This is a genomic window from Rhizobium beringeri (assembly GCF_004306515.1).
Classification (GTDB): Bacteria; Pseudomonadota; Alphaproteobacteria; order Rhizobiales; family Rhizobiaceae; genus Rhizobium; species Rhizobium beringeri.
On the sequence record NZ_SILG01000005.1, the window covers coordinates 57,672 to 283,601 of the forward strand.

176 protein-coding genes and 45 pseudogenes (1 of these 221 cut by a window edge) are annotated in these 225,930 nt (G+C 58.1%); 116 read left to right on the forward strand and 105 right to left on the reverse strand.

The features are described from left to right. The 4 genes from nifK to trxA form a co-directional block, all read left to right on the forward strand. On the forward strand, positions 1-477 hold the 3' portion of the coding sequence (gene nifK / locus ELH03_RS33040; protein WP_032491850.1) for a nitrogenase molybdenum-iron protein subunit beta. Its footprint begins 1,056 nt before the window's first position; only the last 477 of its 1,533 coding nucleotides appear in the window; its start codon lies off the left edge, out of view; it ends in the stop codon at positions 475-477. Positions 478-531: 54 nt separating this feature from the next. Continuing rightward, positions 532-1,908: a nitrogenase iron-molybdenum cofactor biosynthesis protein NifE gene (gene nifE / locus ELH03_RS33045; RefSeq protein WP_032491851.1), complete on the forward strand. Its 1,377-nt coding sequence runs from the start codon at positions 532-534 to the stop codon at positions 1,906-1,908. A 72-nt stretch (positions 1,909-1,980) separates the two neighbouring features. Further along, positions 1,981-3,318 carry a nitrogenase iron-molybdenum cofactor biosynthesis protein NifN gene (gene nifN / locus ELH03_RS33050; protein ID WP_032491852.1) on the forward strand — a complete coding sequence of 446 codons (1,338 nt, stop codon included), beginning with the start codon at positions 1,981-1,983 and terminating at the stop codon, positions 3,316-3,318. A 242-nt stretch (positions 3,319-3,560) separates the two neighbouring features. Next, entirely contained in the window at positions 3,561-3,893 is a 333-nt protein-coding gene (gene trxA, locus ELH03_RS33055; protein ID WP_032491853.1) for a thioredoxin, read from the forward strand. Positions 3,894-4,417: 524 nt separating this feature from the next. Here trxA and ELH03_RS33065 read toward each other — a convergent pair. Both ELH03_RS33065 and ELH03_RS33075 read right to left on the reverse strand, forming a co-directional pair. Then, positions 4,418-5,074, reverse strand: coding sequence for a hypothetical protein (locus ELH03_RS33065; RefSeq protein ID WP_065277122.1), 657 nt, complete (start codon positions 5,072-5,074; stop codon positions 4,418-4,420). Positions 5,075-6,183: 1,109 nt separating this feature from the next. Then, entirely contained in the window at positions 6,184-6,660 is a 477-nt protein-coding gene (locus tag ELH03_RS33075; RefSeq protein ID WP_032491855.1) for an Lrp/AsnC family transcriptional regulator, read from the reverse strand. Positions 6,661-6,802: 142 nt separating this feature from the next. Here ELH03_RS33075 and ELH03_RS33080 point away from each other — a divergent pair, with 142 nt between their 5' ends. Next, positions 6,803-7,822, forward strand: coding sequence for a 1-aminocyclopropane-1-carboxylate deaminase (locus tag ELH03_RS33080; RefSeq protein ID WP_065276878.1), 1,020 nt, complete (start codon positions 6,803-6,805; stop codon positions 7,820-7,822). Positions 7,823-8,071: 249 nt separating this feature from the next. Here ELH03_RS33080 and ELH03_RS38830 read toward each other — a convergent pair. Both ELH03_RS38830 and ELH03_RS33085 read right to left on the reverse strand, forming a co-directional pair. Continuing rightward, a pseudogene (locus tag ELH03_RS38830) lies at positions 8,072-8,293 on the reverse strand (IS66 family transposase); the annotation flags it as partial. Positions 8,294-8,417: 124 nt separating this feature from the next. Further along, positions 8,418-8,825: a hypothetical protein gene (locus tag ELH03_RS33085; RefSeq protein WP_065276877.1), complete on the reverse strand. Its 408-nt coding sequence runs from the start codon at positions 8,823-8,825 to the stop codon at positions 8,418-8,420. A 257-nt stretch (positions 8,826-9,082) separates the two neighbouring features. Here ELH03_RS33085 and ELH03_RS33090 point away from each other — a divergent pair. From ELH03_RS33090 to repC (ELH03_RS33100), 3 genes and pseudogenes are all read left to right on the forward strand, one after another. Next, positions 9,083-9,223: pseudogene (locus ELH03_RS33090) on the forward strand (acyl-homoserine-lactone synthase); the annotation flags it as partial. A 783-nt stretch (positions 9,224-10,006) separates the two neighbouring features. Continuing rightward, positions 10,007-10,198: a ribbon-helix-helix domain-containing protein gene (locus tag ELH03_RS33095; RefSeq protein WP_065276875.1), complete on the forward strand. Its 192-nt coding sequence runs from the start codon at positions 10,007-10,009 to the stop codon at positions 10,196-10,198. A gap of 175 nt (positions 10,199-10,373) precedes the next feature. Then, complete coding sequence (gene repC, locus ELH03_RS33100) at positions 10,374-11,495, forward strand: plasmid replication protein RepC (RefSeq protein WP_065276874.1); 1,122 nt, start codon at positions 10,374-10,376, stop codon at positions 11,493-11,495. Positions 11,496-12,021: 526 nt separating this feature from the next. Here the strand turns inward: repC (ELH03_RS33100) and ELH03_RS33110 are convergent. The 4 genes from ELH03_RS33110 to ELH03_RS33125 all read right to left on the reverse strand — a co-directional run bounded on the left by ELH03_RS33110 (position 12,022) and on the right by ELH03_RS33125 (position 17,265). Continuing rightward, the gene (locus tag ELH03_RS33110) at positions 12,022-13,965 is read right to left on the reverse strand and encodes a RiPP maturation radical SAM C-methyltransferase (protein WP_130806879.1); all 1,944 of its coding nucleotides are present in this window, start codon (positions 13,963-13,965) and stop codon (positions 12,022-12,024) included. Further along, complete coding sequence (locus tag ELH03_RS33115; protein ID WP_438269956.1) at positions 13,913-15,346, reverse strand: radical SAM family RiPP maturation amino acid epimerase; 1,434 nt, start codon at positions 15,344-15,346, stop codon at positions 13,913-13,915. Before ELH03_RS33115 ends, ELH03_RS33110 begins: the two co-directional genes overlap by 53 nt. Positions 15,347-15,473: 127 nt before the next feature. Next, positions 15,474-15,650, reverse strand: coding sequence for a hypothetical protein (locus ELH03_RS38230; RefSeq protein ID WP_245511909.1), 177 nt, complete (start codon positions 15,648-15,650; stop codon positions 15,474-15,476). A 310-nt stretch (positions 15,651-15,960) separates the two neighbouring features. After that, positions 15,961-17,265 carry a Glu/Leu/Phe/Val family dehydrogenase gene (locus ELH03_RS33125; RefSeq protein WP_130806985.1) on the reverse strand — a complete coding sequence of 435 codons (1,305 nt, stop codon included), beginning with the start codon at positions 17,263-17,265 and terminating at the stop codon, positions 15,961-15,963. Positions 17,266-18,080: 815 nt separating this feature from the next. Here ELH03_RS33125 and ELH03_RS33130 point away from each other — a divergent pair. From ELH03_RS33130 to ELH03_RS33140, 3 genes are all read left to right on the forward strand, one after another. Further along, positions 18,081-20,672 (forward strand): aminotransferase class I/II-fold pyridoxal phosphate-dependent enzyme, encoded by a 2,592-nt coding sequence (locus ELH03_RS33130; RefSeq protein ID WP_368389698.1) that lies wholly within the window; start codon positions 18,081-18,083, stop codon positions 20,670-20,672. Positions 20,673-20,847: 175 nt separating this feature from the next. After that, a complete protein-coding gene (locus tag ELH03_RS33135; RefSeq protein WP_065276879.1) occupies positions 20,848-22,287 on the forward strand; it encodes a biotin carboxylase in 1,440 nt (479 codons plus the stop codon). Further along, positions 22,284-23,324 (forward strand): C45 family autoproteolytic acyltransferase/hydrolase, encoded by a 1,041-nt coding sequence (locus ELH03_RS33140; RefSeq protein ID WP_065276869.1) that lies wholly within the window; start codon positions 22,284-22,286, stop codon positions 23,322-23,324. Before ELH03_RS33135 ends, ELH03_RS33140 begins: the two co-directional genes overlap by 4 nt. A 268-nt stretch (positions 23,325-23,592) precedes the next feature. Here ELH03_RS33140 and ELH03_RS38235 read toward each other — a convergent pair. Further along, positions 23,593-23,746 (reverse strand): annotated as a pseudogene (locus tag ELH03_RS38235) (IS6 family transposase); the annotation flags it as partial. Between the two features lie 203 nt (positions 23,747-23,949). Between ELH03_RS38235 and ELH03_RS33150 the strand changes: the two are divergent. The 8 genes and pseudogenes from ELH03_RS33150 to ELH03_RS33185 all read left to right on the forward strand — a co-directional run. Next, positions 23,950-25,497, forward strand: a complete 1,548-nt coding sequence (locus ELH03_RS33150; protein WP_065276868.1) for an ABC transporter substrate-binding protein — start codon at positions 23,950-23,952, stop codon at positions 25,495-25,497. Positions 25,498-25,535: 38 nt separating this feature from the next. Next, entirely contained in the window at positions 25,536-26,474 is a 939-nt protein-coding gene (locus ELH03_RS33155; protein ID WP_130654390.1) for an ABC transporter permease, read from the forward strand. Positions 26,475-26,484: 10 nt separating this feature from the next. Continuing rightward, entirely contained in the window at positions 26,485-27,336 is an 852-nt protein-coding gene (locus ELH03_RS33160) for an ABC transporter permease (RefSeq protein WP_065276866.1), read from the forward strand. Further along, positions 27,333-28,997: an ABC transporter ATP-binding protein gene (locus ELH03_RS33165; protein WP_065276865.1), complete on the forward strand. Its 1,665-nt coding sequence runs from the start codon at positions 27,333-27,335 to the stop codon at positions 28,995-28,997. Before ELH03_RS33160 ends, ELH03_RS33165 begins: the two co-directional genes overlap by 4 nt. Next, the gene (locus ELH03_RS33170; protein ID WP_065276864.1) at positions 28,987-30,438 is read left to right on the forward strand and encodes an amidase; all 1,452 of its coding nucleotides are present in this window, start codon (positions 28,987-28,989) and stop codon (positions 30,436-30,438) included. Before ELH03_RS33165 ends, ELH03_RS33170 begins: the two co-directional genes overlap by 11 nt. A gap of 15 nt (positions 30,439-30,453) precedes the next feature. Continuing rightward, positions 30,454-31,380, forward strand: a complete 927-nt coding sequence (locus ELH03_RS33175) for a MurR/RpiR family transcriptional regulator (RefSeq protein WP_245493635.1) — start codon at positions 30,454-30,456, stop codon at positions 31,378-31,380. A gap of 29 nt (positions 31,381-31,409) precedes the next feature. Next, positions 31,410-32,597 carry a serine hydrolase domain-containing protein gene (locus ELH03_RS33180; protein ID WP_130654388.1) on the forward strand — a complete coding sequence of 396 codons (1,188 nt, stop codon included), beginning with the start codon at positions 31,410-31,412 and terminating at the stop codon, positions 32,595-32,597. A 41-nt stretch (positions 32,598-32,638) separates the two neighbouring features. Continuing rightward, a pseudogene (locus ELH03_RS33185) lies at positions 32,639-33,159 on the forward strand (transposase); the annotation flags it as partial. A gap of 249 nt (positions 33,160-33,408) precedes the next feature. Here the strand turns inward: ELH03_RS33185 and ELH03_RS33190 are convergent. The 3 genes and pseudogenes from ELH03_RS33190 to ELH03_RS38240 all read right to left on the reverse strand — a co-directional run. Beyond that, entirely contained in the window at positions 33,409-35,265 is a 1,857-nt protein-coding gene (locus ELH03_RS33190) for an ABC transporter ATP-binding protein (RefSeq protein ID WP_130806882.1), read from the reverse strand. A 175-nt stretch (positions 35,266-35,440) separates the two neighbouring features. Beyond that, on the reverse strand, positions 35,441-36,700 hold the full coding sequence (locus ELH03_RS33195; RefSeq protein WP_130806884.1) for a Glu/Leu/Phe/Val family dehydrogenase: 1,260 nt from the start codon (positions 36,698-36,700) through the stop codon (positions 35,441-35,443). A gap of 308 nt (positions 36,701-37,008) precedes the next feature. Further along, a pseudogene (locus ELH03_RS38240) lies at positions 37,009-37,158 on the reverse strand (hypothetical protein); the annotation flags it as partial. A gap of 692 nt (positions 37,159-37,850) precedes the next feature. Between ELH03_RS38240 and ppa (ELH03_RS33205) the strand changes: the two are divergent. Both ppa (ELH03_RS33205) and ELH03_RS33210 read left to right on the forward strand, forming a co-directional pair. After that, positions 37,851-38,384 carry an inorganic diphosphatase gene (gene ppa, locus ELH03_RS33205; RefSeq protein WP_130729953.1) on the forward strand — a complete coding sequence of 178 codons (534 nt, stop codon included), beginning with the start codon at positions 37,851-37,853 and terminating at the stop codon, positions 38,382-38,384. A gap of 205 nt (positions 38,385-38,589) precedes the next feature. Then, the gene (locus ELH03_RS33210; protein ID WP_017968913.1) at positions 38,590-39,600 is read left to right on the forward strand and encodes an IS30 family transposase; all 1,011 of its coding nucleotides are present in this window, start codon (positions 38,590-38,592) and stop codon (positions 39,598-39,600) included. On the opposite strand, the gene ELH03_RS33215 is transcribed toward ELH03_RS33210, so the two are convergent. The 3 genes from ELH03_RS33215 to ELH03_RS33225 all read right to left on the reverse strand — a co-directional run bounded on the left by ELH03_RS33215 (position 39,597) and on the right by ELH03_RS33225 (position 41,943). Continuing rightward, positions 39,597-40,292 (reverse strand): acyl-homoserine-lactone synthase, encoded by a 696-nt coding sequence (locus ELH03_RS33215; protein WP_245511910.1) that lies wholly within the window; start codon positions 40,290-40,292, stop codon positions 39,597-39,599. The genes ELH03_RS33210 and ELH03_RS33215 overlap by 4 nt on opposite strands. Positions 40,293-40,552: 260 nt before the next feature. After that, entirely contained in the window at positions 40,553-41,296 is a 744-nt protein-coding gene (locus ELH03_RS33220; RefSeq protein ID WP_017968911.1) for a helix-turn-helix transcriptional regulator, read from the reverse strand. Between the two features lie 152 nt (positions 41,297-41,448). After that, entirely contained in the window at positions 41,449-41,943 is a 495-nt protein-coding gene (locus ELH03_RS33225) for an acyl-homoserine-lactone synthase (protein WP_245511911.1), read from the reverse strand. Positions 41,944-42,341: 398 nt separating this feature from the next. On the opposite strand from ELH03_RS33225, the gene ELH03_RS38900 reads away from it, so the two are divergent. Continuing rightward, positions 42,342-42,698, forward strand: a complete 357-nt coding sequence (locus tag ELH03_RS38900) for a hypothetical protein (RefSeq protein ID WP_497006782.1) — start codon at positions 42,342-42,344, stop codon at positions 42,696-42,698. Between the two features lie 353 nt (positions 42,699-43,051). On the opposite strand, the gene ELH03_RS33230 is transcribed toward ELH03_RS38900, so the two are convergent. The 4 genes from ELH03_RS33230 to ELH03_RS33245 all read right to left on the reverse strand — a co-directional run bounded on the left by ELH03_RS33230 (position 43,052) and on the right by ELH03_RS33245 (position 46,880). Further along, positions 43,052-43,756, reverse strand: a complete 705-nt coding sequence (locus ELH03_RS33230; protein ID WP_017968908.1) for a nucleoside/nucleotide kinase family protein — start codon at positions 43,754-43,756, stop codon at positions 43,052-43,054. Between the two features lie 92 nt (positions 43,757-43,848). Continuing rightward, positions 43,849-45,210 (reverse strand): NAD(P)-binding protein, encoded by a 1,362-nt coding sequence (locus tag ELH03_RS33235; RefSeq protein ID WP_130806886.1) that lies wholly within the window; start codon positions 45,208-45,210, stop codon positions 43,849-43,851. A gap of 116 nt (positions 45,211-45,326) precedes the next feature. After that, on the reverse strand, positions 45,327-46,442 hold the full coding sequence (locus ELH03_RS33240) for a nucleotidyltransferase family protein (protein WP_130806888.1): 1,116 nt from the start codon (positions 46,440-46,442) through the stop codon (positions 45,327-45,329). A gap of 21 nt (positions 46,443-46,463) precedes the next feature. Beyond that, entirely contained in the window at positions 46,464-46,880 is a 417-nt protein-coding gene (locus tag ELH03_RS33245; protein WP_017968905.1) for a hypothetical protein, read from the reverse strand. A gap of 1,455 nt (positions 46,881-48,335) precedes the next feature. Between ELH03_RS33245 and ELH03_RS33255 the strand changes: the two genes are divergently transcribed. The 12 genes from ELH03_RS33255 to ELH03_RS33310 all read left to right on the forward strand — a co-directional run bounded on the left by ELH03_RS33255 (position 48,336) and on the right by ELH03_RS33310 (position 60,701). Further along, on the forward strand, positions 48,336-48,908 hold the full coding sequence (locus ELH03_RS33255; protein ID WP_080635755.1) for a hypothetical protein: 573 nt from the start codon (positions 48,336-48,338) through the stop codon (positions 48,906-48,908). A gap of 1,331 nt (positions 48,909-50,239) precedes the next feature. Then, the gene (locus ELH03_RS33260; protein ID WP_017969142.1) at positions 50,240-50,944 is read left to right on the forward strand and encodes a GntR family transcriptional regulator; all 705 of its coding nucleotides are present in this window, start codon (positions 50,240-50,242) and stop codon (positions 50,942-50,944) included. Positions 50,945-51,719: 775 nt separating this feature from the next. Then, positions 51,720-53,342, forward strand: a complete 1,623-nt coding sequence (ccoN, locus tag ELH03_RS33265; RefSeq protein WP_020486316.1) for a cytochrome-c oxidase, cbb3-type subunit I — start codon at positions 51,720-51,722, stop codon at positions 53,340-53,342. An 8-nt stretch (positions 53,343-53,350) separates the two neighbouring features. After that, on the forward strand, positions 53,351-54,085 hold the full coding sequence (gene ccoO, locus ELH03_RS33270; protein WP_003549661.1) for a cytochrome-c oxidase, cbb3-type subunit II: 735 nt from the start codon (positions 53,351-53,353) through the stop codon (positions 54,083-54,085). Positions 54,086-54,093: 8 nt separating this feature from the next. Next, positions 54,094-54,246: a CcoQ/FixQ family Cbb3-type cytochrome c oxidase assembly chaperone gene (locus ELH03_RS33275; RefSeq protein WP_017969139.1), complete on the forward strand. Its 153-nt coding sequence runs from the start codon at positions 54,094-54,096 to the stop codon at positions 54,244-54,246. A 1-nt stretch (position 54,247) separates the two neighbouring features. Continuing rightward, a complete protein-coding gene (gene ccoP, locus ELH03_RS33280; protein WP_065277073.1) occupies positions 54,248-55,111 on the forward strand; it encodes a cytochrome-c oxidase, cbb3-type subunit III in 864 nt (287 codons plus the stop codon). A gap of 11 nt (positions 55,112-55,122) precedes the next feature. Then, the gene (locus tag ELH03_RS33285; protein WP_017969137.1) at positions 55,123-55,308 is read left to right on the forward strand and encodes a hypothetical protein; all 186 of its coding nucleotides are present in this window, start codon (positions 55,123-55,125) and stop codon (positions 55,306-55,308) included. A gap of 199 nt (positions 55,309-55,507) precedes the next feature. Then, positions 55,508-57,076, forward strand: a complete 1,569-nt coding sequence (ccoG, locus tag ELH03_RS33290) for a cytochrome c oxidase accessory protein CcoG (protein WP_130806890.1) — start codon at positions 55,508-55,510, stop codon at positions 57,074-57,076. Then, positions 57,073-57,558, forward strand: a complete 486-nt coding sequence (locus tag ELH03_RS33295; protein WP_130806892.1) for a FixH family protein — start codon at positions 57,073-57,075, stop codon at positions 57,556-57,558. Before ccoG ends, ELH03_RS33295 begins: the two co-directional genes overlap by 4 nt. After that, entirely contained in the window at positions 57,555-59,840 is a 2,286-nt protein-coding gene (locus tag ELH03_RS33300) for a cation-translocating P-type ATPase (protein WP_130806894.1), read from the forward strand. Before ELH03_RS33295 ends, ELH03_RS33300 begins: the two co-directional genes overlap by 4 nt. Further along, positions 59,837-59,995, forward strand: a complete 159-nt coding sequence (gene ccoS / locus ELH03_RS33305; protein WP_003549679.1) for a cbb3-type cytochrome oxidase assembly protein CcoS — start codon at positions 59,837-59,839, stop codon at positions 59,993-59,995. Before ELH03_RS33300 ends, ccoS begins: the two co-directional genes overlap by 4 nt. A gap of 34 nt (positions 59,996-60,029) precedes the next feature. Continuing rightward, complete coding sequence (locus ELH03_RS33310; protein WP_130806896.1) at positions 60,030-60,701, forward strand: Crp/Fnr family transcriptional regulator; 672 nt, start codon at positions 60,030-60,032, stop codon at positions 60,699-60,701. 333 nt (positions 60,702-61,034) lie between these two features. On the opposite strand, the gene ELH03_RS33315 is transcribed toward ELH03_RS33310, so the two are convergent. The 5 genes from ELH03_RS33315 to ELH03_RS33335 form a co-directional block, all read right to left on the reverse strand. Further along, positions 61,035-62,114, reverse strand: coding sequence for a hypothetical protein (locus tag ELH03_RS33315; RefSeq protein ID WP_130806898.1), 1,080 nt, complete (start codon positions 62,112-62,114; stop codon positions 61,035-61,037). Positions 62,115-62,147: 33 nt separating this feature from the next. After that, positions 62,148-63,155: a glycerophosphodiester phosphodiesterase family protein gene (locus tag ELH03_RS33320; protein WP_063473330.1), complete on the reverse strand. Its 1,008-nt coding sequence runs from the start codon at positions 63,153-63,155 to the stop codon at positions 62,148-62,150. A 483-nt stretch (positions 63,156-63,638) separates the two neighbouring features. Then, a complete protein-coding gene (locus tag ELH03_RS33325; protein WP_245511912.1) occupies positions 63,639-64,142 on the reverse strand; it encodes a GNAT family N-acetyltransferase in 504 nt (167 codons plus the stop codon). 147 nt (positions 64,143-64,289) lie between these two features. Continuing rightward, positions 64,290-64,961: an HAD family hydrolase gene (locus tag ELH03_RS33330; protein ID WP_130806991.1), complete on the reverse strand. Its 672-nt coding sequence runs from the start codon at positions 64,959-64,961 to the stop codon at positions 64,290-64,292. A gap of 135 nt (positions 64,962-65,096) precedes the next feature. After that, positions 65,097-66,383 (reverse strand): DegT/DnrJ/EryC1/StrS family aminotransferase, encoded by a 1,287-nt coding sequence (locus tag ELH03_RS33335; protein WP_065276669.1) that lies wholly within the window; start codon positions 66,381-66,383, stop codon positions 65,097-65,099. Between the two features lie 445 nt (positions 66,384-66,828). Between ELH03_RS33335 and ELH03_RS33340 the strand changes: the two genes are divergently transcribed. Further along, on the forward strand, positions 66,829-68,103 hold the full coding sequence (locus ELH03_RS33340) for an ROK family protein (RefSeq protein WP_065276668.1): 1,275 nt from the start codon (positions 66,829-66,831) through the stop codon (positions 68,101-68,103). 59 nt (positions 68,104-68,162) lie between these two features. On the opposite strand, the gene ELH03_RS33345 is transcribed toward ELH03_RS33340, so the two are convergent. From ELH03_RS33345 to ELH03_RS33370, 6 genes are all read right to left on the reverse strand, one after another. Beyond that, on the reverse strand, positions 68,163-70,070 hold the full coding sequence (locus tag ELH03_RS33345; protein WP_130714343.1) for a methyl-accepting chemotaxis protein: 1,908 nt from the start codon (positions 70,068-70,070) through the stop codon (positions 68,163-68,165). A gap of 179 nt (positions 70,071-70,249) precedes the next feature. Beyond that, complete coding sequence (locus ELH03_RS33350; protein WP_128408573.1) at positions 70,250-71,416, reverse strand: ABC transporter ATP-binding protein; 1,167 nt, start codon at positions 71,414-71,416, stop codon at positions 70,250-70,252. 79 nt (positions 71,417-71,495) lie between these two features. Further along, positions 71,496-72,521, reverse strand: coding sequence for a Gfo/Idh/MocA family protein (locus ELH03_RS33355; protein ID WP_128408574.1), 1,026 nt, complete (start codon positions 72,519-72,521; stop codon positions 71,496-71,498). Positions 72,522-72,548: 27 nt separating this feature from the next. Beyond that, on the reverse strand, positions 72,549-73,382 hold the full coding sequence (locus tag ELH03_RS33360) for a carbohydrate ABC transporter permease (protein ID WP_130806900.1): 834 nt from the start codon (positions 73,380-73,382) through the stop codon (positions 72,549-72,551). 1 nt (position 73,383) lies between these two features. Beyond that, positions 73,384-74,313, reverse strand: coding sequence for a carbohydrate ABC transporter permease (locus tag ELH03_RS33365; RefSeq protein WP_128408575.1), 930 nt, complete (start codon positions 74,311-74,313; stop codon positions 73,384-73,386). A gap of 70 nt (positions 74,314-74,383) precedes the next feature. Beyond that, positions 74,384-75,838: an ABC transporter substrate-binding protein gene (locus ELH03_RS33370; protein ID WP_130806902.1), complete on the reverse strand. Its 1,455-nt coding sequence runs from the start codon at positions 75,836-75,838 to the stop codon at positions 74,384-74,386. A gap of 281 nt (positions 75,839-76,119) precedes the next feature. On the opposite strand from ELH03_RS33370, the gene ELH03_RS33375 reads away from it, so the two are divergent. After that, positions 76,120-77,379, forward strand: a complete 1,260-nt coding sequence (locus tag ELH03_RS33375) for an ROK family transcriptional regulator (protein ID WP_065276662.1) — start codon at positions 76,120-76,122, stop codon at positions 77,377-77,379. A 94-nt stretch (positions 77,380-77,473) separates the two neighbouring features. Here ELH03_RS33375 and ELH03_RS33380 read toward each other — a convergent pair whose 3' ends face one another. Next, entirely contained in the window at positions 77,474-78,631 is a 1,158-nt protein-coding gene (locus ELH03_RS33380) for an ROK family transcriptional regulator (RefSeq protein ID WP_065276661.1), read from the reverse strand. Positions 78,632-78,778: 147 nt separating this feature from the next. Here ELH03_RS33380 and ELH03_RS33385 point away from each other — a divergent pair, with 147 nt between their 5' ends. The 4 genes from ELH03_RS33385 to ELH03_RS33400 are packed head-to-tail and all read left to right on the forward strand — an operon-like array spanning position 78,779 to position 83,485. After that, entirely contained in the window at positions 78,779-79,783 is a 1,005-nt protein-coding gene (locus ELH03_RS33385; protein ID WP_065276660.1) for an extracellular solute-binding protein, read from the forward strand. 50 nt (positions 79,784-79,833) lie between these two features. Then, positions 79,834-80,838, forward strand: coding sequence for an ABC transporter ATP-binding protein (locus tag ELH03_RS33390; protein ID WP_065276673.1), 1,005 nt, complete (start codon positions 79,834-79,836; stop codon positions 80,836-80,838). Beyond that, complete coding sequence (locus tag ELH03_RS33395; RefSeq protein WP_128408578.1) at positions 80,835-82,544, forward strand: ABC transporter permease; 1,710 nt, start codon at positions 80,835-80,837, stop codon at positions 82,542-82,544. Before ELH03_RS33390 ends, ELH03_RS33395 begins: the two co-directional genes overlap by 4 nt. Positions 82,545-82,561: 17 nt before the next feature. After that, positions 82,562-83,485 (forward strand): sugar phosphate isomerase/epimerase family protein, encoded by a 924-nt coding sequence (locus ELH03_RS33400; RefSeq protein ID WP_063473366.1) that lies wholly within the window; start codon positions 82,562-82,564, stop codon positions 83,483-83,485. Between the two features lie 318 nt (positions 83,486-83,803). On the opposite strand, the gene ELH03_RS33405 is transcribed toward ELH03_RS33400, so the two are convergent. Next, complete coding sequence (locus ELH03_RS33405; protein ID WP_130806904.1) at positions 83,804-85,015, reverse strand: NADP-dependent isocitrate dehydrogenase; 1,212 nt, start codon at positions 85,013-85,015, stop codon at positions 83,804-83,806. 65 nt (positions 85,016-85,080) lie between these two features. Between ELH03_RS33405 and ELH03_RS33410 the strand changes: the two are divergent. Then, a pseudogene (locus ELH03_RS33410) lies at positions 85,081-85,212 on the forward strand (L,D-transpeptidase); the annotation flags it as partial. A gap of 90 nt (positions 85,213-85,302) precedes the next feature. Here ELH03_RS33410 and ELH03_RS33415 read toward each other — a convergent pair. Continuing rightward, a complete protein-coding gene (locus tag ELH03_RS33415; protein WP_128408580.1) occupies positions 85,303-86,025 on the reverse strand; it encodes a Crp/Fnr family transcriptional regulator in 723 nt (240 codons plus the stop codon). Positions 86,026-86,496: 471 nt separating this feature from the next. On the opposite strand from ELH03_RS33415, the gene ELH03_RS33420 reads away from it, so the two are divergent. The 3 genes from ELH03_RS33420 (at position 86,497) to ELH03_RS38575 (ending at position 88,846) form a co-directional block, all read left to right on the forward strand. Beyond that, the gene (locus ELH03_RS33420; RefSeq protein WP_128408581.1) at positions 86,497-87,378 is read left to right on the forward strand and encodes a glucosamine kinase nucleotide-binding domain-containing protein; all 882 of its coding nucleotides are present in this window, start codon (positions 86,497-86,499) and stop codon (positions 87,376-87,378) included. Continuing rightward, on the forward strand, positions 87,375-88,139 hold the full coding sequence (locus tag ELH03_RS33425; protein WP_128408582.1) for a GntR family transcriptional regulator: 765 nt from the start codon (positions 87,375-87,377) through the stop codon (positions 88,137-88,139). The genes ELH03_RS33420 and ELH03_RS33425 overlap by 4 nt, the downstream gene beginning before the upstream one ends. Positions 88,140-88,711: 572 nt before the next feature. Then, positions 88,712-88,846, forward strand: a complete 135-nt coding sequence (locus tag ELH03_RS38575; RefSeq protein ID WP_267970729.1) for a hypothetical protein — start codon at positions 88,712-88,714, stop codon at positions 88,844-88,846. A gap of 548 nt (positions 88,847-89,394) precedes the next feature. Here ELH03_RS38575 and ELH03_RS38835 read toward each other — a convergent pair. Further along, positions 89,395-89,751 carry a hypothetical protein gene (locus ELH03_RS38835; protein ID WP_425375601.1) on the reverse strand — a complete coding sequence of 119 codons (357 nt, stop codon included), beginning with the start codon at positions 89,749-89,751 and terminating at the stop codon, positions 89,395-89,397. Here ELH03_RS38835 and ELH03_RS38840 point away from each other — a divergent pair. From ELH03_RS38840 to ELH03_RS37640, 5 genes and pseudogenes are all read left to right on the forward strand, one after another. Next, positions 89,722-90,057: pseudogene (locus ELH03_RS38840) on the forward strand (DUF3991 domain-containing protein); the annotation flags it as partial. The gene ELH03_RS38835 and the pseudogene ELH03_RS38840 sit on opposite strands and share 30 nt — an antisense overlap. A gap of 274 nt (positions 90,058-90,331) precedes the next feature. Next, positions 90,332-90,499 carry a hypothetical protein gene (locus ELH03_RS38845; RefSeq protein ID WP_438269954.1) on the forward strand — a complete coding sequence of 56 codons (168 nt, stop codon included), beginning with the start codon at positions 90,332-90,334 and terminating at the stop codon, positions 90,497-90,499. 58 nt (positions 90,500-90,557) lie between these two features. Next, positions 90,558-91,097, forward strand: a pseudogene (locus ELH03_RS33445) (DUF1419 domain-containing protein). Between the two features lie 10 nt (positions 91,098-91,107). Then, positions 91,108-91,507, forward strand: a pseudogene (locus ELH03_RS33450) (DUF3085 domain-containing protein). A 120-nt stretch (positions 91,508-91,627) separates the two neighbouring features. Continuing rightward, complete coding sequence (locus ELH03_RS37640) at positions 91,628-91,819, forward strand: hypothetical protein (RefSeq protein WP_164903089.1); 192 nt, start codon at positions 91,628-91,630, stop codon at positions 91,817-91,819. Here the strand turns inward: ELH03_RS37640 and ELH03_RS33455 are convergent. Together ELH03_RS33455 and ELH03_RS33460 are read right to left on the reverse strand one after the other, a co-directional pair. Next, positions 91,765-92,469 (reverse strand): annotated as a pseudogene (locus ELH03_RS33455) (IS6 family transposase). The gene ELH03_RS37640 and the pseudogene ELH03_RS33455 sit on opposite strands and share 55 nt — an antisense overlap. A gap of 127 nt (positions 92,470-92,596) precedes the next feature. After that, the gene (locus tag ELH03_RS33460) at positions 92,597-93,457 is read right to left on the reverse strand and encodes a S49 family peptidase (protein WP_130806906.1); all 861 of its coding nucleotides are present in this window, start codon (positions 93,455-93,457) and stop codon (positions 92,597-92,599) included. A gap of 822 nt (positions 93,458-94,279) precedes the next feature. Here ELH03_RS33460 and ELH03_RS33465 point away from each other — a divergent pair. After that, complete coding sequence (locus ELH03_RS33465) at positions 94,280-95,260, forward strand: LysR family transcriptional regulator (protein WP_033181974.1); 981 nt, start codon at positions 94,280-94,282, stop codon at positions 95,258-95,260. A gap of 55 nt (positions 95,261-95,315) precedes the next feature. On the opposite strand, the pseudogene ELH03_RS38245 reads toward ELH03_RS33465, so the two are convergent. Further along, positions 95,316-95,615: pseudogene (locus ELH03_RS38245) on the reverse strand (DDE-type integrase/transposase/recombinase); the annotation flags it as partial. 866 nt (positions 95,616-96,481) lie between these two features. Between ELH03_RS38245 and ELH03_RS33480 the strand changes: the two are divergent. Beyond that, positions 96,482-96,612: pseudogene (locus ELH03_RS33480) on the forward strand (SOS response-associated peptidase); the annotation flags it as partial. 324 nt (positions 96,613-96,936) lie between these two features. Here the strand turns inward: ELH03_RS33480 and ELH03_RS38255 are convergent. Together ELH03_RS38255 and istA are read right to left on the reverse strand one after the other, a co-directional pair. Beyond that, entirely contained in the window at positions 96,937-97,242 is a 306-nt protein-coding gene (locus ELH03_RS38255; protein WP_197729038.1) for an SIR2 family protein, read from the reverse strand. Beyond that, positions 97,222-98,001: pseudogene (istA, locus tag ELH03_RS33490) on the reverse strand (IS21 family transposase); the annotation flags it as partial. The gene ELH03_RS38255 and the pseudogene istA, both read right to left, overlap by 21 nt. 286 nt (positions 98,002-98,287) lie before the next feature. Here istA and ELH03_RS33495 point away from each other — a divergent pair. The 4 genes from ELH03_RS33495 to ELH03_RS33510 all read left to right on the forward strand — a co-directional run bounded on the left by ELH03_RS33495 (position 98,288) and on the right by ELH03_RS33510 (position 102,780). Continuing rightward, the gene (locus tag ELH03_RS33495) at positions 98,288-99,148 is read left to right on the forward strand and encodes a phosphocholine cytidylyltransferase family protein (protein ID WP_245489769.1); all 861 of its coding nucleotides are present in this window, start codon (positions 98,288-98,290) and stop codon (positions 99,146-99,148) included. A 10-nt stretch (positions 99,149-99,158) separates the two neighbouring features. Continuing rightward, a complete protein-coding gene (locus ELH03_RS33500; RefSeq protein WP_130654313.1) occupies positions 99,159-100,046 on the forward strand; it encodes a GHMP family kinase ATP-binding protein in 888 nt (295 codons plus the stop codon). Positions 100,047-100,226: 180 nt separating this feature from the next. Then, positions 100,227-100,865 carry a CDP-alcohol phosphatidyltransferase family protein gene (locus ELH03_RS33505; RefSeq protein WP_027688361.1) on the forward strand — a complete coding sequence of 213 codons (639 nt, stop codon included), beginning with the start codon at positions 100,227-100,229 and terminating at the stop codon, positions 100,863-100,865. Positions 100,866-101,085: 220 nt separating this feature from the next. Beyond that, positions 101,086-102,780, forward strand: a complete 1,695-nt coding sequence (locus tag ELH03_RS33510; RefSeq protein ID WP_130806992.1) for an asparagine synthetase B family protein — start codon at positions 101,086-101,088, stop codon at positions 102,778-102,780. 21 nt (positions 102,781-102,801) lie between these two features. On the opposite strand, the pseudogene ELH03_RS33515 reads toward ELH03_RS33510, so the two are convergent. The 4 genes and pseudogenes from ELH03_RS33515 to ELH03_RS33530 all read right to left on the reverse strand — a co-directional run. Continuing rightward, positions 102,802-103,659: pseudogene (locus ELH03_RS33515) on the reverse strand (transposase); the annotation flags it as partial. Positions 103,660-103,693: 34 nt separating this feature from the next. Continuing rightward, on the reverse strand, positions 103,694-104,476 hold the full coding sequence (locus ELH03_RS33520; protein WP_065276647.1) for an ABC transporter permease: 783 nt from the start codon (positions 104,474-104,476) through the stop codon (positions 103,694-103,696). Then, positions 104,473-105,396 (reverse strand): ABC transporter permease, encoded by a 924-nt coding sequence (locus ELH03_RS33525; RefSeq protein ID WP_130654312.1) that lies wholly within the window; start codon positions 105,394-105,396, stop codon positions 104,473-104,475. Before ELH03_RS33525 ends, ELH03_RS33520 begins: the two co-directional genes overlap by 4 nt. Position 105,397: 1 nt before the next feature. After that, positions 105,398-106,480, reverse strand: coding sequence for an ABC transporter substrate-binding protein (locus ELH03_RS33530; protein ID WP_065276646.1), 1,083 nt, complete (start codon positions 106,478-106,480; stop codon positions 105,398-105,400). A gap of 315 nt (positions 106,481-106,795) precedes the next feature. Between ELH03_RS33530 and ELH03_RS33535 the strand changes: the two genes are divergently transcribed. Then, complete coding sequence (locus ELH03_RS33535; RefSeq protein WP_065276645.1) at positions 106,796-107,602, forward strand: DeoR/GlpR family DNA-binding transcription regulator; 807 nt, start codon at positions 106,796-106,798, stop codon at positions 107,600-107,602. Beyond that, a complete protein-coding gene (locus ELH03_RS33540) occupies positions 107,592-109,070 on the forward strand; it encodes an alkaline phosphatase family protein (RefSeq protein WP_130654310.1) in 1,479 nt (492 codons plus the stop codon). Before ELH03_RS33535 ends, ELH03_RS33540 begins: the two co-directional genes overlap by 11 nt. Positions 109,071-109,142: 72 nt before the next feature. Here the strand turns inward: ELH03_RS33540 and ELH03_RS38260 are convergent. Beyond that, positions 109,143-109,247: pseudogene (locus ELH03_RS38260) on the reverse strand (IS6 family transposase); the annotation flags it as partial. A gap of 83 nt (positions 109,248-109,330) precedes the next feature. Here ELH03_RS38260 and ELH03_RS33550 point away from each other — a divergent pair. From ELH03_RS33550 to ELH03_RS33590, 7 genes and pseudogenes are all read left to right on the forward strand, one after another. Continuing rightward, a pseudogene (locus ELH03_RS33550) lies at positions 109,331-110,081 on the forward strand (IS6 family transposase). Between the two features lie 57 nt (positions 110,082-110,138). After that, a pseudogene (locus ELH03_RS33555) lies at positions 110,139-110,563 on the forward strand (hypothetical protein); the annotation flags it as partial. Between the two features lie 518 nt (positions 110,564-111,081). Beyond that, complete coding sequence (locus ELH03_RS33565) at positions 111,082-112,905, forward strand: ParB N-terminal domain-containing protein (protein WP_130806910.1); 1,824 nt, start codon at positions 111,082-111,084, stop codon at positions 112,903-112,905. 90 nt (positions 112,906-112,995) lie between these two features. After that, positions 112,996-113,470 (forward strand): annotated as a pseudogene (locus tag ELH03_RS33570) (UCP036055 family protein). Further along, positions 113,445-114,341: pseudogene (locus ELH03_RS38265) on the forward strand (DUF7007 domain-containing protein). The pseudogenes ELH03_RS33570 and ELH03_RS38265 overlap by 26 nt, the downstream one beginning before the upstream one ends. 701 nt (positions 114,342-115,042) lie before the next feature. Continuing rightward, a complete protein-coding gene (locus ELH03_RS33585) occupies positions 115,043-115,627 on the forward strand; it encodes a hypothetical protein (protein ID WP_130806914.1) in 585 nt (194 codons plus the stop codon). Between the two features lie 302 nt (positions 115,628-115,929). Further along, a complete protein-coding gene (locus tag ELH03_RS33590; protein WP_130806916.1) occupies positions 115,930-116,856 on the forward strand; it encodes an ArdC family protein in 927 nt (308 codons plus the stop codon). A 6-nt stretch (positions 116,857-116,862) separates the two neighbouring features. Here the strand turns inward: ELH03_RS33590 and ELH03_RS37650 are convergent, their stop codons facing one another. Further along, the gene (locus tag ELH03_RS37650; protein WP_165447342.1) at positions 116,863-117,039 is read right to left on the reverse strand and encodes a hypothetical protein; all 177 of its coding nucleotides are present in this window, start codon (positions 117,037-117,039) and stop codon (positions 116,863-116,865) included. Between the two features lie 450 nt (positions 117,040-117,489). Here ELH03_RS37650 and ELH03_RS33595 point away from each other — a divergent pair, with 450 nt between their 5' ends. Then, positions 117,490-117,801, forward strand: coding sequence for a DUF736 domain-containing protein (locus ELH03_RS33595; RefSeq protein WP_127431460.1), 312 nt, complete (start codon positions 117,490-117,492; stop codon positions 117,799-117,801). Positions 117,802-118,101: 300 nt separating this feature from the next. Next, positions 118,102-118,263, forward strand: coding sequence for a hypothetical protein (locus ELH03_RS37655; protein WP_018516739.1), 162 nt, complete (start codon positions 118,102-118,104; stop codon positions 118,261-118,263). A gap of 221 nt (positions 118,264-118,484) precedes the next feature. On the opposite strand, the gene ELH03_RS38270 is transcribed toward ELH03_RS37655, so the two are convergent. Both ELH03_RS38270 and ELH03_RS38705 read right to left on the reverse strand, forming a co-directional pair. Beyond that, positions 118,485-118,628, reverse strand: coding sequence for a hypothetical protein (locus ELH03_RS38270; protein ID WP_245488070.1), 144 nt, complete (start codon positions 118,626-118,628; stop codon positions 118,485-118,487). Between the two features lie 168 nt (positions 118,629-118,796). Next, a complete protein-coding gene (locus ELH03_RS38705) occupies positions 118,797-119,105 on the reverse strand; it encodes a WGR domain-containing protein (RefSeq protein WP_128408835.1) in 309 nt (102 codons plus the stop codon). A 443-nt stretch (positions 119,106-119,548) separates the two neighbouring features. Here ELH03_RS38705 and ELH03_RS33610 point away from each other — a divergent pair, with 443 nt between their 5' ends. Further along, complete coding sequence (locus ELH03_RS33610; RefSeq protein WP_130806918.1) at positions 119,549-119,863, forward strand: hypothetical protein; 315 nt, start codon at positions 119,549-119,551, stop codon at positions 119,861-119,863. Positions 119,864-120,104: 241 nt separating this feature from the next. On the opposite strand, the gene ELH03_RS33615 is transcribed toward ELH03_RS33610, so the two are convergent. From ELH03_RS33615 to traC, 4 genes are all read right to left on the reverse strand, one after another. Then, a complete protein-coding gene (locus tag ELH03_RS33615; RefSeq protein ID WP_130806920.1) occupies positions 120,105-120,554 on the reverse strand; it encodes a thermonuclease family protein in 450 nt (149 codons plus the stop codon). A 437-nt stretch (positions 120,555-120,991) separates the two neighbouring features. Next, positions 120,992-122,926 carry a Ti-type conjugative transfer system protein TraG gene (gene traG / locus ELH03_RS33620; RefSeq protein ID WP_130806922.1) on the reverse strand — a complete coding sequence of 645 codons (1,935 nt, stop codon included), beginning with the start codon at positions 122,924-122,926 and terminating at the stop codon, positions 120,992-120,994. Then, entirely contained in the window at positions 122,913-123,128 is a 216-nt protein-coding gene (traD, locus tag ELH03_RS33625) for a type IV conjugative transfer system coupling protein TraD (protein WP_130654297.1), read from the reverse strand. The genes traG and traD overlap by 14 nt, the downstream gene beginning before the upstream one ends. Before the next feature lie 4 nt (positions 123,129-123,132). After that, positions 123,133-123,429 carry a conjugal transfer protein TraC gene (gene traC, locus ELH03_RS33630; protein ID WP_130654296.1) on the reverse strand — a complete coding sequence of 99 codons (297 nt, stop codon included), beginning with the start codon at positions 123,427-123,429 and terminating at the stop codon, positions 123,133-123,135. Positions 123,430-123,683: 254 nt separating this feature from the next. Here traC and traA point away from each other — a divergent pair, with 254 nt between their 5' ends. The 4 genes from traA to ELH03_RS33650 are packed head-to-tail and all read left to right on the forward strand — an operon-like array spanning position 123,684 to position 129,357. Beyond that, positions 123,684-127,010, forward strand: coding sequence for a Ti-type conjugative transfer relaxase TraA (traA, locus tag ELH03_RS33635; protein ID WP_130806924.1), 3,327 nt, complete (start codon positions 123,684-123,686; stop codon positions 127,008-127,010). Further along, positions 127,007-127,570 (forward strand): conjugative transfer signal peptidase TraF, encoded by a 564-nt coding sequence (traF, locus tag ELH03_RS33640; RefSeq protein WP_130714114.1) that lies wholly within the window; start codon positions 127,007-127,009, stop codon positions 127,568-127,570. Before traA ends, traF begins: the two co-directional genes overlap by 4 nt. Beyond that, the gene (locus ELH03_RS33645; protein ID WP_130729903.1) at positions 127,560-128,723 is read left to right on the forward strand and encodes a conjugal transfer protein TraB; all 1,164 of its coding nucleotides are present in this window, start codon (positions 127,560-127,562) and stop codon (positions 128,721-128,723) included. Before traF ends, ELH03_RS33645 begins: the two co-directional genes overlap by 11 nt. A 16-nt stretch (positions 128,724-128,739) precedes the next feature. Further along, complete coding sequence (locus ELH03_RS33650) at positions 128,740-129,357, forward strand: TraH family protein (protein WP_130654292.1); 618 nt, start codon at positions 128,740-128,742, stop codon at positions 129,355-129,357. Between the two features lie 102 nt (positions 129,358-129,459). On the opposite strand, the pseudogene ELH03_RS33655 reads toward ELH03_RS33650, so the two are convergent. The 4 genes and pseudogenes from ELH03_RS33655 to ELH03_RS33670 form a co-directional block, all read right to left on the reverse strand. Beyond that, positions 129,460-130,326, reverse strand: a pseudogene (locus ELH03_RS33655) (nucleotidyl transferase AbiEii/AbiGii toxin family protein). Beyond that, positions 130,319-130,936, reverse strand: a complete 618-nt coding sequence (locus ELH03_RS33660; RefSeq protein WP_130654291.1) for a type IV toxin-antitoxin system AbiEi family antitoxin domain-containing protein — start codon at positions 130,934-130,936, stop codon at positions 130,319-130,321. The pseudogene ELH03_RS33655 and the gene ELH03_RS33660 overlap by 8 nt, the downstream one beginning before the upstream one ends. Before the next feature lie 93 nt (positions 130,937-131,029). Beyond that, positions 131,030-131,458, reverse strand: a pseudogene (locus ELH03_RS38280) (DUF433 domain-containing protein); the annotation flags it as partial. A 102-nt stretch (positions 131,459-131,560) separates the two neighbouring features. Continuing rightward, a complete protein-coding gene (locus tag ELH03_RS33670; RefSeq protein WP_130654290.1) occupies positions 131,561-131,803 on the reverse strand; it encodes a helix-turn-helix domain-containing protein in 243 nt (80 codons plus the stop codon). A 222-nt stretch (positions 131,804-132,025) separates the two neighbouring features. Here ELH03_RS33670 and ELH03_RS33675 point away from each other — a divergent pair, with 222 nt between their 5' ends. After that, a complete protein-coding gene (locus tag ELH03_RS33675) occupies positions 132,026-132,349 on the forward strand; it encodes a transcriptional repressor TraM (protein WP_130654289.1) in 324 nt (107 codons plus the stop codon). Positions 132,350-132,352: 3 nt separating this feature from the next. On the opposite strand, the gene ELH03_RS33680 is transcribed toward ELH03_RS33675, so the two are convergent. From ELH03_RS33680 to traI, 13 genes are all read right to left on the reverse strand, one after another. After that, complete coding sequence (locus ELH03_RS33680; protein WP_130654288.1) at positions 132,353-133,057, reverse strand: autoinducer binding domain-containing protein; 705 nt, start codon at positions 133,055-133,057, stop codon at positions 132,353-132,355. Between the two features lie 311 nt (positions 133,058-133,368). After that, positions 133,369-134,667, reverse strand: a complete 1,299-nt coding sequence (gene trbI / locus ELH03_RS33685) for an IncP-type conjugal transfer protein TrbI (protein WP_130654287.1) — start codon at positions 134,665-134,667, stop codon at positions 133,369-133,371. 11 nt (positions 134,668-134,678) lie between these two features. After that, complete coding sequence (gene trbH / locus ELH03_RS33690) at positions 134,679-135,119, reverse strand: conjugal transfer protein TrbH (protein WP_130654286.1); 441 nt, start codon at positions 135,117-135,119, stop codon at positions 134,679-134,681. A 3-nt stretch (positions 135,120-135,122) separates the two neighbouring features. Further along, positions 135,123-135,935 carry a P-type conjugative transfer protein TrbG gene (trbG, locus tag ELH03_RS33695; protein WP_130654285.1) on the reverse strand — a complete coding sequence of 271 codons (813 nt, stop codon included), beginning with the start codon at positions 135,933-135,935 and terminating at the stop codon, positions 135,123-135,125. A gap of 17 nt (positions 135,936-135,952) precedes the next feature. After that, positions 135,953-136,615 (reverse strand): conjugal transfer protein TrbF, encoded by a 663-nt coding sequence (locus ELH03_RS33700; RefSeq protein WP_130654284.1) that lies wholly within the window; start codon positions 136,613-136,615, stop codon positions 135,953-135,955. A gap of 20 nt (positions 136,616-136,635) precedes the next feature. Then, positions 136,636-137,823: a P-type conjugative transfer protein TrbL gene (gene trbL / locus ELH03_RS33705; protein WP_130654283.1), complete on the reverse strand. Its 1,188-nt coding sequence runs from the start codon at positions 137,821-137,823 to the stop codon at positions 136,636-136,638. A gap of 4 nt (positions 137,824-137,827) precedes the next feature. Then, complete coding sequence (gene trbK, locus ELH03_RS33710) at positions 137,828-138,004, reverse strand: entry exclusion protein TrbK (protein WP_130654282.1); 177 nt, start codon at positions 138,002-138,004, stop codon at positions 137,828-137,830. After that, positions 137,998-138,795 (reverse strand): P-type conjugative transfer protein TrbJ, encoded by a 798-nt coding sequence (trbJ, locus tag ELH03_RS33715; protein ID WP_130654281.1) that lies wholly within the window; start codon positions 138,793-138,795, stop codon positions 137,998-138,000. The genes trbK and trbJ overlap by 7 nt, the downstream gene beginning before the upstream one ends. Beyond that, positions 138,773-141,223: a conjugal transfer protein TrbE gene (locus ELH03_RS33720; RefSeq protein ID WP_130806925.1), complete on the reverse strand. Its 2,451-nt coding sequence runs from the start codon at positions 141,221-141,223 to the stop codon at positions 138,773-138,775. Before ELH03_RS33720 ends, trbJ begins: the two co-directional genes overlap by 23 nt. 10 nt (positions 141,224-141,233) lie before the next feature. Continuing rightward, positions 141,234-141,533 (reverse strand): conjugal transfer protein TrbD, encoded by a 300-nt coding sequence (locus ELH03_RS33725; protein ID WP_130654279.1) that lies wholly within the window; start codon positions 141,531-141,533, stop codon positions 141,234-141,236. Then, a complete protein-coding gene (locus tag ELH03_RS33730) occupies positions 141,526-141,909 on the reverse strand; it encodes a TrbC/VirB2 family protein (RefSeq protein WP_065276633.1) in 384 nt (127 codons plus the stop codon). Before ELH03_RS33730 ends, ELH03_RS33725 begins: the two co-directional genes overlap by 8 nt. Further along, positions 141,899-142,876: a P-type conjugative transfer ATPase TrbB gene (gene trbB, locus ELH03_RS33735; protein WP_130654278.1), complete on the reverse strand. Its 978-nt coding sequence runs from the start codon at positions 142,874-142,876 to the stop codon at positions 141,899-141,901. Before trbB ends, ELH03_RS33730 begins: the two co-directional genes overlap by 11 nt. Next, entirely contained in the window at positions 142,873-143,511 is a 639-nt protein-coding gene (traI, locus tag ELH03_RS33740) for an acyl-homoserine-lactone synthase (protein ID WP_130654277.1), read from the reverse strand. Before traI ends, trbB begins: the two co-directional genes overlap by 4 nt. 376 nt (positions 143,512-143,887) lie before the next feature. Here traI and repA point away from each other — a divergent pair, with 376 nt between their 5' ends. The 5 genes and pseudogenes from repA to ELH03_RS38850 all read left to right on the forward strand — a co-directional run. After that, a complete protein-coding gene (gene repA / locus ELH03_RS33745) occupies positions 143,888-145,111 on the forward strand; it encodes a plasmid partitioning protein RepA (RefSeq protein WP_065276670.1) in 1,224 nt (407 codons plus the stop codon). Then, the gene (repB, locus tag ELH03_RS33750) at positions 145,108-146,145 is read left to right on the forward strand and encodes a plasmid partitioning protein RepB (RefSeq protein ID WP_130657451.1); all 1,038 of its coding nucleotides are present in this window, start codon (positions 145,108-145,110) and stop codon (positions 146,143-146,145) included. The genes repA and repB overlap by 4 nt, the downstream gene beginning before the upstream one ends. Positions 146,146-146,334: 189 nt before the next feature. Then, on the forward strand, positions 146,335-147,549 hold the full coding sequence (gene repC, locus ELH03_RS33755; protein ID WP_130806927.1) for a plasmid replication protein RepC: 1,215 nt from the start codon (positions 146,335-146,337) through the stop codon (positions 147,547-147,549). Between the two features lie 230 nt (positions 147,550-147,779). Continuing rightward, positions 147,780-148,554 (forward strand): annotated as a pseudogene (locus ELH03_RS33760) (NYN domain-containing protein). 213 nt (positions 148,555-148,767) lie between these two features. Then, positions 148,768-148,978, forward strand: a pseudogene (locus ELH03_RS38850) (divalent metal cation transporter); the annotation flags it as partial. A gap of 219 nt (positions 148,979-149,197) precedes the next feature. On the opposite strand, the gene ELH03_RS33770 reads toward ELH03_RS38850, so the two are convergent. From ELH03_RS33770 to ELH03_RS33780, 3 genes and pseudogenes are all read right to left on the reverse strand, one after another. Further along, positions 149,198-150,322 carry a DUF418 domain-containing protein gene (locus ELH03_RS33770; protein ID WP_130729899.1) on the reverse strand — a complete coding sequence of 375 codons (1,125 nt, stop codon included), beginning with the start codon at positions 150,320-150,322 and terminating at the stop codon, positions 149,198-149,200. A gap of 568 nt (positions 150,323-150,890) precedes the next feature. Then, positions 150,891-151,305 (reverse strand): annotated as a pseudogene (locus tag ELH03_RS38855) (transposase); the annotation flags it as partial. Between the two features lie 66 nt (positions 151,306-151,371). Further along, on the reverse strand, positions 151,372-152,523 hold the full coding sequence (locus ELH03_RS33780; RefSeq protein ID WP_130806930.1) for a tyrosine-type recombinase/integrase: 1,152 nt from the start codon (positions 152,521-152,523) through the stop codon (positions 151,372-151,374). A 190-nt stretch (positions 152,524-152,713) separates the two neighbouring features. Between ELH03_RS33780 and ELH03_RS33785 the strand changes: the two genes are divergently transcribed. The 3 genes from ELH03_RS33785 (at position 152,714) to ELH03_RS33795 (ending at position 155,588) form a co-directional block, all read left to right on the forward strand. Beyond that, a complete protein-coding gene (locus ELH03_RS33785) occupies positions 152,714-153,853 on the forward strand; it encodes an RHE_PE00001 family protein (RefSeq protein ID WP_130806932.1) in 1,140 nt (379 codons plus the stop codon). A gap of 34 nt (positions 153,854-153,887) precedes the next feature. Next, positions 153,888-154,121, forward strand: coding sequence for a DUF4238 domain-containing protein (locus ELH03_RS33790; protein WP_245511913.1), 234 nt, complete (start codon positions 153,888-153,890; stop codon positions 154,119-154,121). Between the two features lie 477 nt (positions 154,122-154,598). Then, complete coding sequence (locus ELH03_RS33795; protein ID WP_245511914.1) at positions 154,599-155,588, forward strand: hypothetical protein; 990 nt, start codon at positions 154,599-154,601, stop codon at positions 155,586-155,588. A gap of 29 nt (positions 155,589-155,617) precedes the next feature. Here the strand turns inward: ELH03_RS33795 and ELH03_RS33800 are convergent, their stop codons facing one another. Both ELH03_RS33800 and ELH03_RS33805 read right to left on the reverse strand, forming a co-directional pair. Next, complete coding sequence (locus tag ELH03_RS33800; protein ID WP_130806933.1) at positions 155,618-156,901, reverse strand: ATP-dependent helicase; 1,284 nt, start codon at positions 156,899-156,901, stop codon at positions 155,618-155,620. Next, a complete protein-coding gene (locus tag ELH03_RS33805; RefSeq protein WP_130806935.1) occupies positions 156,882-158,711 on the reverse strand; it encodes an ATP-dependent nuclease in 1,830 nt (609 codons plus the stop codon). The genes ELH03_RS33800 and ELH03_RS33805 overlap by 20 nt, the downstream gene beginning before the upstream one ends. Before the next feature lie 621 nt (positions 158,712-159,332). Here ELH03_RS33805 and ELH03_RS33810 point away from each other — a divergent pair. Genes ELH03_RS33810 through ELH03_RS33820 form a run of 4 tightly spaced genes read left to right on the forward strand, consistent with a single transcriptional unit; the run spans position 159,333 to position 162,926 of the window. Next, positions 159,333-159,608 (forward strand): hypothetical protein, encoded by a 276-nt coding sequence (locus ELH03_RS33810; RefSeq protein ID WP_245511915.1) that lies wholly within the window; start codon positions 159,333-159,335, stop codon positions 159,606-159,608. 56 nt (positions 159,609-159,664) lie between these two features. Beyond that, positions 159,665-160,450, forward strand: coding sequence for an ATP-binding protein (locus ELH03_RS38290; protein WP_245511916.1), 786 nt, complete (start codon positions 159,665-159,667; stop codon positions 160,448-160,450). Continuing rightward, positions 160,359-161,624 (forward strand): ATP-binding protein, encoded by a 1,266-nt coding sequence (locus ELH03_RS38295; protein WP_245511917.1) that lies wholly within the window; start codon positions 160,359-160,361, stop codon positions 161,622-161,624. The genes ELH03_RS38290 and ELH03_RS38295 overlap by 92 nt, the downstream gene beginning before the upstream one ends. Beyond that, positions 161,625-162,926 carry a hypothetical protein gene (locus ELH03_RS33820; protein WP_130806937.1) on the forward strand — a complete coding sequence of 434 codons (1,302 nt, stop codon included), beginning with the start codon at positions 161,625-161,627 and terminating at the stop codon, positions 162,924-162,926. Between the two features lie 3 nt (positions 162,927-162,929). On the opposite strand, the gene ELH03_RS33825 is transcribed toward ELH03_RS33820, so the two are convergent. The 3 genes from ELH03_RS33825 to ELH03_RS33835 are packed head-to-tail and all read right to left on the reverse strand — an operon-like array spanning position 162,930 to position 165,005. After that, positions 162,930-163,811, reverse strand: coding sequence for a nucleotidyl transferase AbiEii/AbiGii toxin family protein (locus tag ELH03_RS33825; RefSeq protein WP_130806939.1), 882 nt, complete (start codon positions 163,809-163,811; stop codon positions 162,930-162,932). Next, complete coding sequence (locus tag ELH03_RS33830; RefSeq protein WP_130806941.1) at positions 163,804-164,415, reverse strand: type IV toxin-antitoxin system AbiEi family antitoxin domain-containing protein; 612 nt, start codon at positions 164,413-164,415, stop codon at positions 163,804-163,806. The genes ELH03_RS33825 and ELH03_RS33830 overlap by 8 nt, the downstream gene beginning before the upstream one ends. A 59-nt stretch (positions 164,416-164,474) precedes the next feature. Next, entirely contained in the window at positions 164,475-165,005 is a 531-nt protein-coding gene (locus ELH03_RS33835) for a very short patch repair endonuclease (RefSeq protein ID WP_130806943.1), read from the reverse strand. A gap of 76 nt (positions 165,006-165,081) precedes the next feature. On the opposite strand from ELH03_RS33835, the gene ELH03_RS33840 reads away from it, so the two are divergent. From ELH03_RS33840 to ELH03_RS33870, 7 genes are all read left to right on the forward strand, one after another. Beyond that, positions 165,082-166,692 (forward strand): DNA cytosine methyltransferase, encoded by a 1,611-nt coding sequence (locus ELH03_RS33840; RefSeq protein WP_130806945.1) that lies wholly within the window; start codon positions 165,082-165,084, stop codon positions 166,690-166,692. 114 nt (positions 166,693-166,806) lie between these two features. After that, on the forward strand, positions 166,807-168,285 hold the full coding sequence (locus tag ELH03_RS33845) for an ATP-binding protein (protein WP_130806947.1): 1,479 nt from the start codon (positions 166,807-166,809) through the stop codon (positions 168,283-168,285). Further along, a complete protein-coding gene (locus ELH03_RS33850; protein WP_130806949.1) occupies positions 168,278-171,004 on the forward strand; it encodes a Z1 domain-containing protein in 2,727 nt (908 codons plus the stop codon). The genes ELH03_RS33845 and ELH03_RS33850 overlap by 8 nt, the downstream gene beginning before the upstream one ends. Then, positions 170,994-171,983: a PD-(D/E)XK motif protein gene (locus ELH03_RS33855; protein WP_130806950.1), complete on the forward strand. Its 990-nt coding sequence runs from the start codon at positions 170,994-170,996 to the stop codon at positions 171,981-171,983. Before ELH03_RS33850 ends, ELH03_RS33855 begins: the two co-directional genes overlap by 11 nt. 2 nt (positions 171,984-171,985) lie before the next feature. Further along, the gene (locus tag ELH03_RS33860) at positions 171,986-174,061 is read left to right on the forward strand and encodes an AIPR family protein (RefSeq protein ID WP_165447344.1); all 2,076 of its coding nucleotides are present in this window, start codon (positions 171,986-171,988) and stop codon (positions 174,059-174,061) included. A gap of 242 nt (positions 174,062-174,303) precedes the next feature. Further along, on the forward strand, positions 174,304-175,818 hold the full coding sequence (locus ELH03_RS33865; RefSeq protein WP_245511921.1) for a hypothetical protein: 1,515 nt from the start codon (positions 174,304-174,306) through the stop codon (positions 175,816-175,818). A 215-nt stretch (positions 175,819-176,033) separates the two neighbouring features. Continuing rightward, positions 176,034-177,011, forward strand: coding sequence for a hypothetical protein (locus ELH03_RS33870; RefSeq protein WP_130806956.1), 978 nt, complete (start codon positions 176,034-176,036; stop codon positions 177,009-177,011). A 119-nt stretch (positions 177,012-177,130) separates the two neighbouring features. Here the strand turns inward: ELH03_RS33870 and ELH03_RS33875 are convergent, their stop codons facing one another. The 8 genes from ELH03_RS33875 to ELH03_RS33910 all read right to left on the reverse strand — a co-directional run bounded on the left by ELH03_RS33875 (position 177,131) and on the right by ELH03_RS33910 (position 185,856). Continuing rightward, on the reverse strand, positions 177,131-178,342 hold the full coding sequence (locus ELH03_RS33875) for a hypothetical protein (protein ID WP_245511919.1): 1,212 nt from the start codon (positions 178,340-178,342) through the stop codon (positions 177,131-177,133). 260 nt (positions 178,343-178,602) lie between these two features. After that, positions 178,603-179,403 carry an NYN domain-containing protein gene (locus ELH03_RS33880; protein ID WP_130806960.1) on the reverse strand — a complete coding sequence of 267 codons (801 nt, stop codon included), beginning with the start codon at positions 179,401-179,403 and terminating at the stop codon, positions 178,603-178,605. A gap of 346 nt (positions 179,404-179,749) precedes the next feature. Beyond that, positions 179,750-180,145: a hypothetical protein gene (locus ELH03_RS33885; protein WP_438269955.1), complete on the reverse strand. Its 396-nt coding sequence runs from the start codon at positions 180,143-180,145 to the stop codon at positions 179,750-179,752. 171 nt (positions 180,146-180,316) lie between these two features. Further along, positions 180,317-180,616 carry a hypothetical protein gene (locus ELH03_RS33890; RefSeq protein ID WP_130806962.1) on the reverse strand — a complete coding sequence of 100 codons (300 nt, stop codon included), beginning with the start codon at positions 180,614-180,616 and terminating at the stop codon, positions 180,317-180,319. 484 nt (positions 180,617-181,100) lie between these two features. Then, positions 181,101-182,327, reverse strand: coding sequence for a DUF4145 domain-containing protein (locus tag ELH03_RS33895; protein WP_130806964.1), 1,227 nt, complete (start codon positions 182,325-182,327; stop codon positions 181,101-181,103). 273 nt (positions 182,328-182,600) lie between these two features. Continuing rightward, entirely contained in the window at positions 182,601-184,229 is a 1,629-nt protein-coding gene (locus tag ELH03_RS33900; RefSeq protein WP_130806965.1) for a ComEC/Rec2 family competence protein, read from the reverse strand. Positions 184,230-184,396: 167 nt separating this feature from the next. Next, on the reverse strand, positions 184,397-184,966 hold the full coding sequence (locus ELH03_RS33905) for a hypothetical protein (RefSeq protein ID WP_130806967.1): 570 nt from the start codon (positions 184,964-184,966) through the stop codon (positions 184,397-184,399). Positions 184,967-185,232: 266 nt separating this feature from the next. Then, positions 185,233-185,856: a plasmid pRiA4b ORF-3 family protein gene (locus ELH03_RS33910; protein ID WP_130806997.1), complete on the reverse strand. Its 624-nt coding sequence runs from the start codon at positions 185,854-185,856 to the stop codon at positions 185,233-185,235. A 314-nt stretch (positions 185,857-186,170) separates the two neighbouring features. On the opposite strand from ELH03_RS33910, the gene ELH03_RS33915 reads away from it, so the two are divergent. Continuing rightward, on the forward strand, positions 186,171-186,500 hold the full coding sequence (locus ELH03_RS33915; RefSeq protein WP_130806969.1) for a hypothetical protein: 330 nt from the start codon (positions 186,171-186,173) through the stop codon (positions 186,498-186,500). A gap of 281 nt (positions 186,501-186,781) precedes the next feature. Here the strand turns inward: ELH03_RS33915 and ELH03_RS33920 are convergent, their stop codons facing one another. The 6 genes from ELH03_RS33920 to ELH03_RS33950 form a co-directional block, all read right to left on the reverse strand. Continuing rightward, positions 186,782-187,555, reverse strand: coding sequence for an SOS response-associated peptidase family protein (locus ELH03_RS33920; RefSeq protein WP_130806971.1), 774 nt, complete (start codon positions 187,553-187,555; stop codon positions 186,782-186,784). Positions 187,556-187,618: 63 nt separating this feature from the next. Then, complete coding sequence (gene ligD, locus ELH03_RS33925) at positions 187,619-188,683, reverse strand: non-homologous end-joining DNA ligase (RefSeq protein WP_130806973.1); 1,065 nt, start codon at positions 188,681-188,683, stop codon at positions 187,619-187,621. Positions 188,684-188,839: 156 nt separating this feature from the next. Continuing rightward, a complete protein-coding gene (locus ELH03_RS37660) occupies positions 188,840-189,652 on the reverse strand; it encodes a hypothetical protein (protein WP_017969055.1) in 813 nt (270 codons plus the stop codon). Next, positions 189,649-189,846, reverse strand: a complete 198-nt coding sequence (locus tag ELH03_RS33940; protein ID WP_017969054.1) for a hypothetical protein — start codon at positions 189,844-189,846, stop codon at positions 189,649-189,651. Before ELH03_RS33940 ends, ELH03_RS37660 begins: the two co-directional genes overlap by 4 nt. Positions 189,847-190,202: 356 nt before the next feature. Further along, positions 190,203-190,373 (reverse strand): EAL domain-containing protein, encoded by a 171-nt coding sequence (locus tag ELH03_RS33945; RefSeq protein WP_081295638.1) that lies wholly within the window; start codon positions 190,371-190,373, stop codon positions 190,203-190,205. A gap of 68 nt (positions 190,374-190,441) precedes the next feature. After that, positions 190,442-193,177 carry a M16 family metallopeptidase gene (locus ELH03_RS33950; RefSeq protein WP_130806975.1) on the reverse strand — a complete coding sequence of 912 codons (2,736 nt, stop codon included), beginning with the start codon at positions 193,175-193,177 and terminating at the stop codon, positions 190,442-190,444. 227 nt (positions 193,178-193,404) lie between these two features. Between ELH03_RS33950 and ELH03_RS33955 the strand changes: the two genes are divergently transcribed. The 4 genes and pseudogenes from ELH03_RS33955 to ELH03_RS33970 form a co-directional block, all read left to right on the forward strand. After that, positions 193,405-194,448 carry a LacI family DNA-binding transcriptional regulator gene (locus ELH03_RS33955; protein WP_065277087.1) on the forward strand — a complete coding sequence of 348 codons (1,044 nt, stop codon included), beginning with the start codon at positions 193,405-193,407 and terminating at the stop codon, positions 194,446-194,448. 102 nt (positions 194,449-194,550) lie between these two features. Further along, positions 194,551-195,780, forward strand: coding sequence for a replication initiator protein A (locus ELH03_RS33960; RefSeq protein ID WP_017969049.1), 1,230 nt, complete (start codon positions 194,551-194,553; stop codon positions 195,778-195,780). Between the two features lie 1,406 nt (positions 195,781-197,186). Beyond that, positions 197,187-197,387 carry a hypothetical protein gene (locus tag ELH03_RS33965; protein WP_026154661.1) on the forward strand — a complete coding sequence of 67 codons (201 nt, stop codon included), beginning with the start codon at positions 197,187-197,189 and terminating at the stop codon, positions 197,385-197,387. 78 nt (positions 197,388-197,465) lie between these two features. Beyond that, positions 197,466-197,637, forward strand: a pseudogene (locus tag ELH03_RS33970) (transposase); the annotation flags it as partial. 53 nt (positions 197,638-197,690) lie between these two features. Here the strand turns inward: ELH03_RS33970 and ELH03_RS38300 are convergent. Next, a pseudogene (locus ELH03_RS38300) lies at positions 197,691-197,893 on the reverse strand (IS6 family transposase); the annotation flags it as partial. Between the two features lie 52 nt (positions 197,894-197,945). On the opposite strand from ELH03_RS38300, the pseudogene ELH03_RS33980 reads away from it, so the two are divergent. The 4 genes and pseudogenes from ELH03_RS33980 to ELH03_RS38305 form a co-directional block, all read left to right on the forward strand. Beyond that, a pseudogene (locus ELH03_RS33980) lies at positions 197,946-198,604 on the forward strand (IS6 family transposase). A 199-nt stretch (positions 198,605-198,803) separates the two neighbouring features. Further along, positions 198,804-199,121: a BON domain-containing protein gene (locus ELH03_RS33985; protein WP_017969047.1), complete on the forward strand. Its 318-nt coding sequence runs from the start codon at positions 198,804-198,806 to the stop codon at positions 199,119-199,121. Positions 199,122-199,164: 43 nt separating this feature from the next. Then, positions 199,165-199,364: pseudogene (locus ELH03_RS33990) on the forward strand (IS6 family transposase); the annotation flags it as partial. Between the two features lie 58 nt (positions 199,365-199,422). Beyond that, a pseudogene (locus ELH03_RS38305) lies at positions 199,423-199,569 on the forward strand (DUF2794 domain-containing protein); the annotation flags it as partial. Between the two features lie 17 nt (positions 199,570-199,586). Here the strand turns inward: ELH03_RS38305 and ELH03_RS34000 are convergent. Together ELH03_RS34000 and ELH03_RS38860 are read right to left on the reverse strand one after the other, a co-directional pair. Further along, positions 199,587-201,161: a glycerophosphodiester phosphodiesterase family protein gene (locus tag ELH03_RS34000; protein ID WP_080635762.1), complete on the reverse strand. Its 1,575-nt coding sequence runs from the start codon at positions 201,159-201,161 to the stop codon at positions 199,587-199,589. A 15-nt stretch (positions 201,162-201,176) separates the two neighbouring features. Further along, positions 201,177-201,512 (reverse strand): hypothetical protein, encoded by a 336-nt coding sequence (locus tag ELH03_RS38860; RefSeq protein WP_017969044.1) that lies wholly within the window; start codon positions 201,510-201,512, stop codon positions 201,177-201,179. Positions 201,513-203,429: 1,917 nt separating this feature from the next. On the opposite strand from ELH03_RS38860, the gene ELH03_RS38580 reads away from it, so the two are divergent. After that, entirely contained in the window at positions 203,430-206,171 is a 2,742-nt protein-coding gene (locus tag ELH03_RS38580; RefSeq protein WP_130759205.1) for a benzoate-CoA ligase family protein, read from the forward strand. A gap of 112 nt (positions 206,172-206,283) precedes the next feature. Here the strand turns inward: ELH03_RS38580 and ELH03_RS34015 are convergent. The 4 genes and pseudogenes from ELH03_RS34015 to ELH03_RS34030 form a co-directional block, all read right to left on the reverse strand. Further along, a pseudogene (locus ELH03_RS34015) lies at positions 206,284-206,696 on the reverse strand (transposase); the annotation flags it as partial. Between the two features lie 16 nt (positions 206,697-206,712). Further along, a complete protein-coding gene (locus ELH03_RS34020) occupies positions 206,713-207,831 on the reverse strand; it encodes a ferritin-like domain-containing protein (RefSeq protein ID WP_017969041.1) in 1,119 nt (372 codons plus the stop codon). 99 nt (positions 207,832-207,930) lie between these two features. After that, the gene (locus tag ELH03_RS34025) at positions 207,931-208,284 is read right to left on the reverse strand and encodes a GMC oxidoreductase (protein ID WP_017969040.1); all 354 of its coding nucleotides are present in this window, start codon (positions 208,282-208,284) and stop codon (positions 207,931-207,933) included. Positions 208,285-208,469: 185 nt separating this feature from the next. Further along, entirely contained in the window at positions 208,470-208,838 is a 369-nt protein-coding gene (locus ELH03_RS34030) for a hypothetical protein (protein ID WP_130657432.1), read from the reverse strand. Positions 208,839-209,046: 208 nt separating this feature from the next. On the opposite strand from ELH03_RS34030, the pseudogene ELH03_RS34035 reads away from it, so the two are divergent. Continuing rightward, positions 209,047-209,373 (forward strand): annotated as a pseudogene (locus ELH03_RS34035) (DDE-type integrase/transposase/recombinase); the annotation flags it as partial. 232 nt (positions 209,374-209,605) lie between these two features. Here ELH03_RS34035 and ELH03_RS34040 read toward each other — a convergent pair. Together ELH03_RS34040 and ELH03_RS38330 are read right to left on the reverse strand one after the other, a co-directional pair. Continuing rightward, positions 209,606-209,746 (reverse strand): annotated as a pseudogene (locus ELH03_RS34040) (transposase domain-containing protein); the annotation flags it as partial. Positions 209,747-209,837: 91 nt separating this feature from the next. Then, positions 209,838-209,966 (reverse strand): annotated as a pseudogene (locus tag ELH03_RS38330) (IS6 family transposase); the annotation flags it as partial. A 242-nt stretch (positions 209,967-210,208) separates the two neighbouring features. Here ELH03_RS38330 and ELH03_RS34050 point away from each other — a divergent pair. Together ELH03_RS34050 and ELH03_RS34055 are read left to right on the forward strand one after the other, a co-directional pair. Continuing rightward, positions 210,209-211,036 (forward strand): type IV toxin-antitoxin system AbiEi family antitoxin domain-containing protein, encoded by an 828-nt coding sequence (locus ELH03_RS34050; protein ID WP_017969035.1) that lies wholly within the window; start codon positions 210,209-210,211, stop codon positions 211,034-211,036. Next, positions 211,033-211,893 (forward strand): nucleotidyl transferase AbiEii/AbiGii toxin family protein, encoded by an 861-nt coding sequence (locus tag ELH03_RS34055; RefSeq protein WP_065277634.1) that lies wholly within the window; start codon positions 211,033-211,035, stop codon positions 211,891-211,893. The genes ELH03_RS34050 and ELH03_RS34055 overlap by 4 nt, the downstream gene beginning before the upstream one ends. Positions 211,894-212,156: 263 nt before the next feature. Here the strand turns inward: ELH03_RS34055 and ELH03_RS34065 are convergent. From ELH03_RS34065 to ELH03_RS34080, 4 genes and pseudogenes are all read right to left on the reverse strand, one after another. Then, a pseudogene (locus ELH03_RS34065) lies at positions 212,157-213,217 on the reverse strand (IS630 family transposase). An 86-nt stretch (positions 213,218-213,303) separates the two neighbouring features. Further along, a pseudogene (locus ELH03_RS34070) lies at positions 213,304-213,585 on the reverse strand (IS6 family transposase); the annotation flags it as partial. Between the two features lie 44 nt (positions 213,586-213,629). Next, positions 213,630-213,743 (reverse strand): annotated as a pseudogene (locus ELH03_RS38710) (IS6 family transposase); the annotation flags it as partial. A gap of 89 nt (positions 213,744-213,832) precedes the next feature. Beyond that, complete coding sequence (locus ELH03_RS34080) at positions 213,833-214,186, reverse strand: Ulp1 family isopeptidase (RefSeq protein WP_130806977.1); 354 nt, start codon at positions 214,184-214,186, stop codon at positions 213,833-213,835. A gap of 15 nt (positions 214,187-214,201) precedes the next feature. On the opposite strand from ELH03_RS34080, the pseudogene ELH03_RS34085 reads away from it, so the two are divergent. Further along, a pseudogene (locus ELH03_RS34085) lies at positions 214,202-214,950 on the forward strand (IS6 family transposase). 45 nt (positions 214,951-214,995) lie between these two features. Here ELH03_RS34085 and ELH03_RS34090 read toward each other — a convergent pair. Next, a pseudogene (locus ELH03_RS34090) lies at positions 214,996-215,217 on the reverse strand (peptidase C39); the annotation flags it as partial. Between the two features lie 457 nt (positions 215,218-215,674). On the opposite strand from ELH03_RS34090, the pseudogene ELH03_RS34095 reads away from it, so the two are divergent. The 5 genes and pseudogenes from ELH03_RS34095 to ELH03_RS34115 all read left to right on the forward strand — a co-directional run. Then, a pseudogene (locus ELH03_RS34095) lies at positions 215,675-215,824 on the forward strand (ArsA-related P-loop ATPase); the annotation flags it as partial. 41 nt (positions 215,825-215,865) lie between these two features. Beyond that, a complete protein-coding gene (gene ppa, locus ELH03_RS34100; protein WP_130806979.1) occupies positions 215,866-216,399 on the forward strand; it encodes an inorganic diphosphatase in 534 nt (177 codons plus the stop codon). A 409-nt stretch (positions 216,400-216,808) separates the two neighbouring features. Then, positions 216,809-217,030: pseudogene (locus ELH03_RS38335) on the forward strand (IS6 family transposase); the annotation flags it as partial. 95 nt (positions 217,031-217,125) lie between these two features. Next, a pseudogene (locus ELH03_RS34110) lies at positions 217,126-218,168 on the forward strand (IS110 family RNA-guided transposase). Positions 218,169-218,451: 283 nt separating this feature from the next. Further along, a pseudogene (locus ELH03_RS34115) lies at positions 218,452-219,025 on the forward strand (IS6 family transposase); the annotation flags it as partial. A gap of 105 nt (positions 219,026-219,130) precedes the next feature. On the opposite strand, the gene ELH03_RS34125 reads toward ELH03_RS34115, so the two are convergent. Then, positions 219,131-219,472, reverse strand: a complete 342-nt coding sequence (locus tag ELH03_RS34125; protein WP_018496486.1) for a hypothetical protein — start codon at positions 219,470-219,472, stop codon at positions 219,131-219,133. A gap of 63 nt (positions 219,473-219,535) precedes the next feature. On the opposite strand from ELH03_RS34125, the pseudogene ELH03_RS34130 reads away from it, so the two are divergent. The 6 genes and pseudogenes from ELH03_RS34130 to ELH03_RS34155 all read left to right on the forward strand — a co-directional run bounded on the left by ELH03_RS34130 (position 219,536) and on the right by ELH03_RS34155 (position 225,664). After that, positions 219,536-220,284 (forward strand): annotated as a pseudogene (locus ELH03_RS34130) (IS6 family transposase). Positions 220,285-220,324: 40 nt separating this feature from the next. After that, positions 220,325-220,468: pseudogene (locus ELH03_RS38340) on the forward strand (cytochrome P450); the annotation flags it as partial. Positions 220,469-220,646: 178 nt separating this feature from the next. Further along, a pseudogene (locus tag ELH03_RS34140) lies at positions 220,647-221,774 on the forward strand (cytochrome P450). Then, positions 221,752-222,318, forward strand: a complete 567-nt coding sequence (locus ELH03_RS34145) for a nuclear transport factor 2 family protein (protein WP_065277606.1) — start codon at positions 221,752-221,754, stop codon at positions 222,316-222,318. The pseudogene ELH03_RS34140 and the gene ELH03_RS34145 overlap by 23 nt, the downstream one beginning before the upstream one ends. A 315-nt stretch (positions 222,319-222,633) precedes the next feature. Then, positions 222,634-224,316 carry an SDR family oxidoreductase gene (locus ELH03_RS34150; RefSeq protein ID WP_065277605.1) on the forward strand — a complete coding sequence of 561 codons (1,683 nt, stop codon included), beginning with the start codon at positions 222,634-222,636 and terminating at the stop codon, positions 224,314-224,316. Positions 224,317-224,596: 280 nt separating this feature from the next. Continuing rightward, positions 224,597-225,664 carry an IS110 family RNA-guided transposase gene (locus ELH03_RS34155; protein WP_128405665.1) on the forward strand — a complete coding sequence of 356 codons (1,068 nt, stop codon included), beginning with the start codon at positions 224,597-224,599 and terminating at the stop codon, positions 225,662-225,664. The last annotated feature ends 266 nt before the right edge of the window (positions 225,665-225,930 follow it).

Here is a 225,930-nt window from a genome sequence, read left to right on the forward strand (position 1 = left end):
GCCGATAGTCAATCCTGGTTGCATGGCAAGAAATACGGAATCTACGGCGATCCTGACTTCGTCTACTCAATGGCGCGCTTTGTCATGGAAACCGGTGGCCAGCCCACACATTGCCTTGCCACCAACGGCACCGCAGCCTGGGAAGCGGAGATGAAGGAATTGCTCGCGTCCTCTCCCTTCGGCGGAGGTGCGCAGGTGTGGGCTGGCAAAGACCTCTGGGCAATGCGCTCGCTTCTTTTGACGGAACCAGTGGATCTGCTGATCGGCAATTCCTATGGCAAGTATCTCGAGCGTGACACTGACACGCCACTGGTTCGGCTTACCTTTCCGATTTTCGACCGCCATCATCATCATCGCTTTCCTCTCATGGGCTACCAAGGCGGATTGCGTCTTCTAACGGTTATTCTCGACAAGATCTTCGACAGGCTTGATGAGGACACCATGTGTCAGGGCGTTTCGTACGACCTCACACGCTAAAATCCTTGGCCGGCGTCGGCCGGCCATCCCGCCACTGCATTGGAAGGTTGCGCGATGTCATCGATCGAGATGCAAATGCGAGATGCCTCCGGCGAGGTATTCCGCAGTAAGGAAACCAAGGGGGCATGTCACGAGGCGTCGCAGGGATCAGCAGCCGGCGGTGGCTGTGCCTTCGACGGAGCTAAGGTCGTGCTGCAGCCAATCACTGATGTCGCGCATCTCGTCCACGCGCCGCTCGCGTGCGAAGGCAATTCCTGGGACAACCGAGGCGCCGCATCGTCAGGTCCAGTTCTTTGGCGCACAAGTTTCACCACTGATCTTACCGAACTCGAGATAGTGACGGGAGATAGTGAGCGAAAGCTTCTCAAGGCAATCGGCGAGATCAAAGAGGGGTATGCGCCGGCGGCAATCTTCGTCTACGGAACATGTGTCACCGAGCTGATCGGTGACGACATCGCTGCGGTCTGCAGACACGCAGCGCAGAAGTTCGCAATACCAGTGGTGCCGGTGAAGTCGCCGGGCTTCGGCGGTTCGAAGAACCTCGGTACTCGGCTTGCCGGCGAGGCTCTGCTCGAGCACGTCATAGGCACGGTGGAGGCCGACGACCCGGGTCCATGCGACATCAATATACTCGGCGAATTCAACCTCTCGGGGGAATTCTGGTTCGTGAAACCGCTGTTGGACCGACTTGGTATCCGTGTCCGCGCCTGTATTCCCGGCGACGCGCGCTACGCGCAGGTGGCTTCCGCCCACCGCTCGCGTGCAGCTATGATGGTGTGCTCCACTGCTCTCATCAATCTTGCTCGCAAGATGGAAGAACGCTGGAACATTCCATTTTTCGAAGGCTCCTTCTACGGCATTTCCAGCACCTCTGAATCCCTGCGGCGGATCGCCCAACTGCTCGTAAAGAAGGGCGCTGGTTCCGCGTTGCTCCACCACGTCGAGGCTCTCTTAGCAGAAGAGGAGGAGAGGGCCTGGAAGAAGCTGGAAGCGTATCGGCGTCGGCTTGAGGGGAAGCGCGTTCATCTTAACACCGGCGGGGTGAAATCCTGGTCCATCGTGCACGCACTCATCGAAATCGGCATGGAAATTGTCGGTACATCCATCAGGAAATCGACGACCAGGGACAAGGAGAGAATCAAGCAGATGCTGAAGGACGAGAACCACCTTCACCAATCGATGGCAGCGAGCGAGCTCTATGCGATGTTACGCGAACACAAGCCTGATATCATGCTGTCAGGCGGACGCACTCAGTTCGTCGCGCTTGAGGCGAAAATTCCTTGGCTAGACGTGAATCAGGAACGCCAGCATGCTTACGCCGGGTACGAAGGCATGGTGGAACTAGCACGCCAGATCGATTTGGCAATCCACAACCCGGTCTGGGCGCAGTTGCGCAAACCGGCGCCTTGGAAGCAGTTCGTTACGCCGTGAGATCGGCGGAATCAAGCATTAATATGAGGTCTGCCGACGAGGCGACAGGTGGTTTCCACTGAGGTAAAAATTATGGCTGTTATCCTGACCCCAACAAAAACGGCAGCGATCAACCCTCTAAAGTTGTCTCAACCATTGGGCGCTGCCTTGGCCTTCCTGGGCGTCGATGGTGCGCTGCCAATACTCCATGGCAGCCAGGGATGTAGCAGTTTTGCACTGGTGCTGCTCGTGAGGCATTTCAAGCATATGGTCCCGCTGCAGACTACCGCAATGGACCAGATCGCGACGGTGGTGGGCGGCGCGGATTTTCTCGAGAAAGCTCTCGTCAAGCTAAAAGCTCGCACGTGGCCGCGGCTGATCGGGATCTGCACCACCGCCGTGGCAGAAACTCGCGACGAAGATATCGCAGGTGATATCATCAACGCCAAAGGAGCGCGCCCGAGAAAACTCATTGATACTGAAGTGGTCCTCGCACGCACTCCCGACTTCGCAGGGGCGATGGAGGAGGGATGGTCGAAGGCTGTTACGGCTATGATCGAGGCAATCACGCTGCCCGGGACGCAGGACCGCGACCCGGCGAAGGTTGTGATCCTGCCCGGCTCAAACATGACAGTTGCCGATGTAGAGCATCTGCGGGAAACGGTTGAGAGCTTCGGCTTAACGCCCCTCATTTTGCCTGACGTGTCCGGCGGGCCTGACGAAGCTGTCCGCGATCGATGGATTCCGATCGCACGCGGTGGCGCGAAGGTGGAGCATATCCGCGACCTCGGGGCGGCAACACAATGCATCGCCGTCGGGGAACAGATGCGCCGACCGGCTGAAGCTTTGCAGGGTCTAACTGGATTGCCATACGTGATGTTCGGATCTCTCACGGGCCTGATTAACGCCGACCGTTTCGCCTGGCTCCTTGCAGCGATTTCGCACGACAACACGCCGGCGGCTGTCCGTCGTGGCCGCATGCAGTTGCAGGAGGCGATGCTCAGCGGGCATTTTCATTTCGCAGGAAAGAAGGTCGCCATCGCGTGCGAGCCCGACCAGCTCTTGCAGTTCGCCCAACTCTTTATCGGCATGGGGGCGGTCATTACAGCCGCGGTCACTACGACCGGGGACTCGAAGGTGCTGCAAATAGTACCAACCGATACGGTCAAGGTGGGTGATCTTGGTGACTTGGAACAGCTCGCCGCGGACGCTGATCTACTCGTCACGCACTCCCACGGTCGACAGGCCGCCGAACGCCTCGCAGTTCCGCTGATGCGAGTTGGTTTTCCTGTCTTCGACCGCATAGGCAGCCAGCATAAACTGAGCATCCTTTATCGAGGAACCCGCGACATAATCTTCGAAGTCGCCAACATAGTCCAAGCCACCTACGATGAGCCGCCCGCTCGCGCACCTCCCGAACTCGTATCATAAGGTGTGCATCGCGCTACCTTTCATCGGTCATGAACTCATCCTCATCTGGAGTGTCGCCGGGCCGTGATATCTTACTCGCAGCCACTTGAAACTGAAGAACTAGGAGGTCGAGCGCTGAGAAACATTACCACACCCAAACAGGTTCTTGAGGTGTTTCGCGGTCTAAAGCGTGCATCACATCGAATTCGGCAATGTATCAACTCATGTGCCCGCCGGCGCTAAACTCTAGTAAAGGAAAGATCATGGCATCCGTGAAAGTCGATATCAATAACTTCCAGTCGGAAGTTCTGGAATCCGCAGAACCCGTCGTCGTCGATTTCTGGGCCGAATGGTGCGGCCCGTGCAAGATGATCGCTCCGATCATCGAAGAAATCGCCGTCGAGATGGAAGGCAAGGTCAAGGTCGCCAAGCTGAATATCGACGAGAACCCGGAACTTGCTGCACAGTTCGGTGTGCGCTCCATTCCGACCCTTGCAATCTTCAAGGGCGGCGAAGTTGCCGATATCTCGGTCGGCGAAAAGCCGAAATCCTTTTTCGTCGACTGGATACAACGAATGGTAGCTGATTGCGGATGACGCAAAGCACAAGCGGAGCGATGGGCGGCCGCCAACCGGCGGCCGTCCAAGGTTTGCCGCAGGCTCCGACTTCTGAGCAAGTCGACCCAACATGAGCAAGACAACGAACAAGTTTTCACCTGAAGTACGTGAGCATGCGTATCCGCTGCTGCCGGTCGGGAGGTAGCGCCTGAGCCAGTCAAGAGGGCCGTGGGTGCGTCGTGCCTTCAATGCCCGCACCATGGCGTCACGCGATCGGCGCAGCGTCCGCATGAGATATTTAATCGACGGATCGAAAAGGCGTAAGACCGTCGTCTAATAGCGAGATTTGCAAGCGCCTTTTGGGTGCAGGAGGTTGTTTGCCGGGAGCATGGTCGTCTACGCGGTCGACATAGGTCGCCGCATTATGGTGCTTCGCGGGTCAGTCCTTCAGATCGCCAACGATCCGAGCATCGACGCGGAGCTGCAGTGCTTGTCACTGATCAGGTTGACTCGCGTTCATCCGTTCTCTTTCGAACAATGATTGGATGGCCGTCGCACAAGCTCTATTGAGAAAGCAGGCGCGGAACTGGAAAGTCTAGTACTTTGTCCGTGTATCTTTCGACCACGGCGCTAAACGGCGTGCCATCTTGTAGTTTAAGCACGGCACGATGTTCGAGCAGGAACGGCGGCAGGCTAGGGGAACTGATTTCATGCGCTACTAAGCCGTCCATGTCCCAGCCCTCGGATAGAGGGGACCAGAGCAACTTGGCAGACAGGTTTGTGCGAGTGAAATTGAGAGCCTGAACGGCTCTGCCAAATGCGATATCGCTGGTATCCAACGCCTGATTCATCTCTGCAGTTAGCTTTGCAGGTAAATACCAATTATCGGCCTCGGACAGAACGCGGTCGCCGCAGACCAAGCGGACGCGGCGATATGCGATCAGCTCACCGGGTCCGACGGTCAGAAGTTCACGGATGTGCTCGTCGGCCGGCTTGTCTTGCCCGCGGACACGCTGTGCTACGATCTTGGAACCTTCCGGCGCGAGCTTGTGCGCCGCGCACCAGCGGTCAAGGGTCAACGTAGCACTGGCGTTGCTCAGGAGATCGGAATTCAAGGTCTGGAGGACCGCAAGCGCTTCTACTCGAGATCCCGGCGTGTTCAGCCACTGAGACCGTATGGACGATTCTTGCGAAAAAGCAATCTGCGTGCCCAGCACCATGCCGGCCGCTGCAAGTGCGGCGATGCGAATGCATTTCAAAGAGGATAATAACACTGAAAATGAACTCCTTTTCTGCGGTAATTTGATGGGAGAAACCTGCGGGTCAAATTTCTGATTTTGGCAGGCGAGCATATATGCTTCCTGCAGCACTATTTTGAACTGCGCCTTGCGTGTACCGGATAAGGGTGGGGTTCTCGATTGACTTCTTACCATCTCTCGATGTCCCCGCCTTAGTTGCACCTGTGAAGCCTTTGCGCCGTTGTGCTTCGCTTGCGTCGCATCGATATCGTCCATGACAGCCTCCACCCCGCCCGCCGAGCCATTGTTGGAGTTTGCAAACGTTGGCGACTGCGTCGTCGATTTCGCCATGGAATTTGGAAACAAGACTGAATATTAAATCGGGAACGTGGCGGCCAGTCCGAGCTCTCCCAGTTCTATACATCGTAATTCTCACCTACGAGTTTTAGCGCCTTTGTCGTCCTCCTCGCCCTTTGCGAAATGTTCGAGTCGCTGGATTGGATAAAATAGGTCGCAACCGTAAGCCCAATCCAAGAGCAATTGTTGAAAAATGGTCTTCTTCTTCGACACAGAGTCCTTCTGCCGGTGGTCGACGGACGCTACCCCCAGGCGCGAGCCGGCAAGGTACTTGTCTGATTTCTTTTTCCGCTCCATGTCATCGTGGTCCTTGTGTAAACCTACCGGCGATGATGTCTCCTGCAAGGGTCAGCATTCATAGGAAAAGGATTGTCCCGTTGCGATATCGTTAGCCGAGTGGCAGGACATTTGATGAAATCGATAAATTAAGCAACGTACTTCTTCGGATATATTTTTTACTATAACGCCAATTATCCAATATAATACTTTATACTCGTGAGAAAACAGTAAGCTATAAGAATACAATTCTGAATATATTATTATATATATCGCACTTCGTTGCTTTGGCTCCAACCGTCATCGCCACTTTGTCCGCCACCGCTCTACGGCTGGAGCAATCAGCTGCACGATATGGAGCGCCCACCCAGTCTCCGAGTCGTGGAGGAAATGCTCCCGGCCCAGGGCATCCTGGTCAGCCATGAAATGGCGCGGCAGACGGATAGCTGCCGACGACGCTAGAAGGGCAACCTCGCGTTCTCCTTGACTTCTTTCATCACGAAGAAAGTGCGCGTCTGGCGCACGCCAGGCAGGGCGATCAGCTTCTGGCCATGCAGCTTGTTGAAATCGGCCATGTCACGGACGCGGATTTTCAGGAGGTAATCGAAATCTCCGGCCACCAGACTGCAGTCCAGCACTTCCTTCAGCTGCATGACAGCGCCCTCGAAGGCGCCAAAGCTCTCAGGTGTGGAGCGATCCAATACGACGCCAACCATCACCATCGCGCCGAGGCCGACGGCGCTCGGCGCGACCTCCGCCCGAACGCCGGTGATGTAGCCCTCCTCGAAAAGGCGCTGAGTTCGCCTGTGGCAAGTCGCAGCGCTGACATTCACGCGCTCGGCAAGATCGGCATTGCTGAGCCGGCCCTCCGATTGAAGGGCGCGCAAAATCTTGAGGTCTATTCCGTCGAAATTCTCTGTGGAAGAAACTTTCATTTTGGATCTCACAGTTGAAGAAGTGGGGTATAATACCGAAAAATAATCTAAAGTGAGAAAGATTTTGCAGCAAAATTAGAGAGCACCTTTCAAAAGATATCGACTAGCCTTCGGCCACAAATCGGCACGGAGGCCCTGATCGATGTCATTGTTGGAAAAATTCGAACGCTACCCGCTCACCTTCGGCGCGACTCCGATCGAGCACTTGCCACGGCTGACTGCGGCGCTGGGCGGCAAGGTCGAGATATATGCCAAGCGCGACGACTGCAATTCGGGCCTCGCGATGGGCGGCAATAAGCTCAGGAAGCTCGAATATATCGTGCCCGACGCGATCGCCTCCGGCGCGGATACGCTGGTGTCGATCGGCGGAGTCCAGTCGAACCATACTCGCATGGTGGCTGCGACTGCCGCGAAGATCGGCATGAAATGTGTCGTCATCCAGGAGAAATGGGTACCTCACTACGATGCGGTCTATGACCGTGTCGGCAATATATTGATGACGAGACTGATGGGCGCCGACAGCCGGCTGGTCGACGCTGGGTTCGACATCGGCATCCGCAAGAGCTGGGAGGACGCGATTCAGTCGGTGGAGGACGCGGGCGGCAAGCCCTATGCGATCCCGGCTGGCGCTTCGGTACATAAGTTCGGAGCCCTCGGCTATGTCGGCTTCGCCGAGGAAGTCGCGGCACAGGAGAAGGACCTAGGCTTCACCTTCGACTACATCATCGTCTGCGTTGTCACCGGTTCGACCCAGGGCGGAATGATCGTCGGCTTCGCCGCAATGGACAGGGCTGACAGGGTCATTGGTATTGATGCCTCGGGCACACTCCAGCAGACCCGGGATCAGGTGCGAAAGATCGTCGACGCGACCTCAGAACTCGTGAACCTTGGCCGGTCCGTACGTGAAGACGAGATCGTCATCAACCCTGACTATGCCTATCCCGCCTATGGAGTGCCCTCGGAGGAGACAAATGAGGCGATCCGACTCGCGGCGCGCACCGAGGCGATGATCACCGACCCTGTTTATGAGGGAAAATCGATGCAGGGGATGATCGATCTTGCGCGAAAGGGCTTCTTCCCCGAGGGCTCAAAGGTGCTCTACGCCCATCTTGGCGGCGCCCCGGCGATCAACGGCTACAGCTATTACTACAGGGACGGCTGATTGGTGCCGTCAGGTTAACCGGCCGCGAACAGGTGGATAATTGCAGTCGAGACTATATAGATCCGCACTTCCTGAACGCAATTTCGCGTCGACGATGAAAGATCCATGCGGATGCCCGGCTTGGTCGGATCTCTCGGCCAGGCACACGATCATCGACCCTTTGCCTCTATCTTGCACGAGGGATTTCTACTTCATTGGCATTTTCGAGCAATTTTATCAGGCTTGTGCGCGCCTGCCCAAGTAGGGAACACTGATGTCGGCAAGCACGAACAATCTGCGACGTGAGTGCGCCCATCGGGGCATCATCGGACCTGCCTGACCAAACATTAGATTAAGGTCACCAAGGCATCGCCTGCAGAATGCCGGCAAATGTCTTCAGATGGCACTCGAAGAGCTCCTGCCGTCGATCGCGCGAGGCACAGGAGAGGCGGCGGGTGAGGGGGACGTGCCGCCGAACACGAGATCGTCCCGACGCAGGCCTCCGTATCGGTTTTCGTGATGCGGCGCGAGCATCTCAATCCGTCGTTATCCACTCCCCGACTCAACCTTCGCGTAAGCGCGGGGAGTGAACCGTTTGGCCGAGGCGTTTCGCCTCTTACTGGCAGGCAGTCAGACCGCCCGGATTTTGAATGGGGGCGAAACCGACGCCGTCGATTGTGTTGTCGTTGCGGGCAATGAAGCAGTAATTGTCATTGGCATGGGGAGCTGCAACTACGCAGGAGTTGGCCCCCGCCGGAATGACATAGGTGTCCAATCCGTTGATCGTAAAGACCGACGCTGTTCCATTCGGATGGGGTACCGGCTGCTTGGTGAACAGGATGGCATTCTGTGGTGGCGGGACTGCGATAGGCTGATGGTTCCGGCAATCGGACGAAAAGACGAGTCGTGCTGCCGCGGGTATAGCGGTTGCGATAATGGAGGAGATGGCAATGAGAAGTCTTGCAGCGATCTTTTTGCCGCGACGACCTGTTTGGCCGGTGAACTTCGTTGTGATGCGTGACATGGCTATTCTCCTGATTGCACGGATTGAGGGCTTACTCAAGCGTCTGTGATGTTCTGGATTTGTAGGGTCTATGGTCCTCCTGTCGCCGAAAAGGTCCCGTTGGCATTGTACGTTTCGTAGCCGGTGGTGAAATCGCAGCAGGCTGAGTTGCGCGAAAATGAAAGGCAAAGCGAAGCACCGGTCAACCTGGTGAAATATCCAGATTGCTCCCGGTCGGCTTCCTGTTGTGAAACGTCAGCACATCAGGAGGGATGGATATGTTGCGGATACTCACCAAAGACATGCTCGAGACCGATCGACGTGCTTTCGACGAAATGTTTCGGGCACGCGCCGCCGTCTTTCGCGATCGGCTCGGATGGCGGGTCGATGTCCGGAACCAGTGGGAGAGGGACCGATACCAAGCGCTTCCGGAAGAAGGTGGAAGTCCAAGGAGCAAACGCAATATTTATTTCGGCGATGCGCCGAACCGTCTCAAGCTCGGCTGATAGGCTGGAGGCCGCGCTTTGGTCGGTAGGAACTGACCGGTTCTGGTCAGAGATCGCCGGGGGATTATTCTACACCTCCGAGACCATTCTTGCCGCGGAAGGTCATGGTGACGAAATGCATCTCTTCCGCATTGTCTGGTGCGATCTTCGTCTTCGGCATGTTCGAAACTGCTCGACATTTCTCCATGAGGCAAGGTAGGCGACCTCCCCGTGGGCCGATAGATAGCTGCCGAGAAAGCGACCACGTTGACGTTTCGACTGAGCCGCGAAATGCCCTTAAAGCATTCCTGATTTGGTCGCTGCGCGACTTGATTCATTCCCAATATGATCCAGCAGATGAGTTTCTCAAACCGCTCCCAAGAAGCGGTGAAATCGGCTCGGGCTGGTAGCGTTCGATCGTCCAATCGGGCTGGCTCTTCTTGATGTGACTCTGGATGGATTGAGCGCGCACGCTGTCGCACCGGCACAGAGATCTTATGACGTCATGCAAGCTGCCGTCGGATCTGGTGGCTTCGCAAAACCGGCAATCGCGAAACCCAAGTTTTTACATAGATGTCGCCCATCGCAATCGCATTGGCGTGGGCATTGTACGATTGATTTTCAAGTTGCGGTTCCGAAATTTAGGTCTTTCACAAACAAGCAGAATCGGGCACGTCACTAGCGATGTGATGATTTGATTGATTCGGAAGTTTGAGCATGGGCACAGCCGAGATGACAGCGTCGGAAAGATATAGGTTCAAGCGTGAAGCGCAGGGCGAGAAACAGGTGCTTCTATGGATTGAAGCCGGTCTGACGACACTTTTGGACGAACTGGTCAAGTCGGGTGACTTCCGCAATCGGTCTGAGGCCGTTGCGGCTGCCCTCAAAAAACTGGTTCAGGAACGATAGCAAGGGCTTAAAACGCTGAAGGCTCCAGGACTGCAATCCCAGAGCCTTCGAGATTAGATAGTGACCATTGGGACACCAGAGCTAACATGCACTTCTGGCTATCCCAAATCACGCTGATTTGTCAACGCCTACTTTGAGGCGAACGGCGAAGCGTTGCCCTGTGAAAGGGATAACTATGAGAAGCGCACAGTCGTCCGGCTGGCGCGCTCTAAAGCCGATACTATCATCGGCCGCAGAGCCAGCTACAGCTGACAAGCAAGACCTTTATCAGGCAGCGCGCATGGCTGCCCGCGTGTTGAAACTGTCGTCGAACTGCAGGTCCGTCCTCGACCAGCTTGTCGGCGTCTTCGGCGGAGAGCTGATTGAAAACCGGATGCTCATCTGGCCCTCGAATGCATTCCTAGTCGAGCGCACAGGGATGTCGGAGCGGTCTGTCCGCTATGCTCTTGAACGGCTGCTCGACGCAGGAGTGATCGGCGCGAAGGATAGTCCGAATGGCAAACGGTTCGCTCAGCGATCGCGGGGCAAAATCGTGAAGGCATATGGCTTCGATCTCTCCCCTCTTCTCGCAAGGCTGCCTGAGCTTCACGATCAGCTCCAGGTGATCGAAGACAAAGAGCGCGAGCGGTCAGCGGCCTTCGACGAACTCACCATCCATCGCAGATCGGCGCAGGAGGCGCTCAAGACACTTGCAGAGACTTTCCCGAGCATCGACGTCAGCGAGCTAAGAGCGCGTGCCCTTGAGCTTACCAGAGTAACACCGCGCAGGTCCGGAGCGGGATCGGCGGACGACGCCCGAGATGCCTGGCGCACGATCAGGGAAGAGGCGGAAGGAAAATTTCATGCCGCCTCTGCCGGCAAATCATGCCGCCACAAAGACAACAACAAATATGCCCCTGACGAGTCTTGTAACAACGGCAATGATAATCCGAAGGATCCGGAACGGGCGAGTGTGAGCTTAAACGCCGGCGATTTGGGGACAGCTTGCCCCGATGCGATGGAGTTTATAGGCGACGTGCGCAGCGACCGAGACCTGATTATGGGCGTGTCGCGCATGCGGGGCGCTTTTGGGGTGTCCGCGTCCGGCTGGGAGGAAGCAACCCGTGAAATCGGGGCGCTCTGTGCGTCTGCCACGCTCGTTTACGTGGTGCAGATGCAAACGCGGCCAGCGCCAGGATCTGATCCGATCAAGAACGCGGGCGGCTATTTCCGTGCGATGGTCCGATTGATCAAAGCCGGTCAGGTCGATCTCACGAGGGAAATCTTCAAGATGAAAATCGCACATCGGCAAAGGTAGGCTGATCGCGCCTGTTGATTTCTCACCAATAGCAAATGGCGCCGCGTAGGCATGCTATATCACCATCTTCAACGGAGATTCGAATGGACAAAATGAGCAGCAAGGCAAGCGGTTTGTGGTCATCGCCAGCTTTCCTCCAACGCAAGCGGGGCGAAGGAAGCAGCCCCCAGAAAAGCATCCTGCTTCCCGCCAGATGCGACGATTTCTGTAGCGAATAGACATCGTCGAGGCTGCGCATCTGTGACGCCGGCTGCCCATGCCGGAATAAGCAAGTTTTCCTCAACCGTCAGTTCCGGGAAAGAGGCGCGGGTCTTCCGGCGCGAAGCCGACAAGGATTACCCATTCGCGACAGACCGACATTCGCGCGATGAATTCGTGACGGCAGAGGTGGTCTCTCTCGGTCAATTTTCTTGTACCTTCTCCTTTGAGTGATGCGCAGACAAAGAGTTTGAATGGGAACAGGAAGTGCCGCTCCACAAGGTCGCCGAAATGAGAACTGACCAATCGGACCCTTCTACTTCACAGGCTAGCCGCGTCGGTCTAAATATCCTCCTGGAAACGCAGTCAGCGCCGGCATAGGCGTAGAGGGGCTCCATATCGGAAGCCCTATCAAGCGGGCGTCCAGCCGGACAATCAGCTTGCGGGCTATAAGGTCTGCAGTCGCCTCCTCGACCTCAATCACGTTCGCCCCCTTAAGCTGTCGACTCAGGCGGACCTCTGGCATGCCTTGATCAGCAGCCAGCAGGATTTCACGCGCCAAGCCTTTGACTCGCTGTTCACGCTCCACCGCTATATTGCGTGTGTCCTCCACTATAATCTCGTCACCGCTGTCGCGCATCGATAATATGGGTGGCGTCAGGCCGCACCATGCCTCGCTCCAGGCATCCATACCTTGAATAACCGCCTGAACTCCGGGTCGGCGGTTTGTGTCAAGTGGACCGAACTCACGGCCGCCATCGTTGTCGTCACCGTCTTCGAAGTGGTAAACCTGATCCGCAAGATCGCGCTCAGAGAGCGGATACACGTATCGATAGGAGGCCGCCGGACTGAGCGTCAGCCCATATTGGTCGGCCGCGCGATGATAGAGACTGAAGCGCTGGTAGCGTAATCTAACAACGTGTCCCGGGTGCAGATGATGCAGCAATGGCAACAAGCGGCACATTTGAGCGTACCAAGCGTCGCTCTCTCGGGGGAAGCCCCATAGGACGCTCCAGATGGGCCGCACGCCAAACTGGCGACACCATTTCAATAGTTGAACATTTTGTGCTGCCGTCGTTCCCTTGCCCATAAGCTTCAAAACGCGGCTATCAAGGCTCTCGATACCTGGTTGGATCCAGCGGACGCCGCCTGCGGCCAACTTCTCGACTTCATGGCGCTTCAAATTGGCTTTTACTTCAAAGAAGATGTCGAGCTTCTCGGATAAAGCGATGAGGCGAGGCAACGCTTTCTCGACGTAGTCATTCGCCAAAATGTTATCGACCGCTTCGATGCGCGACGTTCCGTAGCGAGCGGACATCTCGATCATCTCTTCTGGCGCTTGTGCAGCCGGTTTCTGACGATAAGTCATCGATGCGCCGTTCAGGCCGCAGAACGTGCAGGGGCTGCTGCGCTGCCACCAGCAGCCGCGAGAGAACTCCATCGGCAGCCCGGGATAAACGCGGTCGGCGCAGAGCGATTGCTCAAGTTCGGCAAAATAATCCGAGAAATCGGGCAGCGGCAGGGAATGTATATCCTCGACAACTGCGCGGGGCACCATGTCTCCCGTGAACGTGGCGGGATAGCCGGTCTGGCGATGAGCTGGGCCGAAAACGCCGAACGGCAGGTCGGCTGGTGGGGTGTCGCGACCGTGAGTGAGGATGTCGCGACAAAGCCCTCCGATCAGTTTGTCGGCCTCCCCCGACACGACGTAGTCGACCCACGGGAATTGCGCATGAGTAGTACGTCCCATCACGGATTCACAATTGGCACCCCCCATGAGAGTGACTAAACCTGGCGAGAGCTCGCTCAGGCGGCGTAGCAGTGCAAGCGCGGGAACGTGCTGGGTGAATGTTGAGGTGCAACCGACCATAGCCGGCCGCTCCCTCAGTATCTTGCCGCATGTCCAATCGATGAAGCCGCCGATGAGCGAACGCAGCTCTAGGAACTTCGCACGAAGCCCGGGCTCACTTTTATGCAGGCACGGATTGCGCTGGAAATACCGGTCGAGGAAGCGGGCGTGGTCCGTTTCGAAGTCTGGAAATGCTACACCTGCGAACAGCCAGTCAACAAGCGCTTCCTCCGGAGGGGAAGTCTCAAGTACACTGTAGTCGGCCAGGCCAGCGTATTCCAGAAACCAGATATTGGCATACGCTGTCCTCGAGCGCAGGCCGGCCTGCGTCAGCACCGACTTCAGCAGACCAAGCGCTAGCGACGGTCGTTCAACTGCTGACATCGGCATGTTCACCAGCACGATCGCGACATCGGTGCTCATATCGCGCCCTCGCCACCACGCCAGGCTCTTCGAGCAACCCCTTCGTATGCAGTTGGTCGAGCTCATCGGCAACACCAATGGCGCTCGCTCCATCCGTTACGACGCGAGCAACTATCTCCGACGCTGTACATTGGCCACCTGCGATCAGATCGCCAACGGAGATCGACGCGGCGTTGTCGGGCACCTGATACTCCCAGTGGCGCGAGCGGAGGAGGAAGTGATGGCGCTTGGCCTCGTACTGCAAGTCCCCGCGGAAGCGGAACGGCCGGTTGGAAGGTGGGCTATCGTGCATGTGCTCATCGATCATACTTTGGACTTCGTCTTGGAACTCGTCTGGCGTTTCGAAAAAACGTTCATCCAGGATGCGGTAACCAAGAGGCCAGCGTCTGCTCGCCGGTACCGGCGTCACCAATTGCACACGCCGCCGCGGCATATTTACGAGAAAGCCAGAAACGCAAGCGATCGTCGTGTGATCGCTCTTAGATAAGGGTGTTGCATCGCCGTTTTTGGCTACGCTGAGTTTCTCGTTTCGCGCGCGGCCGGCGAAAGCTTTTGAACTTGGCATGTCCTTGCCTTGCAGGACGAGCTCAACGCCCATGAGATCCTCGGGCGAAAATGTCGAGTGGATTTGATTGAGTTGCTCCGTGCTCAACACGGAAAAGCGATTGGTCACGCAGCGGTAGCGTTCGAACAGCTCGAGCACGCGCTTGGTGAGTGCCAGATTCTTGAGAGGCATAGCCGTCGTTGTTTGGGGCAATGTGCCGGTGATTTGATAGTAGTCGAAGAGAAAGCGGTCGTAGTCAGGATTATCCATAGGGTCTGTGGAGCAATAGCAGAAACCAGTGCTCGCTGCCGAACCAAACATTTCCCTCGCGGCGCCGACCACCCCGCGCCAGAGGTCTGCATGCTCTTTGCTATATTCAAAATAGTCCTTGAACCGGCCCGCCGAGAGGCCGCAAAACCAGCAGCCCCCGGTGCAGCCTTCGCTCAGCTCGAAGGCGATGACGGGGTGCGTAATGGACTTCGAGCAATCGCCCAACACGTCTTCGCAGCGGCGCATTTGGCGCTCACGCCACGCATGGAACCGAGGCGCAGCCACCGACATATTGCCCTCGTCCCGCAGAAGGTCGCGATTGTGCACCATCTCGCCTATATACTCACGCCAAGCTACAGCCAGTGGCCACGACGCACGCTCAGGCTTGCGATCGAATTTCAGGTAGTTTGGATGCCAGAGCGGCAGCATCTCCATCGGGTCGACTTCAATCCCGTAGCCTGCAGCTGCGGTACGAGGGTTGTCGAGATTCTCCGAAAGCGCGCTCCTGAATCCCGCGTCGCCGAGGAAGCATTCTAAGAACCGCTTGATATGGGCTAACGTGCGCATCTCTCCAGGTGTCCGCCGATCAAAGATCTGTCGATAGTGTTCTTTGGCAGAATGCGCCACGAGGTTACCTCCCATTCCCACTTTCTCATCGGTCACGGGGTGAATGAACACCCCCGTGACGGTTTGACTAGACGAGGACTGCAGCAACGACGACAATCGCCTCGGCGGCTTCAAAGACAGTCGTTGCCGCTTGCGCCGCCTCAACAGCGGTGGTGGCAGCCACGATGGTCTGGACTGCTTTGATCGAGGTCACAAGGTCCGAACCGTGCTTGCCCGCGGTCTGATCGGCCTTCTTGTCGGTCAAGCCACGCGGGCTTCTGGCCTTTATGTAACTCTTGGCCTCATCGATCGTGAAATCGTAGCCGTGGCTCTTTCCGCTCGCCACCAGCTACGCGAGACCGGTAACATTTTTTTTCACGTATTCCAGCAGGTTAGCGTCGTTCCCCAGATCGTCAATGAAACGCTCAAACTCAGATTTAGACATTGTCCTTCTCCACTTTCCGACAGGCAATGCGCCCGCATTTGCCTAAATTCTCAAATCCGGTAAGCAATTTTCTTCCAGTTGAGTTTGCAGTTGCTTCCATCGTATTTCCTCCAGCGGTTTGAGCCGTTTCTCAAGTGGCGGAGCCACACAGGCTGCCGTCTTTACCCGAGCGGCGGTGGTCTCCCTCCTCTTCTACGTCGAGCGCCTCCATAGCTGCGGCAATGCGCGAGAGCGCAAGAACGTAGGCAGCGGTGCGCAGGGTGATGTTCTTGTCTCGCGCATATGCCCAAACGGCGTCGGCTTCCCTTTCCATTGCCGTCTTCAGCCGTTCATGCACCTGTTCGAGGGTCCATCGTTCGCCCTGGCGGTTCTGCACCCATTCGAAGTAGGAAACAGTGACGCCGCCAGCATTCGCCAGGATATCCGGAAGGATTACGACGTCCATGGCCGAGAGGATCTCGTCGGCCTCCGGGGTGATCGGGCCGTTGGCGAGTTCGACAATGAGCCGGGCCTTGATGCTTCCCGCGTTGCCCTCGTGAACCGTATTCTCAATCCCGGCCAAGACAAGGATTTCGCATTCGACCGCCAGGAGCGCGTCGCGAGGAATCTCGGAGACACCAGCTGAACCTGCAATGCTAGTGACACTTCCGTGGCGCTTGGCGGCAAGCAGTTCGCCAATGTCGAGACCATCTTGGACATGGACCGCACCCTTGGAGTCCCCGGCCCCCACGATCTTGTATCCGTCGGCGGCGAGCAGTTGCGCCATGTGCTTGCCGGCATTGCCTACTCCTACGATCACCACTCGATGCCCACGCTTCAAGCCCAGCGTGTCGGCTTTATGCTTCATGATGTTATAGCCGCCGCGTGCCGTCGCATCGTCGCGCCCGAGCGAGCCGCCAAGCACGACGGGTTTGCCGGTAATCATTGATGGCGTCCTCTTGCCGACAATGGTGCTGTATTCGTCCATCATCCAAGCCATGGTCCATTCATTGGTCGCGACATCAGGGGCTGGAATGTCCCGATCCGGGCCAATGACCCTGGCGAAAGCCCGGATGTAGGCGCGTGCGAGACGTTCCAGTTCCGTGTTGGAGAGGCTGCGAGGCTCCACCTTCACGCCCCCTTTGGCGCCGCCAAAAGGCAGGTCCATCACGGCACACTTCGAGGTCATCATTAGTGCAAGCGCCATCACCTCATCGGCGTTCACTTGCGGGTGATAGCGGATGCCGCCCTTCGTTGGACCGAGGCTATCGTCATAGCGGCAGCGGAAGGCCAAAAAGGACTTGGTCGAGCCGTCGTCCATGCGGATCGACAGACGCGCCTGCGTCATCTCGAGAGCTTGTTTCAGCTTTTCGAGAACACTTGGATCAAGATCCAGGTGCTCGGCTGCTTCCAAGACGCGCTTCAGGGTATTTTCAAACAAGGACCGGCCCACAATACTTCCTTTCACAGGTTGGGGAACCTACATGTCAGCGGGCAGGCGTCCCCTGGCTCCAACCGAATGCAGTTCTTGTGTCTAAGCCGGTCCTAGCACTCGTCGTGCCAAGCCGATTGCGCGGTGATTAGCTGGGGGATTTCGGACGAATCCACTTCGCCAGGGGGTCCACAGTGCGACAGCTTTGTCAGCTTTGCGACAGGGGGTGTCTGCATGCGCTTGGCAAGGCGCAACACTGCTTTCGAGATCTGTTTAACCGCCGCTAACGACTGAGGATATGCCTCGCAGCCCTGTTGGTTTCGGCAAGCGTGATGAACATCTCGTCGCCCGTTAAAGCACCGTAATTGATCGCGTGAATCTCAGCGTGGAGCAGCGTCTTCGGCAACCATGGCCATCCAATCTGAAGCACAGCGCCGATTTCCACTGCCAGGATTTGAATCGAGCGCAGCTCATTCGACCGAGAAGCGCGTGTGCATTGGGGCTCGCCCTCTGCGGCTTCTTCAGGAGCCTCACGACATATGCGCGATTGTCGTCACCTTTGTCGGCTTCTTGACACGCCTTAAGATTCTTCGGTCCGGTATTTAATCCCGCTAAGTGTTTGCGGCAGCATCAGATTCCGGTTCTGCCCCCATCAATCGGCTTAACTGGCACGACGCTTGAAAATTGTTCTCGGGCTGCGACGGAACCCGCCGCGTCCGATGTCGCGGCATCCACCCCGCGGAGAGCGAACGGAGAAGACGATGGCAACGAGTACCCCCGAAACATCGATAAATAATTGTCTCAGCGTTTCGGAACTCCGCTCTGACAATTGGAAATCATTGGAAGACAATCTGGGGCGGCTTTCGACTATTTCCGCCGACCATGCTGATTTCATTACAACTTCTCAGCAGGTGACGCGCGTTATCGAGATTCTGTCTCCAATAGAGGCCTACCAGGCTTATCCCGGTGCACGCGCCTTCGCCAAGCTGGGGGGGATGATACAGAGACAGGAAATGGTCAGGGCGCATCTCCTGGCTCGGGGGGTTCGAAAGAAGATCGCCAGCCTGGCCCACCGTCAGCGCTACTCCGAGGTGCTGTTTGTCGGCAAGATGTCGTCCTCCGAGCAGAAGGCCCTACGCCGCAGTCTGAAGCGCAAAACCGGGATCGGCGATTTCGCCTTCGACGCTGTCTTCGTCCAGACCTTCAAGGATGCTCTGAACGCACTGCGTGTCAACCTTATCCTCCAAGCCGTGGTTATCCATGACGGCTTTGCCTTCCGCTCGCAGGATTGTCATCTGGACACGCTGCACTCGGTTCTCGACGAGCTGGAGGTCCTTTTCGAGGCCACTTCGGAGTCCGAGCGCGGCCCGCTGCTCGGCCGCGAGATTGCGAAGCTTAGGCCAGAGGTCGACCTCTATCTCGTCGCCGACTCGAATGTCGAAGACATCGCCGCGCGCATGGGCGAGACTTTTGAGCGTGTCTTCTACCGTGAGGCAGACTGCGACGAACTCTATCCCTCCATCATGCGCGACGTCGCACGGCGCTACGATGCTGACTGGTTCAATGGCGTAAAGGGTCACGCTAAACGGCCGATAAGCAACTTCCACGCCTTGACGGCTTCCCGCGGCAAATCGATCATGAATTCGAACTGGATCCGTGATCGTGCGCAGTTCTATGGCCCGACCCTGTTCCAAGCGGAGACCTCCGCTACCTCGGGCGGCCTGGATTCCCTGCTCGAGCCACGTGGCCCGCTGAAGATTGCGCAGGAAAAGGCGGCGCGCGCTTTTGGTGCCAAGCGCACCTTCTTTTGCACCAATGGCACTTCGGGGGCTAACAACATCGTGGTGCAGGCCCTTGTCAGGCGAGGCGATGTGGTAATAGTCGACCGAAACAGCCACACATCAGTGCATCGTGGGCTGATGCGGGCGGGTGCGCGGGTGGACTATCTGGATGCCTACCCGCTGAACGATTATTCCATCTATGGCGCAGTGCCCCTGGAGGAACTGAAGCGGAAACTTCTCGACCACAAGCATGCCGGCACGCTCGATCGCGTTTGTCTGCTGATCCTCACCAACTCCACCTTCGATGGTATCGTCTGTGACCCCAAGCGCGTGATGAAGGAATGCCTGGCGATCGCGCCGCATCTTGCCTTCTTGTGGGATGAGGCCTGGTTCCCCTTTGCTTACTTTAATCCGACGTATCGGCAGCGCACGGCTATGGGAGCCGCCGCCGAGCTTGAAGCGATGTTTCAGGACCCGGACTATGCCGCCAGCTATAAGGCCTTCAACGTCGAATTCGGCGCCGAAGCCTGGGCGGACGACGAAAGGATCCTGAACACGCCGCTCCTGGCAGATCCGTCGAAGGCGCGGGTCCGGGTCTATGCGACCCAGTCCACGCACAAGGGGCTGATGGCACTGCGCCAGGGCTCGATGATCCACATCAGGGATCAGGATTTTAACGAGAAAGCCTTCGGCGATGCCTATAAAACGCATACCACAACCTCACCAAACTACCAGATCCTGGCAACGCTCGACCTTGCCCGCGCACAGGTGGAGATGGAAGGTTACAAGTGCGTCCAGCACCAGCTGGAACGCGCCATGAGCCTGCGCCAGCAAGTGTCACGCGATCCGCTGCTTTCGAAGTATTTCCGGGTCCTCGGCGTCGGCGATCTCGTACCATCGGAATATCGCGAGTCGAATGCGGAATCCTATTTCGACGAGAAGTCCGGCTGGAGAAATTTCGAGAAGTCCTGGCGGACGGATGAATTCGTCCTCGACCCGACGCATATCACTCTGGACATCAGCGCGACCGGCTTGAGTGGCGACACGCTCAAGAAGCACCTGATGGATAAGTGCGATGTCCAAATCAACAAGACCACGCGCAATACCATATTGGCCATCACCACTATCGGCACCACGCGCTCCGACGTTGCCATTTTCATTCAGGAGCTGCGGAAGATCGCGCTCGACTGCGAAGAAAGAGCGCGCAATTTCTCCAAAATAGAGCGGAGCATTCACGATGATAAAGTTCGCTCGCTGACTCGGCAACAGCCCCTGCCACGCTTTTCATCTTTCCATCAGGTGTTCCGCCCGAATATGGAGACCGGAGACGGCGACATGGGCTTGGCGAACGACCTGGCCATGGAAGATGACAACTGCGAATATCTCCAGCCCGCCGACGTCGAACGCGCGATCTCCGGGGGCCGCGTCGTGGTCTCTGCGAGTCTCGTCCTCCCCTATCCGCCGGGCTCGCCCATTCTCAGCCCGGGTCAGGTGATCGACATTCCGAGCCTCAAATACCTGCGCGCGCTCGATGTTCGCGAAATACACGGCTTCGATCAGGAACGGGGTTTGCGGGTTTACAGGGAGGAAACGCTCAGCAAACTATCGAGCGCAAGAAAGTCCACTCCCGATCATGGAGGCGAGTCGTGAGCGTGCTTCTTCAAAAACATGGGGTCTCTCATCCGTCACGCGCCAATCCACATCTGCGCGTCCTGATTTTCGCTAGCAGATCGATCACACTCATCTGGAGCAGACTATGTCGACGAAGGACGAAGAAAAGAACCACGATCAAGCGCAAGAAACATTTGAACAACAAGGACTAATTATGAAAGGCATTCGCACCATCGCTGACCTTCGCGACTTCATGCGCCACAACAAGCGTCCGATCTATTTCGTCTCAGTGTCGCCTTTCAATCTGATGGGCATGGACGAATGGGTGGCGAATTTCAAGTACATCTGCTACGTCGACCCCTTCGACGGGCGGCATCCAAACGTCTTCGCTCCCTCCAAAATCCCCGATTTCAAACCGAAGAGCATCGAGGACATCACCAACCACCTGCTCCAGCACCCGGAGGTGATCGACTATATCACCAGGCGCGGCGGCCGCCCGGCCGCCGTCTTCCTGATGTTCGACGAGAAGACCGAAGAAATCTGCAAGGAACTCGGCATCGAGATCTGGCATCCTCCGGCCAAGTTGCGCCACCACTGCGACAACAAAATAGAGACCGTGCGCATCGGCAACAAGGCAGGCGTGCGCTCCGTCCCCAACACCCTTGGCCCCGCTCGCACCTATGAGGAACTTCTTACTTCGGCGAGAAAGGCCGGCATCGGCGCCGATCTCGTGGTTCAAACCGCGTTCGGCGACAGCGGCCAAACGACCTACTACATCGGCAGCGAGGATGACTACAACCTTCACGCCGCGAAAATTGCCGCGGAGAACGAGGTCAAGATCATGAAGCGCATCAAATGCCGTAGCGCCACCATGGAGGCCTGCACCACGACTTCTGGTACGCTCGTCGGCCCGCTTATGACCGAAATCGTCGGTAACCCGGAGCTGACGCACCACAAGGGTGGTTGGGCTGGCAATGAAATCTTCGCCGACGCCTTTCCCCAAAAGGTTCGCGCCGAGGCGCGCAACATGGTTCAGCGACTCGGCAACCAGTTGCGCAAAGAAGGCTATCGCGGCTATTTCGACGTCGATTTCCTCATCGATGAGAACAACGAGGTCTATCTCGGCGAGCTCAATCCGCGCATATCCGGCGCAAGCTCGCTGACCAATCACGCCCCCTTCGCATATGCCGATGCTCCGCTCTTCCTGTTTCACCTGATGGAATTTTCCGATATCGCCTACGACATCGACGTTGAGGACCTGAACGATCGTTGGGCCTGTAACGAATCCATTGAACCCTGGTTGCAGGTGATGATCAAGCAGACCGAGAAGCTCAACGAAATCGTCACCCATGCGCCGGCGACGGGCATTTACCGAATGGCGGCGGACAACAGCGTGTCCTACGACCGCTTCGCCTGTCAATGGGAGGAGATAGAGAGCGAGGAGGAGGCATTCTTCCTTTGCCTCGCAGGCCCGGGCGACAGCCTCTACTTGGGCGCCTACTTCGGAGTACTCTTAATGCGCGGGCGGGCGATGAACGACGAAGCCGAGCTGAACGAGCGCACTAGAAACTGGGTTGGGGGCATCAAGCGCATCTATGCCAGCAAGCCGCTCACCGAAATCCAGGGCGACGAAGCGACGGAGCCGGTCCGTTGAAGATTCAGGAGGACGCCATGTATCTGCAGTTCGAAGCCATAAACGAAGATGTGCCCGGTTCCAAATGGCGCCGGGTGTTCGATCGCCATTGGCCTGCCTACAGCCGATGGTTCGTGAGCGACGGTGACCGTTCACGCCCGACCTATTCCAACAGCCTCAAGGCATTGCGGACATATATGCCGAGACTGCTGCCGACCTACGAGGCTATCGTGGAGACCGCCGGAGGCGGAGATCTGGAAGCCCGCTTCCTGTCCATGTGGTGCCCGCCCTTCTATGTGGGCGGATGTTCGCAGGCGATCGTGACGGGTGCGGAGCCCTCGCTCATTCGCAACTACGACTACAGCCCGCGGCTTTTCCAAGGGACCTGGCTGGCGTCACGCTTCAACGGCAAGCGCGTCGTCGCGGTGGTCGATTGCCTTTGGGGCGTGCTCGACGGCATCAACGAGGACGGGCTGGCGGTCTCGCTCGCCTTCGGCGGGCGCACAGCCGCGGGGGAGGGATTCGGCATCCCGGTGGTGCTGCGCTACGTGCTGGAGTTTGCCAACACCACGGCCGCAGCCGTCGCCATGCTCCGAAGTATTCCCGTGCACATGTCCTATTCCATCGCGCTGATCGACCGTAAGGGAAACCACGCGACCGTCTACGTAAACCCCGATCGTCCGGCGGAAGTGGTGGAGCGGCGCGTCAGCACCAACCACCAGCACGGCGTAGAATGGGCGTGCCACGCCGAGATCACCAATTCGGTCGAGCGCGCGGCGGCGGTGGAGAAATTGCTGCCGCTCTCGGCGAGTATCAAGGAGGTTCTTTCCGGCTTCCAGCGCCCCCCCATCTACCAGACAAACTACGGACATCGCTGCGGCACGCTGTACACCGCCGTCTATCGGCCGTTCGACGCCTCGGTGGAGCTGGTCTGGCCGGGGTCAGTTTGGCGGCAATCCTGCGCCGATTTCCAGGACGAGGTGCGCACCCTCCGCTTCAACGACGGGAAGTTCGGCGGCCTAGCCCCGACCTTCAGCCAAGTCACAGTGAGCAGTTGACGATCTTGTAAATCGATCATTTTGACATCGTAACGGCCAGGCCACGGGGCCGGTGACGACGCAGAGTTTCTCGTTGCAACCGGCTGATCAACGCGGTGTCAGCAATCCAGACTAGGTTCCAGCTCCGCGCGCATTGGCCAATGTTGCGCTCCCGCGCCGCGCCGCACCGCGCCTCGGCGAGCGACCACGTTGCAGGCGTCATCGACAACTTGAGGCGAATCGAGGACGACAGCAATGGGGTCGGCCGGACTGCATCTGTTCTCAATCGAAAGGCGAGGAACCAGCGGTTGATCATGCTTTGGTCCACTTCGAAGCCGCGCTCCTGGAACTTCTCTTCAAGGTCTCGGTGGCTGAGCTAATAGCGCAAGTACTAGCTCAGCGCCTGCACGACCATCGGCCTCAAAATGCCGCCCTCGAATCACTTTCGACTGGCTCGGCTTCTCGAAGAATGCGTCGCCGTCCTCTTCGTGCGTTTCGTCGCCGTCGCTGGCTAAGGTGCTGGGGCTTGCGATCCACAAACGAGATTATGTTATATTTACAACTTGAAGGTTGACAAAAGTTAATAATCCCACATAACCTCTCCTCATGCCGAAAGGCACAAAAGGAATATCGGGAGGAGAACAAGATGAATTCCTTGAGCGGATTCTGCCCACGGGGTGCGGGCGCGGTGTTGCACGGCGCTGCCCTCGTCGCTATGGGTTTATGTTGGACCGTGCCGGCCTTCGCCGACGATGTGATTCGCATCGCTTCGCCCTACCAGACTACGACGCTAGATCCGATGCGCTCCTCGGCGGCCGGCAACATCGAAACCTACGGCCAACTTTATTCGCGCCTTCTGCGCCGCAACTCCGAAACGGGTGCGCTGGAGCCGGGGCTCGCCGAGAAATGGGAAATTTCACCGGACGGCAAAACCTACACGTTCCATCTGCGCGATGCCCAGTTCTCGGACGGTTCTCCGATCACGGCTGCCGACGTGGCCTTCAGCCTCGACCGTATCCGGAGCGACAGGAAATCGACTTATCCTGCGCCGCTGGGGGCCGTGGAATCGGTGACAGTGGCGGATGCGAAAACCGCGGTAGTCACACTCAAGTCGGCCTTCGCGCCGTTCCTTGGCAACGCGGAAATCTGGAACATGGGCATCATCTCGAAGACCGATGTCGAGAAGCGCGGCGAAGAGGCAGCTTTCGCCACGGTCCCGGTTACTTCCGGCCCGTATGAAGTCAAACAGTGGAAGCCGAACGAGAAGCTCGTTCTCCAACCCAATACGCACTACTGGCGCAAGGGTTATCCGAAGTCGAACGCCACGGTGGAACTGATCGAGATCACATCTCCCGAAACCCGCATCGCCATGCTGAAGGCAGGCGAGATCGACGTGGTGCGCGCGGTACCGTGGGCGCAGATCGATGAGCTGAAGGCGGCCGAGTCGGTGGATATGCGGCTTGAGCCTTCGACGACGATTTACATGACCCTGCTAAACCATAAGCGTGAGCCCTTCTCCAACCCGAAAGCGCGGCAGGCGGCAGGCTTGGCAATCGATAACAAGGCCATGGCCGCGGCCATCACGCGTGGCTATGCCGAACCGGCGAACACCACGCTGCCGGGCAGCCTCGATTTCCATGACAAGGATTATCCGGGCATCCCGCACGATCCCGCCAAGGCAAAGGAATTATTGGCCGAATCCGGCATGGTGGGGCGCGAGGTAAAGATCCTGGCGGCCGCCGATGGGCCGTCCCAGCAGACGGCGCTGCTAATCCAGGCCCAATGGCAAGCGATCGGGTTAAAGCCGGTGATTGTTAATGTCGATAGCGGCGCTTGGTGGGATGCGACCGGCAAAGGCGATTACGACGCCGCAGCCAACTGGTGGTACAACGAGACCCCCGATCCAGACCTTGCCGTGCGCTGGGCCGTGTGCGGATCCTGCGGCTCGAACTCCTACAACACCTTCTATGCGAACCCGAAGGTGGACGCGCTCGTCGAGCAGGGCACTAAGGAGGCTGATCGGGCCAAGCGCGCGGAAATCTACAAGGAGATTCAGAAGATCACCACAGAGGAGGTGGCACAGATCCCCCTCTACTATGCGCCAAACCCGGTTGCCTACTCCAAGCGTCTCCAGGGTCTCAAGCTGACGCCCTCGCTACAGTGGACGTTGGAAGAAACCTCCATCGGCCAGTGAGTCGCCTTCGCCCCTGACGCTTGAACAGGAGAACCGGATTGCCCCTTCTGCAACTCATTACGCGGCGCCTGCTGCAATTGATCGGTGTGCTTGCTGGTATCAGCCTCGTGACGTTCCTCTTGGTGCACATGGCGCCGGGCGATCCCGCGCGGCTTCTTGCCGGGGAGAGGGCGAGTGCTGAAACCATCGCGGCGATTCGCTCGCAATATGGCCTAGACTTGCCGCTCTGGCGGCAGTTTCTGACCTATCTCGCCAATCTCACTTCGGGCGATATCGGGCTGTCGCTCCGCTTTCAGCGACCGGTGAGCCAGCTTATCGAACAGTTCATGTGGCCGACGCTGTTCCTCACCGGCTATGTACTGTGCTTCGCCATCCCACCGACAGTCGTGCTCGCCATTGTCGGCGCCCGGCGTCCCGGCGGCATGGCCGACCAGATCATTCGTCTGGTTGGGATTGCCGGTCTCACAATCCCGGTGTTCTGGCTGGGCATCATGATGTCGCGCGTCTTCGGCGTCAGCCTCGGCTGGTTTCCCGTCTCGGGCTACGGCACCGGTTTCACCGGCCATCTTCATCACCTGTTCCTGCCGGCCTTGTCGACCGCGATCTGGCTGGTGCCGGTTCTGACTCAGAGCCTTCGCGCCGCCCTCATCGAAAAGACAACGGCCGACTTCGTCACAGCCGCGCGGGCGCAGGGCGCCACAGAGCGGCAGATATTCTGGGAGACCATGTTGCCGAACGCTGTGCTGCCGACGCTCAACCTGCTCGGCGTCATGGTAGGCTTCATGATCGGCGGCGCCGTGATCGTCGAAACCGTCTATGCGGTGCCTGGCCTCGGCACGCTGATGGTCAACGCGCTGCTCGGTCGCGACTACTATGTCGTGCAGGGCCTGACGCTTATTTTCGCGGTCTCGACCGTCTTGATCACGCTGATGGTGGACCTGCTCACCGCGTTCATCGACCCGCGCGTTCGGCTTTGAGGAGATTGCCATGGATTACAGTCCGATTGTGGTGCAAACCGCACCGTCGGTTCCCAACATTACCCCTACCATGCTGGTTGCACTGGTGATTCTCGGCGGATGGCTGTTGACGGCGCTGGCCGCCCCGGCGATCGCGCCCTATGATCCTGATGCCATCGACATCATGAATATGCTTTCGCCGCCGAGTGCCGCTCATTTGTTCGGCACGGACCAAGTCGGTCGCGACGTCTTCTCGCGGGTACTTTTCGCAAGTCGGGTCGATCTGCTGCTGTGCGTGGCCGGGGTGCTTCCGCCCCTCTTGATTGGCACGACGATCGGGCTGCTGAGCGGCTATTTCGGAGGTGTGGTCGATAACGTGTTCATGCGCATCTATGACCTGACCGTCGCGTTCCCCTTCTTTGTTCTCGTGCTGGCCATTGTCGGCGTGCTCGGGCCGGGGCTCCTCAACTTCATCCTGGCGCTGACCCTCGTCGGCTGGGTCAGCTATGCGCGGTTGGTGCGGGCGCAGGTACTGACGATCCGCGAAAGCGAGTACATTCAGGCGGCAAAATGCCTCGGCTATGCTCCAATCGCCATCCTCAGCCATCATGTGCTGCCGAACGCCATCGGACCGGTCATCGCCTACGCAGCCAGCGACGCGGTGCTCGTCATGCTCGCCGGTGCAAGCTTCGGCTTTCTCGGCATGGGCGCGCAGCCCCCGCTCGCTGAATGGGGCGTGATGATCGCCGACGGTCAGGCCTTCGTGCAGCAAGCCTGGTGGATCTGCCTGTTTCCGGGATTGGCGGCCATTTCGCTCGGCCTGGGATTTGCTCTGCTCGGTGATGGACTGGGGCACATACAGCGGACGGGAGTTACGGCATGAGCGGGCCGGAAACGGACAAGCCGCCGCTGCTTGACGTTAAGGATCTGTGCGTCAGCTTCGCTGGCTTCGCAGCGGTGAAGAACGTATCGTTCACGCTCCAGCCGGGAGAAATCCTCGGCATCGTCGGCGAAAGCGGTTCGGGCAAATCCGTGACCTGCCGCGCCGTGATGCGGCTGTTGTCGGCTACGGCACGCGCCGACGGCACGGTTAAGCTCGACGGACGCAACCTGCTGACGCTCGGCGACGACGATCTGTGTGCCATTCGCGGCCGCGACATCGGCATGATCTTCCAGAACCCGGCATCGCATCTCGATCCACTGCGCCGCATCGGTCAGCAGGTCGCGGCGCCGATGATCCGTCACCTCGGGATCGGTAAGCGCGAAGGCTTACAACGCGCGATCAAGCTGCTGGAGGACGTCGGCATCCGCGAGCCGGAAAAGCGCGCTCGCTCCTATCCGCACGAGTTTTCTGGCGGAATGAAACAGCGGGCGATGATTGCCGCTGCAATCGGTTGCCAGCCGAAGCTGTTGATCGCCGACGAGCCGACGACCGCTCTCGACGTCACGGTGCAGGCACGCATCCTGGAACTGCTCAAGGAGCTCAATCGAAAGAGCGGGCTGGCGATGATCCTGATTTCGCATGATCTCGGCGTCGTCGCGGATATCTGCTCGCGCGTCGTGGTCATGCGCCATGGCGAGGTGGTAGAGCAGGGGCCGATCGACGAGGTCATCAACCGGCCACGCCACCCCTATACAAGGCTACTGATCGATTCCCAGCCTGGCCGCAAGAATTATAGCATGGCGGTCGATCCAGATCAGGCAACTCCGCTGCTCCACGTCGAAAACCTCTCGGTGACGTTTCCCTTCGGGAAGAGTTTGCTCGACAATTTCGGAAGCAGCAATTCCTTCCGCGCTCTTGACGGCATAGATCTTAAGATCAATACCGGCGAAACAGTTGGCATCGTCGGCGAAAGCGGCTCCGGCAAGAGCACGCTTGCCCGGTCGATCATTCGCCTGAACACCACGAGCGGCGGTGCAATCCGCCTGGACGGTCAGGATGTTGGGTTGCTCAGCGGCGAGGCACTGACGGCGTTCCGTCGCCGTGTGCAGATGGTGTTCCAGAACCCGTACGATTCACTCAATCCGCGGCTGACCATTGCCGAGGCCGTCGCCGAGCCGATTTGGCGGCATGGTATCGCGGACCGAAAGGCGGCGCGGAAAGAGGCCGACCTCTTGTTGGATATGGTTGAATTGCCGAGCAGCCTGCGCGATCGACGGCCACAGCAGCTTTCCGGCGGCCAATGCCAGCGCGTCGGCCTTGCCCGAGCGTTGGCGCTGAAGCCGCAGCTTCTCATCGCGGACGAAATCACCTCGGCCCTCGATGTCACGACGCAGGCGCAGATCCTGGAATTGCTCGTGCGGCTCCAGCGTGAGCGCTCGCTGACGCTGCTCTACATCTCGCACGATCTCGCCGTAGTGAGCAGTCTGTGCCAGCGTGTCTATGTCTTCAAAGCCGGGCGCGTCGTTGAGCAGGGAGTGGCGCGGCATGTCCTGTTCACGCCGCAGGACCCTTATACTCAGGCACTAGTCGGCTCGCTCGCTCGGCTGCCGGCGGCCCGGACAATTCCACCTTCACAACCGGTAGTGACCCATGCGCCTTGATGAATATGCAGCCCATGATGGAACCGGCCTCGCCCACCTGCTGGCGAAAGGCGAGGTCACGCCAAAGGAGCTCGGCCGGTGCGTCGAACAGGCCGTCGCGGCCGTGAACCCTGCACTGAACGCCGTCATCGAACTCTATCCGGACGCGCTCGAGATCCTGCCGGAGGTGGCGTCCGCCACCCCCTTCGGCGGAATTGCCACCCTCACCAAGGACTTCCCAATCGAAGCGGGCCGCCCGGCCGACTTCGGCAGCCGACTCGCACAAGGTTTCCGCGCCGGCCATGACGCCGTCTACTGGACGCGGTTGCGCGCCGGCGGCCTAAACAATGTCGGCCGCACGACGAGTTCCGAATTCGGCGTGCCGGCGGTGACGGAATCCGCCCTCTACGGCGCAACGCGCAATCCTTGGAATCCGGAGCGCGGTGTTGCGGGTTCCAGCGGCGGCGCGGCCGCGGCTGTTGCCGCCGGCATCGTGCCTTTTGCGCAGGGCAGCGACGGCGGTGGATCGATTCGGAATCCGGCCGCGTTCTGCGGCTTGATCGGTCTGAAACCTTCACGCGGGCGGGTTACGGGCGCGCCGAATGGGAATGCCCCGCTTCTCGGCTTGGCAACGGTCTTTATGCTGACACGCTCAGTCCGCGATACAGCAGCCCTGCTCGACCTGTGCCATGGCCCGGATGCCGGCGACGGCTATGAGATCGTGCCGCCAGTGCGCACCTATCTCGATACCATCAAGCGACGGCCGAAGGGGCTGCGCATCGCCCTTTGCACGCGCTCGTGGTCCGGTGTGCAGATCGACCCGCAGGTTGTCACCGCGGCCAGATCCGCAGCGGAGCGGCTTTCATCCCTTGGCCACCATGTCGAGGAGGCGTCGCCGGACTTCGACTATCCGGACTTCCTCCAGGCGCAGAAGGTCATCTGGGCCGCCGACGCCGCCGCGCATATGCCGGCGATGGCGCGGCATATGAACCGCTCGCTCAAGGAAATGCTTGGCACAAGCGTATATGCTCTTTATCGATGGGGGCTTGGCATTAGCGGTGCACAGCTTATCGACGCGCTTGCCGCCTATGATCGGGTGACGCGGCAGGTCGGGCGCTTCCTTGCAGAATATGATCTCTTGCTGACACCGACCACCGCAATGCTCCCGGAGTTAATCGGCACGTTTGATCCCGATCGAGCGGGCATCGATGCGGAAGATGTATTCAATGATCTTGCGCCGAAGGAGACCTATACTGCATTGTTCAATGCGACGGGACAGCCCGCAATTTCCCTGCCACTTGGACGCAGCCGGGATGGTCTACCGATCGGGATTCAGCTTGTCGCCCGTTTCGGACGGGAGGATCTGCTGCTTGCGGCGGCGCGGCAAATCGAGGAAGAGGTGGACAGAACTCCCGGCGTCTGGGGGCAGGGGCGTCCAGCCATTCACGCCGGCGATTTCTAGGAGTCTGTCACTGTGGTGAAAGCACGAAGCGGCAAAAATGCTAAGGGATCGAGCGACGTTGAGCAGAAGATAGACATCGAAGCGATCTTGCGCGACCGCATGTCCGATTTCTCGCCCTCGGAGCAAAGCCTGGCCGCCTATATCTTGGATAATATCCAGATATTGCCCTTCGAGACCGGCAGCAGCATAGCTGAGGCGGTGGGCGTCAGCGAAATGACCGTCACGCGGTTCGTTCGTGGCCTCGGTTTCGAGAACCTGCGAGACCTCAAGAAGCGGTTGCGCGTCGCGGTCGCGGAGAAGGACAGCGAAGTCGACGACTATATGGCCCGCTTTCCGATGCGCGAAGGCCGACAGCAGATGCTGCAGGAAAGCCTGCGGCTGGAACTCGACGCTATCGTGAAGGCCTACGCCTTGACTACCACCGACGCGTGGGACGAGGCCGCAAACCTGCTCGCGAAGGCGCGCACCATCTATGTCGTCGGCTTCCAGGCCTCGAAGGGGCTGGCCATGGATTTCGCCAGCCGCCTGCTCTGGGCGCGCTCTAACGTGATTTTCATCGACAACGCTTCGGGCACGTTTGGCGAGATCATCAATGCAGATCCCAAGCAGAGCGCAGTCGTTCTCGTTGACACGGCCTCGTACGCGACGCGCGGCATCAAGCTGCTGGAGAAGCTGAAGTCGATGGACATGCCGTTGGTCATCGTCACCGACAAGTTCAGTCACTGGGCTTTTGCCTATACGCGCTTCGTCTTTGAGGCGCATACCCATGTGAAAACCTTCTGGGATTCTACGGCAAGCCTCAGTGTGGTACTCAATCTGCTCATCGACGCCGTTGCCATCAAACTAGGGCCGAAGGCTAAGGCGAACTTCGCCATGATGAGCGACATGGGCACCCTCTTCGGGGAGTTCGTCGGAGGCAGCTATCTCCGCCGTAACGATTGATCCATCCCAAACCGCAAACGAGAGCATGCATGACCAGTATTTCGCCATTCCGTGATCCGACTGCACCCGGCAATCCTCTCTTTCCGAGGCAAGACTGGGACCGCGCGCCCTGGAATCGCTGGACGTTCCAACATGTCCGGGATCTGCTGCCGACCACAAAGGTCTGGCGCGGAGCGGGGCCAGCAAGCCTGTTGTTGGCCGATCTTCGGGATATCGATGTCATTCCCTTCGTGGCGGAGGGGGAGGCCCATACCATTGGCAGCTTCCTCGAGACGAGCTATGCCGATGGTTTCCTGGTGCTCCATGGCGGCAAGATCGTTGCCGAGCACTACCTGAACGGCATGACGTCGCATACCCAGCACCTGTCGCAATCTGTTGCCAAGTCTGTCGTCGGCACCGTGGCGGGCATCCTAATCGGCCGAGGAGTGGTCGACCCGGCCGCGTCCCTGACGCATTATCTGCCGGAGCTGGAGGCGACCGCCTACCGCGGCGCTACTGTCCAGCACGTGCTCGACATGACCAGCGGCGTGGTCTTCGACGAGACTTACACTGCGCCCGACTCCCACATGGCGCAGCTGGATGTCGCCAGCGGCTGGAAGAATGGTCAGAACCCGAACTGGCACAAGAATATCTGGGACCTGGTCCTGTCTTTGAAGGATCTAGAGTGCCCGCACGGTACCTCCTTCCGCTATCGCTCGATCGAGACGGATGTACTATCCTTCGTTCTCGAGCGCGCCGCCGCTACCCCGCTTGCAGAACTCGTCAGCCGTGAATTGTGGGCGCCGATGGGGGCGGAGGAAGACGCCTATTTCACCGTGGACGCTGCGGGCTATGCTCTGGGTGACGGCGGGTTCAATGCGACTCTTCGCGACTATGCTCGTTTCGCCCTGCTGCATCTTCGCGGCGGCGAGATCAACGGGCGGCGTATCGTCCCCAGCGAGTGGATTGCCGGGACACGGTTCGGGGCAGATCCGAAACTCTTCGGCGGCATCTATCAAGAGGTTCTGCCGGCCGGCGCATATCACAACCAGTTCTGGATCGAGGATACTGCACGCGGCGTCTACATGGCCCGCGGGGTTTTCGGGCAACTGATTTACATCGACCCGGTGGCGGATTTCGCGGCGGTTGTCCTGTCGAGCTGGCCGGAATTTGTCAGCACGACGCGGACGCGGACAGCGCTGGCGGCGGTGACGGCTGTAAGAGAAGCGCTGTTGTAGTAGCAATCGGGCTATTCCCCTGTTCAGGTTGACGTGATCGCGAGAAGCTACACCGACATCGCTCAACCATTTTCCTGAGCTGCGCCGCAACACGTTCGAGGATCAGCAGATACCGGATCTCAACGGCTACTACTGCGTGACGGCGAATGCGATGGCACGTGAGCGACGTGCCAAGCTGCGTAAGCTTGCGCGGTTCTCGCTTCTGCGTCAGTCGGTGATCGGGCGCATCCTGCATGGCTGGTCGCCGCAGCAGATTGCCGGTCGGATGCGACCGGAGCGGCATCCGATCTCTATCATCATGAGACGATCTATAACTTCGCCTATTTCTCGGACGGTCACGCCATCAAACTGTGGGGACACCTGCCGGAGCATCGTCCAGACGCCGGCCCGGTACGCCAGGCGCCGTCATGTCCGGGTTTTTAGCCGGGAGGTCAACATTCTGAACCCCGATGTGGTCGCCGCACGCAAGCAGTTCGGGTATCGGGAATGCGTTCTGATGCAGTTCCGCAAGAAGTTCGGAAAGGCCAACGTGACGTCGCTGGTCGAACGGGTCATCCGATTCCGATGATGGACGACTTAACAGGCTGCTGAAATTGACGCTGCGTTGCCGGCGCCCTTCCTGCCGCGCGACGCGATCGTCGCCGAGGCCATTGCCACTTGGATCGGCCAGAAGGAGCACTCATCGAACATCACGGCGTGATCGATCAAGCCGACAGCTTATGAAATGAGGTAACCGCTGCCGGTCGTCAGCACCGTCCGGCAAGAATTCAAGAGGCCCTCCCCGCTTCCGTGGGGAGGGCCTCATTTCTTCCTATTCCGCCGCCACTTCCGCTTCCTCGGGGTGATTGGAGAGGGAGCCGCCGGACTGGCGGTTCCAGAGGTCGGCATAGATGCCGCCTCCCGCGATCAGTTCGCTGTGCGAACCGGCCTCTATGATCCGCCCCTTGTCGAGCACGATCAGCCGGTCCATCTCCGTAAGCGTCGAAAGTCGGTGGGCGATCGCGATCACCGTCTTGCCCTCCATCAAGGTGAAGAGGTTTTTCTGGATCGCCGCCTCGACTTCCGAATCGAGTGCCGAGGTTGCCTCGTCGAGCACCAGGATCGGCGCGTCCTTCAGGAAGACGCGGGCGATCGCGATGCGCTGCCGCTGGCCGCCGGAGAGTTTGACGCCGCGTTCGCCGACTTGCGCGTCGAGCCCCGCGCGGCCCTGCATATCGACGAGGCCTTCGATGAACTCCCAGGCATTGGCGCGTTTGGCTGCCTCGATGACCTCGTCGTCCGTTGCTTCGGGACGACCATAGGCGATGTTGTCGCGGATCGAGCGATGCAGCAGCGAGGTGTCCTGCGTCACCACGCCGATCAGCGAGCGCAGGCTTTCCTGCGAGACGCCGGCGATGTCCTGCCCGTCGATGGTGATGCGGCCGGCCTCCAGGTCGTAAAAGCGCAGCAGCAGGTTCATCAGCGTCGTCTTGCCGGCGCCGGAGCGGCCGACCAGGCCGACCTTCTCCCCCGCCTTGATGTCGAGCGACAGGTTGTCGATGACGCCCTTGCTCTTGCCGTAGTGGAAGCGGATGCGGTCGTAGTGAATCGCACCCTTCTTCGCCGTCAGGGTGGGTGCGCCCGGCTTGTCGACGATGTCATGCTGTTTGCTCATCATCTCCATGCCATCATAGACCGTGCCGATATTCTCGAACAGCGCCGAGACTTCCCACATGATCCATTGCGACATGAAGTTGAAGCGCATGGCAAGACCGATGGCGATGGCGATGGCGCCGACCGAGATCGCTCCGTTCAGCCAGAACCAGATCGACTGGCCCGAGATGACGAAGAGCGCAACACAGTTGTTCAGGTAGACGCAGATGTGGAAGAGTGCCACCTTGCGCAACTGCTTGTGCACGATCTGCAGGAACTCGTCCATACTTTCCTTGGCATAGACCTCCTCGCGGCCCGCATGCGAAAACAGCTTGACTGTCGCGATATTCGTATAGCTGTCGACCACACGTCCCGTCATCATTGAGCGCGCATCCGCCTGCGCCGCCGCGATCTTGCGAAGCCGCGGCACGAAATAGGCGACGATGCTGATATACACCCCGAGCCAGACGAGGATCGGGATCATCAGCCGCCAGTCGGCTGCCGCAATCACGATGATCATCGTCAGGAAGTATGTCACGACATAGACGAAGACATCGAGGATCCTGATCACCGTTTCGCGTACCGCAATCGAGGTCTGCATCACTTTGGTCCCGACGGACCCGGCCGCCTCGTTGGCGAAGAACGACATGCTGTGGCGCAGCAGGAAGCGGTGCATCTGCCAGCGTGCGCTCATCTGATAATTGCCGAGCATCACCTGATGCATGATGAAAGTCTCGAGCCCGGCCGTCAGCGGCAGGCCGACCAGCACCAGCGCCGCCATCCAGAAAAGCTTGTGGCCTTCTCTCTCCAGGAATGTGGCACGGTCGGCATGGGTCAGCCAGCCGACGATGTCGCCGAGGAACTGGAAGAGGGCCACTTCGCCGATAGCGATCAGCGCCGTCAGCACGGCCATCAAGCCGAGCCAAGGCGCAGCCGGTTTGCTGTAGTGCCAGCAAAAAGCAAAGAGACCTTTAGGAGGGGCGACGGGCTCCTCGCTCGGAAAGGGATTGAGGCGCTGTTCGAACCAGCCAAACATTGATTGCTCCAAGCGGTTGCTCTCAGTTGATTTTCCCATCGTCGTCACGACGTTTCCTCCAGGTTTTGGGCCGTTTCTCGAGTGACGGCAGCAACCAGGCTGCCGTCTTTACCCGAGAACAACTTTCAATCGTGGTTTCAGATGGCGCTGGAGGCGCAGCGGGGGCGGTCTCACCTCAAGCCTGAAAAAACTTGTCCGTTCCGAGGGCCTCCATAGCTGCGGCAATCCGAGAGAGCGCAAGAACGTAGGCGGCGGTGCGCAGGGTGATGTTCTTGTCTCGCGCATATGCCAAAACGGCGTCGGCTTCGCTTTCCATCTTCGTCTTCAGCCACGCATGAACCTGTTCGAGGGTCCATCGTTCGCCCTGGCGGTTCTGCACCCATTCGAGGTACGAGACCGTGACGCCACCCGCATTCACGAGGATATCGGGAATGATTTCGACGTTCATGGCCTCGAGGATCTCGTCGGCCTCCGGGGTGACCGGGCCGTTGGCGAGTTCGACAATGACCCTGGCCTTTATGCTTGCCGCGTTGCCCTCGTGAACCATGTTCTCTACCGCTGCTAAGATGAGGATGTCGCATTCGACCGACACGAGCTCGTCGCCAGAAATCTCGGACACACCAGCTGAACCTGCCATGCTAGTGACACTTCCATGGCGCTTGGCGGCCAGCAGTTTGCTGATGTCGAGGCCCGCCGGGGCATGGACCGCACCCTTGGAGTCCGAGACCGCGTTGATCTTGCATCCGTCGGCGGCAAGCAGCTTGGCGATGTGCTTGCCGGCATTGCCAAATCCCTGGATCGCCACTCGTGTTCCATGCTCCAATTTGAGAGTGTCGGCTTTATATCGCATGATGTTATAGGCTCCGCGTGCTGTCGCATCGTCGCGCCCGCGCGAGCCGCCAAGGGCGACGGGTTTGCCGGTAATCACCGCTGGCGTCCTCTTGCCGACAATGGTGCTGTATTCGTCCATCATCCACGCCATGATCTTTTCATTGGTGCCGACATCAGGAGCTGGAATGTCCCGATCTGGACCAATGACCGCAGCGAAAGCCCGGATGTAGGCGCGGCCGAGGCGTTCCTGCTCCGTGTTGGAGAGGCCGCGAGGATCCACCTTCACGCCGCCCTTTCCGCCGCCGAATGGCAGGCCCATCAGCGCGTTCTTCAAGGTCATTAGCAGGCCAAGCGTTTCCACCTCATCGGCGTTCACCATCTGATCCCAGCGGATGCCGCCCTTCGTAGGACCGAGGCTATCGTCATAGCGACAGCGCCACCCGATAAAACACTTGGTCGACCCGTCGTCCATGAGGATCGACAGACGCGCTTGCGTCGTCTCGAGCGGTTGCTTCAGCCTTTCGACAAAACCTGGATCAAGATCCAGGTGCTCGGCTGCTTCAATGACGCGTTCCAGCGCAATTTCCAGCAGGGGGTTCTTCATAGTTAGTTCCTCACTTTCAAAGGTTGGGAGACTTGCACGTCAGCGGCCAGGCGTCCCCCTGCACCAACCCGATGCAGGTTTGTGCCTGAGTCCCCCTAGGACTCGTCGTGCCAAGCCGATCGCGCGGTGATAACTTGCGGTTTCGGCGAGTTTGCTTTTCGCCAGGTTCCGCAGTGCGACAGCTTTTAGGGCCCCAGTTTTGGTCTGCCCTTCAACCGGGAGTGACGTTGCCCGAGGAGTCGCCCCCATTTGGCGTAGTCTGCCTTTCCGAACTTCCAGTTCTTGACACGTTCGATTCGACGCTTGCACAGGATCAATCGCGCGAAATCGACCAGTGGCTGGCAACCGATGAGGATTTTCCGCCCAAGTTCGACAAGGGCGGCGAGCGTATTCTGGGATGTAGTGGATTTGCCAATACCTCCCTTTCCGTAAAACGCGATCTGACGCAGAGCAGCCATTGTTACTTCCTTTTCGTGTTCGAACTGACCGAGGTGATGCCGCGACATTGGCCGCGGCTGGTTCCGTCGCAGCCCGAGAACAATTTTCAAGCGTCGTGCCAATTGAGCTGATTGATGGGGCAGGTCGAAATTACGTGCTGCCGCAGACACTTAGAGGGATAAAATACCGGACCGAAGAATCCTAAAGCGTGTCACGAAGCCGACAAAATTGACGACAATGTCGCACATATGTCGTGCTCTCGGAGAGCCACGGTAACTCTGCGCAAGCACGTCTCCGTCGAATGAGCCGCACTTGATGCAAATGCTGGCAATGGAAAGCGGCGCGGTGCTTTAGCGAAATCGTTTGCGTTAAAAATCTCGCAAGCAGTGTTGCACCCCTGCCAAGCGCATGCAGCCACCCGTGTCGCAAACCTGACAAAGCTGTCGCACTGTCGACTACTAGCCAACCCGAATCCCCCCGAAATCCGCCAGCTAATCACCGCGCAATCGGCTTGGCACGACGAGTGCTAGGACCGACCGAGACACCTTGACGACTCGACGCTCTCTAACCACGCGGTGGCCGATCACCTGATAGCCAACCGGCTGAACTGGAAGGCTGGCTGACGACAGGACGGATGACGTGGATGATGCTTGGACCGTCGTCGTGAGAGTACCTGCGTGCCTGCGCGTCAACATTCACCAAAGGAGCCCCCATGCGTATCGACTCGATTTCGATTGGCAAGAACCCGCCGGACGACGTGAATGTCATTGTCGAGGTGCCGGTCGGCGGCCAGCCGATTGAGTATAAAATGAACAAGGAATCCGGCGCACTCGTCGTCGAACGCTTCCTCTCCACGCCGATGGCCTATCCGGGCAATTATGGCTTTGTGCCGCACACGATGTCTGAAGATGGCGATTCGATCGACGTCCTGATAGTAGACACTCGACCACTCGTTGAGCGCTGCGTTATAAATGTGCGTCCGATAGGTGTTCTGGTCATGGAACAGAATGGTCGCAAGGACGAGAAGATAATCGCCGTGCCGATGGCGAATTTGACGCGCCTCTACGACAAGGTTAGGGACTACACCGACCTGCCGGAAATCTCCCTGAAGCAGATCGAGTACTTCTTCTCGTACTACAAAGATCTGAAGCCCGGCGAGTGGGTGAAGATAGCCGGCTGGAAGGACGTCAATGTCGCCAAAAAGATGATCCTTGAGGCGGCCGGCCGCTACAATTCGAAAACCTGATTGCCAATCGGGAGACCCGCGAGGGGTCGTCGACGGCCGAAGCGGAGCAGGCTAAGTCACAGGATTATGGACAACCTATAACCAAGCACTGGCCCATAGTTCCATAAGTATGCTTACGCCACTTCTTTATGTAAGAGGGGTGGGTTCAAGGATGAAGTGCGACTTGCAATAGATAACAACGGTTTATCCCTGCAAGGAACGAGATATGAAGCGCACCTACTCCCAGATCGATATGGAGGAACGCCGCAAGATTGCCCGCTGGCGCACGGCTGGGATCAGCGTTGACGTGATCGCCGAGAAGCTGCACCGGCATCGCTCAACGATCTTTCGTGAGCTGCGCCGCAATACGTTCGAGGATCGCGAGATGCCGGACCTCAACGGTTACTACTGCGTGATGGCCAATGACATGGCGCGAGAACGGCGTGCCAAGCTGCGCAAACTTGCCCGGTTCTCGCAGCTGCGCCAATCGGTGATCGAGCGCATCATGCATGGCTGGTCGCCACAACAGATCGCTGGCCGATTGCAGCTTGAGCGCCATCCGATCTCCGTCAGCCATGAGACGATCTATAAGTTCGCCTATTCCTCGGACGGTCACGCCATCAAACTGTGGCGACACCTGCCGGAGCATCGTGCCAGACGCCGGCCGCGGCACGCCAGACGCCGCCATGGCAGGCGGTTCACCCCGGATGTCAACATTCTCTACCGGCCAGACGCCGTCGCCGAGCGCAAACAGTTCGGGCATTGGGAATGCGATCTCATCCAGTTTCGCAAGAAGTTCGGAAAGGCCAACGTGACGTCGCTGGTCGAACGGGTCAGCCGATTTGCCGTCCTGCTGCGCAACAATGACCGGCAATCGAGGCCGGTGATGGACGGCCTGATCCAGGTGCTACAATCCCTGCCCCACCTCGCCCGTCGCTCGATCACCTTCGATCGTGGCACGGAGTTCACCGACTGGCCTTACCTGCAGGCCAGCATCGGAGCGCAGACATGGTTTTGCGATCCGCAATCCCCGTGGCAGAAGGGCACCGTCGAGAACACCAATAGACGGGCCAGGAAATGGCTTTCGAGAGAGGTCGATCCACTGTCTCTCAGCGACCGCGATCTCACCGAGATCTGCAACCGCCTGAACGCAACGCCACGCAAATGCCTCGGCTACAAAACACCGGCAGAAGTCTTCCGCCAGAAACTCCTCGCGCAAATCAGGCGTACCGGTTAGCCTCTATCAGCCTGCAAGTCGCGCTTCGCCATGAATTCACAGTAATGCAAATGGTGCAAAGTAGCTTCGGGCTTCAACGGATTTCGAACCTCCGGCTCGAGCAAGAGGGTGCTTCCTTGGATAGAATAGAGTTGATGATGCTTCCTCAAGCCAGACATGGAAGGCTTTGCCTGGATTGGTACGATTAATACGCCATTGAGCAGCGAAGGCGGACCAAGCTCGGTTACGTTCCAACCGGTTGAGACTAAGAGTTGCACGAGCTTCGGGTGCGTTTCGACGATCACCGAGGTTATGCCGGCAACAAGGCAAAATTCCATCACGCCGGTCATCAAGACATGTGACGCCGATACCCCATTTATTAGAATTTGACCTTCCGCGACAATACATCGGGTCCACTCGAATATCTCGGGCGAACGCGGCCATGCTTGCCCTTTCATGATCTGCGGATAAACATCCGATAAGAGATGAGGTTCAGTCGTCGGGAGCAATCGCGTATATCCCACGACAGTATCTTCGAAGAACAATGCAAGGTGCAGCGCACGGTCGTGATCGAACTGGTCGATTTCTAATCCGTCATTTCTACGAAGCGCCTCCCAGCCAAGCCTTTCCACGAATTGCTCGTGCCGAAAGCGCCAAATTTTCTCCATTGCTTGCCCGCGTGATTCGTGGCGACCGACGTAAAGTCTTATCATTCTGCCCCCCATCATAGTGCAAGAATGCATTAGACTCCCGGTCGTTTAAATGAGTGAAATTACCTAGTTTTCACGCGTTCGCCGGCCAACGCCGTCGTCGATCGTCCTGCAGTGATAAGGAGTGCCTAAAGGTGACATGGCGAACGGACCGCGGTCCATAGTGTTGAGATTGGCTAAGGTTTGGGGTTCACGCGCGCCTTATCGGACAATCGTGATCAGACGTCATCGAAATTGCGGCCCTCACCCAGGAGGGCGTTACTTTACCGAAGGATTCCGTAACGAAAACTCTCCGCTATCATCTGCGCCGAATTGACGACATCGAGTTTGCGTTGAACATTGAGTATCTCATTTTGGATGGTTCTATGCGAGCGGCCTAGAATTGCCGCGATCTCCACCGCTGTCTTGCCCGCAGCGCACCACTGAATGATCTCGCGTTCACGCGCAGTTATTCTTAAAAGGCGCCTGTCTTGGGAGCTCACGTTTTTCGTTAACAGGCTGCGCACTGTGTTATGGGCGTAAATTGATATGATATGTAGCGCTCCTCTGGCAGCTCGCGACAGATCCACCTTCTCTGCCCCGAAAGTGATAATTGCTTGAAAGCCGTCGGCGGTATGCAGTGGCACACTGTAACCATCCTTCATTTTGAACTCTCGGGCCTCCATCATAATCCGGCGCGCATGACGGCCGAGCTCTTGACCCTGCAGTGCTTCCGACCACACAAAGGCACCGTCTTGCATTTTACTCAAATGGATCACGGGATCGGCATGGACGTAATTGCCCGTTGAATAACGTTCAAACCACTCGTAGGGCCATGCGTTCAACAAGAAATACGGATCGATGCGCTCCGTAGGCAAGGGTATGCCGGACATTGCAAAGCAACTAAAACCAAAGTGGCACGCTGTTCTGTTCAATGACTTCAGTATATCCTCACTGCTCTTCGCTAGTGCAGCGTCTGATATAAAGTCGAACATTACATTTGCCGTTGCCAACGCCTCGCTGTCCACTCTTCCCTCCAGGACATGCTACTCAAGGCAGCATTTTTCATGGTCGCTTCCGGTAGGAGCTAACTCTCCGAGTAGCCACTGTAGACGAAAAACCCAGCGAAGAGGAGCCTTGTCTGTATCTTTGGCAAAGTTGCCCAGACAACGAAACCAGGTCAACAGCTCCGCCTTTGCTTATGACAATGTACTTGCAAATGGCCCGGACCTGATGTCAGAGCTGGCTTGACCTGGTGCAAAGTAGCATCGGGCTTCAGCGGATTTCGAGCCTCCGGCTCGAGCAAGAGGGTGTTTCCTTGGATAGAATAGAGTTGATGATGCTTCCTCAAGCCAGACATGGAAGGCTTTGCCTGGATTGGTACGATCTCGGGCGAACGCGGCCATGCTTGCCCTTTCATGATCTGCGGATAAACATCCGATAAGAGATGAGGTTCAGTCGTCGGGAGCAATCGCGTATATCCCACGACAGTATCTTCGAAGAACAATGCAAGGTGCAGCGCACGGTCGTGATCGAACTGGTCGATTTCTAATCCGTCATTTCTACGAAGCGCCTCCCAGCCAAGCCTTTCCACGAATTGCTCGTGCCGAAAGCGCCAAATTTTCTCCATTGCTTGCCCGCGTGATTCGTGGCGACCGACGTAAAGTCTTATCATTCTGCCCCCCATCATAGTGCAAGAATGCATTAGACTCCCGGTCGTTTAAATGAGTGAAATTACCTAGTTTTCACGCGTTCGCCGGCCAACGCCGTCGTCGATCGTCCTGCGAAGTGATAAGGAGTGCCTAAAGGTGTCGAGCAGAAGAACGGATCGGTCGTCCGGCGGGGATTGCCGGCTATCATCGCCACGAAGGCGTTGAAGCTGCGGCGACGCTCGCGGACCTATACCGTTCAATGCGTTTGTTCGTAAACTTCTTTCAACCGTCGTTCAAACTCCTGGAAAAGCGGCGTGATGGCACATTGGTCAAGAAAAGATACGCTTCTCCCGCGACACCGCATCAGCGGCTGATGACGGATCCAAGAACGTCGACCGAGGTTCGCAATCGCCTATTGCACATGAGCGAGCAACTCGACTCCGTAAAGCTTCTCCGCGGCATTCGTGCGGGACAACAGCGCCTCGTTGACATCGCTCACCAGGGCGCACCATCAACCGACGCTCCTGATATCGAGAGCTTTCTACAAAGCTTGCGTGTCGCTTGGACAGACGGGAAGGTTCGTCCGACGGCGAAAGCGAAGCCGAAACTCAAGGGTGAGCGGCGGCGACCCGACCCGCTCGTTAGCGTTACGGAAGATCTCCGTGCATGGTTCCAGGAGGAACCATGGAGAACCGGCCGGGAACTATTGGAGAGGCTTCAGTCCATTTATCCAGGTGAATATCTGGATGGCCTAATAAGGACGTGCAGCGGCGAGTGAAAGACTGGCGTCGGGATGGTGCGCATACGATGATCTTCGGAATCGACCCCAGCAGAACAACGGAGCTGCCCTAACGCGAAAGGAGCATTTTGGTGAGGCAATAGGCAGTTCATTCAGGAGCATTCTCCAATGAGGCAATACGAATCTCACCTTGTTTGCCGCTACGCACCGTGGGGCTTAAGCTGCGTGAACGGCTGGGCTTAAAGGGCGCCGCCCCGGCGGGCGTCTGTATGTTTTCTTACGAAGTTTTCGTTTCTTGTGCCTTCGGAGACCAATTATTTATGCTGTGACACTGCAGAAGGGCCGCCAATGGCAGCTGCCGATGTAAAGTGGGTTGGCGATTTGCAGTAATTTTATTCACACGGTGTAGCCTTCCTAGCCAGGTGGTATTCCTCGACGTCGTGTTGCGCGGCAATGTGCTGCAAAATGCAATCAACGACATCGGTATCGCGTGTATCCTCATTCTGAGGAACGACAAGCCAACCACGTTCGCAAGCCATCTCCTGCAAGACGTTCTGAATCTTTGTCTGATAGGCGCAGTAAGCGTCGCGCGGATCGCCGCGATAACCGTCCCAACGCCCCATCTCGGTCTCTTTGAAGACCGTGCGCCGGTGCCAAGATACATGCGGCTCTATCTCCAACAGGACGACGAGATCAGGCTCGGCAGCCCGATCGAAATAATCGAGAAGCTGGGCTCTGTCGATCTTCGCTCGGCAATGCGCTTTGGCGACCACTCTGAACTGCGAACCGTCCATAACGGTGATGAGATTGCCAAACCTGGGCTCTCTGCGAAGCATTTGGCCCACGGCAGAAAACCAGGATGCGAGCAAAAACAAATAAAAATGGGTTCCGAGCAGGTCAATCTTCGGTTCGCCCTGTTCAGGCCAAATGATTTCCTTTAGCAGGCGAAGCCGACTATCAGTGAAAGCGTCTCCGAACTCTATGTCGCTCTTATTCAAATAACGGGCCAGATACCCCCCATCACGCAGGTTATGAGCCAACTTTCGGGCAATATGAGTCTTGCCCGCTCCATCAATTCCTTCGATTGCTATAAGCATGCTCCACTACCTCCCGCAAATGGTCTGCGCTTATCGCAGTATTGCCGCCCGTTGATCGGCTCGGATTTTCGGATGTGTACTTCCGCGCCAGTTTATTGTGCGGCAATTGTCTGCACACCATGTAACTCCTCGGCCGCAGTTTCGCGAAGACATGCCGCGATGGAGGCCCCGACATAATGTCCGCTGACAAGGGCGGGGACGAGGCCGCGAAACCGGCCGACGACATCGCCGCAATACCAGATCCGCCCACTATGATTCTGCAAGGCGGCATCAACGGTCGGGAAGGCACCAACACCCTCGACTGATGGGAAAATGCAGACAGTCTCTGGCGTCGCCATGTCCGGAAACTGCGTGATGAGCATACGCGCGCTTTCGGCGAGGATCCTATAGAGTTCGGGATGTAATAGAGCGGCCACGTCGCCCCTGCTGAACTTCTGCCGCGGGAACCAGGGACGATCAGCCTTTCCGAATTCAAGCGCTTGGGATATGGAAGGGCGATCTAGGAATTCGGTGAGTGGCTGCCATGTCGCCGTCGTATCGCTCCCCAACCGCTGTTGCAAATCGGCCCAAATCTGTCGACCTCTGTCGAGATTATTCCCGCCGAAGCGCGCCAGTAAACCGAAATTGGAGTAGCCGGTCGGGGGTCCGTCCGACCGACCGGAAAGAGCAGCAGTGCCACCATAGGGGATCATCCAAACCTCCCCGTCGCGACAAGTGCAAAAGGTTCGCACTTCCGTACACGCCGCATCGAGAATGTATTTCACGTCTGGGCGTTTAACGGCGTTAAGGAACCCAACTCCGTTAGGATGTTCGATACGGATACCAAACTCGTATCGCAGGTCGGTCATGGCGATCGGCGCCGTCATCATGGACCGTAGTGCCTGCGGACCGAAGCGCCCAGTTGCGATCGCAAGATGGGTGAAAAACTCCTCTCTCAGATCGCCGTCCGCTCCACGACTTTGCACGAGGTAGCCTTGTGGCGAGGGAATGATCATTTCCACGCGCGTGTTGGCCAAGATGAGGTTGCTGAACTCATGCATCATGGCGGCTATCAGCGCGTTTCGCTGCGCCAACGAGCCGTAGGTCGACGGATAGTCCTTGCATATCATGGGCTGGCCCGTGCCGAGAAAGCTGGTTTCGGTGTCCGGATCAAAAGGGGGCGCCGGAATGCCCACCTCCGCCAGCTGGCGTTCGATTGCGCCATAGGCATCCTCAAGACGGCAACGGCCCTCTAGCGTGTAAAGATGTGTGCCGGATGGAAAAAAGCTGAACTTGCCGTCGGAGAAAAGGCCGGCACCACCAATTCCGCTTCCTAGATGGTCTGCCACGTCATGCTTACGTTCTGCAAGCGTACGGCCAGCCTCGAACAAGAGGAATTTAATACGCTGTTTGGCAAGAGCCTGGCCAACTGCCAGGCCGGCCGGCCCTCCACCGATTATTGCTACGCGTTCCACCGTTTGCTCCTCATATAAGGATCGGCTTGCCAGGCGGCGACCACCTTTGATCGCTAGCTGCAATAGCTTAGCCATGTTGTAATTGCCGTGCCGCAAGGCCGGCCGCGGGTCCCGCCTCAAGCGAGCTGAAGATCACTGATGACTGTACGCGATAACAGCTTAGGGACAATGTCTCCGAAGTCCGCTTCATCCGGCCGTCCTTGCTGATCTGGCATCAGAAGCGCCAACACCTTCAAAGGAACCGGCGCATCAAAGAGGCGACGAACCTGTTCAAGGACGTAGAAGATTGCAGCTGAAAAGCCGTACTTGCCGGCAACCGCAAGCAACTCGGGCCAGTCGATGTCCTCGGCATGAAGGCGCAACAGCGCGTCGATGTCGCCCAGCATCTGCAATTTCAGGGTGCCATGTTGGTAGGCTTCAAAATAGATGCGGGCAGCGCTGAACCACAGAACGCTAGTCAGCGACTGACAATGCACTTCTCGACCGAGCAACCTGCGGGGACCGGCGCCGCGCCAGACGTCTACCTCCTCCATGCCAGCTCCAAGACTGAAGTGGATGTCGACGAACACCGGCATCCGCACCGAGCCATCGTCTTGGACGAAGGATTTGATCTGCCGCGTTCGCCATTCTGGCGCGATTAGGGTCGTATCGAACTTCGGCCGAATCTCCTCGACCATAGTGACTGAATGTAGCGCGTACTTATGCTCGAGCGTCTGGTGTGTGATCTTGCGGAACATGTGTGTGAAGACACCATCCGCCGGATTGAATACTCCGTGCTGATAACCCAATCGGTAAAGCTCTTTCTGCACTCGCCAGACATCTGCTTGGCGCACCATAATGTCCAAATCCTGCATCGGGCGCAGTGCCGGGTCGGAATATAGCAGAGCTGCCAATAGAGGACCCTTGAACAAATAGTGTTCCAGATCGCACGCACGAAAATGTCCTAGAAGTTCACCAAGGCGACGGAATTGTACCTCGCTCCGCGCCTTCGACAACTGCGACCACATATGTATGTAGTGGACGACCCATTCTGGTGTCCGGGGAAGCAAGGCTAGTCTATTGAGGTGGAAACCGCACAACGGCAATGTCTGATAGCTCTCGGCACGCCAAAGGACGAATGACCAATCCAGATCCGAATCGACAATCCGCTGCAGGCGCACGTCATCGGAGGGCGTCAGGTCCGGTCTACAAGTCAGTAGGAGAAAAGTCTCCTCTCGGGACAGCTGAACCATTGTTGCTCTCCTTCTATCCTCTTAATTTTTGGAGACGACCGTTTTTGTTTTAGCGACATCGGCGGCTTCATTCACGGCAACCGGCGTCTCGTGCCCGCGCCCGTTCGATCCAGCTGGCGATAGCAGAGCCTGATAACGTTCGAGTTGGCGATCGAATTCTCCTAAATCCTTGTCAAAGCCCTGTGCAAAGATGTCGGAGAGCGTGGACTCGCTCTTCTGTCCCCCCTCGACAGCGGCCTGAGAGCTCATCCGGACGGCATGGGATGCAAGCAGGCTATAGGGAAACATCATGGGCAAGCAGGCAGTGCCAGAAGCTTCGGGTTCGATGTTTGCCCCAATATCTTGCATAATCAGAACAGCCAGCTTCCCCGCCAACGTGATGACGAACTTGCCGTCGTTCTCTTCTACCGAATATCCAAAAAGCAACGAGTCGCTCATCTCAGTTATTCCTCCCTAGACCGAAATGCAGCCAAAAGACCGTTGCCTCGGGCTGCGCAGAAACAATTGCCGCGGAATGCACTCGCGAGAATACATTCCGCGCCGGAGGGACACACCTAGACGGCGCGATGGATCGCGTAAGACCTGCGCCGGACACTCTGCCCGCGCTTCCAAAGGGACACCTCGTGCCGGGAAAGGGCCAAAGCACTGCGGCCGGCATTCAGCAGGCTCCAATACTTCTTCTTGTTGCCTGCCGCCCTGTGCTGTTTCGCCAATGCGAAGCAGTTCTTGGCTAGACGTAGGTGTTTTCCAGCTGGCGAAGTCCAAAAACCGCGGCTAGGTTTTGTCGAAGATGTTGCTGCACGCGATGCTTGAAGAAAGGGATTTCTTGCATAAGCCATTTCCATTCTCCTCTTTTGAAGTCATGCGTCCCGCTATACGCAATCTGTAGTTGCCGATAGCCGATCATTCTTTTGGGTGTAGTGGTCGTATAAAGGTATTTTTCGTATGTTGTGATAACCACTGTGAGCTAAAAAACGATTCACTTAAATAGGTACTATTACTTAGCTTTGCCGACGTGCTGAGCAACAACTCACGGCCGCTGATGTCATTTGACGGTTTTCCCGAGCCACTCTCGGAGACGCAGTGCACGCGCGCCTGGGCGAAACTGTTCAGCAGCGCCTGCACGCTGAGCTTGCCGCCGTGCATGTTCGGAAAGAGGGCCGCTGCGCCTCGTTTCCTGGGCTTCTTGAGCCAGCAACGAAGGGCTTGCTGTGCGTCCTTTGTGAGTGGCGTACCTCGCTCTTTGCGGCCTCTTCCGATGTATTGCACCTATCCACCGCGGCCGAACATTACCGCGTCTCGGTCGAGATCGATGACCTCGGAGAGCCCCGCCACCCCGTTCGCGCGGCCAGCAGTAGAAGAGTGTGATCGCCGCGTTCCAGCCATGTGCTTCGATCCGTACAGTCCAGAATCGCTTCAATCTCGGGCCTGGTGAGAAACTGAAGCCTCCGCTTGTCACATCGCTCGGTAAGCTCCCGGTGGGGCCGCCTTGCGAGGTTGATGCGAATATCGGAAGTCTGTAATGGGCGTACTGCGCGCTATTCCCAATACGACTACAATCTCGCGGGAGCTGGTCCCGCTTCCGGCAAGTCGCAGCATTTATCGTAATGTCTCATGCTCAGTCTTCTCTTTGCCGGCTCAAAATGTCCTCGATCATCACGAGGTATCGATGCCAAACGTTGCTGACCCAGGAGGTAATCTTCAGTGCCGAAAACTGGCCGGTCTTTGATTGGAACGGTGGCCGGGTTCACGTCTGAAATCCGCAACAAGGCCGCTCAATTAAGTAATTTTACTCATTTACTAGCGCCACGAACCCAGGTTCAAGTGAGACGCATTATTAAACCTACGATGGAACGATCCTTTCGATCGTCACATCGCTACCGGGAGCGTAAAATGGCAGACGATTATCTCAAATACGGCGATAGATTGCGCATCATCAACGCATACGGAGGAGTCGGGCTTGGCGGCTACCTCGGTGTTGGCGGGGAATCAAAGGTACCCAGTGCCGTGGATAATGTCGGAACATATGCAAGCCTATCAGGACAAGAACTTGCTACGCAATGGACAATAATGGCGGCGCCGGGCTCCTCTAAAACCCCTGGACAAAACGTTTGCAGCGGTGATCAGATTCGCCTTCAAAATTACCAAGATGAAAGTTATTTGGCATTATTCAGCAGCAATCCGCCGGGTGATAGCGGTTATCCCGTGGCAACCACCACCACTTTGAATGATGATACGATTGCGGCCGCTTGGTACGTCCTCATTAGTAGCCAAAATAAACGCAATGATCCAAATCTGAGCGACACAAACGACATATATTTGGTAGCTACCTTTGGTACGCTGGCAGGCGCTTTGGATACCAACGGCGTAGGTGCAGGCGGCTTCAAATACAGCGTCACGGGTGCGCGTCTGCTCAATCGTGACGGCGGAAGCGGCTCTTGGCAGGTAGTGAAAATCAGAAACTGAGCTTCAAATTCATCCATCCAGCGTTGTACCGTTACTGGCCTCGTGTCAAGTTAAGGCGCGAGGTCCCTCAAGCGGCCTACAGATGGGCAAGCTCTCTCCATACGGTAGCTCGCCTTAGCTTGGGTCGAGCATAGGATGCCATGCGGCGGTCGAGAGTGTGATTTCCTGCCACGTATTTATGGCGGCGTTTCGCAGTTTGCGATGTTCAGCAGTGCTCGTTCGGTTGCGGCCAAGATTAAGTGATGAGGAACTGCTGGCGTGCGGGACTGATTTGAACCGACTCATATGGTGTTCCCCGCGGTCGGGCTGTTGGCGCGCGACCTCGCAGCGATTGTGAAATTTCGGCTCTGTCCAACTGCACGTCGGAATTCTACCTTCGATCTCCGTGCTAAAGAGAGCCGTCTAGAAGGCAAACAGCGAATTCGCCGCCGCTGCATGGCTTGCGACACCGATCGATCAAGCATCACCAGCGTCAGCTTGTCGGTCTTGCGCATTAACTCCACCTACAGGTTGATAAATACATGAGATCCAAGGCGTTAAGCCAAAGTCTTCGTTACCCACGCGCTTGAAAGTGCCTGATCCCCTACCCTGACAACGGCGATGATACACTTCCATTGCGTTTCCTATGTTATTTGATTTTCTCGAAGAAATTCACTCCCGTGGCCATCGGCTCCGAGGTGAGGAACTAATCGAGCCACCTAAAATGTTGGAATTGTCTAGCAAGACGGGGAACTTATCCGGCTGCTTGAGCGATTGGTAAGCGAACATGGCCAGTTAAAGATTTTGCGACTCGCCAACTGAGAATCGTGTGACCGAACATGCGCAGTTGTTTGATTAATACGTACAGCATTATACGTTTACTTAGTCATCCGCAGAAAGCTAAAATACAAAAACTTACGCTCGAGCGATAACCCCAAAATATCAAAAAATATATTATCCTTATATATTGATCTGTGGCGAGCCGCCGTCTAGATCTGCTCAACACGCGGCACGGGGGCCTACCCCGGTCAGCGAAGGGAGGCTTAGATGAACCGACGTGACAACATGCACACATACAAAGCCAGAATTGACAGGCCAGAGATGAAGGTCAGCCTTGTAGCTGGAGAACGTGACCGCGCCCTCTTGCGCATGGCATTGAACTCAACTGCGAGAGAAAGTGATAAAAGCCAACCGCGGCTGTAATACAGGCCGGCGAATCTCGCTCGGGCCAAAACTCGTGCCGGTATAGGGAGGCCAAAATATTTTCAGCCTTGAATTCGGAACGACGCCCGATATCAACGAATAAGATCCTGTAGAGTCCTTAAAGGACATCGACAGAGGAAAACTATCAAATGCGGTGTTGCAAGAACGCGCCTCCACGTCGCGGGGTCGATTTAAATTTTGACATTGAACCAGAACCTGCAAAGGCCGATATTGCCTACGATGCTATTCGGCGATTGCTGCACAGTTACGGCCGTGTGCCGGACCAACATCTCAGGGAACAGGATCTGGCGTCTAAGCTCGATATTGGTCGAACCCCAGTACGCGAAGCACTTCAGCGGCTGGCGGCGGAAGGGAAGATCCAATACATCCCTCAGAGAGGTTTTTTCACGAGACCGATGTCAGAAAATACACTGTTGGATTTTTATGTTGTTGGACGCGAGACCCTCATTTCGGCCTTAAATCGAATGCGGCCGCAGGCGCCAGAGAGCTGGAGCGTGTCGGACAAATTGTCCCCTGACGAACTCGCCTTAAGGACAGAAGCGATATTCGCAAAAATCGCCGAGGAAGCGGCCAATTGTGAGGCTTGCAAAATCGTCCACCGATTTTGTTTTTGTACTCACCCTTTACGAATGGAAATAACCGCGTCGGATCTTCGGCCCGCGTTTGTCAAAAGCCTCGGAAGACTAAGTGCCGCAATGTCTGAATTAGGCGTGGCAACGGACCGGGCGCAGTCCGCGTTGATGAACCACCTTGATCTAGAACAGGGTGCCGTCTCAAGGGTCGTACACGAGGTGAACGAACGTGGATTAACAGGGTTTTCTCGGCCGGCGTGAATCTTGTGATATCGCATAACTGAAGCCCTAAGGCTCGAATTCACTCGACGCCGCTCTGCGTTCGAAAGACCTCGCAATGAACGAACCGGCGGAGAGAAAAGCTCACCTCTGCAATGCTCGCAGAATAAGAGCGTTAGATCCTGCGACAGTTCGAGATCATCTTGGCGGGGCCTTCACTGCTTGTGTGGTCCCAATCTTTTTCCCGCTCAATGCACGGCTCCGCACAGCCGTCGACGAGGACCCTATTCGCCTCACAAATAAGCTGCAGCCACAGAGCCGATGCGGGTTTTCCGCGGCCGCGTGTCTTCACCAGATCGGCCATCATCTCTCGCCGGCTGAAGGCGAACATGATCACAGCACCGCCCTGACGTTGAAGGGCACGCCCCACCTGCTCTCCGCCTAAACAAAGTCAGAGATGGGCCGCGCATCGCTCCATTGGCGACGGCTCGACGTCGTACTTCACGCATGTCCTCTCGCCGGCCTACACCCCCTGACATGCAGAGATTGCGCAAGCGAGAAAAGCATCTGGGTCGCTCGGCTGCGGCGTGCAGTTCCTCCGAAAAGTGCTGATCTGCATCTTCGTGTTTGTCGTTTCAGCGTAGCTATCAGACTGGCGTCCAAGCCCTTTCACGAATGAAGCAACCCCGCACATAGTGGGAAAACGCTGGCCTAGTTTGACTTGGATCAAGACGCCAGCACCGTCTTCATGACAGTCCTGGCGCAAGTACCAAAAAGCCGGCCGGAAAGCGGCCGTCTGTGCACTGAGGACGATATCATGAATTACACAACGGAAACGATGGTGATTACGGTCGCGGCGTTTCTGGCGCTGCTAGGAGCTGCATTCGCACATGACCACCTCTTTGCAGTCCACATGGGTATTCTCTGCTTCTGCCTGCTCGCGGGTGCTGCCCTGCTGGTCAGGAACGTTGATTTTTCGCCGGCAGGCCAACGGCGGAAAGTCGATATATCAGGCTATTTCGACGAGGTGATCCGGTATGGCCTGATCGCCACGGTATTCTGGGGCGTGGTCGGCTTCCTCATTGGCGTGGTCATCGCGCTGCAACTGGCCTATCCCGACCTCAACATCGCCCCTTATCTCAATTTCGGAAGGCTGCGGCCCGTTCACACATCGGCGGTCATCTTCGCCTTTGGCGGCAACGCGCTGATCATGACGTCGTTCTACGTGGTGCAACGCACCTGTCGCGCACGTCTTTTCGGCGGCAGCCTGGCCTGGTTCGTATTCTGGGGCTACCAGCTTTTCATCGTGATGGCTGCGACCGGATATGTTCTCGGAATCACCCAGGCCCGTGAATATGCCGAACCTGAGTGGTATGTCGACCTCTGGCTGACCATCGTCTGGGTCGCCTATCTCGCCGTGTATCTTGGAACGATCCTGAAGCGCAAAGAGCCGCACATCTACGTGGCAAACTGGTTCTATCTCGGCTTCATCGTCACCATCGCCATGCTGCACGTGGTCAACAACCTTGCGGTTCCGGCCTCGTTCCTTGGCTCCAAGAGCTATTCTGTCTTCTCGGGCGTCCAGGACGCGCTGACCCAATGGTGGTACGGCCACAACGCCGTCGGCTTTTTCCTCACCGCCGGCTTCCTGGGCATGATGTACTACTTCGTGCCGAAGCAGGCCAACCGACCGGTTTATTCATACCGGCTCTCGATCATCCACTTCTGGGCGCTGATCTTCATGTACATCTGGGCCGGCCCGCATCATCTGCACTACACGGCATTGCCCGATTGGGCCCAGACGCTCGGCATGGTTTTCTCGATCATGCTCTGGATGCCCTCCTGGGGCGGAATGATCAACGGTCTCATGACCCTTTCAGGCGCCTGGGACAAGATCCGCACCGATCCGATCATCCGTATGATGATCGTCGCGATCGCCTTTTACGGGATGTCGACCTTCGAAGGCCCGATGATGTCGGTGAAAACCGTCAATTCGCTCAGCCACTATACCGAATGGACGATCGGTCACGTGCATTCCGGCGCTCTCGGCTGGGTGGGAATGATCACCTTCGGGGCGATCTACTACCTGACGCCGAAGCTATGGGGACGCGAGCGTCTCTACAGCCTGCGGATGGTCAACTGGCACTTCTGGCTCGCAACCCTCGGGATCGTCGTCTACGCCGCCGTGCTTTGGGTTGCCGGCATCCAGCAGGGGCTCATGTGGCGCGAGTACAATTCCCAGGGCTTCCTCGTCTATTCCTTCGCGGAGACGGTCGCGGCGATGTTCCCCTACTACGTGCTGCGCGCGGTCGGCGGAACGCTTTACCTGGCGGGTGGTCTCGTCATGGCCTGGAACGTGTTCATGACGATCCGCGGCCACCTGCGCGACGAAGCTGCAATCCCAACCACTTTCGTGCCCCAACCACAACCTGCCGAATGAGGTGAGACATGGCATCGATACTAGATAAACATCAGATCCTCGAGAAGAACGCGACGCTTCTTCTCGTCGGCTCGCTGCTCGTCGTGAGCATCGGCGGCATCGTCGAAATCGCACCGCTGTTCTACCTGCAGAACACGATTGAAAAGGTGGAAGGCATGCGGCCGTATACGCCGCTCGAATTGGCCGGCCGGAACATCTACATCCGCGAAGGCTGCTACCTCTGCCACAGCCAGATGATCAGGCCGTTCCGCGACGAGGTCGAACGCTACGGCCATTATTCGCTCGCGGCCGAGTCGATGTACGATCATCCTTTCCAATGGGGATCCAAGCGAACCGGGCCGGATCTGGCCCGTGTCGGGGCACGTTACTCCAACGAATGGCATGTCCAGCATCTCGCGGATCCACGGGCGGTCGTGCCGGAGTCGATCATGCCGAGTTACGCCTTCCTCAAAGAGCAGAGGGTGACGGTCAAGGACGTGGGAATGGACCTGAAGGCCAATGAGGACGTGGGCGTGCCATACAACGACGACATGCTGGCGAATGCGGAGGCCGACATGAAGGCCCAAGCCGATCCGAACGCAGATACGACGGCCCTGCTTGCCCGCTATCCGAAGGCGAAGACCGGCGATTTCGACGGCGATCCTGCTGCGCTGACCGAAATGGATGCCCTGGTGTCCTACCTGCAGATGCTCGGAACGTTGGTCGATTTCTCGACCTACGACGACGCGACCGGCTACCGATGAGGTGATCCATGGAAACCTACACTGCAATGAGACACTTCGCCGACAGCTGGGGCCTTCTGGCAATGGCGGCATTCTTCGTCGGCGTCGTTGTGTTCACCCTTCGCCCAGGCAGCAAGCAAACGGCGAAAGAGGCCGCCGATATTCCCTTGAAGGATGATTGAGATGTCGGAAAAACATATCGATGAATTTAGCGGCGTCGAAACGACCGGACATGAATGGGACGGCATCCGCGAACTCAACAATCCGATGCCCCGCTGGTGGGTGTGGACCTTCTACGCCACTATCGTCTGGGCCTTGGGCTATGCGATCGCGTATCCCGCGATCCCGATGGTTACCGACGCCACGAAGGGCATGCTGGGTTTCTCCAGCCGCGCCGAGTTGCAGCAGAACCTGGATCAGGCCAAAGCATCGCAGACGACACTGCATGATCTGATCGCCGCCAAGACGGTGCACGAGATCGATTCCGATTCTGCCCTTCGCGAATTCGCGGTCGCCGGCGGCGCGTCTGCATTCAAGGTGAACTGCGCGCCGTGCCATGGCTCGGGAGCAAGCGGCGGGCCGGGATTTCCGAACCTCAACGACGACGATTGGCTGTGGGGCGGAGACCTGGATGCCATCCAGGCGACGATCGCGCATGGGATTCGCTTCGATGGGGATACGGACACTCATACTTCCGAGATGCCGCCCTTTGCCGATGTTCTGGATCCCGTCCAGACAAGGCAGGTCGCGGCTTACGTCTGGGGACTGACCAATACACCGTCGGACCCCGGTCTCGCAGAGGCCGGAAAGCAGGTCTTCCTCGATAACTGTGCCGCATGTCACGGCGACGACGCCAAAGGAAAGGCCGACATGGGCGCGCCGGATCTCGCCGATGCGATCTGGCTGAAGGCACGCGGCGAGGATGCAATCATCCGTCAGGTGGCCGCTCCCAAGCATGGCGTCATGCCTGCCTGGGCAGGGCGTCTCGGCGACACGGCGGTCAAGGAACTTACCATTTTCGTGCATTCGCTTGGCGGCGGGACGTGAGGAGAAAAGCCATGGCAGCTCACGGCCACAACCCGATCCTCGATCTCTATGGCACGCCGCGCGCTACCATACGATCACGTGTGTCGGCGCGCGCCAAGGCCACACCGCCACCGTCCGATCAGGACGACCCGGCAAAGATCGGCAATTCGATCGTAAGTTTGACCTGGGTCAAGGACCACAAGCAGACTCGCCGTTAGTCCCTAGCCTCGTCGAGGATGTCCCAATCGTGCCTTTCCTCGGCAGCTCCTGCGGGCCGCGCCCTCTGTCCAGGGCGTGGCCTGTTCCTTTTCGGGAAGATCACTTTCCCACGAGATTGCATTTGGGCATTTCTTGATCTGCATCAAGGAACGGATGCGCGGCAGATGGGACAAGGGCGGGTGAAATCGGATAGGTCCCATGAACCTCTACACTGCACCAGATCCCGATAACATCGAGCGGCTCAATGTCGAGCCGGTCAATGCCCGTCGCAACCGGCAGCCTCTCTACACACCTCGGAAGAAGGTTTTTCCCAAGCGTGCAGAGGGACGATTCCGTCGGTTCAAGTGGATCGTCATGCTGATTACGCTTGGCATCTACTATCTCGCGCCATGGATTCGCTGGGATCGCGGTCCCTACGCGCCTGACCAGGCAATCCTCATCGACCTTTCTTCACGGCGCTTCTTCTTTTTCTTCATCGAAATCTGGCCTCAGGAATTTTATTATGTAGCGGGTCTGCTCGTCATGGCGGGGTTCGGCCTGTTTCTCGTCACTTCCGCGGTTGGCCGCGCATGGTGCGGCTACGCTTGTCCGCAGACCGTCTGGGTTGATCTTTTTCTCGTCGTCGAACGTGCGATCGAAGGCGATCGAAACGCGCGAATGAAGCTTGACGCTGGCCCCTTAAGCTTCGCCAAGCTGAGGAAGCGTGTCGTCAAACATTCGATCTGGCTCCTGATCGGCGTCGTCACTGGCGGAGCGTGGATCTTTTATTTTGCCGACGCGCCGAGCCTGCTTGTTTCGCTGTTCACCGGCCGCGCGCCTGCAGCCGCCTTCACCACGGTCGCCATCCTTACCGCAACGACTTATGTGCTCGGCGGTCTCATGCGCGAGCAGGTGTGCACCTACATGTGTCCGTGGCCACGCATCCAGGGTGCGATGCTCGACGAAAATTCTCTTGTCGTCACCTACAATGACTGGCGGGGCGAGCAGCGGTCGCGTCACGCCAAGAAGGCTTTAGTCAATGGCCTATCGGTCGGGGATTGCGTGGATTGCAATGCCTGCGTGGCGGTGTGTCCGATGGGAATCGACATTCGCGACGGACAGCAGATGGAGTGTATCACATGCGCGCTCTGCATCGACGCCTGCGACGGTGTCATGGACAAGCTCGGAAAGCCTCACGGCCTGATTGCCTACGCCACGCTGAGCGAATACTCGAGCAACATGTCGCTTGCCACGGACGAAGGACGAACGGCCGTCCAGCCATCCAGGGTTCGAAACAAGGATGGGACCTTCGTTCCGGCGATCCGGCACTTCGACTGGCGTATCATCTTTCGTCCGAGAACCGTCTTTTACGCAGTCGCCTGGGCGTCAGTCGGCATGGCGATGCTCGTCCATCTCGCCTTTCGGGAGCGCCTTGAACTCAACGTCGTTCACGACCGAAACCCCCAATATGTTCTGGAAAGCGACGGCTCTCTGCGGAATGGCTACACGCTTCGTGTACTGAACATGGTGCCGACGCCGAGGGATGTGAACATAAGCCTGGTCGGGCTGGAGGGGGCGACGATGCGCATCCCCGAGTTCGGCAAGGAAGACGCTCGCAGCTTTACAGTCCATGCCGAACCCGACGCCGCCACGACGCTCAAGGTCTTCGTTACACGCAAGCCTACCGGAGCCGCGATCAATGAATTTCTGTTCGTTATCGAAGATACCGATCATGCCGATCGGGCAACCTACCGCGCGGCGTTCAATGCACCGGGAGACATCAAATGAAGACCTCCGCTCAAGGTTTTACAGGCCTGCACATGCTGCTTGCGACCTCGGCATTCTTTGGCGTGGTGATCGCGGTGAACGTCACCATGGCCTTCTATGCCTCCTCCAGCTGGAGCGGTCTGGTCGTGGAAAACACCTATGTCGCCAGTCAGGAGTTCAACCGCAAAGCGGCGGCGATGAAGGCAATGGCCGCTTCCGGCATCGAGGGCAACCTCTCCATAAAGGGGCACGAGATCCGCTACGACATTCACGACAAGAGCGGATCGCCTGCGATCGTCGACGACGTCGTTCTGAATTTCAAACGGCCCGTCGGAGACCACGAGGACTTCCTCCTTACGCTCAAGAAGGCAGCCGCGGGGCGGTTCGAAGCGGAACATGATCTAGCCGAAGGTGACTGGATCGTCGAGGCCATCTCGCGAAACGGTGGCGTGGTCGTCATGCATGAGGCAAAACGCATCGATACCGCGGAGTTAGACCAATGACCTGCTGTACCATGGACGCGGAAAGCGTGCTTGCCCTCAGCACGACATCATTCAGTGCCGAAGAGGTCCGCCTTGCCAGCCAGCCGCTCGGCGAAGGATTGCGCCAGTTGGACCTGAGTGTTTCCGACGTCCACTGCGGCGGCTGCATTTCGACCATCGAAAGGACGTTGTTGACGCTTCCCTTCGTCAAGACAGCGCGAGTCAATCTCACAGCGCGAAGGGTGAGCTGCGTCTACAAGGAGGAGATCGAGACGGGCGCAACCGATCCGTCCAGGATCCTCGCAGCGATCAACTCGGCCGGATATCGCGTGCATCTCTTCACCCCCTCAGCTCCCGAGAACGACAAGACCAGAAATCAGCTTCTCCTCGCGATCGGCGTTTCCGGTTTTGCGGCTGCCAACATCATGTTGCTCTCAGTATCGGTCTGGTCGGGCGCAGATGCCGCGACGCGCGATATGTTTCATTGGATCTCGGCGATGATAGCAGCGCCCGCGCTGGTTTATGCGGGGCGCTTCTTCTTCAAATCGGCCTGGAATGCGCTGCGGCACGGGCGCACCAACATGGACGTTCCGATCTCACTCGCCGTGTCGCTCTCCTATGCCGTTTCCTTGTGGGAGACCGTCCATCACGGCGAGCATGCGTGGTTCGACGCTTCGGTCTCGCTGCTCTTCTTCCTGCTGATCGGCAGAACCCTCGATCATATCATGCGGGAAAAGGCTCGGGCAGCGATCAACGGACTGGCACGGCTCGCCCCGCGCGGAGCATTGCTGATCAATCCGGACGGGTCGCGACGCTACATTGCGGTAGAAGAGATCGCGGCGGGGGATGAAATCTCGATAGCCGCAGGCGAACGGGTTCCCGTCGATGGCATTGTCGTCAGCGGAGAAAGCGACCTGGACCTCTCCATCGTCACTGGCGAGAGCAGCCCCGTCGCCGTCGCCAGCAACAGCGAAGTGAGTTCCGGGGCGATGAATCTGACCGGCTCGCTCGTGTTGCGGGCGACGAGAATTGCCAAGAATTCACTTCTCTCGGAGATCATCGGCCTCATGGAAGCCGCCGAGGGCGGAAGAGCTCGCTATCGCAGGATCGCCGATCGCGCTGCGACACTCTATTCGCCGGTCGTGCATCTGCTGGCGCTGGTCTCCTTCCTTGCCTGGGGCTTCCTGGGCGGAGACTGGAAACAGGCCATGCTGGTCGCCGTAGCGGTCCTGATTATCACCTGCCCATGCGCATTGGGTCTTGCCGTGCCCGTGGTCCAGGTCGTCGCCGCGGGGGAGCTTTTCCGGAAGGGCATCATGGTGAAGGACGGCTCAGCACTCGAAAGACTGGCCGAGACCGACACCGTGGCCTTTGACAAGACGGGCACCTTGACGATGGGCAGTTCGCGCCTTGTCAGAGTGGACCCCATGGACGAGAGCGCCACCGCAATCGCCCGTGGATTGGCAGCGCATTCACGGCATCCTCTTTCTCGGTCTCTGGTGCGGGACACCGAAACTGCCCCCATCTCCTTCGACAGGGTCACGGAAATCCCCGGCGGGGGACTGGAAGCCAGGAACGGAGCGGATATCTATCGCTTGGGCAACGCGGCGTTTGCCTGCGGAACCAGCTTCGTGCCCCGCACCGCCGACAGTCCGTTCTCGGAAGTGGTCCTGTCGAAGAATGGCGTCGATCTTGCCCGCTTCTTCTTCGATGACACGCTTCGTCCGGGTGCGTGCGAGGCCATCGACCGGCTCGATGCAGCCGGCCTTGAAACGCTGATCGTGTCAGGCGACAGGCAGACCGTCGTCGACAATACGGCGCATGCCCTGGGTATCGACAGGGCTTTGGGCTCTCTGACGCCGAAACAGAAGGTCGAGGAATGCCAGAGGCTGAATGGCGAAGGTCGTCGCGTGCTCATGGTTGGCGACGGGATCAACGACGCCCCGGCGCTTGCTGCCGCGCATGTCTCGATGGCGCCCGCCACGGCCTCCGATATCGGCAGACAGGCGGCCGACCTCGTCTTCTTCAACGATCGCCTTGACGCTGTTCCGGAAGCGATCGCCGTTGCGCGACGATCCGCCAGCCTCATCCGGCAGAACTTCGCTCTCGCCATTGGTTACAACGTTCTGGCGGTGCCGATCGCCATCGCCGGATTGGCGACGCCGCTGATAGCGGCGGTGGCAATGTCGACATCTTCGATCATCGTCGTGACGAACGCACTGCGGCTGAACGCCCTCAGCAAGCGTCCGGATATGCACATTCGAGGAGGGATCGGCAGGAGTGCGGAGGTCAAAGCCGCATGAACATGTTGATCTATCTCATACCGATCGCGCTGCTGATGGGAGGAATAGGACTCCTGGCATTCCTTTGGTCGCTGAAAAGCGGCCAGTATGACGACCTTCAAGGCGCCGCCTGGCGAATCCTCGCCGAGGACGAAACCGATCAACGAGAACCCTGACCGCACACTGGGTCCAAACACGAAAGGAAGATGGATGCTTGCGAAAAATTCTGTACTTCTGCAGTCTGACCTGTTTGCTGGTTTGGATCAGGCGACTGTGGAGCAATTCACCGCAACGGCTGAGTTTCGAGCCTTCGCCGCTGACGAGAAGATCATAGCCGAGGGCCAGCAGGCGTCGTTCGTCTACTGCGTCATGAACGGTTTTGTCCGACTTTCAAAATCGGAATCCGCCGGGCGCGAGGCGGATATCTGCGTGTGCGAGCCGGGCGACACCTTTGGAGAGTATCTACTCGCGGGGGGCGGCTCCTACGCTTATAGCGCACAGTCCGCCGACGGGGCCGAGGTCGCGCTGTTTGCGCTCGCGGACTTGCAGGCGTTCACCGACCAACATCCGGTCGTACACCGGAACGTCATGCGCATTATGGTCAGGCACCTGCTCGGCGCGATGGATTGTATTGCGGGAGACCGGTTGCTCACAGCCGCACAACGGGTGGCAAACTATTTTATGAGCCGTTGCCCCGCCTCGGCGACCACCTCGCGGGTCACGTTCAGGCTTCCTTACCGGAAGCGAATCCTGGCCGGCAAACTGGGCCTGGCGCCGGAAGCCCTTTCCCGCGCATTTGCGGCGCTCGCGGCGTCGGGCGTCGAAGTCAGAGGCAAGGTCGTTCTGGTCGATAGCGTCGACCTGCTTCGCAAGGCGTGCTAACCTTCACTAACCGGTACAACAGATCCGAGATGAGGCTCAAGCAGAAGCGCTTCATGATAATTGGAAGGCTGCTTGATTTCGATCAATCCCGCCTCCGACACATCTCAGTGATCAACAATAGATCCAGCGGCCGATCACATTACCGCCCTCACAAAATGATGCGGGCATTGGGTCTGTGAGGGCTGCCGACTTTGATCGTCACGCAATCCGTTCATTCGGCTCCCTGGAGACGGCTCTGTTTGTTTGTCACGATCGATTTCTCGCGCAGCTTTCACCGCTAACCGGTCGTCCTGAAACTGGTTTCGTAAAGCTGTCGTCGGAACAGAATGAGAGTCACTGACGTTCGATTTTGTTGCTGATCCCATTTCGAGCCACCGAATTAACATTGGACGGAGGATTGCCAGGACGAGCCGTACCACAGGGGGTTCTGATTTCCCCGGAAAGGTACTGACCGCTATTGCATGGCAGCATGCTGACATCGAGAAAATCGCTCGACTTCAGGGAGTTCTGATACGCTATAACTTCTTTCATGGACAACGGGGTCGAAAAGATCGTCACTCCCTCAAAGCCCGGCAGTGCCTCCACTGGCTCGATCATGGGCGAGCTCTGCCCGGGCACCGCGGCCGCGCCAATAACCCATGGCCCAACCGAGCCGAAAGTGACGGATTTCGGGCGGCCGGTTGGCGTACCAGAGCTGTAGGCAGAATGCGGGAACCCGCTGTCGAGCACTGCCTCATCCCATTGGTAAGCTGTAAACATCAAAAGATAGGTATATGGCGCGAAACGGTCGATGCGAAGTTTGCCGTCTGGAGTGAAGGTGTAGTAAATCCACTCTGTGCCGGAGAATGCGCCTGTTGGCCCCACGACGTTCATATCCCACGGCTTTTGCCACCACGCAGTATCCGCCCTTCCACTTTGAAGCAGGCTTTTTGCAAAAGACCACTTTTGACCATTTGCGTTAGGCGTGGCACCTAACGCAAATGACAGGTAGGCGCCGTTCGAAGGGGAACTAAGTAGCGACAGCGCGCTACCGCCATTAGGAACGGTATTGTCTCGGGTCTTTTCTACCAAAAGGACTGTGAATCCCCTGTCGGGTCTGATCGATGCGGGTTGACTAGTCTCGACTGATCCGTGCGGTGGAAAGTTGAAAGAAGTCTTATTGGTATAGAAGTCAAATGCCTGCCTCGTATTTTCAGGCACTGGATAATCCACTCCTGCCGCCGAGTCGTGTATGTACACCTTTGGATATTGCCCGAAAATCGGCACGACCTTCGGTGTGAGGGTCTGAGATACTTTGTCGGATGCGCTTCTAAGACAATTGGCTTCATCGATGCATGATGCCGATTGGCCCGCGCCAGCAGCAAGACAACCCACCGCAGAAAACAGCAGGAAGATTCTTTTCCCATAATTCATTAGACAATCCTTTGCGGACGCGTTGGTCTTGCCTTAGCGGCTGAGTTTGGTTGTGTTGCGGCGCCCAATCTGGCGCAGCATGTCGCCGATTACGTCGGGCAAATCGGTGGTGATAAGATTCGTACGATTGACGATCGCCATCTCCGGATCACCTCGGTAATCGGGCACGATACCTCGTTGCGCGGTCGACTTAGGATCGGTGTTATGCTCGAAGCAGCATTTGCCAGCGCTGTTGGCAACGCCCTCGGGATAGTAGTTACTTTCATGATAGGTGGCGAAGCCCTGCTTCTGGTCGATATAGTCAAAATACGCCTGAAGACCGTCGCCTTTGTAGAATTGGTTCATCTCAAATTGAATGGAAAACGGCGCCACATTCCATTGATCGTAGATTGAGTCCTCATGGGGATCATAGCTGGAATCCTTCACGTTCTGGTCATCCGGGTTCTCGACAATAATCAGCCCACCAATGAGGCCGGGGTCGTAGGTCGTCCGATTCAAGATCGTGCCGACATCCACCGCATCCTTCGCTTTGAGTTTGAATACGACGGCTTTGCTGAGTTTCGCATTTGCCTTGGTCGCGAGAATGTCAAGGCAATGTTGCATGAGCTCGATGGGATCGGTCGGGTCCTGATCATCGACCGCCGCCTTGACGTCTACGATCATCACGTAGCCACGACCATCGTCGGAAACATATTGAGCGAGTAGATCGAGCGCGGCAGAGAACGTCAGGAACTTAGCCTTTCGTCCGTGCGGATCCGTAAATACGCGACCATGCCGGTCCCTTAGATCCGCCTGCCTTAATTGAGAAAAGTCTTGGTTGTATAATAGACCGCTTCCAGTTGACTCGCGCTCAATCCTGTAGTCGTGAGATAGAACCACTTCTTTGTCCGCGGTGAAGCGGGCGTCGACTTCCACGCTCTCGATTTGCGAATTCCAGGCGTCTTGCAAGGCGTAGGCTGAATTCTCTGGATAGATCTCCCAGGATCCGCGATGCGCAGATAAGATGACCAGGTCATCGTCGGGTTCCGGCAGCTTAAACATGCTTCTCGTAATCGCACTTACGAGATATGGCGAAGGCTTTACCGGCAGCAGCGCCGTTCCTTCGGCACTGGATGAAACACCGAAGGCGAAAAAAGAAGTTAATATGAGCGATGCTCGCAGACACGACCGGCCGCAGAGGTGGCCAAAACGCCAGGAGCTAGAATGAAGAGTCGCTGACGCTGCTACGTTGTTGCTGGATTGCATAAAGATTCAGAACCTTTCGATGATAATGTTCCTTAGCTCGCTACATCGTACCTCTTGCACCTGCGGCTTTTTGCAACAGCACAAGCGTCTCAGCAGTGGTTAGGCTGGTGGGAACGGAAGCAGGGATGAATGCCATCGCAGCGACAAGAGACAGTTAGCCAGCGCCTCAGTCGCCGCTGGCGTTACGGCTGCAACAGCAACATCAAGATGGTCCATAAAATCGGATCACACCAAAGGGGTCGCGATATCGCGTTCTCAACGCTGTGGCGTAGGGGTTTTTCAGGCAAGTGGAGTCTCCGGCAGAACCTTCGTCATCAAATCTGCTAGGCCAAACGATGTTTGGACGTAGTCAATTGCCTGCCAGCCACTGTTTTCGTAAAGAACGCGCGCGTCCTCTGTTACCAAGTAGAGGCTTTTGCAACCGAGACGCAATGCCTCCTGCTCCAGCCGGTTAATCAACAACGCGGCTATTCCTTTATTGCGGTGGAATGGATGGACATACAGCGACTTAAGCCATGGGGATAGATTGGATTTTCCGTCGAAGTCACGATCAGCTAACGTGATCATTCCTGCGGGCACGGCGTTTTCAATGGCAATAAGTGTCAGTGGCATTGAACTGCTCGTTGCGGCTTCAAACTCACATCGCGTTTGTTCATATGAGCCATACGATTGACAACCCCATTGTCCGAAGGCCCAGCTTGCGCAAACGGAAAGGAAATTCGGAAATCCTTCTAGGTAATCGATCGTTACCGGAGTTTCAGCTGCCATTGGTTTCGCGATCATAGTGTCTCCATGTCTTTGCGGTCCGAGCCAACAAGGCGCGGTTAGGTCAATGAGGAAGCCCGTGCACTACCCTGATGCTATCGCACCCACCATGAATCTGGACAGTGATACCGGGACTCAAGCGGGTCGCCAGAGCGCAATTGATGATCACAAATCGGCCAAGATTTGTGGCAGTGCCGCCATGTCATTAAACAGCTTTATCGCACCTGCTTCTGCCAGTTTGTCTCCATGTCCAGGTAGGCAATGGGAGCCACCTACGAAGCCAATCACCGTCATCCCGGCAGCCACCGCCGCCTGAGTTCCAGCAACACTATCTTCAATAACAAGACAACTGCCAGCTGGCGTCTTCATATTCTGTGCTGCAAACAAAAAGAGATCCGGAGCCGGCTTACCACGCGCAACTTGCGAAGCGCTGAAGACATGGGGCCAAAAAAAATTGTGTAGGTCTGTGACTACAAGTGCCAAACAGAGCTTTGCAGTGTCACTGTTCGACGCCACGCACTTCTTCAAATTGATGGCTTGCAACGTTTGCCGAACGCCACTGGTCGCGCGCAGATCACGCGCGTAACGATTTGCGATTTCGGCCATCACGCTTTCATGGTGATCCTCTGGTAGGCGGAGGCCTCGCTCGGATTCTATGACTGAATAACTCTGCTGGTCAGTCATTCCCACGAAGCGATCATTATACTCTTCAGCGGATATGATATAGCCACACTTCGCCAACGCTTCGATGTGCACTGCGGTTGCGATAAGCTCGCTATCGACGAGGACCCCGTCGCAGTCGAAGATCAATAATTCCGGTTTTTTTAAGAACGACATACAAAGAGCCTCGTCGTAGAAATGGCTTTGAGTTTTGTCCCAGTGCAGCTTTAGATTGCCCATTGATAAAGGCGTGCTTAAAATCTGTGGGGATAGACTATTGCGGCACTGGGGAATTGTCGCGAGGCGTGGTGCTCAGTTGGAAATTGCTCCAGCGGCGATCTCCGGCCCCTGCTTATGAATTGCACTCCAAACCTTGTGAAAAGCATCTGCGTAAAGATGCATCAACTCGCCACCGTTGGGCGGCGCGATCTCGGAGACGTAGAACATCGTATCCAATATTTTCACGGTGTTTGGAAAATCGGCGGCGTTCCAGTTGTTGCGAATTTCCGGGAGATATTCAAAAACGGGCTTCGTGAGCCAAACACAGATAGGCACACCTTCGGCCTGCAGCGATTTGACGACGAAATCCCTCGCAGCCGGACCTGGCGCAAAGCCAAGCGCCTCAGGTTCAATGCGCAAAGGAAAATTGAGCACTGAATGGTCGCAGTCTGACGGGTCGAAAAGCGGAAGTATACCCGCAAGGTCGCTGATCATCTCCCATAACAGATTGCTATTGTCTCTTCGGATTTCGAGTTGCGCATCCATCTCTGTGACCCGCAGTTTCGCAATAGATGAAGAGAATACGTTGGGCCGGTAATTGTACCCTTGGGAACGAGGTGAAAATATTCGCGCTCCGCTCCGAGACGAGCTTGACAGCGATACGCGATCAACATGTGCAATTAGGTCGGCGTCCTCCGTTATGACAAATCCCAGCTCGCCAGCCCCAAGGTGTTTAGCGCCGTTTCCGGAAAGAGCGAGTGCGTCTGTATCAAGATGAGAGCCGCCGACGATTGCTTTCGCGGCTGCGATCGATTGGCAGATGTCGTCGATCACTGCAATTCCCTGAGCACGCGCAGCATGCCTTCCATCGGGGACGAGAACATTGTTCCCGAAAAGGTGGGTGATCAGAACCGCAGCGACGTTGGGGTTGAACCTCTCAGCGGCCGCCCGCTGATCAATCCCGGCCACGCTCATGTCGACATCGACGAAGACGGGTTCAAGGCCATTGATTGCAATTGGTCCTACCGCTCCCGGCCAATTCAGTGCCGCGGTAACAACTTGCTCTCCGCGCTCCTTGACGTAGTCGAGTTCAATGTGAATGGCCGCCGTTCCGCTGCCAACAGCGCGCACTTGCCACTTCCCAATCCACCTTGCAAGATTTTGCTCCAAATCGCTGACAATTGGATGATTGACGCGGTGATATTTTCCGCTATCCACAACTCCGCGAAGCGCATCCAAGTGCTTCTTCTCTGCCGCGGGCCAAGGTATGACGCGTCCCAGAGGGATCACAGGCTTCCCACCGAAAATGGCGAGCTTCTCGACTGCGCAAGCACCTTGCGCGTTGCGCGTTTTGCGCTCTGGTGCACCAAATCCGTTCATTGCATTGTCCAATCATCGTTCATTGAAATGCTGATCAGCCCTCACAATCGCTATCACCGTTTTCGCAAATGCAAAAGTTAAAAGTGAGTATAAAATCAAGTATATATGAATATATATTTGGAGATCTAAATATAGACTAGAACAGACCGGATCTCGTATTATATGGTTGCGTAGAGTAATTGGCGCAACCATTAGAGCCGCTCCGCTTCGGCTTGTCACTTCGATATTTCAATTGTTTTTTAACGATTGCTCGGACATCTGAGGTCATTGAAGAAAGCCTTGTGAGGGGATCCTTCAGGGTTTCCCACGTCACAAGACGCGTTTAAAGGAACCCCAGATGGCTCTAAGGCCATAATCCGAGACCGTCCGAATGGGGAGCTCCGGGTAGCCGGTCGATAGTGCTCACGTTGCGGCTCAGTTGGATTCATAAACAGGATCAGATGAAATGGACTCGTTGATAAGAAGACTTCAAGCTTTCCGACTTGGAGAAAATGAGAGCAGCCCTGACGATAGCCATAAAAGCGAAAGCGGTAAGGGCACTATGTTGGCTCAAAAACTAATCTCGACGGGAACTTTAGGGGCCGCAAATCGAGGACGATTGCTACAAGCATTGTACGACATAGGAGCATCTAGCAGGGCGGATCTGGCCCGCGTTACCGGTGTGACTCGAGGAACTATCGGTGGGATTGTGCAGCCTTTACTCGATCAGGGGGTGCTCGCCGAAGGAGAGGTGATCCCTCCCAATGAAACAGGCGGCAAGCCGGCTACCAAGTTGTGGTTTTCCAAGGACGCAAGGCCAATTTGCGCGGTGCTCCTGCTGCACGACCGCGTGAGTGCGTGTTTGGTCTCTTTGGAGGGCGAGGTCTATGCTCAACATGCCGTCGACTTTCCGAAGAACGTAGCAAATTCGGCCGACGCATTCCGTATTATAAGCACCTGTGTCGAAAAAGCCGTCGCATTTGGAAAGCCGATCTTGGGCATTGGTGTAGCCGTTGCAGGAATGATCAATACGGAGACTGGCACGATCGTGACCGTCAGTCTTGCGCCTTTCCTCGATGGATTTCCGCTCGAAACCGAATTGAACAAGCGGTTCGGAGTCACAGTCTGCGTCGATCAAGATACGAGGGCGTTACTCGTTGGGGATCGCTGGTTTGGACAGGGCCGCGGTCGGAGAAACTTCGCCTCGGTCTACATCGGAGAGACTTTGGGCGGAGCGCTTTACCTTGATGGACATCTCTATCGCGGACCCGCAGGTGCGGGTGGTGAAATCGGTCATACGACCGTAGACATCAAAGGTCGGATGTGCCAGTGCGGCAGACGCGGATGCTGGGAAACGATCGCCAGCTCGAAGTGGTTAAGGACCGAAGCTAAGGTCAGGCGGTTGCCACGACCTCTCTCCCTGGATGTGAGCCGATTGTTGACGCTGGCCGACAAGGACGTGCCGGGCGCAAGAGAACTCATTCGCGACTACACGTTCAATATTGCGGTTGGCCTGGCGAACCTCCAGCAGTTTATGGCGCCGAATTTCATTGTTATTCACGGGGACATCGTACGGGGGGGAGGCCCCATTCTTCGTCTGATTCAGGAAAGCTTCCACGATCTGGTATTCCATCGCCCAGGTGATGATATCGCCCTTGTCTTCGGAGATGGCGAATGCCTGGCTGCTCTACGCGGTGCCGCCAGTCTGCTTCTATCTGAATTGCTGAATTTCGTCATCTAACGGCCTCCGCATGCGATCCTCGGCTATGTATTGAGCGGCGCCAAAACGGAGCTGTCGAGCTATCTCGATGTTCCGACTGGGTGCGCACCCTTTCCCAGTATAAGTCGCGGTGGCGAAGACATTGACGCTGTCCCGGCGTTGGTCTGATCGGTTCGCTGCTCAGAGATCCCACTGCCGATGTCAAACTGAAACCGGGCGACGATCGACCGCAGCCGCTTTGCCTCTGCGGCAAGTGCAGTACTTGCAGCCGTGGACTCCTCCGCCAAGGCAGCATTTTGCTGCGTAACTTGATCCAGTTGATTGATGGTCCGATTGATCTCGGAAAGAGTTGCCGACTGCTCATTGGAAGCAACCGTGACTGCATCAAGCTGGGTGTTGATCAACACGATTTGTTCCTCGATTATCTTGAGCGTCTCACCGGTATCGCAAACCAGCGTGACGCCACTGCTGACCTCGTCAACGGAATTGAGGATCAGGTCCTTTATCTCCTTTGCTGCGTGCGCTGAGCGTTGAGCAAGCTCGCGCACCTCCTGCGCAACGACTGCAAAGCCCTTTCCGGCCTCGCCGGACCGTGCCGCTTCAACGCCTGCATTGAGGGCCAGGAGATTGGTCTGAAACGCGATTTCGTCGATCACGCCGACAATAGCCGATATCTGCGAGGAAGAATGTTCGATGCGCTGCATTGCTGCGACAGCGCTGGAAACGACTTTCCCGGAATGACGGGCGGATTTGTTCGCCTCGACCGCAACGTGTCGGGCTTCCGCCGTGCGCGTGCTAGAGCTGGCGATATTCTGGGTGATCTGATCCAGGGAGGCGGCAGTTTCCTCCAGAGAAGCGGCCTGATGCTCAGTCCGCCGGGACAGGTCCTGCGCGCTCAAAGCGATCTCCTGCGCGCCCTCATTTATCGATCCGGTAGTGTGCGACACGGCTCTCAGGCTTTCAGCGAGTTGAACAACAGCGGCATTGAAGTTTGCGCGCAATGGTTCGAAATCCTCAGCGAAACTGACGTCGAGCCTGAACACGAGGTTGCCGCCCGCAAGCTGCTTCAGACCCTCAGCCAGCCCGGCCGTGGCCTCGGCCATATCACGTGCCCGCTGGCGCTCGGTGTCGGCTATGCGGGTACGTTCGATCTCGCTTGCCCCACGACTGGCCTCTACATCCTTTTCGAGATCGCGTGTCCGCAACTCGTTGTCCTTAAAGATTTGCACTGCGCGGGCCATGGATCCGATCTCGTCACGGCGGATCGTTCCCTCAACAGACAACGTCAGATCGCCCTCGGCAATGACTTTCATCGTCGAAACCATCTGCTTGATAGGTTTGACCAACCAGGAGCGAATTGTGATGAAACCAAAGCATGAGACGGCGAGCAGTGCGGCAATAGCTGCTCCTAAACTCACTACTGAGGTGTCACCGACAATGCGTAAAACATCAGCACGCTTTTGCTCCGCGTCTGAAGCGAGTTCTTCCGTCACGGACGTAAACCTCGGTGAAATGGCAGCGAAGGCGGGTTGACATAAAGTCAGATAGAGTTGCTGTACCATGGCAAGCTCGGCTTCACTGGTCGCGCCGCGGGCCACAGCGATCGCTGCACCACACGTGTCGGTCAGGACAGAGAATCCATCCGCCTTCAACTTCGGCAGTTCGCCCTGCTCGGGAACTGCCTGGACAGCCAGATCCATGAACCTGACGAAGTTCTCTCGCGCGTCATTCAGACCTGCTTCTGCCCGCGCCCTCGCTTCTTTCGACCGCGTCATCACCATGTCGCTGATGCTGGCACGCGCCGTTTCGAGACTTCTGTTTGACTGTGTCAATCGAAGCGCTGCAGATGCATCCCGGTCGAGAAGCCCTTGGTAACTATCGTTTACCGCAAGCATCTGGCGGCTCTGATAGAATGTCAGTCCCAGCGCCGTGACACCAAAAATGGCCATGATGACAAAGAACTTCCCGACAATGGAAACATGTTTCACAAGCCACTCCTCTAAGCTCTGTCACGGTGCATGAATGTTCAGGTTCTGCATTTCAAAATTCGGAATCCGAAGAAAAAAATGGCTGCCGCCGACCTCGTATTCGACGACAGCCAAGTTGCCTGGGAGGGCAGGAGAAAAGACTTGAATTCCTAGTGAGGCGATAATTTGCGGATGTTCTGTCAGTCTCGGATCGCAGTTCCGGTTACCGGATCGAACCAGTGCAATTTTTCCAGATCGACAGTGAGCGGCAAATGTTGGTTGGGACGCGGTGTGAGCGCCGGTGGGATCCGCGCGACAAGTCGGTTCTTACCTTTATTTGTAAAGTCTTCGGTATCTTCGGCATCGTTTACGTTGACCGGCGGTGACGCGATGTCGAAAAAGACGAAGGTGTCGGCTCCCAGCGCTTCGGCAACCGGGACCTGCTCGTTGAAGAGGGCTTCAGACGCGGGGCAAACCAGAAACATCTCCGGGCGAATTCCAACGATGACCTGCCGGCCTATATATTCCGAAAGTGCCGGCTTGGCGGCGACGGAGAAGGATATCTGCGTTCCAGTTACCGCAGCTTTGAGTGCCCCGGCTTCCGCAGTCAGCTCGACGCGCACAAAATTCATCGCGGGCGATCCGATGAAGCCCGCGACAAAGAGGTTGGCGGGCTTGTCGTAGAGCATTTGCGGGGTGTCGACCTGCTGAAGATTGCTCTCCTCTCCATTGAATACTGGCTTCAGCACAGCGACACGATCGCCCATGGTCATGGCTTCGACCTGGTCGTGGGTTACGTAGAGCGTCGTTACACCGAGCCGCTGGTTGAGCAGCTTCAGTTCGCCGCGCATCTGTACGCGGAGCTTGGCATCAAGGTTTGAAAGCGGCTCGTCCATCAGGAAGGCCATGGGATGGCGAACGATCGCCCGACCCATTGCCACACGTTGCCGCTGGCCACCCGACAACGCCCCTGGTTTGCGTTCGAGATAGCGAGTAAGGTCGAGCATTTCCGCCGCGTCACGCACCAGCTTATCGATCTTGTCCTTGGGCATTTTGCGCTGCTGCAGACCGAAGGCCATATTGTCGTAGACAGTCATATGGGGGTAAAGCGCGTAGTTCTGAAAAACCATCGCGATATCCCGGTCCTGGGGCTCAGTCTCGGTGACATTAGCGTCATCCATGAGCAATCGGCCGCTGTTGAGCGTTTCAAGACCCGCTGCTATCCGTAATAATGTCGACTTGCCACAACCGGACGGGCCGACCAACACGACGAATTCTCCGTTGGCGACCGAAAAACTTACATTCGCAACGGCAACGGTTCCGTCCGGAAAGGTCTTGCCGATCCCGTCGAAGGTCATGGACGCCATTTTTATTTACTCCCCGTATTTTCAAGCGAGGCAAGCCGCACTGTTCGTGCGGACATGCCCCGCGCTTTTGGTTCCGGCTCTAGCCGATGTTCACAGCCTTGCCGGTCGCGACGGATTCCTCGATGGCTGCGAGGGTCTTGGTGTTCGCCAGGCCGTCCTGTGCATCTGCCAGTAGCGGAGCGTCGCGCACGACGCTATCGACAAAGCGAGCGATGGATTCCAGGACAAAGCCGCCGATGCGCGTCGCGCCGGTTGGTGTTATGCCGATATAGTCATTGTATTTTAGTCCGCCGTCGACGATCTTGCGCAGGCCGCCATTGTGGGTGGGGTCCGCCTGGACCTGGCCCTTTTCACCGACAAACTCGATCTTGAAATCGACAAGCGAAGGATTGTCACGCGACAGGATCCAGCTGTTCTCCATGGTCACCACCGTGCCCTTGGAAAATTCAAGCACCGAGACATGGAAATCCTTTGTATCCACGCCGCCGGCGGACAGGGTCCCCGAGCGGGCGACGGAATAAACCCGTACGACCTCGTCCGCCAGGATGAAGCGCAGGACATCCACCAGATGACTGCCCAGGAACCAGAGTGCAGAAGACTTCGCGGCCCAGCTCAGCATTTCGAACGGAACGAATGTCGTATTCGAGAGACGCGCAGTGCCATGCTTTGCCAAGCCGATCTGACCGTCTTGAATCATGTCACGAACCTGGGCGAGAATTGGATTCACACGATTATGGAAATCAATCATCAGCTTGCCCTTGGACTTTGCGGCGGCCGCAGCAATTTCCTCGGCTTCGCGCACTGTCGTCGCAAGCGGTTTTTCGCTCAATACGTGTTTGTCGGCTTTCAGAGCGGCCAGAATGATCGGCGTGTGGGTAAAGTCAGGTGTCGCAACCGAGATGGCATCGATCTGATCGCTTGAGATCAGCTTCTGATAGTCGGTAAAGGCCTGCGTTGCGCGGTAGGTTTCCTTCATCTTCAGCGCCCTGCCCTCATCGAGGTCACAGACGCCGACCAGCTCGGTCTCCGGCAAGACATTAAAAGTATGGGCATGATTGCCGCCCCAAAGACCGGCGCCGATGACGCCCATTCGCAGTTTGTTCATTGCATTACTCCATTCATAAGGGAAAGCTCAGCCCTTCACCGAACCGAAGGTGAGGCCTCGAACGACGTATCGATCGAAAACAAGGAAGATGATCATCGGCGGTATCATCGCGAGCAGCGCAGCGGCGGCGATGTAGTTCCACGTCACACCGCTTGTCGCGAAATATCCAAGTGTTCCGATCGGGAGGGTGGCGGTGGAGCGAGAACTCAGCACCAGCGGGAAAGCCGCGTTGTTCCATGCGAACACGAAGGCAAACATCGAGGTTACGATGATGCCGGGACGAACGATCGGTAGCGTGATCCGCAACATAATCGTGTACCATCGAGCGCCGTCGACCCGGGCAGCCTCCTCCAGTTCCACCGGCACCTCGTCGATGAAACTCTTCATCAACCAGACGGAAAACGGGATCGTCAGCGTCTGCAGAACGAGGACCATCGAGAAGTAGGAACCCTGGAGACCGATGCGCGTGATGAGGATGAAATAAGGGATCAGGAACGCGACTGGCGGGGCCATCAGCAAGCCGAGGTACCACAACATGATGTTTTTCTTGCCGCGCAGCTTGAAGCGGGACAACGCGTAGGCAGCAGGAACGGAAAAGGGCAGATTGAGTAACACGGCGCCGATTGCGACGATCAGGCTGTTGACCAGTTGCGGTGCGTTGGTGCCGGGATCGACGAGGATGTGCCGGAATGCGTCGAGATTAGGCTCGAAGGTAATTTGCGGCGGCATGGTGAAGGCCGTTTCGGCCGGGCGAACGGCAAGAGCGATAAACCACAGGATCGGCCCAACGAAGATTGCCAGGAAGAGGAGGCCGGCGGCGTAGGTGAGTGCCGTGTTGAAGCTTGTGCGACGACGGGACATTTTACCACTCCTCGTTTCTGAACGCGAAGAAGACGTAGAGGGCAACGATGACATTGACGATCAGCACTGTGATCCAGGTCATTGCGCTGACAAGGCCAATGTTGAAGTTGACGAGGCCCTGCTCGTAGAGCGAGTATCCAAGGGTGCGCGTGGAAGTACCCGGTCCGCCGCGAGTGAGCACAAGCACCGTGTCGAAGGTGTTGAAGATCTGCATGAAGCGAAGCATGACGATGATGATCGCGGTGCGCTTGATCAGCGGCAGCTTGATACGCATCAGGATTGTCCAGGCGGAAGCCCGATCCAGTCGCGCGGCCTCCAAGATTTCGTCAGGAACGGCTAAGAGGCTTGCGTAGAGGACGATTGCAAAGAACGGCGTCCATTGCCAGATGTCGACGAAGAGGATTGCCGCAAGTGCGGTTGAAGGCGAGCCAAGAATTCCCTCTGCCGGCACCGGTAGCCAAAGCGACTGCAACACCCAGCTCAACAGTCCACCGCCTGGATCATAGAGATAGCGGAACAAAAATCCGACGACGATAGGGGCAATCGTGGTGGGGAGGATCAGCAGGGCACGCACGACGTTCATGCCAGGCAGTACCTTGAGCAGGATGAGGGCGATCGCCAGGCCAAACGTGAACTCAAGTGTCGTGCCTAGGATCGACAGGATCAAGGTGTTGGTCAGTGCGGCGCGAAAGTCAAAGGCGTTAAAGGCCTGCACATAATTCTCGAAGCCAACGAACTGAAGCGGCTCCGGGCCGATTTGCAGGTTCCAGAAGTAGAAGCTCGATCGTAGGGCAAACAGTAAGGGGTAGGCGATCAGAGCGAGCAGCATCACGACCGAAGGCGCGATCAGCAAGTATGGCAGGTTTCGTCGGATAAAGCTCTTCCGGGCGGGCCTGAAGGCTCGCGGTGAGCGAACAGTTGTCGTGTGCATTGGCAGATCCAGTTCTTCTTCAAGTAGCTGCCGGCGCGATCGCTGTCGCGCCGGCCCGAGGAGAACTCTATTACCTCTTGGCGATCAGGGCTTTGGCCCTGTCAAGAGTGTCTGCGTAGCTGGCTTTTTGATAAGGGATCATGAGATTACCCTTCAGGATGCTCTCGAACAGGCTGTTGGCACGTTCAAGGCCGGTCTTCGGCTCTTCGCTACCGGTCAAAAGCTGGTTCAATGTGAGGCCCAGCACGCTTTCAATGGCCGTGTAACCAGGTACAGGCGGGCGTGTGACCTTGCCGTTGCCCTGCTTCATCATCGCATACTGCACATCGAGGTACGGATAGAGCGCTTTGACTTCCTCGTCTTCGTAGAGTGAAACGCGCGCAAAGTCGGAGAATTGGTAGTTAAGGTCCGGCCAAAGAGCCATTTTCTTCTGCGTGGTTTTCGAGGTCGCCCATTTGATGAAGGCGTAGCCTGCTTCTTGCCTTTCGGAACTGGATGGGATGCCAAGGCTCCATCCGCCGAGACTGACCGTCTGAGGCACGCCCTCAGCCTTTGGCAAGGCCGCCGTCGCGTACTTGTCCATCACGTCCGACTTCTTGCCGGTCATGTAGCCCGAGTTTTTGATCAGGTAGAAGTACGGCGTCCACCAGTAGAACATCCCGATGTCACCTTTTGCAAAACGGGTGCCGGCGTCGAACCAGACATAGTTGATCGCTTCAGGCGGAGACAGCTTGTAGAGCTGCCTATAGACTTCAACAGATTTGACCCAGGCGGGGCTTGTCAGCTGCGGAGAGAAATCCCACAAGTCGGCAGGGAATGATTTGAACCAGTTCGCACCGTGGCTTGCCGACACCTGCGTAAACATGTGGACGATCGGCGACGGTTGAGAGCCGCAGACCACCGTGGGAAACAACGGTTTGCCGCCAAATGACTTGCCTTCCATCGACTTCAGTGTGTCGACATATTTCGTCCAGGTCCAGTCTTCCGAGGTCTTGGTCGGCGGCGCTGCGATGCCGAGTTCGTCAAACACGTCCTTGCGGTACATGACGCCCTGTGCATAAGCGGCGATCGGCAATGTGCCGATCTGGCCGCGCCACATATTCGAGGAGTAAAGGACCTCCGGGATGAAATCGGAGAGATCGAATTCACTGTCCTTGGCAATAAAATCGTTCAGCGAGATGATCCATCCATTGTCGATGTACTGCCCGAGCCACATCTGATCGACAACAATGACGTCGGCGTCTGAGGTTTTGGCGACAAAGGCAGACACGAGGCGCGATTGAAGGGCGTCATAGGAGAGACTCTCCAGTTCGACCTTGATGCCGGTTTCTTTCTCGTATTCCGGCACCAGCGCCTTCATCGAGAAAAAGAATGGGTCTTCAACGGACAGGACGCGAACCGTGTTCGCATCCTGCGCGGCCCCGCGCCGTGGAATGGCCAGTGATCCCGCGCCAGCCACAAGAGCTGCGACGGAAGCGCTTTTCAGCAGGTCACGTCGCGACATATTTCCGATATCGATTGTCATAAACAGCCTCCTCAGTTGCTTCGTATCCCAACCTCGGCCCCTTCAGCGGAGCCACCGGGCTTCCGCTTGTCGATCTGAGATTGCTACCCCTAATTTGCTTTTTGTAAGCAGTTAGTTTGTACCTCGCACAAACTTATGTTAGTGTCAACAAGTTGTCGCCAAAATTTTCGCCGAACCGCCCTTGTCATCGACATCCTGCTTGCATCACCGGAAGGGACCTTTGCTGTATGGCCGTTCGATAATGTACGGGCTAAAAGGATCCGGTAGATTGGAGAAGAGAAGTGAAGTTTGAGAGCCAGCCGTCCTATTCGTTGGGCCAGCGCACCCCTGCCACCAGAGAAGTCGCCGCCGGCGAGAACAGCGGCAACGTGACGCTTGTCTCCCAATCGGCACTCGGCGCCATAAACCGCGGTCGCGTACTTCAAGCTTTGTATGATAACGGACCCAAAAGCCGGGCGGACCTCGCTCGACTCGCGGGCGTCAACCGGACTACGATCACCGGTATTGTGCAGCCGATGATCGAAGACCAGCTTCTTATCGAGGGAGATGCGTCGCCTTCCGACGTCAAAGGCGGCAAGCCGGCTCGTCCGCTTTATTTTAACCCCGATGCACCGATGCTTGGCGCAGTCCTCCTTCTGCCCGGCACGATACAATCATGCCTCGTGGCCTTAACCGGCGAGATCAAGGCCGTTACGAAAGCTGAGTTTGATCCGCATGGCGACACAGAAGCATTCATCGCTGTCATGACCAAGACGCTTACTGCCACACTGTCTCAGGCCCAGCAGGCGCCGTTTGGCATTGGCGTGGCTTCTGCTGGAATGATCGACAGTGACAAAGGAACAATTCTTACCGTCAACCTTGCTCCCGTTCTAACGGGACTACCTCTTGTAGCGCTACTACAAGAACGCTTCTCTCTTCCCGTTGTTATCGATCATCACCCTCGTGCCTTGCTTGTTGGGGACAGATGGTTCGGGCCCGGCCGCGGCCAACAAAATTTTGCCGCGGTCTATACCGGCGAGGTGCTCGGCGGCGCCTTCTTCATCGACGGCAAGGTCTATCGTGGACTCGCCGGATCCGGCGGTGAGCTCGGGCACAGCGTGGTTCAGATCGACGGTGCCCTTTGTAATTGTGGAAAGCACGGTTGCTGGGAGACGGTAGCTGCCCTTCCGTGGCTACGAAAAGAAGCCGTCCGAATGGGCTTGCCACATCCCCGAAGCGTCACCTGTGCCAGACTGGTCAAGGAAACAGACGAAGGCTCGAATGCGGCAGAGGAACTTCTCGACCGTTATACACGCAACGTGGCGTTCGGCATCGTCAACCTGCAGCAAACACTGTCCCTCAACTCCTACGTCCTTCACGGAGACGTCGCCGGAGGCGGAATGAAGGCTGCGGAGCTGATCAGACGGCATGTCGAGCAGCTAGTGGTAAAGAGACCTGGTCAGGAGATATCAATCACAGTGAATGGTATCGGCGAAGGCCATACGGCTCTGCGTGGCGCCGCGGGTCTGGTTTTATCCAGCCACCTAAAGCTAGTCATTTGAGGTTTTACAGGGAACCGACCTGTAAGGAAGGGAGGTTCCCGTCTGGGTCTGCCCGGTAGACTCCCGAAGACACTCAGGCGCGCCGTCGAATTATCTAGGGTCGGGATTTGGGCTTGCGACCGTTAAGGTAGGGACTGCCATCGTCTGCGACGGCGGCTGAAAAGAGAGAGGCAAAGAACGGAATGCAGGCGGCCCCGATCGCGCCGGCGCGAGGGCCAAGTCGGGAGGCCTCGACTGCAGCAACCTCCAAGCCGCGCGACGGACCAAGGATTGGCTGACTGGAAATTGCACCCACCAGCTTGTCTGTCACGAGTTCTGGCAGCCGTCCCCCAAGGACAATCAGCGCGGGGTCGAACATCGCCGTTGCAACACGTACTGTCTCGCTGAGCTGCTTTCCGGCGCGTTCTACCCAGGCTCCTAAAGCCACTTCGGCGCTGTCTGGCAACCGCTCGAGATCGACGAAGTCGTGGATGGCGAAGCCGGCACCGTTGAGGGTGGCAAAAAGGTCTTGGCCGGATGGGCGCGGCTGGTCGTACGGGTAGAGAACTCCGGGCAGGCAGGCGTTTCCATTGACACCGCGGTACGGTCGTCCGTCGATAACCGCCCCTCCCCCGACACCGTGTCCAATGTGAATGAAGAACATCGGATCAGGCTGCGGGATGCGTCCGCCGAACACATATTCTCCGAGCGCTGCAGCTGTTCCATCATTCTCGATGTAATAGGGCGCTTCGAAAGTCGCTTTAAAAGCTTGGTCCGCCTCACCATCATCGAAAGCCGGGAAGAAGCTATGGGCCTTGAGGATGTTCGACATCGTGCCGAAATTGCCGGGCACCGAGCAGCCGACCCCCAGAAGGCGATCCTTAGGCATACCAAGGTCGGCCAGCATCACCGCGATAGCCGCCTGCGCCGCGCCTGCCACCGACAAAGCCGTGCTGGTCTCGATGTCGACTGATAGGGAGGTAAGAATCTTTCCCGCTAGATCAACGATTGCTACCTCCATTCGGGAGACCGAGAATGTTATTCCCGCGGAAAGATACCGGTCAGCCCGCAGGCTCAGCAAGCGCCGAGGCTGGCCTTGGGCGCCGGTCCGCTCGACCACCTCGATCAGAAGTCCGATCTCAATTAAGCGACCTATCAGCCGAGTGACAGAAGCTCCTGTCATGCCGGACCGTTCGGCCAGGTCGACGCGCGCAATCTTCTTGCCCACGAAAATCAGTTCGACCAGTCGTCGTTCGTTCCGTGAAAGGTCCATTGGTTCCAAGAGTGCCTCAAATGGTTAGCAGCCAAAGAGCTATTGCAATATATATTAAATTACGCAATGTAATTAAACTGTCATAAAGCTTCATTAAGAACGCGCCAAGTCGGAGATGACCGGCCAATCTGAAACGAGAGGAACACCATGCATCAGATCAAACGCTTATTGACCCTGGCAGCCGTGCTGATCGCGGTGACCTCTCCGGCCTTGGCCAATAGTCTTGTCGTTTATTCCCCTCAGGGAGAAGAGAACGTTCAGTGGATAGTCGACCAGGCTAAAGCCGCCGGTTACGATGTGCAGGTTCTGCGCGCACCCGGAGGAGAACTTTTTGATCGGCTGGTCGCCGAGAAGAACAACCCCCAGGCCGATGTCGTACTCGGCATGGTCGACACGTCTATGGCTCTGCTCAAAAAGAACGGCCTGTTCCAGCCATACACACCAGCCTGGGCGGCGGACCTCCCTGCGCAATACAAGGACAAAGAAGGCATTGTCTACAAATTCTGGAGCACACCGGTCGTCATAGCCTATGATTCCGAAAAGCTTGCCGCTGAGCGGGCGCCGAAAAGTTGGCTGGACCTGACAAGGGGCGAATACAAAGGCAAATACGTCATCGGCAACACCGCCTGGCAGACGACAAGGGTCTATCTGGCCGGTATCTTGGCCCGGTTCCTCGACGACAAGGGCGAAGTCACTCAGGCTGGATGGGATTTTCTTGGCGCATTCTATGCGAACGCGATCGTTGTCGATGACGCCGATGCGCGCAAGGAAGCCTTCAAATCGGGCGGTGCGGTCATCAATCTGAACTGGTTCGGCGGCGTCATCAAGGACGCCAGGGAACTCGGCATGCAAGTCAAGGTCATTGACCCGGAAGGTGGCACGCCCGTCATCTCCGAAGGCGTGGCGATCATGGCCGGAACCGATCAGTTGGAGCAGGCAAAGGCATTCGTCGACTGGTTCGGCTCTGCCGATGTCATGGCCGGCTACGCCAAAAAGTTCGGTCAGGTTCCGGTGCTGCCGGCGGCGCTGGCTAAATCACCGCCAGAGGTGCAGGCGAATGCGGAACTAGTCAAGGCTCAGCCTATCGACTGGGATGCCGTCGCGCCCAAACTGGACGGCTGGTTGCAGAAGATCGAGCTTGAAATCCGGTGAGCATGTAGGACCGGGCGATGCAGATCGCCAGGCTTCACAGGAGTATGATCATGCCGACCCCGATCCTCATCATCGATAAACTGCATATTGGCTATGGCGATAAGGTAGTCATCCGCGACCTCTCGCTTGAAATTCACGAAGGCGAGTTCGTTGCTCTGCTCGGGGCTTCCGGCAGTGGGAAATCCAGCGTTCTAAGGACCCTCGCCGGCTTTCATTCGGCAATGAGCGGGCGGATTATCCTTGAAGGAAAAGATATCACCAACGAGCCTCCGGAGCGCCGCAATGTCGGCATGGTATTCCAGAACTATGCGCTGTTTCCAACGATGACGGCGTTCGAAAACATCGCCTTTGCTTTGCGTGTCGCGAAGATGCCGCAGAGCGAGATCGGCAGGCGCGTCGCCGAGATCGCCGAAACATCGGGGATTACGGAGCAACTGCACAAGAAGCCAGTGGCCATGTCAGGCGGGCAACAACAGCGAGTTGCGATTGCGCGCGCGCTCGTCGCGGGCTCCAAGGTGCTTTTGTTCGACGAACCATTGTCCAATCTCGACGCCAAGGTACGAGTGACGATGCGCCGCGAGATCAAGAGGCTCCAGCGGGAGTTTGGCTTCACGGCAGTCTTTGTTACGCATGATCAGGAAGATGCACTCACGATGTCCGACACGATCGTCGTGCTGGCGAACGGTGGCGTTGAACAGATCGGTGACGGGCGTACTCTTTACCGAAAACCCGCGACGCCGTTCATCTGCGAGTTCGTCGGCGCCGCCAACGAACTGCCTACGCCGCTTGCCAGGCAAATCCTGGGCGGCGACATTCGAGGGCGCATCTTTGTCCGCCACGAAGATGTGTTCGTCGGGAAGGCGGTAGAAGTCGGGTCGCGGGCGATCGTCCGCCACGTGGAATTCCTTGGCGCCCACAGCCGTATCGACCTGGATACCGGCGGTTATTTCATTTCGGCCGCCAGGATGGGGCACGAGTTACCCGAAATCGGTGAGACCGTGTCCTGGACGATCCGCCCGGGCTCGGCGCATATCTTCGAGGAAGCGGACAGATGAACCGCGCGGCTGCCGTCGAGCGCGTAGTCTATTGGATCGGGTTGGCGGCCCTGATCTGGATCGTCGTCACCTTCCTGATACTGCCGCTCGTCGCGTCACTTCATGCGGCATTTTTCAAGCACGGCAGCCTGGTGGTCGGCCAGACCCTAAGCGAACTTTCAAGATCACGAAGAGTGCGCGCTGCCCTTTGGAACACGGCTTGGATGACGTCAGCGACCATGGTCACGGTGACCATTGTCGGGATTTTCCAGGTCGTCGTCCTTGAATATTTTCACGTACGCGGTCGCGCGCTCTTGAAAATCGCCTATGCAACGCCGCTGGTCTTCGGCAGTGTCGTTGCGGCGGCGGGCTATAACTTCACCTATGGTCCCGGCGGTGCGGTGACACATCTGGTGAAGGCGATCGTTTCCAGCCTCCCGCAAGACTGGTTCATCGGCTGGTTTGGCGTGCTCTTCACGCATACCTTTCTGATGACCAACTTTTACTATCTTTTTCTGCGCGCTGCGATGCGCCGCGTCGACCACGCAACCATCGAAGCCGCGCGCAGTATGGGTGCCTCGGAATATACGATCCTGTGGCGTGTGGTACTGCCCGCAATCATGCCGACGCTCCTCGCTGTCACCCTTCTTACCCTTTACACCGCGATCAGCTCTTTCGCCGCCCCTCAGGTGCTGGGCGGTCGCGATTTCCACATGCTGAGCCAGATGGTGCTGACTCTGAACAGCCTGCGCCGTCCCGACATGGCCGCCTTACTGGCGCTTATGATGGGACTGTGTCTCATGGCGCTTATCCTGCTGTCTCAATATTACGAAGCGCGCGGCTCCTATGTCGGCGGCGCGAAAGCGACTGCGCCCATCCAGCTACGCAAAATTTGCAGCCCGATCGGCAATACAGTGCTACACTTTTTTGCCTATCTTCTTGTGGCTATTTATGCGGTGCCGATCGCTCTTGTCGTACTCTTCTCCTTCGCCCCGGCCGCGAGCATCGGCATCGAAGTGATCCCATCCAGCCTGACCCTGAAGAACTATGCCCGCGTCTTTACCGAAGGCACCGCCTTTCTTCCGTTCTTCAACTCCATAGTGATGAGCCTTGTCGCGGTATCGGCGGCGCTGGTCGTTACGCTGTTTGCTGTCCCGGTTATTCTTGGCCGGCGCAGTTGGCTGACGCGCCTTCTAGACATCACTTTCTTCCTGCCATGGGTAGTTCCTAGTGTTCTGCTCGCTGTCGGGCTGATCGTCACCTTCGACACGCCAAACCCGCTCGTTGGAAACGCAGTCCTCCTCGGCGGCTACTGGCTCCTGCCGATTGGCTACGCCATCGTCGCCTTGCCGCTTATGGTGAGGTTCCTGCGGGCAGCCTTCGTAGGAATCGATCCGGCCTATAACGAGGCGGCCCGCTCGATGGGCGCCACTGGTCTTTATCGCTATCGCCGCATCATTCTGCCGATAGTGGCGCCGACTGTAATCCTCGTCGCCGGGATGGCCTTCAACGATCTCCTGTCGGAATACCCCCTGTCGGCGTTTCTATACAACGTCAACAACAAACCGCTGCCGATTGCAATCGTAGACAGCTCGCTGTCTGTCGATCCTGAGCAGGCAGCGCTCAACCTTGTCTATGTCACTCTGATCATGGCGTTTTCACTGGCGATCATTCTGTTGGCCGAGCGCATCGGCCTTGGCAAAGGTCCAGAAACCACAACATTGTAGAACCGGAGACTGATCCATTGGATACCTGCATCACCGTCTGGCATTGGCCGCACCAGGAGCGTTGGTACGACGAAGGCATTCGCAACTCGCTCACCCTCATCAAGGAAGCTGGCTTCACACACATCAACTGGAATCCCGACTCCGGCAGTTCGTACTGGCTAGGCGACGCCGAGATCGAGTTTACAAGCAGGATCGTGGCCGATGCTGGGCTGAAAGTGCACTCGGTTCATGGCAGCAATGGCCGCAATCCTATCACCGAGATCGGCCACAAAAACCCTGGCCCTTTCGCGATGGAGACGCGCAAGGACTTCCTGTCGCCGCATGAATGGCAGCGCCGCAGCGGAGTCGAGCTGTTGCGTAACCGTGTCGACCTGGCGGCCGCGTTCCAGTCCCCCAATATTGTTCTGCACATCGATATCAACGACAACGTCTTCGGCAGCGAAGCCGCCGAACGAGCTTTCTTCGACCCCCTTTTCCAGTCTCTCGACGAGATCAGGCCTTACTGCGTCGAAAAGGGCATCCAGATTGCCGCGGAAACTCTTCTTTGCGCCAACGCTCAGAATTTCCTCAACCTCTATGATCGACTGTTCGCCCGATACGGCAAGGAGTTCATCGGCGTCTGCTTCGATTGTGGCCACTGGGAACTGATCGAGCCAGGCAAGCTCAGCGTGCTTGAGCGTTTCGCGGATCGCCTCATCGCTACTCACATTCACGACAATTTCGGAGCAATGGATAACCATCTCTTGCCATTCGATGGACGATTAGATTGGCACACGATCACCTCGGCGATCGCCGCAACTCCTTATCAGACTCCGCTCAACTTCGAGACGCCAATGGACCGGTATGGGATTCCAGAATCCGCCTACTATCGCCGCGCTCACAGTGTTGCTGTTAGGCTCGAGGAGATGGTCGCCGAGGCGCGCGCGAGGCAAAGCGCATGATGGCGAATACTCTTACCCTCGACACTTCTCGGTAGCAGCGTTGACGCCTGAACAGTTCCAGGCCCGGATGGATGGACAGTCTAGACCAAAGAATCTGTCGGCTTCGTCGGTGTCATCGATCAATCGGCAGAGATCCTCGCCGGCGACTGCTGGCTAGCGACGTTTCAGGCCACTTGCCTCGAGAGCCGTCTGCTGCGGCGGGAGTTTCTTCGACATGTCCCACTGAATCATAAACCCCCAGCCAAGGCCAGGGGTTTTGTCAGCACTCTGAATGCGGGGAATTTCCCGCCGCTTCCATGTTATCTTGGATAAGCCGGCTTACGCCATGGCCTTCTGCAGGTTCTCGTCGATCTTGTCGAGGAAGGCAGTGGTCGAGAGCCACGGCTGGTCGTGGCCGATCAGCCGCGCCAGGTCCTTGGTCATGAAACCGGATTCGACAGTGTCGACGCAGACCTTTTCGAGCGTTGCGGCGAAGCGGGCAAGCTCGGCATTGTCGTCGAGCTTGGCGCGATGCGCCAGGCCACGCGTCCAGGCGAAGATCGAGGCGATCGAGTTCGTCGAGGTTTCCTGGCCCTTCTGGTGCTGGCGGTAGTGGCGCGTCACCGTGCCGTGGGCAGCTTCGGCTTCCACCGTCTTGCCGTCGGGCGTGAGCAGTACCGAGGTCATCAGGCCGAGCGAGCCAAAACCCTGGGCGACCGTATCGGACTGGACATCGCCGTCATAATTCTTGCATGCCCAGACATAGCCGCCCGACCACTTCAGCGCAGAGGCGACCATGTCGTCGATCAGGCGGTGTTCGTAGGTGATGCCGACTTCGTTGAACTGATCCTTGAATTCGGTCTGGTAGATCTCTTCGAAGATATCCTTGAAGCGACCGTCATAGGCCTTGAGAATGGTGTTCTTAGTCGACAGGTAAACTGGCCATTTGCGCATCAGGCCGTACATCATCGAAGCGCGGGCGAATTCGCGGATCGACTCGTCGAGATTGTACATCGCCATGGCAACGCCCGAGCCGGGGGCGTCGAAGACGTCCTTCTCGATAACCGTGCCGTCTTCGCCGACGAACTTGATCGTCAGCTTGCCCTTGCCGGGGAAGCGGAAGTCGGTGGCACGGTACTGGTCGCCGAAGGCATGGCGGCCGACAACGATCGGCTTGGTCCAGCCGGGAACCAGGCGCGGCACATTCTTGCAGATGATCGGTTCGCGGAAGATGACGCCGCCGAGAATGTTGCGGATCGTGCCATTCGGGCTCTTCCACATCTGCTTGAGATTGAATTCCTTGACGCGGTCTTCGTCCGGCGTAATCGTCGCGCACTTGATGCCGACGCCGTACTTCTTGATGGCGTTGGCGGCATCGACGGTGACCTGGTCGTTGGTGGCGTCGCGGTTTTCGACCGAGAGGTCGAAATAGTCGATGTCTAGGTCGAGATACGGATGGATCAGCTTATCCTTGATGAGCTGCCAGATGATGCGCGTCATTTCATCGCCGTCGAGATCGGCGACGGGATTGGCGACCTTGATCTTGTTCATGTATCTGCCTCGTTCGAGCTTCAATGGGGACCGGCGTCCCGGGTGGGTGATGTGATGAGGAGCGCTATAGCCTGAAGCGCTTGGGCCGGCCGGCCTCGCATGGCTGCGTTCGCCTGCACTTCGAGAATGCCGCCCAGTTCTTCTCGCTGGCGCCACGGGCTGGCCGCGCCAAGACCCGCGTCGTGATCACGCGCTGATCTCGGCTCAGCGCCAGACTCTGAATTCGGCATCTGATCCGTTTTGCGCGCCGATCCCGGGTCAGCGCCCCGATGTTGGCAGATCCCGTTCTATGCGCTGATCATTCGCTCCAACTCATCCATGTCGGGCACGATGATATGTCGGAAGTTCTCGATGCGAATGACGCCGCTCTTGCGCAGCCTGGTCATCTGGCGACTGACGGTTTCGATCGTCATCCCGAGAAAATCGGCGATCTCGGTGCGGGACAGCGGCAGGTCGAAATCGGTGCTCGTGGCGGTCTGCGGTTCGGCGTGTGTGGCGATCAGGTAAAGCAGGCTTGCGACTTTCTCGCCTGCGGTGCGTCGGCCGAGCGTCAGCATCCATTCGCGCGCGGCGTCCAGCTCCTTTAGCGCCTGATCGTGAAGGCTGCGCTGCAGTTCCGGCGCTTCCGATATCATGCGGTCGAGCAGGTTGCGGGGGAAAAAGCAGATTTCGGCATCGGTCGCAGCCTCGGCCGACAGCGTGCTTTCGCGCACGAATGGCCTGCCGACGAAATCGGGAGCGAATTGCAGGCCGACGATCTGCTGGCGTCCGTCCGGCATCACTTTGCAGAGCTTCACCACCCCGCGCATGATGTTCGAATAGGAAGAGCTTTCCGAGCCTTGAGCGATGATTTCGCAGCCCGCGCCGACCGTGCGGCGGAGCGAGTGGCGGCCGAGCTCCCGGAGCTGGCTGTTGGACAAGGCGCCGCAGACGACGCCGTGCCGCGCCTGGCAGGAACGGCAGGCGACGAGAGTGCCGGCGTCCGAAACGTCACTGCTTACGACGTCCATGTCCTGATCCCTTCGAAATCCGCGTGTGGCGGGCGTGGCTGCGCATGCCGGGCATGCCCGAGATGATTACGCCGCGATTGCGGGTTCGGCTATCCCGTTTTCCGGCACGGCTTGATGATTATCAATTTCGCCGGGACCGCGCTTTGATCCAGATCAAAGTTTCCCTGCCATGGCTGTTGTTTGATGCGACTGCCTCGACACGATGCCGTCCGAAGAATCCTTCAAACTTGAACAACGAAGCAAAGATCTTCGAATCTTGGCGACGAAGCCGTCGACGTCTTTGCGCACGAACTTTTCCCAAAATTGCATGAGGGTTACTCGCGACAGTCTCGCCCCATGCCCTCGCCAGCCGGTTTTCCAATTGACACTAAAGTATGTTTGTGCGACGTACGTACGAACACTACGAGTGCAGCTGGGGCGGCCCGAACGCGATCGACGTTGTGTCAGATGACCTCCTGAAGGAACGGGCGGATGACCGCATACCTAATCGGAATCGATGGCGGTGGCACGAGCTGCCGTGCGGCAGTCGCCGGTTCGAACGGGAATATCCTTGCGCGGGCTCAAGCCGGGCCAGCCAACATCCTTTCCGATCCGGATACGGCGCTCGACAACATTGCCAGTGCGACCCGCGCGGCGTTTTACGCAGCTGGCATCAATGCGCGTAGCATCGCCTCGGCGCGTGCAGTTCTGGGGGTCGCGGGCAATAATGTCGGCGAGGCCGTTCACTACGTGAAAAACAGGCTACCTTTCGCCCAGGCGGACATCGAGTCAGACGGGCTGATCGCGCTACAAGGCGCGCTTGGTGATAAAGACGGTGCCGTCGCCATTTTAGGAACAGGCACGATCTACATTTCCCGCCACTGCGAGACGGTGACCTACGTGGGCGGATGGGGCTTTACTGTGGGCGACCTCGGCAGCGGCGCTCGTATCGGACATGCGCTTTTGCAAGAAACGCTGCTAGCATATGACGGCATTCACGACATGTCCGCGATGACCGCCTCGGTCCTTGCGGAATTCAAAAATGACCCACGCAATATCGTCGAGTTTGCGCGGCAGGCAAAGCCCGGCGCCTTCGGCCGCTATGCGCCGCGCGTATTCGAGCACATGAAACAGGGCGATGCCGTCGCCGCGCGCCTGTTGCAAGAAGCCGCTGTTTCAGTTGACGAAGCACTTGATCGTCTGGTCGCTCGAGGAACGCAGAAGATTTGCCTGCTCGGCGGATTGGGGTCGCTGTATTCGTCCTGGATCGCTGCACGGCATCAAAGTCTATTGGTAACGCCCGAAGGAGATGCACTGAGCGGGGCCGTGGCCTTGGCTGTGTCGCGCTTCGGGCATCTGAAAGCGATCGAATGAGTGACAGGCTTGCAGCCATGCTTCCAGGATGGGACACAGACATCAAGGGCGCCGGTCCGCTCTATCAAAGGCTTCGGCTGGCGCTTGAAAAGGCGATCCTGTCGGGTAAACTCAAAGAGGGCGACGTTCTTTATCCCGAACGAGACCTCGCTGAACATGTCCGCGTTAGCCGTGTAACGGTCCGCAAAGCAATCGACCATCTCGTCCAAGACGGATTTCTGGTCCGCAGGCGCGGCTCAGGAACCTTCGTAGCCGGATCGGCGGTCCGCGCAGATCAGCCTCCGTCACGCGCGAACCTTTTGACGGGTGACATTTCCTGGCTTGGATCGGGCACGAAAGTCGAGTGCATCGAGCGCAGCACGTCTCATCCCGCACCCGAGGAGATGATGACACTCGGCCTGTCAAGCGACAGTCGCGTCGTGCGCATCACCCATTTGCGGAGCTCGGCGGGCCAGCCGCTTGCGATTGAACGCATATGCATTTCCTCCGAGTTCCTGCCCGCCGCTCGTACCGTTACCTCTTCCACCTGCAACACACTCGCGGACGCAAACTTTAGACCCATTCGTGCGATCGAGCGCACTTTCGCACTTAACATCGAAGATCCGGACGCCACCACGCTTGGCGTCGCGATCGGAACGGCTGGTCTTTTAACAAAGCGCGTTGCCTATCTTGCTTCGGGCCGCGCGATCGAATTCAGCCGCTCACTTTTTCGAGGCGATGCCGAAGGTTTCGTCAGCGAGCTCACCTTTCTCGAAAACTGACCTCTCTTCTTACAAGACAGGATCCTATCATGCAGGCCACCTTCGCTGCCGCCGGTGCGGCTTTGCGTTCCGAGAACACCGCGCTCGTCGTCACGGTCGCGTGCTGCTTGTCCGACTATCCCGCCATCTCATTGAGATGTCCCATCGAGCTGAGGGCGAAATTACCCGTCTCTTCGATTCGGCCGCCCCTCGCCTCAATCTACGGTGTCGGGCTCAGCTTTGATCGAGGCGCTGCCTTGCCCAGGCAGCCACGCCCGTGATGGCTGCGTCGATCGCTCTGACGAATAAGCTTCCGCTTGGGGAACCCGCAAAGGCCAAAGGCATGCTTAGCACAAAGGGCGGCTTGTGTGGTGTTGACCCCGGGTTTGAGTTGAAGTCGAGCTGGATAGGTGGACCAAAGGTATTCGAGGCAAATGGCCATGGTGAGTTTTGAACAAATTTACACCGGTAAAGTCGATGTTTCCGCTCGAAACCCTAGTGGGCTTTAGCTGAGTGGGACTCGCGCCATGAAGACAGCAATGCTCTCTCCGATTGAACGAACCTGTCTCCACTGGATATCGAGGGGGTGGACTGTGGCTGATATCGCGTTGATCGAGGGAAAGCGTGCCGCTGAAATTCAGGCATGCGTGGAGCGTGCGGTTATTTCGCTCAACGCCGAATCATTGGAACAGGCGCTTGAGAAAGCGAAGCTCACGCGATCAGACTGATCCCATCATGGTTGCGGGCGCCGGACGCTTTCACCTTGCCTTTCATCCGCTTGTAAATGCACCGTTTCGGCGACCTCCAGGTCCTCAGCAAGATCGCGCCATCGGTTTTTGAAAAGACGGAGACAATGGCTCCTGCGGTCGGTGCGGAACGTAGCTGAATCGAAGTGGCCACGAACGCAAGCCAATGTGCGTGTTTGAATGGATCCTTGCTCTCTTCCGGATTCCACGATCAACCCGCTGAAAGGTCCGCTAGGAAGCTGCTGCCGCGTCGCGCTGATCGCGCCGGTCCCGCGCCTTTGAGGAGTCATTCAGCGGGAATTGGCCGGGCTTGAGCCCTCTAAAGTCGCTCGATCTTTCCTTTGTGCGGTCCCACGCCTTCCAGCTCTCCCGCGACCTGATGGTCACGGTCTTCGCAGCCGACGGCAAGTACGGCGTTCTACCCTCTGACGAAATCGACGCCGACGACGATCTTGCGATCGTTCACGATTCTTTCCGTGGTTCTGGCGTGCCGCTTGCGAACTGCAGACGCAAGGGAGGCTTCGCCGCGGTCAAGCATTGCATGATCCGAAACTTGTCAGCCGCGCCCTTGCCGCCTTTGCTCTTCGCGGCTGGCCGAAGGGTGCCCGCGAAACGAAGGGCAAAGAAAGGCAACGAGGGCCAATCGCCGGGCGATTGGAAATCAAATGAAGAGAAGAGAAATAGAAGCGCTGCGCGAACGGGTCGGTTGCGCGGCGGTTCTCGAAAGGGCGAGCTTCGCCATCGACTTCGAGGAAAGCAGCCGGCGGGCGATTAAGTTTCGCCGTGGCGGTGAAATCATCATCGTTACGCATGAGGGGCGCGGATGGTTCGATCCGCTCAGCGATGCGAAAGGCGATGTGTTCGGGCTTGTCGAGCATCTCGATCATGTCGGATTTATCGAATGCGCCGAACGGGTCGCAGATCTCGTCGGTTTCACGATCACCGAGCCGGAGTGGCAGCCATTGAAGCCTGATGGAGGATACGACCTCTCTCTCCCCGATCGTTGGCAGGCGCGCCGCCGCCCATGGCCCGGGTCGTCGACATGGTGTTACCTCAATGGCGAGCGTTGCCTGCCTGCACATTTACTCCGCAACGCGATCAAAGGCGACCTTCTTCGAGAAGGCCCGCATGGCAGCCTATGGGCAGCTCATTCGGACGATGTCGGCGTTGTGACTGGCTGGGAGGCGCGAGGTCCGCAATACCGAGGGTTCGCCTCTGGAGGGAACAAGATTCTTTTCCGTCTCGGGCCGCCTACTGCGTTGCGCCTGGCCGTCACAGAAGCCGCGATCGATGCCATGAGTCTCGCGGCCATCGAGGCGTTGCGTGACGGCACGCTCTATCTCAGCACCGGCGGCGGATGGTCGCCGGCCACGCAGGCCGCGCTGAGGGAATTGGCCGCCAGACCTGACGCCCCAGCTGGTCGCTGCGACCGACGCCAATTCTCAGGGGGATCTGTTTGCAGAGCGGTTGCGGGCGCTCGCCGAGGATACCGGGTGCGACTGGACGCGGCTGCGCCCGCCCAAGGAGGATTGGAACGAGACCCTGAAAGTCAGGGAAAAGCAAAAACTGGAAAGAAAGGAAAGTGGCGTGCCGCAGCGCCAAGGGAAGGCTTCGCCCGGCGGAGCCGTCCCTTGACCCGGCCGGTCGCGATGTCGGCGCCAAGGTTTTTCAGGGCGTCGCAAGCCGCCAGCAGATGTTCCGCATGTTCGATCGCCACGCGCAGCGCCCAAACCGTTGGGATGGTGATGCCGCACCATTCTACGCAGGCGAATGGTCGAGATCGGCGAGACCGAGTATGATTACATGTTCGAGATCCTGCCGCCATTGTGGGTCCGAGGGTCGATGTTTGCGATACGCGAATACATGACCGGCTCGGTGACATCCGTGTTCTTTGCGCTCAGGATCGACGCGGCCATTCGATATTTCCATGGCTATTGATCTTTCCGACAAGGCATCCGTCGAAACGATGCGCGTCGCCATCATCGAGCGCGAAAGCCGTCCGGTCCATGACGCGGCAAGAGCGGCTCGAGCATATCTGGAGCACGACTGCCGACGATTACCGCGGCTATGCCGGAGACAAGTGGCCGCAGTCCGCTCGCGGCAAGCGCACCGTCGTGCTTTATGGCGGCAACGAGGGCACTTTCCTGAAGCTGCTCGAGGAACTCACCGACGGGAGAGCGCTGTGAAGCTGCCGGTGCATCTTCGCCACCTTCCCTCCCCGATTGCCGCGTGAGGAGGACGCCTTGTTCACTTTTAGCGTGGTCGACGTTCGTGCAGTGATCGCGCGCGGACACACCGACGCGGCAGCCAATGGCGGTTTCCGCGATCCTCACTATGGACTGCTTCCGGATAAGGACGAACGGCACGGCCTGTGGATCGTCGGCGATGAAGGCGTCTATGTGCTTTCCAACGGAAAATTGGCAGAGGGCCAAAGGGCACTCGCGGTCTATGCCGACGAGTGCGATCCGAAGACCAATCCGGACTACCGGGACTACAAGCGCCGGTATTTCGGGGAGACGACGGCATCGTCTTCATCGACGCTGAGAGACTGGAAGCCATGCTTTCCACAAACCCGGAAGCCACGCATCTGCGGGCGGAGTTTGCGCGGAAACAATGCAGCGCTCCGTAATCACGCGCTCGTAGCTCGCGATCGCTGCCGCCGGACGAACCAGGTCCAAATTTCCTCACCTCAATTTCATCCGCCTTCGCAGCCGCGGGACCTGTCCCGTGGGAGATGGCGCACATCCTCGAAAAGGAGCTTTCATGTCCCACGATCCCTTCACCCTCGATATGTTCGGCAGCAGCGCATTGTCGTCCGGCTTCGGCCTGGGCGTCACCGCGTTGGTGGGTGTTGTCACGTTAAGTTTCTCTGGCTGGAAATGCCAGCGGCTCGTGGATATTCAGGCGACACAGGCCGCAATTTTCCATGCATCGAAAGCTTCGAGCCGATGGTAGCGAATTGTTTGCGCTGTGCCGCGACGGGACGGAACCGAAAAGCAATTGCGGGTCGCTGAGTGCATGGAGACGAACCGTTGCAACGTGCCTAGTGATCGGTGGCCTTGCATGGTTCGTTCCCGTTTTCGAAACGGCAGATGGCTGTTCTCGGCCCGATTATTGAGGCCATTGTGCGATCAATAGTCAAGGCCGGGTGCCACTTCCGCCTTTGCTGCACCGTAGGAGCGGAGCTTATCGGTGATGATCCGTTTGGGAGCAAAGCCATAGCGCTTCATTAACGCCACCAGCACGCGCTTCGCTGCATCCCTTTTATCACGCCGCTTCTGCAATATCTCTTCGAGAACAGTGCCATGTTGATCGACCGCACGCCAGAGCCAGGATTTCTCTCCAGCGCATTTCACGACGACTTCGTCCAGATACCAAATATCGCCGGGGCGCGCCTGCCGCCGCCGCAAGTTGCGTGCGATCTGGGGTCCGAACTTGGCGATCCAGCGGCGGACTGTCTCGTATGACACGTCGATTCCACGCTCGAGCAGCATTTCCTCAACTTCACGCTGACTAAGGTTGAACCGCAGATAAAGCCAGACGGCGTGAGTAATGATCTGCGGGGGAAAACGGTGACGCTTAAAACTGATATCTGATGTCTGCATTGCCGAAAATTATGCGCAACCCGTCAGGCAGGCAACCGCAACCCAGTTAACGTGACAATACCCCAAGGGGCGATGTCGATCGCGCCTATGTGTGGCGTCCACCACCATGGACCGGCACCGCACCCCTTCAAAGTCCGAAACGGCTCCACAATGCTCTCTCTTCCGCCGCTTCGACAAGCCCCGTCGCGAGACCGGATGCAGCACCTTCGAGCGAGACCGGCGATACACCGGGAATCCGGCGGCCGAACAGGCCGCGGCCGGCGGTGACGAGCTCCAGCTTGGTCTTCTGGCCGTAGCGCCTTTTCAGCTCCTGGCGCATGTCGCCGAGGCCGTCGATCAGGCCGAGTTCGAGGCCGCGCGTGCCGCTCCAGAACAGGCCGGAAAACACCGCCGCATCGTCCCTCAGCTTGCCGGCGCGACGTTCGCGCACCATGGAGATGAAGACCTGATGGATTTCGAGCTGCAGGCTCTTCAGGTACTCGATGTCCTTTTCCTTTTCCGGCTGGAAAGGATCGAGGATCACCTTGTTTTCGCCCGCCGTATAGACGCGGCGTTCGACGCCGATTTTCTTCAGCAGTTCGGGAAAGCCGAAACCGCCGGAGACGACGCCGATCGAGCCGACGATGGAGGTGGCGTCGGCGATGATCTCGTCGCCGGCCAGCGCGATCATGTAACCGCCCGAGGCGGCGACATCCTCGACGAAGACCAGAACCTTCTTCTGCTTCTCGCGGGCGAGCTCGCGAATGCGGGTGAAGATCAGGCGCGACTGGACGGGCGAGCCACCCGGCGAATTGATGGAGATGGCGACCGCCGGTGCGTCCTTCATGGCGAAGGCCTTTTCCAGAACCGGAGAGACATTGGCGAGGTTGAGGGTCGGCCGGAACTGGCCGCCGCCGGCGACGATTGCGCCCTGCAATTTAACGACCGGGATGGTGAGCCCATCTTTGCGGAACCGTTTCGGCAGCAACTTTCTCAAAAATCCGGCCATCTCTCATCCTTCGCTTGGGTCGCGCGATCTTCACCGCAACGAAAGTCCGCATCGTCAGGGTGTTAGGTCGTGTCATTTAGGCCTCTTGTCGCTACCCGGGGCACACTCCGGCCGCTCGTACGCCACATCTAGACGGCACCTTGGCGTAGATCAATATAAAACAATAATATATTTTGTGATATACATGATTGTCGCGCTCGAATGCGATTCTGTATTTTGGTTTTTTGCGGTACAAACAGAAATACTTAGTTCGTTAAAGTATTAATACAAATATCTCGAAGGTTCGATCGCAAGATCGGTAGTTGGTCCGTGGGAAGGTTTAAAGCAATTATGTTCGCGTACCAACCTGTCAAGCAGCCCGATGAGTTTCCCCCTCTTGCTAGACAACCCCAACAAATTAGGTGGGTAAATTAGATCCTCACCTCGGAGGTGATGACCAATACGCTCGTCTCTCTAAACCTCACCTGACGGACTAAGATCCGCCCTTTCTGCAACGCTCACCACCACGGCTCTTTACCGAGGCGTCGATGAAACAACGTGACATCGCGCTTGGAACTTCTTCTCGGCGAGAAGCTGCGCCATAAAGCGGGGGATTGCTCTCCCTGCGTACCACGACTTCATCGAGGTGTCAGACAGAGAGTCCGCGGAAGCTTGACTTGCGGTTGATGGTATACCATAATACGAGAAGATAAGGTGAACCGGCGGTCAAGTCCGCGGTCATCCAGTGGAGACAGTTCTCATTGAAGGCGCCACATTCGCCTCCACACTCGTTAGGAGGGAGATCGTGCCCCGATATTGATGGGACCATCAAGGTGTGGTGGAATGCGTTTTAAGGGCCTGGACCTAAATCTTCTCGTCGCTCTCAATGCTTTGATGACCGAGCGGAAGCTCACGGCAGCGGCGCGCAGCATCAACCTTAGTCAGCCAGCCATGAGCGCAGCCATCGCTAGGTTGCGCGCCTACTTCAATGACGAGCTGTTTGTGATGCAGCAGCGTAGACTTGTCCCGACCCCGCGAGCCGAGGCGCTCGCCCCTGCAGTTCGCGAAGCTCTACTGCAGATTCAGCTCTCTGTCATTGCGTGGGATCCATTAGTCCCAGCGGAATCTAACCGGCGCTTCAGAATCGTACTGTCCGATTTCATGACGCTCGTATTCTTCGAAAAGGTGATAAAGCGCGTAGCGCGCGAGGCACCCGGCGTCAGTTTTGAATTGCTTCACATCAATGATGATCCGGACGAGCGTCTGCGCAGTGGAGATTTGGATTTTTTGATTTTTCCAGATCAGTTCATGTCTGCCGCTCATCCCAGTGCGAAGCTATTTGAGGAGAAGCTCGTATGCGTCGGCTGCCCTAACAATCAGCAGCTGCGCGGGAAGCTTTCCCTCGAGCGATTCATGTCGCTGGGACACGTCGCGGCCATGTTTGGACGTACTTTGAAGCCATCCATTGAACAATGGCTGTTGCTAGAGCACGGTTTTAAGCGGCGTATCGAAATCGTGGTCCAGGGCTTTAACGCGATCCCGATGTTACTTCAGGGGACGAATCGGATAGCAACCCTTCCCTTGCGGCTCGTCAGACATTTCGAACCCACCATCCGCCTCCAGATCGTCGATCATCCGCTGCCTTCCCTCTGGTTCACGGAGGCTGTGCAGTGGCCCTTGCTTCACAATTCCGACCCCGGAAGCATCTGGATGCGCGAGATAATGTTCCAGGAGGCTTCGCGCATGGAGGCCCCGGCGGAAAGCTCGGCAGACATCGACACGCCTATGTTTGACAGCGTCGCTGCCGAATGGTGTGCGGCTTGAGCCTGAAGATGCGGATACGCAGTTTTGTTAGCGGTGCTCGAAACCCGGGACGTTACTATGTTCCGGCTGGGTGAAGATCTGCGTGTCTGCTGATCCGGTCGTGGATGGAAACGAAAACGCTGAAGCTGTCGAGATACTTTGAAGCGCTTCATGATCCTCTCCCGTCGTCGGATGGGTTGATGAGGATTCTCCACCCTATTATTCAGTCGGTTGTGAGAACGATGATTGAGGCCTGGTGTGCTCTTTCGTTTCGCCGCACCATAGGACGTAGCTTGTCGGTGATCATTACACGGGGCGGACGGTCTTGTGTTTTCAGGAGCTTGCGCATCAAGCGCTTTGCCGCCCGGTTCTTCCGAAGTGGTGGGCCCTTGTCCTAAGAGACAGTATGCTAGCATTCAGAGGTCCGCTACTTCAACCGAAATGCTGGCGAAAACTCGTCAGTCACTCTGCCCCACACCGACCCCGTTTGAGGATCGCCAGGACTCCTCACGGAGTAATGGCGGTAGCCATTGGCGCACCGCCACCGATTTCCTGAAGATGGGGCAATTACGAGCCAGCCTATTGGGTCTTTGAGAATTTGAACCATTATGTTGGAGATTTTCGTCGTTGTCCGCGAAATGAGCAGTCAATGGCGCCCGCATCTGGTCACAATATGATGTCATCTGCAGCGTCCGAAAGGATGGTTTATCACTCAATGCTTTCAAAACAGATCCAGATTGCCATCGTGTTCCCTGCGCTGGTGCTTACCGCTTGCTCAAACACCGAACCGCTCCAGACGTCCACAGGTGCTCCGGTTGCTGCGGCGGCAGTTCCGATCACTGACCAAACGGTGATAGCCGAAACCGTGGGTCGGGCGACGGTCGGTTCTGATCCGCTAGCGTGGGCCAACCCGTCAACTGGCAGCGCCGGGGTGATCGAGCAGGTCCGGCCGGGTACAAACAATCCAAATGGATGCCGCGACTTCGTCACAAGCAAGCAAAGTCTCGAGGGCGTGACTCGGTTCAATGGTGTCGCTTGTCCATCAGATGGATCTTGGAAGATAAACGGTTCGTCTGGCTTGCATTAGGAACCAAGTTCGGGGATCAGCGATTGCTCTTGAACTCAATCTCCTTCGCAGAACTCAATCAGAATTTCGGCCTGTCGCAAATTTTCTGGTTAACCGCATGTCGCCCATCGGCAGAGCTTTTCGGCTGCGAATGTTGGGGAGCACAGACTGCCCTCTGCGCGCTCGAGAAGGCGGCGAATGCGAAAGCCGAGAAACTTGTGACCAAGGGCAAGCCACTCGATCTCGAAGAGCTGATCCGCACCGGGGCCGCGGTAAGACCAACATGCCAAAACTCAATTTTCCGCACATCTAATTGAGCGCCTGAGCTGAGAGCTTGATCGTCTCGGAAAACGCGAAAGCCTGCCGCAGGAGGAGGTGCGGCAGGCTTTTCTAATTGAACAGCGGCTGGGGGGAGTCCGCTGTTCCGTCAAGCGCCCCTTGGGCGGAGGAATAGGTTCACCTGAGACACGAAGCTTCGCGAGTAAGAGGAGCATCGCTTCGATGGTCAGAAGATAGCAGAGGCTACCCCTATCCACTGCATTTTCATGCAACGCGCTCGAACTAGGGCCGGCCAAGCTCTGTCATCCGGTTAAGAACACGGACGCCAATCTTCGCTTCAGTCTTCTGATTGTCAAAATGTCGTGCTTTGAGTTTGGGCCCCTGCGCGAAGATAGGCTTCGCCATATTGGGCGCTTGTCAGCACCAACTCGGTTTGAGAAAGGCCCAGCTGAGGATCAGAGAGCCTTCCATGGAGATGGACGATGCCATGGAACCTGCTGCTTCCAGGCGCAGGAATATCCTGTCCCGCGGCACTCTCGGCGGTCGCAAACTCCGGCGAATATGACTGCATCAGCGATCTTTCGAAAAACGTGTCAAAGTTAGTCGTGACGACCGCCGGCTTCGACTTTCGTTGCGCCAGATCTGGAAAGTCCGGCATCTGTTGCCACAACCGTGGTCGGGCATCTTGACCGTTCTTCTCGACCTGACCCTTTTCCCAACCCGCGGCGGGATTGCAAAACTCAGGGGCAAAGACGTAGTGGTTCGTCATCGCGAGGAAACGGATATTGACCTGCCGTTCCTTGCCACGGCCGACACGATCGACCGCGGTCTTCATGTTGTCGTAAATGCCGCGACCAGGCACGCCGCCGAACACGCGGAACCCGTGCCAGTGAGCGTCGAAGAGCATCTCGTGCGTCTGCAGCAGGTAGGCCCTGATCAGAAACGCCCGGCTGTGTGATAGTTTGATGTGGGCAACCTGCAGCTTCGTGCGCTCGCCGCCTATCACGGCATAATCTTCACTCCAATCGAATTGGAATGCTTCGCCTGGGCGGAAAGACAGAGGAACGAATATGCCGCGGCCCGCCGTCTGCTGCTCAGTCCGCCAGTCACGGGCGAACGCGGCGACCCGACCATAGGATCCGGTAAAGCCGAGAGCCATCAGATCAGCATGAAGCTGCTTCAGCGTTCGGCGCTGCTTGCGTGACCTCCCGGCCTCGGTCTTTAGCCAGCCAGCAAGTTTGTCGGCAAAAGGATCAAGCTTGCTCGGTCGTTCCGGTACCGTGAACGTCGGCTCGATCGTACCGGCACTCAAATACTTCGCGATCGTGTTGCGTGACAGCCCAGTGCGCCGGCTGATCTCTCGGATCGATTGCTTCTCGCGCAGCGCCATCCGGCGGATGATGTTCAAAAGTCCCATGTGGATCACTCCGTTGCCCCCGCCGCTCACCGCGTTGGGGGAAGGTTCACATGGCTCAATTCTCAATGGAAATTATGCGCCTAACCGGCTCACTTCTGCGTGGAAACCAACACACTAGTTACGAGAGTTCTGACAATGTCGTACATCCGGGTCTATCTGGTCTTGTTTCAAAGCACTTTGCCATTTTGGCATGAGGTTTGCCTAGGTGATTAGCGGATTCTTCATCGCCACAGATGGCAGCTCGAGCCTAAGCGGGGTGGAGGAGATCAGTGTATGGAGGTGGACAATGGCTTACAACAATGATGGATCGGCGACAACACCTGGCGAGTATGGGCAGGTGGGTCGCCACCGAGCTAAGCTGAATAGCTCTTCCCGAACGGGTCATAATATATCGGAAGCAATCATCCTCGCCGCTGGAATGGGAAGACGTCTCGGTCATCTAACCGCCAATCGTCCGAAGGCGCTTATCGAAGTCGCCGGCGAGCCATTGGTGTCACGCCTGCTCAGTCAAATGCAGCGGGCCGGTGTCTCGAACGCAACAGTCGTGGTCGGCTTTCTCGGCGATAAGTTGATCGCGCACGTTCGCAGCACCTCGGGAGCGATGAACATCGATATCGTCGAAAACCCTCGATACCGATCTGAGAACAACATTACGTCCTTGGGCCTGGCGCTTGTCCCTGGAAGAGCCGTTATCCTATCGGATTGCGATGTTCTCCTTTCCGACTTTCCCGCCCACTGGTTGCAGCCGGACGGTGCTGACATAACGGTTCCTACCCGCCCACTTCGACCTAAAGAAACGGGGACTGTCTTGCGGCGGGGGATGGATGGGGAGTGGTACATAGTTGTCACGCGCAACTGCGACGAAACCCTTCCAAGCGATCGCAAGACGATCAGCCTATACCTCCTTCGCTCGAACGAGTTTGTACTCGATTTCTATCGAAACATGAGGGACGCGATTTCGGGAGGCGAAACGGCACTCTACTATGAGGATATCCTCGCTCGCTCGCTCGGTTCGAAATACCGGCTAGGGATTATCGAGACAGAGAGCTTCGACGTCACCGCGTTCGAGATCGACACCCCAGAAGACCTCGAAGAAGCAGAATCCTGGGTCGCGGCTGCCGGCAACAACTGGCTACGATCATCATAAGAGGTTTATCATGTACGCGAGCGGCTTTGCAATTGGCCACCACGGCGAAATCCTCCAAGGCGTTTTCCGAGGCGAAGATAGTCGGCTGCACCGAGGCCTAGTGACGCTTCCCTTCCCACCTCGGTACTCGATTGCCGTCGCTGAGCCGATTGATGGCATCGAAGTCCTCGTCCGCCCTAAGCACAAAACAAAATCGGGAGCGGCGGCGAGGCTCCTTCTAGGTGGGATCGGGTATACTGGCAGGGGAATCAAGGTCACCGTGAATTCGAATATTCCAGAAGGATTCGGCTTAGGCTCATCAACAACGGACGTTGTTGCGACCATCCGCGCAACGGCTCGACTGTTTGGACTGCAGCTAGAGGCTAGCACGATCTTTCGCCTAGCTGTTCGAGCCGAGGTGGCCAGTGACGGCACCATGTTTACTGGAAATCCCAGGCTCATCTGTCCGCGAGAGGGCACTGTGCTCGAGCGCTTCGAAAGCAGAATACCCGAGTTCTCGCTGATCAGTGTGAACGTAGCTCCTAACCACCCCGTTGACACATTAGCCCATCCGCCGACCAGATATACAGGGGACGAGATCAGGGAGTTCGGAGACCTGCGGAAGCTACTACGGCGAGCGCTAGAAAACGGGAGCCTTGGTGAATTGGGGGAAATGGCCACGCGAAGCGCTGTCATTAATCAGCGGTACCTGCCACAGCCGCACTTCGATTCGCTCTTGGAACTGTCCCAATCCACGAACGCCTTCGGCCTTCAAGTTGCGCACAGCGGGAGGATGGTTGGCATGTTCTTGGATCCGCGATTGGAGAAAGAAGATAAATCTGTCGAGCACATCCAACGCGAATTGCTGCGGTTAAACCTGTCCTCCGAATTTTTCAGGTCTGGCCAAACATCCGTTTAAGATTGTTGGTGAGGAGAGCATAATGACGATTGATGGTCGGGTAATTGGTGGTAAGGGATTGCAATTTAAGCAGCTTGCTCGGCTTAGTTGCATAAGCGGCAGAGGAGCATCGTTTGTTCCAGTTGGGACTCGACAATGCACGAGCACCGATCTTCGCCAACAAGGCTACGAGGAACAATCATGACCAACGTATCGTCGATGGAACAAGAACGCCGCCAACCCATAATGGGAATTCTCCTGGATCCGCCGAACGCGATAACGTTCGTCGGAGCTCTTTTAGCAATGTCCGCATGCGCGATGGCAGTGATGGGCAAATACAACCTCGCCCTGATATGCGTTCTCTGGAGCCACCTGGCAGATTCGTTGGATGGTCTGGTTGCCCGCAGGATGCACCATCGCCAACCGGGGATGAGCGATGTCGGAAAGGCGATGGACGCGTTGGGAGATTTCCTATCCGCTGGTGTCTTTCCCTTGATCTTTCTCGCTTCATTGGGTGAGGCGGCACCATTCCCGACGTTCGCGGGGCTACTCATCTGTGCCGCGGGCATTTTGCGGCTGAGCTACTTCGAAGCGTTCGGACTGTCGGGAGGCTCTTTCGTCGGGGTGCCGCTGCCCCACAACATCCTCGTATTCGCCCTGTCGTACTACCTCGGCTCCCAAATCGTAACGGATCACCTGATCCTGCTGATGGGCGCCGTTGCGGTCATCATGAGCGGGTTACATCTCTCGTCGATCCGATTTCCAAAGATGAATGTGACTTGGATTGTCCTTTCGGCAGTCTTCATTACCGCGATGAGCGCTCTTCTCGCTCTTCAGTAAACAAATGTCTCAGGATCGGTCTCTATTCTTGCAATTCTTTACTACCGAATTCGTTCGATGCTTTACGTCGTCGTAATCCCGATAATACCACCCTTTTGTGACACCGTTTCACATGAACTGCCGGAGGTCACGAAAAGACATCCGGCTAAGCAACAAAAGCACAATTCGAGTTTAGCACGTCATTTTAGCCATCGAACAGGAGAGGATTATCGTGGACGCAATGTTTGGCTCGATCGGCATGCCACTTGTCGACCCCGTACTATTTTCCAGGATGCTGAAACACCGGGGAAGTTACGTCGACACGATCAAAGGGGCCGACATTTCACTAACCACGGTCAGTAGGTTGCCTGGTAGAATCTTCAAGGATCCAGAGTTGATGGTGGCCTATACCGGATCCCCTTCTGTCGAAGGAAAACAGGTCTCGATGGCCGCGGATCTTGCGGAGCTTTACGCACTAGGCAAGCTGGACGCCCCAGATGCAGTAAATGGTCACTATTGCATCGCACTGGTCGACATACCGAAGCAACAGATTCGTTTCCTCCGTGACAACATCGGGGTCAACACCCTCTATGTCACGCGGATCGGAAGGGGCCTAGCCTTCTGCACTGAATACAAATGCCTTCGGGCATTGCCTGGCTTTGATCGATCAATCGACCTGGAAGCGATCAAGGGATTCGAACGAACCGGGTGGGTGCCGAGCGGGCTAACATTCTTTTCCGAGGTAAAGCCGGTTTTGCCCGGAAAATGGTCGAAGGTCAGCTATGAAGACAATTCCTTTCCATCGGAGGCGGCATCATCGATCACGCCTGCGATAGCGGATGCTTTCGTACCGGTGGAGGTGGTCGCAGACGCTTTGCTGAGCGCTGTGGAAAGGCTCGGCGCCGATCAACCGCCAGCGGTGGGCATAATGCTGAGTAGCGGAGTGGACTCAGCTCTAATCGCAGAGTTGGTCGCTCGCTCCATGAAGCAAATCACGGTCAAGTCGTTCACTGTTGGTCACAACGGAGGAGACCCCGAGATCGAAGGCGCCCGGTTGACCGCGTTGGTTTTGGGACTGGAGCATCACGAACTATTTCTGGAACCATCAGAATTTTCACGACTGCTTCCAGAAGCGATGTGGGCGATGGAGAACCCCGGGGGCTATGACGAGTATCCATGCTTGTTCGGGCTTTGCGAGATGGCAGGGTTGCATGTCGATGTTCTATTTTCTGGCAATCTCTCGGATACATTATTTGGAGGCATGAACTTCCACACACAGTTGTGGAAGAGCCTTAACGGGCGGCCAACTGATGAGGAATCGGCCCCAAATGGAAGCCTTACAATCCTCAAGGGGGCAGCAAGCGGCACCCACGCGACGCTGCGGACGCGGTCGCCTTCTCACGGTTCCTTGCATGCCGAACTTATCGCCACAATGGATAGGCGGGACGAGCGGATGGGTGCCCAGGAAATGCTAGCCGCTCGTTTTGGCATCGATCTGCGCATGCCGTATGCCGACACCCACGTCGTCCGAACCGCAATGCGCATTCCTGACGCCCAGAAGGTCAACGACAAAGGAAATAAGCTTATCCTGCGCCAAGCGTCGGCGATGTTTTTGCCCGAGGAGATTGTAAAGCGACCGAAACGAATACAGCAGCTGATGTATGACAGCGCAATGCGGACTTGGTTGTTGACGACATTTGATCTCTTGTTCAACTCCGCCGCGGCGCAAAAGCGGGACGTCTACGATTATGAAAATCTGGCTCTGGTAAGGGAAGAGCTCGTGCGCGAGGTCACCCGTAGTACCGTTCAAAACGCCTGGAAAGCCATTTCGATTGAAACTTGGCTTCGGATGTTCGCGGACGAGGAGCATTTCGCCCGCGCCATTACCGACGAAAGTGTAAAACCGGAAGCGGTCTTTTCGCCCGCCAGCCCCTAATTAGTCGGCCTGAACAAAGGCTTAAATCATTGATCTTCTGGCGGTTGGGAAGATCTGGAGAAGTATCCGATTTCGCCATGAGAACGTTAAGCGCGGCCCTGATGAAGCACGCCAAAGGGGCCAGTTTGGCCAGGATGAGGCGCAGATTGTGACCTACCCCGACGAGCAGCGCATTGATGGTGTTGCCATCGTGCCCGAGAAGGAAGTTCCGGTCCAGCCTGCCATCGGTCTTCATATGGCCGATGGTGGGCTCGATGGCCGATCGTCGTTTCAGCTCCCGTCGCATGGTCGGCGTCAGCCCGCGCCGGCTTCCGGCAATCATCACCGACGCCGATCCGGTGTAATCATGACCGCGATATTCCTCGACGTAGATGCGATCCGGATACCACCCATGGCAACAGCCTGGTCGACGGGATGTGAGAGGGTGTGCCCGCCATAGGAATTGTCTTCGAATGCCTTGGCCGCCAGAACCAGCCCTTCGCGGTCCGTCGCCGCGAACCCTACCTTGCAACCGAACTCGAATGGCGCGCGAGCCTTGCCCTTCGAGAAGCAGACGACCTCGGGAGCATGCAGCGCATAGACCTTGTTCTTGTCCTTCGGCTTTTGCGCCAGCAGCCGTTCGATAAGACCGAACAGCCGGGCAAAAGTCCGCTCCAGTTCGACGTTGCCGGCGACCTTGCGGCCAATATCGCGCAAGACGCAGCCAAGAGAGATGCGCAGGCGCTTCAGTTCGCGGCGCATGCGGCGGAATTGCCGGGCATGGGCATAACGGCCGGCGCGCACCGCCGCTGCTTTCGTCAGACGCGTATCGCTCTGCCTCAGCTCGATGCCATGCATCTTGGCGTGACGGACCTGTATCTGCAGAGCCTTCAGATACAGGATACCGTTCACACCAGAAGAATGAGAGGAAACCCTACCCTGCTCGCCGCGAAAACCGCGTCATGACGTTCATCATGGCCAGTGCGCCCCAAGTGATGGCAAAAGACAGGATGGTCAGGGCCGCAGGCTCATAGGCTTTGCTCATGCCGATTTTTTGAATGTAGGTGCCGAAAGCCGGGCGCGTCAAAAGGCTAGCAATCACGAATTCCCCCATCACGACCGCGAAGGTCAGGAATGCGCCTGCCATGACGGAAGGCAAGATGTTCGGGAAGATCACCAGCCTGATTGTCGCGAATGGCCGAGCGCCGAGAATGCCAGCGGCGTCCGTCAGCGTCTGAACGTCAATCGTCTGCAAGCCGGTATCAATCGTGCGGTAGAGGTACGGCAGAGATAATGTGGTACAGCCGCAGATAAGCAGGATGCTCGCACCAGCGCTGCTATCGGCCAGCGGCAGCACCGACGATGACGAAAACAGCCGCAGATAGCCAAAGACAAGCACGATAGGCGGCACGACCATGGGCAGCATCACGAAGATTTCCACCACAGGCCGCAGCCATTGGAGGCGCAACCGGACATAATAGGCCATCGGAACCACGATGATCGTGCCAAAGATAATCGTCAATACTGCTATTATCAGCGAATAGAAGAAGCTGGCCGCAAATTCCGGGTCTAAGAAAACCGACTCGTAAGCCTCAAGCGAATATACGCCGCGCCGGATGCTTAATGAAAATTCCGCCGTGCTGAAAAGCGGCATCAGAAAGAACACTGCGGCGATGGCGAATATGGTCCAAGGGGAATAGCGCAGGACGAATTTCATTTCATCCACCGTTCGGAGCGCACGCGAAGCATCAGGTAAAGAGAAATGGTCACCGTCATGACAAATACCATGAGCAAGGCTAGGACGGCGCCAAGCTGCTCGTTGTGCAGCACGTCGCCGCGAATTTGCGCGTAGAGCAAGATCGGGATGACGTTCACCGCCGTTCCTGTCAGCGCGTAGGCCGTTGCGACGCCCCCGAATGCATTGGCGAACAACAATGCCAACGCCCCGAGGATTGTTGGCCAGAGGATTGGCAGGCCAACAAAGCGCCAATACTGGGTAGCCGTGGCACCCAACATCTCGGCCGCCTCACGTGTCTGTGTGGAAAGCCGGTCAACGGCGGGCATGATGATCGTGAATGCAATCGGGACCTGAAAGAACAGGTAGGTAAGCGTCAAGCCGGAAAAGCTGGCAAGCTCAAAACCTGCCGCGTAAATGTCGATGCCGAAGGCCTTCCGTAAAAACACAGTCACGAGGCCAAGCCGCCCCAGAGTGGCGATGAAGGCGAAGGCAAGGGGTATGCCTGAGAAATGCGAGGCCACGCCGCAAAAGCTCATAACGGCGGCCTTCACCTTCTGGCTGGTCATGCGCCGGCCAACGGTGAGGGCCAGTACGAGCCCGAGCACCGTTCCAAGAACGGCGGTGACGGCGGAGATTTTGGCCGAAGCCATGAAGGCGTCGGCAACCTCCGGCGTGATGATCTCCGCGAAGTTCGCTAACGTAAAACCTCCCTGCTTATCAACAAAGGCCGTGGCCAGTAGCGCCGCGGTGGGCATCACCATCATGACGATGGCAAACATGAAAAACGGGGCCGTGGCAAGCAGTGCGGGCCAGTCAATGGACTTGAGGGATGAGGTACCTGCCAGCCCGGCGCGAATGCCACTCGCGCCGGGCTTGCCGTGTGTGGACTGTGGTTTCAACTTATTTGCTGCCTGCGCCTACGGTTGAAGTCCATTCCTTGGCAATCACTTCGCCGGCTTCCACTAGATGGGACAACTCGGGAAATACTAGATTGTTACCTGTCGCCGGGAGCTTGGTCAGCATGTCATCGGCAATTTTGCCGGATTTGCGCATGGCGTCAAAGCGGATGGGGTGGCAAAGGCCCTTGAGGTAGCCAAGTTGCCCCTCGTCGGAATAAAGGTACTCCATCCAGAGCTTGGCGGCATGCGGATGCGGCGCGTACTTGCTGATGGCTTGGGCATAAACGCCAGCCACGGTAAGGCTTGCCGGGACAATGGTGTCCAGTGGCGGATTTCCCTTGAAATTTTCGGCATAGGTGATGCCGTTGGAATCCCAGCGCGTGGTAATTGGCGTTTCGCCCTTGGCGATGGATGCTGCAGAGCCGAAACCGGGAACGAGATTGCCGGAGTCCTTCAATTGGCGGTAGAACTCGAGCCCAGCGCGGGCTGCTGCCGCGCCCGGCTGCGCGCCGGCTGCAAGGCCCGCGGCATAGACGCTCAGGATGGAATTGTTGGCGGTTCGCGGGTCAGCAGGCAGTGAAACGCTCTTGCGATAGGCGGGGTCGAGAAGATCAGCCCAATCGGCTGGAGACTTTGAGATAACGTCCTTATTCACGACGAAAGAAAGCACGCCGTAATAGTCGCCGTACCATTGCCCTTCGGGGTCTTTGGCGGTGGCCGGGATTTCGTCCCACGTTTGCACCTTGTACGATTGCAGCAAGCCCTCTTTCTGCGCAATGGGGCCAAAAACAAGGCCCACATCGATGACATCCGGCGCCTGCGAGCCGTTGTTGCCTATATTAGCCTTGATCGTTGCCAATTCTTCACCGGATCCGGCGGTCGGGCTGAGTTCGTTTACGGTGAGGCCGTATTTATCTTTAAAGCCTTGAATCAGCGCAGCATAGCCGCACCAATCATGCCCGAGGGCAATAACCGTCAATTGCCCTTCGGCCTTTGCAGCCGCGACAAGATCATCCATTTCGTCAGCATGCGCGCCAAATGGCATGGCCAGGCAAGCGACACCTACAGTCAGATAGGCAGTCATCCGTTTCCTAATCATCCGGTTTCCTCTCGCGGGAACTAGCAATTAAATGAAGCCTTGCCGACTAACGGCTACTCTTTACAAGAATGTGACAATATCTGGCATAAATTGGCAATTACAGAAAATACGTGCCAGGAAAGTGCGCTTTTGCTTGGAGCACATAAGGTGAGATGAAGGAATGGCAGGCATTTTCAGTGTATGCGCGCGAAAACTGTCATGAAAGAGCCGTTGACAGATATTTGAAAGGCAATTATTCCCAAAAATGACAACATATCGGTTGTAAGCGCGGCCGACTCCATCGTGTAGAGTGAGGAATTTGTGACGAAACTACCGGCAGCAAGCCGCCTGCAAGCCATAGCTGATATGCTTCGCACAGGCGAAGGCATCGGAATTGCCGCAATGGCCGAGCGCTTCTCGGTGACGATGGAAACCGTCCGTCGTGATCTGGTCCTTCTCGAAAAGGACGGCCTGCTGACGCGGGTGCATGGGGGCGCAATCCCAGTTTCCCGCGCCGCGCCGCTGCCGTCGCGGCTGGCCAGCCTGAGTGCAGAAAAAGCCGTGATTGGAAAGCTGGCAGCGCAAACCGCGACCCGGGACGGCTGGATATTCATCACCCACGGCAGCACAGCACTGGCCGTCGCAAAGGCGTTGAACGATGGCCCTGCGGTATCGGTCATGACGAACATGCCGGCCATCGCGGAAGTGCTGCAAAGCGGCCTCAAGCACCGGGTCACGCTCACCGGGGGGGAGTACGACTATGCCAATGGCGCGCTAATGGGCGAACAAGTACTAGAGGCCATTTCCGAGTGCATTTTCGACACGGCCATCATTGCAGCCTACGGCGTTGACCCGGTGCATGGCTTGGTAGAGTCAAGCAAGTACCTGCAACGCTTCAAGCGACTGCTGTTTGAGCGCAGCCGCCGTCGCATCTTCGTTGCTGACCATAGCAAATTCGGCGCGTCAGGAGCTTATGTCTCGGCGTCCCTGTCGGACATTGGGACCATCGTCACCGACGAGCCACCGCCCGCCCGCTTTGCGGATGGGTTCAAGGATGCAGGTGTGCGCGTGGTTTATCCACAAAAGAACGAAACGAACAACATGGAAGAAAACACCAATGGCCAATAACGCGCGCCATGTCGTGGTGCTGGGAATTGACGGCCTGCGGCCCGATCTGGTCGCTGAAAGCACCATGCCCCATCTTGCGGCGCTGGCCAGCGACGGAACGTGGAACCGCCGTCATACCACTGTGTTCCCCAGCGAGACGCGGGGGGCGCTCACGGCCTTGGCCACTGGCGCAACCGCGCAGGTGAACGGGATTGCCGGAAACCAATTCTATATCCGGGGGACCAGCCCCGATCAAGTGTTCACAGAAACCACGCATGATTGGTGGGCGGCGGATGAACGCCTAGCGGGCAACCTGGTGAAAGTGCCCTCGATCTCGGAAGTTCTACACCAAGCGGGACGGCCGTTTGCGGTCGTCACGTCGAGTGGCCCCGGCGTTCTGCCCGCGCTGAACTGGAAGGGCCAGCAGCGCGGACAAACCGGGTTCAATGTCCGCCATCCCCAGATCGGCTACCCGCATTCGTTTGCCGCCCGCGCCCATCGTTCCCTGAAAATCCCGGCCGGGGGCATCTCCGCCGATGGACCAATGACGGCGTTCCGGGTATTTGAGCGCGAAGTATGGCCCTACGACAAGCCCGCCGCCACCATTCTATGGTGCACCGAAGTCGATAGCGTCAGCCATCTGCACGGCCTGCAATCGACCCAGCTACGAGAGATTATGCGGGCCTGCGATGATGTAATTGGAGAGCTGCGGGCATGGCGGGACGCCCAGCCGGAGCGCGACAGCATCACGTTGTTTATCGTTTCCGATCATGGCCATGTGACGATCGGCGGCACAGTCAACGTGGCCGACGCTCTTTGTCAGGCCGGTTTCAAGGCGGCGGCATCGTTCAACGATCATGCAACGCAGGTGCTTGTTCGACCGGGCCGCGCCGTGGGCCTGTGGCTCAAACATGATGACCCGGCCTTACTGCGGGACATACGGGACTTCATGATGGAACAGGTATGGTTCGGCGGCGCATTCAGCCCTGCCAGTGAACCGGGCAGCACCAGCGGCACGGTGGATGGCAGTCTTGCGCTGGAACTGTTGGGTGCGGGCGGCGAGCGCGCTCCTGGCCTGTTCGTGCACCTCGGGAAAACGCCTGCCGACAATCAGACCGATCAGGCCGGGCATGTGGATTCGGTCTTTTACGACCCCGGCGACAACGATCTGCGGATAGGCGGCGGCACGCATGGGGGGCTGCATCGCGGCGAGTTCACGGCCGTTCTCGCGGGCTACGGCGCGGGACTCGCGCAGGGCCGGGTTTCAGATGCTCCGAGTTCAATCACGGACATTGCGCCCACAATCCTGTCACTGCTGGGCATCGACGCGCCGAAGACGATGACAGGCCGCGTGCTGGGCGGCGATGCGCCGGAGAGTGAGGAACTGGCATACGCGGAGATTCTCTCTGCCGGCGTCCACAAAACCACCTTCCTGACGGGCATCGAGCGGCAGGGCCATTTCCATGTCAGCGAAGGTGGGATTCAGTAGGGGCATCCTACAGAAGGGCTGGCACCGTAAACTTAAGGCTGTGAAAACAAGATCTGGGAGTGAGGCTTTGGTTCATTCGGCGTGAAGGCGGGCGATTTGGCGCCATGCTTGCATGGCAGTTGCTCGCAGTTCTCGATGGTGGGTGGATGGAATATCGTGGCGGGGAACGTTAAAGAGGGGCCTGTCGCAAATTTTTGCGCTTAACGGTATGTTGACCGTCGGAGGAGAAATTTCCGCTCCAAATGTTGTGGAGCGTACGGATGATTCTAAATGCTATTGCCGAAAAGCTGAAGCGGCAGTCGAAGGATGATTTCAAAGGCAGGCATTTCGAGGCATGGCTGATCGTACATGCGGTCACCTGGTATTTGAGATATCCCCTGAGCTATCGTGATCTGGAAGAAATGTTCGAAGAGCGCGGCTTCGAGGGATCATAGCACGATCAACCGCTGGGTATTGAGCTATGCGCCGATGATCGAGAAGCGTCTTCGCCAGTTTCGCCGGCCGCATTGCGGATCGGTTCGGATTGACGAGACCTACGTTAAGATCCGCGTCAAATGGCGCTATCTGTACCGAGCCATCGATAAGCATGGCAACCCGGTGGATTTCCTGCTTTCTGCAAAGCGAGATCTCGAAGCCGCCAAGCGGTTCTTCCGCAAGACGCTGAAAGATCAACCCTTACTGTCGCCGAACAAGATCTGCACAGATGGTGCCAATACCTTCCCGTCGGCGATCAAAGCTTCGGTTGAAGACGGGCTCCTACAGCCCGCCCCCGTGCACTATGCGACCAAGCACCTGCAACAAGGCATTGAGAGCGATCATTTCCGTGTGAAAAAGAACATGCCGAAGATCGGCGGCTTCCAATCCTTCAACACGGCGCGGCGAACGATTGCCGGTTTCGAGCCGATACTGTGGTTGAGAAAAGGCTTCGGCTTTTCCGGCGGCTGGACGATCAACGAGCAAAACAATTTGGTTGCGCGCCTCTTCGGACTTATAAAGGTTAACAAAACATGAAAATAGCGTCCTTCAGGGGATAGCCGCGGCCTCTGTGGAAGTTTGCGACAAGCCCCGCTGATGAAGGAAATCCTCACCCTCGTCCAGCTTCAACAGGAGTATGAGATCGTCATCGCCTCCATTGGTGGCTTCGAACTCGTCTACGATGGCAAGCGCTTCGGCAAGTCTGACGGTTATCGCTACACCACCATGCTTCAGCGCACGGGCGCGGACTACGAGATCGATCTCGCCGTCACGGTGACGCCGCTCGGCGCCGTCTCCCGCCTCGAGCATGCGTTGGATGATTTCGACGGGAGCGGGAACGCTATCGCCAGCGGCTGGAGGAAGCGCGCCGGCGTCTTGCTTCCTACCAGTCCCGTCAGGGTGGCGATTTTGCCTTCGCGAGTGAGCTGGCCGAAAAGCGTCGCCAGCTCCGGGAGGTTGAGGCCGAGCTCGCAGCCGAGGCGTGCGAAGCAGGTGCCCCTACCAGGGAGGCAGCCTGATTTTGGAAGCAGTGCAGCATATGCATAGGTGCATTGCACAATAAATGGTTTCCATCTGATCAAAATATCATCATAGTGCACACAGCTGATGCACATGGCGGTCTCCTCCCAGTGCCGCCGCAACAGCTGTTCCCCTCTGGAGGTTAAATAACCTTCACACTTCATGGGCCTCGGTTCTTCCGACGGCCCATTTTTTTGTTCCCGCTCAACCCAGATTCCGAGCTCTGTAGCAGAGCGCTTATCAGAAGAAGTTGGGAAAGGAGAAGGGGAAAGGGAAGGAAAACCGGTCGCAGATCGGTCCTCCCGCCGCCGCTGGCGCTCAACCGCGGCACTCCGCATCCCGGCCACTCGTCTTTCGCATGGCTGTTGGCCCCGCTTATCCTTCGCGGCAGGGCAGCTCGCCCGCAGTTGCGCCGGTCGCGCCGCTTTGCGGTCCGGGAGGTGTCTTCAGAAAAAAATGAAGACAGGAAGGACCGGCAGAAGGCCGCGTCCGCATCCCCGGAAAAAGGAACATTCCCATGCAACTCATGAAAGTCGATCCGCGTGCGCTGAAGGACAATCCCGACAATACTCGTCAGTCGAAGTCGACGCCCCAGGCCGACGCGCTGCTGCTTGCGACCATCAAGGCTGTCGGCGTCATCCAGCCGCCCGTCATTTTCGCCGAAGCCAGCGGCAACGGCTATGTCATCGAAGCGGGCCACCGGCGCACGCGCATGGCCATCGCCGCCGGCATCGAGGAAATCGATGTTATCGTCGTCGAGGCGGCCAACGACAATGGCGCGATGCGATCGATGATCGAAAACATCGCGCGCGAGCCCCTCAATCCGGTCGACCAATGGCGGGGCATCGAGCGTCTCGTTGCACTCGGTTGGACCGAGGAGGCGATTGCGATCGCGCTGGCGTTGCCGGTCAGACAGATCCGCAAGCTTCGTCTGCTCGCCAATGTCCTGCCTGCGATGCTCGATCACATGGCCAAGGGCGACATGCCGAGCGAGCAGCAGCTTCGCACGATTTCCGCGGCGTCACTCGACGAGCAGAAGGAAGTCTGGAAGGCACACAAGACGAAGAAGAGTGACACAGCATCCTGGTGGGCGATCGCCAACGGCCTCACCAAGACCCGCATGTTCGCGCGCGATGCGAGTTTCGGCGACGATCTCCGCCAGGCCTATGGCATCGAATGGGCGGAAGACCTGTTCGGACCGGCCGACGAGGATAACCGCTATACCACCAACGTCGAAGCATTCCTCGGTGCGCAGCAGGAATGGATGAGCAGCAATCTTCCCAAGAAGGGTTCCATCGTCGAGCTCAACAATTGGGGCCAACCGCAATTGCCGCCGAAGGCGGAGCGTGTCTACGGCAAGCCCGGCCAAGGCGATTGCACCGCCATGTATCTTGATCGTGAGGGGAAGGTGCAGTCCGCCCATTTCCGGTTGCCGGAGATCAAGAAGGCGAAGGGAAAGGGCGATCCGACCGCCCCCGGCGGCGAGGACGAAAACGAAGGTATCGACGTTGCAGCGAAGACCCGTCCCGACGTGACCCGAAACGGCCTCGAGATGATCGGCGATTTCCGCACAGACGCTCTGCACGAGGCACTGGCACGAGCGCCGATTGAGGACGATACCCTCATGGCGCTGCTCGTCCTCGCATTCGCCGGGCAGAACGTCTCGGTAGATTCCGGCTCCGAAACCTCTAACCATGTCTACGGCTCCAGGCGTTTTGCCCGGCACGCGGTCCCGATGATAGGTGAAAGCGGCGAGCTGGAATTCGACACGGATACGCTTCGTGTCGTGGCCAGGTTGACACTGATCGACGCACTGTCGGCGCGGACCAACCGCACGGACAGCGGCATTGTCGCCCGGATCGCCGGCGATGCCATAGGCGCCGACACCTATCTTCCGAACATGGGCACGGAGGAGTTCCTCGCGTGCCTCTCCCGCCCGGCGCTGGAAGCGTCCTGCGGCGGCACCAGTGTCGCCCCCCGCCCGCGCGTCAGGGACACCCGGGCTGCCCTTGTCGAGCACTTCAAGGAAGAACGCTTCGTGCATCCGGCAGCCCTCTTCGCACCCGATGACGCAAAGCTGGCCGAGTGGCTGGCCAAGAACATGGAGCATGGCAGCGAGGACGAAGATGCACCTGCCGACCGGCCGATCGGCGGCATCGAGAACGGCGCCGACGGTGGGTCTGGTCCGTCGATCGAGGATCGCGCACTGGTCAAACCGCATGTTCCGGAAACCGAGGACGGCGGCAGCGCAGCCGACACCGAGCTCGAAGACTTGGACGATGCCGCCGCTGACACCAGCACTGAGGATCCTGATACCGCTTACGGAATTGCGGCAGAGTAACCCTCCCCCACAACGTCATATTGATCGATACCGCCGCCGGCCATCACCGGCGGCGGCTTTGTTTCGTCACCTCAAAATAGGAGAATACGCATGTCCGCGTCTTTGATTTATGACCTCACCCCATGGCTCGATTGTCGTCTGGTCCGACCGCACGCACCGCCCGCCCGAGCGCCACAGGAAGAAGCTCGCCGCCTGGGAAGAGCGCAACAGCAAGGGCCGCCTGATCCGCAAGCAGGGCAAGCGTGGCATCGGCAATGTCGGCCTGTCGCCGGATTTTACGCTGCATGAGGGCGATTTCGGCGCCAAAGGCGTCATCACCATTCGCATCCACCGGACGTTCTCGCTCGACACCAACCTGACATTCAAGGTGATCGAGCGCCCGCAGCTCGGCCACATCAGGGTCGTCGACCTCGCCTGCGAAAACGCCGAGCTCGTCCACCTCGCCGCCAATCGCCAAGCCGCGGAGGAATGGTTGACGCAGCATGGCTATCCCAATGCCGTGCTGGAAGAGGTCACGGCCGATGAAGTGGCGGCCGCCCATGTCGAAGGGAGGGTCGCGGCATGAACACGCCTGCTCTCCAAGCAAAGCAGCTTCCACCCCTGAAGGTTCAGGGGTGGAGTTTGGCCGCAGCGCCGATGACATGCCGGTTGCCCGTGTCGGCGATCTCGTTTTCGCCACGGTGCCGGGACGTGACGGCCAGCATTTTCTCGCGAGTGCCTGGCGCGTGTCACGGCCGTCTTCCGAGCTCAAGCGCTACGACTTCTACTCGCATCATGGCGCCGTTACGGATGAGGCGGAATTTCGGGCACGGATGTTCGAACAGGCGGAGCACGTCCCGAGACCTCTGGGCGCTCGCCCGGCAGACTGTCCGGATGAGCTGCTCCACCCCATGGGGACCGTCGCAGGGCGCCACCGTCTACGCGGAGGGTATCGTATCTCACACCACGGCCGGGCATGGCGGGTTCAAGTTGTCCAACGATCGCAACGGCAAAATCCATGTGATGCTTCGTTGCGCCGGCGGTTGGTACGACGAAGGTGCCGCGTGGGCCGCGGTTGGCCTCGCCTATCCGGAACACCTTTACGAGATACGAGCGCAAGTCCGCCGATCGGACGATCCGGGATTTCTTGCCCGATGCCTGGGAATCGATTTTCGGCCAAATCCCACGAGAAGGATCGCCGCGCCTTTGAGCGCGAGCATGCCGGCGACTGGATCGTCATCTCCGCGCTACGCTCAGATCACCAACCCGGCATGACCGAAGTTATCGCCACGATTGGTGGCGTGCGTGCCGTCCACGCGGAAGAGCGCCGCTTCTTTGTGCCAAGCGACGAGTACGAGGTCGGCCGATTTGGCTTCGTCATCAATACCGCGCGACATGCTGGCCATGACGGACCGTCGTCGTTCATCAGTTGGCAGCCGCGGGTGACCAGTCCATGAATCCGGTCAGTTCTCGCGTTCTTCTGTTCCGCATTGAGGCGGCGCGGCGAGAGACGCGCCACCATCTCGATTGCATTCACCGGCACAACACGGGCCGGGCGAACGCATAGCGGTTACCGAGAAGGCGAAAGCCCGCTCGCACCGCCGGGGCGGGTCGCGGTGGACGCGCTCCGACGAGTTGCTGTTTCACGATCACGTCGAGCGGCGAACGGAAATCGCTGCCCTGGCTCGCAAACTCCAACGTCAGGAGCGGGCGATCGCCACCATGCGTATGTGCTCGGCGATGATGTGGGCAATGCGGCGGCGTGAGCCCCGGCCGGATGGGGCTTTCGTGGCGGCTGATCCGAGCGGGAGGAAGGGAGGCGGGGGCTATCGGTCGCAGTGGTTTCTGTCCTTCGGGGTTTCTGAGTCATAGCCCGACCCCTGCCGGCCCGCCCTTCGTTTTCGCTGCGGTCTGAACCGGCGGCCGGTCGTTTCAAGGCCGCTGGCGCGCCGCGGAGCGGCCGGTGCAGCCTCCCTCGCAAAACGGCTCCGCGCCCTTCGCAGGGCTTTACCCCGCTTGTTCGCAAACCCGTTTCGCTCGTCCGGCCGTCCCGGACCTGTGAAAGCGCCCGTCCTCAACCGATTCCTGTCGACCGCATCGAAGGGCAGACCGGCAGGGGCCGGAGCCGCTTCGGTGAAAACCACGAAAGGAAGATCCCATGTCCAAGCCCGCAACCAATCGACCTGCCGCCCGCGTCGTGCCGCTCCGCAAGGGCGCCACCCTTGAAATGGTCAGGCTCACATGCCCGGACACCGCCCAGGCAATGCTGATCGCCGAGAGTTTCGGGACCGCGGGGGTCGACAGCGACGGCATCCGTGAACTCCACGAGCGCCTGATCATTGAGACCGCCGATAGCCTCTCGGACGGTCTCGGTGAGAAGGCGATGCAGATCCATCTCCAGCGTATCGTCGGTGCCTATGTCGGCTCGGCGCACGGCGCCGGCCAGTTCTACAGTCGAGCAATCTCCGAAGCCCGAGACGCAACCGCCAAATCGGCAAACGATGCCCGCGACGAGGATCTCGATGGCCCGGTCGGTTACGACAGCGCCGCCCAGCGCAAACGCGAATTCGCCGCCGACATGGGCATACAGTCCCACGCGTTGCGGATGGCCGCCGAGGGCGCAGTCGCAGCTTACAGCCACGTCATCGGCGAAGCCTGGAAGCCCTTCGACCGCCCGGTCGAAAACCTGGGCCAGTCGCTCGACCGCAAGGCGGCCGAGGCACAGATGGCGGCTCTCGGTTGAGCCGCTTGTCGCGCGGAGAGCTTCGGCTTCACCATCTCTTCCCTCTTTGACCTTTAGGCCGGTTCCTTTCGGACCGGCCTTTTTCCATGTCACGAAAGAAGAGAAGGAAGAACACGGACCCCGCCCGGCACGCGTCCCGTCCCGCTCGGCGGTCCTGCAGGAGCCGGCGCCTGCCGCAACGGCTTTGCCGTCCTTCACTCCGTTACGGCCGTTCCGGTGCGGCCGGCCTCCTGATCGCTCCTGCTTTCGGACCTCCGCGACGGGGCCGCGATGGCGCGGCCTCCAAAACGGAGGATAATGACATGAGCAGGAAAGCCGAAGGCGAACGCGCCGACATCTATGCGCGGATCACGGATAGGATCGTCGCAGATCTTGAAAAGGGTGTGAAGCCTTGGATGAAACCCTGGCACGCGGCCAACACCAATGGCCGGATCACCCTGCCGCTGCGCCACAACGGCCAGCCGTATTCGGGCATGAACATTCTCTTGTTATGGTCGGAGGGAATGGCGCGGGGGTTCACTTCCCCCATGTGGATGACCTTCAAGCAGGCGCTTGAACTGGGGGCGGCGGTGCGAAAGGGCGAGACCGGTTCGACGGTCGTCTTCGCCAGCCGGTTCACCAAGTCCGAGGCGGACGGCAGTGGTGGAGAAGTCGATCGAGAAATCCCATTCTTGAAGGCTTACACAGTGTTCAACATCGAGCAGATCGACGGACTGCCCGAACACTATCGTCTCCCACCGACCCCGGTGCTCGATGCGATCGAGCACATCGAGCACGCCGATTGCTTTTTCCGCAACACGGGCGCTGTCATCCGCCATGGTGGAGCGCAGGCCTATTATTCCCCTATCACGGACCACATCCAGATGCCGCCGTTCGAAACGTTCCGCGACGCGGCGTCCTACGTGGCCACGCTCAGTCACGAAAGTTGCCATTGGACTGCGCGCCCCGATCGCGTCGATCGCGATCTTAGCCGCTATGCGAAGGACAAGACCGAACGCGCCCGCGAGGAGCTGATTGCGGAGCTCGGGAGTTGCTTCCTATGCGCCGATCTCGGGATCGCACCGGAGCTGGAGCCACGGCCGGACCATGCGTCTTATCTCGGCTCGTGGCTGAAGGTTCTATCTGACGACAAGCGGGCTATCTTCCAAGCTGCGGCGCATGCCCAGCGTGCTGTCAGCTTCCTGCACGGTCTCCAGCCCGTTCAGGCCGACGAGAGAGCGGCCGCGTAGGAGACGTCAAGGTCGGTCGTTGTCACCCGCAACGGCCGACAGCTCTTTCGGCGCTCTCTCCGCGAGCGCGTGCTCATCGGACGTGAGGTCCAGCCTCCCCCAGATCGATGGTTTCCGATCGTTGGCTTTCAGCTTTAGGGACTGCTTGATTTCGACGGTAAACGGCTTTGTCTGCTGACGCATAGATCCTCCAGGCGACGAATCGCGGCCCGACAATATTGCGTTGATGAGAGGAGACAACTGCCCGGACGGCCGAGTTTGTCGCATCCGAAGCCGACCCTATGCTTTAGAGACAGAGGAACGGCTTCGCGGCCGGGCTGTTCTGCCGGGGCAACGCACGGCGAGGGCCATGACCAAGTTCCTTCCACCGCTGTCATAGGCCACGCCCTCCGCGGGCTCGATGAGGCATGTCTGATCGGAGACCGGCTTCGCCTCAATCGTTCTCCCGCAACGGCCGTCCGCAACTTTCTCCCCCTGCGAACTGTGTTCGCATTCCTCGCGCGACAACAAAGTTTCTCCGGCCGCCCTCCATTTCATTGCGGCCTTTCAGGTGCGGTCCGATCGCCCCCGATCCTTGCGACAGCCATCGAGGCCGCGAAGGGCGCGGCCCGAAACAACCGAAAGGAACAGACAATGGCTACCATCGGCACCTTCACCTCCACCGAAAGCGGCTTCACCGGCTCGATCCGCACCCTCGCACTCAACGTCAAGGCCCGCATCGCCCGCATCGAAAACCCCTCCGACAAGGGTCCGCACTTCCGTATCTACGCCGGCAATGTCGAGCTGGGTGCCGCCTGGCAGAAGCGCTCCAGCGAGACCGACCGCGACTACCTCTCGGTCAAGCTGGACGACCCGAGCTTCCCGGCGCCGATCTACGCAACGCTCACCGAGGTCGAAGGCGAGGACGGCTACCAGCTGATCTGGTCCCGCCCCAACCGGGATTGAGGTCCCACCAAGGCCCCGCCGCCTAAGGCGGGGCCAACAGGCCGCTTTGAGAAAGCAGGCGACGGGCGTCGAGCCCGTTTCCAGCTTTTTGGGTGCCGTACGGAGAGGTGGGGTCTGCTCATATCAAGCCAATCGTGCCGTGGAGCCGGGCCAGCCTCAAGGACGAGCGGTCCCCCCAAAATGCTTGGCGCATTTCGGCTCCTCCACTCACCGCCGCTGGCGGTCGCATGCGCGATCCTTGACCCTGACCCACCGCCACGCCGGCGGGCGTCATCTTTCTCAAACATCAAGGAGATGACGATGATCGAACAACAAATCGAAGAACTGCGCGCCGAGCTGAACGCTTGCATCGAGCCCGCCGAGCGTCGCGAGATCGAAGCCGAGCTCGAAATCGCCCAGGCCGAGCTGATCATGATGCTTGGCGAACAGGATGGTTCCATCGACGCCGAGCCGCCCTTCTGAGGGCGGCATACCACCAGCACTGGGGGGACCGCCGGCATCCAGGATCCCGAGAGGGGCGATCCGCTGCGACTCTCCTTTCGATCTACCGTCATCGACATCGGGGATGCTGCATCCCGTCCGTCGCCCGCAACCAGCTGGCGCCAGAATTTTCCCCGCCGTATTGCGGCTCCTCGCGTGCTAAATTCTGGCGCCGGCAGGTCCTTCACTCTCGTTTCGTCCTTTCAGGTGCGTCCCTCCTTGTCCGCCATGCGGCCTATCCCCGCGATATCGGCATTTCGAAAGGAGAAAATACCGTGCAACAGCTCGCTCAGTTCCTCACCGCCACCGGCCGTCGGCTCCGCACCCTCGGCAAGGTGATCTGTCACTACTTCCGCAAGGGGAAACTCGGCCTGAAACTGGCCATCAAGATTCCGTTCTTCGTGAGATCGAGGCGTCGTTCGAGACCGACTGGAACCGGCGCGAATGACGCGCCATCAGGGGACCGCTTCGGCGGCCCCCTGTTTCGCTACTCGAGCGATCGGAGACGATTGGGGTCAGCTTTGGAAATATCGCAGAGTGGCTCGTGGCCGATAGCCGCGAGCACGTTTTTGTTTGACCAGGTCGAGGAACAACCGAACCGCTTCCTCTTCCCGTTCGAACACATGCTGCTTCTCCTGGCCTCGTTTGCCGATCCTCCCCCATCGCCGGGTCAGGCAAGCCTCTCCGAACATCGTCGGCCCGATCTCCATGGCATAGTACCGCGCCATGTTCTTGGCTGGATCCGTTCGTTCGACATAAAGCTGGTAGGGTTGCGAAATCATGCCGGCATGATCGTCACACAGCGCCGCTACGTCCAACGACATATGTGAATCCTACAGGTGCGACCGATTCATTTTCGTGAAGAATGGCGTTCGGGCGAGGCGCCGATGGCGCGCGGCTCTAGTCGCACTGCGACCGGAGCCCGCACGCGGTCTCCGCCCCGCCGGGTTACGATCCTCTCTCAGCAAGAGGCATGCCTCTGCGAAATCTCATTGTCCGGAGACAGCCGGAGCCTCCCGTCGCCATCGGAGATGGCAAGCGGTCGCATCCCTTCAGGACGCGGTTCTATCTCTCTCTGACGTCCCATTTTGCACCCGCCGTTCCGGCGTCAAGGACATCGCGGCCCCTCCAATTTTCCCAACGCCGCAAGCGGCACAGAGAAAATCGGTTCCTCCGCTCGCCGCAGGGCGGCCGCGTTCCGCGGTCCCTGACCCCTCACGGACTACGGTGCCGACACCTTTCGTCAGAAAACGAAAAGGAGACTCTGATGACAAAGCATCAATTCGCTCGTGTGGTGGAAGAAGATCAGAAGCGGCCGGATCAACAGCCGGATTGGCTTGAACGACTGCGCCGAAATTTTGATGCGGAAGTGCATCTTCCCGCCGATATCTCGCGGGAGTTTCTGTCTGCAGCGCTGCTTTGGGCAGTCGACAACAAGGTCGATTTCGGTTTGTTCCACGAGGCCAGCGAGATCATCATTGCGCACTTCGGCGGTGATGAGATCTACCTCCCGTCGCGGTGGACCGACAAAAGATGGCACATCGGCCTTGAGGACAAAGAGCCTTTCGATCCGAGCGGCTGAGGTCGAGACCAGAGGCGGCTTGTCGCCTCTGGTCTTTGCCTATTCACATGAGCCCCTCCAGCCGGATCGACCGAGCGGAGCGGCTATGAAAGGGAGCTCTGCCGCCCCTCTCAATCTCACCCCATGAAGGAAGGGCAATGCCCCTCCTTCAAACTTCCTCCCATGGAGAAAGGGGACGGTTCCCTCCTCCCCTTCCCCAAGCCCATATCCCTCTCCCGTGCAGGGAAGGTGAAGATGGCTGTCACCCGCCCTGGCACCAGCCGTGTCGGGCACCATCCCATGATCGGGCAAGCCCTTCCTTGATCAAGGCATCGCCCAGCGAATTGCCTGCACGAAATACGGTTGGCAGTTTGCGTCCATATTTGTCTTCGTCACGGAACCCGGCCGCTAGCGAGAATTTTCCAGTGTTGAGTAGCGTCAGCAGGCGGGATTTTGCCGCCTCACCCTTTATCCGTTCCGCCTCGCACCGGGGCGGGCTGAGTTCAGGCGTATCGATGTCGGCGATGCGGATTTTCTCGCCCTCGAACCAGAAGGTGTCGCCGTCGACGACGCAGTTCGCGCGATGGCTTCCGTCGCACATCGAAAATGCGGTCGACAATGAATCCGTCGTCGGTTTCTTGGCCAAAGTGCCGAGATCGGGGAGAACGTCGGCGCCGCCACAGGCAAGCCAACCCCCAACAGCAATGATCACGGAGCATAGAACTGCCGTCGAGCGTTTACGCCATCTGTTCCGCCCAGATCTCAGCAGTCCTCCACCCGCGCGCTGCCGGTCGCGACCGCCCCCGGCCTTCGGCGGCTTTCTAAACGGAACCACATTTGATTTCGCCACTTTCCGATCCCCTCGTTTCGTCTCACCCTATGTCGGCCCCGGTTTCATCTGCGTTTACGGAGGAGCGTGGCTCCGGGCTGCGGTGTGGCCGGCAAAATGGTGCGCGCCGGGCGGGGGCAGTCGATCCCGCCTCCCCTTCGGACCACTATGTTGAGGCTCCTGCGGCTGCCCTGCTTTCCTCCCGTCGCGCAACGAGAATTCCCGAAATCCCGCCCGCCGGGCGTCGCTATGCTGATTTCTCCGATACTCTTCATTTTCCTCGATCAGCCTTGCTTGTTTGCACCGCGCGCCGGCTTGGATCATGCAGGCTTTGGCGTATCCCCGACCATGTGAAACCTGTTCGTGCCGACGCAGGCCTTCATGTCGTCGCGCCTGAACCAGATAGCTCGTCCGCATCTGAGCGGTGCGTTTCCTGCGGTGAACACGATCTGCTCATCCGCCCGCATGCGCAGAACTTCATGAGGTCGGATCAATGGTCGAGCAGCGAGCTGTTTCGATCGCGTTCGCGACGATCCCTTTGCCTGAAAACTGCGGCTCACCTGGTCAATCTCGACCGTGGTCATGCCGCAGCGTCGGGAGATGTAATCGGCGGTCTCTGGATCGTTGATCGCGGCAAACGAAATCCAGCTGGCACTCTCGAACCACTTGCTTGCCGCATCGCGGCCGCCATAAGTTTCGCGCATCTGGCCAATCGACTGATAGATCATCGTCAGCGTGATCCCGTATTTACGGCCGGCGTCACGCGCGGTCTCGATGATCCGCATGTAGCCGAGGCGGGCGACCTCATCGAGGAGAAACAATGCACGCCCCTTCATCTGTCCGTCGCGATTATAGATCGCGTTGAGAAGCGAACCGATGACGACGCGGGCAAGACCGGAATGGGTCTCCAACGTCTTGAGGTCGATGTTGATGAAGACGTCTGTGTTTCCCGCCGCGATATCGCTGGTCGAGAATTTCTTGCCGGATACGAGGGCGGCATAATTCGGATAGGAAAGCCAGTGTGTTTCCTTGACCGCGTTGGCGTAGACGCCGGAGAAGGTTTCGGGCGTCATGTTGACGAAGGCAGCGACGTTTTCCTTCACGAAATCCGAGCCGGAATTGTCGTAGATGTCTTGCAGCCGCTTGCGCAATGTCGGCTCCGGCTCCGAGAGATTCATGCGCACCCGCCGAAGCGTCTGTTCCTGCTCCTCCGTGTGGCCGGACAGGCAGACATCGGCGATGAGCGCTGTGAGAAGCTGCAGAGCTGACGCGCGGAAAAAGTCGTCGCGGACACCGCGCGCGCCGCCGCTGTCGCTCATGATCCATGAGGCGACCGAGGCAATATCCTCTTCCTTGGTTCCGCCGAAACGTCCGACCCAGTCCAAGACGTTGAAGCCGATGTCCGGCTTCCGCGGATCGAGGACAAACACGTCTCTCCCCGCTCCGCCGCGATGCGCGGAGACCATGGGTGCGACCTCGTTCGATGGATCGAGCACAATCAGCGTGCCGCCCCATTTGAGTGCCGTCGGGATCGTCACCGACGTCGTCTTGAAACCGCCGGAACCGGCAAAGACGATCCCGTGCGACGAGCCGAACGAGCCATCGAAGCACAGCAACGGCGACTTGCCGCTGGCGCCCCAGGTCTCAGCGCTGTCGGCGCGAAACGCTTGGCTCCCGACATTGTCTTTGTCGACCCGATAGCGCTCGCCGATGACGATGCCACCAGCATCGGGAAGCAACTTTGCCGCCTCTGTGAGCTTCATCCAATCCGCTTCGCCATGGAGCGCCCGCTTGCCCTGAATGCGCTTCGGCTCGGCCCTTGCGAATGCCGCATTGCCGATGAGCGCGACGCGGAGTGCGAAGCAGGCACACATGAGTGCTACGCCCGCTCCGATCGCCGTTGCTGGATCGAGATAGGCCAAGACTGACTTGTCGGCGTTAAGCGCCTTCGTGAACGCGGCAAGGCGCATCGTTTCGCGTGTAGCCGCGATCAGGATCGTCCCGCTGCATCCGGCAAGGACACCCCAACCTGCCTGCTTGATGTTGATCGAGCCGGCGCTCGCGAACAGGAATAGAATTCCGATCGCCGCACTGGCACCATAGGGCAAGGCGATCCCCGCCCGCCCCCATGCCAGTCGTGCGGCCTCGGTCTTGCCGAAGCCTGAAAGCCACTGCTCGATCCCGGTCATTCCGATGACGACCGGGATCATCAACGCCGCTGGCACGATGACGAGCGCAATCCTATTGATCGTCATTGCCGAAGGCCTCCACGCCGATTGCCGTGAGCTTGGACCGCTCGCACTCGTCGCCTTTTATCCGGCGGGCGATATCGAGCAGCGCGCCCAGCAACAACGCTCGCTTCTCGTAGCGCAGTCCTGCCTTGACGATCAGGCCGCCGAGCTCGATCTTCTCCCGCGTATCCTTCTTGCGGGCGTCGGATGTCAAAGTCCTCGCCATGCGCTCAAGCCTCGCCAGTGCTGCTCGCGCCCGCGCCAGACGCGTCCGCCGCGGTCGACGCTTGTCCGCTGCTACCGCCGGCGCCCTTCTTCCCTCCGGTCGTAGCGCCCTGCCCTCCGCGAAATCGCTTGGTCAGTTGCTCAAACGCTGCCTGAAGTTCCGCCTCGTCGATTTCGATCTCGCCAAGGCCCGCCTTGAGCGCGATCCGGCCTATGCGTTCCGCTTCCCGGGTCTCGGCGATCTTGAGTTGCTCCTGCAGCTTGGCGATTTCGTCGCGGATTTTCGAGGATGGCTTCTTCATGTCTGGTCGTCTCCTGGCTGAGAAAGCGTGTCATACGAGCCCAGCTATTCGGAACAGAGTGCGGAACGCACTACTGTGAATCCTACAATCGCCAACGGCGATGCTTTGGTGGATCATCCCGGCCGTTCCGAAGGAGCGGATCCGAAGGGCGCAATTATACGTCGCTGGCGCGACGTGTTGCTGAGAGTGCCTGGTGGGGCCGCCGCTTCCGACAAACCCTTTGATTTCGTTCGCAACCGGGAGAGAACTCCGCCGTGGCCGTCCCTCACTTCTCCGTCAGCGTCGTCGCCCGTGGCTCAGGCCGCAGCGCCGTCCTGTCGGCGGCCTACCGGCATTGCGCCAAGATGGAGTTCGAGCGGGAAGCCCGGACGATCGACTACACGCGAAAGCAGGGGCTCCTGCATGAGGAGTTCGTGATCCCTGCCGACGCGCCGGAATGGGTGCGCAGCATGATTGCCGATCGCTCGGTCGCCGGCGCATCCGAGGCCTTCTGGAACAAAGTGGAGGGCTTCGAGAAGCGATCCGACGCGCAGCTCGCCAAGGACGTCACCATAGCCCTGCCGCTCGAGTTGACGGCCGAGCAGAACATCGCGCTCATGCGCGACTTTGTGGCGGGGCACATCACCGCGCAGGGCATGGTCGCGGACTGGGTCTATCACGACGCCCCCGGCAACCCGCATGTGCATCTGATGACGACATTGCGGCCGCTCATCGAGGATGGCTTCGGTTCGAAGAAGGTTGCGATTCTGGGACCGGACGGCAAGCCGATCCGCAATGACGCCGGCAAGATCGTCTATGAGCTTTGGGCTGGAAGCACGGAGGATTTCAACGCGTTCCGCGACGGCTGGTTTGCCTGCCAGAACAAACATCTGGCGCTTGCCGGCCTCGATATCCGCATCGATGGCCGTTCCTTCGAAAAGCAGGGTATCGACCTCGAGCCAACCATTCACCTCGGCGTCGGCGCCAAAGCCATCGAGCGCAAGGCCGAGCAATCCGACCACAAGTCGGAGACCTCGACCCCCAAACTCGAACGCATCGAGCTTCAGGAGGAGCGCCGCAGCGAGAACGCCCGCCGCATCCAGCGCCGTCCGGAGATCGTGCTCGACCTGATTACGCGGGAGAAGAGCGTCTTCGACGAACGCGATGTTGCGAAGGTGTTGTATCGCTATATCGACGATGTCGCTCTGTTCCAAAGTCTGATGGTCCGCATTCTGCAAAGTCCGGAAGCGCTCCGCCTCGAACGCGAGCGGATCAACTTTGCGACAGGTATTCGGACACCCACGAAGTACACCACGCGCGAGATGATCCGTATTGAAGCCGAGATGGCCAATCACGCGATCTGGCTCTCCGCTCGCGCCTCCCATGGCGTCCGTGAGGCGGTGCTGCACGCGACCTTTGCGCGCCATTCCCGTCTGTCGGATGAGCAGCGAACTGCGATCGAGCATGTCGCCGGGGCCACGCGGATTGCCGCTATCATCGGCCGCGCCGGCGCCGGCAAGACAACGATGATGAAGGCTGCGCGTGAGGCGTGGGAAACGGCCGGCTATCGTGTGGTCGGCGGAGCATTGGCGGGCAAAGCCGCCGAAGGTTTGGAGAAGGAAGCTGGCATCGTCTCCCGCACGCTGTCGTCGTGGGAGCTTCGCTGGAACCAGGGTCGCAACCGGCTCGACGACAAGACTGTTATCGTACTCGACGAGGCCGGCATGGTGTCGTCACGGCAGATGGCGCTATTGGTCGAAGCCGTAACCAAGGCCGGCGCCAAACTCGTCCTTGTCGGCGATCCGGAACAGCTTCAACCGATCGAAGCGGGCGCCGCCTTCCGTGCGATCGCCGATCGCATCGGCTATGCCGAACTCGAGACGATCTATCGTCAGCGCCAGCAATGGATGCGCGACGCCTCGCTCGATCTCGCTCGTGGCAATGTCCGCAAGGCTGTCGATGCCTACACCGCTCATGGTCGAATGATTGGTTTGAGACTGAAGGACGAGGCCGTCGAAAGCCTGATCGCAGCTTGGGACCGGGACTACGACCCTTCGAAGACCAGCCTGATCCTCGCACACCTTCGCCGCGACGTCCGAATGCTCAATGATATGGCGCGCGCCAAGCTGGTCGAACGCGGCGTCGTCGCGGACGGATTTGCGTTCAAGACAGAGGACGGAACTCGCATGTTCGCGACCGGCGACCAGATCGTGTTCCTCAAGAACGAGGGCAGCCTTGGCGTCAAGAACGGCATGCTCGCAAGGGTGCTTGAAGCCGCATCTGGCCGGATTGTTGCGGAGATTGGTGACGGCGAGCACCGCCGCCAGGTCACGGTCGAGCAGCGCTTCTACAACAATCTCGATCACGGCTATGCGACGACGATCCACAAGAGCCAGGGCGCGACCGTCGACCGTGTGAAGGTGCTTGCTTCCCTTTCATTGGACAGGCATCTCACCTATGTGGCCATGACGCGCCATCGTGAGGATCTCGCCGTCTACTACGGCAGTCGCTCCTTCGCGAAATCCGGCGGCCTCATTCCGATCCTGTCGCGCCGGAACGCCAAGGAAACCAGCCTCGATTACCAGAAGAGCGCTCTCTATCGCCAGGCGTTGCGCTTTGCCGAGGCCCGCGGCCTGCAGCTCATGAACGTCGCCCGCACGATCGCACACGATCGCCTCCAATGGGCCGTCCGGCAAAAACAGAAACTCGCCGACCTCGGCGCCCGTCTGGCCGCAATCGGTGCGGCACTCGGACTGGTCCGCGGCAGCAACAAACACTCCATCCGGGACACAATCAAGGAGGCCAAGCCCATGGTGTCAGGCATCACCACCTTCCCCAAATCGCTCGACCAGGCTGTTGAGGGTAAGCTCGCCGCCGATCCCAGCCTCAAGAAACAATGGGAGGACGTCTCGACCCGCTTCCATCTCGTCTACGCCCAGCCGGAAGCGGCCTTCAAGGCAATCAATGTCGACGCCATGCTCACGGACCAGTCGGTGGCGCAGTCCACCCTGGCAAGGATTGCCGGCGAGCCAGAGAGCTTTGGCGCGCTCAAGGGCAAGACCGGTCTTCTCGCGAGCCGTGGCGACAAGCAGGACCGGGAAAAAGCGCTCGCCAATGTACCGGCGCTCGCCCGAAATCTTGAACGCTACCTTCGTGAGCGGGCCGAGGCCGAATTCAAACATGAGACGGAGGAGCGCGCGGTCCGGCTCAAGGTTTCGGTCGACATCCCGGCGCTCTCTCCAGCCGCTAAGCAAACGCTCGAACGCGTGCGCGATGCGATCGATCGCAACGATCTCCCGGCTGGTCTCGAATACGCGCTCGCGGACAAAATGGTGAAAGCAGAACTCGAAGGTTTCGCCAAGGCGGTTTCCGAACGTTTCGGGGAACGGACCTTCCTGCCACTGGCGGCGAAAGACACTGATGGCAAGACCTTCGAGACCGTCACGGCAGGCATGACGGCCGGCCAGAAGGCCGAGGTCCGGAACGCCTGGGACGCCATGCGGGCGGTTCAGCAAATGGCTGCTCATGAACGAACGACCGAAGCGCTGAAGCAGGCCGAGACGCTGCGGCAAACTAGGAGCCAAGGACTCTCGCTGAAATGACCGAGGCTGCAACCCGCCGGTCGATGACCACGCAGCAACGACGAGGCATTGTGGTTCTGTCGATGGCGGCGGTCGCCGCCATCCTGCTGGTGGTGACTGCCGTCGCCGGCGGCTACCGCATCAATCTGACGCCAAGCGAACCGCTCGGCCTGTGGCGCATCGTTCCTCTCTATCGTCCGCTGGCTATTGATGACCTGGTGTTCATCTGCCCACCGGAAACGGCGGAAATGGTGAAGGCACGAGCGCGTGGCTATCTCCGTTCTGGCTCCTGTCCGGGCGGCGTCGCGCCGTTGATCAAGACAGTGATCGCTGTCGCAGGACAACATGTCGAAATCGGCGCCAGCGTAAACGTGGACGGCCGGGAAGTTTCCTCTTCCAGTCTTGCCCAACGCGATGGAAAAGGCCGGCCGTTGACGCCCTTTCCCAGCGGCATCGTACCGCCAGGATATGTCTTCTTGCTTTCCGCATTCCCCGGCTCCTATGACTCCCGATATTTTGGTCCGGTGCCCGCCTCCGGTATTCTCGGGCTGGCGCAGGAGGTCCTCACCTATGCGCCGTGAATATCTTCGGGCGACGGCGCTGATATTCACTTCTATCGCGATCGGCGTGGTGGGCTGGGGCGGCCATATGTTGCTCCTTCCTATCGCGCTTGGGTTTCCGGTTCTTTGGTCGATCGCGCGAACGAGATCAGTGGCGGCACTTGTCTCCGCCGGATATTTCCTGGCCGCATCACGTGGTTTGCCGCAAGGCGTGGCCGCCTTTTACTCGTCGGATATCTGGCCGGGCCTCTTGCTCTGGCTGGGTGCGTCTATGAGTTTCGTTGCTGTGCATTCGGCCCTCTGGACGAAGAATAGCGGAGCTCGTCCGCTTCGCTATCTCCTAGCGGCCATCATCATGTCCGTCCCGCCGTTCGGTATCACGGGTTGGGCGCATCCTGTCACGGCGGCGGGTGTTCTGTTCCCAGGATGGGGATGGTGGGGATTTGGCTTCATGACAGCCGGCCTTGCGGGCCTCGTAACCCGCATTTGGCCAGCTGTCGCCATCGCCTTTGCGGGCCTTTGGCTGTGGTCCGCCGCGATCTGGACCGATCCGAAACTACCGGAAGGCTGGCGCGGCGTCGATCTGGAATTGGGCGCTTCGCTCGGCCGTGAGGCCGGTCTTCACCGCCACCGTGACATGATCGCAACGGTCCGGAACGCGGCCAGCGATGGCGCACGCTTTGTGGTGCTGCCGGAAGCTGCGCTCGGTTTCTGGACACCGACCGTGGCGCAGCTTTGGACGAGCGCGTCCGGCGATACCGATGCGACGGTCATCGCCGGCGCCACGGTGCTCGATGGCACCGGCTACGACAATGTCCTCGTCGCGGTCGACAGGAAGGGCGGAATCATCCTCTATCGCGAACGCATGCCGGTTCCCGGCTCGATGTGGCAGCCGTGGCGATCCTTGCTCGGGGAGAGTGGCGGCGCCAGGGCAGATTTTTTTGCGAACCCGGTCGTCGCGATCGGTGCCAGCCGGGCAGCACCGCTGATCTGCTACGAGCAACTGATCGTTTGGCCGATCCTCCAGTCTATGCTCCACGATCCCGATCTCGTCGTTGCCGTCGGAAACGGATGGTGGACCGAAGGGACGTCGATCGTCGCCATTCAGCGCGCCGCTACCACGGCATGGGCAAAGCTCTTCGCAAAACCGCTCGTTATTGCCTTCAACACCTGACAGCGCAGGAGACACTATGCTCGACGCCGCCCTGATAAAAGAATGCGCAGACCCTTCCCTCAAGCCCGCGCTCATCGAGCAGTTCGTGATGGCAGCGGGCACGGATGATCCCCTCGCCGTTACGGTCAAATCGGGCGGCCGATTGATCCTCGTTCCGAAAGCCAGAACGGCGGACGAGGCAATGGCGATCGTCCGGCAATTTGCTGGTCAGGCCGTCGTTCGCGTCGGCCTGACGCAGTTTCCCGCTGGGATTGGAGCCAAGGAAGCGACCGATTTAAAGCCAGGTTTGGTCGACTCCTGCCAGAACCTTCGCAAAGGCACGGCGATGTTCGGCAAGGTCCTTAGGATCGTTGCGAAATGGTATGGCAACCCCACGAGCAAAGACGTGTTCCCGCAGATTTTCGATGATGCGATTTACGCATGGAAGACTGGTGAGTTCGAGGGCGTAAGCGTGTTTCAGGCGGAGGATCCAGGCATACCCATCGAAGCGCCGCAGAAAAGCGATGAGACCCGTCCGGCCGGGTCAATGGATGTCGAGGAAGCGACGCCGAAAGACGTACAGCCAGAGACGGTACAGGATGTTGGACGCGCCGGGATGCGGATCGATCTTTCCCGCATCAGTGGTCAGCAATAGCGTTGAGTTTATCTTGCATTCGCGGAGCATCTTCCGGCCAAGCCAGAATTTAGCGCGGCTCCAAAGCATGAAATTAATGTGAGACAGATTGCGACCAAGCACTCATTTGTCCAGCCTAGCAGCCGCAACCGCGTGCGGCATCAGGAATGTGGCAATCTCCGCGATGACGTCTGTCAGATCGCCAGGATTGTGTGCAACACCTTCAACGAAAGCGCGCCATGCCGCTGTTTTTGCTGGTCGTTGGCAAAGGCGTCCGTTAGGGCGTCGGGTCTGTCGGTGGGGATCGGTGTCTCGCGGCGCTCAAAGGTAGCGGCTATTGCGCGCGCCAGCCGATCATTGCTGAAGTCGAAAGACCTGCTGAGGATCCAGATGTCGTAGAAATCCTTCATGCGGCTGTTTACTCGCCCCAACATTACCATTGCCTGGAACTTCTCGGCAATGACCGTTTCCCGCGCATAGGCCCGGAACCGCGGCATCGGAAAATCGAGCATGGAAGGATAATCCAGGATCTCCACTCCAGGCTCAAGCGCATCGCCAAACCCGATGTCGATCGTCAGGTTGATCCGGGCTCCACTGATTGTAGCGATCACCCGCAGCCTGAGCCCACCATAGTCCAGTGCCTCGCGAATGCGATCCACATGCAGCGTATCGGGATCGAACGTGACGCCATCGTCGGCCTCTTGCGCCAGAATTTCCCGAAATGTCTCAAGCATCGGGTCCGGACTCGGATCACCGAAACCCAAAAGATCGAGGTCGCGCGTGCCTCGGTGCGGGTCGTCGAACCAACTCATCATCAACATCGCCCCTTTTAGAACGAAGCGATTGGCGTGGGGCGACTGACTGAGCCGGAACAATAACCGTTCAAGAGCGAAACGCGTCAGAACCAGATCGAAGCTTTGCCCGCTTGCCTTGGCGAGTTGCAACAGGCGCGCGCACCGAGGCGCTGACGTTTCTGATTTCTTTAGCCATTGGCGGTCAGCGCCTCGAGATACGGCCGGATCACCGATCCGGCGCCACCGCGTTCGGCCTGGTTGGCGATTTCGCCAGGAGTAGCCCTTCGTTGCCGCAACGCCTCCTGCAGCCCTTCTATCGCTACCGAAAGGCCGATCTTGTTTCGATAGCGAAAGCAATCGGCAATTGTCTTGGCAATTCCAAAGACCCTCACAGGAACGCCTTCAATGACATGGGTTTCGACGTTTTCGTTGAGAAGGCTGTCTGCGAAACGCACGATGCGCATAGCGGGGCCGTCCAGTTTCGGAGCCCAGTCCTTACGGCCTATGGCAAGCCAGATTTGTCCGGGGAGCTGATCTGTCAAGCCGTGGAACGCCAATGCCGAAACGAGGCAGACAACGCCTTTGGGTGCGTGTTTGGCAACCTCCGCCAGGCTGTGGTTGACGTCGAGCTGCGCATCAGGAAGTTGATAAAGACCGCGGGCAAGCCGCAGCACTTCACCATCTCGTTCCATTCGGCTCATGGTGGCAGCCGTCACACCTGCGTTCCGCAGTTCCACCAAACGTGCTATTCCGCGCTCAGTTAGCACGGTCCGGGCGATCTGGCGTTGCGTGAAGGGACCGGGCATTGATATAAAAGCTCGGAAAGTTGGATCTATTATCCTAGGATTTGTATCACAATCCCTGAGGTGGAGAACGCCCTCGCTCTTGGAATTTCATCCAGCGATTGTTCGGACTGGGACGCGCATACCTTTGCCTTTGAAAACCGGCTCGCCGCCAACTAACCTTTCACGCAGTGGATGATCTAGTCCGGTCCAGAGCACTTCGCCGCGCGCGGCCAAGTGCTCCCTCGCTCTCGCGACGTCGATGATCAGATAGTCGTCCGCTCTAACAGTTTCTTCTGCATGGGGGTCCTGGTCAATGATACGAACAAACGCTTGCGACGCTCTGCCGACAGGATCGAACCGACACCGTACGAGAGTTTCAACGAAGCAGATCTTCGTCTGCCAGCGCTCGGGCGGAACTGCGCGACAGTCGGGTTGAGAGGATGCGCTTGTCGATGGCATTTTGTGTACAGCCTTCACAGCGATCTCGCTGACGGCTTCGGCTTCGGCAGCCATACATTCACGAAGAGCGTTGCTAATAATCATTCCTTTTAGAGAGAGTATATACGAGGAGCGAACAGTCTCAATCCCGCCGGCTTGCGAAGACGATTCTCGCTGTCCCAGGCCGGAGGTGTTGCTACAACAAGGTTATGCACCTGCTTTCGCACCAACTTGGGTCTCACCAATTGGTCGAACTAATTCGACGTGGCTGACATCTAAGGCTTGAGCCAGTTCATAAAGCGTAATTACAGTTGGGTTGCGACGACCTCGCTCCAGGCTACTAAGATATTGCTGACTGAATCCGGAACGCGCCTCGACCTCTTCCTGTGTCAGGCCTTTCTCCCGACGCAGGCGGGCAAAATTCGAGCCGACCAGTTTGCGCATGTCCATGCGCCGAAAGATCGCCGTTTACACACTTTGAGTTTATCAACTAAAGTATGTAAAAGCCTTTCCTATAAATGCCCGCCAATGCGGGGCGGGTAATGGGTTAGGGTCGATCTAAGCATCAGCGCTTTGCCTGCAACCCAGAGATTTCGGACGTAACCGTGCCGGATTTGATGTAGGCGAACCTTCGGGCCACTTGGTGAGAAAATGAAAGTTTGGGAGAAGCGGGTGAACAAAGCGAGCTCATCCGATGCAAATGGTCAAGAAAACGAAAGAGAATCGCGCTTCAGCTCGATGCAACAGCCGGAGCTGGAGGCGTTGGCTGTCTCGGCAATTCTCGAACACCGCCGCCTGATTGCCGCCGACGAAGCTGTCTACGAGGAATGGACTCGCGCGAGCGGCGATCCGTCCGTTTCCGGTGCCGTACTAAAAAGTCTGCAGGATGAGTACGTCGCGCGTCAGAACAAATCTGAGGCCCAGCAGGAGGTGCTGTCGGAAATCATCGATGCGCTTGGTTACATCCCTGAAGTTGCCCCAGATGGCGAAGAATGACGCTCATACCAGACCGTGGTCTTTGGCGATCGCGACAAGTTGCGGAACGGTCGCTGCGTCGAGCTTTTCGCGCGCCTTATCAAGGTAGTGCTGCACTGTCCTCGGGTTGATCCCCGTCAGCATTGCGGTTTCCGGAGCGCTTTTGCCCTTTGCCGCCCACATGAGGCACATTGCTTCTCTTGGTGAAAGCAACCGTTTCGGAGCGACAATCGTCTTCGCAGCTATGATTTTCAGGCGGTAATGGATCGCCAGTACCGCCTGGATCGCTTTTTGCGCATCCTGCAGCTTTTTAACGTCAGCCGTCTGAGCTGAGGATGCAAACGTCAGCATCATCGTCGACCCGAAACTTCCTTCGACGGGTATAGTCACCCCACTCCGAATGCCGTAATCGATCGCCTGGTCCCGAAAACGCCTGATTTCGGAATTTCCACGAGCGGGCCAATCGTCGGCCGTCCAGGAAAACATTTCCATGCGGCGCTTGGCTTCAGTAACGACCGGGTCGATGCGGGAGTACTGGCTTTCGAGATAAACGCCCTGCCATTCCTCCGGATAGGAGTTGAATGTGCGGATTTCCAACCCCTCAGTCTGCAGATAAGCAAAACGGTCGCAGCCACATGCGTGCGCGAAGGTCTTCAGAGCACTTTTGATCATACGTTCATCATGCGCGGCTTCTGTCATATCGATGAGAGAGCGAAGGTCACCGTCCACTAACTTTTCTCCTTTTACGACGGTGCAAGCCTCCCACTCGTCGCGCCGTTCTGACGCCACGAGGTACCGGTTGCCACCGTTCGGCTAGCCGGAGCCACATGGGACATTGGACGATACGGCAGTTGCTTCTACGCGAAGCAGATCCACGTTCGTTGCATCGCCTAGGTCTATTCACCTCTCCCGAGTATTCAACTCTTTCTGATCTAAAGACGATGATCTTTGTAGAGAATTTTAGTCACACCTGCGCCGCCACGCGGAATGACCTTGCGACGTTCAGCGAAGTATCGAAAATCTGAGGGTCCTTTACCTAGTTAGCGGCCGATATGCACAGACGGAAAAGCAATATCTTGATCGACCAGGACGTTGAACTTGTAGCCCGGTCGGATGTGAATCGTCGACTGAACGTTCAGATTCTTCGAGATCGACTCTTCCGCTACCCGGCCGAATGATTCGGCAAAATTACGTCGTGCTGCATCCGAGGCCGTGTCCTGCGTAGCGAGCGTCGAACTCTCAGGCATCGACATATCGATACCCGTCCCGATGATTGCCACCAGCGCCGCCGAACCGAAAGTCCTCCAGAGATGGCGGTCGACCTTATCCTTGAAGCCCCCATATCCTTCCGCGTCCGTGCCAGCCATGCCGCCGATCTGCAGGGTAGACCCATTCGGGAAAATGAGGTCCGTCCAGACGACGAGAACCCGTTCCTGGCCGAAGGACACCTTGGAATCGTAGCGACCGAACAGCTTTGCACCCTGCGGGATGAGAAGGCGGTAGCCGGTCGCGCTGTCGAAGACATTTTGGCTGACCTGAGCGGTAATGCGCCCTGGCAAATCTGAATTGAGGCCGGTGATCAAGGTGGCGGGAATGACCGAGCCGCGTTTCAATTCGTAAGGGGAAATCTGCGGCACGACCTGGTTTGGCAAGTAGCCGAGATCCTTGATATCCTGATTGAAAAAATCCTCTTTCGAGGTCTGCCCGTTCTGATCGAAGTTCTGTCCCATCAGGCCGGATTTCATGGCGGCGGCATAAAGGTCTGATGCACTGTTTGCTGCGACATTTGTCGGCTGACGGCTGGTGTCATTGGTGGAGATTGCAGTCTTCTCGACATCGGAAATGTCAACCTTCAGCGGCGAATCGAGCGCCGTGGCACGAGCCTGAAGGCGGGCCATGCGTTGGCGCTGCGCCTCGCGCATATATTGTTCATCCTGCTCTCGCTTCAGGCGAGCCTTCCACTCCTCCTCGGATTCAAGCATTCGCCGACGGTCTGGTCGCTCAATTGGTTGGCGCTCAGTGACCGGTTCCTGCTTCTCCGTTCTTTCCACTACGACAGGTGTCGGCTGGAACACCTCCTGTTTTTCCGGCTCACCGATAATGCCATCGGTGACGCCCCGCTTGAGTTGATCCCCGAAACTCGTTGCCGGATTGTTAGAAGCATCGTCCATGTTTCCACGATTGAAAGATAGTCCGCGCAGTGACAGACCAATCACAACAACGCCGATAAAAACCACGACGACAATAATTGCTATGATGATCGGCAAGCGGTTGAGCCGGCGCATGCCATTCTGTTCGTCTGCTTGGCTGGACGTGCCGAGTTGGAGCGACTGGGCCATGTTAGTCTCCGTCAGTTGCGCTGCATGATCGAAAGCGGACTGGTCGGCGCTGCGCCGGCCGCGGTCGGCGTATAAGCTCGGCTCAGAGCGATTGACGAGGTTGAGACCCGTGCCAGAATTTGTCCGTCGAAGCCCTCGATCGCATAAGCAAGCTCGACGGGCTTAGCGTCCTTAGCGACCTTGCCGTCCGTGACGACCCTATAGCCCCATCCTTTCAGGGCTGCTTCGAGGGCAGTCGCGAATTCCGACTTATCGTTTTCCATTGCAATCGTGGTCGTACCGCCAGCCGGGCCGATCTGCTCAGCCAAGCGGCTTGCCATGTCGCCGGCGATGGCGCTCGCAGCCGGTCCGGCGGCGGCCACAGGAGCGGAACTTGTGGGCAATGCGTCTTCCGCTGTTTGGCAACCGGAGAGCGACGTGGCCGCGATGAAGAATGCGAATAGCTTCCGCATGGTTCAGCCTCCCCGCCGGATCGTGATTTTCTGCTGCCGCCAACCGACACCGGAAACGAGGATCGCCTTGTCGATCGTATAGTCGACGGTCATCATGTCGTTCTTCATCCGGTAGTTGACGATGCGATTTTGACCGCCGGAGACGACGAAGAGCACTGGCGCGTCCTGGCCAGAGATCGACCTCGGGAACTGGATGTAGGTCTTCACCCCGTCCGAATAGACCCGTTTCGGCCTCCACGAGGCGTCGCCGCTGATTGAATAGGAAAAGTTCAGCTTGTCTGGCGCGGTGCCTGGAATGCCGCCCGTCTCGAGACGGGCGTTGATGTCGGCGAGCTTGGTCGGCACGTCTTCCGGATATTCGAAACCAATGCGCGCGATGTACTGGCTCGGATGGGACTTGAGCTGGATATGATAGGTGCGCCGCGATGTCGTCACGACCATTGAGGTGAGAAGGCCCGGCTCCGACGGTTTGACGATGAGATGGATCGCCTGTCCGCTTGTGGCCCCCGAAGTGGCCGGCTCTACCTTCCAGCGCACGGTGTCGCCGACGAGGACGTCGCGAACGATCTCGCCACCCTGAAGTTCGATGTCGCAGACCTGTAGAGGAGAGCAGACGACGGACGGCTGGGTCTCGCCGAACAGAAAAGTGACCTTTCCGTCCGGACCAGTCGTGACCAGTCCAGGCGTGCCGCGCCACTTTCTGGAAAGATTTGTTCCTTTCACCTCGTTGCTCGTCATGCTTTGCGCCTGCGCGCCCGCCGCAAGCAAGAGTCCAGCCATGCAGCCGGCGGCTGCGATCAATCCCGATTTTTTCATTGAAGGAATCCCTGCCGTTAAAGCTGTGCCGTCCAGTCGAAATCTCGGACGTAGAGGCCGATCGGATTGAGGCGGATCGTCGCCTCATCCTGTGGCGCGGTGAGCGTCACCGTTGCGATCCCGCGAAACCGACGCGTGCCGGTTTCCTTGCCCTTGCGGTCCCGCTCGTATTCCGTCCAGTCGATCTGATAGGTCTGGTTCGAAAGCGCCACGATGTTGTTGACCTCGATGGCAACTGTCGAAGACTTCGCCTTCTCGAACGGAGAATTGCCCCGAAACCAGGCGTTGACCTTCTCCGTCGACGGATCGGACGTGCGAAGAAGGGCGTAGGTGCGGTCGATGTATTGCTTCTGCACCACCGCATCCGGCGTGATCGAGCGAAAGCTTGTGACGAAGTTGCCGAGAGTGGCGCGCACCACGCGGACATCGGCATACTCGATCTGCTCGGGGAAACCTGCCGTGACTGCGGTTCCGAGCTTGTCGACCTCGACGACGTAGGGCACCAGCCTCACTTGCGTGCTCAGATACATCGCGTAGCTAAAGCCGATGACGGCCATAACCAGACCGAGGACACCAACAATGCGCCATGCGGCTGCGGCCTTCACATAGGAGCCATAGCGTTCGCTCCATTCCTGGCGAGCGGCAAGATACGGGTTTTCCGGAGCGCGGTTTGCGGCCATTTGTTCTTCCCTTGTTTCGATTATGGTTTGTCGTTGCGTTCAGGAAGAGGTTTTGGTCCGCTATGACCGCCACGCTGTTCATCGAGCTTCGCGTTGGCCAATCCAAGAATGGACCCCGCATAGGCGCCGGGAGAACCGATCGCTTTTTCCTTCGCGGCTGATCCCGCAGCCTGTGCGCCGGAAGTGAAGCTCGCGCCCACGCCGCGAAGAGCAGCACCTGCAGCGGATGAACCGCCAGCTCGTGCGGCTTGAGCCGCCGCAAACCCCGCGCCGGCAGCGCCGGCGGCGAGGAAGCCAGCACCAGCTGCGAAAGACGCCGCTTGCCCACCGTGTCGGATTGCCTCCATACCACCGGAGACGGATGCGCCCTGCACAACGCCCTGCATGATGTTCGGGACATACATCGCGATAATGAAGACAACGACGGCAATTCCAGCGATGGCGAGAGCGGTTTGAAACTGGTCACCGATATCGGGCTGGTTGGCGAGGCCGATTAGCACTTCGGAGCCGATGCGGGAGATCATGACGAGCGCCATGAGCTTCATACCGACGGAGAAAGCATAGACCAAATAGCGAATCGCAAAATCCTTGGTAAAGGACGATCCACCAAGGCCAAGCATAATCATGCCGGCAAGCAGGCCGATATACATCTCGACCATGACCGACACAAAAATCGCGGCGACAAGGGAAAACGCGATGACCGTCACGACCATCGCGAATGCGGCTGAGATTGCCAGGGCATTGTCCTCGAAGAGACCGAACTGAACCTTCTCAGACATCTTCGTTGCAACTGCGAGACCGGCGTTGAATACGTCAGCTGGCGACGCCGTCCCTCCCCCTGCGCCAATTTGGAAGAGACTATCCACGACCGCCTTGGCGAAGGTCGGTCCTTGCGCGAGCACGAACGCAAAGAACCCAACGAACAAGATCCGCCGAACCAGTTCGGCGAACCAGCTATCCAGAGAGGCGGACTGGATTGCCAGCCAGACGGCGGCAATACCGATCTCGATCGTTGCGAGGATCCAGAACAAAGATCTCGCAGCGTCCATAACGGTGGTTTCCCACCCCTTCGCTGCGGTCGTGATCTGGCTCTGGAGCGATGTCAATACTGACCCCTCTTGCGCCAGCGCCGGCTGGGCCGCGACCGCTGCGAAGGCGGCCAGGAGCATGGCGGCCTGTAGCTGACGGAGTTTCGTTGTAGCTGTCATCCTGTCACCATTCGACTTTCATCTTTTCGCCGCCAGATGTGGGGTGATCGCTCGACGAGCCGAAGAACTTCGCGCTGCGTTCCTGAGCCTCCTGCTTCTCGGAGATCAAAAACCAGATGCCGGCGCTTGCCGCGGCCACGATCGTTGCAATCGCGATGAGAGTTGCGTTCGTTCTCACCATTCCACCTTCATCTTCTCGCCGCCTGAAGTGGAAGGAGCCGTCGCACTGAAGAATTTTTCGCGCCTAGCCTGTGCCAGATCCTTGTCCGTTTGTTCCGTCTGCAGCCAGGTTCCCATCATCGTCATCTGCTCCGAGACGAGCCCGCGCAGCTTCTGCATTTGTGCGACTTGCTGGGCGGCGATCCCGTGGCCGACCTGCAGTGCCTTCATCTGTCCGTCTGCCGAATCGGACATGGAACGAAGCGACGACATCGTATCTTCCTCGCTATCGAACTGCTCGGCCGTCAGGCTCGCAGCCTTCAGTGAGCTGCCGATCGTGTCGCGGTTGGTGTCCGACCAGGACTGGTAGGTCGAGGAGAACGTCGCGTTATCAGGCAAATTCGTCTTGAGATCGGCATAGCTCTGAAAGCGCTGCTGAAGAACATCGTCGGCGTTGCCCATCGAAAAGGCGATGCCCTGTCCCTGGTCGACGATGCTGCGCAGCTGGTTGAGATCGCTTTCGACCTGACCCCAGACATGGTCAGGAAGCTGCGCAGTGTTTTGAAGCATGTTCTCGTAGATCTTCAGCTGGTTCTCGATCTGCTCTGCAAGCTGGCTGATCTGAGTCAGCTGATTGTCGACCTGGATGCCGGAGCTTTTCATGAGGTCCACGAGCTGCGCATTGTTGGCGAGCTGCGTCCATTCCGTCGCAGCGCCGGTGGCTGTACCGGCTTGCACTGAGCCTGCAGCTCCGATCGTGAGCGCGGCGGCCGCCAAGCAGGCGAGCCATCTATTTGAGTAGCGGTGCGGCATCGTGAACCCCTCTCGTTTCAAGCCAGTGGATTGGCCAGTCGTGACCATTTTCGGATTTCAGTGCGCGGATGCGTTTTAGGTCCTCCTTGCCCGATGCGCCGACAAAGCTCAGGGCGACTGGCCCAAGCGACATGTCAAAGAGCCGCCGGCCTTCCGGCGTGGCAACGTAGTACTCGCGCTTCGGAGTGGCGGTTGCGACGATTTCGATCTGCCGCTCGTTGAAGCCGATGCGCTCGTAGAATTCGCGCGTTCCCGACTCGCGAGCGGCGCCGTTCGGAAGGCAAATCTTGGTCGGGCAGGATTCCTTCAGGACGTCGATAATCCCGGACCGCTCAGCGTCCGAGATCGATTGGGTCGCAAGGACCACTGCGCAGTTGGCCTTACGCAGCACCTTCAGCCACTCGCGAATCTTGTCGCGGAATACCGGATGGCCGAGCATCAGCCAGGCCTCGTCGAGCACGATCAGGCTCGGCGACCCATCCAAGCGTTTCTCGATCCGGCGGAACAGATAGGTCAGCACCGGCACGAGATTGCGCTCGCCCATGTTCATCAACTGCTCGATCTCAAAGGTCTGAAAGGCACCGAGTGTGAGGCCATCCTCTTCCGCATCGAGGAGTTGGCCCATGGGACCATCGACGGTGTAGTGGTGCAACGCGTCCTTGATCTCGCGCAGCTGCACGCCGCTGACGAAATCCGAGAGCGAGCGACCAGAGGCGCTCGCCATCAGGCCGACTTGCCGAGATATGGCGTTACGATGATCGGGAGTGATGGTGACGCCCTGCAGGCCGACCAGCATCTCGATCCATTCCGTCGCCCAAGCCCGGTCGGCATCACTTTTGAGTTCGGAGAGTGGGCAGAAGGCCAATGCCCTCCCCTCTTCCGCATTGTCGCCGCCGATCTCATAGTGGTCGCCGCCGGCTGCGAGCGTCAGGGGCAGAAGTGAACTGCCTTTGTCAAAGGCGAAGATCTGCGCATTTTCGTAGCGACGAAACTGCGCGGCGATCAGGGCGAGCAACGTCGACTTGCCAGAACCGGTCGGACCGAAAATCAGCGTGTGGCCGACATCATCGACGTGCAGGTTCAGACGAAACGCTGTCGAGCCGCTAGCAACCTGCATCAAGGGCGGCGAATTCGGTGGGTAAAAGGGGCATGGCGCGACCGGGTTTCCGGACCAGACCGAGTTCAGCGGAATCAAGTCGGCGAGATTGCTGGTGTTGATCAGCGGCTCACGGATGTTGCAATACCAGTTGCCTGGCAAGCTGCCGAGATAGGCGTCGGTGGCGTTGAGCGTCTCGATGCGCGCCCCGAAACCTTCCGCCTGAATTAGCCGCCGGATCGCTTCGGCCTTCTCCTGCAGTGCCTCGCGATCAATGTCGAACAAAACGACGACCGGCGTGTAATAGCCATAGGCTACCAGTCGCGACGAGGCCTGCGCGATCGCATCCTGAGTCTCGACCACCATGGTCATCGCGTCCTGGTCGACGGATCGACTTTGTGTCTGGAATATCTGTTCAAAGAACGGCCGGACTTTCTGCTGCCATTTCTTGCGTGTGCTTTCGAGCTTCTGTCGGGCCTCTTCGGCATCGAGAAAGATGAAACGTGACGACCACCGATAGGTCAGAGGCATCAGATCAAGGCTGTTCAGGATACCTGGCCAGCTTTCGGCCGGCAGGCCGTCGATGGCAACCACGCCGAGGAAACGGTTCTCAACCTTCGGCGTCAGCCCGTGCTCAAGCTCGGCAGTCGCGATCCAATCGAGGTACATGGGAACATCGGGAAGCCGGATTGGGTGGCTTTCCCCGGTGGTGCAGAATCGGGCGAACTGCAGCAGCTCGTCATATCGGGCAATTCGTTCCCCTCCCCTTTCAAACGTTTCGCGGGTTTCCATTCGCCGGATCGAAAGAGAGTTGGCAAAATACTGCTCAAGCTCGCGCACTGCGTTCTTGAACACGAAGAGCACCGTGTCCGCGTAGGATTTTTTTCTGCTTTCCTCGTCCGAATAGATGTATTTGCTGAGAGCAGTCTTCTTGGACTCAAGCGGCCGGTAGGTAAGGATCAACGCATGCTTGCTCTCGAAATGTCCTTGCTCGCGCGCGAAATGCGCCCGACGCTCAGCATCGATCGCGCGGGTCACCGGGTCGGGGAAATGGCAACGGTCCTTGGATGGATAGTCGACTGTCGGAATACGGATGGCCTCGACCTGGATCATCCAGCCGCTTCCGAGCCGCGACAGAACGGCATTGATCTGCCTCGACAGCTCGTTGCGCTCGAGGTCAGTCGCGCTTTCGGAGTCCGGGCCAGCGAAGTACCAGCCGGCCATCAGGCTTCCGTCCTTCAAGAGGAGGACACCATCGTCGATCAGACCGGCATAAGGAACGAGATCGGCGAAGGAAGGGCCGGTCACGCGGAACGGTTTGAGAGCTACCATGGCCGCCTCCTCAGTACCGTCGCCACGGCGAGGTGGTCGCCTTGTAGTAGGGCTCGTAGGAAATGTGCCTGATATAGACTTGCCGCATCAGTGGGTCGGACTTCGCCATCATCTTGAGCAGCCCGACGATCACGACCCAGACAGCAACGCCGAAGATCGCCGAATAGGCCGTAAGCACGACGAAGATCAGGATCACGGCTGCAAGACCGGTGATCAGGACCAGCTCCCGATCGGCGCCCATCAGTAGGTTCGGGCGGGAGAGCGCGCGATGGATGCGGTTACGCCGCAGGCCGGACAGGGACTCAGCCATGATCTCCCTCCCCTCCTCCGTTCGTACCAATTAAGTAGATCTGCTCGTTTGTCAGCCCGATCGAAGCGCCGGTCGCACCGAACAGGCCGACAATGTTGGTGGCGCCGAGCAGGATGCCGGCGACAAGAACGACATACACAAGTCGCCGCGCGAAATCGTTGAGCTCGCCGCCGAAGATGAGCATGCCGCCGGCAATGGCCACGGCTGCAAGCGCGATCGCACCCGCGACCGGGCCGGTGATCGACTCCTGAATCTGCTGCAGTGGCCCTTCCCATGGGAGGCTGCCGCCGGAACTGGCGAGCGCCGGCGCGACAGAGGCAAGAACGATTGGCGCCGCAACGAGCGCGGCGGCGATGAGGGTATGCTTACGCGACATGGCGCGCCTCCTGTTCTTCGGTGAGCTGATCGGATTCGATCTCGTACTGTCCGTTGATGAACCGCTCGACTTGGATAATGTCGCGAACAATTCGCCCGCGCGGCGTCCGCTCAATCGAAATGACCAGGTCGACGGCCTCTCCAATCACCTCGTGCATCGGCTGCTGGCTTGCTTCGGCGGTCAGCTGTTCAAGGCGACGGAGTGCCGACATGGCGGTATTGGAGTGAATGGTCGCCACGCCGCCCGGGTGACCGGTATTCCAGGCCTTGAGCAACGTGAGGGCCGCTCCGTCGCGAACTTCGCCAACGACGATCCGGTCGGGGCGCAAGCGCATGGTGCTCTTCAGGAGCCGGGCCATGTCGATCGTATCGCTGGTATGGAGGAGAACGGCGTTTTCGGCCGCGCATTGGATCTCCGCGGTATCCTCAAGAATCACGAGACGATCCTGGGGCGCAGATTTGACGATCTCGTGGATGACCGCGTTCGCTAGCGTCGTCTTGCCTGAGCCTGTTCCTCCGGAAATGATGATGTTCAGCCTCGAGGAAATGGCACTGCGGATCGTTGCGGCTTGGCATTCTGTCATCACGCCGGCGCAAATATAGTCCTGGAGGGGAATGAGGCGCGACGCCCGGCGACGAATTGTGAAGGCGGGCTTGGTGACAACCGGGGGCAATAGACCCTCGAAGCGGTGGCCACCGATTGGCAGCTCGCCGGAGATGATCGGTTGTTCCGTGTCGACCTCTGACTGAAGCGCGTGCGCCACTGTACCGATCACCATCTCCGCTGCAGCCGACGACATCTGGCCGGCGGGCGTAACGCCGTGACCGAGCCGTTCGATGAACAACTTTCCGTCCGGATTAAGCATGATCTCGACGACGTTCGCGTCGTCCAGGGCAACACAAAGCTGGTCGCCGAGCGCCTCCTGAAGTTTGCGGACGAGCCGAGGGTGAGAGCGAAGCTGGTTCACGGATTTCTCCTTACGCTGCCTGGCTGACAGGGGGCGAGTTCAGAACGGTAGTTGGAGGGGCGAAGCCTGAGGAACGTGGCCGCATTGGCGGCCAGCGTGCCCGCTACGGCCGTCGTCACGCCGATTTTCTTGGGTTCGCCTAAACGCTGCAGCGGCCATCCCACGTGGGCGAGGATGCGCTCAAACCGAAGATCGGTCACCGTAACAATCTCAGTGTACCCATTTGCCATGCACCATTCGATGATGCCAGCGAACATGGTCAGCGTCGCTTCATGGACCGAGCCGGCGCCCCTCCCCTCCGCGAGAGCCGTGTCGACACAGAAGCGAGAACTCTCGATCATCGCGGCATGCCCCTTGAGTTGGCCGTCCGGGAGCAGCGACGGGAAAACGTCGGCCACCATTGTCGGTCCGAGCGCAGGAAGAAGCCTTGCGCACCCCGCCAATTCGCCGGTCTCTGCGATGGCGAGAATATAGGTCGGCCGAAGCGCGTCGAAACGATCGGACTCGCACCCCGCCGTTACATCGACTTCCCAACCCAGGCGATCGGAAAAGACCCGAGCACGAAGCTGATAGTGGATGTGTAGGAGATGCGCCTCTTGGATCGTCCGGGGTGTTGAGAGCGCGAGAGCCCGCATGATCTTTCTCCGTCGTTGTTGGTCGGCGGGAAATCAGCACAGTTTGGAATCGGAGGGCAGTTGTAGGATTCAACATGCGCGTAGCGAGGTGAGTCGCGGCTCATGAGGGGTGTGGCGCTACAGAACCGCCTAATCTACTTGCTGCTACACTGTTCGGATTTGTAGGATTCACAGGAGAACATTCCGGGATCAGGGAGCCGGGCATTTGAGGCTAACTCCCGGAGCGGGAAAGCAAAAATCCGAACAGCCTTATTCAGATTGTCCCCGGTCGTTAACCTTTTGTTAACCCTAAACCTCTGGACCAGTTCGGAGAATCGTGTTCTATTTTTAGCGGGCAATGGCCGGTAAACCGGCGAAAAGCCGCCAAGAGGGACAGATGGCGATAGCAAACCGAGTAGAAGCAAGTGTTGGCTCGAAGGAAGATGCCGGCAGCAAAATCATGCGCCATGCCGGGCTTCTGTCCGGGCAATTGCAGCAGCTTAGAACTCGTATGTATCCGCCAAAATCGGAAAAGACCCTGCGTCCCTTTCTGACCAACGAAGTGTCGAAGCTGACGTCTATACCCGATTCCACCCTGAAGCTCATGTCCACTGAAGGACGTGGGCCGATTCCCAGTAGGCTGGAAAATAACCATCGCGTCTACACGCTGGACCAGATCAATGAACTGCGTGAATTGTTCGCGATGCAGAAACCTGCAGACGCCTTGCGATTCCTTCCTCGTCGTCGTGCCGGGGAGCACCTCCAGGTTCTTGCGATAGCCAACTTCAAGGGCGGCAGCGCGAAGACGACAACCTGTGTCCACCTTGCCCACTATCTCGCCCTTCATGGGTATCGCGTCCTCGCACTCGACCTGGACCCGCAAGCATCCTTGTCCGCTTTGTTCGGTGCTCAGCCAGAAGTTGATGTCGGGTCGAATGAAACGATCTATGCCGCTTTGCGTTACGATGACGCCGAGCGTCGTCCCATCCGCCATATAATTCGCAGGACATATTTCGATGGCATCGATCTCATTCCTGGCAATCTTGAAGTCATGGAGTATGAGCACGAAACGCCACGGATCTTGGCGAACAAGTCCAGCTCCGGCGCAATCTTCTTTGAGCGACTGAAACTCGCCCTTTTGGAAGTCGAGGCGGACTACGACATCGTGATTCTCGACACTCCGCCGTCCCTCGGCTTTCTGACCTTGAGCGCGATATACGCCGCGACTAGCATGATCATTACGGTCCACCCGGCCATGCTGGACGTCGCGTCAATGAGCCAGTTCCTTCTCATGATGGGTGATCTGATTAGTGTTCTGAACGAGAGCGGCGCTCAGTTGGACCAGGACTTCATCCGGTATCTGGTTACACGACACGACCCCAATGACGCGCCACAGTCGCAAGTCGTTGCGATGCTTCGGCACCTGTTCGGCTCCGATGTATTATTGCCGACCGCCATTGAAAGCACTGCCGTTGAAGCAGCCGGCTTGGCGAAACGCTCGGTATACGAGCTCGAATTGGGACAGATCGGACGCGATACTCACAAGCGTGCCCGCGAGGCGGTAGATGCTGTGAACGAGGCGATTGTTCGCCTCGTCAATGAGAGCTGGGGGCGGACATGAGCAAATCCCCTCGCAAGTCGATTGTCGCCAGCTTCGGGTTGCTTTCCGCAGAGCTGGAAAGCGATCAGGCTGCGGATCAACAGCAGCCGTCGCAGGCCCCTGCCCCGGTTCCCGGAAATCGTGTCGGAGCAGGTGTGATCGGTGCTGCACACCGAGCAATCGACGACATTCGAACAGAGCGAGATCGCTTGAAGGCTATCGTGGAGTCGGGCGGTGGTTCGGTTCGCGAGTTGGATCCGTCGCTCATCGACCCATCCCCTTATCCGGACAGACTGCCGGACGATGACGCAACGAGCTTCGAGGCGTTCAAACGGTCGATCGAGACTGAGGGGCAACAGGTTCCCGTCCAGGTCCGCAAACACCCCTCCTCCCCAGGTCGCTATCAGATCGTCTACGGTCATCGACGATGGCTCGCTGCTAGGCAGCTTGACAGGCCTGTTCGCGCTCTCGAAGTCGAGATTTCCGACCTCGACCTGGTTCTTGCACAAGGCATTGAAAACGCGGGTCGCCAAGACCTCACCTGGATCGAGCGCGCGCTGTTTGCCTCCCGAATGGACGATGCGGGGATCAAGCCTCGGCACATCTACGCTGCGCTTTCGATCGAGGACGCAGAACTGGCTCGGATGCGGAATGTCTACAGGATCGTTCCCGCGGATATCATCGAGGCCATTGGGCGGGCGCCGAAGATCGGGCGGCCACGTTGGCTCGACCTTGCCAAGACGGTTGCTGGCGACACGGGAGCGCTCGATGCATTGCGGGCGGTACTGGTTAGGAAGGGCGAGACGGCTGAGACCTCTGATCAACGGTTTCAGCGTGCATTGAACGCCATCAGGCCAGTATCGACTGGTCGGAGAGAGCCAAGCCCGATTACAGACAAGAGCGGAACGAAGCTTGGCGCCCTGTTGATATCCTCGAAGGAGGTTCGAATCTCGGCTGAGGGTTCACTCGGGGTCGACTTTTTGAAGTTTGTTGAGGCGGAACTCCCAGCGCTAACGGAGCGCTTTGTCCGCCTGCGAGAAGAAGAGAAACCCTGACAGCTGTCAGGGTTTGGAGATGAAAAAAGGACGAACTGTAAAAGAAAAAGGCCCCCAAACGTTGCCGTCGTGGAAGCCTCTCTCAATGTGTGACAACTAGAGAATCGCATTTCCCCGAATCCCAGTCAAGAGTCTTTGGCACCGTAATTTGGTGAGCAGGTTTCTTTTGCCTTTTTGAAGGTGAAGAAAATGCAGATTGGAAGTGTGACGACGCCCTTTGGGCGGCGGCCGGTGACGCTTGCCCTGGTGAAGCGGCAAATCGAGACGAGTAAAATCAAGCCGGGCAAGACAGCGGACAAATGGAAAGTCTTTCGGGACGCATCCGAAGCAAGGGAGCTGCTTGGGCTGCAGGATCGCAGCCTGGCCGTCCTTGATGCGCTCCTGAGCTTTCATCCAGACAAGGAATTGCGCCAGGATGCGCAGCTCATCGTTTTTCCGTCCAACGCGCAATTGACGCTGCGAGCCCACGGTATCGCCGGCGCTACCCTTCGCAGACATCTGGCCCTTCTCGTTGAGGCAGGACTGATCGTGCGGAAGGACAGCCCGAACGGAAAGCGCTACCCCCGGAAGGACAAGGCGGGTGCGATCGATAGCGCATTCGGCTTTGATCTGTCACCGTTGCTCATGCGAACAGATGAGCTTGCCATGATGGCGCAACAGGTCGTTGCAGATCGTTTCGCCCTCCGCCGGGCGAAGGAAAATTTGACGATATGCCGGCGCGACGTTCGAAAGCTCATTTCTGCCGCGATCGAGGAAGGTGCGTCAGGCAACTGGGAAAACATCGAAGCGATTTACATCGGTCTCGTGGGCAGGATTCCGCGCTCTCCGACGCTCGGTGATGTGAATTCAATCTTGGACGAGATGGAGATCTTGCTGCAGGAGGCCATCAACATCCTGGAAATGCAGCAAAAAGATGAAAATAATAGCACCAATGGTGACCACAATGAACGTCACATACAGAATTCAAATACCGAATCCACCAATGAACTTGAACCATGCTCCGAAAACGCGCAGGAAGCAAAGGCGGTGGACGATGATCGGCCGAAGCGGGGGCCAATCCGGAATTTTCCGCTTGGTATGGTGATGCGGGCTTGCCCCGAGATCGCGATATATGGGCCGGGCGGTACGATCGGAAATTGGCGCGAAATGATGGGTGCAGCGGTCGTCGTCCGGTCAATGCTCGGTGTCAGCCCGTCAGCCTATCAGGAGGCCTGTGAGGTTATGGGGCCGGAGAATGCAGCCACGGCGATCGCCTGTATCCTTGAGCGAATTGGGCATATCAATTCGCCGGGAGGATATCTGCGGGACCTGACACGCAAGGCAGCACGTGGCGAATTTTCACTTGGCCCGGCGCTTATGGCGCTGCTTCGGGTCGATGGCGATAGCAATCGCAGGACGGGATAGTTGGTTGCCTAGACTTGTGGTCGGCTGGTCAAAACCCTGACAGCTGTCAGGGTTTTGCGATCGGCGGATGCTGGAGCGGGGAAGGGTAGATCAGCTCGGCTGGCGGCTACTGACATCATCCGACAAGGTAGGTTTTCGCTCGGTCCGATGGGCAAGTTAAATGAAGTTCCTTGCTGGTCCGAGTCGTGCTCTGCTGGCCTTCGAGACCGTTTTAAAAATGAGGAAGAGCAATGCCGTCTGAAACTCGATCTCCGCGCCTGGCTGTTTTGATTGATGCGGACAATACATCCGCTAAAATCGCCGACGGGCTGTTCGAAGAGGTAGCCAAAATCGGGGAGGCAAGCGTGCGTCGCATCTACGGTGATTTTTCCGGCACGCGCTCCAAGGGTTGGGCGGACGTACTCGCAAAGCACGCGATTATCCCGCAGCAGCAATTTGCGTATACAACGGGAAAGAATGCTTCCGATATCACTTTGGTCATCGATGCAATGGATTTGCTGCACAGCGGTCGGTTCGACGGCTTCTGCCTAGTGTCCTCGGACAGTGATTTCACGCGGCTTGCCGCCCGGATCCGTGAGCAGGGTGTTGATGTGTTCGGCTTCGGCGAGCAGAAGACACCGGAAAGTTTTCGCCAGGCCTGCCGGCGGTTCGTCTATACCGAAAACCTGCTTCCTGGCGCGATCAAGGACGAGCAGAATACTGCATCCACAGACAAGCCGCTGCAGCCGGCAACATCGGCCGTGCCGCTGATCAAGAAGGTACTGTCCCAGGAGGATAGCGATGACGGCTGGGTCAACCTGGGCACCGTCGGCAAGCAGTTGTTGAATCTGGCGCCGGATTTCGACCCGCGACATTCGGCTTCCGAAAACTCAGCGATCTTATCAGCAAGACGAACCAATTTGAGGTCGTCAGGCCGAGGGCGGTCCGATCAGCATAAACAACGAGGCAAAAACTAGCACAATGGTAGCGGCGATGGAGCGAGCAAGTGCCGGGCCACGACGGTGAGTATGGCTTTCGCCTGCGACGAGAAGCGTCATCAGTGCTGCCCGCAAAGAAAAGCGTCTGCCGAGCACGCTTCGGCAAGGCAATTGATATGTCGGCGTCGTCTTGACAGTTGAGACCGAATGGACCGAGGTTACCTTGCGAACGGTGACCCCGCAGCTCGCTCTGACGGAGCGACGGCGACGATGGTAGTGGCGATCTTCGGCACCACCAATATTCGCGCTATTCAACCCGGGTAGCATTGGTACCGGGCTGCTCGCCGTGCCTGTGCTGGCAGGATCGGCAGCCTACGCCATATTCGACCGGCCGGTGGAAAACCGGACTGGAGCACAAGCCACGCGAGGCGGTCGGGCTCTACACAGTTGTCGGGCTTGCCGTTCTCGTCGGCCTCGCGGTCGGCTTTTCGCCAATCGATCGGATACGGGCGCGCGCCTGCTGATGGCGAGCTCCGCTCCGGAATCCTGTCTGCACCGTTTAAGGTGCCTCCTACCAGAACACTCTGGCGCTGTGCTCGTGACGGTCAAGGGTAGGTCGCGGCGCGATTGGCCGTCGGCCCACTTGACCGTCACTGCGCGCGGCGGGCACGAAGGCAAGTCGGTATCATCAATCCCTATAAGGGTAGATCAGAGTCGGGGCGACGTGGTGCTTAGCGGATGTGATGCGCGAGATCTGTGATCCTACCCATCAGCACTTCCATCGGTCCTCGTTGGAAGGCGCGCAGCCAAAGCACGGCGAAAGTGCTTATAACCACGACGAAACCAAAGAGCACAGACAGGCTCCCATCTTCTTCAAGCGCATCTATTCCCATAATGCGCTCTAAATAGGCTACTCCCACAATGTGCAGCACGTAGGCCGTCAAAGACATAGAGCCGACCGCGATTATTGGCCAGACCAGCTTTTGCAGATGCGGGAGCCCGTCCATAGCAAGCCAGCAAGCCGCCAAGACAATCATTGCGCAACCGGTGTTGCCCAGGATCGAGAACGTCGTCTCGCTGTGAGGTGCGGCAACCAGTAGCGACCAGGGAGAGTCGAGATACCACCACGAGTCAAGAGGCTCCCGAAAAACGGCTGGGACAGGCAGCAAACGCAACGCGAGCCAGGATCCCCCATAGCCCAACACGGCCAGCGCGACCCCCTCTAGGCCAAGCCTCCAATGCATTGCTTGCGTATTAAGGCTAAGGCGTGCGATGGCCATACCTGCGATCACGAAAGGAACCCAGGTCATCGCGGGATAGGCGCCGTGGACCATGAAGTCGAACACCGGGTTCAAACTCCCCTCGGGGCCAAACAACTTAAGGAGGAAGCGCATTTGCGGGAGAACTAATGCGGTCCCTGCAGCGAGCAAGCCGAGCTGCTGTGCGCTGCGCCGATAGAGCGGCAGTACCAAGAGGAAGCAGATTCCGTAGGTTTTCAGGATGACTGCGATCCCTGTACCGAGGCGGGTCAGGATAGAGCCAATCGCGAGCAAAACAAGGGCACGAATTGCGACTCTGGCAACGGCCTGTCTACCTGCTTCCCCCGATTTCCGCGCCTTGCGGCCGGTAATCAGGATGATTGAAAAACCGGCCAATACGGCAAACAGGGCAGACGACCGCCCAAGGGGTAGCTCCATCAGATTCCCGATCAGTCCTAGGTCGTCGGGGATGGGGTCACCACCGACATGAGCGGCATACATGCCGAAGACAGCCAAACCGCGAGCAAGGTCGATGTCGACCAGCCGATCTTCGGCCGACCCATCGCTCGGGCCCTCAATTGACGAATTTCTCGCCACGGTGGTTCCTTTCGTTCATTGTGCCGACCCCGGGTCCGCCGTGTTGCAGCAATGGCGGGCCGGAGATTCATTAACCGGCGGCAAGAGGACCAAAGACAGCGCATGATCGGTTGGTCAACTGACCGCAGCTCTAACTTACTGAAAGTTAATGTTTTTTTTGATGATTTTGTCGAAGCTAGATAGGTGGGTCATCACCTTGTCGGACAGCTCGGGGAAGAAGGCGTGATCCTCGCAGAGCACGCCATCAGCGCGCTGATGACCATGGCCGAAAGCTGAGAGGAGAGGTGGCGTGGCGGGTCGGCAATCTGGGTCGGGTGACCTCGAACAACTCCGCGGCGATCGCCTCGACTTGCTGCGTGACCGGCTTCAGAGGGCATCGCGTTGGTTCATTGCGGTTTAGACACAGCAGGATCATTGCATGCTTTCCACGCAAGGCCGGCTAATCCCCAGCTGACGCATTTCCCCATAGTCCGTGGAGCAACCGAGCCCGAGTCGCCTTGCTGTTTCGTGGGAACGTTTTAGCGTCAATCAATCTCATTACGGCGTCTATCTTCTTGGCGACTGAGTCTCTTTCCTTTCGCCCTTGCATCAGGATCTCTTCGCCCGCAGCATAGCCGTGCCGACAGCCGCCCTCGGTCGTTTTGACACTCTGACTATCCAGCACAGGGGCATTCTGAGAGGCTTGGCGGCCGGTCCGCTCACGGTCCGCCATGACGAGGCAGTGATTGATCCTCGTGAACACACTGGCGTCACGCCAACGGCACAAATAGCCGAACACCGTACTGTTGGGAGGCAGGACCTTCGGGATCAGACGCCAGGGTCTTCTTCCTGGCAAACATAGAAGGTGCCCGATGATCTCTCGCAGCGGCCAAGCTGGCTTGCGCCCCTTGGCGCCGGCTGCGGAAGACCGCCCACTCTGCATCCGTCAGGTCGGGTTCCACATGACCCGTCCATTCAGGCTTCAGACACCTTCTTGGAATCATCTTTAGCCCGATCACTCACCCCATTCCCGGATATGCTCTGAGCTGCACCGATCCTACCCTTTTCGGCTAGCCAAGAAGACGCGACGCCTGGCCTTCCCGGCGTGTTGCGCTGTTATAATAACTTGATGCCTGCTGCACCGATCGATGACGCGACTGCTCCATCGCCTCGGGGAGTGGAATACCCCGGTTGGCGGCCTCGGTGAGATATCCCGACCGAAGCCCGTGCGCGGAAAACTCCCCACGCTCTAATCCAGCCAGTTCCACCCGCTGCTTGATGATCGCATTGACCGACTGCGGATCGATCGCCCGTCGCGAAACAGTCCCCCATCGCCCGATCGCCCGAAACACGCTGCCGCTGTCGATCTTGGCGGCCACCATCCAGGCATTCAGCGCCTCCACCGGCCGACCGGTCAGGTAGACAACGTCGTCCTCGTCGCCGCTGGTCGTCTTGGTGCGGCCGAGATGGATGGCGAGAGAGGGGAGGGGGCTCCCGCCTTCGACCGGAATGGGCGGCTCGACGGTCAACTGTTCGCGGCGCAGCCCGGCGATCTCGCTGCGCCGGCGACCGCCGGAGGCAAAGGCGACCATCAGCATCGCCCGGTCCCGGAGATCGCGCAGACTGTCGGTCGCGCAGGTCGCCAGCAGTCTTGCCAGGACGTCGCCGGTGACCGCCTTGGCGCTCTTGCGAAGACGTTGTCTTGGCGCGGCTCGGATCGCCAGCCGAATGGCTGATTTGAGGGCAGGGGAGGCGAAGGCGCCGTCAAAACCGCGCCATCTGGTCAGCGTCGACCAGTTCGCCAGCCGCCGGCGCACCGTCGATGGCGCGTGCGGGCCTGCGGATCTGAGAAAACCCTGGCTCCGAAGGTCTTCGTCGACGTCGGCCGGCATGCCGTGATCCGGATCGGTCTCGCGGTGCTGCGGATCCCAGAGGTGATGCGCGACGAATTTCAAAAGCAGCGCCTCGGGTGCCGGCCAGGGCAGGGATTGTCCGGTCGCCGCCAGTCCCCAGGCTTCCAGATAGGCAAGGTCGGAAGTCAGCGCCCGCAGCGTGTTGTCGCCCATGCCCTGGTTGACGAGATGGCGCAGCGTCTCGACGTCCTGGTCGGTCAAAAGCTTGGCGAGTTCGTCGCGGCGCTCTATCGGCAGGACGGCGGCAATGGTGTCGAGTTCTTCGGCGCGCCGCTCGACGGAAGTCTGTGATTTTCTGGGTTTGGCCACGGACGCTCCAAAATCGCGGGTTTCGCCAGCCGCTGGGACCGTGATTTGCTGCGATTCTTTCTGATTTGGGCCGCCAAATCAATCTACCATCGATAACCAGTACTTATCGATGGTTAGCGCACCACCCCGCAATCATACCATGTGAGGAACCACAATATTTAAATAGAGTTCCTTTAGAAAATCATTTACCATGATTTCAATGGTTTACGATCTCGCGAAAATCAGCATGACTACCCTGATGCGGTCGGCTTTCGACGCCGGCATCGCGCTGGCGCGTCTCGACGAGCGCATCGCCCGTTCGCCGGTCGGCCAAGGATGGATTGAGCGCAGCCAATTCACCGACGCCTGCGCCTCGCTGTGGATCGACGGCGAACTCGTCCATCTCGAAGATCTCGTCCTCCACGACGATATCAGAGATATTCGCACACCCACCCACGAACTGACAATCGCCCGCGACGTGCTGCGCACGCGCCGGCGCATCGCCGCCCAACTTCCCGGCTGGGCACTGTCGGCCGACGGTATTCGGACGCTGCGAAAGACCTCGGAGATCACGGCGGCTGACACGGACGAGGCGACGACCGCCGATGCCATCCGGCGCGCGGTCGTGAACGATCCGGAAGGCGAGGGGGAAGACGCCGACGACATCGAAAATCTTCCTGGCGTCGACTATGCCGCCATCGATGCGGTTCTGGCCCGATCGGAGGCGGCGATCGAGAACGCAACACGGCCTGGCCGTGGCGGCGCGGCTGAAAAAGATCCGATGATCTATGATCTCGACTGGGACGAGGATTCAAGGCTCGACGAATGGCGCAGCGTGGTGCGCCAGGTCGAAAATTTGCCGGCGGTGCTGCAGGCGATCGTCGCCCTCGATGCCTGGAACGAGCTTGCCGTCCTGCAGCACGCGCCCTGGCTTGGCCGGCTGTTTTGCGCTTCGATGCTGCGCCAGGCCGGCATCACCACCGGCGCCCACCTCGCCGCCATCAATCTCGGCCTGAAATCCATTCCCGTCGATCGTCGCCGGCATCGCGACCGGGAAACCCGGATGCTGGCCATCGCCCACGGACTGATCGCGGCCGCGGAGATCGGGCTCAAGGAGCATGACAGGCTGGCGCTGGCTCGAACACTGATGGAGCGAAAGCTGGAAGGGCGCCGGACGTCGTCAAAACTGCCGGAGCTGGTTGAGCTGGTGATGGCAAAACCGCTGGTGTCGGCCGGGATGGTGGTGAAGACGCTCGGGGTTACGCCGCAGGCGGCGCGGCGGATCGTTTTGGAACTCGGCCTCAGGGAGATGACCGGGAGGGGGAGGTTTCGCGCATGGGGGGTGATATGATGCTTGCGCGTCTTTCGAGAGGGCTAGTGAAGGCATGAGCGAACGTACAAAACGACAGCATGTGGTGCCCCGCTTTTATGTGAGGTACTTCACTCAGCAAGATGGCGAGCTTTGGACCCACGACTGTGTAACCGGTACCGCTCGTAGGTCGACGCCAGAAAAGACTGCATACGAGACCAACATCTACACCCCGGCGGGTGAAGATGGCGCTCGGATCGACTTGATCGAGGACACGCTCGCAAAGATCGAATCACAAGCCGCGGGATGAAATACCAGGTCCCGGTAAACCAAATTGATGTCGGAGTGCCATCTCCGACCATTGATGTCGTTCGGAAATTGAAACCCGGATAGACAAAGTAGGCCCACCTTGATGTAACTCGTTTGCATTTGGAGGGGGCGATGAGACATGCGGATTGCAGTTCTAGGTTGGGGTTCGCTCATCTGGAACCCGCAGCAACTTGAGGTTCGAGGACCTTCGAACCAGATGGCCCGGAACTTCGGATCGACTTCGCCAGGGTATCTGGACACGATCGGTTGGACGCGCTCATTATCGACGAAAAGAACGGGCTAGTATGCCCAACACGAGGCGCCGTGTGTCGATGGGCATCGATAGCGGTCACCGGAGGGACACTGAGCGCACGTTGACCGCCACTTGCCATCTGTGACAACTTGCCTGCGCGATTCAGTGAGCGCCGCATTGAGCCGCGTTGGCTCGGCGGAGAGCGGACATAGGCTTCTGTCAGACATGCTCCAGAACACGACACGCAATCAGCATTTCCTGAGCCAGGTGGAGCAGAGGCTCAACGCCATGAATCCACGGGCGAACGCCGATAATCTGAGGATTTACGCTTTCGGGATCGCTGACCGGGAAAACTACAGGCTTGTGCTCGAAAAGCCGAACGGCAACCCGATCGATCGGAACCTGTCGCTCTTTGACATGTTCAGTTTTGACGTTCCGGGCGGGAGCGAGCTGCGACGCAATTTCGAGGCGTTGTTTCAGAGATACGAAGCCGACATCCAGAACTTTACGATAAGCCTTCTCGCCAAACTCAACGCCGGTAGCCAGGAAGTCGAGGCCGAGATAGTTGGTCTGTTCGCGGCAAAGCTGCTCAATTTCGTGCGGAACCCGTATTCCGTTGCGAAAGTCCTCAACACCTTTCCGGGCCTTGGCCATTACGATCCAACGAACCCGTTGCTTCTGGCCGAACGCGATCGCATCGTGAGTGGCAGAAAACCGCATCAGGCGCATCTCTGTGGCCAGCTCGGTATCAGTGACGCGCAGTATGTCGAATGGTTGCGCGTGCTTTTTATGCTACTCATGCCAATGGCAGAAAACCGCCCGAATTTCTTTGAGGAGATTATCGGCGCGCTGTTCGAGGACCGGACGAAATATATCGCCGCGATCATCTGCGACTACGACCACGATCGATGCCTCCTGTCCGACCGGGGTTTCAGCCAGGCGGTCGCGGATGGCTCCCTTCTGTCATTTTCGTTCAACCTGTGTGGGACGGCGTTCGTCGACTATATGTTCGCGGATCCTGCGACCCTTGTACAGGGGAAGGCTCCGCCGGAAAGGATCGCAAGTGCGATTGCCTCCCTGGAACGCCGGCAGCAACCGGTAAGTGTAACCTTCCTGCGCAACAATCTCGACATGCTGAGACGGTACAACCGTCGCGTCGTCGATCAGTGTTACGAGCGGGTGTTCTGCTCAGCAAAGGATGGCTTGGTGTTTTGATGGCGTCGGCTTAGCTGCGCTGGGCATGCTCAGGCGGTCACGGCGACAGCGGGTTGCGTGAAGACAAAGGGCGCTTCGTTCAGCAGCGCCTGGGTCCGGACAAAAACCTTGCAACTGCGGCGTGCCCGGGTGATGCCGTTATAGAGCAGCCTCGCTTTTAGCTCCTCACTCCCAGGAACGCCGGGGGGCCAGAGGATGATGACGTGATCGAACTGCCGGTTTTTGGCCTGGTGGATCGAAAGCAGGGGAATGCCTCTCGGCCGGTCGCCGGAATAGGCGCGATGATTGGCCGCCGTGCGCTCCATCAGCATTCTGATTTCATCGGCCGACCAGTTTGTCTTGCCAAGGCGGTTGGCGCTCGCGCGTAACGACGCCTGCACCCTCGGCATCCACAGGGGCTGGTTTTCGACCGGCGCCATCCGGCCTAGAAGTTCCAGAAACCCAGTGTTGTTGATAGCGCCAAGCGCGGCCATCATCGTGTTCACCTCGTCGCCCGCGCGCGCTTCGTGCGCCAGGATGATTGGCGGAATATTGAACTGCGCGGAGTGAAGGCCCAGGGAAAGGCGCTGCGCCAATGATTGTGCCCAGGCGCCACCGCCTGGCGGGTAAAGGACGGCAACTGTGCCATGGGCCGCGGCGATGGCCGAACCGATCCTGAATGGGGCCATGTTCGGGAATTCATAGCGGATTTGCAGGCCCGCCCCCGGAGCGGGTGCTATCAGCTGGCGCAAATTGGCGCCGGCCGTGAGCAAGCCCGCCTGATTGGTGCGGTGGATCTGGTTAAGTGGTGTTATTTCGCCAGTGGCAAACCAGTTCACGAAAGGCGCCGTGTCCACGGTCTCATCCAGACATTGGAATTCGTCGGCGGCGACGAAGATAGCACTGTGGCCAGCGAGGGCGCTGATCATCCTCAGTCGCGGCGCCGCCAGTTCCTGAGCTTCGTCAACGACGATGACAGGATAAGACCGCGCGACCCAACGCGCTACGGCTGGCTGTTCGAGAAGCTGACCGCAAGCATCGCAGGTCTGGTTGAAGTCGCCGATTTCGGCATTCAGGGATCCGGCGAGCGTCCGCCACCTGTGCCAAACATTTTGCGCGAAGCTGTCGATCGTCATGGCGACGGCTTTTCCGCGCAAGACAGGATTGCCGCGAAACTCGGCGTCTAGGCGGCGGCGCGACCCATGCATGAAGGTCAGCGAGAGGATTTTCTGGTGGGGAAGAAATGGCTCATTCTGCAGGCGCTGCGCCACCGCCTCCATCAGGCGATAAGTTTTTCCCGATCCTGCTGGACCTTCAAATCCCCGGAAAGGCATGATTGAAAGTCCAGATATGGGTGACACCGTTCTGATGCGGCAGGTCTGTCGCCGAACCGGCCGGCGCTGCCCGATCGGTCGCGATAGCCCCAAGCGTGGACAGCACATGACGGACGCGGCGGCTGCAGAGCGGCTTCGCGGTGATGGCGTCCGCCAGTGCAGCGTGCAGGATCTCGTCGGTCTTCCGCGCCTGAACCTTGAGATGGTCTGCAAGATCGGCGATGTTTGCGGGAAGGCCGAGGTCAGCCACATCGGGTTGCTCGAGAACGGTTGCGTCGGCGCTGCAGACCCAGGTCACAACATCTTCGATGGTCCACCCGTCCGGCCACCGCACGATCCGCCTGCATCGCGGATTGGCGGCGCTTAGGGCCGCACTGTAGTCAGTCCCTGCCTGATCTCCATCCACGAGGCATGTCAGGGATGGATGAACGCCCACGAGGTCGAGATAGGTGTCCCGGATACGGGCGTCCTTGGTTGGAATGACGCCGACTTCATGCGTGAATGTAGCTTCGTCCGGCGCGTCTGCCGGTTCTGTCAGGTCCGCGATGCGGCCGAAGAGACGCAGCCAGCCGGCATCCGTTTTTCCTTCCGGGATCAGGACGGCCGGATGCATGATTGCCGATACGGTCGCCTGCCGGTCCGAAAGGAAAAGCGCGCGACGCACCGCGCTTGCGTTTGCGTCGATCGGCGACCGCAGAAGCGGTTTGGCGGAAATTTGTCCGGCCCTATTGGTGACGAGCACGAGCTGCTGGGGGTCGGCGACAGCGGCCACGGTCGGGGAATGACTTGTGACGACGGTCTGGGTCGCCATCTTTTTGAGATAGTGGAGAAGTTTCCGCTGCTGAGGCGGGGGCACATGAAGCTCCGGCTCCTCGATGAGCATGATGAAATTGTCACCGCGCGCCTTGCGCAGGTTTCCGAAGCGCATCAGCAAAATCAGGGTCTGAAGAGAGATAAGCCCGTTGCCGTGCCTTCTGCCCGGAAGCTGCGGTCTTCCCTGCTCGGTAAAATGCGGCATGACGGCGTCGAGCACGCCTTCGCTGTCGGTTGTCGTTAGCCGAAGCGTCAGGGCTATATCGCGACCGAACAGCTTTCGCAGGTCATCGTTGATATCGCCCACCAGGCCGGCAAGCTGCCCGTCCGCCTCCAGGGGCTCCACGGGTTGCCTCAGCCTGTCGCGTTCGGCCAGCACGGCTTCCGAGGGATTGCCGCCCACATAAGCGACCGTTCGCCGGAACAGCTCGGAGCCGAAAGACATCATCTTGTCCCACGTCCGGCTGGCAGGAACCAGAAACAGGCCGATTTCCTTTATCAGGCTCGTCGGCAGGGGAACTATCGTCGAGTCCTCGGCAAAGGGATCGCCTGCATCGGTGTCATCGTAGAAATATCGCACCGCGTCGGCTTCAAGCGTCAGGCGGTCGAAGCGTGCGCAGAAAGCGATCTGGCAGGCCAGTTGACCGGCCTGGGCGGTCTGAACTGCAGAAAGCTCGCCGGAGGCAGGATCGAACCATTTCTCGGTAGCCCGGCCGGCGCGAAACCAATCGTGATGGTGTTCCGGGCTGTTGGGCGCGAAACCCGCTACCGTTGCGATAATACTGATTCGGTCGGCAGGCTGTGGATCCGAGCCGAAGAAGTCGTGCTCCGTCAGGTTGCGCACCAGCCTGTCCCGCCCGAGCAGAAGGGCGAGGGATTCAATAATTGTCGTTTTGCCACAGTTGTTTGCGCCGATGAGGACTGTGAAATCATCAAAAAGGAGCGTGCCGCTTTCAATTCCGCGAAACCCGGCTATGTCCAGCCTTACAATTTTCATCAATGCCCCCGGAGCCCACTGGAACCTAACATTTGTCGGGGCCTGGGCGAAGGGCAGAGGCGATAATTCCCGCAACTGCCTCGCGAGGGTCTTTTACACGACGGCCCGCCGCAGACGATCTTGCGACACGCAAGCGATCCCGCGGCCTTCGAGGATTAGCACGCATCAAAGGCTACTGCGGAAAAGGTGGGATCTGTGACAACTGTAGCCGACGAGCGACACCCACACGGGAGGCGTAAAGACTGCACAACGGAGCTGCTTTAACACCTAGATTCGACCCCTCCGTTACGATCAACTGGAAAACGACATTGACCGACCCGAGCCCATTTCGCATGGGAGGGCCGGGCAGATTAGATCCTTCTCTTGGCGACCGCAGTACGCGCGGGATCCCGCAAGCCAACTCATGTCGTTTGTAACCTGGCTCCCACAGGACAAGTGCGAGACGATTACCGACAGAGTCCTGCGGCTTTCTGGAATCGTGGGGCAACCGATCTGGAGGCCGATGCTGTCGCCCGCTCTTTCAGCGGAAGCGTGTTTTCCTTGACGTCATTGCGCACACACCGCTTGACTCTTTGTCACTCCAGGGTTGAAACGAAAGTACTCGTGAGGTGGGAGGTAGCCATGATTGAGTTTGACCTGCCCGACGGGCTTTATCCTTTCATCGATCAACGCCTTCCGCTTGCTGATCTCGCCATGATCGAGGTGCCTTCAGCCCTCGAAAAATTGTTGCGTACGCAGGCGAATGCGAGGGGCGTCGAAATCCTTCGCGGGACACCCATCGAGCTGCGATGTCAGTCCGCGGAATTTCCAGACGCTACTTTTTTGATCTACTGGCCATACGAGGAGGACAGGCTCCACATGCTTGCCCCGAAAGGATTCAGGGTCGGGGTTTCATGAACACCTTTCTTCGAGCGCCGTAACTGGCCGACCTAGATATTTCAGGGGGATCTGATTTGACGGACGAACGCATCTTGCAGCGCGCTTTCAAGCCCCGAGCTCGCCTGCTTCAGCTGCTCGGCGATCAGCTGATCGGATCGGCACGACTGGCCCTCTTCGAACTTGTCAAGAACGCATATGATGCCGATGCGAGCGAGGTGACGATCACCTTCACGAAGCTGGGGACGGCGGATGCTGCCATCTCGATCAGGGACGATGGCCAGGGCATGTCTCTGGATGTCATCGAGAATATCTGGCTCGTTCCCGGCGACGATCACCGCGAACGAGCGCGCGGGAGTGCTGTCAGATCTCCAAGGTTTCAGCGTCTTCCGCTTGGTGAGAAGGGGGTTGGCCGCTTTGCGGTCCACAAGCTCGGCGATACGATCAGGCTAGTGACCAGAGCCGAAGGACAACCCGAATGCGTGGCGGAATTCGACTGGGACAGACTGCTCAAGGAAACCTATCTAACCGATGCGGAGATCACCGTCCGCGAGCGTGCGCCTGAAGTGTTTTCGTCAGGTACGGGCACGCTGATCGAGGTCACGCGCCTGAGAAGCGAAGACTGGACGCGTGGCACGATCCGCGACCTCTACCGTCAGGTTACATCCATAGCCTCGCCGTTCGGAGATCGGGGTGGTGATTTCGAGGTCAAGCTGGAGGTGCCCGAACATCCGGAGTGGCTTGCAACGCTCCCCGGACTTCGCCAGCTTCTTGAGATGGCCCCTTACCGCTTCGAGTGCCGATCCTTCGACGCTCGAAGGCATCGGCAAGGTCTCCGGAAAGTTCCACATCTTCGACCGTGACAAGAAGGTCCTGCCGAACTACGGCGACACCCGCTTTCTCGAGCGCTTCCTGAACCAGAATGGCGGTGTGCGTGTCTATCGCGATGGCGTGCGCGTCTACAACTATGGTGAACCCAGTGACGACTGGCTTGGCCTTGATCTGCGCCGCGTCAACGAGCCGACCAAGCGCCTCAGCCGCAACATAACGATTGGTGTTGTTGATCTAGGCCTGGCGGAAAGCCCGGGATTGCAGGAAAAGACGAACCGCGAAGGTTTTGTCGAGACTGCTGCATATGAGCGCCTGCGTCGCGTGGTCCTGGGGGCACTGTGGATATTGCAGGTCGAGCGCAACCTCGACAAGGAGCGGATCCGTGAGGTGACCGGGGGCTCAAGCGACGTGCCACAGGGACTGGCGGGCCCGCTGACTGAACTTCGCCGTCTCGCCCGGGAGAACAGCGTCGGTGACGTCCTTGAGCCGACCATTCGCAGGATCGAGGAAGACTATCAAACCCTGCGCGAAAACTTCGCGCGCTCCGGCGTCTCGCACGCTGGTCTGGCGATCATCTTCCACGAAGTCGAGCGAGGTGTCAGAGTTCTGACAGGTTCGATCAATGACCCCAGCATGACGATCGAAAGCCTTCGCGATCAGGCCGGCCAGCTTCAGGGCGTGCTCGAGACCTCCTCGCAGCTTCTTCGAAACACGACGACGAAACCCGGCTCCCTGAGAGACATGGTCCGCACGGCTCGCGATCTGAGCCTCCTGCGATTTCGGCTGCATGGTATCAAGCTCGAATGCCCCGCGCTCGAGGATCACGGCCCGGACGCCACCGCAACCTTTGCCTCGGGGCTTGTCCTGGGCGCCATTACCAACCTGATCGACAATGCGGTGCACTGGGTCAAGGTGCGTCATCCTGAGCCAGGCGAACGCCGGATCTATGTGAATGTGATTCCTGACTATGAGGGCGGCCCGGCGATCGTGGTAGCCGACAACGGTACCGGGTTCCTCGATGATCCTGCGACCATGGTCAGCCCGTTCTTTACTCGGCGACCTGGGGGGAGCGGGCTTGGGCTCTATTTTGCGAACCTGGTGATGGATCTGAACGAAGGCAGACTTGTATTTCCGACCATGGATCAGGCGGAGGTGCCTGACGGCTATGACGGGGCAGTCGCAGCGCTCGTGTTCGGGAGAGTCTGATTGTTTACGCCAGCACGCTATATCGTCCTGGACGATGAAGTCTCTGAACTCGCAACTCTTGTTGATGCCCTTCATGTTCTGGGTGCGCCCTGCATCGGAATACGTTTCGATCCGCTTGATCTTCCGAAGCCGGCGCATTTCAAAGGGCTGCGAGTCCTGTTCAGTGATCTGCATCTTGTGAAGGCTCAGCCAGCCGGAGTGCAGCATTACAACACTCTTGCGGGGCTTCTTGATCGCTGTGTCCCGGAAAGCCATGGCCCCTATCTGCTTGTCCTGTGGACATCGCATGAGCACGAAAGGGCGGCGCTCGCAGCTCGTCTCGAAGAAATACTCCCCTCGTCCAAGAAACCCATCGCCGTGCTTGCAATTGACAAGGTTCAGTTTCGACACGGAGCAGTGTGGGATGCGGCGGGTTTGCAGGAAGCAATCGAGGCGCGTGTCGGTTCCATGCCTCAGCTCCAGGCACTTTTAAATTGGGAACGCGATGTTCTCGCGGCAGCGAATGAGACGCTTGCGGTCATCGGCGGGCTGGTGCCTGCCGAACAGCGAACTGTTGCGCACTATGCCGGCGCGCTCGACGGAGTCCTCAGTCATATCGCCGTCGCCTCGGCGGGCAATGCCAATGCGCGGAATGACAGGAAAGGCGCAGTGACCGCTGCCCTCGCACCGCTGCTTTCCGATCGAATAGCGAACCGCCCCCAGGACGCCGATGCAAACGCCCTGTGGGAGCAGGCGGTGACCTTCCCGCAGGGACCGGAACTTCAGGCTGCCCAGAAGGCGCGAATGAACAGGATGCTTCATCTCGCCGTGTCACCGGCGGAACCCCTCAGCCGGCTCGACTGGGGCGCGATCATTCTTCTCGGGGACGATCAGCTGAGCGACGACGCCATGAATGCGAGGTTTGGCGTCACGACGGACAACCTCCGTGATCGGGAATTCAAGCTGAGACTCGAACGTCGGACGGAGGGGCACCTGGTTGTGGTGCGCGCCGGGGCTGCCTGCGACCAGGCCCAGAGTCAGAGCGGGCCCATTCCGTTGCTCCTCGGACTTCTGGTTCCGAGCACGGCGCTTTCCCAAAACAAGCGGTCGCCAGCGATCCACGTCTGCGACGAGAAGTTCGAGCTCGACGGCTATCAGGAGCCGGTCAGTCTTATGATCCATGCACGTTTCAGCACGACAACCGTCGCGCAGGAGCTTCAGAACTGGCCGGCAGCCACGCTTCGGCTGCGCGAACAGCTGCTGTCGACGATCCTTGTTCACGTTGCTTCGCATGCGATGCGGCCGGGGACACTTCGTTTCTAGCGATCAGGGCTCCTTGTCGGCGGTCGGATCGGCAAGCAGGCGGGCGCAGCATGGACCGACCAAAGTCCAGATCGCGTCCGTGACTTCGCCGAGCGCCAGGTCCGGAACCTGGATCGACCGGACATAGTTTCGCCACTGCGCCTGCTTGCCGGCGTCCTCGAAGAAGATACTGGACAGACCAGGCGGTCGTGCTGACGGGATCGGCGTTCGTCTGCGCTCGAACGTCGCCCTGATCGCTGCATCAAGCTCCCGATCCGGAATGCTGACGATCTGGGGGATTGCCCAGAGGTCGAAAAAGTCCTTCATCCGGCCGTTGATGACGCCGAGCTGCACCATTGCCTGGAATTTCTCGGCAATGACGACCGCGGGAGGATAGCTGCGGATGCGTGGGGAATCCATGCCGAGCAGGGACGGGTAGGAGGTCAATTCGGCCCCCGTCAGAGCATCGCCGAACCCGATGTCGATCGTGACAGGTATTCGTGTGCGCTCCAGCAGGGCGACGGTGCGAAGTCGAACTCCGTTGTATTCCATCTCCTCGCGGATGACCTCGGCCTGCAGCCCGTCGATATCGAAGACGAGCCCGTCATCGTATTGGACTGCCATGATGTCTGCGAAGATCGATTTCAACGTGTCGCCGTCGGCTTCACCGTATCCGAGGAAATCGACGTCGCGGGTCTCGCGGTTGTCCCCCTCCAGCCAGAGCGTGACGAGCATGCCACCCTTGAGGATGAAACGATCGGCCTTGTCGGATGCCGACAACCGAAAGAGCAGTCGCTCGAGGGCATACCGGATCATGACAATTTCAAAGACCCGCCCCTCACGACGGGCAAGGTTGCTGAGCTGCTGCTTGATGGAAGCCGCCCTGTTTCTGATTTCCCTAGCCATTCGAGGTCAGAGCCTCCAGATAGGCTTTCATCTTCCTCCAGGCGCCGTTCGCCATGGCAGTCTCGGCTATTGCCGCCGGGCTCGCCTTTCTCCGTTGGAGCGCTGCACGCAGCGCCTCGATAGAAACCGATCGATCAACGAGCCTGCTCCGGAAGGCATCGGCAAGCGACTTCGGGACTGAGAAGACTGGTACTGCGATTCCGGAGATCTGGTGATGCTCCACGCCCTGCTGCATGTAAGCGTCCCGGAATTCCGTAATCCGTATAGGCGGATACGTGGGCGCAACTGCCCAGTCCTTCTGGCTTACCGCCATCCACACCTCGCGGGGTATCTGATCCGTCAAACCGTGAAAGGCCAGCGCTGAAGTCAGAGCAACGACACCCTGTGGGACCAGTTTTGCTGCTTCAGCCAGAGCCTGTAGCGTATCCATATCGGCATCCGGGCGCTGGTACAGCCCGCGCGACAGTCGGACAAGCTCTCCGGCTTCCACGGCTCGGGCGATTGTCATCGCGAATATGCCGGCGTTGCGCAGCTCATAGAACCGTACAATCGGGTGTTCGGCGATATAATCACGTAGTCTTTCCTGCTGTGTCGATGCGGCCACTTGTTACCTATCCTGGGTGCAGTTCAAATCTGGACCCAGGATAGGTAACACATTATTTGTTACTTATCCTGGGTGTAACTGCATTCTTCACCCAGGATAGGTAACATTTCTGTCCGCTGTGGATTCTCTGTCTCGCGTCGCGGCCGCACCAGAGCGCTCTCGAAATTATCCGTTCCGTCCCTGATCCAGCAGGTGGTCTCTTCCAGCGTCAGCGCAAGCCATGGCGAGCGCAGGCCGCATTCCCAGACGGTACCAACCCGCCAGCCGGCTGCGTTGAGGGCACTACGAACCTCGAGGTCGCGAGCTATGTTGCGCGCGAACTTTGCGGCCCAGAATTCAGGGTTCGATGCCGGCGTGGTGCACCAGTGACAGCCCTCGTGGCGATGCCAGAAGCAGCCGTGGACAAACACGGCTGCCCTTCTCGACTTGAACAGAAGGTCCGGGCGACCGATTACATCCGGACCGTGGAGACGAAATCTAAGACCAGCGGCATGAAGATGACGTCTAAGTATCAGTTCTGGCTTGGTATTCTTGCCACGGATGCCAGCCATCATCTGCGACCGTTTTTCTCGACTCACTACGTCGACCATGACGTTTTGCCTGTCATTTCCACACGAAGATGATATGCATTGCGAATAGTGTCTACAACTCCGAAGTGCGTGATTCTTGTCCTCATATTCTGTCGTCGACATCTTTGCAGGGCCGGGTGGGCTCGCGGAAGGCTTTTCGAGCGTTCCCGGCGTCGGGGATAAGCGCGCCTATCAAATTGCCCTTTCCATCGAGAAGGAAAGGGCTGCACATTCCACCCTGCGCCTCAGGAGCTTCCTGCGCCAGTTCAAGGGCGAGCTACCTCAGCGGTATTATGACTTTCTGATGCGCGGCGGTGATGAACCAGACTGGGCGACTGAATATCCGCGGGAATGGGCCAGGGCCGCAGACGAAGCGTGGCAGCTGGAGCTGGGCAAGGAAGATCCGGAGCAGCGGCTCAATGGACGCATCGACGAGATCCGCAAGCAAAGCGGTGGGAACTCGATCCTGATCGGTGGCCCACCATGCCAGGCCTATTCGCTCGTTGGTCGCGCTCGAAATCAGGGGAAGAAGGACTACATCGCCAGCGATGATGAGAAACACTTTCTCTACAAGGAATATATCCGGATTCTCGATCGCCTCCAGCCGGCGGCGTTCGTCATGGAAAACGTCAAGGGCATGCTGTCGTCATCCGTGGATGGCGAGAACCGGATCTTCGATCAGGTCCTTCGCGACCTTCGGGGAGAAAGGCCGGGGGCGACCGAATACCGGCTCGTTGCGCTTGATCCTAGATCTCGCCGCCAGCTGGATCTGTCGGCCTTCGAACCGCGCGCTGCCGATTTCATCGTGCGCGCCGAGGATTTCGGCGTTCCGCAGGCCCGTCATCGGGTCATTGTCGTGGGACTGCGCGCCGATGTCGCTGAAGGTCTGCCGCCAGCGGCCTTGGCTGATCTCATGGTGCGCCATACTCTGAAGACGACTGTTCAGCATGTCCTCGACGGCATGCCGAAGCTCAGAAGCGGGCTGAGCCGGGGTGTAGACAGCGACAGCGAATGGCGTGCCGTAGTTGAAGATGCCATGGCACTCGTGGCAGATCTCGACCTGGGTCTTCCCGACGATATGCAGCTATCCTTTACTGCCCGAGCACGAAAGTGTCTGGCCGTCCTGAGGGGGATGAACCAGCTTCCAGGACGTGAAGCCTGGGGGCATGGGATCTCCGCCGAGTGCCCCGCAGAACTGCGGGAGTGGCTTGTTGACGAAAGACTTTCCAATCTTCCAAACCATGCGACGCGCAGCCACATGCCAAGCGACCTTGCACGCTATTTCTTTGCTGCGGTGTTTGCCCAGGTCGTAGGTCGATCACCCAAGGCGACCGATTTCCCCGAAACGCTTTCTCCGAACCATCAGAACTGGACGACCGGGAAGTTCGCCGATCGCTTTCGTGTCCAGCTTGCCGGCGGGCCATCGACAACGGTGACAAGTCACATCTCCAAGGACGGGCACTATTTCATCCATCCGGATCCGCTCCAGTGCCGCAGCCTTTCGGTACGAGAAGCCGCCAGACTTCAGACCTTTCCCGACAACTACTTCTTCAAGGGAAACCGGACGGAGCAGTACATCCAGGTAGGCAACGCAGTTCCCCCCCTTCTCGCCCGCTGGATCGGCGAGGCGCTGTTTTCCATTCTCACAGCACATGCCGACGCTGCAGAGGAACCAGTCGAAAGGGCCAGACTGTCGAATGTCGCCTGATCACGACATTGTCAGTCCGGGAGCAGGGGAACTCTTCGAGTCCCTGCGAGCCCCTCTTCCAGGCGCGGACCGAGCCGGGCATCACCATCTGATACGATCGGGGCGGGCGGCGTCGTGAAGAAAAAGGCGAAGACGTTTCCGGCTGCACCAATTGCTGCGACCCTCATCGAGAGCTTGCGGGACATTGGCTACTCGCTCGAAACAGCCCTCGCAGACATTATCGACAATTCGCTCGCAAGCGGCGCCAGCCTGATTGACATTCTTGCAGACACCGCGGGCGATGATCCGAAGATTGCCATTCTGGACAATGGGAGCGGCATGTCCCCGGACGAGCTGATGGCAGCGATGCGGCCCGGAAGCAGAAACCCCCTGGAGGAGCGGACAGGCACGGATCTCGGACGATTCGGCCTGGGACTGAAGACTGCATCGTTCTCACAATGCAGGCGTCTGACGGTGATCACTGCCAGGGACGGCGTGCGATCTGCAGCGATCTGGGACCTTGACTTCGTGGCGGAGCAGAATGAATGGCTCCTGCAGCTACCTGACCAGAGCGAAGCCCAGCCATGGGGCGATCAGCTTGGAAGCCAGGGAACCCTCGTGATCTGGGAAGCCCTGGACCGGCTTGCCCCGAAAGGTGAGCGAGGCGATCTCGTACGTGCACTCGACCTGGCACGCGAACACCTCGAGCTGGTGTTTCATCGATATATTTCGGGAGAGCGCGGCCTTGCCCGTGTGCGGATGCGGCTCAACAATCGCGAACTCAGGGCCTTTGATCCGTTCGATCAGAGCAATACGGCGACAATAGTCGGCCCGACAGAGGAATTCCGTTCCGGCAGGCACATTGTCACTATCCAGAGCTTCACGCTTCCCCACCACAAGAAGCTTGCTGCAACGGACTGGGAACGCAATGCAGGTCGCGCCGGCTACCTCAAGAACCAAGGCTTCTACGTCTACCGGGCACGTCGCCTCATCATTCACGGGACATGGTTCGGGCTTGCCCGGCAGACGGAGCTGACCAAGCTGGCTCGTGTGAAGATCGATATTCCCACGGCCCTCGATGCCGAGTGGAAGATCGACGTCAAGAAGGCATCGGCCCAGCCTCCGTTCAATGTTCGCGAGAGGCTTCGTCGCATCATTGAAACGATCGGCGCGACTTCGAAGCGAATATATACCGCCCGCGGCCGGAAGCTGGTTTCCGATGCCCGCCTTCCGGTGTGGAACCGGCACCAGGACAAGAACGAGATTTCCTATCGGCTGAATCCAGAGCATCCGGTGATCCTGGATTTCGTCGGCGCTCTCAGCGAGGAGCAGAAGGCAGCGTTCGATCGCCTGACAGTCCTCATCGAAGCAACGATCCCCATGGAGAGCCTCTACGCAGACATGGGCAGCGAGCCCGAGAACGTGCGAAACGTCGGAATCCCGGATGACACCCTGCGCAGGATCATCGACTTCACAGCAGAGAATCTGATCAGTTCAGGCACCTCCGCCGAAGAGTTGAGGCTGATGATGCAGGTGACCGAGCCGTTCCGATCGCACTGGGCTGCAACGGAAGACATTCTGAACGAGAGATTTGGGGGCAGGGGAGATGACTGAGAACTACGAGAATCTTCGGATGGCCGTCGAGCCGTTCATCGCGAGGGCGGCGATGCCAACTCCGGAAACGATAAGATCGTGGATCACCCAGTTCAGGCTGGTACCTGACTGCCAGGTCGATGACGCCGACGCCGAAAGACTCGCTCGCGAGCTCGAAGCCCAGCACGGCGTATCGATGAAGATTGGTTCGGTGCTTGTCGACAGGGAATGGACGCCGTGGCTCGAGAGCGAAAAGCCGTCGATGGACCGTTACTACTGGATGAGATATCGGCGGCTCCTCGTCGAAAAAAGATTTTCAGGGCAGGTTCTGGCGACACTTGATGCGGTGACCGATCGTATCCTCGGCCTGATGGAAAATCCCCGGAAGGTAGGTGAATGGGACCGCCGAGGAATGGTCGTGGGCCATGTCCAATCGGGAAAGACCGCCAATTACACGGGTCTCATCTGCAAGGCCGCCGACGCAGGTTACAAGCTCATCATCGTCATAGCCGGGATACACAACAACCTGCGCAACCAGACGCAGCTGCGAATTGACGAGGGCTTCGTTGGCAGGGACAGCGCCCGTCTCGGCTCAACCAAGGGTGACCGCATCATTGGCGTCGGGCGCTATGACAGCTCACGCCATCCGTGGACATTCACCACCTCCGTCCGCGATTTCAATTCGATCGGCGCTGGCCAGGGTGGCGGCAATCTCGACTCCCTCTCCGTACCAGCGGTCTTCGTAATAAAGAAGAACAGCAGTACGCTTGGCATTCTCCTCGAGTGGCTGGGAAACTACAATCGCAAGCGTGGCGCCAGGACAATCTCGGCTCCAATGCTCGTCATCGATGACGAAGCCGATAATGCGTCCATCAACATCAAGCACGGAAAAGGTGCAGTCTCCAACATCAACGGGCAGATCCGGTCGCTTCTGAAGCTCTTCGACCGCAGCTGCTATATCGGCTATACCGCAACACCGTTCGCCAACATCTTCATCGATCCCGATTCCTTCGACGAGATGAGGGGCGAGGACCTGTTCCCGAAGAACTTCATCGTTAGTCTTGATCCACCGTCCAACTATTTCGGTGCAAACAGGGTGTTCCTCGACGAGCCACAGCAGATCATTCGCCATATCGAGGATCACGACGAAATCCTTCCTCTCAAGCACCCCAGGGATACGGTGATCACTGTGCTGCCCGACAGCCTGCTCAAGGCTATCCGAACCTTCATCGTCGCGCGAGCGATCCGCCTCGTTCGGGGTCAGCAATCGGCACACAACTCGATGCTCGTGAATGCATCGAGGTTCACGGACGTTCAGCAGCAGCTTCGCAACGAGATCCATGACACCCTAGAAGCCATCAAGGCGAGTATCAGCGTCAACGGAGCTCAATCCGAGCGGAACGCCTTGAGAGACCCGGAAATCCGTGCGCTTCACGGGGTCTGGCAGGAGGAGTATTCACTCACGTCGGGGACTGAGTGGAGCGAAGTGCAGATGGCTCTTCATTCGTCTGCCGCACCGATCAGCGTCGTCGAGGTGAACAGCCGTTCTGCCGGCAACCTCGCCTATGCCGATCATGAGGGCTCCGGCCTGAACGTCATTGCCGTCGGTGGGTTTTCCCTTTCGCGCGGGCTCACCCTCGAGGGCCTCACGGTCAGCTATTTTCTTCGCAATTCCATGATGTACGACACGCTCATGCAGATGGGCCGGTGGTTCGGCTATAGACCGGGCTACGATGATCTCTGCCGAGTCTGGATGCCGGAAGAGGCAGAGGGTTGGTATGCCCATGTAGCTGAGTCGATCGACGAGCTCAGGGACGAGCTGAGGCGGATGGAGGCCGCGAATGCCACCCCCGAGCAGTTCGGTCTCAAGGTGAGAAGCCACCCGGACACGCTGCTTGTCACGGCCAAGAACAAGATGGGGTCCGGGGAGCGGCTGGTTGTCTCTGTCGGTCTTGCCAACAGTTTCGTCGAAACCGCAATTCTCCATCGAACCAACGACAAGCTGAAGCGCAACCTTGAGGCTGCGAAGAATCTCGCGGCCGGCCTGCGGGAACAGGGACACCCGTTGTCGGGAGCCGCGACCGTCACCGGCGGAAGGCTGCTGACCGGAGCGCCCGTTGCCCCCGTTCTGCAGTTTCTGAAGGAATTCCAGAACCACGAAGGTGCCTTGCTGACGGACGGAGATCCTCTCCGGCGGTATATCCTTGCTCGCGCTGACGACGAGCTTGAGCGCTGGGATATTCTCTTTGCCGGCTTGGAGCGGGGAACCGACGATACGGTTGATGAAAATCTCGGAATCTCGCTGAACCGGCAGCGCCGAACCGCCGGGAAGCAGAGCAACCAGAAGACGCTGCATATAACCAACAAGCAGCGTGTTGCCTCCCGTGGGGTCGAAGCGACAGGTCTTGACGTCGACGAGATCGCGTCGGCGCGCGATGATCATCTTTCCAGGCTCGAGCGGGACGGAAAGCTGCCGGCCGCGGGCGAGCGGGTAAACTTCCCTGACAAGATCTACCGCGCTGTTCGGCGGCGCCCCCTGCTGATCGTACACCTCCTGAGAGTTGATCCTGAAACCGCCAAGGTGGCCGACGATCCGCAGCCTGTGGTCGCCTACAGCATCAGTTTCCCGAGAACGGCAAAGGAGGAGGACACCGTGGAGTACATCGTCAACACCACCTGGATCAGGGAGCACTTCCGTGACGAGGGCGACGAGGAGGAGATGGCGGGTGATGATCAGTGATCCATGGAAAGATCTGAGCACCCCAGTCGGAACGGAAACAGCCAGTGCCCGGCGCGTCGATGCCGGTGGTCGATGGGACTTCTTCTGGGCCAAGGATGTGGCGGGAAGGTATATGCTTCTCCTCCAGCATCAACGCGCTCTTGAAACTGTCGTGTCGCTCCCGCGGCTGCACGGGATCGAGGTAGCAACCCAGTCGCGCGAAGACGGGAACGGGGGGCGTCTCCTCATCCGCCTGCTCGACGCTTCCCTGAGGGACATCTTCCTCGAGCTGTGCAACAGCATCCTCGCATCCACGTTCCAGGCGATCAGCGAGACCGACGCCCTTGGTCGAGCGGTGGCCAGAACATGGCGCTGGCATCACCTCCTTCGTGGAGGTTCATCCATACTTCTGTCCCCGGAGGAACAGAAGGGTCTCATCGGTGAACTGATAACTCTGGACAGGCATTTTCTCCCCGTCATGAGCGCGAGCGATGCGCTGCTCGCCTGGATCGGCCCCAAGGATGCACCAAAGGATTTCGAGATCGGCCTGACAGCGGTCGAGGTCAAGACGCGACGCGCCGGTGCCATTGCTGCCGTCGTCATATCCTCGGAGCATCAGCTGGATGATGCCGGCCTCGAACAGCTGTTTCTCCATGTCGTGCATCTTTCCGAAGCGCAGTCTGGCCATCCGGGGGCGAGAAGCCTGAACGACTACGCCAACGGTATCCGCACCAGGATCGAGAATCTTGATCAGGGCGCCCTGCTTCTGCTCGACGAACGGCTGCAGGCCGCAGGATTTCGATGGGAAGACGACTATTCGACATCGCTGTGGGTCGAGGGTCTGTTTGAAATTTTCCAAGTGCGCGATGGCTTTCCCCGACTAACGACGAGTTCCTGCCTTCCGGGGGTTGCGCGCGTGAAATACACCGTAGCGTTGTCGGAGTGTCAGGAATATGCTCTGCCAGAAGAGTCGATAAGATCATGTCTCAGCGGGGGGTGAGGATGTCCGAGGAGCTGGCAGAGTTCAACCATGAGTTTTTCCAGGATGTGCTGGCATCTGCCGATGCCGAGGGCCAGTTTACGGAAGATGCGTTCTTCGACCTTTTCTGCAAGCAGCTGATCGATGCGGGTGAGCTCGACACTGCAGATCGTGCTCTCTATCAGTCGCCACGAGGCATACGTGTCGACGGTTATGCAGGCGATCCGAATTCCAACGAAGGCGAGCTCACGCTCATCATCGTGGACTTTTCGCAGGCTTCGGAGATCAGGTCGCTTTCCCGCGCGGACATGGACGCCACGTTCAAGAGGCTGACGAACTTCATCTTGAAGGCGCTCGACCCGACGTTCAGGCAGGGCCTGGAAGAGACTTCACCTGGCTTCGGTGTCGCGGACATGATTGCGAAGCGCTGGCACTCCATTGACAAGATCAAGCTCGTTTTCATTACCAATCGGCAGCTGAGCAGCAGGGTGGAAGGCAGGGAATCGGACGAGCTTAAGGACATTCCAGTCGCATACTCGGTATGGGACATCGCACGACTGCACCGTTTCGTTTCTTCCGGACATGGGCGAGAGGAGATCGAGATCGATCTCGCCGAAGACTTCGGGGGCTCAATACCAGCACTCCCGGCGCACCTTTCGGAGGCGGGCTACGAGGCTTACCTTGTCGTCATCCCAGGAACCACACTCGCTGCCATCTACGAGCGATGGGGTGCCCAGCTGTTGGAGCAGAATGTTCGCGTATTTCTTCAAGCCAGAGGCAGCGTCAACAAGGGAATCCGGACAACTATAGAACGCGACCCGGAAATGTTCTTTGCGTTCAACAATGGGATTACGGCCACCGCCGAGAGCGTGAAGCTCACCCAGGACGCCGGGACCCTGGCGATCGCCTCGATCAGCAACCTTCAGATCGTCAACGGGGGACAGACCACCGCATCGATCCATGCTGCAAGCAGAAAGAAGGAGCCGGGTCTCGACAAGGTGTTCGTTCAGATGAAGCTGTCGATTGTCGAGCAGTCGATGGCATCCGACGTGGTCCCGAAGATTTCGGAGTTTGCCAACAGTCAGAACAAGGTAAACGCCGCTGACTTCTTCGCCAATCATGCCTTTCACATCAGGTTTCAGGAGTTCTCGAGGCGTATCTTCGCGCCATCACCGGACGGTACATTCAGGGAATCGAAGTGGTTCTACGAGCGGGCCCGGGGCCAGTATCAGGATGCGAGGAACCTGCTGAAGACGGCCCAGAAGCGGAAGTTCGACGTCGAGTTTCCGAAAAGCCAGATGATCGACAAGACGGATCTTGCCAAGTTCCTCAATCCCTGGCGAGGCTTTCCCGAAATCGTCAGCAGGGGCTCGCAGAAGAACTTCGTGCATTTTGCAGATAGCATCGGCAAGGAATGGGAAAAGAACTCTGACGCGTTCAACGAGGACTTTTTCCGCCACTCGATTGCCAAGGCGATCATATTCCGCGAGGCAGAGCGACTTGTAACGAAGCAGCCTTGGTACCAAGGCGGAGGTATAAGATCGCGCGTCGTGCCATATGCCATCGCAAAACTGCAGTTCGATGCTGCCAGGATCGAGGGCGTCGTAGACCTTGACAAGGTCTGGAGACGGCAAGGCCTGACCGATGTTCTCGAGCGCACCCTCTGCAGCGGGCTGGAAGCCGTGCACGGGGTTATCGCCGGCGGGCCCGGTGAAATCGCCAATCCGCTTGAGTGGGCAAAGCAGCAGGCTTGCTGGGCCAGGGTCAAGACCCTGCAGGTCTCATGGCCTGAAGACTGGGAGGACACGCTCGTTGGACGGGACGAACATCGTGCAAACAGGCGGAGCGCGGTGCGGGACCAGAAAATGCTGAACGGCATCGAGGCTCAGACCGAGGTTCTCAGGCGTGGCGGCGGGTTCTGGTCCGAGGTCAAGGCTTGGGGTACCCGCAGGAGGGCCTTGTCGACCGATGACGCTTCGATCCTGACCGTTGCAGCGGGAATACCGGGACGGCTTCCGACAGAGCGCCAGTGTGCCAAGCTTCTGCAAATACTCCAGCGCCTCGAGGCTGATGGATTTCAAGCTTCTGCTCACGCCTGACGTCGATAAAGCAGAGTGATGCCTATGGAGGAGAGTGGCCAGTATCTTGACAGCGTCGCTAATGTTGCGCGGTCCGCGGAAATTATGTCTCACCGAGGTTGGCTAGCAGCAAGACTACAGTCTTCCCGCTTCCTGTCAGACCCTTGATGAAGCAGGAAGCGGCGTAGCTGGCCCTCATCACCCAAGGGTCACTCGGACATCTCACCCAGACTGCTTCCACTTTGGTGACAAATTTCAAAGGAGTGCGCTTGAAACCCCTCGACAACAACGGCCACGAGCTTCATTCGACCTTCAGCGTAGCCGGCGCGCATCCAAGCTTTGAGATCACCTTTGAATCAGGGGACGGACGTGGAAGGAACTCCCAGTACGCGGCCGGCGTCGCGATCGTCCTTGAAAGACTGTCGAAAGTTGACGCGACCCTGACGCGAGCGCAGATCACCAGTGACCCGGTGATGAAACTCGTGCGTGAGAAAGGTATCGATCCGACCTTCGAGCCCCGGGCGTTCCCGTTTCCTTTGCTGCTTCGGGGTACGGACAGCGTCAAGCTGCGCAAGGCGCTGGGAACCGCCGGTGGCCGGATCGCGAGTGACCAGGCAAGTGGCGGCAATAACACGAGAAAAATGACGCTCTCCGTGACTTTGCCAAGTCCCATGCGAGGAGCTGCCGATTTGGAGCTGACCTTGGCGCATCGTCTCGCAGTCCGGAGTCTGGAAATGATGCCAGAGCTGTCTGGCGTCGATGCAGCCCTTGGCGAATGGCTCGAAGCGTTGAGGCAGGGATCACGTCCGGACAGGGGCAATCGGCTCTGGATGAGTGGAGAAATGGTGATGTTGAAGGCATCCCCATCCGGCAAGAGAGCGAACGCATTTGACGTCCAGCTGGGGATTCATAGTTCGGGCAAGCCGTGGTCGGTCGAGATCAACGCGCCCGGGGCGGCAGCCGATCCGAACGGCCTCGTCAACGTTGCTGCCGACACGGACGGCCGCCGCTTCGTCCTTCGGCAGGGTCGGCTGCGTCCAAACCCGGATTCCGACGGCGAGGTCGAGGGCGCGAAGTTCAGGACGTTGAGCGGCCTTGAGCCGGTAATCGTTACCGGCGCCGTCAGCAAGATCGCCCGCGACTGGTATGTTGTTGCGGACATCGATGGCAGCGCCGAGGAAATCAGACGGCAGACGGGCGAATTCGTTCACGCGTGCGCCAGAGCTCGCCTTCTCTCAAAAGGCCTGGTTCTCCCGCAGCCCGCACCGCCGACATTGGCGTCCGACGAAAAGGGTGGTGTGTTCGTCAAGCGGGCGAAGGATGCCACTCCTGAAAAGGAAATACTGAGACGTCAGGGCGAGGTATGGCTTGCGCTGCGCCGTGTCGTTGAAGAAGCGGGCTTTCATCTTGTGAAGCTGCGGCACGACGCAGGTTATGAAGTCGACGGTATCATCCTTGGCGGACCGTCCAGGATTCTCATCGAAATCAAGACCAGCGCATCGGCTGCTGACATCTACGAGGGCGTGGGCCAGCTCGTTCTCTACAGCCGCATGCTGGATCTGTCCGATCATCGTCGCGTTCTTCTCCTTCCCGGAAAGCCGAGTGCGGCCCTTGTTTCTGCGGTCGAGGCGGAAGGGCTGATGATCTCGACATACAAGGTCGCGATGAACGGCAGGAGCGCGCATGTGGAGTTTTCGGAGGCATTCCTATCGCTATGCGGCATGCCGACTGCGGCGACTGAACCCATTGTTTCCACATTGACTTCCGGTGTCCTGTGATCGTTGTCGACCAGCTCAAACTAGCCTCCCTGGCGGATTCCAACCTTTTTCTGCGCGCGCTCTGGGCAAGTCTTCGCGATCGATTTGGGCGACTTGGCTGGCAATATACACCCCGTCGAACCGGCTCGCAGCAACTGGTCCGGTTTGGATGGATGTCTCTCGGCACGACAGCTCCGACAGGCGTGGAGGTGAGCATACGCTACAGGAAGGTGGGCGTGATCACGGCGGTCCAGTTCAACCCTCAGTACGGAATACAAGAGATCCATCCCGACATCGGACAGATGCTCCGGGCGTGTGTGAAGGAGGCTTTCAAACGAAAAGACCAGCCCAGTGAGCACTTCCTGTCGACCCAGGTCAGAACATTCCCTCAGATCCCGCTTGCTCATTACCGCGGCAGAAACTGGTACTGCGGGCCGCTGACCAATGGACAGTCGGAGATTGGTATCTCTGTCAGGGGTTTCGACGATGCCGATCTTCGGCACGAATTCGCTGTACGCCTTGTCCCACTGATGGATGCCCTGTCCTGCATGACAAATGTCGCCTTCGAAGAGGTTCATGACAGAGAGGGTGAAGTGAGCGCCCGGCACGAAGATGCAAACCAGTTTCTGGTCGAAGAAGACTGGCTCGATGACTTTCCCACGATAGATCGTCTGCTCCGGCTCAGCGTTGCGCAGCTGCGATTCTGCGAGAACCTTGTTGAAGAAAGGACTGGCGACGACCGTCTGACGCGCGCGGCGAGTATCTTCCACAGGGCCACTGGCATATATCGCAACCTTCCGGAAGCCCATGACGTCGCCATGGCGCTTTTCGTGTCAGCGCTCGAAGCCGTTGATTTGCCTCTGAGCAATCCTGCCAGCTGCCCCGCATGCAGTCAGCCAACGTACAAGATATCGCAGCGTGTCGTGGATCTGGGCAAAAAGCACCTCGGGCCGGGTGTCGAGAGAATTTTCAAGGAAAGCTATCAACGACGGTCCAAATATCTCCATGCAGGCAAGGTTGTCGCGTCGCAGCCCGTGACGTCTCACTTCATTCCGCAGCTGGACCCGGACGGTATCGAGGGATGCGCAATGCCGTCAGCCGCGGGTAACCCGAAGAATCTTATGGAATTCACGAGCTTCGTCATCAGGCGAGAAATGCTCTTCAACGATCAGCCCCTTCACAGCCAGTCGGGTGAATCTAACGGGCTTCCCTAGCGAGGGGCGGCCGGTTATGCCGGACGCGAACGTCGAGGCTCCTGCTTGTCGCCGGTCTGAGTGCTTCTCGTTCATCCCGGCTCGGTTAAGGAGCCTGCGTCCGTCAAGCGTGGAAGGCGTTATTTTCCAGTGTGGTTCTCGTCGGTGAAAGACAAATTCAGCGTTTCCTGCAGCTTGCCCAGCGTTCCGTCCTTTCGAAACCGAATTCCAGACACCATGAAGCTGACGCTGCTGCCGCCAGAATATAGCGTTATGCCCGTAACCGATAGCCGCAACAGTTTCCCGCGGCTTTCGGACGTAACGATATCTCCAGGCACGATTCCAAGAATGGACCGGGCAAGCGCTGATCGTTCCGCTTCGAGTTCGGTATCCCATCGCTCCAACTCTGTTTCGACATGGCGGAACGCGTCTCGCGCGGCTTGAAAGGGACGTTCCTCCCCAAACCACAGGCGATCCACGACCGAAAGGATTTCTCCCGGGACCTCCCTCTGCATTGCGTAAGCGGCGGTGCTCATCATCTCGTGGATCCGTTCCGCCTCTTGCAGGGCGCGAAGCCGGTCCGCATAGGGCGTGATTGCCACCCTCGAAATGACCGGCGAGAGCACCTTGATGGAAGTGGACAAGAAGTCGACCGGCATCACCTCCCGCAGGCCGATCCTATTGGTCGCATGCCGCTCGGGCGGCTCTTCCTCGCGCCAGGACTTGCGATTCCATTCCACCCAGATCTCGCGCGCCGAAACACAAAGCCAACTGTCCAGGAACAAGTGCGGTTCCGGGGAATAGAGGTGGTGCGTCGACCAGGCGTGATCTGCCGCCGTCAGCGGCATCACCACATGCTGGAGTTGTTGATCCCTGACCATCGCCGAAAGGGCGGCAATGCGTTCCTGGAGTGGCGCTGTCAGCCGGACAAAGATCACCGGCCCGTCCGCCATGAAGGATGTTCGTTTGCTCTCGGTCTCGAATACCACGAGTTGCTGCCGCGCCATCGGCAACAGGCGCTCAACGAGTTTGGCAACGCTGTTGCGAACAGACGGTCCCCAGCGCGTGGCGATGCGACCGTCTTCCACCCAGGCCTGTGCCCGGCCTTGAATGAGCAGCAGGACCTGTGCTGCCACATCGCGATCGAGAAGGGCGAGCGGCCTGGTCCCTGGCGGTGGAGCAATAGCGGCGCCCCGACTGTTCATATCCGACAACGCCATTTCGAGGAACTGGCGCTGCAGTTTCGAAAGCGATTCTGCTGTTTTTGCACGTAACTCGTCGCGTCGCTTGGTGTCGAGTTCCTCGCGGAAAGCAACCAGGGCCGGTCGACGTGGTCGCTGCCCGGCCTGCATGCGGGCCCAATAGCCGCGAGGCGGCTTCGGGACCTGCAGCTTGGTGCAGAGCTTACCGATCGCCACGTCCGAAAGGCCAAGTTCCTTGGCGATCTCGCTGGTCGGTTTCTCCCATACGAGAGCAAAGAGTTCTTCTCTGGTTAGTTTCCGTCGTGGCATCTTCAAGCATCTTATTCATGCGAGCGCCTTCACCAAGGCGACACCTGTGGTTTGGAGCGGGACATTTTGGATAGGCCGCCGCGATCCCATTGGCGGCGGAGCTAGCCGTTGGGCTTTGGCCTTGCCTTCCCCTTCATGCGCACCGTGACGATCTTCGGGCTGTCGCCACTTCTCTCCACGTCAACGATGCCGGAAGCCTCGACCAGGTCGGTGAGGCGGGCAAAACCGTAGTTGCGCGCATCAAAGTCCGGCGATTGTTTCGCCAGATGGGCGCCGACCCGCGCCAGGTTGGCACGCCCGTCTTCATCGGCCGACGCCGTCACGGCATTCTCAAGCATCTTCAATGCGGCAGCGTCAAGCTTCGGTTTTGCCGGCGGCTTCGCTGGGGATGCCTTGGCTTCCTTGGCCTTTACGACGGCAGCCGGTTGCGGATCGTGCCGCGGCGCCTCGGGCTCGACTGAGTTGGCGTTGAGCACGTCGAAATAGACGAACTTGTCGCAAGCGGTAATGAAGGGGCGCGGAGTTTTGCGTTCGCCGAAGCCGTAGACGGTGACACCCTGTTCGCGGATGCGCGACGCCAGCCTGGCGAAATCGCTATCGCTGGAAACGATGCAAAATGCGGAAAACCGGCCGGTATAGAGCAAGTCCATCGCGTCGATGATCATTGCCCCGTCTGTGGCATTTTTCCCCGTCGTGTAGGCAAATTGCTGCACTGGTTGGATCGAATGCTCCAGCAGACACTCTTTCCAGCCGTTGAGGTTGGGCTTGGTCCAGTCCCCATAGATGCGCTTGACGCTGGCGGTGCCGTAGGTGGCGATCTCGGCCAGGAGCCCACTGACAATTTTCGGGGAGGCATTGTCGCCGTCGATGAGGAGAGCCAACGTGTCGGATGTGCCGGTCATCTGTCGAGCCTTTCGTTGCAAGTATCCCTTTTTGCCTTAAACGAGCAGGTTCCGCCACCTGCGTCCTGAAGCTGTGCCTTGCACGGGGTCAAGGCTATTTGCGACACGACACGACGGCAGTTGATCGTGCGGAACGGCTGCGCCGGTGGCAGTCGGTCCCGCCTTCCGCTTCGCGGCGCTATGCTAAGGCTCCTGCGGCTGCCTCTTTCCGGCGCAACCGTGTCGAGAATTCCCAAAGCTCCGATGCTCTTCTTCTTTCCTGGCAGGCGGGTGCGTCGTTGATCGAATTGGATTGTTCGGCCTCCGCTGGCGCGCGAAAGACAGGAGATAGGACGGTAGGCCGCCATCAAACGGCGCTTTTCATAATAGTGTTCGTTGCGCGGGCTCGACCACGGCAGGCTGCCCACTCGCGACGAACGAGTTCAGTCTGAGCGCTGAACCGGATATCGACATCCCGATCTTGGGAGAGTTCCTCCAACGCCTGTTGACCAACACGGTCCCAGGCCTTGCCACGATCGGGGCCAGATGGAGCCCGCGGCAGCAGACCCGGCTGGCTGCTCCAGGCCAATAGCTTTTCATGGGATTCTGCGTTGAGAAGGTCGCGCAAGTGATGGGCGGTCACATAGGCATCGGGCATTGCCCGATGGGCCGGCCGGCCGATCTCATGATCGAGGCCCTCGGGCATGCGCTGGTAGCGCAGCATCTGGTTGGAAAAGCGCAAAAGATCCGGCCAAACCCGCATTGCGCATTTCCACGTGCAGATCCAAGGCAGGCCACCGGCCAGCCTTGGCGTGCAGCATCGCTGCTCGAAGGCCGCCCGATGTGCCGCCAGTGCAGTGACACCGCCGTGCGGGCGCAGCACCCCCGGCGCAACGTCTTTCCAGAATGGCGCTTCGGCGGTCCTAGCCGAAGCCTAGAAGTCGACTTCGGACGGCGTGTAAATATAGGGCCACAGGTTCTTTGCACCGTAAAAAATACCAACGGCCGATGCGATAAAGAAAATAAAGAGAAAGCCGCGCGCGAGGAGCTTCCCAACCGTCATCTTTCTCTTCGGAGCTTCGTAATCGATCCTATGCGATGCGTTGAAGCGGTCAAATTCCCGAAACACGACACCAACAGTTCTTGGCCAGAGCGTTTTGCCCGACCAGAGCGCAATACCGACAGACACGGCCAACACGATAAACCAACCAAACCCAGCATAAAAATTCGCCATACAACATCCGTTCTCGAAGCCAAGGCCGCATAAATCACAGACAAATTAACGAGCCGCGAAGATAATGTCCAAACTCTAACGAGTCCCATAACGGAACTCGCGCTGCATGCGACCTAGCTTTGATAAGCATGTCCTTCCAGATGCTTAAGTCATCTGACCAACGCTTTTCGGTTCGATTCCTTTCAAGGCGAACACGCCCGTGAAGCAGCTGGCTCGATGCCTCTGCGTTCACGCTCAATGACGGCTTCGCGCCTTCATCTCAGCCATTCAGGCGGCCGGGACCGCTTGTTAAAAGCTGCCATTTGTCTTTCTCTGAAACGGCTGTGTGGGCCGTGAGACCGCGCAGTCCGATCATCGGCGCAAGTCCCAACTACTCCCGCCAAATCGCAAAAGCGATCTAGGTGCACTGAGATTGATAAACGCCGACGACAGACGGTCGTCTACGCCGAAAACAGTCAATACGACCAAGGTGCAGCCACCACTGTCATTTCTGGCGCGCGGGGGTGGTCTTTCGGATATCCTCCGCTGCGCCGGCCAGGACAAATGCGCGATGCAAGAAGTTCTCGATGATGTCGACGATATGCCCTAGGCGCTCCACCGTTGGTGTGTAGCCGCGATGCGCCGAGGCGTTCCCCGCGTCCGCCACCGCCTCCAGCGTCGTCTTCTCATGCGCGCTGATGTGGCCCCCAGTCTGCAACGCCGACAGCTTGCCCTCGAACCCGCCGCGCGGATCCCCGATCAAAAGATAGCCGGCGCGGTCGAGCAAAGTGCGGACTCCTATTGAGGCGAGCACGTTCAACCCGGCATTTAGCGCGGCATAGAGCTCGTCCAGCACGTTTCGGAGAACCTCGTCAGCGATAGTATCAAACCATTCCGGCTTCGCGCGCACAGTCGGCGCTGGGAAGTAGACCTCCTTGATCCCCGGACGCATCACCATGCGGCCATACTGGTCGTAGTCCATCTCGTCCCATTCAGAGAACCAGTGCTCCTGGCGAACCGACAGGGTATCGCAGCCACAGCACTGCAGCACCTCGAAGCTGTCGCTCCACGAGATCGGCCCGTCGTTACCCGTCACTGTGTGTTCCGCGCGCACCCACGAATTGGTAATGCCCCGGCACTTATTGCAGTGCGCCTTGATAATCCGATCAACCTTGGCAACAGCGAGAGCCGCAGGCGAAGCCATCATCGGCTCCGCCTTTTCCGCGACCGTTGCCGACAGCCTCGCCCAGCCTTGTGTGGTGATGCTGATGCAATTGTCCGGGACGAACTCGATCAGGCCTTCGCTTTCGGCTCGCGAGATCAATTCGTGGACCCGCCTTCCGTCGATTGTTCCAATCACCCCGGTGAGATCCTCCTCGTCGGACAGTTCCACCGCCCCGAGATGATCGTCTTCCAGTTGCGCGGCCGTCCAGACCAGAAGGTTGGCCATCTGCCGGTCGATCGTCGGCAGCGGGCGCTTGAGCATGTCATCCAGATTGACGGAGTTGATTTCTGGCCACTCCGCATCCGTTGTCGAGAACATCAGCCGGGTGGCATGACTAAGCCGCGCGACCGCTTTCTTGTCGTTAGCGGGCAGGCGTGTCTCCAGCATCGACAATGCGCTTCCCGTGATCTGGTACTTGCCGCACTTGCGGCACTCCACACGCCGATAGTCCCCGCCGCTCGGCTGCTCAAGGTTCGCCGACGTCTTGCAGATCGGGCAGAATCCCATCCACCGCTCTCCGTACGATTAACGGGGGGAGCCAATTGCTCTGGTCCAACCGCCAATTGTTGGTTCAAATACTGTAATCTAGTTGACTATCGTATCTGAGGGATCATGTCTGCATTCTCATTCGACTTCATCAGTGACGACCTGTCCGGAAACGGCCACCACCACCTTTTGCGTGACCACGTTATTCCGAGCGCCGATGGTGGCCGAAGGAGAATCTCAGGGTAACATTGGGGGACTTAGCGATCCGCTAGAATTTCGCGCTCTAGTCTCGTTTCAGCCAGGCCAGAAAACGACCATTTTTTCCTCGAGAAGTGATTTCGGCGACGAGTCCACCTTGCGGAACCTGGCGCCGCTTGCCTTGATCGCTTTGACGATTTCCGGCGCCGGATGCTTCCAATGCAAGTGGATCGGTTGGGCGGCAGCCACCCAGAGCTCCGCATCGACGACGAAAAGCGATGGATCAAAGTTGTGCGCCGAGCCGTGATGGGGGAGCATGAAGGTAGTCACCCAGTCCATCTCGTCGCGATAATGATGCTCGAACCTCTGTACAGCCAGCGGATCCTTGAAACTTGCGTCGCCGGTTCCCATCCAACCGACGCGCGCACTTGCGAACGTCCGCGAGTTGCGGAGCACGGCGCCTGCCGTCTGTGGCTCAGCCGGACCGGAATATAAGGACAAAGAGGTCTCGTTCTTGTCGCCGAATGCCCAGGAATATGCTCGAGAAACGGCCATGCGGTGTTTCGTCACCAAGCTTCGCCGTTCCTTCTCGATTTTCACCTTTTCTCGGAAGCTACCTTTCGGCCACTGCAGGAGCACCTCGACTGCGGCACAGAAAGCCTCCCGGTCCTGCTGAGACGCTCGCTTCACATGGGGCTTTAAGAGCCATCCGCCTTCGGTTCCCGCCGCAACAGCGAATTCGATACGCTGTACGATGGTCGCTCCCTCGGGAGTCCGGCGCGCCAGAGGCGGGGCACTGCGCCCGCCTGCCGAATCCCTGCCCTTCCATGCCATGCCGTCCGGGCCGGAACGAGGAGGCTCCGCGGGCGGCAGCTCGAAGAACCCCGAACCGCCCTCGTCCTCGCCTTCCGGCATTACCACGACGATCTGCCGCGGCCCGAACCGAGCCATGGTGCCAATGGGATCGATGATCACATCTTCGTGGAAGCGCTCTGCACTGCGTTCGCCGCTTGTCGCACCGCTTCTCCCGAACGCGATTATCCGGTCGGTGTCATCCAGATACGGCATTACGATCGTATCGACCCGGAGCCCCGTCTTCTCGTGCAGAAGATGGGGAATGCCACAGATATGGTCGCGGTCGAAATGCGACACGAAAAGCATATCGAGCCGACGCGATAGGCGTCGAGCCACAATTGATCGCACGGACTGGATCACACCCGCAATCGGATCCGAGCCACAGTCGTAAACATACATGAAGTCAGCGGAGGGTATGGCATCGGAAGCTAACGACGCCCTCCACATCGCCTCGTTCTGTCCAAGATCCCGAAGGGTGCCGACGTTGAAGCCACCCTGTCCGACCGGAAGCTGATATCGATGATGCCCCAAAACTTGTTTCGCCACGTCGCGCTTCCATGCGCGTGGGTGGCTGGATGGTAAGCGAGCTGTTTGGGCGGCGTGTTGTGCGACTTGCCGTTCGCGATCCGAGCAGACCTGCCGGCAGTGTCGATGGAACTTCTCACCGTCGAAAGTTCGGCGCCTGAGCTCTAATGCTTGGGCGAAGAGCTCATCTGATATGTGCTCCCTGAACGAATCAAAGAAGTCTTCCGCAAGCGCTTTCAAACCATAGGTCCGAGCTATCTCTGCAGTAATATAGAGATCGGCGCACTGGCACGCCTGGCTCCAGTTCTCGTCGTTCGAATGAGCATAAGAGATCGTGTCGTTCATCTGTTGATCCAGGAACCCCTTACATGTCGCTTCAGGGGGGAACCCGAAACGAACGCCTATTAAGCTTTTTATTACCCACCCGCATTTCCTTTTTTGAGCTGCGAGCGCCATTTTGGGCCAAAAAGGACTACTGTAGCAGCCCATCGAGCTACGGACGAAGAGTCTGCTCAATCACCGAAATAGCTCGGCCATGGCAGATGAAATGGCTGAGTGTAAGTGTTGCCGGGCCGTGGATGCTTGGCCTCAAGCGTCATCATGACGAATTCTACCGCACGCTCCGAGAGCGTGAGCCGTTCTGCCGAAAACGCATTGACGTCATCTGGCTCCAGATCGTTCTTATCGTTTTGCAGATGCAGCCGGTTCCGAATCCGCCTGAGAAGATCGAGGTCGTCGTAAAAGGTCGAGCCAAGCTCATCGAATAGGTCATGCTTCCGGCAACTGGCGATGAGGGTTTCCAGCTTGTCAATCTGTTTGCCCCGGACGTAGGTGATGATATTCGCCGGCATGCCCATGACCCCTTCACGGGTGAACCATTTGACCCGCTTGTGGAGGTCGTAGAGCAGAGCCTCAATGATCGCCACATTGAGGATGATCATTGGCTTCTGCAGGTAGCGCTTCCGCGCGGGGTTCGCCTCCTCCCGTAGGGTCCACAATGTGCGGACTACATCGAGGCTGTGCGCGACATTTCTGGCCAGCGTGAAGTCGCCGATGAATGAACTCGGGCGGTCGACAGGCATCTGCGTCTCCATGCGGGCTAGGGCACCCTGAAAGGGGCAAATCTCTACATCTTCGTGCAGCCGGGTCCAAACTTGACACACCGTAGGGCGGCGCTCTAGGGCGGTTATTACATCCTTGACGCCCGAAACCTGACCGTCGCCCAGGTTGGCCGTTCCTCATGGCCGGTCGATGTTAGCTGCAAACGTGCATCATAAGGACGGCCCGGTAAGCTATGGGTGTCGGCTCAGACTCTTTCAACGTGTTCCACCTCGAACTCTCACCCAACTCATTTCTTCGGTACGGCTTTCGGTTTCGGCTGATACAGACGCCGTCTGACGTTTGAGCGCAGAGCGTTGCGTACATCCTTGTCCACCACCGACAGGTCGAACCATTCGGGATCAAAGTACCCGCCGCACCACCGAATGGTCTCGGCATATTCCGGATCTTCCCCGTCTGCGATGATCTCCAGGAACCGCTCATATCCCGATACGCCACCAACATCTTCGGGCGGCCGCGCCCTTTCCCCGGCGACGCAGCTCCCGTGTCTGGGCGTAGCGGCGAGCGTCAAGAACTCCTCGACCGCAACAGTGTGCCGCCAGCCATCCCCGAAATCATAGTGGTAACTGAAGACGGCACCTTGCTCGAAGTCCAGCAAGCGAACCTCTCTCTGATCGAAGACCCGAGGATCGTCGTCCGTCGCATCCTCCGTCAGGATCTCGACTTCCCCATACCGCAAACCACCAATGCGGAATTCATAAAGATGATAGTTCCACCAGTTGAATGCTGCCTGAATACCGAGATGCAGATGCTCCAGGTTCCAATGCATAGGCAGGACCAATCGGCGCCAGACGTCCGGCTGGATCTCGTCGATGGAAACTCTGACCTGCACGGCGTTTGCGGGTTTGAACATGACACGAATGAACAAGGTCAGGCGACGATCGTCAAGAAGGCCGCTCAATTGTGAAAATCTATTCGAACTGGATCGTCCTTCACGGCATCTCTGCCGGCTTGTGCAGTCGTCGAAGCTTACTATCTCTGGTGTAACCCGAACCGGAGCATCGCCATGGACCGAAGCGCGGCCGATATGCTGTCGGAATTCTATATTGAAATTCTTCCGCCGGAGCGCGATGACACGTGTACACCGGATGCAACGACATGTCCGTGCTGTCGAAGGTTACGTCCGGCCTCGAGCATGGATGACGATGGCTGCGGGATCTGCGACGAATGCCTGGCACCATGAACGGCGGCGGCAAAATACCTCCATCGGTTCAGGCAACGTTCGAAGACGCGCTTGCGAGGTTACCGGACGGCTATGTCGGCGGATATTTCGATAATCGATCATGGGGCGTGACCGTCAAGCGGTCGGAGGATGGCCAACGGACCTGGCTCTATGGCGAGGAGCTTAGCGGAAGCGATATCGTCAGCTTCAACCTCTATCGATTGGGCGGACCCGGATCGATACTGAAGCCGTGCGAAATGTCCTCCGCCAAGGTGATCGAATTCGTTCTCGGTTTCGAGCCCACCACAATCAAAGCTGTAATGGCCGAAAAATGAGCACAAGATTTTATATTGCATTGCAACATGCGCATGGCTGCACTGCGATCTGAGCGCTGGCGGTCGGGGCAGCCTCTGATATCTTCAGGTCAACGAAGCAATGCACCTCCTCCCGCAGAGCTTCGTGTATCAGGCGACCCACTCCTCCTCCCAAGGGGAGCCTGACGGAACAGCGGCACTCCTCCTCCCAGCCGTTGTTCAATATTCCGAGAAGCCTGCCGCACCTCCTCCCGCGGCAGGCTTTTTCATTTTCCGATGCATTCAAACGCTGAGTGCAGACGTCAAAGGAGAATGCCCTGTTCCACCGGCTCTCCGGATTTCGAGACAATCGTGGATCCGTATGGTTCGCGGGACGAGATGATCAGCGCGTCATTCGGTAGCGGGCGGGCAAGTTTCTTGGCCTCTTCCCAGGGCGCCCGCATCCAGATGTCGGTCTCTTCCTTCGTCAGCAACAGGACCGGCATGGCCTTGTCATGGATCGGTTTCACCAGGTCGTTGGGACCCGTGGTCAAAAAGCCATAGAGGTCATCAGTGGTCAGGCCGTCCCTGACCTTTCGAACACTCTGCCATTGCGGCACATGGAGACCGGCAAAGAACATCAGCGGCTTGGTTGCGTCACGGGCGAACCAGGCATTGGGCAAGTTGCCGCCTTGCTGCTGGCTGGCCGGATCCGGCTCGGCGAAACTGGTGACCGGGACGAGACATCTGTTTTCGACACCGAACCATCGCGTCCAGTGCGGAAAACTGAGCTTGCGCACGTTGGTCGTGCCGCGGTCGGCCTCCATGCGGATCAGTTCTTCGAGATCGAAAGCCTTGCCCTTGGCCGCAAGTTTCTCGGCCTTGATTTTGGCCGTCTTCTCAAGTGCGAAGCGCGGCGAGGGCAGTCCCCAGCGCGCATGGACCAGTTGCTTCTTGCCGTCGGCGGTGTTGCGGACGATCGGCCCCATCTGATCGGGGTTCATCTGGTAGGCGGGCATCAGATTGATCAGGCTTTGGGCGTCCTGGGCCCATTTGGCGACCCAGTCCTTGTCTTCCATGCGATAGAGGTTACACATAGCAGGCCATCCACTCCGCGTGAGCTCGAATGGTGACCAATCTAGCGGATGGCGCTGATTTCGCTAGTCGAGCCGGAAGACGTCGGCATTGTCCTGCCGTTCTCGCAAGCCCTTGTACGACGGATGACGGAGTTTCCCGTCCGCCGTCCAGGCGCGGAACTCGATCTCGGCGATTAGGGTCGGTTCGACCCAGGCAATATCGGCACTTCCGGAATAGGGCAGGGGCGGTTGCTTTCGCTTCCATCGCAGCGCGTCCAGCATCTTCCGCAACCTGATGGCCTCGACTTCTTTGAAGCCCGTGCCGACGCTCCCCACGTGGACGAGCTCATCACCACGATACGCTGCGAGTATCAACGAGCCGAAGCCGGCAGGCGAAGCTGATGACATTTCATAGCCGACGATGAAGAAGGCCTCGCTCTGGACGCATTTGATTTTCACCCAGTCTCCGGTCCGGCCAGAGCGATAGGGCCGATCGAGGTGCTTGCCGACAATGCCTTCCAGGCCGAGGCGGCAGACATGCTCAAGCAGGACAGCTGGTTCGCCATCGAGTGTTTCCGATAGCCGAATAGCGCCGACCTGCTCGTCCTTTGCGCCGTTCAACAAGTCCTCGAGAAGATGTCGGCGGGACCGGTATTCGACACCGCGCAGATCGTGGCCGTCCAGATAAACAAGATCGAAAGCGTAAAGGACGGCGTTGGAGGCTCGGCTGCCAGCTTGTTTGCCGGATGCGCCCAGCGATTGCTGCAGCAGCCCGAAATCCGGCCGGCCCTCTTCATCGAGCACGACGGCTTCGCCGTCGATGATCATCGTCGCCGGTCCGAGCGCTCGGGCGGCCTGCTCTATCGCCGGAAACCGGTGCGTCCAGTCATGGCCGCCACGCGTGAGGATCCGGATCCCTTGGGGCTCGATATGAACGGCAAGGCGATAGCCATCCAATTTCAGCTCCCAGCTCCACTCGCTTCCCTTTGGGGGACGGGACTTCAGTTGCGCCAGCGCAGGCTCGACGCGCTCAGGCATGGGATCGAACAGCAGCTGTGGCTGGGCGGGATTGCGCTTGCCTCGCGGCCTGGAACGGATCGGGGCCTCGGCGTCACGCAGGAGGGGTTTTGATCTCGGAGGCTTCTTCATCGCCCCAGTTCAGCAGAAAAATCTTAAAGACACTGTGACGATATCGACTTGTCCCCGCAATTCACACAAAGGGAGTAGCGCTCGCAAACGCACGGAAAAAAATCCGCGGGCTGCTACTGCGCTGATTCTCATCGGCATTCTGCTGATTTCTAATGTTCAGGATAATATTCCCATTCCTCCGGTTGCTCGCCTCGCGCGCGCTTCCCGCCTGCTTTCAATCTTCTCGATTGCCGGTATTAATGTTCGCTTCCGCCATCGCTCGTCTAGCCTTGTGTCGTCCACGAAATGTTTGAGTATGTCGAGGACGTCGGTACCCGTGACGTCGTGAGCATTCCGGCCAAACTGATGGCTTCTCAGGAAGCAAAACAGATCTGATAGGCAATGGACCGCTTCTTTGTGGTCGTTGTCTTCGAGGGCGTCGTCGATATAAGTCCGGACAACCCACCATGCGGCATTTATCTGACGGATTGCGATCTCATCGCGTCGTTGTGTCGCCGGGCTCATAATGTTGCCGATACGGCTTTTCAGGCACAGCACAGGGTGCATCACCGCCACCTCTATGGTGGAGCCGTCTTCGCTTCGAAGCATGATGGTGGTTACGCCGTTTCGAAATTCCTCTCGTTTGACACCAATGATGTCATGGAGGAAGTCCACGATAATTGGACGGCCGTTCATATTCGCTTCGACAATTGCGGTACTTGGCGAATTCATACTGTCTTTGTCAGGTGTCTTGACGGTGCCACCGATGGCTTCCGCTAATTTTTCGGCCGCTTGCACACCGCCATAGTAATCGATGTCTTTACTCGTGAATGGTTTGTACTTTTCGAGCTCGGGCTGCACAGTTTCGTAGAAGCCAGCCCAAAGAAATGTCGCCTGTCCACCGACGATGAAAGCCTCATCATCGACAGTAAGATTCGAAACTATTTTGATGACTTCGTCCGGACGCAGAAACTCATTGTAGACCGTCATGCCAGCTGCATGCGCACCCTACGTTGCCCAATGCTCATCTGCTCTGGTTTGAATGCCGAGAACAAGCCATTGCGCTCGAAAAGTTTATCGGCGTCGACCTCGCCCTTGAGAAGACGCGCTGAGTCAAGCTCGCGATCCCGCTGTTTTTCGCGGCGACGCTGATCAACATCAAAGTGGGCGCGATCTGAATCCATTTCTCTTCTCTTTAGAGATCGATGTCACTCATACTCTTCTTTTGTCGATCATTCAATGAGCTCCAGCTGACGTTTGTTCCAGCTGTTCGCACTGGATTGGTATAACAGATATCGGTTGAATAGTCATTAATTCGATGCGCTTGCGCCATGCGGGCCGGTCTGCCCAACCAACCAGGATGGAGAAGCCTGACGTAGGAGGGCCTAAGCCGGAGACGAGCAATGGCGATCATTCCGCCGCCAACCATATGCAAACCAATAAATTTCTATCTGTTTTTGCATATGGTTGACGGCCGGCGTCGCTGGTCGAACAAGCTGATCGAGCGGGTGCCGTGACGTCTATAAAACGCCAAGCAATGTCATGGGGCGACCCCATCCCGTAGCAGTTTTTCATGAATCTCGTTGGCCGACATAGGCTTGCCAACCAAATACCCCTGCAATTGATCGCTGCCTGAATCCCGCAATATTTCGGCTTGCCGCTGGGTCTCGACACCTTCGGCTGTCACGGGGATATCGAGTGCGTTGGCCATACCGTTAAGCGCAAAAATTTGCGACAGGCCCGTTAAACGCCGCCCCTGATCGCAACCGGCCTCGCCCGCTATCTTACCGTCGCCGGCAGCACTTCGAATTTCCAGAATTTTTCCGGACTGAAATAGGTCGCGGCAAACACGCGGATATCTCCGGCGGTGACTTTGCCGTAGCCGGTGAGACTATTGCGTATCCGGTCCAAACGACGCGAGTCCGTCTGGGCGTGGTGCAGATCTTCAATCCAATATTCGTTGCTCTGCTGCTGATGCTTCAATGTCTCGACGATGGGCTCGCGAGCGCGCGCAAGCTCATCCGGAGAAACATCATGCGACCGCAGGTCGGTGGCGATCTCTTCGACAACTGCGTAGAAACGCGGGACCTTTTCCGGTTCCGTCCCGACGGAGAAATAGGCGCAGCCGTAGCCGGGAACTTCCCTTGACAGGTCAACATCGCTCTTCAGGGCATAGCTTGCGCCTTCGGCAATACGAAACTGGTCAATCAGCCTGTTTTGGAAAATGTGGGTGGCGATCTTAGCAGTGAACGACCGCGGCAGATCGGAGAGCAAATCGCCGACTGGAACTCCCAAGGCAGCGGCTGCAATATCCGCCCTGCCGCTATGGGTCCGCAAAACGGGCGTCTTGTTCGCGGCCGGAAAACGCACGTCACCCCAATCATTGCTCGGCGCCGTCTCCGGGCGCGGCGGCAAGGCGCCAAAGGTTTCAGCCGTCATCCGGATTGCGTCGTCCACCGTCACGTCGCCGACGATGGTAATGTCGATCGGGCCATTGGAAACCATAGGCCGGAACAGCGCCTCGAAATCTTCCGGCTTAGCGGCGGACAACTCAGCGCGATCAGGGAAGGTCCAGCGCGGGTCGCCGGAATGCACGAGCCCGGCCAAATCGCGGACGACAACGTCGCCGGGCGACGCGTCATACTGATCGAGATCGCTCAAATACTCCTGCTGCACCCGCTTGAATGCCTCGGGGCGGTATGCGGGATCGGAAGTGTATGCCGCCATTAGCTGCAATTGCGTCGCAAGATCTTCCGTCCGCGTGCGACCGTCGAACTTGAAGGAACTGTCGCCGACCGAGAAGTCGACGCCGACAATGTTGGCTGTCAGTGCTTTCTGGATATCCTGGTAATCCATGGCCTTCAGGCCGGACAGCACGACGGCCGGAGATGCCCAGATCGCAGCGGAACGGTCGTGCGGCAGGCCCAGCCGACCGCGGCCGATATCTTCGCGTACCAGCACTTCGTTGGCACGCAGCCTGGTCGGCTTGACGGTAAGGCGCACGCCGTTGGAAAAGCCCACCATGGTCAAACCCAGATCCTCGTCCGTACGGCGTTCGACCACGGCACCCGGTTCGCCGAAATGGGTGTAGGGCCAGGCGACATCGGCCGCACCGGATGGAGCCGAGACAGCAATAGCCTTTGAAGCATCATAGACTTGCCGAACCGTATCGGCTCCGCCCTCAGGTGATTGGGTCGTCTGTAGCACGACCTGTGGACCGTTGCCGGAGAATGCATGCAGCAAGGCTTGATTGACCTCGGCCGCCGTGACGCCGTTCGTCATCGTCTCGAACATCGAGAGGTCTTCGGCGGGCGAGGTGAAGACTTGATCGTCATCGACGCTGCGAGCCAGCATGGAAGCAATGTCGGTCGTCATCCGCGTCGCGGCTCCGGCCGCAGCAGCTTGCAGGGCCGAGCGATATTCGCGAATTTCGCGATCGATCTCCGCCTGCGCAACGCCGAACTCCTGGATCCGGCGCTGTTCCTGGTCAATGGCCGTGAGCGCCGCCTGCCATTTGTCCGGCTCGGAGTTCGCCGCGATCAGGACGACATGGGCGGAATGGAGGAGATCCTCGCAGTAGGCGGTCGCTTCGATGAAAGGGGCATCCGCCTTGCCGGCAATGGTGCTCAGCCGACGCTGGAGCACCCTCAGGCCTAGATCTTCGATAAGCCCAGCGCGGCGCTTGGCGAAGGTGTCAGGCGCGGCGTCATAGGGACGCGTCCAGGCGATCTGTATGCTGGTCATGCCGCCGGGAACGACGATGACCTCGGCGCTTTCGCCTTTCGTCTCCAGCGCGCCAAGATCCGCTTTTGTCGGCGCCGGACCCACGGCCTTCCAGTCGCCGAAGCGCTGGCGGATTTCGACTTCCATGGCGGCGGGGTCGATATCGCCCACCACCATCAGCATCGCCCGCTCGGGCCGGTAGTTGGCCCGGTAATAATCACGGACAAGCTCCACGGGGGCATTGCTGATGATGTCGGTTTTACCGATCGGGGCGCGCATGGTCGCGCGCTGGCCGGCGAGCAACGAATTCGTGATGCCGAGCGCCGCGCGGTACTGCGGCGTATCACGCGACCGCTCTTCCGACAGGATGACGCCGCGTTCGCGATCGAAGGCGCCGCCATCGAGGGTCAGCTCGCTCGCCGTCTCGCGCATCAACATCAGGCCCGTCGAAACCGTGTCGGCATCGACCTCAGGCAGATTGAATTTATAGACAGTCTCGTCATAGGAGGTATGGGCGTTGATGTCCCGCCCAAAGGCCAGGCCCTTGCGCTGCAGGATAGGGATCATCTCCCCTTCGGCGACATTCGTCGAACCCTTAAAGGCCATGTGCTCGAGAAAATGCGCCAGCCCCTGCTGGTCATCGTTTTCGTCGAGCGAACCGGAGCCAATGCGAAAGCGGATCGCTGCCTGCCCGGGCGGCGTGACATTGCGCATGATCGCAAATCGCATGCCGTTGGCGAGCGTGCCGAAATGGACATCGGGGTCGGCTTGGAGATCGCTTTTGTGAAACATTTTTTATCCTGGCGTTGAGAATCAACGATGTGGTTGTTGAGGCCTAGCTCTTGTGAAGAGCATATACGCGAGACTTACCCGCAGCTCAACGCGAGCATGACAGTTCCTATCAAACTCATCATGGTCTTGCGGAATCCCGTGATGATTTCATCACGAATGCGGCTTGCTAATTCCACGAGATTACGAAATCCTAGTGCCGACCGGGTTTAATTACGAAGAGGTGAAAAATGGCGGCAAAATCAAGACCGACAGCGGCCGACGTCGCAAGGCGTGCGGACGTTGGCGTGGCAACGGTCGATAGGGTTCTCAACGGCAGAGCCCCTGTGAGAAAGGAAACGGCCGATCGCGTCAGAGAGGCGGCCGAAGCTATCGGCTATCATGCGCTGCCCCTCATAAGACACCGGACGAACGCAAGGAACGTAAGGAACGTCCGACTTGGCTTCGTACTTCAGAAAGGGACGGATCCATTCTATCAGAATGTCGCTACTGGCCTTAGAAAAGAGCTTTCATCCAGGCTTGACGTTAAAGGAAAGCCCGACATCGTTTTCGTGGATGACATCACCGCGGAGTCGCTGAGGAAGAAAATCCTGGAGGTCGGATCGAGGACAGACGCGGTCGCGGTCGTAGCGATCGACCATCCGCTTGTCGTGTTAGCCGTTGATGAACTCAATCTGCGAAAGAAGCCCGTCTTCACTTTGCTGTCGGGAATTTCGGCGAGCGGGGTCACCGGGTATATCGGTTTGGATAGCCGCAAGGTCGGCCGCACCGGCGCTTTCATCATCTCCAAAATGGCCGGAGCCAAAGGCAAAATTGCCACACTCGTGGGAAGTCATAGATACCTGGGGCAAGATCTCAGTGAGATGGGGTTTCGATCCTATTTCCGTGAAATAGGAGAAGAGGCCCGGTTGCTTGAAACAATTGTCAATTTCGACAATCCAGAGGTGGCTCGTGAAGTCACAACGAGCCTCCTTGATAGACACGCCGATCTCGCTGCCATATACAATGCGGGTGGCGGACAGGACGGGATTGTTCAGGCAATTCGAGCTCATAGTAGCGGCCAGCGGCCGGTCGTCGTTTGCAACGATCTGACTGACGCAACGCGACCCGCGCTGATTGACGGCGTTATCAGTTGTTTCCTCTGCTTACCAATCGAGGCATTTGCGCGTGCGGTCATTGATGAGATGGTTTCCTCCATCATAGGCATACGGCCGGCCGCGCCAAACCGGACCTTGCCATTTGACGTCATTTTTGCCGAGAACTTGCCTGCATAGCCGGCGGGTCGTTCAAGTCTCGCGGTAAGCTTTCACCATGGTCGTCCCTCGGTACCGGCTGGAGGTCGATGTCACGTTGTTTCATCCTAGCTAGACTGCCGCATGGCCTCCAAGAAACTCAACCTCAAATCCCGCGAAGCGTTCGCCGAGCTGTCGCTGCACCACAAGAACGCTTACCTGCAGGAAGTAGCCGGTCTAATCATAGCCGTGCGGGGTGAGGATCCGGTCGAATTGGACAAGGACGCGCTAGCGCGTTTGCGCCGCTACTACAGCCGTCGCTCCATGGCTGACCTTCGCCTCAACGAAGTGGGCGGACCGCTCCGCCGCACCTTTGAGAGCTTGGCTGACGGTATTCGCAGCGACGAGGTTGTAACCCTCCTCAAGCACGAGCTGCCAGCACCTCGCCGTAGCGCTGCGTTTTCGCGTCCGGCGCCGATCGATGACGCCCAGCTGATGTTTTTTGTGCCGTCTGTTCACGACGCGCCGCTCAAGGACGACTTCAATCTCATGGACATTGCACCTTTTGCGCTGTCCAAATCCGGCGGGGCAGGGGTTATTCGCTACGAGCTGAAAGACTCCATCATCACCATCGAAGGAGGTGCGGAGGTCGGGCTGGCAACGGCTTACGACTACGACATCGTCATCAACATGATCTCGCATCTGGCGGAAGCCACACGGCGCTTCCGCATCGACGAGGCCAAGGGCCTCAAGCCGAGCATTCCGCCCCAGGTGTACCGCCCAGCTGCAGCCGAAATCCTCAAGTTCTGCCGGCGTGAGCTTGGTGGTAAGCAATACGAGGATCTGGAGCGTGCGTTAGCGCGCCTGCAGGCAACGAATATCCGCATCACCAATCTTAAAGGCGATCGTAAAGGCCGGGACCGCCGCGCAACCGAATCCTTCCCGCTGATCGGTCGCTACAAGGTCGTCAGCCGCACCAACCAGGATCGGATAGGCCAGGTCGAGATTGAAATCCCGGGGTGGGTCTATGAAGGGGTTGTGCGGCCTGATGGAAAGCCGACCATCCTGACGCTCAATCCCGACTACTTCCTGCTGTCACGGCCGATCGCCCGTTTCATTTACCGCCTTGCCCGTAAGGCTGCCGGCGACACCACGGCCTTTTATTCCTTGAAGGAACTGCACAAGCGTAGCGGTGCGAAGGGTCCGATGCGAAAATTCCGCCAGACGATTGAGGAGATCGTCGAGACGGCCAAGACTACCCCGCTACCTGACTATGATCTCAACCTTGAGGATCGCGGTCACGATCTGGTCTTGCACATGCGCAAGCGCAACAAGAGCCTTCCCGGGGAGATGGACCTCGCAGCGATCGCCTAATTTTGGCAAGCGCCGTACTTCGATCCGCCCATTTTTGACAAAAATATGAGCGCGCGATTCACAGGCGATATTTGTCACAAAACCGTACTCCAATCCGCCTCTTTTTGACAAAAATGGCTGTGGCACGATGTTTGAGGAGTTATCCCCAGTGGCTGTGGATATGTCGAAGTCCACCGTACTTCGGTCCACGATAACCGTACTTCGTTCTGTCGGCGCCGTACATCATTCCGTCAACTGCCGTACATCGTTCCGTCAAAACCGTACTTCGATCCCAAAGCGCCTTGTAAGCTACTGATATAGGAAGCTTTTTTTACCCTAAAACTAGAATAAAACTTCTTTCTTTTAAAACTATCGAAACTTAGAGAAAACGCTGACGCTGACATTTTTTAAATTTTTCGCATTTTTAAAAAGGGCGTTAGCAGTGCAAGAGAACCAGATTTGTCGTAGCTCCGTATTTAGCCGACGCCAAAAATGAAGCACCCCTGGGGGCCGTCTGCCCCCAGACCCCCGAGGATACTTGCCAAAGGGTTAGGGAAGGGCGGTTGGGTAGGTTTTGCAGAGGAAACGAGAGGTAGGTCGGCTGGGGACGCAAAACGCTGACCTTGCCCCCAAGACATAAAAAAACCTTGCGCCGGCTTTTTCCCCCAACCGCCCGGAGCGCATGTCTCTCAGGATGCTGGGTTAGTTGTTAACTCTCAACATGGTGTTGCGTGGCCCTTTAGTCAACCGATATGGACGGCCACCGCCGCTCCAGGTGCGCCGGCCATTCCTGTCCCGCAGCGGGATCCGGGCTGCTGAAACTGAAGCAAACAATCGTTTTCGCGGCTGAACCGCGCAGCCATCTTACAAAAGCCGAATTGGCTAAAGCTTTACGTGCATAAGCTACTTATCATATTCCATGGCGAGCAGAAATGGACGGACCGATAATTTTCAGGATGCAGCGATAACGACAATTGCGTCCTGTTCATATATCTAAATGAGTAGTGGTTAATTCCGAAGGAAGTTCGGAATTCCAAAATACGCAGCTGCCGGTGCAATGTAGTTTCGAGGCGCCGGCAACGTAAAACGATATTTATTCAAAACAAAACATGCAAAAATAGGAGGATAGGTCGTGAACTATCGGAGAATTGTTCTTGCGCGCTTTGCGCAAGCGTTTGCTTGCAACAGGAATCATTCTGCGTGCACCCGCTCAGGCGCCGGGAAGAATTCCACCACCTATTGTGCAGATTCATGCGAGACGCTCCTGATGCCGGACATCGGCAAATAATGGCGCGCGAGGGGTTGCGCGCGGCCGAGGCAATCTGTGTCGATGCGTAATGGCTCGAGGCTTGCATGCAACCCCTACCATATCCACCAATTGTCGAAATTGTTGACGCTGCCTTTCATATGGCAGAGCGGAGGCTAAGATGACCACGGCATGTGATGAGAAACATATGGAATTGAAGCCGATTTCGAGCTGCAGACGAGAAGTCGAAGTCGCGATGGTGGAAATGCTCGTCAGTTTGCAGAAACGTGGATGGTCGGCTGCGGAATTGGCACTGGCGCTCGCAGATGCCTCCGAAGATCTCGTCATGCTGATTGCGACCAAAAGGCTTCGACCGAATTAGGTCGTGGTGACGATTTAACGATGTGGGATTCCGCCGGAGGCGCAAATCAGATTCAAGGCTGACTTTTGGAGATCGGCCGTGGATTGTGATGCGCTTCGGGATGACCAGTGGGAACGGATCAAGGATTGTGTGCCGGGCGGCACGAAGGGCAAACGCGCGCCCGCGCACGAACAACCGGCTGTTCCTGGACGCGCTGTTGTGGACCGCCCGTTCCGGCGGTCGCTGGCGTGACCTGCGCGAACGGCTCGGCGGGCACTCTAAACTTAACGCTGCGAAGACAAGATCTGGGAGTGAGGCTTTGGTTCATTCGGCGTGAAGGGGCGCGATTTGGCGCCATGCTTGCATGGCAGTTGCTCGCAGTTCTCGATGGTGGGTGGATGGAGTATCGTGGCGGGGAACGTTAAAGAGGTTGGCGTTCGGGTCGGTACGGAAACGAAACGCTGAAGATGTCGCGCTGACTAGAAGCGCTTCATGATCCTCTCTCGCCGTCGGACGGGTTGATGAGAGGGCACTGTCACATTGATTGAGCGGTAAGGAAATTGAGGTAGCAGCGCACCCATGACCGTGAGTGCACCGACCTACAAGAACCACCGCTATCCGATCGAAATCGTAGCCCGTGCTGTCTGGCTCTACTTTCGCTTTAATCTGCGCCTGCGCGATGTCGAGGAAATGCTGCTCGATTTCGGGATCGTCGTTTCCTAGGAGACCATCCGCCGATGGTGCCGAAAGCATGGCCTTGATTAGCGCGCCGCATACGCCGCAAGGCGCCGACGAAAGGGGATGTCTGGCACTTCGATGAAGTCGTGGTGCGCATCAACGGTCAGAAATGCTGGTTGTGGAGAGCGGTTGATCAGGAGGGATATGTGCTCGACGAGATCGTCCAGACGCGCCGTAACACCAAGGCGGCCAAGCGCCTGCTGACGCGACTTCTGAAGAAGCAGGGCATGCCGCCAAAGCGTATGATCACCGACAAATTGCGCTCCTACGGGGCGGCCAAACGCCAGGTCATGCCGAACGTGGAACACCGCTCGCATAATGGCTTGAACAACCGGGCGGAGAATTCTCACCTGCCGTTGAGAAAACGGGAGCGAACGCGACAGGGTTTCCGGTCGGTTGGCTCATTGCAACCTTTCGTGTCGATCTTCTCCGCCGTCCGAAACCTCTATCGACGCCAGGCAATGGCCGCGTGGGAAGCCGTGAGTGCACGGCCTGCCTGAAAAGCGCAGGCTCGGCCTCACGTGGCCACATTCAAACAACGTGACAGCGCCGGCACCGCACCTCGCGCGCCGCTCAATCACCTTCGACCGTGGGACCGCCGCGGAGATTGGCTTGCGGCGTGGCCGCCAGTTGATCTGCATCAACGCCGCAACGGCAAACCAGACATAGGATCTCGCCGTCGCAACGGAGGAAGAGTCTATGCCCGCAAACACCGTCATTCCTATCGGCGACGGCGCCCTTTCCACTGCAGTTAGAATGCGCTTGGAACTGGAACTCGGACTGACGTACGATGTCGTGAAGGTGACGGTTCTCAATGGCGAGGTGACCTTGCGCGGAAGGATGGCGTGTCCGTCGAAAAGGGAAGCAGCGAAGGTCACCGCGGAGAGCGTGCGCGGCGTGCGCAGAGTACTCAGCGACATTTCGACGGCGTATTACATGGCCGGAAGCCCAGCCGATCGTTCGAAGGAAGGCTGCGCATGGGCCTGTCGCAAATTTTGGCGCTCAACGGTATGTTGACCATGGAAGAGAGATGCCGCTCCGAAAGTTGTGGAGCGAGCCTATGATTCTGAATGCTATTGCCGAAAAGTTGAAGCGGCAATCGAAGGATGATTTCAATGGCCGGCATTTCGAGGCATGGCCGATGTGCAGGCGGTTGCCTGGTATTTGGGTTATCCACTCAACTATCGGGATCTTGAGGAGATGTTCCGGGAACGTGGCTTCGAGGTCGATCATAGCACCGTCAACCGTTGGGTTCTGGCCTAGGCGCCGATGATCGAAAAGCGGCTTCGCCAGTTCCGGCGGCCGCATTTCGGCTCACGCTGCCTTTTCCTTCTTCCGCCGCGCCAGCGAAGTGCCGCTGTTCCATATCGTCAAGGATCCGAAGCTGGTGCATCGGCAAGGCGCCTTCGCTGTCATCGCCGCTGGCCGTCGCATCCCAAGGCGCGGCCAGGAACTCGGCCACATCCAGTTCAGTTGGTGTGGTTATCGACCAGACGCCGGCGTGGACTTTCTCATCCAGCTTGGCTTGCCAATGATATCCTTCGGTGCGTCGATTATGGATGCCGGGTTGTAGTGGGCATCGATCGGAAAAGAGTAGTCCGCATGATTGCCTTCGGTGATAAAGCCAGCGGCATAGAGCGTCTCCAGATAAGGATTGTCGGCCACCAGCACATCGGCGTAGGGCTCAAGCGCCCCGAAAGTGGCACGGAAATCCATGTCGGGACGTCCGGGCAGGGTGATCGGCACGCCCTGATGGCTGTAGTAAAACTTCTGACCGTTCACGGAGAAGGCTTCGGAGATATAGGACATCGTGAGAGGCGTGTTGGCGAATGTTTCACCCGCTGCCCGGAATGACTTGGTCACCTGGTTCATCTCGTCGAAGGTAGCGGTTCCCTTGAGGCGGGAGATTTGCACCATGGTCAGGTCGCCCAGCTTGTCGAAGGAGGTCAGCCAATCGCCAGCCTGGGTCACTGAATCGTCTTTGATGTGAGAAGACTGGACCCCTTCGACCGTGACGAGAACGGGGATCAGGTTGAGCTTGTTGTCCGGTTGGACGGCGACATTGGCCTGCTCCAGCGCATCAAGTACATTGGTGGTCTTCTTGTCCCATTTGGCAATGACGCGATCGGTAGTGGGCACATAGGTCGAATAGATCTTGATGCCGAGGCGGCTCCGTACGTCAGCATTCTCAGGCGCCGAGAGCATCTTGATTGCTGCGATCGTCGACCCTTCGTCCTTGGGGTCAATGAGGACGTTGAACTCGTCGCCGTTTCTTTTTTTCTCACGAATGTAATCGATGATACTCTGCAGGTCCTCCATTTTTTGGGGATTGCCGTTGCGGTCAAGTGCCAGCGTGCGGCTACTAGTGATGGGATTCCATATCGAGAGGTTCATGTTCTTGATTTCCTCGGTAGAGACATCCGAAATCAGGCAATTGTTCGGATCGCCGGTAACCCGCCCGAGCGTTGTGTCGTGCATCATCCAGGCATGGCCGTTCTTATCAGCGCGAAGATCGAGTTCGACACCATGGAAACCGTACTTGAACGCGTTGGCGGCGGCTGAAATGGTGTTTTCGAGAATGCCCTCGGAATTATCGAACATGCCGCGGTGGGGTAGTATTTGCTTTCGATGTGGATCGATGCCGCGGGCCTTGGTCTCGAGTCCGGTCAGGAAGAGATCCTTGCCGTAGCCGGCGCTTTCAATTTCGTCTTCTGCGTCGCCGAGAGCGGGGCTGTCCAGACCGAAGTCGGATTTCCAATCGGCCTTGTTGCCGGCCGCCAACCACTCGGTGATGGTCTGGTTGACGGTGCCGTCGACTGGATCATCCGGATCATTGGAGCCAAATTTTGCCGTCGTCTCGCAGCGGGTGGAAATCGATAATGCGACGGGCTCGTCGCCCGGCTGCACCGGGCCGTTTTGGGTTTGCAGGCCAGCCTTCGCCCCGTCCCATGCGATGGCATTGGTGGCACTGTCAGCAATGATTGAACTCTCGCTCTGCGCGCCAACCAACGTTGAGGCGAGAACTATGCTCATAATGGACGCTATTAGATCTGTCATGTTGTCTGCTTTCCTTCATTTCATCCGTTGCGTTTCGTGCCACACGAAGCCGGAGGTGCTGTCGGGAAATCCCTGCACCCTATCGTGATCAATGACATCAGCCGCGCGCGCCGGCCCCGATAGGGCGCAAAGGGAGATTGGCGCGGTTAGAAGCGTTCGCCGATTGTGTGGAAGGGTGAGTGCCATCTTGTGTCCTTCGCCGCTCCTTTTATGCTTAGACTTTTTGGGCTTCCACTTGGACTTGCCGATATCCTCGATGGCGACCTCCCTCTTGCCGTAATCCGCCTTGGCGAACCCCTTCTTGCCATCCCTGACCCGCTTGACGAAGAACGCCCTCTTCCGCTTTGTCATCTTGATTCCTCATCGATTGAACCGTTTCGACCTCCTGGGCATTCTTCGGAAGCGATAGCTTCCGGAAGCTCAGAAGCACTGGCCCCGGTCTTTCCTCCTGGGCGATGCGGAATGCCTCCCTGACCGCCGTCGGGCTCATCTCATTGCTGCTGTGAATTCCTTGGTCGTCGCGCATGCCATAGCTTGTATTCCTTCACGTGTTCGGTGCGGTTATGCCGCACTGTGGATGGCGCCGGTCGCTCCCGCTGCCTTGCAATAGCTCTCAAGATTCGTGCCAAGCCGGCCGATTGAGCTGACGACAATTATTTGCTGCTATTTCAGCGACGTGGGCGGAAAATACGGGATTGGGGGGGAGGAAGAATGCATGTCGCGGAGCCGACAAAGGTGACGACGATGTCGTAAGTTGATTGTCATCAACAACCGACCCTACCGGAAAACACTGGTGGGCCAGTGCTATGCCGTTAAACTCCTTGGGATAGGATCCTACTTGCCCCACAGCGCTGTCTCCGGTGGGATCATTTGACGACGATCAAGCGCCGCGGCGAGCGATCCCATTCACCAGGACGAGGTAACCTCGTGCCGCATCTGGTGCCCTGCATAACGTTGCCGTCCTGCTGCGTCATCGGCTAAAAAATGTTTGGGCGGCCTCACCCGTGCAAGGGACCGCGACGTCGCAAATGACGCTTGCCGCTTCATAAATGTATCCGGCCCTGCGCGCGTGGATTGCTGTTGCAGCAGGTCATGATGACAGATCCGCACACGCCGTTCCCAATAGATAGTTCGGGCACGAAGCCGTTTTTTCACAGGATTTACGGCATGTTGATCGACTGTTTCGTCCATCATTATGCCGGTGCGTTGTAATTGGGCGAAAGCAGGATCTCCGAAGGACGATTGTGCGGCATGCATAAAAGTCCGAACATAGCGGTTCCCTGCTTGCTGATGCCGAGGGCTTGCGCGGGGGAGGCGGACCATCCCGTTGGTGGTGGTGACCTCACGAGGCTCTCGCCGTGCGCCTGGCACCTGGATAACCATGACGCTTGCACGAACGAAGGAGACACCCCTGCAGCACGGTCTTGTTCAGCGATAGCTCCGCGACGTTCTCCTGCTTGACGTTCGCCCTTCCAAAATGGCGTAGACGCTTCACTTGTGAGAGCATCAGACCGGTATATTTTGCGCTAATTTAGAAGGTCGCGATTAGGAGCTTCTGCTTTGCGACAGACATCGGCGATCGGACTCCCCCTCTACCAAAATTGAGGACAATGCGATCTCCGCTTAATTTCTTCCCGCACGGGTCGTAAGTCGCAGTTCCAGATGGCCTGATTAACTAAATTCTCGACATCCAACTTATGACATCGTCGTCACTTTTGTCGGCTTCGCGACAAGCATTCATCTTCGCCCAATCGCGTATTTTCTGCCCACATAACTGGAATAGCAGCAAATAACTATTGGTCAGCTCAATCGGCCTGTCTGGCACGAATCTTGAGAGCTATTGCGAGCCAGCGGAACGGCCTCCGCATCTGCGTTGCGGTATAACCGCATTGCTTCGAACACATGAAGGAACGCCAAGCATGGCGGCTGCGTTAGATCGCATTCTATGGAAAGGGCGGAATTGGCAAGTCCACTACCAAGATTGTCTCCGCCGCCGAAGCCGTCTCGATCATCCGTTCGGGCGATACACCTGCATCAGGCCCAGCTCTATCGCTCCCAATCGAGTGACCAGGGCGCCATGTCCTCCGTGCGGCCGCAATCAGCTGTGAAAAGTGCGATCGAACCACGCGAAGTAATTGGGATAAAACACGATTCGGGCTGGGTCGCAGTCCCCAAATGTGACCTTCTGGGACAAATCAGCTTGGTTCATTGTTTTGAACACGTACTATGCTCTGTCTCACATTGTCAAAGCCCCCTGGGAGGAGAAATATGGGACGTTCAACGATCGAGATCCTTGGTGGTGGACCTGCTGGGCTCTACACCGGAATTCTTTTGCGGCGTCTGCTGCCGCATGTCAGGGTCCGGATCAGCGAACAGAATCCGCAGGGAGCGACTTTCGGTTTCGGTGTTGTTTTTTCAGATCAGGCGCTGGATTTCCTGAAGGGCCACGATCCAGAAACGCATAGCCTTGTCACGCCGCATATGGAGCGCTGGCAGAACATGACCCTCAACCTGCCCAAGGGCAGTGTTGTCTTAGACGGGGTCGGTTTTTCCGCTATCGGTCGCCTGGAACTGATCGAGATCCTGCGTAAGCGGGCAGAAGCGCTTGGTGTCGAGTTTCGCTTTTCCCACATCGTGGAGTCGCTCGACGAACTCAAAGCGGATCTGATCGTCGGCGCGGACGGGGTGAATTCCCTCGTGCGACGGTCCCTTGGATCAAAATTTGCGCCGCATTTGGAGGTCTTGGGCAATCACTTCGCGTGGTTCGGCACGACCCGCCCGTTCGACACCCTGACCCAGAGCTTCGTGGAGACGGAGCATGGCCCGCTCAATGCGCACTGCTACCGCTTTTCACCGGATCGCAGCACATTCATCGTCGAATGTGACGACGACACCTTCAAAGCTTGGAATTTCAGTGCCCTCGGTGAAGAAGGAAGTGCTCGGCTCTGCGGGGAGATTTTCCGCGATATTCTCCAAGGCGCCCCGCTTATCGCCAACAAGTCGATGTGGCGGCAGTTCCCCCGTCTATGGTGCGACAAATGGGTAGCGGGGCGGCATGTGCTGTTGGGCGACGCCGCGCATACGGCGCATTTTTCGATCGGTTCGGGCACGCGTTTGGCAATGGAGGATGCCATCGCGCTGGTCAGCGCTCTCGCGGCCCATGAGGACGTGGACGCAGCGCTAGCAGCCTATCAGGCGGAGAGGTCCCCCATTGCGAGGAAAATTGTCAACGCCGCGAATACATCTGCGAACTGGTATGACGGCTTTGCTTCGAAGATGAGGATGGAGCCCCTGGATTTCGCCTTCGACTATATGACACGTTCGGGACGGGTGGACAGGGACCGACTACGCAAAATCACGCCGCAATTCATGGCCCGCTATGACGCATCGAAGGCGAGTGAGGGGCAAAAGATCAGCGATCCGGTTGGCGACAACGTTCCAGGCGCGGTCGAAATCGGCTTCGATAAGACAGCACATCCGAACTGCTCGTCTATTCTGTGGGACAATCTGGCCCGCAATCCCGATAAGCTCGCTGTGATCGGTCCCATCGGATCGCTGACTTATGCGGAGCTTGTGGCCGAGGCCTCGCGCTGGGGGAATGCCTTCATCGCCGCTGGTCTGCAGCGTGGGGAGCGCATCCCTTTCTTCCTCGATGACACGCCCGCCTGTCCGGCAGCTTTCTTTGGGGCCGTGCGAGCAGGTTTTGTCCCCGTTCTTTTGAACATTCAGACGACGCCCGATACGCTTAACTTTTATCTTAAGGACACCGGAGCCCGAATCGCGCTCTGCGAGGCGGCGTTGGCGGACAAATTCGGGGCGGAGGTTCTCGATGGGACAGCTGTCGCTCAGGTGGTGACTGTCAACGGAGTCGCTGACGGCACACAGAGGATCGCTGCGGTTAACTTTCTGAACGGCCAGCCGGATGAATTGCCCTGCGCCGATACGGGGCCGGACGATATGGCCTTCTGGATGTATTCCTCAGGCTCTACGGGCCGACCGAAGGGCATTGTCCATCTTCACCATGATATGGCCTATACTCAAGCGTCGTTCGGAAAATATGTCCTTAAACTGAGCAAGGAAGATATCTGTTTTTCGGCGCCGAAGATTTATTTCGCCTACGGGTTCGGGAACTCGTTTACTTTCCCCTTCTCAATTGGCGCAACGACGTTGCTGGTGGCCGGGCAACCGTTGCCTGAGGCCGTGCTGGACACGGTCGAAACGTTCAAACCAACCGTAATTTTTGGGTTGCCGACCCTCTACACTGCTCTAGTTCGCGCAAGTTCAGCCAAGACAAGGGATCTCTCGTCGCTGCGGCAATCGATGTCGGCGGCCGAAATCCTCTCGGAAGACGTCTACAATGCCTGGAAACATCTTACCGGGCACGGTCCGACCGAAGGGCTGGGTTCGACCGAGCTTTTACACATCTATCTTTCCAACCAACTCGACGATCACCGTATCGGTGCCGCCGGCGCGCGCGTTCCGGGCTACGAAATCAGGCTCGTCACGCCAGATGGTGAGCCGGTAGAACCGGGCGAGGAGGGCGCAATGCTCATCCGCGGCCATTCTTCCGCGCCTTGCTATTGGAACCGCGCCGACAAGACGAGCGAGACGATGCGTGGAGACTGGATGGCCACCGGAGACCGTTTCGTCGAGCGGGATGGTTATTATTACTTTCTGGGTCGCACCGACGATTTGATCAAAGTCTCCGGGCAATGGGTCTGGCCGATGGAGGTTGAACGCTGCCTCAACGAACATCCCGACGTGCATGAGTGCGCCATCCTCGCACATGAATTGGAGGATCGCCGTATGACATTGCGGGCCGTGGTGAAATTGCGCGATGGCGCAGTGCACGGCGATGTGCAAACCCGCATCCTGCGCGACTACGTGAAATCGACTCTGATGCCCCACAAATACCCACGCATCATTCAGTATGTCGCCGAACTGCCGAAGACCGGAACAGGCAAGATCGACCGGCAATCATTGTTAAAATTGCCGGTCCCTGTGGATTGAACGGGCCTCCGGCCCGCGCGATTGAGTACGGCTCGGCTGTGGTGCGATCTCCCATCTGAATGCGAAGAGGAACAGTGATGTCTTATGTTTTCGGGCGTTGGTGGACGGATGTGGAACTGAACGGATGGGGATCTTTGAAACGGCTGACTCCCCCGTAAACCTGCCGGCCGGTGCTGTCCACCAGAGCAGCAACGGTCCGGCAGGTGGAACCTGATTTCCGGGCCGCTTCCCGGCAGATCGCCATGCGCGCGCCCGACGGCTCAGCGTGGTGTGATAGGGGACGGCAAGCGCTAAGCCCATCAATTGCAGCACCGATTCCAACAAGCCTTCTGCCTGGCGAAGCCGCAAGCCAAACACCAGGCCCAGCGTCAAGGTGGTCTCGATTGCTAGATCGGAATAACGGTGCTGGCCGCCGCGGGTCTTGCGTCTTGGAGCATACCATTTGGACAGGGCTTCCGGTGTCAGCCACAAGGTCAGGCTGCCACGCCGACGAAGTCCTGCTTCATACTCCGGCCAGTTCGTCACCCTGAGCTTCGTCTTCTCATGCGATCACCTCCGCTTGCCCGGTGACAGCTGCCTGTTTGGCACTGTGGGGAATCTCGTAGGTGGGGCTGCTGTACTTACCGGGATGGCCCGGCAGGGGATTGCGGATCAGTTCAACGATTATATTGCGGAATTCGAACATGATCGGAACGGCTTCCAGCAGCAAGCTCGGCTGGCCATTATAGGCACGCGTCAAAAGCTCCAGAAACTCGCCATAACATGTATTGAAGTCGGCCGCCGCCTCACGCAATTCCGAGCCTTCGGATATTTCCGCCACCTTGAGGTTCGGTTTGATGGGATAAGCGCCTTCCCAGTCGACCTGCAAATGCGGACCCGTGGGGTGGTCGGCCTGATCACCTTTCCGGTAATAGCGGCCTTTCACCAGTTCATCGAAACGATAGTAATGGGCCAGTTCGTGCTCGTCATCGTCGTAGATACCGCCACCGTCACCTTCGCCCTGTTCCATGATGAGCTTTATGGCTTCGAGGGCGCTTTTCAGATCGGTCACGGGAAACAACGCACCGCCGCCGGAACAATAATGTTCCGAGGTAATCTGGCGAAACGTGTCGCCGATAAAAATCGTTGTGCCCGCCCGGCGCGCTTCGGCTTCTAAGTATTTCATGCCGTCTGCGATTGCCGAATAGAACTCGCCAATACTGTAAAAATGGAGATCTTCGTGCCTCGGATCACTGCCGAGCGCTGTGATATGCGGGGAGTTCTTGCGTTGTATCCGGCCCTTGCCAGCGAGATGTTCGGGGCGCCGGGCCGGCCGCTCGATTTTCAAGAATGTCGCCAGGGCTTCACGGCTGAAAGCCTGTATGCTGACCTTAAAGTCGGTCTCGCCGTCAGGGAGCGAGGCGGGATAGTTAACCGCGAAATCTGGCCTAGTAAGATCCGGCGTGCCACCGATGGCATTGAGGATATTGGCCGCAATGGTCAAATGCAGCATTTCTTCCACGACGATCACGCGAAGAACTTGCGCCGCATCCCGGTTTACACCGGGCTTAATCGAGTAAAGTGCCGTCAGATACGGCGGAATCGTTGCATGTTCGAGCTGCATCGCACGGTGGAGAAACTCTTTCAGCTCATCGAGCGTCTTAATGCCATAAGGATCCATCCTCAAGCTCCCTGGAATGTAGTTAGGTGCACAGTCCGGCTTCGTGTCGCGTGCGTCGAGTTCCGCAGTTCGTTCCGCGTACCGGATATTGGTCTTCGTTCAGTGCAGATATTTCAGAATGTCGCGACTGCTTCGGAAGCACATGGCGGCCAGCGTCAAGGTGACATTGGCTGTACCGATGATCGGCATACTGCCGCCACCCACGAGGTAGAGGTTTTCGTGGTCCCAGCCGCGCTGGTTCTTGTCCACGACGGAATTGGCCTTCGTCGCTCCCGTGATGTGGGTGCCAGACAAATGATTGCCGCCGCGGATGGCATAGCCTCGAGCCTCATAGGCTACGTAGCCGAAATCGCTGGGGTCGTAATGTGTATGATCCTGCGCACCCAAACGCGGAAATACGGTACCCGCAAACTGGCGGCTATAGTCCGCTCCCTTCATGGTATATTCCGGCATAGCGGGCGCGCCGTGTCGGCATTCGCTCGGACCGTTTCCAGTCCTGGACAATGATCCCCTGCTGCTGGCGACATACATGGCAAAGTTCCCTGATCTCATTTCAGCGATGGACCACGCATAAGATGCCGTCCTCGCCCGGTAGAGGATGCTTCCGGGCCTATTTAACAATGGCGACACCGACCGGCTCACAGCAGACAACGACCCAGGGGGCCGATGTATTCCGTCTTGAGGCCGTGACGTCGAACACTTCTCAGAAAATCGTTCGCGGCGATCAGGTTAAGATGAAGCTCGTCCTCGCCAGAGCCCACGTTCATGGATTTCATCCAATATAACCCTTGCTGGGAAATGACCCGAAGCCGCCACTTGCCACCCTCCAGCCGACGTAGTTCGAAATCAACACGCTGATGCACCGATGCTGAGATATGGGCCGCAGTCCGGGCCGAACTTTGGGAGACATGCTTTTCGGGTTCTGAAGACATACCTATCCACCACTCAGACCAGATCAGAATTCGGAAACGGTCGGACGGCACACGGCAAGAGCCAATCGTTTCCAATGCGGAAGTCCTAGGCTTGAGATAGCCAGAACCGCCAACCCCACGCCAGATGGTGCAAGGTCAACGGCTAACGACGACAACGACGGAGGGAAGAGGGAAGGAATGATCCATGATGTCGCGATAGCAAGCACACCGGGGAAGAGGGCCGTCTGCGTCCACCAACGTTGTTCCCTCATCGTAACCTCCATTTGAAGCAACAGCAGGAGGCCAAGGCCGTTCGCCGCGTGTGATGATCACCGACAAGCTGCAGTCCTACGGCGCAGCAAAGCGAGAGATCATGCCGGGCGTCGAGCATCGCTCGCACAAGGGCCTGAACAATCGGGCGGAGAACTCTCATAAACCCGTCCGACGACGGGAGAGGATCATGAAGCGCTTCAAGTCAGCGCGACAGCTTCAGCGTTTCGTTTCCATCCACGACCCGGTCGTCAACCTCTTTAACGTTCCCCGCCACGATATTCCATCCACCCACCATCGAGAACTGCGAGCAACTGCCATGCAAGCATGGCGCCTAATCGCGCGCCTTCATGCCGAATGAACCAAAGCCTCACTCCCAGATCTTGTTTTCACAGCGTTAAGTTTACGGTGCCTCCAATCGTTTGGACCGCTTCTTGGCCCAGCTCCAACTGAGGCGAGTGTTATTGAAGACACCAATTCAGCTATAATCATTTTTGGGCGAGGTAAATGAGTAGATTTACTGTAAGCGCTCGTTTCCATGCGCATTGACGCGGCCAGTTTGACGTTGGTCGCTGTCAGACGGTCGCATCGGTTCAGGCAGCGGCGGGTTTGGTGAAGTTGAAGGGCAGCAGATCGGTGATGTCGGCATCTGCTCCGCCCTGGGGCAACTCGCCGAGAAGATGGCGCAAGTAGGCCAAGGGTTCGATGCCGCAGGCTCGGCATGTCAGCATGAGGCGTGTCTCAGTTCTTCTTCCGAGCCGTCCTGATGATGCGGCACTCTAAACTTAACGCTGTGAAAACAAGATCTGGGAGTGAGGCTTTGGTTCATTCGGCGTGAAGGGGCGCGATTTGGCGCCATGCTTGCATGGCAGTTGCTCGCAGTTCTCGATGGTGGGTGGATGGAACATCGTGGCGGGGAACGTGAAAGAGGTTGGCGATCGGGTCGTGCAGGGAACGAGCGTCTGACGGCTCAGGAAATAGCCCGCGGTCAGGGGATTGAAATTCGGCATGCGCAGCGTCGCTTTGGCAGGAGTCCCTTCCGGCGTGCAAAGCGAAGGTCCGCGCAACGGCTGGATTTGCAAGCTATCGAGAGAAATCATGTGGGAAAATCCGCATATATCGCGGATATTTGAACATGAATCATCCATGAAAACAAAGCGTGTTGCAATGTCTGCGCATAGAGCGGATAATTGGACATGATTCACGATAAACGGGCCGCGCTTTCCGCCTATACATCAAACTTGCTCTCCCAGGGGCGGGTAGTTTTTGATGGCCGAGAGGCGATCGAAGCGCTGGGCATCAATCGTGGCGCGTTCCTGGACTCAGCCGAGCGTTTGCAGCGTCGAAAACTACTCCTCAACCCGCGCCACGACTTCTATATCGTCATCCCTCCACAATTCATGTCATTGGGCGCTCCGCCACCAACCTGGTACATTGACGCGCTGATGCGCCATGAGGGGAATTCCTATTATGTCGGTCTGCTTAAGGCTGCCGAACTGCACGGTGCAACGCATCAGGCCGTGATGGAGTTTCAAGTCGTGGCGGCCAAACGGCTCCCCAAGATCAGGGCCGGTCGCAACCGCGTCGTCTTCTACTACCGAAAGGATATGGAGACCGTCGCCGCGGGCGTTGTCGACAAGAAAACCGAGACAGGTTCGATGAGAGTGTCGTCACCAGCTCTCACAGCGCTCGACATTCTGCGGTATTCTCGTGGCGCCGGCGGTCTTGATAACATCTTCACTGTCCTCAGGGATATCGCGCCGCAGATTGATTTCGAAAGCCTGACTAACCTGTCACGCGTCACCGAACGGCCGGTCGTGCAGCGCCTCGGCTACCTTCTCGACAGGCTGGGTCACGGCCCACGCCTGGCGTCGATGCGTACCGCCTTGGAAGACCGCGGCAACCTGCCCTGGACGGAGCTGGACCGCAAAGAAGCCGGCGATCCCGACTTTTCTACTGAAGTGCTCGAGCGCGACCCGCGTTGGCGGGTCATCGTCCGCCGCTATCCGGAGGCCGATGAATGATACCAGCTCAGAATATTGTCGCGTGGGGCAATGTCGCGCCTTGGGCCGATCAACGTCAGATCGAACAGGATCTGATTATCAGCCGGGCGGTGGTCGCGATATTCACCGACCCCTTCTTGCGCGAAGCCTTGAGGTTTCGCGGCGGCACAGCCCTCAATAAACTGCACTTCCCGGCTCCGCTGCGCTACTCGGAAGACATTGATCTCGTGCGCACAGAGGCCGGGCCGATCGGCCCGGTCCTGGACGCCTTGCGTGTCGTCCTCGAGCCGTGGCTTGGACACGGTCAGTACGAGTCAAGTCCGGTCGCACCCAAGTTGAAATTCCGGATTGAGGCCGAGGACGGCGGCGGCGTCCCCATCCGCCTCAAGGTCGAAACCAACATCAGCGAGATCGAAGCGTATGATCCGCCGATCGACTTGCCGTTCGGCGTGACCAATCCATGGTTCATCGGGAATGCGTCCGTCCCGACATTCTCCCGTGAGGAAATGTTGGCCACCAAACTGCGCGCGCTGCTGCAGCGGGAGAAGGGTCGCGATCTCTATGACCTGGCGCATGGCCTAGAGACGTTTGAGGGCCTGAATGTGGAGAAAGTGGCTGACTTTTTTGGCCGCTACGTCGCACTTTCGGGCCAGGTCATCACGCGGGCACAGGCTGAGCAACGGATGTTCGCGAAGCTTGCCCGGCCGCGCTTTCTGACCGACATGCAGCCATTGCTTCCAACACAGCAGGCCGAAGCTCTGACCGACCAAACGACCCTCCAGTCATTTACCAGCGTTTTCGCGGCATTCATCGAACGCTTGCCCGGTGACACGTGGTTACGCACCGCTGAAATGCGCGAGCGCTTCGGCGTGGTGTAGAGATATGAATTGGAACGATGACGTCGAGGGCGGCCCGGGATGAGCGACGGAACGAGAGAAGAGGAGCCGCCGACGCACTATCTTCGCCAGGACAATGATGGGTCCGGAACGCAGGTGTGGCGTATCCAAGACTCTGAGGCGGTGAGGCTGGGTGTTTCCAATCCCGAGCAGGGCGCGGGGACCTATATTAAAAGGGGCAAACGGGCCTCGATTTGGGCGGCACTTCGAGAAGACACTCCTTGGTTTATACCAACGAGCGCTAATCAAAACCGGTGCGCCCAGTCACGCATTCCAATCGACATGATCTTCCACGGCTGAGCGACCAGCTTGTTCCATGCGTCGCAGCAATGGGCGACGATGTCCTCGTAATCGTTGAAGATCCGGTTGGACAACCAGTTGTCACGCAGAAATTGCCACACGTTCTCGACGGGATTTAATTCGGGCGATCGTGGCGGCAGGAAGAGCAGTGTGATGTTGTTGGGCACGTCGAGCTTCGGCGTGACATGCCACCCCGCCTGATCAACGATCAGCACGGCATGAGCGCCGTCATCGACGGCCTGGCTGATTTCGATCAAATGCATGGTTCATGGCGCTGGTGTCGCAGTAGGGAAGAACGAGACCCGCACCTTTGCCCTTCTTGGGGCAGATAGCGCCGAAGATATAGGTCCACATCGTGCGTTGATCGTGTGGTGCCGAAGGCCTTGTTCCCTTGCGTGCCCATCGCCGGGTGATCTTGTTCTTTTGGCCTATCCGAGCTTCGTCGGCCCACCAGAGCTCGATCTCGACGTTCTTCGGGAGCCTGCCTTTGATTGCTGCCAGTGTGGCGGGGAAGTTTTTTTAAAACTCTCCAGGTCGCCTTCGTTCTGGGCGTAATGGCGCGGGCGGGCAGACAGCTTTGCAAAGCCGAGCGCCTTCAATTCGCGGCCAATGGTCGTTTCATCGACGGATATCTGATATTCTTGGAACAGCCATTGAGCAAGATCCTTGCGCCGCCAGCGCACAACGCCATGCACCGCCGGTATCGGGCCACTTTCGACGATCTTTGCCAAAGCCTGGCGATGCACGTCGGAAAGCTTTCCTTGATTGCCGGGTGCTTTGCCATTGATGAGCCCTACGGGCCACGCGCGTTGAAGCGAATAACCCACTCGCGGACAATTTGCAGGGTCACGCCTCCGATCCTGGCCGCATCGCTGCGGGAATGGCCATCATAGATTTCGGCAAGGGCAAGAAGCCGCCGAGCCTGTGCTGCATCCTTCGTGCCTTTGGCCAACGCCCGAAGAGCGAAGCCGTCGAAGTCATCGCGCAGTGGAATTCCTGATGTCATCCGCAAACCTCCGTTTGCGGTATTGATTCAGAAATCAACTGATTTGGAAACCTCAAAAAGAGTCACAGGTCGCTCACGCTGGTATTAACGTAGGTCTCGTCAATCCGAACCGATCCGCAATGCGGCCGGCGAAACTGGCGAAGACGCTTCTCGATCATCGGCGCATAGCTCAATACCCAGCGGTTGATCGTGCTATGATCGACCTCGAAGCCGCGCTCTTCGAACATTTCTTCCAGATCTCGATAGCTCAGGGGATATCTCAAATACCAGGTGACCGCCTGTACGATCAGCCATGCCTCGAAATGCCTGCCTTTGAAATCATCCTTCGACTGCCGTTTCAGCTTTTCGGCAATAGCATTCAGAATCATCCGCACGCTCCACAACATTTGGAGCGGAAATTTCTCCTCCGACGGTCAACATACGTTAAGCGCAAAAATTTGCGACAGGCCCGCCAAACGGCATGGGCAATCACCTGCGCCGGAAATCGGTGGTGACGATAAAGAGTATCACGGGAAAATCTGGTCATGCCGCCAGATCCCACATTTTGATCGATGCCCGGTTAACGTTACGGTGCCATCGGTTCTGCTATCCGGTTGTCGTGGGCTTGCCCTGCTGTCAGGTCAAGCGCTGCAATCGGGCCTGGAGTGCTCGCCGATCGGGGACGAGGTTGTCGAGGTCCCGCGGGGGCTGTCCTCGTATCAATTGTCCAATCAGCGCCTGCGCCGCCTCCAACAAAAAGACGCCGCAATCACGACCGTTCTTCTGCTGGGCCATCCCCATTCGGATCACCCTGGCGGCTCCCACCGTCCCTGCGACCCGTTGGGCAGCGGCGTCGTGGTAGTCGCCGAGGGAGTCGTAGTGATAGGCAATCGGCCTGTTTCGATCGCGGCGATCAAGGAGCAGCAGCGACCAGTGGGTGCCGCGTTGATTGCGATCACCACCCTGGGCGTCAGTCACTGGAATCAACACGAAGTCGGCTAGGCGATGTCACGTTGTCGGCAACTTAACGGGTGGCGGATAATTCGGTTGAGATGACCTCATCGACCATCAGCTACAAGAACCACCGCTTTCCACCGCAGATCATCGCCCGTGCGGTCTGGCTGTATTTCCGGTTCCCGTTGAGCCTGCGGCTGGTCGAGGAAATGTTGCTGGAGCGCGGCATCGTCGTTTCTTACGAAACGATACGGCGGTGGTGCCGCAAATTCGGGGCGGCCTACGCCAAGCAGTTGCGTAGAAAGAAGCCGTCGCGGAAGGATATCTGGCATCTGGACGAGGTCGTGATTTCCATCGGCGGTCAAAAACATTGGCTTTGGCGCGCCGTTGACCAGGACGGCTACGTTCTCGATGAGATCGTCCAGACCCGCCGCGATACCAAGGCTGCCAAGAGATTGCTGGTCAGGCTGCTGAAGAAGCAGGGCCTGTCACCGAAGCGCATCATCGACAAACTGCGCTCATACGGAGCGGCAAAACGGGACGTGATGCCCGCTGTCGAACATCGATCGCACAAGGGCCTTAACAATCGCGCAGAGAATTCTCACGTGCCGCTTCGAAAACGAGAGCGGATGATGCAGGGCTTTCGATCCGTCGGAGGTTTGCAACGTTTCATCTCGGTCTTTTCAGCAGTCCGAAATCTTTTCGTCGCGCCGCACCAGAGACACTCAGCCCTAGCCACCCATATTCATCGCATCCGCGCCATGGCGCAGTGGAAAGCCGTGACCGCTGCAATTGCATGAGTTTACCGACAAGCGACTTTACGGCCGTTGATCAAACAACATCGCCCGGTAGAGAGCTCGAGCCAACGCAAGGCGCTGCTTCTCGCCACCGGAGAGGCGTACACCATTCTCGCCCAGACGGGTCTGAAGGCCGCTGGGCCAGCATTCGATTGGCTTTCGTAACCCTACTTGATCGCATATTTGCAGGATCTTCGCGATGTCCGGATCGAATTCGCCAAGTGCGATATTCTCGATTACCGAGCTTGAGAGCCCGTCGATTGATTGCGGCGGCACCCCTTTTGATATCGGCAACCGCGATGCGCTATCGTTGCGCCTGAAAACTACGTTCGATCGTGCGAATGTCAACCCGAAACGGTGTCTCCGGGCAAAGATGGCCATCCTCTCTCACCGGAGTGCAGCGCGGCTTTTCACTGCCAGCATTTGCATCAAGTGCAGGTCATTCGACTAAGAAATGCATGCGCATTGCGGCTTACGCTCTGCTGGCTCTTGACGACTTGTGTGCGACATTGTCGTCACCTTTGTCGGCTTCGTGACACGCTTTAGGATTCTTCGGTCCGGTATTTTATCCCTCTAAGTGTTTGCGGGAGCACCAGTTTCCGTTCTGCTCTATCAATCAGCTCAATTGGCACGACGCTTGAAAATTGTTCTCGGGCTGCGACGGAAGCAGCCGCGGCCAATGTCGCGGCATCACCTCGGTCGGTTCGAACACGAAAAGGAAGTAATAATGGCTGCTCTGCGTCAGATCGCGTTTTACGGAAAGGGAGGCATTGGCAAATCCACTACGTCCCAGAATACGCTCGCCGCCCTTGTCGAACTCGGGCAGAAAATCCTCATCGTTTGCGATCCAGAGGTCGATTTCACGCGATTGATCCTGTGGGCTAGCTTGCGCGCCTAAATTCAACAAAAGGAGGCCCTATGCGTATCGAAGCGATTTCCGTTGGCAAGAACCCGCCGGACGAGGTGAATGTCGTTGTCGAGGTGCCGGTCGGCGGCAAGCCGATCAAGTACGAACTGGACAAGGAAGCCGGCGCACTCGTCGCACACCGCTTCCTCTCCACTTCGATGACCTATCCGGGAAACTATGGCTTCGTGCCGCACACGCTGTCAGAAGACGGTGAGCCGATCGACGTCCTGATTGCGAACACCTGGCCGCTCGTTGCGGGCTGCGTCATCAGTGTGCGTCCGATAGGTGTTCTGGTCATGGAAGACAATGCCGGCAAGGACGACAAGATCATCGCCGTGCCGGTGGCGAAGTTGACGCGCTGCTACGACAAGGTTGAGAACTATACCGACCTGCCGGATATCTTGGTGAAGCAGATTGAGCACTTCTTTTCGCACTACAAGGATCTGGAGCCCGGCAAGTGGGTGAAGATAGCCGGCTGGCAGGACGTCAATGTCGCCAAGAAGTTGATTCGTAAGGCGGTCGGCCGCTACAATTTGCACAAGTGATCCCGACCGGCAGAGCCAAAGTAGGCGGCGCGAAGTGGTCAGGGGCATCTTAGTTCAAGTCCTTGTCACGGCTGGGACAGGGGGCAAGCTGATTATGTGGCGGGGAAGTTGGAATGTCCGGATCGCGTGCAAAGTAGAAGTGTCACTTTGAGGTCCATATCGTAGGGCGACCAGCCCCGATCTGACCGGCTGGTCCGGGTTGCAAGATCAGATCGGGGCGGGTGAGGGGCACCTTTCGGCTTTAGATCCCATGAGACAGCGACAGGCGCTCTGGCAGAGTGAGGCTGCATCAAAGCACTCGCTCGGAAGGAGTAGATTATGGAAACCGCACCGTTCAGATTATCCGCGTGGCTACGAAAGGGCACCGTAAAGTTAACCGACGGCTGATGAAGATGTGCGTACATGGGCCATGTCAGAAGTTGCTCGTGATCCGCTTTATCGTCGCCACCGCTTTCCCGCTGAGATCATTGCGCACGCGGTATGGCTCCACTTGCGCTTTCCGCTCAGCCTGCGCATGGTTGAGGACATGCTGGCGGCCCGCGGCATCATCGTCACGCATCAGACCATTCGAAGCTGGGCGGAGAAATTCGGACGGCATTTCGCCCGGGAGATCAAGCGACGGTCAGCCGGCTGCCTGGGGCGACAAATGTTGGGGTGGACGGCCCCCGAACGGCATCGAAATGTGCCAGAGTGAGCTGTTAACGATCTCAAACGAAGGAGCCGCCCGTGGATCAGATTATCCGTATTGGCATGGATACGTCAAAGCACGTCTTTCAATTGCATGGTGTGAACGCCGCCGAGCGGCCGATCCTGCGCAAGAAGATGCGCCGCAAGGAGATGGTGGATTTCTTTGCGACATGCCCACCGACCGTGATTGCGATCGAAGCCTGTGCCGCTTCGCATCACTAGGCGCGGTTGCTGACAGGGTTCGGACATGAGGTAAAGCTGATCGCGCCACAACTGGCGAAGCCCTACGTCAAGCGCGGCAAGAATGATGCGGCCGATGCCGAAGCGCTATGCGAGGCGATGAGCCGCCCGACGATGCGGTTCGTTCCGGTAAAGAGTGCGGATCAGCAAGCCGCGCTGATGCTGGTGGGCATGCGCGAGCGCGCTGTCGCCGCACAGACGCAGCTTGCCAATACGATTCGTGGCTATCCAGCTGAGTTCGGGCTGACCGCGGCCAAAGGCATGTCTCATCTTCCGCTCCTTCTGGAACGCATCATGATTGATGAAAGCATTCCGGCTGTGGCGCGTGAGCTGTTCGCGTCTCTCGTTGAGGAATTTGCGCAGTTGGGTGAGCGCCTGAAAGAGGTGGAGGCAAAACTGATGGCTTGGTATCGCAACAATGAATGATGTCGCCGTCTTGCAAAGATCCCTGGTGTCGGACCAATCGGCGCGGTCTTGCTGGTGATGAAAGCGCCGGCACCGGAACAGTTCAGATCTGGAAGGCAGTTTGCCGCCTGGATGGGCCTGACGCCCAAGGATCATTCGACTGCTGGCAAAGTCAGGCTCGGTATCATTACGAGGCCGGCGATGAGGCATTGCGCAAAACATTGGTCGTGGGTGCAACCTCGTTGCTTCGACAGGTGAGAGCGGGAAGAGGCAGGAACGCTTCGCTCTGGCTCATCGAGTTGCTCAAGCGCAAGGCCCCAAAACTCGCGGCTGTCGCGTTGGCCAACAAGATCGCCAGGATCGCCTGGAAAATGATGGTGACCGGCGAGGCTTACAAGGGCAATGCTGCGCGCCCGGCTCTGGCCTGCGCGGCGTGAAGAGATCAGTCGGTCACGGTGAACAGGATACAGACGCTACCGTGCTGAGCTGATGCGTGAACTTGCAGGAAACGATTAGATGGTGTGATCGATCGATCCGAGACGCGGTACACTCCGTAGTAGCCAGTGGCCCAACGAGGCCGATCAAGTGTTTGGAACCCACGTCGCGGAACCCATCTTGGCCAGCGTTCATGTGTGAACGCAACAAAAGGCCGGACATATGAACGCAAGAGATCCGATCAAATCATCAAAGAGTTCTTGCAAGGAGGGGGCCGTCCACATATGGCATCTCGACGAATGTGTGGTGGCCATCAATGGCAAGAAGCAGTGGCTCTGGCGTGCGGTCGATCAGGACGGCTTCGTCCTCGACGTACTGGTGCAAAGCCGCCGAAATGCCAAGGCGGCAAAGCGTCTGATGCGTAAGTTGCTGAAGGCTCAAGGGCGGACACCACGGGTCATGATCACCGACAAGCTCCGGTCCTATGATGCCGCCAGGCGCGACCTCATGCCCGGTGTCGAACACCGGTCGCACAAAGGCCTCAATAATCGAGCGGAAAATTCGCACCAGCCGACCCGACGACGCGAAAGGACCATGAAACGCTTCAAGTCGGCACGCCAGCTTCAGCGGTTCGTTTCCATCCATGATCCGATTGCCAACCTGTTCCACTTTCCCCGCAATACGCTGTCATCGGCTCAACATCGAGACCTGCGTAACGCCGCCATGCAAATCTGGAACAAAATCGCGTGTGTCGCCGCAGCCTGACAGCCGTCCCGGCCAGCTATCGCTGCATCAATCCGCTGATAACTTTACAGTGCCCTTCGCCCTGCATCGTTCGCGACAATGCAGGATGCGCTGAAATCAAGCTCGTCATCCATCTCTCCTCGTTGTGAAACGAGGGGGCACTTCTTCATTTCGTTAGGGGGTCAGTTTCTCATTTCGCCTGACACAATCCAAGTGTCGGTTAACGCTCCATCAGCAACTGGAACGTGTCAATGAGGATCGCCAGAAAAACGCCAGACCCAGTGATGATCACGCCATTCAGAAATAGCCGGCTTGCCTTGTCGTAGACGACTTTTTTCAGTGATGACGTTTGCAAAAGTAAAGCGAGGGAGCGCAGCTGAAAGACGATGCCTATAGTTATGACGACCAACGTCGGCAGGTCGGCAAGTCTCCACGGTATTGGATTGCTGGCCCACTGCGTAAGGAAGCCTAGGGAAAATGAAAGCACCACCCCCACGACGGTAATCGTGCCGTTGCGGAAAAGCGTTTCTATCAGGTGTTCGTCGTCATCGTTGAGATTCATTTCCGGCTCTCCATCCCGGTGACTATCCACGCTTTCGTGTGACAATCAACCGTATTTGGGGCGATGTCACGTTGTCGGCAACTTAACGGGTGGCGGATAATTCGGTTGAGATGACTTCATCGACCATCAGCTACAAGAACCACCGCTTTCCACCGCAGATCATCGCCCGTGCGGTCTGGCTGTATTTCCGGTTCCCGTTGAGCCTGCGGCTGGTCGAGGAAATGTTGCTGGAGCGCGGCATCGTCGTTTCTTACGAAACGATACGGCGGTGGTGCCGCAAATTCGGGGCGGCCTACGCCAAGCAGTTGCGTAGAAAGAAGCCGTCGCGGAAGGATATCTGGCATCTGGACGAGGTCGTGATTTCCATCGGCGGTCAAAAACATTGGCTTTGGCGCGCCGTTGACCAGGACGGCTACGTTCTCGATGAGATCGTCGAGACCCGCCGCGATACCAAGGCTGCCAAGAGATTGCTGGTCAGGCTGCTGAAGAAGCAGGGCCTGTCACCGAAGCGCATCATCGACAAACTGCGCTCATACGGAGCGGCAAAACGGGACGTGATGCCCGCTGTCGAACATCGATCGCACAAGGGCCTTAACAATCGCGCAGAGAATTCTCACGTGCCGCTTCGAAAACGAGAGCGGATGATGCAGGGCTTTCGATCCGTCGGAGGTTTGCAACGTTTCATCTCGGTCTTTTCAGCAGTCCGAAATCTTTTCGTCGCGCCGCACCAGAGACACTCAGCCCTAGCCACCCATATTCATCGCATCCGCGCCATGGCGCAGTGGAAAGCCGTGACCGCTGCAATTGCATGAGTTTACCGACAAGCGACTTTACGGCCGTTGATCAAACAACATCGCCTACCCGGACGCCTTCGCCGAACTGACGTCGCCAGCCTGCACCCACGACCCGTACCCGTTCAAGCGGTGGTTGCGCGAGCATGATCCGGTGCATCGCGCGGCCTCAGGCCTCTTTCTGTTGAGCCGCCACGCCGACATCTGTCGCAAGACACTTCCTGTCGGCTTTGTCGGAATCGCCACACAGCCTTTTATCATATCTAGATCATTATCTGAGTTAAGCCGTTGAAATCGGAGGTAAACCCGATCCTCGTCTCAATTGGTATGAGATTTGCGACGCTGCTTCGCGGATCGGCTGGTTCACAGAAGGAGAAAACAGAGTGCAGAGCGATTTCATTCCGGATCATGTTCGGTCCAGTTTGGTGAGGGACTTCAGCTTGTTCACGTCCCCAGGCATGGCACCAACAGCGAACCGAGATCCACACGCAGTTTTTTCTCGGATCCATCGAGAGCCCCACATTTTTTATTCCTCCTTTAACACTCGATACAGGCGGGGTACCTGGGTGATCACGGGCGCGTGCGACCAGCGCAAGGTGCTAGAGGATGTCGAAACTATTTCCAGCCATCGCAGCATCTTCTCCTCGGCACTTGGTGAAAACTGGCCAATGATCCCGCTGGAACTCCAACCATGGGCCCATGGCATTTTTCGTGCACTCTTAGATCCGCAGTTCTCCCTGAGGGGAGTTATGGCATTGGAGCGGAATGTCCGTAAGCAAGCAAGTGCGATTATCGATCTGATCGCTCGGAGCACCGGATGTGGCGTCATGAAAGATTTCGCCCTTCTATTCACAGTCAAAGTCAAAGTCTACCTGGGCTCTATGGGGCTCTCAAACAGCGGATCCGACGAGCTCATTGGTTGGGTGAGCGACTTGCTCCACGGCAATGATGTTAAACGTACCGAAGCGGCCCAATCAATCGTAAGTTTCATCGACGAACTTGCAGCGAGCCGTCGGCAGCAATCGGCTGCCGATTTCACGACATACATCGTGCACGCGCAGGTCCAGGCTCGTTCCCTGACAGATGAGGAAGTCCGGGGCATCGGCGTACTCTTCTTGGGTGCCGGACTCGACACGGTCGCTGCCGCGTTAGGCTTAGACCTGGCCTATCTCGCACGCAATCCGGAGGATCAGGAATCGCTGCGGAGAGAGCCGACCCGGATCGCAACCGCAGTTGAAGAATTGTTGCGTGCCTATTCAACCGTTCAGATTACCGCGTGGCTACGAAAGACGTGGACTTCGAAGGACTGTCGATGCGTAAGGGAGCGTTTCCTGCGCAACGATGATTGCTAACCGCGATTGGCTGACTCGGATCCCCACCTTTCGAATCAAAGAGGTATGTCGCCGATGACCCATCGGGGTCATGTACTCGGGCTCAAATATTTAATTTTGACTGGTCCTAACAAACTCAACGATGGTGGGAAAAACAATGGACGAAGCCAATATCAGTGAGCTACTCGACCGCGAGGCCATCAGAGACTGCCTCTACCGGTATTGCCGCGGGATTGACCGGGGGGATGAGGCGGCGCTGCGCAGCGCGTACTGGCCGGATGCGCATGACAACCATGGGGGCTATTCTGGACCATCCGAGGGCTTTATCCGACTTGCGCTTGGCATCTTCGAGACCGAGGCGCGCAATGTTCATCAGATAGCGAATATACTGATTGAATTCTCCAGCCCGTCAGAGGCCACGGTCGAGAGCTATTTCACGGCGCTTCAACGTGGACCGGACGCAGGCGGTGAGATACGGCAGGTGCTCCTGTGCGGCCGCTACGGCGATCTGTTCCACAAGCGGGAAGGGGAGTGGCGCATCATAGCCCGAACAGTGATTTACGATTGGATTGAGCAGCAGATCCCACCCGGACTGCCTGACAGCGAAAGGTTCGCATCACGACGGCCAATTGGAGCGCCGCATCCGAATGATCCGATTTATGCGCTTCTCAAAGGCACCAGCCCGAGATGTGGACCAACATCGGAGGCGAATGACCATGATTGATCTGCAACATCCACCGTTTCCTCCCCCTGGTGTCTGCTTAGAGACGATGCGCACAAATGGTTGTCTCTTGATCTTCATATCTGCGCCGCCGACGTGCTCATCCAGCAAGAGCCCGGTGTTGGCGGAGCAATTACGAGAGTACAAAGAGATCTCGTCTCAACGTTTTCCTGAGAGAACGGCCCCAGCGTTGCTTCACTTGTGCAGACGCGTTCCTAAAGAAAGGGTCGGAATGCGGCTCTGCCTCAGGAAAATGCCGACGTTGCATTCCCGGGCTCCTGCAGCGAGGCCCGACACTCAGCGTGCAGAGGAGTTCTCATGAAACAGCAGCTAGGGCGCGTCGTCGTGATCACGGGTGCTGCAGGCGGGATTGGCCGCGCGTTGGTCGATCTTTTTGCCACAGGCGGGGACACTGTCGTCGCCGTAGATCTCCCTGACAGTGGCGTGCTCGAGATGGCACGCCATCTCGAGTATCCGCATCTCTGTCTCGAGTGCGACGTCTCGCGCGAGGAAGACATCCTGTCGCTATACAGTCGTATCGAAGAACGGTTTTTGCATATTGATGTGCTTGTCAACAATGCGGCGGTGGGGCCTGACCTGGTGGCGACATCGAATACCCATGTCGAAGATTTTCAACTCGCCCTTCGGGTAAACCTCGTTGGACCTAATATCATGGCGCGCGAGACAGCGCGACGAATGAAGCCTGGCGGCGTGATCGCAAACGTCGCCTCGGTCGCTGGATTACTAGCCAACCCTCATCGCAACGCATATGCCGCATCAAAAGCGGGCTTGATCGCGATCACAAAAGTGTTGGCATGCGAATGGGCTCCACGCGGCATCCGCGTGTGCGCCGTAGCGCCCGGCTACGTGCGCACGCCGATGATTGCGGAGTTAGAACGCGCGGGCAAAATCCGTTCTGCTCAAGTCAGGAGCCGCATACCAATGGGGCGCATGGCTCGGCCTGACGAGGTCGCTCGGGCAGTTCGTTTTATGGTCAGTGTGCAGGCAGCGTACATTACCGGATCAACGCTGGTCGTGGATGGCGGTTTGATGTCATTCAACCAGCCCGGCGAAGCGCATCCAACAGTGGACAACTCACGCGATGCAGAGCCCCCAAGACGCGTTGAAGGCACCCATGCGCGAATTGCGGTCGTCATCTGTGGTGCGAAAGGGATAGGCGCTGCTGTCGTTCGCCGGTTTGCCGAACGAGGCGACACTGTGGTGATCGTCGACAAAAACGGCGAGGCAGCGGCAGATTTGGCGAGTTCGCTTGGTGACAAGCATCTGGCAATATCGGCAGACGTCACCCGAGAGAGCGAGGTCGTCGCGCTGTTTGACGAACTGCGGCAGTGCTACGGCCATATTGACATTCTCGTCAACTGCGCTGCACCAAAGGGCGCGTTTGTCCTATCCATAGAAGACGTTTCGCAAGTTTTTGAACGGGGGCTGAGTGTCAATCTCACCGGCGCCTTCACCTGCGCCCGCGAGGCCATCAAGGTGATGCGACCTGGTAGCGTGATCCTCAACCTCGGAGCCTGCGCGGATTTTCTGCGCCCCGCTTCTCGCCATACCGCCGATGCATACAACGCGGCAATAGAAATGCTCACGAGGTGCATGGCGGCAGAACTAGGACCATTTGGCGTAAGGACAGCCACAATCGTTCCAGGCCATATCCGCACACTTGGCGTCACCCACTGGTCGAAATTCATGTCGAGGTGGGTCGCGCGGCAGATCCCGATGGGCAGGCTTGGAGAACCGGAAGAAGTGGCCGACGCAGCCTACTTCCTGGCTTCGGCTGACGCTTCCTACATTACCGGCTCGATCCTCAATGTGGATGGCGGGTTGACTTCAAACTTCGGGCCGAGTTGCGTCAGCAAATCTGATCTAACTGGCAATCGCCTATGTGATGACGATCGCACGAAGCTGAGGATTCCAGGGAAGTCCAGCACACTCGGGCGCAAAGTGCGTACTGCGGCATTTTTCGATGGAACGTCTCCTTGAATCCGCAGACACGCTCTGCGGTTCAAGGCGAATGGCAGAGGCAGCTTCTCGCGAGATGGCCGCTTACTCGAACATCGAAAGCTGGATTGGCTAAGGCTTTACGACCTGCGTCCTACGTCGGGTCTTTCCGATAGCGAACAAGGAGGTGGCATGAAAGAGGCCGCGCCCGTTGAGAGAACGGATCACTGAGATGCAGATGATGATCGAGGGACAGTCACACTTCCAGCCTTTCGGCTTATCCTATTGGGGTTTCGAAGATCTCAATAAGGGAGTTGGAAGCATGACTGCCTCTTATGAATACCATATCGGGGTCGACTACCACAAATCCTACAGCCACCTGGTGGTTCAGGACAGCAGCGGCAAGACGCTGAGATCCGGCCGGGTGAAGAACGACCGACAGTCGCTGGGCGGGTTTCTCGAACGCTATCGGGAGAACTCGCATGCGGTTGTCGAAGCGACGCGCAACTGGATGGTGATGTACGACTGGCTCGACGACATTTGTGATGATGTCGTTCTCGCCCATCCGCTGAAGGTTAAAGCGATCGCCGACGCCAAGATCAAGACCGACAAGATCGACGCGACGGTGCTGGCACATCTGCTCAGAGCCGATCTGGTACCCGAAGCCTGGGCGCCAAGCGAGAGATCGCGGGACCTTCGCGTCGCGCTGCGCGAGCGGATGTTTTACGTGCGCCTGCGCACGATGACGAAGAACCGCATCGTCACGGTGTTCGACCGCTATCCGGAGCAGACGGCGCAATTGAAGAAGCTTGGCGACCTGTTTGGCAAGGCCGGCCGCGTCCAGCTGGCTCAAGTGAACGTGTCTGAGATCGACCGCATCCAGATTGACCGTGGTCTCGCCTTCATCGGCGACATCGACATGCGGATCAAACAGTCGGAAGCAACGATCCGGGCGATGACCAAGGCCAATGCCAACGTCAAGCTGTTGAAGACGATCCCCGGCATCGGCGAGTTCTTCGCCCGGCTGATCGATGCGGAGATCGACGACATATCGCGGTTCCGCCACTCGAAGAAGCTTGCCGCCTATGCCGGGCTTGTGCCGTCGACCTATTCCTCCGGCGGCAAGACCTTCCACGGCAAGATCATCAAGCAGGGCAACAAGTGGCTGCGCTGGGCCTTCGTCGAGGCGGTAACACCTGCCATCGCCAGCGATCCGCAGCTGCGCGCCCAATACGAGCATCTGAAGATCAAAGGAGTAAACAAGGCGCGGGTTGCCATCGCGCGCAAGCTTTTGACGATCGCCTTCCAGATCCTGCGTGACCAGCGCGCCTACGAGCCGCGCGGCACCGCCACCATGGAAGGCGCGTCGACGATATCCCGGTTGTCCTGATGGCAGTCTAGCGAGCCCGGCAGGACTGGGCTGCGCTTCTCAAGGAGAATGGGAAACCGGGAGCCGAACGCCACTCTGTGACCGAAGCCCCAGGCATCAGGTCACGCATTGGAGACTGGTTCAAGAACCGAAGGACAGCAAAGCGATCTGTCCGGCGGAAAGAGAGACTTTGCCGATCGGTGCGAATGCCGGTCAAAACTTAACCGAACCCAAGGAAAAGCCGCCAAATGGTGGTGTTCTGCCCCTTGCGTTCTTTCATTGGAGAC

Excerpts from the sequence above, each read along its gene's own strand:
- trbJ (WP_130654281.1), bottom strand. The coding sequence starts at position 138,795 with ATGCCGCACCGCTACTCAAATAGATGGCTCGCCTGCTTGGCGGCCGCC.
- ELH03_RS33355 (WP_128408574.1), bottom strand. The coding sequence starts at position 72,521 with ATGAACAAACTGCGAATGGGCGTCATCGGCGCCGGTCTTTGGGGCGGC.
- ELH03_RS33510 (WP_130806992.1), top strand. The coding sequence starts at position 101,086 with ATGTTTGGCTCGATCGGCATGCCACTTGTCGACCCCGTACTATTTTCC.
- ELH03_RS33385 (WP_065276660.1), top strand. The coding sequence starts at position 78,779 with ATGCATCAGATCAAACGCTTATTGACCCTGGCAGCCGTGCTGATCGCG.
- ELH03_RS33370 (WP_130806902.1), bottom strand. The coding sequence starts at position 75,838 with ATGACAATCGATATCGGAAATATGTCGCGACGTGACCTGCTGAAAAGC.
- ELH03_RS34145 (WP_065277606.1), top strand. The coding sequence starts at position 221,752 with ATGGACGAAGCCAATATCAGTGAGCTACTCGACCGCGAGGCCATCAGA.
- ELH03_RS33595 (WP_127431460.1), top strand. The coding sequence starts at position 117,490 with ATGGCTACCATCGGCACCTTCACCTCCACCGAAAGCGGCTTCACCGGC.
- ELH03_RS33900 (WP_130806965.1), bottom strand. The coding sequence starts at position 184,229 with ATGAACGACACGATCTCTTATGCTCATTCGAACGACGAGAACTGGAGC.
- ELH03_RS33275 (WP_017969139.1), top strand. The coding sequence starts at position 54,094 with ATGGAAACCTACACTGCAATGAGACACTTCGCCGACAGCTGGGGCCTT.
- ELH03_RS33405 (WP_130806904.1), bottom strand. The coding sequence starts at position 85,015 with ATGAACAAGATCAAGGTCGCCAATCCCGTCGCCGATCTCGACGGCGAT.
- repC (WP_130806927.1), top strand. The coding sequence starts at position 146,335 with ATGCAGATTGGAAGTGTGACGACGCCCTTTGGGCGGCGGCCGGTGACG.
- ELH03_RS33460 (WP_130806906.1), bottom strand. The coding sequence starts at position 93,457 with ATGGCCGGATTTTTGAGAAAGTTGCTGCCGAAACGGTTCCGCAAAGAT.
- ELH03_RS33850 (WP_130806949.1), top strand. The coding sequence starts at position 168,278 with ATGACTGAGAACTACGAGAATCTTCGGATGGCCGTCGAGCCGTTCATC.
- ELH03_RS33650 (WP_130654292.1), top strand. The coding sequence starts at position 128,740 with ATGCTCGACGCCGCCCTGATAAAAGAATGCGCAGACCCTTCCCTCAAG.
- ELH03_RS33720 (WP_130806925.1), bottom strand. The coding sequence starts at position 141,223 with ATGGTAGCTCTCAAACCGTTCCGCGTGACCGGCCCTTCCTTCGCCGAT.
- ELH03_RS33945 (WP_081295638.1), bottom strand. The coding sequence starts at position 190,373 with ATGGCCAACGCACTCGATATCCCCGTGACAGCCGAAGGTGTCGAGACC.
- ELH03_RS33170 (WP_065276864.1), top strand. The coding sequence starts at position 28,987 with ATGCGCCTTGATGAATATGCAGCCCATGATGGAACCGGCCTCGCCCAC.
- ELH03_RS33215 (WP_245511910.1), bottom strand. The coding sequence starts at position 40,292 with ATGATAAGACTTTACGTCGGTCGCCACGAATCACGCGGGCAAGCAATG.
- ELH03_RS33180 (WP_130654388.1), top strand. The coding sequence starts at position 31,410 with ATGACCAGTATTTCGCCATTCCGTGATCCGACTGCACCCGGCAATCCT.
- ELH03_RS34150 (WP_065277605.1), top strand. The coding sequence starts at position 222,634 with ATGAAACAGCAGCTAGGGCGCGTCGTCGTGATCACGGGTGCTGCAGGC.
- ELH03_RS37660 (WP_017969055.1), bottom strand. The coding sequence starts at position 189,652 with ATGACGGTCTACAATGAGTTTCTGCGTCCGGACGAAGTCATCAAAATA.
- ELH03_RS33825 (WP_130806939.1), bottom strand. The coding sequence starts at position 163,811 with ATGGCTAGGGAAATCAGAAACAGGGCGGCTTCCATCAAGCAGCAGCTC.
- ELH03_RS34055 (WP_065277634.1), top strand. The coding sequence starts at position 211,033 with ATGATACCAGCTCAGAATATTGTCGCGTGGGGCAATGTCGCGCCTTGG.
- ELH03_RS33885 (WP_438269955.1), bottom strand. The coding sequence starts at position 180,145 with ATGCGGGTTTGGCCGGATCTTTTGCGCTTTTCCAACCAGATGCTGCGC.
- ELH03_RS33590 (WP_130806916.1), top strand. The coding sequence starts at position 115,930 with ATGAGCAGGAAAGCCGAAGGCGAACGCGCCGACATCTATGCGCGGATC.
- ELH03_RS33855 (WP_130806950.1), top strand. The coding sequence starts at position 170,994 with ATGATCAGTGATCCATGGAAAGATCTGAGCACCCCAGTCGGAACGGAA.
- ELH03_RS37655 (WP_018516739.1), top strand. The coding sequence starts at position 118,102 with ATGATCGAACAACAAATCGAAGAACTGCGCGCCGAGCTGAACGCTTGC.
- ppa (WP_130729953.1), top strand. The coding sequence starts at position 37,851 with ATGCGTATCGACTCGATTTCGATTGGCAAGAACCCGCCGGACGACGTG.
- ELH03_RS33645 (WP_130729903.1), top strand. The coding sequence starts at position 127,560 with ATGCGCCGTGAATATCTTCGGGCGACGGCGCTGATATTCACTTCTATC.
- ELH03_RS33415 (WP_128408580.1), bottom strand. The coding sequence starts at position 86,025 with ATGGACGTCGTAAGCAGTGACGTTTCGGACGCCGGCACTCTCGTCGCC.
- ELH03_RS33380 (WP_065276661.1), bottom strand. The coding sequence starts at position 78,631 with ATGGACCTTTCACGGAACGAACGACGACTGGTCGAACTGATTTTCGTG.
- ELH03_RS33805 (WP_130806935.1), bottom strand. The coding sequence starts at position 158,711 with ATGAAAATTGTAAGGCTGGACATAGCCGGGTTTCGCGGAATTGAAAGC.
- ELH03_RS33915 (WP_130806969.1), top strand. The coding sequence starts at position 186,171 with ATGCCTGGCACCATGAACGGCGGCGGCAAAATACCTCCATCGGTTCAG.
- ELH03_RS33660 (WP_130654291.1), bottom strand. The coding sequence starts at position 130,936 with ATGCCCGGTCCCTTCACGCAACGCCAGATCGCCCGGACCGTGCTAACT.
- ELH03_RS33700 (WP_130654284.1), bottom strand. The coding sequence starts at position 136,615 with ATGGCCGCAAACCGCGCTCCGGAAAACCCGTATCTTGCCGCTCGCCAG.
- ELH03_RS33315 (WP_130806898.1), bottom strand. The coding sequence starts at position 62,114 with ATGAATTATGGGAAAAGAATCTTCCTGCTGTTTTCTGCGGTGGGTTGT.
- trbH (WP_130654286.1), bottom strand. The coding sequence starts at position 135,119 with ATGCGGAAGCTATTCGCATTCTTCATCGCGGCCACGTCGCTCTCCGGT.
- ELH03_RS33810 (WP_245511915.1), top strand. The coding sequence starts at position 159,333 with ATGATTGAGTTTGACCTGCCCGACGGGCTTTATCCTTTCATCGATCAA.
- ELH03_RS33260 (WP_017969142.1), top strand. The coding sequence starts at position 50,240 with ATGCGGTGTTGCAAGAACGCGCCTCCACGTCGCGGGGTCGATTTAAAT.
- ELH03_RS33245 (WP_017968905.1), bottom strand. The coding sequence starts at position 46,880 with ATGAGCGACTCGTTGCTTTTTGGATATTCGGTAGAAGAGAACGACGGC.
- ELH03_RS33790 (WP_245511913.1), top strand. The coding sequence starts at position 153,888 with ATGAGCGAACGTACAAAACGACAGCATGTGGTGCCCCGCTTTTATGTG.
- ELH03_RS33835 (WP_130806943.1), bottom strand. The coding sequence starts at position 165,005 with ATGGTCGACGTAGTGAGTCGAGAAAAACGGTCGCAGATGATGGCTGGC.
- ELH03_RS33285 (WP_017969137.1), top strand. The coding sequence starts at position 55,123 with ATGGCAGCTCACGGCCACAACCCGATCCTCGATCTCTATGGCACGCCG.
- ELH03_RS33080 (WP_065276878.1), top strand. The coding sequence starts at position 6,803 with ATGTCATTGTTGGAAAAATTCGAACGCTACCCGCTCACCTTCGGCGCG.
- ELH03_RS33350 (WP_128408573.1), bottom strand. The coding sequence starts at position 71,416 with ATGGCGTCCATGACCTTCGACGGGATCGGCAAGACCTTTCCGGACGGA.
- ELH03_RS33875 (WP_245511919.1), bottom strand. The coding sequence starts at position 178,342 with ATGCAGGCCGGGCAGCGACCACGTCGACCGGCCCTGGTTGCTTTCCGC.
- ELH03_RS33895 (WP_130806964.1), bottom strand. The coding sequence starts at position 182,327 with ATGGGATTCTGCCCGATCTGCAAGACGTCGGCGAACCTTGAGCAGCCG.
- ELH03_RS33160 (WP_065276866.1), top strand. The coding sequence starts at position 26,485 with ATGGATTACAGTCCGATTGTGGTGCAAACCGCACCGTCGGTTCCCAAC.
- ELH03_RS33095 (WP_065276875.1), top strand. The coding sequence starts at position 10,007 with ATGGGCACAGCCGAGATGACAGCGTCGGAAAGATATAGGTTCAAGCGT.
- ELH03_RS33420 (WP_128408581.1), top strand. The coding sequence starts at position 86,497 with ATGACCGCATACCTAATCGGAATCGATGGCGGTGGCACGAGCTGCCGT.
- ccoN (WP_020486316.1), top strand. The coding sequence starts at position 51,720 with ATGAATTACACAACGGAAACGATGGTGATTACGGTCGCGGCGTTTCTG.
- ELH03_RS33725 (WP_130654279.1), bottom strand. The coding sequence starts at position 141,533 with ATGGCTGAGTCCCTGTCCGGCCTGCGGCGTAACCGCATCCATCGCGCG.
- ELH03_RS33300 (WP_130806894.1), top strand. The coding sequence starts at position 57,555 with ATGACCTGCTGTACCATGGACGCGGAAAGCGTGCTTGCCCTCAGCACG.
- ELH03_RS33960 (WP_017969049.1), top strand. The coding sequence starts at position 194,551 with ATGGCCTCCAAGAAACTCAACCTCAAATCCCGCGAAGCGTTCGCCGAG.
- trbL (WP_130654283.1), bottom strand. The coding sequence starts at position 137,823 with ATGACAGCTACAACGAAACTCCGTCAGCTACAGGCCGCCATGCTCCTG.
- ELH03_RS38835 (WP_425375601.1), bottom strand. The coding sequence starts at position 89,751 with ATGATCGAGATGCTCGACAAGCCCGAACACATCGCCTTTCGCATCGCT.
- ccoP (WP_065277073.1), top strand. The coding sequence starts at position 54,248 with ATGTCGGAAAAACATATCGATGAATTTAGCGGCGTCGAAACGACCGGA.
- ELH03_RS33320 (WP_063473330.1), bottom strand. The coding sequence starts at position 63,155 with ATGTTTAAGCTGCCGGAACCCGACGATGACCTGGTCATCTTATCTGCG.
- ELH03_RS33785 (WP_130806932.1), top strand. The coding sequence starts at position 152,714 with ATGATTTCAATGGTTTACGATCTCGCGAAAATCAGCATGACTACCCTG.
- ELH03_RS33150 (WP_065276868.1), top strand. The coding sequence starts at position 23,950 with ATGAATTCCTTGAGCGGATTCTGCCCACGGGGTGCGGGCGCGGTGTTG.
- ELH03_RS33565 (WP_130806910.1), top strand. The coding sequence starts at position 111,082 with ATGCAACTCATGAAAGTCGATCCGCGTGCGCTGAAGGACAATCCCGAC.
- ELH03_RS33465 (WP_033181974.1), top strand. The coding sequence starts at position 94,280 with ATGCGTTTTAAGGGCCTGGACCTAAATCTTCTCGTCGCTCTCAATGCT.
- ELH03_RS33365 (WP_128408575.1), bottom strand. The coding sequence starts at position 74,313 with ATGCACACGACAACTGTTCGCTCACCGCGAGCCTTCAGGCCCGCCCGG.
- ELH03_RS33110 (WP_130806879.1), bottom strand. The coding sequence starts at position 13,965 with ATGAGCACCGATGTCGCGATCGTGCTGGTGAACATGCCGATGTCAGCA.
- ELH03_RS33920 (WP_130806971.1), bottom strand. The coding sequence starts at position 187,555 with ATGTGTAACCTCTATCGCATGGAAGACAAGGACTGGGTCGCCAAATGG.
- ELH03_RS33950 (WP_130806975.1), bottom strand. The coding sequence starts at position 193,177 with ATGTTTCACAAAAGCGATCTCCAAGCCGACCCCGATGTCCATTTCGGC.
- repA (WP_065276670.1), top strand. The coding sequence starts at position 143,888 with ATGGCGATAGCAAACCGAGTAGAAGCAAGTGTTGGCTCGAAGGAAGAT.
- ELH03_RS33135 (WP_065276879.1), top strand. The coding sequence starts at position 20,848 with ATGAAAGGCATTCGCACCATCGCTGACCTTCGCGACTTCATGCGCCAC.
- ELH03_RS34025 (WP_017969040.1), bottom strand. The coding sequence starts at position 208,284 with ATGCCGGAATATACCATGAAGGGAGCGGACTATAGCCGCCAGTTTGCG.
- ELH03_RS33800 (WP_130806933.1), bottom strand. The coding sequence starts at position 156,901 with ATGCCTTTCCGGGGATTTGAAGGTCCAGCAGGATCGGGAAAAACTTAT.
- ELH03_RS33940 (WP_017969054.1), bottom strand. The coding sequence starts at position 189,846 with ATGGATTCAGATCGCGCCCACTTTGATGTTGATCAGCGTCGCCGCGAA.
- traD (WP_130654297.1), bottom strand. The coding sequence starts at position 123,128 with ATGGCGAGGACTTTGACATCCGACGCCCGCAAGAAGGATACGCGGGAG.
- ELH03_RS34050 (WP_017969035.1), top strand. The coding sequence starts at position 210,209 with ATGATTCACGATAAACGGGCCGCGCTTTCCGCCTATACATCAAACTTG.
- ELH03_RS33240 (WP_130806888.1), bottom strand. The coding sequence starts at position 46,442 with ATGGTTCAGCTGTCCCGAGAGGAGACTTTTCTCCTACTGACTTGTAGA.
- traC (WP_130654296.1), bottom strand. The coding sequence starts at position 123,429 with ATGAAGAAGCCATCCTCGAAAATCCGCGACGAAATCGCCAAGCTGCAG.
- ccoO (WP_003549661.1), top strand. The coding sequence starts at position 53,351 with ATGGCATCGATACTAGATAAACATCAGATCCTCGAGAAGAACGCGACG.
- ELH03_RS33890 (WP_130806962.1), bottom strand. The coding sequence starts at position 180,616 with ATGGCGAATTTTTATGCTGGGTTTGGTTGGTTTATCGTGTTGGCCGTG.
- ligD (WP_130806973.1), bottom strand. The coding sequence starts at position 188,683 with ATGAAGAAGCCTCCGAGATCAAAACCCCTCCTGCGTGACGCCGAGGCC.
- ELH03_RS34020 (WP_017969041.1), bottom strand. The coding sequence starts at position 207,831 with ATGGATCCTTATGGCATTAAGACGCTCGATGAGCTGAAAGAGTTTCTC.
- ELH03_RS33395 (WP_128408578.1), top strand. The coding sequence starts at position 80,835 with ATGAACCGCGCGGCTGCCGTCGAGCGCGTAGTCTATTGGATCGGGTTG.
- ELH03_RS33075 (WP_032491855.1), bottom strand. The coding sequence starts at position 6,660 with ATGAAAGTTTCTTCCACAGAGAATTTCGACGGAATAGACCTCAAGATT.
- ELH03_RS33860 (WP_165447344.1), top strand. The coding sequence starts at position 171,986 with ATGTCCGAGGAGCTGGCAGAGTTCAACCATGAGTTTTTCCAGGATGTG.
- ELH03_RS33230 (WP_017968908.1), bottom strand. The coding sequence starts at position 43,756 with ATGCTTATAGCAATCGAAGGAATTGATGGAGCGGGCAAGACTCATATT.
- repB (WP_130657451.1), top strand. The coding sequence starts at position 145,108 with ATGAGCAAATCCCCTCGCAAGTCGATTGTCGCCAGCTTCGGGTTGCTT.
- ELH03_RS33115 (WP_438269956.1), bottom strand. The coding sequence starts at position 15,346 with ATGCGCACGTTAGCCCATATCAAGCGGTTCTTAGAATGCTTCCTCGGC.
- ELH03_RS34125 (WP_018496486.1), bottom strand. The coding sequence starts at position 219,472 with ATGAATCTCAACGATGACGACGAACACCTGATAGAAACGCTTTTCCGC.
- ELH03_RS33965 (WP_026154661.1), top strand. The coding sequence starts at position 197,187 with ATGACCACGGCATGTGATGAGAAACATATGGAATTGAAGCCGATTTCG.
- ELH03_RS33335 (WP_065276669.1), bottom strand. The coding sequence starts at position 66,383 with ATGAACGGATTTGGTGCACCAGAGCGCAAAACGCGCAACGCGCAAGGT.
- ELH03_RS33085 (WP_065276877.1), bottom strand. The coding sequence starts at position 8,825 with ATGTCACGCATCACAACGAAGTTCACCGGCCAAACAGGTCGTCGCGGC.
- ELH03_RS33325 (WP_245511912.1), bottom strand. The coding sequence starts at position 64,142 with ATGATCGCGAAACCAATGGCAGCTGAAACTCCGGTAACGATCGATTAC.
- ELH03_RS37650 (WP_165447342.1), bottom strand. The coding sequence starts at position 117,039 with ATGCGTCAGCAGACAAAGCCGTTTACCGTCGAAATCAAGCAGTCCCTA.
- trbI (WP_130654287.1), bottom strand. The coding sequence starts at position 134,667 with ATGGCCCAGTCGCTCCAACTCGGCACGTCCAGCCAAGCAGACGAACAG.
- ELH03_RS33225 (WP_245511911.1), bottom strand. The coding sequence starts at position 41,943 with ATGATAAGACTTTACGTCGGTCGCCACGAATCACGCGGGCAAGCAATG.
- ELH03_RS33190 (WP_130806882.1), bottom strand. The coding sequence starts at position 35,265 with ATGTTTGGCTGGTTCGAACAGCGCCTCAATCCCTTTCCGAGCGAGGAG.
- ELH03_RS33310 (WP_130806896.1), top strand. The coding sequence starts at position 60,030 with ATGCTTGCGAAAAATTCTGTACTTCTGCAGTCTGACCTGTTTGCTGGT.
- ELH03_RS33670 (WP_130654290.1), bottom strand. The coding sequence starts at position 131,803 with ATGGACATGCGCAAACTGGTCGGCTCGAATTTTGCCCGCCTGCGTCGG.
- ccoS (WP_003549679.1), top strand. The coding sequence starts at position 59,837 with ATGAACATGTTGATCTATCTCATACCGATCGCGCTGCTGATGGGAGGA.
- ELH03_RS33210 (WP_017968913.1), top strand. The coding sequence starts at position 38,590 with ATGAAGCGCACCTACTCCCAGATCGATATGGAGGAACGCCGCAAGATT.
- nifN (WP_032491852.1), top strand. The coding sequence starts at position 1,981 with ATGGCTGTTATCCTGACCCCAACAAAAACGGCAGCGATCAACCCTCTA.
- ELH03_RS33910 (WP_130806997.1), bottom strand. The coding sequence starts at position 185,856 with ATGTTCAAACCCGCAAACGCCGTGCAGGTCAGAGTTTCCATCGACGAG.
- ELH03_RS38705 (WP_128408835.1), bottom strand. The coding sequence starts at position 119,105 with ATGTCGTTGGACGTAGCGGCGCTGTGTGACGATCATGCCGGCATGATT.
- ELH03_RS33390 (WP_065276673.1), top strand. The coding sequence starts at position 79,834 with ATGCCGACCCCGATCCTCATCATCGATAAACTGCATATTGGCTATGGC.
- traI (WP_130654277.1), bottom strand. The coding sequence starts at position 143,511 with ATGCGGGCTCTCGCGCTCTCAACACCCCGGACGATCCAAGAGGCGCAT.
- ELH03_RS37640 (WP_164903089.1), top strand. The coding sequence starts at position 91,628 with ATGTCCCACGATCCCTTCACCCTCGATATGTTCGGCAGCAGCGCATTG.
- trbK (WP_130654282.1), bottom strand. The coding sequence starts at position 138,004 with ATGGTGAGAACGAACGCAACTCTCATCGCGATTGCAACGATCGTGGCC.
- ccoG (WP_130806890.1), top strand. The coding sequence starts at position 55,508 with ATGAACCTCTACACTGCACCAGATCCCGATAACATCGAGCGGCTCAAT.
- ELH03_RS33330 (WP_130806991.1), bottom strand. The coding sequence starts at position 64,961 with ATGTCGTTCTTAAAAAAACCGGAATTATTGATCTTCGACTGCGACGGG.
- ELH03_RS33795 (WP_245511914.1), top strand. The coding sequence starts at position 154,599 with ATGCTCCAGAACACGACACGCAATCAGCATTTCCTGAGCCAGGTGGAG.
- ELH03_RS33495 (WP_245489769.1), top strand. The coding sequence starts at position 98,288 with ATGGCTTACAACAATGATGGATCGGCGACAACACCTGGCGAGTATGGG.
- ELH03_RS33295 (WP_130806892.1), top strand. The coding sequence starts at position 57,073 with ATGAAGACCTCCGCTCAAGGTTTTACAGGCCTGCACATGCTGCTTGCG.
- ELH03_RS33540 (WP_130654310.1), top strand. The coding sequence starts at position 107,592 with ATGGCCAATAACGCGCGCCATGTCGTGGTGCTGGGAATTGACGGCCTG.
- ELH03_RS33165 (WP_065276865.1), top strand. The coding sequence starts at position 27,333 with ATGAGCGGGCCGGAAACGGACAAGCCGCCGCTGCTTGACGTTAAGGAT.
- ELH03_RS33610 (WP_130806918.1), top strand. The coding sequence starts at position 119,549 with ATGACAAAGCATCAATTCGCTCGTGTGGTGGAAGAAGATCAGAAGCGG.
- ELH03_RS34000 (WP_080635762.1), bottom strand. The coding sequence starts at position 201,161 with ATGACAGATCTAATAGCGTCCATTATGAGCATAGTTCTCGCCTCAACG.
- ELH03_RS33530 (WP_065276646.1), bottom strand. The coding sequence starts at position 106,480 with ATGACTGCCTATCTGACTGTAGGTGTCGCTTGCCTGGCCATGCCATTT.
- trxA (WP_032491853.1), top strand. The coding sequence starts at position 3,561 with ATGGCATCCGTGAAAGTCGATATCAATAACTTCCAGTCGGAAGTTCTG.
- traG (WP_130806922.1), bottom strand. The coding sequence starts at position 122,926 with ATGACGATCAATAGGATTGCGCTCGTCATCGTGCCAGCGGCGTTGATG.
- ELH03_RS33880 (WP_130806960.1), bottom strand. The coding sequence starts at position 179,403 with ATGACCGGCACATCCGACACGTTGGCTCTCCTCATCGACGGCGACAAT.
- ELH03_RS33340 (WP_065276668.1), top strand. The coding sequence starts at position 66,829 with ATGGACTCGTTGATAAGAAGACTTCAAGCTTTCCGACTTGGAGAAAAT.
- ELH03_RS33255 (WP_080635755.1), top strand. The coding sequence starts at position 48,336 with ATGGCAGACGATTATCTCAAATACGGCGATAGATTGCGCATCATCAAC.
- ELH03_RS33585 (WP_130806914.1), top strand. The coding sequence starts at position 115,043 with ATGTCCAAGCCCGCAACCAATCGACCTGCCGCCCGCGTCGTGCCGCTC.
- ppa (WP_130806979.1), top strand. The coding sequence starts at position 215,866 with ATGCGTATCGAAGCGATTTCCGTTGGCAAGAACCCGCCGGACGAGGTG.
- trbG (WP_130654285.1), bottom strand. The coding sequence starts at position 135,935 with ATGAAAAAATCGGGATTGATCGCAGCCGCCGGCTGCATGGCTGGACTC.
- ELH03_RS33955 (WP_065277087.1), top strand. The coding sequence starts at position 193,405 with ATGGCGGCAAAATCAAGACCGACAGCGGCCGACGTCGCAAGGCGTGCG.
- ELH03_RS34155 (WP_128405665.1), top strand. The coding sequence starts at position 224,597 with ATGACTGCCTCTTATGAATACCATATCGGGGTCGACTACCACAAATCC.
- ELH03_RS33360 (WP_130806900.1), bottom strand. The coding sequence starts at position 73,382 with ATGTCCCGTCGTCGCACAAGCTTCAACACGGCACTCACCTACGCCGCC.
- ELH03_RS38255 (WP_197729038.1), bottom strand. The coding sequence starts at position 97,242 with ATGCCGGACTTTCCAGATCTGGCGCAACGAAAGTCGAAGCCGGCGGTC.
- ELH03_RS33505 (WP_027688361.1), top strand. The coding sequence starts at position 100,227 with ATGACCAACGTATCGTCGATGGAACAAGAACGCCGCCAACCCATAATG.
- ELH03_RS33905 (WP_130806967.1), bottom strand. The coding sequence starts at position 184,966 with ATGCCTGTCGACCGCCCGAGTTCATTCATCGGCGACTTCACGCTGGCC.
- ELH03_RS33065 (WP_065277122.1), bottom strand. The coding sequence starts at position 5,074 with ATGGTGCTGGGCACGCAGATTGCTTTTTCGCAAGAATCGTCCATACGG.
- repC (WP_065276874.1), top strand. The coding sequence starts at position 10,374 with ATGAGAAGCGCACAGTCGTCCGGCTGGCGCGCTCTAAAGCCGATACTA.
- ELH03_RS33985 (WP_017969047.1), top strand. The coding sequence starts at position 198,804 with ATGCCCGCAAACACCGTCATTCCTATCGGCGACGGCGCCCTTTCCACT.
- ELH03_RS33500 (WP_130654313.1), top strand. The coding sequence starts at position 99,159 with ATGTACGCGAGCGGCTTTGCAATTGGCCACCACGGCGAAATCCTCCAA.
- ELH03_RS33195 (WP_130806884.1), bottom strand. The coding sequence starts at position 36,700 with ATGAAGAACCCCCTGCTGGAAATTGCGCTGGAACGCGTCATTGAAGCA.
- ELH03_RS38580 (WP_130759205.1), top strand. The coding sequence starts at position 203,430 with ATGGGACGTTCAACGATCGAGATCCTTGGTGGTGGACCTGCTGGGCTC.
- ELH03_RS33520 (WP_065276647.1), bottom strand. The coding sequence starts at position 104,476 with ATGAAATTCGTCCTGCGCTATTCCCCTTGGACCATATTCGCCATCGCC.
- nifE (WP_032491851.1), top strand. The coding sequence starts at position 532 with ATGTCATCGATCGAGATGCAAATGCGAGATGCCTCCGGCGAGGTATTC.
- ELH03_RS38900 (WP_497006782.1), top strand. The coding sequence starts at position 42,342 with ATGAGCGAGCAACTCGACTCCGTAAAGCTTCTCCGCGGCATTCGTGCG.
- ELH03_RS33425 (WP_128408582.1), top strand. The coding sequence starts at position 87,375 with ATGAGTGACAGGCTTGCAGCCATGCTTCCAGGATGGGACACAGACATC.
- ELH03_RS33730 (WP_065276633.1), bottom strand. The coding sequence starts at position 141,909 with ATGTCGCGTAAGCATACCCTCATCGCCGCCGCGCTCGTTGCGGCGCCA.
- traF (WP_130714114.1), top strand. The coding sequence starts at position 127,007 with ATGACCGAGGCTGCAACCCGCCGGTCGATGACCACGCAGCAACGACGA.
- ELH03_RS38860 (WP_017969044.1), bottom strand. The coding sequence starts at position 201,512 with ATGACAAAGCGGAAGAGGGCGTTCTTCGTCAAGCGGGTCAGGGATGGC.